The following is a 230686-nucleotide window of genomic DNA, read 5'->3' on the forward strand; positions in this document are numbered from 1 at the left end:
CATATCCTTATCTCCCGTATATACCTTGGTTGACCATTTCTCCTGATCAGCTTCCTTAGTCATTGTGCCTATAATATCATCCGCTTCATAGCCTTCTAGCTCAAAATGCTTAATTGAGAATGAATCTAGTAGCTTTCGAATAAGAGGAAATTGCTCGGATAGCTCTGAAGGTGTTTTCTGCCTTTTGCCTTTATATTCTTTGAAGTCTTTATGACGGAATGTCACTTTACCAGCATCAAAAGCAACCAAAAGATGTGTAGGCTGCTCTTCTTCGATAATCTTCAAAAGTATTGTTGTAAAACCATAAATAGCATTTGTATAGACTCCCTTGTCATTGTTTAACAGAGGTAAGGCGTAAAATGCTCGAAAGGCTATACTGTTACCGTCCATAATAATCAATTTATTGCTCATTTCTTTTCCCACCCAACTTGTTCAACGTTATTTCCATTATAGCAAGTGCACAGACAGAACAAAAGCTTTGGATAGATGGAAAAAGTGATACAAAAAAGTAGTATACTAAAATTACCAGAGAATAAGGTGGGGATTATGATAAAAAAAGTAATTCTTTTTACTCTCGGATTAATATTAGCCGTAAGTTCAATTCCGCATAGTATTAAAATGATTCTTGAAACCATTCAAACTAGCCAAATGCAAAAGAGCTTTACAATTAACATTCTTGAAGCTCCTTCTTCCTCATTCACATTCGGAAATGTAAATCTATCTATTTATCATACGAATGAGGGCTCATTATCCTACGATGGGCCGTTTGATCAATCGTTCGGCACTGCCGATATACACCTTGAGATAAACGAGGAAACGATGGACATACTTCAAGATTATCCCTATATTTTAGATGTGGAAGGACTTCAGCAATACGCTGAGAATATCGTGTTTTTAACAGTTGATGAGTTGAAAAGTAGTAGCAAAACTCTAGTTGTATTGTTAAATACAACTAGAGAGATCATTGAGGAACTACCTTCACTCGATATAGTCGGCTACGCTGCGGATGAAGAGTTACAATATAGAATGTATACGATTAGTGAGGAAGGAAGCGTAACACAAGAAGATTTTTCATTTCTTGACCGAAGCGCTTTTCAAACAGCGTTACTCAATGAAGGAGGTTTAACACACTATAAGGTTGGTTATTACACGAATGCTTTAAGTGCTTACCCAAATTTTGTATATCCATGGATATACCCATTACTAATCTCAATTATTGGAGTAATTTTGTTTATCACACAGTTTCCAATTAGGGTTGGGAAAACGACAAAGTAAATTTTTTAATTATTTTCTGAGCATGATGTCCATATAAGTGTTTAAAAGGATCAAAGAAGAAATCGTCATATGACTATTCTTTGATCCTTTAATTAGTTTTAACGTCATAGATTCTAGCTAGTTCTCATCCTCGAACAATTTCTCTCCTCGATGTAAGCGCATAGCAATACGAGCAGTATGAGGGATTTCACGAGAAGTTGGAGAGTGCGCCGCCAAATAGCGAGTCAAGGCCAAAATCATCGTCTCCTGTGCATATTCAGCAAAACTCTCCTCCTCCTTTTGCCAATGATCATGCTCCGTAACAGCAGCCTCGTACATTTGGAAGGTATGAAATTCGGCGTCCTCACGAACTAAGGCATGACCTAGCGTATTGAAAAGATCCTGCTTATCTCCTCCTTGAGCTAAATAGGTAATCACCCATTTCCCCGCTTGATCAGTTTGCTGTTGCCTGTCTAACATCTGTAGCAACTCCTCAGCCTGAGGGACAGAACTGACAGTAGAATCTGGCTTCGGTCGACGCGCAGCAGGAGTATTAAGAAAGCGATCCAGATAGATACTCATAGCTGTGTGAAAAACGGCTCGGATCAGTTCAGGAGTGGTTGAGCGCTTTAAGGACTCATGAACGGCATGTGCGTGTGTAAATGTGTGTAAAACAGTAATCCAGTCCCCTAGCTCATTCTGTACATGAAAGCGAGCCAAGCGTTCTCCTGCTGCTAATGTGACTATTTGAGCGAGCTTTACTGGAGACATTCCCTCTTTTAGTGCTGTTAATAAAGCCTTCAATGTTTCCCCAGGCTGATCACCTAAAATATGATTCACCAAAGCTTGCTCATCCACTTGAGCAACCGTAGTAGATTTCGACTCTAATGTAGGTGTCAGTTCCTTAAAGGTCGTGTGCAGCTGTTCAACAAGATTCACAGGGGACTGCCAGCTATGCTGTTCCTCGCTACGCGAAGCATTTGATAGTTCGGGGATAATCGATGTAAGGACATATGCACGATGTTCAGCTCCAATATGTTCGAGAACTTCAAAAGCTTTATTATGAAAATCCAAGGTGTGACCAACATTCATATAAAAGTGATCAGTGACTGCTGTCATCATCATATCCGCAAGCTGCTCGTTTGTTGCTCCAGATTCGATAGCCGTTAAAATGACTCTCTCAGCCCCTTGTGTATCTCTAACTTCTACGCTATGACGATACCATTGAGCAAACTTTTCTAGTGAAGGTTTACTTGACGTTTCGTTTAATGGCAGAGGACCAAGAAGAAAACGAGTACCCATGTTTGCACTTTCTCTTGCTACATGCACAAGTCCTTGATACAGCGCTAGGATCTGCCCATTCTTATCTAGCTTAGGTAAGATATTCGTCATCGCGGTAAGAATAGTTAGACCTGAACGCCAGCCTCTCTGACGGTGCTTCGTTCCAAATTCAACCCCGATACGCGTAATATTCTTTGCCGACTCACCAGCTTCGATCAAGCCAACTACTCCTTTGGCAATTACAAGGCTGAGATTCTGCTCTAATCCATTCTTTAATCTCTCACGAAGCTTGCTAATCGTCTGTTTATGATGTGGAATCGGACTAACCCATATCTCTCCTTGTTTGATCTCTACAGGATATGTAGTCATATCATCCGCCCAAGAATCAAGCGTTCCTCCACTTTTTACATCAAACCGTGCGTGATGCCAATGGCAGGTTAATATTCCATCACATAAACTTCCCTGATGCAGAGGAAAACCTAGATGTGGACACCGATTATCAATAGCATATACGTCACCCTCGTGAAATAGTACGGCTACACCATGCTGCCCACCCTTCACTACTTTTACCTTATTCTCCTTTAGCTTCTCAACTGATCCTGCATAAATGAAATTTTCCATGTAACCTACACCCTCTTTCTTATGATCGTAATTCAACAGAAAAAGTTAATGAGATCCTACTGTTCTACAGCTAATAAAAATAGTATCAATTACCAATTATTATATATCCCTTTATCATACTTTGTAAACATAAATGTTTAATAATCTTTTCTATGCTTCTTTCTGTTTTTTTTCTACAATAAAAAGATGCAGTGAGTAAACACTGCATCTTTTTTATGAAAATCTCCTTGATCAATATCTATTTACATCCTTAGTTCCCTGCACCCATCAAATATTGAGCATAAGGTGAGCTTGCTGGAATCATAATAACGGGCTCACCGTCAAGTGTAGTTTGATAGGATTCAAGAGTACGGTACATGGAATAAAACTCTGGGTCCTTGCCGTACGCTGCGTTATATATTCGAGCTGCCTCTTGTTCACCTTCACCAATAATAATTTTGGCTTCAGCGTTTGCTAAGGCAATCATTTCAGTTACCTCACGATCTGTTTCGGCACGAATTTTGGTTGCTTCTGCATCTCCTTGAGATAGATATTCCTGAGCGGTACTTTCTCTCTCTGAAATCATCCGATTATATACAGCTTGCTCATTACTTTCAGGTAGATCTGTACGCTTCATACGTACATCAATGACTTCAATACCATAATTTTCCCGATCAAGTAACATGTTTACCTGATTGCGAACACTTTCATTAAAGCTTCCGCGTACAGAGTCCTCACTATTTACAATTTGATCATAATTCAATCGACCTAGTTCTGTTCTAATATTAGAATAAATAATATCACCCATCCTACCTTCAACAATAGTAAGGGCTCTTCCATTTTCAATCAGCTTCTTGGCGTCCACAACTCTCCATATTGCATAATTATCTACCATAATCATTTTCTTATCCAAAGTATTGATCTCAGCAGGTGGTAAATTATAGACAAGATTATATTTCGGAATACTCGTTACACTTTGGATAAAAGGTAACTTATAATTTAATCCTGGCTCATCTATAACGCGAACAATTTCCCCGAACTGACGAACAACCTTGATTTCACTTTGTTTTACAATAAAAAGATTAGAAATAACTAATGCAGCTAAAAGAACAGTAACCACTATAACAGTCCCTGAGATGACATATCCTCTATAAGAAGGTTTAGACTTATTCATATCTACAACGTTAGTATTATCTTCCATCAGTGTCTCCTCCTCTCACCGCTTGAATAGGAAGGTATTTTACCGTATCTGACCCCTCATCCATAATATAGATCTGAGCACCTGGTAATACCTGTTCTAGCGTCTCCAAAATTAAACGCTGACGAGTTATGTCAGGGTTATTTACAAATTCTGAGTAGATCGCATCAAACTTTGCCACGTCTCCACGTGCTCGCTCAACACGTTCCACCTTTTGTCCTTCAGCACGGCTAATAATAGCGTCCTTTTCCCCTAGAGCGACATTGTAATTTTCATTTCTGTAACGCTGAGCCTGATTAATTTTCGTATTTCGTTCCTCACGAGCATCCGTCACTTTGCGGAAAGCCAAGCTAACCTCTTCATTCGGTAGAACTACATCCTGTAGGTTAACCTGAACAATTGATATTCCTAGACCATAAGTCTGTACCAAGTCGTTAAGATACGTTCTTATCCTATCCATGATTTCTTCTCGACCATCCGTTAAAGCATCATCTACCTCTGTATTACCAATAACACCTCTTAATGATGCGGAAGTTGCATTATACAAAATGCTTACTGGGTCTTCCGTATTAAAAAGATACGCAACAGGATCAATGATCCGCCATTGTATTTCTAAATCAGCCAAAATAATATTTTCATCCCCTGTTATCATTTTGGCTTCTGCGATATGCTCTGTAATTTGCCCATTCTGTTCCTCATAACCAAGTGTTAAGCTAAATGGCTCCCTCGATAAAATGTTAACTGTCTGAATAGGCCAAGGAAGCTTAAAATGCAATCCTGATAGAATCACCTCATCCTCTGGCTTTCCTAAAGTTACAAGAATCGCTTGCTCTGAAGCGTCTACTGTATACCAAGATGTAGTCGCCACTAAAACCAAGGCAATCAATAGTAAAATACCAAGAAAGCCTATGTAAATTTGTTTCACACTTACCATTTTTCCTCCCCCTTGCTGTTATTAACCTCAAAACCATTCTATTGTACCACACACCTGTTAATACGAGAAAGAATGACATTGGTTCCAAAAAAATAAACCGAATAATCGGCTAAATTAATCGGTCATAAAATACTGCGTTTTATTAGCAGGTTAATATTCATTTAATGTTTTCATAGATGTATTTATGTCTAGCGAATCATTGATTTAAGTCCATACGTTTACCTTTTACACTATACAAAATAGCTTCCGAAATATTAGTAACATGATCAGCCATTCTTTCTATATAGCGAGCTACGAAAGCTAACTGCATAATTTGGTCCATTTTTTGTGGAGCATCAACCATTCTACTAAGTAAATCCTGTACAATTTTAGCGTACAAGGAATCTACCTTATCATCAAGCTCAGAGATTTCCTGTGCTAGTTCAGCGTTATCCGTTTTATACGCTTGCAGGGATTCTCTGATCATGCGTTGAACAAGCTCAGCCATAGCCGGGATATCCTGAAGGGGTTTAACAAGCTCTTCATTGCCAATACGTAATGTGGACTTCGCTATATCCACCGCAAAATCTCCTATCCTTTCAACGCTTGTCGTAATTTTTATGGCCGACATAATTTTTCTTAAGTCACTGGCTACAGGCTGCTGGGAAGCTATGATTTTAACAACAAGCTCTTCGATCTCTTCCTCAATCGCATTAATTTGCTCATCATTGTCAATTATTCTTGTGGCCTGTTCTGTATCCTGATTCTTTAAAGCTTCAATGGATGAACTGAAAGCTGCTTCTGCTAGCTCTCCCATACTTATTAGCTTTTCCGTAAGCTGATTCATTTCCAATTCAAAATTCTTTCTAACTCCCAACTCGTCTTCACTCCTTCACTCGAAATCAATATGATTCCTTTCCTTTTAAACCACTAGATAATTCTGCAACCTGGGAAGCAAGCTTCCTATTTTCTATACTATTAGCATACTGTCGTTCTGAAAACAAATTTATCTCCCGTGACTGTTCATTCGTCTGTTGAGAAATAGCAGCAAAGCTTCTCATCCTATCTTCAACCTGCCCAAGTGCCTCGTATATTCCCTCAATTTCAGTGGCAAGCTGTTTGATATGACTCTCGGTATGGTTCATACTCTGTTCCATTCGACCTAACTGACGATCGGATGAAACAGCACTTTGCTTCCCTTTGTCTGATTCTGTATATACTGACTGAACCTTTTTAACTACGAGCTCAATCTCATTTTTGACTCTTGAGGTGTGTTCATAAATGCTTTTTGTTGAGGAGGTTGAGCTATCGGCAAGCCTTTTAATTTCCTGAGCTACTACGGAAAAGCCTCTCCCTGCCTCTCCTGCCCTGGCCGCCTCTAAGGCTGCATTAATAGCCAAAAGCTTAGTTTGGTCCGCGATTTCTTCAATAATCCCCAATATATTTTCAATTTGTTCTGAATGCTGCTGTAGGTTTAAAGCAGCTGTTGATACTTCTGAAATTTCATCAGTTAAGTGATACATAGATTGAGCAAGACCTTGCATCGCTTCTTTCCCTGTATGCAGGGTCTGTACAAGCTCTTGGCTTTGCTCAGAGGTAGCTGCTGTTTGATCAGCCATTCGATGAATAACCTCTTTCATTCTCTCAAATAGCCTTTCATTTTGTTCAACAACATTTACCTGCTGGAGGGTTCCCTCTGATATCACCTGAATGCTCTCTCTTAAAGCGGAGCTGCCTTGTTCACCATCGAGAGCATGTTGATATAAAATTTCTCCTACTTCACCTAGCTTAGAACCAGCCTGACTTAATGAAACATTTAGCTCTTCAATCCGCTCCACCATCGTATTAAAGTCCTTTGATACTGAACTGAGCTCTAAGGCAAATACTTGGTGATTGACTCTTTGAGAAAGGTCACCTTGAGTTACTTTATCCATAGCTAGTTTAAGCTTCTGAAGAGGCATTGTTATCATACGTACAGTGGTGAAGCCTATGAGTGCCGTTAGCACGATACATACAGCGACCACAGCAAGAATACTATTCCTCATGTTGTAAATAGGTGAAAGATAATTCTGCTCTTCTAACGCTATCACATACATAGCTGCAAGCTCTACAGAATAAGTGTATCCAAGTGTGTAACCTTGAGCATGCGTCACACCGTGCCTTTGCTCAAGCATGCTCTCTATCACTTCTGTACTTAATTCTGGTAGTTCAATTTTGCTCTGTTCTGTCATTGGTTCCATTTGTTTATCTAAATTGATTTTAAACTGTAGAGCGTCTAAATCATATTGCCGAAAGCTATTGTATTGTAGCTGTAAAGCATAGCTAAGTTTTGATTCAAACTCTTGATTGGATACCGTTTGTTTTAGTAAGACAAGCTTATCTTTAATTAGCTCAACCTCAGAGCTTAGCTGCCTTTCAATGACTTGAATAACAGCCTCTTTACTTTGAACATAGCTAATTAATCCAATTGCACCAACACTAATTAAGATGAGTATAAGCATAGGAGCTAGCAATAATACCCTCAGCTTCAAATTCTTTATCCATTTCATCCTCCTGCCCCAGCCTTTCGTTATCATATCTCAATCGCTACTAGTATGCAGGAGTTTTATTAAATGGAAATAAAAATAACGTTAAGATAACATTAAGCAAATTTATCGTTTATCCGAACCGACCTGAGATGTAATCATCCGTTTCCTTTTTGGCTGGGTTAGTAAAAATCTTGTCCGTTTGATCAAACTCCACAAGTCTTCCATTTAGGAAAAAGCCTGTATCATCAGAAACCCTTGCAGCCTGTTGCATATTATGAGTGACAATAACAATAGAATATTTACTCTTTAGCTCAATAATGAGTTCCTCTAGCTTAGACGTTGAAATAGGATCTAACGCAGAAGCAGGCTCATCCATCAGAATGACCTCAGGTTCAACAGCTAAAACTCGGGCAATAACTAGTCTTTGCTGCTGACCACCTGATAGCCCTAATGCTGATGTATTTAAACGATCTTTGACTTCATCCCATAAAACGGCATAACGAAGACTTTGTTCCACGATCTCATCAAGCTTTTTCTTATTCTTTATTCCATGAATACGAGGTCCATACGCTACATTATCATAAATTGATAAAGGGAACGGATTCGGTCGTTGGAAAACCATACCTACATTTTTACGTAATTCTGCAACATCAAGCTTTGGATCGTAAATGGAATCACCCCTAAGCTTAATGCTTCCTTCAATTCTTACCCCTTCAATTAAATCGTTCATTCGATTAATCGTTCTTAAAAAGGTAGATTTACCGCAGCCCGATGGTCCAATCAACGCTGTCACCTTATTTTGCTTCATATCCATATTGATATCGATTAGTGCTTGAAAATCCCCATAATATAAGTTAAGGGCATCTGTTTTGATAATAAAATCACTGCGCTTAGCCACTGCTTCTTGAGTTTGCTCTTCTCTTATATCCACCATACTATCACCTCTCCTTCTTTAACCGAATCTACCTGTCACATAATCCTCAGTCTGCTGCTGCTTTGGAGTCGTGAAAATTTGGTTCGTGTCTCCATGCTCAACGACCTCTCCTACATAGAAAAACGCAGTAGAATCAGAAATACGTGCAGCCTGCTGCATATTATGGGTAACAATAATTAAAGTATACTCCTTCTTCAATTCAACAATTAGTTCTTCAATTTTCCCTGTTGAGATCGGATCCAACGCTGAAGCTGGTTCATCCAGTAAAAGGATCTCGGGGCTCATTGATAGGGCTCTAGCAATACATAAACGTTGCTGTTGACCACCAGAAAGAGCAAGAGCTGATCGGTGTATGCGGTCTTTAACCTCATCCCATAGAGCGGCCTTACGTAAGCTTTCCTCAACAATTTCATTAAGCTTTGCCTTACTTGATACACCGTGATGCCTTGGACCATAAGCTACGTTTTCAAAAATAGATTTTGAAAATGGGTTTGGACGTTGGAACACCATGCCTATCCTTTTTCTTAACTGTCCTACATTCACTTTTTGTTCATTGATATTGTTTCCATCTAAAAGGATTTGACCCTCAACTTTAGCGTTTGGAATCAAATCATTCATTCTATTTAAACAGCGAAGGTATGTTGATTTTCCACATCCTGATGGTCCGATTAATGCTGTAACAGTGTTTCTTGGAAAGGAAAGATCTACCCCTTTAATTGCATGATTTTGCCCGTAATAAACATTTAAGCTCTCTGTTGCTAATTTAGACTGACTCATTTTGCTCCCCCTATACAATTAGGATAATAAGGATGAAACATTAGATTAGGATGATGTTAGACGCTTATGGATCCATTTTCCTAACCATCTTGCTCCCAAATTAAAGACAAGGACAGCTAGAACAAGGAGTGCAGAAGCACCATTCGCTATTTCTCTTGCGTCTGGAATCAGTCCCTCACTATTAATTTTCCAAATATGAACCGATAACGTCGATCCGGATCTAAATATATTTAGAGGAGAAGTGAGTTCAAAAGGGTTCCAATTTGTAAAATCTAAGGACGGTGAGCTCATTCCTGATGTATATAGTAAAGCAGCTGCCTCTCCAAAAATTCTCCCTGACGCTAAGATCGTCCCGGTAATAATTCCTGGTAGTGCGGCTGGCAATAAAACCGACCAGATCGTTTCCCATTTGGTTACACCTAACGCAAGACTAGCCTCTGTCTGATCCTTAGGTACCGCCTCTAAAGCCTGCTCTGTCACCCTTACAATTAAAGGTAGATTAAAGATAGCTAAAGCCATGGCTCCACCGATAATTGTATATCCCCAACCTGTCATATTAACAAATAGCATGAGACCAAATAAACCGACCACAATGGATGGAATCGATGAAAGAACCTCAATCGTTGTTCTAAGAAAATCAGTTACAGAATTTTTAGGTGCGTATTGTGACATATAAATCCCTGCTCCTACTCCAACAGGAACAACCATCAGGAGAGTGAGAATTAGGATATAGAAGGAATTGAATAATTGCGGTGCAACCCCTCCACCTGCTCTCATAAATTCAGGGGCTGACGTAAGAAAGCTCCAGCTCAAGTTTGGAATCCCTTTAACAAAGATATAACCTAACAATCCGACTAATATCCCTACAATTGTTATAGCAATCAAATAAAAGAAAACGGTAGCGACCCGGTCTATTTGCTTGGCCCTCATGAATACTGCCTCCTTTTACCCAAAAAGCGAATGAGAATAATAAAGAAATATGTCATAAATAACAAGATAAGTCCCAATGACCAAAGTGCATTGTTTTCAACTGATCCAAAGACGGTGTTCCCCATATTTAAAGTAATAATACTTGTTAGAGTTCCCGCAGGATCAAAAAGGCTAGATGGAATACTTGTTACATTCCCGATTACCATCTGTACAGCTAAGGCCTCACCAAAAGCTCTAGCCATCCCTAAAATAACGGCAGTAAGTAAGCCTGGTAGAGCTGTCTTCAGTAGGATTTTATATATCGTTTGAAATCTAGTAGCCCCTAAAGCATAAGAAGCCTCTCTTAGCTCTCTTGGCAATGCTCGCAAAGCATCTGCTGATAAGCTCGTAATTGTAGGTAGAATCATAACTGATAGGACAATAGAGCCCGCAAGGATACTAAAGCCTGTACCCGGAAAATTATTTCGAATAAACGGTACTAATAAGGTTAACCCAATAAATCCATAAACAACGGATGGAATTCCTACTAATAATTCAATAACCGGCTGTAGGATTCGTTGCCCGAATTTAGGCGCGATTTCTGTCATAAATACAGCTGCTCCGATTCCTAATGGAGCACTAATTATAGCAGCCAAAATCGTTACGTAAAACGAGGATGTGATAAACCCTAAAGCTCCGAAGCTTGGTGGATTCGTATAGCCTGACCAAGTTGTGGTCGTAAAGAATTGCCCTAAGGAAACACCATTAACTAAAAAGGTACTTATCCCTCTATAACTAATAAAAATAGTAATGGATAAAATTAATACTAAAAGAATCGCAGCACACACTAGTGTGGCGTATTTACCAAAACCTTCTTTAAAGCGTTGCTTTATCGGGAAATAATTTAAATCTTGATTTGTTGAAATAGTAGGTTTGGACAATCAAATTCACTCCTTTACGAAAACAGCATGAAAGGGAAAACCTATACATGGATAGGCTTCCCCTGAAGTTATATATCTGATCCTAATTTGATCTGTTTTTCAATGATTCAAAAGGAATTATTTATCTGATACATTTCCTTCTGCGTCACGCTCAATTTGCATTGTGCTTTCAGCAATATAACCTTGCTCTTGAATGATTGAAACAACAGCATCAGAGCTCATGTAATCTAAGAATGCTTTCGCTAATCCATCTGGCTCACCTTTTGTATACATGTGCATATATGCCCAAACTGGATATGTTCCGTTTGCCACGTTCTCATCTGTTTGTTCTACGCCATCTAATTTAAGTGGTAATACTGAATCATTGTAGTAAGAGAAAGCTAGGTATCCAATAGCACCAGGTGTTTCAGAAATAATCTGTCTAACAGTACCTGAAGAATCTTGAGTGATTCCTTCAGCTTCTTGGTTTTCATTTAAAGCAAATTTATAGAATGTTGCACGAGTACCAGAGCTTTCAGGACGGTTAACTAATGTAATGTCAACGTCTGCTCCACCAATCTCGCTCCAATTCGTGATTTTTCCAGTAAAGATATCAATAAGCTCTTGTTGTGTTACGTTATCTACACCAACTTCTGGATGTGCAGTAGCTCCCATACCTACGATAGCTACACGATGATCCACTAGAGAAGCTGCGTCAATATCTTCTTTTTCTTCAGCAAAGATATCTGAGTTTCCAATATCAGCTCCACCTTGGTCTACTTGGCTAAGTCCTGTACCACTTCCTCCACCTTCAACCTGGATACGTGCATCTGGGTTAGTGCCCATAAATTCATGTGCTGCTGCTTCAACTAATGGTTGGATAGCAGATGAACCGACTGCCGTGATTGAACCAGAAACTGTAGCTTCTTCATCTTCTTCTGTGTTAGCATCTTCATTATTTTCTTGTTCTGGAGTTTCTTCATCTTGAGTTGCAGGTGGATTCTCATTACCAGTGTTGCTGTCTGAATTTCCACAAGCTGCTGCAAAAACAAGCAACAATCCTAAAAGTACTAACAATCCCATTGACTTAACGTTCTTTTTCATTAACATTAATTATTTCCCCCCAAGGAAGTTTATCTAACAAGTTCTTACATGAATAAGCATACATGCTTAGTATTAACTGCGTGTGAATCATATATTAAGAAATTGTAAAGATACCTTCCGAAGGAAATACGACATGTTATCCAGTAAGCCTTTCATAGAATTTTTTAGCCTCAAAAAAGAGCGAATGACCATCTATAATGATGTCATTCGCTCTCGAGCTTTCAATCCGTCTGTGGATCAATATGCAGAAATAGATTAAATTTGCTCCCTTGCCCCTCTTTACTACTTACTTTTATTTCTCCATGATGTGCTTCAATTAAGTGCTTAACAATAGCAAGGCCTAGTCCTGTTCCACCTGAACTTCTACTTCGGGCTTTATCAATTCGATAAAAGCGTTCAAAAATACGTGGTAGCTCTGAGGTTTTTATTCCTATTCCTGTGTCCTCCACACTCACTTTATACCCCTTGCCGTTCTTCCAGGGTTGAATAGAGATGGTGATCTTCCCCTGCTCAGGGGTATATTGAATGGCGTTACTAACTAAATTTAAAATCATTTGCTGAAAGCGATCACTATCAGCTTTAATGATATAAGCTTGGCTTAAATCATAGTCTGCTTCAATCAGGATGTGCTTTTCATCTGCTTTTTTATCTACTAGTAGAAGAACATTTTGAATAACGTTGTGGATATCTACATCCTCCCACTTTAGCTGGAATTTTCTTTGCTCAATATGGGAAAGATGCAATAGATCCTGAATAAGACGATGAAGACGATCGGATTCCAGCCTGATAATCTCAAGGAACTTTTTTAGGTGCTCCTCTGAGTACATGGCACCTTCCAGTAATGTTTCAGAAAACCCTTTAATAGAGGTAAGAGGTGTTTTTAGCTCATGAGACACGTTAGCCACAAAGTCTGCTCGAATCTTCTCTAGTTTTTTTAAATTTGTAATATCATGAAATAAGATTATTACCCCTTTAATTTTTCCTTCCACATCATTTACTGGCGCAATGGACAAATCAACCTCAATAAGATTCAGATCTGACTCTAGCGTAATATGTTGCTTAATTTCCTTGTCTTCCATCAATGTTTCTTGAATCAAGTTAATGATCTGCTTAGGGAAGGGCGCTTCATAATAAAGCACGTCATGATAATTTTCTTCCCATTGTAGTAAGTCAATTACTTTTTCATTCGTAATCTCAATCTTGCCCTTTTGATTTATAAAAAGCAATCCGCTTCCCATGTATCGTATTAATGCTCGAAAGCGATTTTCATTAATAAATTGACGCTCCGTTGTCCTTTGCAGGTGCTGAGCAAGGTTATTAGTAAAGCTAGTTAAGCCATATAGTAAGCTATCGGCCTCCACAGAGTGAACTCTCCGCCAGTAATGCCCTTCACTCAAGTCTTTAATTAATGAGCTAACCTCATTAATTGGCTTTAATGCCCTACGGACAAAATGATAAACTAAAAAACTAAGAATAACAAAAGCAGTACTAAACCCAATGAGTAGATAATTACCTCCATCAGGAACAATATGAAGTACAGTAGCCCAAATAAAATAGCCTAGAAAAAACAAAGTAAGTCCAATAATCACTATAATAGAGATGGTTAGCCTGCTGAAGAGTTTATTCACGTCTGTCTGGCCCTTCAATTTTATAGCCTAGCCCTCTTACCGTTTTAATATAATTCGCTTTAATCTTATCTCTCAAATGTGAGATATGCACGTCTACAATTCGTGTATCACCAACAAAATCATAATTCCAAATCGCATTGAGTAACTGCTCACGTGTCATTACTCTTCCTGCGTTTTTAGCCATATATACGAGCAATTCGAATTCCTTTGGTGTTAATTCAATTGGTTTTTGGTCAAAGAAAGCTTCATATTGCTCTGGATGAATTTCAAGCTGGCCAATAGCTATGACTTGGTCTGAAATCTTTTCTGTTTGACTCATATGAGTCCGTCTTAAGATCGCCTTTACCCTAGCCGTCACCTCTCTAGGACTGAAAGGTTTTGTTAGATAATCATCTGCTCCAAGCTCTAGACCTAACACTTTGTCGAATTCATCATCCTTCGCTGTTAGCATGAGGATAGGGATATGAACCTGTTCCTGCCTTAGCTTCTTGCATACGTCTATCCCACTTATTTCAGGCAACATAATATCTAATACAATTAATTCAGGGCGCTCCTCCTTGGCTAACCTTAGAGCCTCTTGACCATCATACGCCGCTACAACTCTAAAGCCAGCTTGCTCTAAATTAAACTGCAATAAGGTCACAATGGATTCTTCATCATCGACTACTAATATTTTTTGGCTCATGGTACCCCCCTACTATTTATGCCACTTTTCCTCACTTAAACTCATTAGCTCCCTTAACTACCTTATTAAATAGGGAAATAATATACTAAGCTTATCAAAGTTTTATGAAAATATGTTTGTTTTATTATTAAAAAATTGTAAAGGAAGAGTCTCAATTAGTAAATATAAAAAAAGCTTCTATCGAAGCCCTCTCGAAGAAGTCGTCTAGTTCCATCATTAGAGGAAGCTTTTGCATGCAGCCAGAATTTATAAAACTTGAAGAAATCATTGTATCAAATTTTATAAATTCTTAGACTGTAAAAAAAAGCAAGGGCTACTCGCCCCGCTTATACTGGAAAATTATCTATAAAATTCTTTAATGGTATAAATACTCATTTAGAAATTTTCAAACGCGTTTTCATGTAATGGCTTTAAAGGCAGAGGAGGTGCTACTTTAACCTTTCCTCTAAGCACGGTTCGGCTTTGCTCATCCTTGATTAGCACAGAAAATGTAACCTCATTTTGCTTAGGATGTAGAGCGATTACATCTAAATGAGTGTCAATCTTGGCATAATGATATAGAACCTCAGGAAATTCAAACTGACTAGATAACACAACACTCCCTGGACCTGGGATGTGCTTATTAATACTACTATAAACAATCCCCACAAGCATAACATGAGGTACAATAGGCTTTTGATAAGCAGTTTGAACGGCATAGTTGTGTTGAATATAAACAGGATTAGCATCATCTGACAACCCTAAGTAAATCAAAATATCTTTATCTTCAATGTTGGATTCCGTATGAAAAGAGTCTCCTACCTGAATTTGATCTACATATTGTCCTAACGCTCTCTTCTTTCCCATAAGCATTTTTGCTTCGCCCCCATTCCATTTTCATCCTACTTTTCCTCTACATTTAGCTCCTGCTATTCATTTCCTGTACTTTACTTGAAAACACTTACATATCCATATTGTTCTTGTGCTAAAAATCATACCATGATTTACGTAGATTCGCAAACCCCTCATCTCAATAAGAAAAGCTTCTATCGAAGCCCTCTCGAAGAAGTCGTCTAGTCCATCATTAGAGGAAGCTTTTCTTGCCGTCAGAAAGTATAAAATTTGAAGAAAACATGGTATCAAATTTTATACTTTCTTATACGCTAAGAAAGCGCATATGCAGAATCTCTGCATATGCGCTTTCTAGAATCAATATTACGATTCACAAAAAGTATGAATGTTTCTTATTAAAGCTTATCCCAATACCTTCATCACATTTCTTACTGAATCAGCTGATTGGTCTAGCTGCTGCTTTTCTTCAGCTGTAAGCTCAAGCTCTATTACTTTTTCAATGCCTGCACCACCAAGAATAGTTGGTACTCCTAGGTATAATCCATCGTAGCCGTATTCCCCTTCTAGGAAAGCGATGGATGGAAGAATTCTTTTCTTATCCTTCAGAATCGCCTCTACCATTTGTACGATGGAAGCTGCCGGTGCATAGTATGCACTACCGTTGCCTAGTAGGTTTACGATTTCGCCGCCACCCTTACGTGTACGATCTACAATCGCATCTAAACGATCCTTTGGAATCAGCTTTTCTAAAGGAATACCACCAGCATAGGAGTAACGAACAAGTGGTACCATGTCATCTCCATGACCACCTAAAACAAAACCAGTTACATCTTCAACCGAAACGTTCAGCTCTTGAGCAACAAAGGTACGGAAGCGCGCTGTATCAAGAACACCTGATTGACCGATAACACGATGTTTAGGGAAGCCTGATGCTTTGTAAACCGTGTATGTCATCGCATCCACAGGGTTTGTTAATACAATGATAATGCTCTCTGGAGAGTATTTCACAACTTGCTCTGTCACAGATTTCATAATCCCAGCATTTGTGTTGACCAAATCGTCACGACTCATGCCAGGCTTACGAGCAATTCCTGCTGTAATGACAACAATATCAGAATCAGCTGTATCAGCAAAGTCACTTGTCCCCACAATATTGGAGTCAAATCCCTGAACGGGGCTTGCTTCAAGCATGTCTAAAGCTTTCCCTTTTGTAGGGTTCTCCATCTGTGGAATATCTACTAGTACAACATCTCCAAGCTCTTTTTGACCAAGCATTAAAGCTGTTGTAGCTCCTGTAAAACCACTACCAATGACAGAAATTTTACGACGTTTAATAGCCACTTATTCTCTCTCCTTGTCTCATGGGGTTCCTTTTCGGGTTTCCTATTCGTGCAAGCAAAAGATCTTAAAGGTTTTTAATTAATTCATCTGCAAACTCAGAGCATTTCACTTCAGTTGCGCCATCCATCAGACGAGCGAAATCATACGTAACTACTTTAGAAGCAATTGTTTTTTCAATGGAAGCCATGATTTTATCCGCTGCTTCATCCCATCCTAAGTGACGAAGAAGTAGCTCTCCAGAAAGTAATACGGAGGATGGATTAACTTTATCTAAGCCAGCATATTTTGGAGCCGTTCCGTGAGTCGCTTCAAAAATAGCATGACCTGTTACATAGTTAATATTAGCTCCGGGAGCAATTCCAATTCCACCAACCTGTGCAGCTAAAGCGTCAGAGATATAATCTCCATTTAGGTTCATCGTAGCCACTACATCAAATTCAGCTGGTCGAGTAAGAATTTGTTGTAGGAAAATATCAGCGATAGAATCTTTAACGATGATTTTACCTGCAGCTTCTGCATCAGCCTGTGCCTTGTTCGCCGCATCTGTTCCTTGTGCTTCAACAATACGGTCATACTCTGCCCAGGTGAATACTTTATCTCCATATTCACGCTCTGCTAGCTCATAACCCCAATTCTTAAAAGCACCTTCTGTAAATTTCATAATGTTTCCTTTGTGCACTAATGTTACGCTTTTACGTTTGTGAGTAAGAGCATACTCAATAGCAGAACGAACTAATCGCTCTGTTCCTTCAACAGAAACCGGCTTGATCCCGATACCAGACGTTTCAGGGAAACGAATCTTTTTAACACCCATTTCTTCCTGTAAGAATTTTAAGATCTTCTTCACATCATCTGTACCAGATTGCCATTCTACTCCTGCATAGATATCCTCTGTGTTTTCACGGAAAATAACCATGTCAACAAGCTCAGGATGACGCACTGGAGAAGGAACTCCTTCAAAATAACGAACTGGACGTAAGCAAACATATAGGTCTAGTTCTTGACGTAATGCTACATTAAGAGAGCGAATTCCACCACCAATTGGAGTTGTTAATGGACCTTTAATGGCGATTAAATATTCACGAATAGCTGTTAACGTATCCTCTGGAAGCCAAGAATTATACGTATTGTACGCCTTTTCTCCTGCAAATACTTCATACCAAGCAATCTTTTTCTCACCGTTATATGCTTTTTCTACCGCAGCATCTAGGACTCTTGAAGCCGCTGCCCAAATGTCTGGGCCTGTCCCATCCCCTTCGATAAAAGGAACGATAGGGTTATTAGGAACTTGTAAATTTCCGTTTTGATCCACAGTGATTTTCTCACCTGAAGTAGGTAAGCTGAATTCTTTAAAATCTGGCATGATTTCTTCCCTCCATTTTGCTTAATCATATATAAATTATTTTTAAAACGATATAAAAATATCTTTACATGCACTTCAATTATATTCAATTACAGCTGATTTTCTTACGCGTCCTGCTTATAGCTTATCCTATGCGCGCTTTTCAATTGGAACATACTCTTGCTTTTGAGGTCCAACATAGTCAGCACGAGGACGAATCAGGCGATTGTTTGCATATTGCTCTAAAATATGAGCAATCCAGCCTGACGCACGTGAAACAGCAAAAATAGGTGTAAATAGATCTCTAGCTACCCCTAAGCTGTAATATACAGATGCTGAATAGAAGTCTACATTTGGCTTTAATCCTTTTTGTCCTTCTACAAGATCATGGATTTTCACGGACATTTCATACCATTTAGGCTCACCTGTAATTTGAGTTAGGCGCTTAGACATTTCTCTAAGATGCTTAGCTCTCGGATCTCCATCCTTGTACACACGGTGACCGAAGCCCATAATCTTTTCTTTATTGTTTAGAGCGTTCTGAATATATTCCTCTGCTTTTTCAGTTTCTCCGATTTCCTCTAGCATAGCCATAACCTGTTCATTAGCCCCACCGTGCAGAGGACCTTTAAGGGCACCAATCGCTGAAGTAATTCCAGAGTACATATCGGATAATGTGGCAACTGTTACACGAGCTGTAAACGTAGACGCGTTAAACTCGTGATCAGCATGTAACACTAACGCTTTATTAAAAGCATCAACAGCAATATCAGATGGACTTTCACCTGTTAACATATAAACAAAATTCGCTGCGAAGCCTAATTCAGTATTTGGACTTACAGGCTCTTTTCCTTCTCTTATTCGGGCAAAGGCGGTAACAATTGTACCAATCTTTGCTTGTAGACGAATCGCCTTTTGAAAATTAATATCCTCTGCCATGATATCTGCTTCCTGGTCATATAAGCCTAACGCAGATACGGCCGTTCTAAGCGCAGCCATTGGATGGATTCCTTTTGGATACAAGCGAATTTGATCAATTACTTCCTGTGGAATTGAAGCATTCGTAGCTAAGTCCTTCTTTAATTGATCAAGCTCACTTTGAGTGGGTAGCTTACCATGCCAAAGCAGATAAATAACCTCTTCAAAGCTAGCGTTATCAGCAAGGTCGTCGATATCGATCCCTCGATAGGTTAGTACTCCATCAATAATAGAACTAATTGATGATTCAGCAGCAACTACTCCTTCTAAGCCGCGAGAACTCACATTGCATCTCTCCTTTAATCTTGTTCAATTCTGTTATGTAGTTTATCTACATAATAGTATAATTTATTTGGTTAGGTTTGTGAATGAATGTTCAATGAAAAAATTGGACCGCTTTCATAATGAGGTAAGCTATTCCGGCACCAATTAGTGGTCCAACTGCTACGCCTTTAAGAAACGTAACGGCCAATATTGTCCCCAACACAAGAGCGATCGTTACCTGCGGATCATCCGCAAGTAACTTGACACCAAAACCACCTAAGATTGCAACAACTAGTCCTGAAAACAAGGCTACGAGGCCATAAGTAGATTTCATGGAAGACCAAAGGTCTTGTAGTGTTATATGACCAGAGGCGATCGGGACGAGGATAGCAATAGTAATGACCGTAATTCCAATATTTAGACCCTGTCCTTGTAGAAAAGGATAGACCTTCTGTCCAAAACCTAACCAATTAATTATCAATAGGAATCCAACTGCTACAGTTATAGAGACGTTTTTTCCCAATAATCCGATAATCAGTAACAGTAATAAAAATCCTGTGGTTCCTGACAATGCTGTCGCTTCCTTTCGAGAAAACTCACATCTTTTATTCTAACATACTTTACTTATCATGTCTTGTAAGAGGATTCATATCCTAATCATTTGTACATAAAGCTATAAAAGGGTAAGATAATTTTAATAAGGGTACATAAAGAACATACATAGAGTTTGCAGAGCATGCTGTGTTTTAAAAGAACGTGAGTTGGGGGGATTTGATTGGGCAAAGAATTTTGGGGAGCTGTTGTTCGTTTTATTGTTGTTCTACTTGCCACAATAGGAGTTCTGCTTGGAATTTTTTATGGACTAGGTTTAGTTTATCCGTTTTTGATAGGATTGCTACTTGCTCTCCTTTACAATCCATTGGTTAACTTCCTTGAAGCTAAGCTAAAGTTTCCTAGATGGTTGGCAGTGACGATAGCGATCATTCTCTTGATTGCCATCCTAGCTACAATTGTTACCTTAGTTGTGATTGAAATCATTTCTGAAATCAATAAGCTGACCACGTCTCTACCACAATATGTAGAAAACTATTTTATACAAATACAGGAATTTTTTATGCAGGATGTGTTGGCCTTTTACGATAACTTTACGGACTTCTACAGCTCCTTAGATCCTGAGGTACGTAGAAACATAGAAGGACAAGTTGAGTCCTTTACCTCTACGTTAGTTGATTGGGTTCAAAGTCTTGTTACCACCATCATGAACGGACTTGTCGGATTCTTTAGTAAGATTCCAACGATGGCTACAGCTTTTGTCATTTCGTTGCTAGCGTCCTTTTTCATTAGTAAGGATTGGCCTAAACTTAGGGAGAAGTATAAAAATTTATTACCTACCAGTTTGCATGAACGAAGTGGTGCAGTTATTAAAGATTTACGCAAAGCTGTATTTGGTTTTGTAAAAGCACAGCTCACCTTAATTTCCATCACATTCGTCATCGTACTCATTGGATTCTTTATTCTCCGAGTTGAATACGCCTTAACCATTGCTTTGATTATTGGTCTAGTTGATTTGCTTCCTTATCTCGGGACTGGACTGATCTTTGTTCCTTGGATCATCTATCTATTTATCACGGGAGAGTACGGTATGGTTATTGGTCTATCTATTTTATATGCCATCGTACTTATCCAGCGTCAGATGATGGAGCCAAAAATTTTAGGAACAAATGTTGGATTAGATCCATTGCTTACTCTTGTTGCTTTGTTTGTCGGCTTTCAATTATTTGGACTAATTGGATTGATCATTGGTCCTGCTTCAATGGTTATCCTAGGTGCGTTACATCGAGCTGGAGTGTTTAGGGATCTGTGGACATTCATCAAAGGAAAGCCTCAAGTTTAGGTTGTTGTGGTGACAATCACTTCACTTTTTTAGAGTCATAAAATTAGACAAAACAAAGTCTACGTGGTAGATTCAGAATTAAATCCTAACGATAAAAAGAGGTGTTCTTATGCAACAAATTAAAAGCGTCGATGAATTCAAAAGCATTACTGGAGGCAGTCAAACAGCGGTCATAAAGTTTTACACAACCTGGTGTCCTGATTGTACACGTCTAGACCAATATATTGATGAAATTGTAGAGCAGCATCAAGATAAAAACTGGTATACAATGGACAGAGATGAATTTCCTGAAATTGGTGAGTCTGAAGCGGTGTTAGGTATCCCTAGTTTACTGGTATACAAGGAAGGTTTAAAGATTGGTCATCTTCGCGCAGATCGTAAGTCTCAAGAGGAAATCGAAGAATTTCTACAAAGATATTAATCGTGACCATCATATTAAAAAAGAAAGGTAAGCTTTCTCCTAGGAGATGCTTACCTTTCTTTTTTGCCTGCTGGTATAAATGACTTACCTTCTTCTTATGACAAAGAACTGCCCAGATTGAACCATCTTTGAGAGCCGGCTAACAAGCCAAGCTTTCACGATATTTCGGGTGTATGGAAGAAGCAGGAGCAAGCCTAGAATGTCTGTAAGAAAGCCAGGGGCGATAAGAAATATTCCACCAGCTAGAATACAAACCCCATCAAGTAAGGATTGACCTGGAATCTCTTTACGTGCTAATTGGATCTGAACAAGCTGTATTGTTTGAAGACCTTGTTTTTTAGCTAACCACACACCTAGCAGTCCTGTAACTAGTAGCAGCCCAAACGTATAGCCAAGTCCAATCCATTGACTAACTAGAACAAGTCCAACTATCTCAAGAGCTGTGACAATGATAAGCAAAATAAGTAGCTTTCTAATCATCGCTATTCTCTTCCAAAACGTCTGTCATAAGCTGGTGTAGCTCTAGAGATACATGTTTTAACCGAACAGGCTTCAAGCTCTTGGTTGTCCAGCAGTGTTTAGTTACCCCTGTAACTAGCACATCTTCTTCTCTTTTGACGGTATAATGAAAAGTCATCCTAATGCCCGTATAAGAAATTAACTTTGTGTCAATGGTGATTAAATCATCATATAACGCTGGTTTATGATAGGATAGGGAAACATCCGTTACTGGTAGCAAAAGTCCTGATTCCTCTACTGCTCTGTAGCCAGGGCCAAAATGACGGAGCATATCTGTTCTCCCTACTTCAAACCAAGTTAAATAATTCCCATGGTGGACGACTCCCATTTGATCCGTTTCTTTATAGCGAACTCTAATTTCTGAGTGATGTCCCATTGTTTCATCAACACCTAGCTTTGTATTTAATGAATGTTACAATACCTTGGCATGTCCTACATAAATATGACCACGAATAGAGTCAACTGTTATTTCATCTCCATCTTTAAATTGGTCTGTTGCGTTCTCAACTCCAACGATAATAGGAACCTCTAAGCTCAGTCCCACTACTGCTGCATGAGACGTTAAACCAGCTTCTTCAGTTACCACAGCAATAGCTTGCTCAAAGCACCCAATCATATCCTTATCCGTTGCCGTAGTCACTAAAATTTTCCCTTCACAGCCTTTTTCGATAGCTTCCTGTGGAGTTTTAGCTACAACTACTTTCCCTGATACAGCCGTTTTGCCTACACCTTGTCCTTTTGCGACAATGTCTCCTACCACATGAATCTTCATCATATTTGTTGTACCTGTTTCACGAACAGGAACACCAGCTGTAATAACGAGTAAATCACCGTGTTTGATCAGCTTAGATTGTACAGCTGAATCCACAGAGATATCAAGCATTTCATCAGTTGATGCAGCATTCTTTGCTAGGAGAGGGTATACTCCCCAAACTAAGGAAAGCTTTCTTTGCACCTGTTCATGCGGAGTTACAGCAATAATTGGAGCTTTCGGACGGTACTTTGATACCATTCTTGCTGTATATCCACTTTCAGTAGGAGTTAATACAGCTGCTGCCTTTAAGTCTAATGCAGCGTTACACACGGATTGGCTAATGGAGTCCGTAATCGTTGCTTGACGTCCACTACAACGCTGATCTAACCATTCTTTATACTGAATAGCTTCTTCTGTTCTTTCTGCAATTTTAGCCATTGTCGTAATGGATTCTAATGGATATTTTCCAGCAGCCGTCTCTCCGGATAACATAACCGCATCCGTACCATCAAAGATAGCGTTGGCCACATCTCCAACCTCGGCTCTGGTTGGTCTAGGATTCCGTTGCATGGAATCTAGCATTTGAGTCGCCGTAATAACAGGCTTCCCTAGCTCATTACATTTACGAATCATCATTTTCTGCATGATAGGCACTTCTTCTGCTGGTACTTCAACCCCTAAATCTCCACGGGCTACCATGACACCATCAGCTACTTGTAGAATCTCATCAATGTTGTCTACGCCTTCTTGATTTTCAATCTTAGCGATAATTTGTACATGATCCTGACCATGCTCCTCTAAAATCTTACGGATCTCTAGAATGTCGCTTCCTTTTCGAACAAAGGATGCAGCTATATAATCAATCCCATGCTCCAATCCAAAACGAATGTCAGCAGCATCTTTTTCTGTGATGCCAGGCAGCTTTATAGATACACCAGGAACGTTAACTCCTTTTCTGCTTTTAAGCTGCCCACCGTTTAAAATAGTTGTGTGTAGATTTGCTCCTTGAATACTCGTAACCTCAACCTCAATTAGACCATCGTCTATTAAAATCCGGCTTCCAACCTGTACGTCGTGAACAAGCCCCTCATAGCTCACTGATATTTTCTCTTCTGTACCCTCAATTTGCTCAGTAGAAATGATTAAAGAATTCCCCTCTACTAGCTCAATCGGTTCATTCTTTAGCACACCGGTACGAATCTCTGGGCCCTTAGTATCTAAAAGAAGAGCGAAGTTTTTACCTGCTAGCTTAGCTGCTTCCTTAATATTATTAATTCGATTTAGATGTTCTTGATGATCTCCATGTGAAAAATTAAGACGTGTTACATTCAATCCAGCTTCAAACAGTTTTTTTAACATATCCACAGATTCACTAGCTGGACCAATTGTGGCAACAATTTTGGTTTTTCTCATCATCCAAGCTCCTTTTCGTTTCTTCTATCTATTTTTTTATATTTAATCCATATACCAGCCTTTGACTAGATGGATAGTTCCTTAGCTAATTTATATATAGATAAATCAACAAAGTGCTTCTGAGCAAGTGCTTCTGAAATAGGTGTGGCTACTAAGCTGTTATTCTGTATGCCTACCATTTTCCCCTTTTCTCCCTGTAGCAAAAGCTCAACAGCAAAGGAGCCTAAGCGACTAGCAAGAACTCGATCGGCAGCTGTTGGGGAGCCTCCACGCTGAATATGCCCTAATACAGTTACTCTGCATTCAAGGCCGGTTTTCTCTGTAATTTCTTCCCCAATCTTCAAACCACCGCTAGAGCCCTCAGCTACCACAATAATACTATGCTTCTTCCCTCTTTCAAAACCTCTCTGTAATCGGTTTACTACGTCATCAATGGAATATTCAACCTCTGGAATCAGGATCGTTTCAGCTCCGTCTGCCAGACCCGAGTATAGCGCTAAATCCCCCGCATCGCGCCCCATGACCTCAATGACGAATGTTCTTTCATGACTAGTAGCCGTATCACGAATTTTATCGATTGCCTCAATGACTGTATTCAAAGCTGTATCGAAGCCAATCGTATAATCAGTACAAGGGATGTCATTATCAATAGTTCCTGGAACACCAATAGCAGCAATTCCTTTTTGACTAAGCTTTTCTGCTCCACGGAAAGAGCCGTCCCCACCAATAACTACAAGCCCGTCGATGCCGTGCTGCTTTAAATTCTCTACCGCCTTTAGCTGCCCTTCATCTGTTTTGAACTCCTCGCTACGTGCCGTTCCTAGAATCGTTCCACCTCTGTGGATAATGTCTCCAACTGAGCCTAAGTCTAATTCTTTTATGTTGTTGTTCATTAGACCTTGGTATCCATGATAAATACCAAATACTTCTAGCTCATGAAACATCGATTTTCTGACTACAGCTCGGATAGCTGCGTTCATCCCTGGAGAATCCCCTCCGCTAGTTAAAACCCCTATTCTTTTCACTGTATGTCCTCCCCTCTGGTACGAAAATGCTCCTGAAACTCTTTTCTTCAGAAGCATTTCTCAAACCATTTCACCTTATTTTTTATATGTGAAATTGCCGATCTTCTTAAATTTTTGATAACGGGATTCAACCAGTTCATCTGCATTCTGCTTCTTCAAATCTTCTAAAGCCGCTTGAATGGTTTCTTTAATGGCTGCAGCCTGTTCATCCAAATTAAGGTGTGCCCCACCTCTAGGTTCAGCAATTACACCTTCTATAATACCCATCTGATGCAAATCAGGGGCTGTGATTTTCATTGCCTCCGCCGCACGCTGTGCTTGGGAAGCATCCTTCCATATAATAGCAGCTGCTCCCTCTGGTGAAATGGTGGAGTATACGGCATTTTCTAACATGTATATATGATTGCCTACACTAATCGCTAATGCGCCTCCGCTTCCTCCTTCACCGATAATAATACAGATAATAGGAACCTCAAAGCCTGCCATCTCTCTTAGATTTCTAGCGATTGCTTCACTTTGTCCTCTTTCCTCAGCAGCAATCCCAGGATAAGCTCCTGGTGTATCAATGAAACAAATAATAGGTCTACCAAACTTATTTGCTTGCTGCATGGCCCTTAAGGCTTTACGATAGCCCTCTGGATGAGGCATTCCAAAATTTCTTCTGATGTTTTCCTTCGTATCTTTTCCCTTTTGATGACCAATTACGGTAATCGGCTGACCATCAAGCATACATATTCCCGTTACAATAGCCGCATCGTCACCATATTGCCGATCTCCATGGACTTCAATAAAGGACTGAAAAATACGTTGGACATAGTCCAAAGTTGTTGGCCTTTGAGGATGTCTAGCTATCTGTAAGCGTTGCATAGGCGTAAGATGACCATAAATTTCTTCAGACAGCCTGACTGCTTTTTCCTCTAAGCGTTTTATTTCCTCAGAAAAGTCTATGTCCTTCTCGGAAGTAAAACTTCTTAATTCATTTATTTTATTTTGTAGTTCAACCAAGGGACGTTCAAAAGGTAATTCACCTGGCACGCCACTTCACCTCCAAACTAGGTCGAATGAATCTCTAAAATAGTGCCTAACTGATCACGAAGCTCTTTTCTCTCAACAATCATATCAAGCTGACCATGCTTCAATTGAAACTCAGCCGTTTGAAAATCCTCAGGGAGCTTTTGGCGAATCGTTTGTTCAATAACACGCCTTCCAGCGAACCCTATTAAAGCTCCTGGCTCAGCTATATTATAATCACCTAAAGAGGCGAAGCTAGCAGAAACTCCACCATATGTAGGATGTGTCAGAATAGAGATAAACAGTCCCTTTTCCTTATCTAATTTAGAAAGAGCTGCACTTGTTTTCGCCATTTGCATCAGGCTTAGGATTCCCTCCTGCATTCTAGCTCCACCAGAGGCGGAAAAAAGTAGGAAAGGAATCTTTTTTTCAATAGCCTGCTCAATCGCGTTTGTTATTTTTTCCCCTACAACTGAACCCATACTAGCCATGATAAAGCGAGAATCCATCACACCAACAACAACGGGATGCCCTTTAATTTTCCCTTCACAGGTAATAATGGCTTCATTTAAGCCAGTTTTTTTCGTAGTAGCCGCTAAACGATCAGCATAATCTGGAAATCCAAGTGGGTCAACAGAAATCATGTCGGCATCAATTTCCTGATACTCGCCTCCGTCCAGCAATATGGCTAAGCGTTCAGCCGCTGAAAGCGGAAAATGGAACTGACAGGTTGAGCAAACGTGTAGGTTTTTAGTTAGCTCCTTCGTATAAAGAATGCTTCCACATTGCTTACATTTCACCATAAGCCCTTCAGGAATTTCCTTTTTCGCTTGCTCCGAAGGTATTGTTGCATATTTTCTTTTTTTCCCAAACAGATCCTTTAACACGTAAACACCTCACCACATCTTTTATGCCACATTTTATTCATCGTACAGTTATTGCAGTATGGAGCTAAGAATTTCTCTTATTTCCTCGATCTCTGCCTCAGGAACAAGAATTTCAAATTGCTTTCCATGCTGACTTTGTCTTACCTTACATAAAAATCCTTCATCAGCGAGACGGTGTTGTATTTTTTCTGCCATTTTCATACTAGGTGCTATATAAATGACCGTCCACATTGCTGAATCCTCCTATTCACGATCTATCATCGTTAATTTTCTAGTATTTTCAGCTACTTCTTCAGGATTTACTTGTTTTCTTGCTACTCCAGTTTCCATTGCTGCTTTTGCTACTGCAGCAGCTACAGCTGGAGCTACCCTAGGATCAAATGGAGCAGGAATTACATAATCAGCGTGTAGTTCCTCCTCGGTAATTAAATCCGCAATCGCATACACGGCTGCAAGCTTCATTTCCTCATTAATATGGGTGGCATATACATCTAAAGCCCCTCTGAATATTCCAGGGAAGGCTAGAACATTGTTCACTTGATTAGCAAAATCAGAACGTCCCGTTCCAATAACCTTTGCTCCTGCTGCCTTGGCATCCTCCGGCATAATCTCAGGATCAGGATTGGCCATGGCAAAGATAATCGGATCCTTGTGCATCGTTTGAATCATTTCTTTTGTTAAAGCCCCGGCAACGGATACACCTACAAAAACATCGGCATCCTTCATCGCGTCAGCCAGGTTTCCTTCAACACGGTTTCTATTCGTAGAACGAGCTACCTGTTCCTTAATGGCATTCATGCCAAATGGACGTCCTTCGTAGATAATTCCTTTTGAATCACACATGATAATATCCTTAACACCCATGCGCAATAATAGCTTGATAATAGCAATTCCTGCAGCTCCTGCACCGTTTGCTACGACCTTAATCTCACTTAAATCTTTATCAATAATCTTTAAGGCATTCACTAGCCCCGCTAAAGTAACGATAGCGGTACCATGCTGATCATCATGGAAGATAGGTATATTCGTTTCTTTTTTTAATCGCTCCTCAATTTCAAAGCAATTCGGAGCTGCGATATCCTCTAAATTCACACCACCAAAAGTTGGCTCTAATAGTTTGACCGTTTCTACTATCTTGTCCACATCTGTTGTATCCAAACAGATAGGAAACGCATCTACCCCAGCAAATGATTTGAAAAGAACAGCTTTCCCCTCCATAACAGGTAGCGCAGCAGCTGGTCCAATATTTCCTAATCCCAGTACAGCTGTACCATCGGTTACAACGGCAACCATGTTTCCTTTCATCGTATATTCATAAACCTTCTTAGGGTGATCAAAAATATCTTTACATGGTTCAGCCACACCTGGAGAATAAGCTAAGCTTAGATCCTTTGCGTTGCGAACAGGTACCTTTGATTTAACCTCTAGTTTTCCTTGATTCTTTCTATGCAAATGTAGTGATTCTTCTCTAGTGGTAGCCACAACGTTCACTCTCCTTATTGTTCACGAATCATTGCTCTAGGACATATACCTGTTTTTCATTATACCAAATGAACGGCTAGTGTAAATAAAGGATTCGGTGCCAACTCTATGAATCCTGCTTGAGGATAGCCGCTTGGTCATAGCCTAATATCTGCTCAATCCTCTGAATCAGCTTTGGATCGACACGGACGTAAACACCCTCTACATGCAGAAGCTTCTTATTTTGTACATAATACAGATAGACAGGTGTTTCCCCATTGGAATGCTTTAATAATTGATCTTTTAGGGCTTGTAGTTTTTCACTATTTTCCGCTTTTGCCTCTATTTTTATAAAAAGCTGTTCCAACACTTTTGAGTCTTCGTTCGTTTCTTGAATGTCTCTCTCCTTTGGATCTGGAAGACTAGAAAGCTCAAGCACTTTAGAGACAATAAGCTGTGAGCCTTCATCCTTTAGCTTGGCTTCAAGCGTTCCTTCAATAAACACCATGTTTCCTTCTTCAAAAAGAGGAATATGATCCTGAAAAATTTTCGGAAAAAGAACAAGCTCCAGCTCTCCCCCCTGATCCTCAATCGTAGCAAAAGCCATCGGCTCCCCCTTTTTCGTTCTAATCCTCTTCACCTTTTGAATGATGCCTATGGTTCGTACCATGCTCCCTTCTTTATCACTTAGATCAGGGATAAAGGTAGCTTGATAGCTTTTAGCTCTCTGACGAAATACATCAAGCGGGTGACCAGATAGGTAGAAGCCTAAAATATCCTTCTCTAGCTTCAATTGCTCAAGAGCTGTGAATGGAGGAATTTCCACCCATTTATAATCATCTGGTAGTTCATCGGCAAAGAAAAACAGTTGGTCGCTTACTCCTTGCCCTTGTGCTTGTTCTGCCATTTCTAGAATATGATCAAGATTCCCTAACGCCTGAGCACGATGCATATCCAATTGATCAAAGGCTCCAGCCATTATTAAGGATTCTATCACCTTACGATTACAAACCTTTAGACTAACCCTTTGACAAAAATCCAACAGATTTTTGAAGGGCTGCTTCGTTCTTGCCTCGACGATCTCACGAATAGCAGGAAGACCGACATTTTTTATCACATTGAGTCCTAGCCTAATTTGTCCTTCCTCTACTGTAAAGTAAGCCCCACTACTTTGAATGGAAGGAGGTAGTACATCAATTCCTCTATAGGAAGCCTGCTTTAAGTAATCAGAAACCTTATCTGCATGTCCAATAGAGGTTGACAGAAGAGAGGCAATGAAAGCCACAGGGTAGTGGGCCTTTAAATAAGCTAATTGGTAAGCAATAACAGCATATGCAGCAGAATGAGAACGATTAAAGCCGTAATTAGCAAATCGAGCAATGAGGTCATATACATGCTCGGCAACCTCTGGATTATAGCCTTGCTTGATACATCCTTCAACGAAATGGGTTCGCTCCTGATCTAGCAAATCTCTCTTTTTCTTCCCCACAGCTCGTCTTAATAAATCAGCCTCTCCAAGGGAAAAACCAGCCATACTAGAAGCAATCTGCATGATCTGCTCTTGATAGACGATAATTCCATACGTATCCTCTAGTATTGGAATTAAATCCTGATGAGGATACTCAACCTCTATTCGTCCATGCTTCGCATCAATAAACATAGGTATGTTTTCCATGGGGCCTGGACGATATAGAGCGAGTACAGCAATAATATCCTCAAAGCTACTTGGCTTTAATCTCCTTAAGACACTTCTCATCCCATCAGATTCTAACTGAAAGATGCCTGACGTATCACCTTCACATAAAAGCTGAAATGTCTTGTCATCCTCCATAGGAATCTGCTCTAAGGTAAGGGGTTCCTCACTAGAAACGTTTTGATTAATAATTTGGAGGATTTCCTCTAGCAATGACAGATTTCTAAGACCCAAGAAATCCATTTTTAATAGTCCAATGTCCTCTAGGTCTTCCATCGCATATTGGGTTAAAGCTACATCTTCGTGCCCTTCCTGTAAAGGAACATAATGGGTAAGCGGCTCTTCAGAAATAACAACTCCTGCTGCATGAGTGGACGTATGCCTTGCTGTTCCCTCAAGCTGCTTAGCCGTATGAATAAGCTGCTTAATTTGTTCATCCTCCTCCATTAAGCGCTGAAGCTGCTCAGACTCCTTAATGGCCCGTTCAAGGTTCATGCCATAGCTGTAGGGGATCAGCTTTGAAACACGATTAACTAAGGTTAAAGGTACATCCAAAGCACGTCCTACATCTCGTATAGCTGCTTTCGCCCCAAGCGTACCGAATGTAATAATTTGGGCAACATGCTCCTTCCCATACTTCCTTGCAACGTATTGAATAACCTCATCTCTTCTTCGATCTGAAAAATCAATATCTATATCGGGCATGCTAATTCGCTCAGGGTTTAGAAACCTTTCAAATAGCAGCTTGTACTTCATTGGATCAACATTTGTTATATTTAACACATAAGCCACTAGGCTTCCTGCAGCAGATCCACGTCCTGGACCTGTGATGATTCCATTTCGATGGGCAAACTCCATAAAGTCCCAGACAATTAAGAAGTAATCCGCATAGCCCATTTGACCTATGACAGAAAGCTCATATTCTAATCTCTGACTTATTTCTTCCGTTATCACTGAATAGCGAGTTGTAACTCCCTGGTGGCAAACCTCTGCCAAATAGTGTAGGGCTGACTTCCCTTCCGGCACGGGAAACGCTGGCAGGATTTCTACTCCCATGGGGATGTCAAGGTTACAGCGTTCAGCAATTCGGGCTGTGTTATGGAAAGCTTCAGCTGCGTAAGGAAATAGATTCTTCATCTCTTCAGCACTTTTCAAGTAAAACTCAGGACTAGGAAACTTTAAACGATCATCCTCAGCAACCTTCTTACCTGTCCCGATACATAACAAACAGTCGTGAGCTACAGCATCCTTTTTCAATGTATAATGGACATCATTCGTGATGACAAGTGGGATCCCCGTTTCCTGAGCTAGCTTCATCAGTCTCTGGTTTAATATTTTTTGCTCGGACATACCGTGATCCTGCAGCTCTAAAAAGTAATTTTCTACTCCAAAAATCTGTTGGTGCTCTAAAGCAATCGCTTTCGCTTCATCAGGCTGGCCGGTGAGAAGGGCTTGCTGTACTTCACCAGCCAAGCAAGCACTTAAGCATATTAAGCCCTTATGATGCTTCTGAAGCCATTCCTTTGTCACTCGCGGTTTGTAATAAAAACCATGAAGATGAGCCTTCGTTGTAAGCTTCATCAGGTTTTGATAGCCTTCGTAATTCTCGGCTAGTAGAAGAAGATGATGGAGCTTTAATTTCCCCTTTGTTGCCCTTTCTTCCAAAGGAGCATTCGTCACATAAACCTCGACACCAATAATAGGTTTAAGCCCATTTGCTTTACAGGCTTTATAAAAGGGAATGGCACCGTACATCACCCCATGGTCAGTTAAAGCTAGGGCTTTCATATCCAGCCTCTTAGCTTCTTGAATGAGTTGGTCGATGCGACTAGCCCCATCTAATAAACTATATTCACTATGGACGTGTAAATGAACAAATTCTTGTCCTTCCATGCTCATCCCTCATTTGTTTCATGCAGATTCCTTTTGTCCTGCTTAGCTTTCTATTATAATTAGTAGCGTAGTTGATTATCTTTTCAAGGAGATTGGTCACACTACAGGACATGAGACCTTTTTTCGTATCCCTTATCATTGTATAATAGTTAAAAGGCTAATAAAAGAAAAACAGGAGATCCTATGACGAAAAAACCATACTTAATTGCTGTTGATCTAGATGGTACACTTTTAACAGACAACAAAACGATTAGTACAAGAACTAAGCAGTCCCTGCATCAAGCGGTTAAACAGGGACATAAAGTTGTGATTTCAACTGGAAGACCCTTTCGCTCCAGTGAAATGTATTATAAGGAGCTAGGACTTGATACTCCCATTGTAAATTTTAATGGAGCCTTGGTTCACCATCCATTACATCCTGAGTGGGGGGTGTTCCACTCTCCTTTAGAGGCTAATATAGCTAAGCAAATTATCCAAACGGCTGGTGAGTTTGGTGTACAAAATATAATGGTAGAGGTTATGGATGATGTCTATTTGAAAGAGCATGATGAAGTACTCCTTCAATCTTTTTTCGACCCTACTATTGAGATCACGTTGCTGTCGGATAGTTTTCATAAAGACCCTACATCTGTACTTATTCACCCGTATGAGCATAATGTGGACAAGCTAAGAGAATTTTTAGATCAGCATCACGCTGAGGTTGTAGAGCATCGTAAATGGGGCGCTCCTTGGAACGTCATTGAAATCATTCGTAAGGGATTAAGCAAGGCGGTTGGACTTGAACGAGTGTGTCACAGCTTTGATATCCCTGCTGAGCGCGTTATTGCCTTTGGTGATGAGGATAATGATTTCGAAATGATCCAGTTTGCGGGAGTAGGGGTAGCCATGGGTAATGCCATTGCTGACTTGAAAGAACGAGCCAATGAGATTACCCTAACAAATGAAGAGGATGGAATTGCCCACTTCTTAGAAAAGAATCTGCTCTAGCTATCAGTAACTAACATGAAAACCATGAGAATTAGCCTGCGCTAACATTCTCATGGTTTTTTCATTCTGTCTGGAAAAAGATACATGAACCTGTCCTTCTTCCCATATAGATGATAAGAAAGCATCTTTAAGGGAGCGATGAGGCATGACTTTTATGGTGACCATTATCCTTGATCTATTCGTTGCGTTTGGTGTTCTCGTCGGGGGCTGTTTAATTGGTGGGCTTGGGGCCTTTTTAATTGGCGAGCCTCCGTTTGTGATCATGGAATCACTGGCGGACAAAATTAAAATATGGGCTGTTGTTGCCGCTATTGGGGGAACAATGGACACTCTTTCGGCAATTGAACGAGGGTTCTTATCGGGAGCTCATGGTGAAATTATAAAGCACGTCCTGTTTATTTGTAGTGCCTTTATTGGTGCTCATCTAGGAACCATTGTGATCAAATGGTTTGTAGGAAGTGAGCTACTGTGAAGGTACCCACATTAAGCACTATTAAAAAAATGGCTCAGATGCTAGCTAGTTTCATCATAGGGGGCATCGTCGGAGCGATTGTCATTTTTTATATGTATGGGCATCTGATGAACGAGATCGTCCTTGAAAACCGACAGCTCAACATTAACTACATTAACCTTCAGGATGACTTTACTAGAATTGAGCAAAACATGAATGAGATGACGGAAAATCAGTTAAGAATGACGATTAAAAAGGTTGATGTCCATATAGAAGCGGATGAAAAAACGAAGGAGGATATCCATTCGTATAATTTGGTTGAGACTGAGGTCATAGACAGGTTACGGAGAGAGTTAAAATTTCTTATTAATCTTCCTATGCAAAGTGTAGCTGAAACCTCTGATGCGATTAAACAGCTGATCAACGGCAGGCGGTATGATATTCAGCAGCAGCAAATTGGCATAAAGCTTAACTTTCTTGTGATTTATTCCACTGTCTCGGTCAATATCTCAATTGTAAAATTGGATTAATTATTGCCTAGTAAGGAACTACTGATAAAAAATTCTAAGCCAAGCGTGTCATGTCTGGCAGCGCTTGGCTTTCGTTCATTATGATCTAGATTTAATGGTAGAAGTGTTTTTATCCTTCGGGGTGAACAGAGGGAGCCATAATGTAAAGGTTGTTCCCTCACCTAATTGACTCTCCATTTTTATCGTACCCTGGTGCATATCTACAAGCTCTTTCACAATAGCCAAACCTAATCCAGTTCCTTTGTTCTCCTTTGAACGACCACGATCTACCTTGAAAAACCTCTCCCAAATCAGCTCCTGATCATCCTTAGAAACTCCAATTCCAGTATCTGAAATAACAAGCTTCATTTTATCGTTGTCACTGTATGCCTCTAATGTAACGCCACCATGCTCTGTAAACTTTAGGGCATTTTTAACTAAGTTTGCTACAATTTGCTCCAAGCGATCACGGTCAGCATACACACTCTCTAACGTATCGTCAGCTCGAACATTGATTTCTAGCCCTTTCTCATCTGCCTGCTGTTTAAATTTAAAGGCTACCTTGTTTAATATAGAGCCTATATGAACAGGGGATCGATCTAATGAGATTTCATTATGCTCAAGCTTAATTAAATCAAAAATATCCTCTACTAGCCTACTCATATGCAAGGTTTCTTTGTACATCACATCATAATATTTCTTACGGCTTTCTTCTTTTTCAACAAGTCCGTCCTGCAACGCTTCTAAGAATCCCTGCATAGCCGTTAATGGTGTGCGCAATTCATGGGAAACGTTCGCTAAGAAATCATTACGCATTTGGTCTAGCTTGTTTCGCTCATAGTCGATTTTCTCTAGCTTCTCAGCCATCGTATTAATGGTATTTGCCAAATCTCCTATCTCATCCTCTGAGTCAATATTAATTCTCTCTGAGTAATTACCAACTGAAATTTTTGATGCCGTACGATCAATTTCACGAAGGGGGCGAGAAATGGACCATGAGAGGAAGGAAACCATTGCTGTCGAAAGAATAATCCCAAAAACAGAGGTTAGTATAACCGTTTCCCTAATTTTCATAACGGTTTTATTTATCCCGACAACTGGAGAATGGAGGACAATTCCCCCATACACCACATCCTCCTTACCCCAAGGCACAACAACAGATAGCATTGGCTCATTAAGACCTTCAAAGCTTAAGCGACTAACTACATTTTCGCCCCTAAGAACCCTACCAACGATAGAAGTAGCAACGGATTTTCCGATGGTCACTTCATCACGAGTAGAGGTGGAAATGATTTTTCCATCTCGATCAAATACCCATATCCTTGAGTTAAAGGACTGATCCAAAAACAGCAAAAATTGCTCTGTCTCTGCTGCATTAATAGACATATCCTGTATAGATAGATTTACAATCTTCGCTTTACGGAGCATTTCTTCTTGAGTTGATTCAAAAATATATCCCTTAACTAAATAGGAAATAATAATTCCTACAATGCCTAAGCCGATCAAAACTGTCACCATAAAACTTAAAATGAGTCTGCGAAATAAGCTTTTTCCGATACCAAATATCATTCCTGCACCTCAAACTTATAGCCCACACCCCACACAGTCTGGATATACTCATGCTCAAGGGTGGAAAGCTTTTGTCGAAGCTTCTTGACGTGAACATCCACCGTTCGAATGTCCCCCATAAAATCATATCCCCACACCTGCTCTAAGAGCTGTTCTCTTGTAAACACACTGCCTGGGGACTTGGCCAAATGGACGAGCAAATCGAACTCCTTCGGTCGAAACGCCACCCTTTCTCCCTGAACATGTACATCACGTTTTCCAAGGTGAATAAAAAGATCCTTGAACTCTAACTGTGTCGGGCTACCTTCTTGAGCATTCGCATCATTTCGCGGTTGGAGCCTACGGAATATTGCTTTAATCCGAGCTACAAGCTCCCTTGGGCTAAACGGTTTAGTGACATAATCATCGGCGCCTAGCTCTAAGCCTAGTACTCTGTCAAACTCTTCCCCTTTAGCGGTAAGCATGATAATAGGAATATCAGATTTTTTACGAATTTCGCGGCATGCTTCAAATCCATCCATATTTGGCATCATGACATCTAGTAATATTATATCTGGTGATTCTTTTTCAACCATATCTAAGGCTTGCGCCCCATCATGTGCCTCTACTAATTCAATTTGTTGCTTTTCAAAATATAGTCGAATAATTTCTAATACATTTGGATCATCATCAGCCACAAGAACCTTAAAGCGATTCATATATCTCATCCCCTTATATCTTAACAATCCTTCACTTCACACTTTTTCTTTATATTGTGCTTTTACTGTTAAAGACTATTTACTTTTTTTGCATATACCTACAAATATTCGAACAAAATTATATATTTATGTTCCCTCATTTTTTGTTTTTCAAACACAAATAGGAACTCCTCATTTAGAGCTCCTGCCATCTATCTAAGTTGTGTTAAAGGAATTAAATCCGTTTGATCAATTTTTTAGTAAATGATTAAAAGCTTAGTCATGCAAAAAAGATACTATTATAGATTTAAAAAGGAAGCTAATGTCGTATACCCTTCAGAAAATAATATGATGAGTGCTATTATATAAGAAGCATAAGTAGGGTAAATCGACTTAATCATCATCCATTTATCTGTAGGAATAAGATTTTTATCTTTTATATGTTCAACCATCTGCGGATCCTGAGCTAGCCTCTTTGCAAAATGTAATGCTTTAGCTCGTAATTCCGTACAAGATGGGGTTATTGTCGTTAGTTCATGTAGTTGAATATTAAAGTGCTCTAGCTTTTTTTTGTATTGCAGAACTTCAATAGCTCTCTTATTCTGCGAATGTTCTGCAGAATAACCACTAGCCTGATCAGCAACCATGGTCCTTCCTCCTTTAGTTCAAGTAAACAAGTAATTGACTATCCCCAGGAGTTTCTCTCTAGATGTTTCTTCGCTTATATAGATGTTTATTTGTTTCATTAAATGATAATCCCCCCACCTTTGGAGTGGGGGGAAACACTTTTTATAATGTGCTAGGCGTATTAGCCGTTATCGTCTTCAGTATCATTATCTAGATCTAAATCTTCATCATTATCTAGATCTAAATCTTCATCATTGTCTAGATCAGTGTCAGTTCCTGGCTCAGTTCCCGGTGCTGGATCTAATCCTGGCTCAGTTCCTGGTGCTGGCTCTAGACCTGGCTCAGTATCACCATCTGTAGCACAACCTGCTAACACTCCAAAAGCTAAAATTAAACTTGCTATAACTAAAAGTGATTTTTTCTTGAACATTGATAAACATCCTCCTTTAATCTTTGTTCTCTTATACTATAAAAGATAAAAATGACCAAACTATTGTTAAACTAAGTCCTAATCATTAAATAAATGTTAAAAAACTATGACCATCGAATAGGGAGGTTACTTATTGGCAAAAAAAAAGACTGCTGATTAGACTTCGTCTCTAATCAGCAGCAAAAACATCTATATATAAGGGAGATGTAGGCGTCTGTTTATGTAATACCCCTTTTTCAAAAAGCTAATCCTATTTTTAAAAACTTTTTTCAAACTTTATAATAGACGACTAAAATTGATAGGCTCCATTCCACACTACTTCTTCTTCATATTGCTCATAGATTTCCCCCATCAGCTCCGTAATAGCGGCTCGGTGATCTTCTCCGTCAGCCTCAATCAGATTGAGAGTATGGTCACTAATAAACTTGGAAACTACTTCATCCAGCTCAGCTATGGAGGAGTAGCCTTGCATAATTGCATGTTCGTAAATCATAAACCACACAATGCGTGATCTTGCTTTTTCTTTATTGACCTGGTCTAGTTCGTGAGGTTCAATATCATGAATGGTCACTCTGTAATCTCGAAACTCAGCAATAACTTCTTCCGGCAAAGCGGTTTCCTGACAACCAACTAATAGGATTAGCGAGCATACACAAATTAGAATACAGACCTGTTTCATATTTCCTCCCCGTTCAACTTTTTAAAGATCTCCTTCTATATATAGACGGAACAATGCCTGAAATGGTTTCAGAAATTTTAAAATTAATAAAATTAATTTCTCCTAAAAAGAAGAGAGCTTTCACCCTCTTCATTTACTTAGCTATTTTTAATAATTGCTGTACATAACGAGCCCGAACTAGAGCATAATAGAGCAGCTGAAAGACTAGAAAACAGCCAATCACTTTGACAGCAGAAAGATAGATAGGGACTTGCAGGAGCCCACGTAAAGCACTTAAAGCAAAGCTTGCATGAACGGAAGCTAAAGCGATAGGGACCAAAAATAGAAGTAATAGTTGTACAGTAACGGAGCTCTTTAGCTCCTGCTTCGTTAGACCAATCCGATGAATCGCTTGATATTGCTTTTTGTCATTCTCCAAATCCGAAAATAATCTGAAGTAGAGAAAGCTACCTGCTGAAACAAAGAAAATAATGCCCACGAATAGTCCTACATACAGCATCACACTTGTCGCATTTACCATGTCCTGATACATGGTGACTCTAGCTGTTATAGTAGCATCTTCACTATAGATTTGTTTTACATTAGTCCCTTTTCCATCTGTCCATTCAGCAAACAACGTTGTCGTTAAATCTCCTGTTTCCTCCCACCCCTCTATTTCGTAAACGGTGGCTTGTGCAGTTTCTAGTTCTGATAGAAGAGAAGCATACGTTTCTTCTGACACAATGAGAATATGGCCTAGCTCTCCACTAGGAAAAACAGAAGCTTCTACTAACGCTTGAACATCCAGCTTTTCTCCAGATTTCTCAAGCTCTGCAATTTCATATGGGAGAGTATTCTCACCCCAGCCTTCAACCTGACTATAATAAATCAGAGAAAGAATCGCTTGCTTTTCGGTTAACTCATAATGAGGTAGATCGCTCCGAAGCTGAGCTAGTTGATTATAATCTGCTAGGGACATAATGCCTACACGATTATCATGTACTGAATCCAATAGAAACTGTATGTCCACTTTTTCATACTGAAGTCGTTCATTTCCTAGGCTTTGATCGAGCTGCTGAATTCTTTTTTCATATTCAGTATCGGTTGCAAATGAAATATATTGAATAGCATACGGGTTAAAAAACTCAGCCTCTGCCTTTCGTGACTCATGAAAAGAGACTAACGTTCCCGTTGCTGTTATCGCTACGGTAGAAATAATCGTCACTAAAAATAGCATTCGAGCGTTATCCTTCATGCGATATGCTAAATTGGATAACCAAATGAGACGTGTTCCCTTCCAGTGATAGCCTTCATTTCGTTTAAGCCGATTAATCACGTATACACTTAATTGCGAATACAAGAAATACGTTCCAATAATCGTAATGGCTGTGACAGGAATCAACAGTAGTCCTACAGTCATTCCATTCGCCGTATAGGATAACGCATAGGCAGCAACTAGGCAAAGGGCAGCAAAGGCGGATAGTAGGAAGGAAGCCTTAGGCTCTGGACGGGGCTTTCTGGTCCCTCTGAGCAGTTCAATAATTTGACTAGTGCGCACCGTAAATAAAGTAAAAAAAGAAATCGTTAGAAATAGGAGAAGGAAAGCTCCAACCGTCAGACTAATCGCTTTAGTAGGCAGATAGAAGGGCATTTCAGCAATTCCTAAAGCTTGAGCACCCAACAGAAGAAACAGCTTACAAAAAATAAGACCTACTGCTATGCCAAGACCTAATGAAAGGGTACCAATGATCATATTCTCTAAAAAAATCATGCGATTTAATTGACCTTTAGTCATTCCATGAATCATCAGCACACCAAACTGCTTCTTCCTTGTTTTAATAAAGGTGCTCATCGAGTATAAGACAAAAAAGAAAGAGAAAATAAAGATAATATATTCTGCCACTATCATTCCCTGCCTTGATAGCTCATGCATATATCCAGTTTCAACATTTGGATGGAAGATAAACACAGCGTACGTAAAGAAAATCATGACAGAGAAAGCACTGCTTAAGAAATACGCTGCATACGTTCTAAAGCTACGAATAACATTGTTAAACGCGAACTGTCGAAAGGTCATGAGCATTTCCTCCTAAAAGCGATAAAACATCAATAATCTGTTGGAAAAAATGTTGTCTACTTTCTCCTCGATGTATTTCATTATATAATTGTCCATCCTTTATAAACACAACTCTATGGCAATAGCTTGCTGCTAAGGGATCGTGGGTCACCATTAGCAATGTCGCTTTTTCTTTTTGGTTAAGCATTTCCAACGCTTCCATAACGTTTCTAGACGCTTTGGAGTCTAAGTTCCCTGTAGGCTCATCCGCTAATAAAAGCGAAGGAGCATGAATCATCGCACGTGCGATAGCCGCCCTCTGTGCTTGTCCTCCAGACACCTCATACGTTCGTTTATTTAGAATTTCTTTGATACCCAGCATTTCAGCTATATAGTTTAATTTTTCCTTCATCACGGAAAGAGGGGCATTATCTAACGTTAAAGGTAGCACGATATTTTCTGCTATAGTTAACGTATCTAAAAGATTAAAGTCTTGAAAGACAAAGCCCAGCTCTCTTCTTCTAAAATGGGCCATCTTTTTCCCTTTAAGCTGTTGTAAATGCTGATCATTAATGATAATTTCTCCTGAGGAAGGAACATCAATCGTCGAAATTAAATTTAATAATGTAGTTTTTCCACTACCAGAGGGACCCATGATCCCCACAAATTCACCCTTCTGTACAGATAGCTGTATATCAGTCAGAGCACGATAAGGAATTTTTCCTCCATACACTTTATTGACCTGATTAACCTTTAGTAGCTCCACGTCTTCTTCTCACCTCTTTTAGTATTGTTCTGTTTACATCTTATAGAGAAAACGTCGGTGCTCCCATCGATTAACCTTGCACGAAGCTTACACGTTTGTAAGCTTTTAGAATTGTCGTGTCCTGATCCCTTGAACAACTTTCATTGCTTTCATATATACACAGCTTTATTGAAAACTTTAATGAACTGCACCATGATAGACAATTCTTATCGCTGTTCCTTCATTAGGCTCGGATTCTAATTCAATGGAATGACCCAGTTTATCACAAACCTGTTTCACAAGATATAAACCCATTCCTGTTGATTCCCTTATTTGTCTACCATTTTCCCCCGTAAAAAAAGGTTCAAATACTCTCTTTACGTCTTGTTTTGGTATTCCTATACCGTGATCCTCTACCTCAAGTACCATATTGATTCCTTTTCTATAGGAACGAATCGTTACTTTACTTTGAGTTCCAGCTGAGTAACGTATTGCGTTAATGATGAGCTGATTTAGGATAAACACACACCACTTTTCATCCGTTTCCACCCAATTAGGATTCTCCATTTCAATTTGGGGATAAACCTGATTTCTAATGAACATCCCTTTGTTCTCTTGTACGGCCTCCTGCGCTGCCTTCCACAAATTGACCTTATCCACACGAAAGTCTTGCTCAAACGTATCTAGACGAGCTACATACAAGACGGTCTGTAAACCCCTTCTAATTTTCTCCGTTTCCTCTTTAATACTTAGAGATTTAACATCATCCTCATCCTGAAGCGTTAGCTGAATAACGGAAATAGGTGTTTTCATTTGATGTACCCATTGGTTCATAAAATTTACATGCTCATTCGTTTTCTGTTCATATTGGCGCAGCCTTTTTTCATACATCTGATAATTTTGTCTTAACATAGCACCAAAAGCTTCAGCTAATGGCGTCTCCCCGGTAGGGTTATTCATTTCCTCTAATGAGTGTTGCTCCTCAATCAGAGCATATACTTTTCTGTGCCGAATATAACGAATGATTAAATAAAGGAAAAAAAAGAGGGAGCTTATAAACAAGGCATAGCCCGTTATCCATATATCTTGCTGACCACTTAGCCAATAGATTAACGTCGATATTCCCATAATCCCTGTAAAAAAGAGAGTAAGCGAGACATGATCCTTAATAAACAGCTTCACCCTTATCCCTCCTCCATGAGAAAAAGCCTATACCCAAAGCCTCTGACCGTTTCTAAGGCATTGGTAAGCCCAAGTTCCTGCAAGCGCTGGCGAAGCCTAGTCACGTTCACATTTAACGTGTTATCGTCTACAAAATGCTGCTCATCCCATAGCTTCTCAAGAATAGATTCTCTACTAGCTACTTTTCCATCCCTCTTCATGAGTAGCTCCATAAGGTCAGCTTCTTTTTTACTAAGCTGTACGCTTTTCCCTTTATATTCTAACTGTAACCGTTCAGGATAAAGCATGACTTGCTCCCACTTCACAACCCTTTCCTGTTCAGCTGATGCTGCATAGCTACCGTACGCTCGACGCAGGTGACTTCGAATTTTTGCCATGATCACTTCCGTATGAAAAGGCTTTGTTATATAATCATCCGCCCCATACTCCAGAGCCATAATTTGATCCATCTCTCCATCTCTAGCAGAAATGAAAAGAATAGGGCATGTCGAAAGTGAGCGTAGCTTTCTGCACCAATAGAAGCCGTCAAACTTAGGTAAATTCACATCTAGCAGAACCAAATCAGGCTTGTACTGCAAAAATTCGCTATCAATCTGATCAAAATTCTCACTGATTTGTACGGAGAATCCGTATTTATCAATCTGTTCCTTGAGTAAGGAAGCAATATTCAGATCATCTTCAACAATTAAAATCTTATTCGCTGTCAACTATATCCCTCCAAGTATCATCTTTATTCACTCTAAATGAAAAGAAGTAGCTTTCGTTTTTTTTCATTGTACTATATCTTCCTTTGGAGGTAGCTAGCTTCATTCAAAAAAAGACTGCATCCCTGATCGAATGCAGTCTTCCATACAAACTTTATTATATTTTCCTTTGACGAACCTATTTATGTTTTTGTAAGATATGCTGACTCGCTTGATACGCACTCGAGAACGAAAGCTCAGATAGCTGCCCCTGACCCTCACACCAGTCTCCAGCAAAAAACAGGTTCCGATAATCGGGAAGGAATACTGGTAGAGCCTGTTGTGTCATCACCCATTTTAGCTGCTGGGCAATCGCTCTCTTGGAAACACGAGGAATCACTAATTCTTCTCTCCAGCCAGAAAAATGCTGGTCATACAGCGCTTCAATCTTAGCATGGTACTCATCAAGAACGTCTTTGTTTTTTAAATCTTCCTCGTTTAGATATGCAATAGCTTGGAGCAATTGTCCTCCTGGTGGTGTACATGTTTCATCATAGTAGGAGATATCGGTAATGAAGATCTTGCTCTGCTTATCATAGATATACGAGTAGGGTACATCCACTCTGTTTTTCAATCCAATATCATAGACATACACATAGCTAGGGCTGTAGCTAGCATATTGCTTCAGAGAATCTGTAATCTTTGTTTCCTCGAAGACTTTCACTAGGTCGGTTGGAGGGATACAGAAAACAAACTCTTCACCCATTACTACTCCTTTAGAGGTCTGAACTCCAGTAATTCGAGCATCCTCAGTTAAAACGCTCTCCGCTTTTGTTTTCTGCAGAATCATCCCATCGTTTTCAAGAATAACTCGTTCTAGCTCCTGAATTAACGCCTGCCAGCCCCCACCAATGTATGCAACTGGCTTTTGGGTGGTAAACAATCGACTATAGTATTTAAAGAATACGTCTGAAGGAATTTGTTCAGATTGTCTAGTGAAAAAGTTGGATGATGCTAGGGTAAGCATCATTTCTCTAACCTCTTCATTGACCTCCTTATCCTCCATCCACTTACTTATAGATATATGAGGATCGCCCTTTTCTACTTTTGTCATCGTTTTTAGAATTTCATACGTAAATTTAACTTTGTCCGAAGCCTTTAATAGCTTTGTTTTAAACAAACCTTTAACATTGACCGGAACGTCCGTTAGCCCCTCACCGATGCCATACTTTGCTTTATCAGGGTTAAAGTCTCTCCAATCAATTTGAATATCAAGCTCCTTTTCAAGCCTGCGTAAATAAGACGAATCTCTGCCATATATAGCATGTGCTCCAAAATTAAAGGCAAAGCCTTTCATGTTAATGGTAACGGCTCTACCACCTAAAGTGGCTCGTTCTAGGACAACAACCTTTTTGCCCTTTTTGGCTAGGGTTGCTGCTGCTGAAAGCCCTGCTAAGCCGCCTCCAACAATAATGACATCACCTTGTATCCTTGTTTCTTCCTCTTGCTGATTTACAACTTTTTCTTCCATACTTCTCACCCTCTTAGGTTAGCTGTCTTGTTTTCTTGGAGTTATGATGGAAATAGGTTAAGATTCTTATAGAATGGGATGAAAAACGTAACCACTCCCATATTACTCACATGCTTTATTATACCAACGCTGATAGAGGGGAGTCCAACGGATTGCTCCAACACATTACTTTTTTAATGTTTCTATTTAGTTTATCCTTTTGACAAAATGCCTTCAGGTAATAACGCGCACATTGTGAATATCTCTAACGTTTACCACCTTTTTTAACCTTATAAAATTCATGAAACAGCTTCATCAATGCTCTTTTTTCGATACGAGAAACATAGGATCTTGAAATCCCTAACTCCTTAGCAATCTCCCTCTGTGTTCTCTCCTTTTCCATATCCAGTCCAAATCGTCCGACAATGACTTCCTTCTCTCGTTCATCAAGCACATGAATATGCTGGTAAATTTTATTTTTCTCCATCTGTAATTGCACCATATCAATCACATCATCCATGTCAGCCTTTAGCACATCAATTAGACTGATTTCATTTCCTTCTTTATCTGTCCCAATTGGGTCGTGAAGAGATACGTCTTTTTTGGTTTTCTTCAAAGAGCGTAGATGCATCAGGATTTCATTCTCAATACATCTTGCCGCATATGTAGCAAGCTTCGTTCCTTTTGCCGGTGAATAGCTCTCTACGCCCTTGATCAAGCCTATCGTGCCGATGGAAATTAAATCCTCTGTATCCTCTCCTGTGTTCTCAAATTTCTTCACAATATGAGCCACTAAACGTAGATTGTGCTCAATTAATAAATTGCGCGCTTCTTCATCTCCATCTTTAAATCGAGCTAGAACCTTTTCCTCCTCCGCTTCACTTAGAGGTTGTGGAAAGGCATTATTTTTGACATAAGAGACAAAAACAATAATTTCCTTAAGGAAATACGTGATCGTTGCGAACAAACCTGGCACAGCTGTCACCTCCATAAGCAGATTACTACTAAGTTTATGAAGGTAGGCTGTTGTCCGTGTCTGTCCATGTATTTATTTTTTATTACCGACTAACAAATCCAGTGGACAGCATATGCTTTATGATCTTTTCAAGATAAAGCTGATCTACTTCTGGCCACTCAAAATCAAGTTTTTCTAGAGTCTCTATTGTGATATTAGAGCTGTGCTCCACCCTATTCTTCTTCTTTATTTCTCCTCTTTCAAGAATAGGAGCTAGACCCTCTAGCTTTTTCATTTTTGATGGATGCTGAGATAGCCCATTTAAGTACTCTTTGAATTCCTCCTGCTTCAGCACTTGCATTGAAAATCCATTCTGTGTACATATTCTAAGTAGCTTTGCTAACGAGAGCTTCTTATGATTATACACATGATAAGCCAGCTCTTTTGCCTTATTTCCCTGTTCAAGCACCAAACCTATAATTGCCTTACTGCACAGGTCAACAGGTGTAAATTCTACAGCCTCTTGTAGCCAATTCTCAGGCACTTTACCAAGCTCAAGCAATGAGCGAAGCAAACGGTAAAAAGCATTTTCCATTATATTTCTTTGAAAGCTTCCATCCCTCCACCTGCCTGTGAGGTTTCCAACTCTATAAATCGTTGCTTCTAGCCCCGCTTCAACTGCATCATAAATGTCACTTTCAGCTAAAAACTTGCTTTTCATATATACATTGTCTTCGTAATTTTGACCAATAAAAAAGCTATTTTCGTCAAAAACTACACATCCTTGCCCCCCAACCTCTTGCCCGCCTACACTCATTGTAGAAACATAATGCAGACTTCTTTCTGTTCCACAGAAACGGATAATCTCCCGGGTCCCCTGTATATTAGCTCTCTCAAACGCGCTATACTCTCCATAGTGCTTCGTTAGAGCTGCCGCATGAATGACAGTCTTTACTTTCTCTTTCAGATAGAGATAATCTACTTCCTCCAAACCTAATTTTGGTTTTGCAATATCTCCACATATAATATGAACATGCTGCTTATCTGCTAAATGTAGGCTCGTCTTCTCACTGCTAGTAAAATAATTGTCGAGTAGCTCCTGAGCTCTAGATTCAGCATTTTGCCTACTCTCTGCTCGAACTAGACAATACACCTCTGATGACGTCTGATTAATCAGTTCATCTAATAGATGGGCTCCAAGATAGCCAGTCACTCCCGTCAGCAATATAGCGTCACCGTCCTTAAAACGGCTTCGATGCTCCTTTTTCGGTAATACTTCTCTTTCTTTTGTGATTTTTTTAGGCAAAGCCTCTTTAGCTGCAGCTTTTTGAGCGAGCTTTTCTATTGTTCTAAGCTCAAAGTAATCATTAATGCGTACAGACCATCCCTTTGATAAGGATCTTGAATATAGCTTAATCATTTTTATTGAGTCCCCACCCAATGTAAAAATATCATCTGTGATACTGATCGTTTCCTCAGCAAGACCCAATATTTCAGCACAAAGCGTTACCATGTCCTGCTCTACTTGATCTCTTGGGGCTACATAGCTTGCTCCTGTTTGTAAGCTAGACTTCTCTCCTTTAGCTAAAGCACGCTTATCTACCTTACCATTAGGTGTTAGAGGCATTTGGTTCACCTTAGCAAAATGAACTGGAATCATGTACTCTGGTAATCTAGTACTCAAATAACTTCGTAGCTCGCTCGAACTAAGCTCTGTTTCAGCTACTATATACGCACAAAGCTGTTTTTCCCCACTTTCGCTTATTTCGGTAGTAACAACAGCCTCAGTAATCTGATCAAATTTAAGTAATTGATTTTCAATATCTCCTAGCTCTATGCGAAAGCCGCGTATTTTAACTTGGTCATCCATGCGCCCCAAATATTCAATTGTTCCATCTGGAAGCCATCTAGCTAAATCTCCTGTCTTATACATTCTAGTACCAGTTACGAATGGATTAGAAATAAATTTCTCCTTCGTTAAATCCGGACGATTTAAATAGCCTCGGGCTAAACCAGCACCTCCAATGCAAAGCTCTCCTACTATACCCATCGGCTGAAGCTGATGGTGCTTATCTATGATATATATCCATGTATCATTAATTGGTTTTCCAATAGGAATATTTGATTCATAGAACTTATCTACCATAAAAGTCGTAGAAAAGGTTGTACTTTCTGTAGGACCATACCCGTTAATAATCTTGATTTCACTATTACTCCTTTTAAGCTGATTAATATGCTTTGGAGAAAGCTTTTCCCCACCTACAAGGAGCTGTTTGACTCCGTGGAACATATTTACGTCATGATCAGATAGCTGATTAAATAAAGAAGCTGTTAACCACATCGTTGTTATTTCATTTTTATTAATCACTCTACACAGTTCATCCGCATCCAGTAGCTGTTCCTTTTTTATTAGGTAGAGAGTTAGACCACTTAGTAAAGAACCCCATATCTCAAATGTGGAAGCATCAAAAACTATAGCTCCTGTTTGTAAAAGTCGATCTCCTTTGTTTAATTGAACATACGTAGGCTCCTTAATCAACCTAATGACATTACGGTGTTCGACCATAACCCCTTTAGGCACCCCCGTCGAGCCAGAGGTATACATAACGTACGCTAGGTCACTTGCTTGAGCTCGCGGTATTACATTTTGTGTCTTACCTGTAAATAACCCTTCCTCATTCAAATCCATTATTTCTGTAAATAGAAAGTTACTTGCAGAGGGCCAGCGCTTTTTCAGGTGCTGTTGAGTAAGCAACAAGGATACACCACTATTCTCCAGCATGTATTGAATTCGCTCTATAGGATAATCTGGATCAATAGGTAAGTATGCACCCCCGGCCTTTAAAATCCCTAAAAGCCCAATGACCATTTCAATGGAATGTTCCACCATTATTCCCACTAACTGATCAGGCTCCACACCCTTTATAAATAATTTTCTGGCTAATTGATTAGCTTTTTCATTCAGTTCCGTATACGTTAGCCTTTGCTCCCCAAAGACGATGGCTATATCTTGTGGAGTATCCTCCACCTGCTTTTCAAAAAGTTCTTGGATCGTTTTATCATACAAGGTTTCTCCTTGCGAATGACCTTCCTTTAAGAAAAATGCTTGTTCTTCCTCCGTCAAAAACGTTATTCTGGATAGCTGAACCTCCGGGTTAGCAATCACAGCTTTAGCTATTCGGCTAAAATGAACCCCCATCCTTTGTACTGTTTCTAAAGTAAATAAATCTTTATTAAATTCTATAAGACAACTTAGACCTCCATCACTTTCTTGATTGATCATAAAAGTAATATCATATTTCGCTGTCTCATTATCCACATCCAAGCGAGTCACGGGGCTTCCCTCCATCCAAAGCTCCTGTGAGGCCATATCCTGTACTGAAAACATCACCTGAAAAAAAGGAGACAAGCCAGGCTCTCTTCTCGGCTTGATAACCTCTACAAGCTGATCTAATGGATAATCCTGATGGTCTAATGCTTCAATGAGCGTATTGTGACTACGAATAAGAAGCTCTTTGAAGGTTAGTGAATCGGATATTTGAGATTTCAGAACCACTGTATTCACAAAAAAACCAATAATATCTTTGACCTGATAATCTTGCCTACAAGAAACCGGGGTCCCTACGTATATATCCTTCTGATTACTGTAACGATAAAGCAAAGTTACAAAAATAGAATACATAGTAACAAACAAAGAAGTACCCTCAGTTTGTTTTAGTTCACTTATTCCTTCAAGTAATTCAGTAGGTAAGACAAACTTATACTGTGCACCACGAAATGATTGACTTTGGCTTCTAGAAAAATCTGTTGGTAGCTCTAATTTCTCTATCTCTTCATGAAGCTGTTTGTTCCAGTACGCCAGCTGATTTCTAGCTTCCGCGCCTTCTAACCATTCCTGCTGCCATTCGGCAAAATCAGCATATTGAATAGGTAGCTCTTTGAGTTGAAGCGTTTCCCCGTTAATAATGGAACGGTAGTACAACATAAGCTCTTTATTAAAAATAGGCAAAGACCATCCATCAAAAATAATGTGATGGATGGTTATGAGTAAAATACATTCTGACTGTTCCTTTTTTTTCAAAATATATGCTCGCATCAGAGGACCATTGGCTAAATCAAAGGATCGACGAGATAATTCTTTTATTACTCTTAGAACCTTAATATTTCTGTCCAGCTGTTCTACAACGTCTTCCTCTAGCTCTATGACCTCAAGCTTAAAGGGCATACTAGGGAAAATTCGCTGCATTGGCTCACCAGATATGTTTTGGAATACCGTTCGCAGACTCTCATGTCTGTTTATCATTTTTAAAAAGCTTTCTTGCAAAGCCTGTAATTGAATCTCCTCTCGAATATGATAAGCGAAAGCTAAAGAATAGGCCGCCTCCTGCTGTCCAAGCTGCTCCAATAACCAAAGTCTTCGTTGTCCTGCCGACATTGGAAAGGTCAAGATAGCTTCATCAGTAGTAGCTTGAAAGCTTCCCGCCATTTTATCTTCGTTTTTCATCAAATCTCCCCCCTTGGCTTTTATTAGGGCCTTAATGATTTAAACGTCGCTGACTCCTTGGAATAATACGATTTTCATCCAGTCTATTTTTCTTATCCTGTAGCAAGAAATCAATTCTTTGAGCTACACCAGCTATTGTTGGTTGATCAAAGAAATCCCTCAATGTTAATTTTAAATTGAAAGTTTCACTTAGTTTAAATACAAGTCTAGTAGCAATAATTGAATAGCCTCCAAGCTCAAAAAAGCTTGAATGAATATTAATTTTTTCCTGTCCAAGAAGCTCACTCCACTCCTCTGCCACCTTTGTCTCGATAGAATTTCTAGGTGCGATATATTCATTCCCTATCACCTCTGTTTCAGGATGTGGTAGAGCTTTTTTATCCAGCTTACCATTTCGTGTGACTGGCCATTTATCTAAGAATACACAGGTGGCAGGCATCATCGTGTGGGGGAGCACTTTTCTTAAGTGATTATAGATATCAGCGCTTGTAGTCGCTTCTCCATGAAGGAGAGTCATGTATGCAATGATTCTCTTCTGATGGTTTTCCTCATGGACAAGAACCAGCGCATCCTTAACGCTAGGATATGTCTTTATCTGAGTTTCAATTTCTCCTAGCTCAATACGGACTCCATTTATCTTAACTTGTTCATCGTCTCTACCTAGAAATAAGATATTCCCATCCGGAAGATATCTGGCTATGTCTCCGGTTTTGTATAAAAGTGATTTCTCATTCATAAATGGAGAGGATATGAATTTTTCTTTAGTTAATTCTGGTTGATTAATATAACCTTGAGCTAATCCTAAGCCGCCTATATACACTTCACCGGGTACTCCAATTGGTACAGCCTGTAGATACTGATCTAGAAGATAAATATGTGTATTTTGAATAGGCTTCCCAATCGGTGTGTATCCACCTTCTACTGAATCCTTAGCTTTTAATTCGTAGAAGGTCGAAATAATCGTTGTTTCAGTTGGACCATAAGCATTGAGTAAGCACAGATTTGGTAACAATTTTTTAATCTCTATTAAAAGTGCCTCTGAAATAGGCTCAACTCCCACTATCATTCTTTTCATCGGTAATTTCTTTGTACCTTGCTCTAAGATCAGTTTTAAATCGGGAAGCATATATGCTGGAAAATAAGCATGTGTAATGTGTTGCTCCTCTAGCCAATCTATAAATCTCTCATTATCTAAACGAATATTTTCAGGAGTGATGCATAGGCTTCCCCCATTTAGAAGAGCGGAAAACATCTCGTAAAGAGATACATCAAAGCTACATCCTGCCCAATAGCTACAACGATCTCCAGAGGAGATAGGCTGTTTTTCCTCTATAGCTTCAATTAAATTAATCACACCTAAATGCCCAAGCATAGCTCCTTTTGGTTTCCCGGTCGTCCCAGATGTATAGATAGCATAAGCTAATCGATTTGGATCATTCTTATAACAAACATTGTCCTTCCTTTCGCTTTGAAGCTTGTCCTTTTGTGTATTTAGACAGATTACTTCTAATCCAGCTGGAAGCTGATCCTTCACAGGTTGGTGAGTTAGGATAACAGACAGCTGCGTATCCTCAATCATATATCTTAATCGCTCCTGAGGGTAATTTGGATCAAGTGGAACGTACGCCCCTCCAGCTTTTATAATTCCAAGCATAGCTACAATCATTTCAATTGATTTATTAAAATAGGCACCCACATACTTATCGGCAACTCCTTGCTTACACAAATAATGTGCAAGTTGATTTGCTCTTTCATTCAATTCAACATACGTCAAACTATCCCCCTTAAAAGATACAGCTACTGTGTCAGGGTATCGTTCAACCTGCTGCTCAAATAGTTGATCGAGTGAAGAAGATGGAGCTTCAAGCGGATTTGCCGTCTGATTCCATTCTGTCAAAAGGAGATCTCTTTCATGTTTAGGTAAAATAGGAACCTGCCATAAAGGAAGCTCCACATCTTGCATAGCTTGCTCTAAAAGATGTTGGTACTGTGCAATCATCCGCTCAATCGTAGTAGAGTCGAATAGGGCACTGTTATATTCCCAGATAAGTGTAATTCCCTCTTTATTCATCTGTCTATCTCTCGAAAGATCTGCATTATACCTAGGAATTACGACAATATTCATATCAAACTTAGCAGAACCATTACTTAAGGGCTCTGTAATCCCAATTTCAACGTCTGGCCAATCTAATTCAGGGTATGGAGTGTCATGAAAGCTGAAAGCGACCTGACACAATGGATTACGGCTCATATCACGCTCAAATTCTAGTGTTTCTACCAAACGATCAAAAGGCAGGTCCTGATATTCATAGGCTTCAAGTGCCACTTCCTTAACATGCTTTAATAGGTCTCTAAAGCTCATTGTTTCTGTAAGCTGTGTACGTAATAAAATCGTATTTACAATCATACCAATGAGATGCTCCGTATCTTCAGAACGCCGATTTGCGATGCCCGTTCCAATTAAAAGATCGTCCTGACCAGAGTAACGATATAGTAATGTACTGAAGCCGGCAAGCATTGTCATAAACATTGTATACCCTGTTCGTTGACCGAAACCCCTAATTTTTTTACTTAATGAAAGGGGGAGCTCTATTCTAAATAAACCACCTTTAAACGTCTGCTTTGGGGGACGTGGTCGATCAAATGGTAATTCTAATAATCCTGAACTCCCCTCTAGCTTCTTCTGCCAAAAATCCAGCTGCACATGCTCCACCTGACTTAGCCATTGTCTTTGCCAATGAGTAAAATCAGCAAATTGAATATCGATAGGGGATAAAGGAGATGGTCTTCCCTCAGCAAAAGCTTTATACAGAGCTGTTAACTCCCTGAGAAACACAGCAAAGGACCATCCATCATGAACCATATGATGTTCAATGTGAAGCAAATAGTATTCATCCTCCATCACTCTTAGAAGAACCCAACGGACTAATGGTAATCTTGTCATATCAAACACTTTCTCTAATTCCATTTGAATATGTTGCTCTAATCTTTCAATTCGCTCAGGATCTGATAGTTCTCTAAAATCAACTTGTTTTATTTTAGCTGGTGTAGGGGGGTGAATCTTTTGAGTAAGCTGACCATGCTCGTTAGTGAAGGTGGTCCGAAAAATTTCATGCCTACTTATGATTTCATCAAGGCTTTTCTGTAAAGCTGCAACATTTAGCTTGCCCTTAAAGTGAAATAATGTTTGATAATTATAGGCTAAATTTTGAGGCTCTAGCTGCTCAATAAACCAAACTCTCTCTTGGGCAAAGGTAGTCGGTAGCCTATTATCTCTCGACACAGGCTGTATGCGGAAATTATTATTTTCTGCAGGCTGATTAAACTCATTTAAAAAAGCTACTAACGCTTCAATCGTTGCCTCCCTAAAGAAGGTAGTCATTGGAATATGAGCTTTAAACCGAGCTTGTACCTTTCCGAGCATTTGCGTTGCTAATAAAGAGTTCCCTCCTGACATAAAGAAGTCATCAGTCATTCCCACTTTCTCTACTCGTAATAAATGACTCCAGAGATCTGCGATCCATTTCTCTTCACTTGTCTCGGCTTCACGAAAATTTCCTACATTTAATGAGCTGTTTTCTTGTGTAGGTACAGGTAAAGTCTTACGATTTATTTTTCCGCTTATTGACTTTGGTAGCGCTTCCATTTCAACAAATACTTCTGGCAGCATATAACTAGGTAACCGATTTGCTAACCAGTGCTTTAGTTCAGACCAGTCCAAAGACGCCTTTGTTACAACATAACCTACTAACCTCTTAAAGCTAGGCTCGTCCTCACGCAAGATAACAGCAACCTCGTCCAAAGCTGGATGCTCTATTAAATTTTTCTCTATCTCCCCTAGCTCGATCCGATAGCCCCTCAATTTAATCTGATCATCCACTCTTCCACCAAAAGATAATGTCCCATCAAGTGTGCTGCGAACCATATCTCCCGTTCGGTAAAGACGTTTGGGCTGCTCTTGTCCAAACGATAAGTAAATGAAGCTTTCACTAGTGAGTTCAGGCTGCTTTAGATACCCCTTTGCCACACCAATACCACCAATATATAATTCCCCTAATTCTCCGGTCTGAACAGGCTTCTTGTCCGTGTCAAGAATATAGAGCTCCGAATGCTGTACAGGCTTGCCAATTGGTACATAGGGATCACTCTCATCTTCAGAGAAAAAGTGGAGTGTAGCACAGATTGACGTTTCCGTTGGACCATAGCCATTAATAATCTGTAATTCAGGCATCTGTTTAGCAATTTGCGCTAGGGTGCTAGTTCTAATAGGTTCCAGCCCTGTAATTAAACGCTTCATAGACCATGTTTTAATCTGATTTTCCTTAAGCCATTGTGCTAAATCATTTAACATAAAGGGAGGAATAAAGGATGCTTCTACCCTATTCTGCTGTAACCACAGAAAATATTGATTCACATCTAGCCGAACATCGTCTGGAACTATACATAGTGTTCCCCCTGATAATAGGCTTGAGAAAATCTCCAAAGCTGATACATCAAAGCTAAAGCTTGTCCAGACGCTGTACCTTATTCCCGTGGGCAAATGATGATGCTTATCAAGGTCCTCAAGTAGATTAAGTATACCCGTGTGCTTGACCTCAACCCCTTTGGGTTTACCCGTGGTGCCTGATGTATACATCACATAAGCAATATCATTAATTGGTCGATCCAGCCCACTATTGTGTTTGCCTTCATTGGATATCTCGCTCCATGAAGCATCCAAAAAAATGGGTTCTACTGATTCGAGAAAAGGATAGTCTATATTTTCCTGTGTCAAAAGAATCGAAACATCAGCTTCCTTAAGCATAAATAAAAGACGATCTTTTGGATGGTTGATATCTAAGGGCAGATAAGCTGATCCTGCCTTGATAATACCGAGAATTCCAACAATCATCTCAATTGAACGGTGTGCACAAATAGCAATAATAGATGGACTGCCATTCGTTTTCTTTCTTAGATAATAGCTAAGCTGATTAGCTCTCTCATTTAACTCATGGTAGGTAAGTGTTACCCCGTTAATAGTTACGGCATCCAGATCAGGGGTTTGCATAGCCTGTTCCTCAAAAAGCCGAGATATGTCAGTACTTTCACCCATTAGCTTGTTATTTATTACAGAAAAGCCACTCAAAACGCCAGAAAACGCTTTACTGTTGCTCATCTCCTTCATACCTCCTCAGTTTTAATAAGTAATTTTATGCAGAATAAATATTTTAAATTTACCGAATTTACAAATCAAATATACCATATTATGATAATTTTTTTCAATTATATGGTTTGTTTGATTAAATATTAATATAATGCAATTTATTGCTTTAAATAAAAAAAGAAACTTTTACTTATTATTCATCCTTCGACCTTTTGCTAAATTAAAAAGACCCTAAACTTCACTAAATAGAAAGTTTAGAGCCTTTTATTGATTTTTTAAGCTAGATTATGCTTGAACCTCGATTTTACGATCAAGATCTGTGTAGATATCAGCTTCTAATTCTTTGTTCACTCTACTTGTCACCAAACCAGCTGTCATACTTCCGTTAACATTCAACGCTGTTCTTCCCATATCAATCAGAGGTTCAACTGAGATAAGAACACCTGCTAGTGCAATAGGCAAATTCATTGTAGAAAGAACCAGAATGGCTGCAAAGGTTGCTCCTCCTCCTACACCAGCTACACCGAACGAACTAATGGCTACAACAGCTAGAAGCAATAGGATAAAGGATGGATCTAATGGATTAATACCTACCGTAGGAGCGATCATGACAGCAAGCATAGCTGGATAAACCCCAGCACATCCATTTTGACCGATCGATAAACCAAAGGAACCTGCAAAGTTAGCTGTCCCATCTGGCACACCTAAGCTTTTCTGCGTTTGAATCGTTAATGGTAGCGCTCCAGCACTTGTACGGGATGTAAAGGCAAAGGCCAGCACAGGAAATGCCTTCTTGAGATAAGTAACAGGATTAAGCTTAAATCCTACTAGAATAAGTAAATGAATAATAAAGACAATGATTAAGGCCACATAGGAGGCAATGACGAATTTCCCTAACCCTACAATAGCGTCTAGATTACTCGTTGCTGCTGTCCTAGCCATAATGGCTAAAATACCATAAGGCGTTAAACGTAATATCAGCGTGACGATGCGCATAACAATAGCGTAAATGCTATCAACAAATTTAGCAAAGGTTTCTGCCAGTTCAGGCTCCTTCCTCCTAACACCAAGAAAAGCGATTCCAATAAACGCGGTAAAAATAACAACAGCAATCGTTGATGTTGGTCTTTGCCCTGTAAAATCTAGAAATGGGTTAGCGGGTAGTAGCTGAAGGATTCTTTGTGGGAAGGATTGATTTTGGATGTTACTACTATAGTTATTCTCAAGGGATTCTCCCCTAGCTAGCTCAGCCTCACCTTGTTCAATTTGTAGTGCTTCAAGATCAAAAGCTATTGTCGTTCCTATCCCCACTAGAGCTGCTATAACGGTAGTACCAATAAGGACCACTAAGATAATTAGACTTACCTTGCCTAAGTTCTGAGAAAGCTTAAGCTTAGTAAATGCAGCTAATATGGATACGAAGATTAAAGGCACAACAATCATTTGTAAAAAGCGAATATATCCCGTACCCACTAAGTTGAACCACTGAACGGAGCTATCGATAACTGTTGAATCCTCTGCATAAACAAACTGCAGTCCTAAACCATAAATGATTCCGATAATCAGTCCTGTAAAGACTCGCTTTGAAAATGACACATGCTTCCTCTGCATATAAAACAGAATTCCAATAAAAACAAGTAAAATAGCAATATTTATAACAACTAAAAAGGTTTCCACAGACTACTCCTCCCACTGTACGATAGCGGCAAGCTTGCCCCATCAACAGTATTATTAAATTTTAATGTGATTACACTATAAAATATACTATTCCTATCTGTCAAGTAGGTTTTAAATGATGCATAAAAAAAGCACCCTCAGCAGCTTTATCACAATGAATCATGTCTGAACATCATTTAATATAGCTCTGTTGATACTTTATCAATTATTAGATTAGATTAAAGTCATTTGATAGATTTACGTTTCACTTCTCCTCTAAGTCCTAGAGCAGGCTATTTAACCAAAAGTATGGAATCCTTTATAATCTCCTCCATAGGTACGTCCTGTAAGCCAGAATAGTGACGTGCAACCTTACCCTCCTGATCAATTAAAAAGAATTGGGTACCGTGAAGAATCTGATTTGAGCTAGGCTCCTGTTGTACAATAGTACGGAAGCTGTGCTCGGCAAACCATTGAATTTCATCTAAACCATATCCGGTTAGAAAATCCCAGGTTGAGAAATCAGCTTGATAATTCTCCCCGTATGCCCGTAATACTTCAGGCTTGTCATTTTCGGGATCTACACTGAAGGAAACTAAGGAAACATCTAAATCATTTTTCTTTAATTCCTTCTGTAGGGTGGCCATATTGGATGTAGAAATAGGACACACAGTGTCACAATTGGTAAAAATAAAGTTAGCAATCCACACTTTACCCTCTAAATCAGCTAACGCTACCATTTCACGATCCTGATTTTCAAACTGAAAGTTTTGAATCGTATAGTCAAGTCGGTCATTTAGCTCCTTTTGTGAGCATGCGCTTCCCGTCAAAATGAGAAGCAAGCCTAAAAAAAGCAGCCCTTTTTTTGCCATCATCAATATGCTTCTCCTTTACTAAAACTCCATATCCGTTGCTAGGTTAAAAATATAAACCTATGTCTCTTTTGTTTTATGCTACATATCATATCATAAAGAATTTGAAAGGAATGATTGAAAAAGCGCTTTTGTTTGAACGTTCTTTGAACTGTTGTAAGACAGACAAAAAAACATGGAGGTATTTTCATGGTTGAATGTAAAAAATGTGAGGGTCTTGGCGTCATTGAATGCCCTGATTGTGCAGAAGGAAGCTATAGCTTTTATATGAATGAGACTTGTGCGACGTGTCAAAGTCAATTAATTATGCGATGTACGGAATGTGTAGGTAAAGGAAGAGTGCCGAAGGACAAAAAATAACACAGTGCTTAGTAAAGGCGTACACTGTGTTTTTTCGCATTAAATGACTATGTATTTTAACTTCTATTATCCAGCCAATCAATAATATCTGAAAAGACGTCAATAGCTAAGTTTGGACTATTAACCTCTTGATTTAAATGGACCACAACCACACTATACCTAGGATTATTCTGAGGATAGTAGCCCGCAAACCAGTGATTATTTTTTTCTAACTCCACTCCCCGGTCATTCCATTGTTTGATTTGAGCTGTACCTGTTTTCCCAGCAGACGACCAAGGCCTTTCTTTTAAGCTTTGCGCTGTTCCATCCTCAACCACTTTTGCCATTAGTTTTTGAAGCTGGTAGGCCGTGTATGGCTTAATGGAAGGCTGATTCATGCTCTGCTTTCCAAAATGATAAAAAGCTGCTCCTGTTTGGTATAACATATCACTGACGACCCTTACTTGACCTTTGTGACCAGCTTTAGAAATCGTAGCTAGCATATTTGCAACAGCAATTGGGCTTACTTGAACGTCTAACTGTCCAATTCCTGTACGCCATAAATATTGCTTATCCTGTCGTTCCTCCTCTTGTCGATGGTTGGCATAAATTTGGCCCTGTTCCTCCCCTTCTAGCTGCCTAAAGTTGTTAAAATGAAAAAGAGATGATGTATGCCACACTGTAGGCTCAAGCAGGCCTAGCTTACTAGCATACTCCTCTATTTTTTCTGCTCCAAGCTGTTCAGCGAGCTGGGCAAAGACAATATTGCAGGAGTGGGCAAAGCCTTCCTCAAACGTCAGATGGCCGTGGCCCTCTTTTTTCCAGCAATGAAATCCACTATCCCTTAGCTCTCCATCACACTCAAACTTACTTTTAGCAGATACAAGCCCTTCCTCCATCGCAGCCGCAGCGATCACAATTTTGAATACCGAACCTGGTGCATATCTCTTTATGGTCTTATTTTCCCAGGCACCAGGGTTCCCCATCTGAGGAGTAAAGAGTGGCTTGCTAGCCATAGCCAAAACCTCGCTTGTTCGATTATCAAGGACAACGATAGCCCCTTCCCTGATGTTTCTTTTATTCCACACTTGTTCTACATATTCTTGCAACTCCATATCCAATGTACTCTGTATGGTTAATGGATAAAAGGTGTGATCTTGATTCATATACCTTATACCTAATCCTGATAGAGGATACCCCCTTGCATCAACAGAATAGGAGAGTGACACTGGACCAATTCCTTGTAAAAAGGGCTGGAAGCTTTTTTCAATCCCACTAATCCCTATTTCACTGTTTTCCTGCAGTAACCCTTGCGCCAATGCATCCGCATGATCTTTTTTGATTAATTCCGTATTCTGACCCAAATATCCAACTAAATGTTGGGCTAGCATTTGATCAGGGGCATATCGCATTTCAAAAGGTAAGCCTAGAAGTCCTGGAATAGCTAGCTTGTTCACTTGATTGGCTTGATCCTCGGAAAGCCTAAAAATCCTCACGGGATCTTTAAGGATATATGGTTCCTTAGCAAGTTCAATTTGCTTCGCTAGTAAAGAAGGATTTATTTTGAGAATCTGTGCTACTTCATTAAGTTCATCTTCATGATTTAAAGTGTGTTGCAAAATAGGGAATAAAACTAAAACATGAGTTGATACGCCCGTAAACGAAACTCCATTTCTATCTGTAATATTCCCTCTACCTGAATGTAACGTAAATTGCTGCTGTCGTTGCTGAACAGATTTTTTGATTAAATTGATCTGATGCTTTGAAAAGCTTTCTGTTCCAATTAACTGAATGTAAGCTAACCTGCCTATCAAACCTAAAAGGATCACTGAAAAAATCAGCAATAGTACGATCTGTCGCTTCATCAAACCTAACACTTGGTTCGCCTCCGGTTGTGAGATCAATTTGTTTTCCATAGTTTAGGCAAAAACATACAGAAAAAAACTCCCCCAAAGACAATCAGATTCTTTCATCTGCCTACCTTTGAGGGAGCTAACCATTGCTGGACCTAGTTTTCTTACCATTATAGTTTCTACTTACTTATTAAAATTAAGTATTCAGCTTAAGAAACATGCACCTTATTGATCTTTATTCTCATTTCTCCGCCTGGTGTCTGGACACTCACTTCATCCCCTATCTGCTTTCCAAGTAAGCTTTGGGCCATAGGAGAATCATTTGAGATTTTACCCTGCACAGGATCTGCTTCAGTACGGCCAACAATTTGGTATGTTTCCTCTTCACCGTCAGGAAGCTCTTGAATGACAACGGTTTTCCCTATTGAAATGACATCACTGTCTGCATCAGCCGTATTGATGATCTTAGCGTTTCGAATCATCTTCTCTAGCTGAATAATTTTCCCCTCTACAAAAGCTTGCTCATCCTTCGCTGCATCATATTCAGAGTTCTCACTTAAGTCTCCGAAGCCTCTAGCAATTTTAATCCGTTCAACGACTTCTTTTCTTTTTTCAGTAATTAAATAATCTAGCTCATCCTTTAGCTTCTGTAGGCCTTCTTCCGTCACAAAAGTTTCTTTCTCCGTCATCATTTGGCGCCCCCTTTTATTATTCTCTCGTTTATCTCATTATCACGCTTGTAGTAATTCATGCTTCTTTAAAATCGACTTTATCTTTGTAACCATCAAATCAATAGCTACCTGATTTTCCCCACCCTCGGGGATTATAATATCGGCATATTTTTTTGATGGCTCTACAAATTGCTCATGCATCGGCCGTACAATAGAAAGATATTGTTCAACCACTGAGCCCATCGTCCTGCCACGCTCTTGGATATCTCTTAGCATACGTCGAATAATACGCACATCAGCAGCTGTGTCCACAAACAGCTTCATATCCATTAGCTCTCTTAAACGTTCGTCTTCAAGCACCAAAATTCCTTCTAAGATGATTACATTTTTGGGCTTGACCTCAATAGTTTCCTTTGACCTAGTGTGCTCTTTGAAATTATAAATAGGTACCTGTATAGGCTGATATTGTAGAAGCTGCTTTATCTGCACGAGCAATAAGTCGTTGTCAAAGGCAAAAGGGTGATCATAATTTGTTTTCACCCTTTCTTCCATTGGCATTTGTGCTTGATCCTTGTAGTAAGAATCTTGAGCAATCATAACGATAGATTGCTCCTTTAATGAAGTAACTATTCTTTTAGCTACTGTCGTTTTTCCCGATCCAGTTCCTCCTGCTAAACCAATAACAATCGGCTTGGATACAGGCTGCTCTAAGGAATTATGTAGCTCCTCGGTCCATCTCTTGTTGTCCATCCTACTCCTCCCTCCTTCTTACACTAATAGCTAATCCGTCACCAATTGGAACAAAACTTGTCTTAAAACTGTCATGCTCCCTTAACCATACGTTATATCTTTTTATTTTTTCTACTAACGTTCGTATTCGTTTGTTTTGGATATCTGGATTAACCACTTCTCCATGAAAAAACACATTATCTGTTAGCACAACTCCATCCTCAGCAAGCAAAGGAGTATAGCTTTCAAAGAAGCGTTGATATTGACCCTTTGCGGCATCAATAAAAATAATATCATATTTATGGTCCTTCAGCTGTTCAGCATAATCAGTAGCATCGGCTACATGGATATGGACTCGGCTATCCAGCCCTGCTCGAGTAATAAACTGTTTAGCCTGCTCCACTCTAAGCTCATCACGTTCAATCGTGTCAATAATCGCTGATTTTGCCCCTTCAGCTAACCAAATGGCTGAATAGCCTATGGCTGTACCAAGCTCTAATATTCGACGAACGTTCCCTTTGATGGTTAACAGCTGCTGAATAAAGGAAATAGACGGCCTGTCTATGATCGGAACATGATCATCAGCCGCCAGTTTTTCCATCTCTACTAGGAGCTCGTCCTTTAATGGGGAAAGCTCCAGTAAATAGTTTTCTAAATCTGCATGTATCATCTATGAAACCTCACTTAAAAATTCCCTCTACTCTGAGCATCATTTTGCTGATGCTCTTCAAACGTTCTTGAAAAGTGATGAGATCCACTACCATCCTTTTTCGTTACAAAAAAGTAATACTCATGGTTCTCCGGATTAAATGTAGCTAAGATAGATTCACGTCCAGGGCTGGCTATTGGCCCGGGAGGCAGTCCTTCATTTATATACGAATTGTACGGGTGCTCGACAGCTAAATCCTCATATAGAATCCGATCTCTTTGTTTACCCAGAACAAACTGTACGGTTGCACAGGATTGTAGGAGCCATTCATCCTCTAAGCGATTATGGAATACTCCTGCTATCGTTTTTCTCTCGTCGTTCACAACCGCTTCTCGTTCTACGATGGAAGCTAAGGTAATCATATCAAAAATCGTTAAGCCTCGCTCTTCCAGCTTCTGCTCCCATCCTTCATCCTCGGTATTTAACGTTTGCACAATGCGATTAAACTCCTTATCGAATTGTGACAGCATAACTCTAATGATAACTTCCTCATCTGCCCCTTGAAAAATTTCATACGTTTCCGGAAATAAAAATCCTTCAAGCAAGTATTTAATATCCTCTCGCTCTTCTGGCAGATACGATAGGAAAGCAAACTCTTCCTCAAACAGCTCTGGTTGGTTAGACAGCTCCTTAAAGCGATCAGCGTTAGCTAAGCCCTCATTTTCTAAATGGACACTAATTTGATCAATCGTTAAGCCTTCAGCAATCGTGAATCTTACCGTCTCTTGGTGTACTCTTCCTTCCTTCAGTAGCTCAATAATTTCTTCGGGACTTAAGCTTTGTGTCAGATAATAAGTACCTGCTTGAAATCCACTATGTCCTTTGTACCTAACATAGTAATAGAAAATATTTTCATGTCTAATTAAATCATTTTCCTTAAGTATGCTCGCGATTCTTGTTCCTGAAGAACCCATAGGTACTTCTATTTCAATGATCTCCTCAGACTCATCATCAACGGGCTGTAAATTCGCATAAACATAATAAGCGCCAATCCCACCAGCTAATCCAACTACAAGGATAATAGTCAACAAGGTAATAAGAACTATTTTAAATCCTGAAAAGGACGAATATTCTTGTTCATACTCCTCTTCTTCATCAACAGGGGGATGATTCTCATCCGCTTTTTGCTTATTACTACGTGAAAGCTCGGAATGAGTACTCTGCTTACCATCCTCTTGGTTGTGTCTACCGTTATTTTCTGACATTTTGAACCCTCCTATCTCGTCCCATTATATATAGAAAACGCAATGCTGCCAAGTCTTAGAGGCAGATAAAAACACCACACAAAAAAGCGAACCATCACAGTGTGTCTGTAAATGGTTCACTTAGTCCCAATCTTAATCCTGCAGATCCTCTTCCTCTAAAAGAGTCTGGAATGTAGCTTCCACTACTTCCCACTCATTATCATCTTCGATTAGGAACAAGGAGATATCCTCACCATCCTCTTCATACCTAAAAGCGTATACCTCATCAACCTCAGGATCTCCGTCAACTGGGATAACCATCATATATTGCTTTCCTGTTTGATCAACATCAAACTTGTAGAGCACTTCAAAAACCTCTTCATTTCCATCTTCATCAGGGATAATAATCTTTTCTACTTCCTCATTAAATTCTGTCACTTACGTACCTCCTACCTGTTTTGTGAATCTAAAAAGCCTTGTAATATAACCACAGCAGCTACTTTATCAATGACTTGCTTTCTTTTTTTCCTAGACATATCTGCTTCTAACAGGGTTCGTTTAGCAGCCATCGTGGATAACCGTTCATCCCACATTTGTACAGGCAAACCTGTACGGGCCTTAACTTCCTCTGCAAATTGCTGGCATAACTCACCTCTAGGGCCGATTGTGCCATTCATGTTTTTGGGTAGACCTATAATAAACTTTTCAATAGAGTATTGCTGTATAAGCTGACTTAATCGATTAAAATCCTCTTCAGGATCATTCTCCGATCGCCTTATGACCTCTACGGCTTGCGCCGTCCATCCAAGCTCATCACTTACACTTACGCCAATCGTTTTATCTCCAACATCTAATCCTAGAATTCTCACTTAGCGTCTCCCTTATGCTGGGATAAATAGGAACGAACAAGCTCTTCAATCAATTCGTCTCTTTCTAGCTTTCTAATTAAGCTACGGGCATTGTTATGTCTAGGAATATAAGCAGGATCTCCAGAGAGTAAGTAGCCCACAATTTGATTAATAGGATTGTAGCCCTTCTCCTCTAGTGACTTGTATACAGTAAGGAGCACTTCTTTGGGATCAGCCTCTACTTTATCCGGTTTTACATCAAATCTCATTGTATGATCTTTATCGTTCATGTCGCGCACCCCATCTTTCCCAAAAAACTATTAGCGTACTCTTTACCATCTATTGTACTCTAATTGTTATTATTGTAAAACGGATTTAACAAATTCGTAAGAAAATTTTAATGCTTCATCTAGCTTGGAAGGATCTTTTCCGCCAGCTTGAGCCATGTCAGGCCTTCCACCACCACCTCCGCCACATCTTGTAGCGACTTCCTTAATCAGTTTACCAGCATGAAGACCTTGATCCATTAAATCCTTAGTAACTCCTGCTACAAGATTGACTTTATCACCTTGAACAGCTCCTAGCATTATTACTCCTGATTGAAGCTTTTGCTTCAGGTCATCCACAATACTTCTTAACTGATCCATATCTGTCGCATTGACTTTAGCAGCAATGACTTTTATCCCCTCAACTTCTTGCGCTTTGTCTAATAGAGATGATCCCTCGATATTTCCTAGCTTCGCCTTTAGTGAATCATTTTCACGTTGCAATTCCTTTAATTGCTCCTGAAGAGAGGTTGCTTTTTTGACCACATCTTTGTCCGTTGACTTCACTATCTTCGCTGTTTCCTGTAGCCATTCCTGCTGTTCCTTCAGATAATTATATGCAGCACGACCTGTTAACGCTTCTATCCTTCTTGTGCCCGCTCCAATTCCTCCTTCGGAAACGATCACAAACAGACCGATTTCGGCCGTTGATTGAACATGACAGCCGCCACAAAGCTCTAAGCTGTAATCTCCCATCCGTACGACTCGAACTGTATGACCATACTTCTCACCAAACAACGCCATAGCTCCCATCGCTTTAGCCTCTTCAAGAGAGGAATAAGTGGCCGTCACCTGAATATTTTTCAACACATACTCATTGACAATTTGTTCTACCTTCTTCAGTTCCTGCTCCTCTACTGCGTTAAAATGAGAGAAATCAAAACGGAGGCGTTCTGCTGTAACCAATGACCCCGCTTGATTAACATGATTTCCAACTACATCTTTCAACGCTTGGTGCAATAGATGGGTAGCAGAGTGATTTTTAATAATATCTATACGTTCACTACGCCTTACTTCTGCGTGAACTTTTTCTCCTTTTTTCAGCTGTCCTTGGACTAGCTTACCTTCATGGACATGCTGACCATTAGGAGCTTTCTGCACTTGATGAACCTCAAAGGAAGCATCCCCTGATGTGATGACTCCTTTATCCGCAATCTGTCCACCACTTTCCGCATAAAATGGCGTCTCCAGCAAAATGAGTTGTGCATCCTGTCCTTCTTGAATAAAGTCTACTAGTTGACCTTCCGTCACTATCCCTAATACTGTAGTGTCGGCCTGCAATTGACTGTAGCCAACAAATTCAGAAGCAGCATGGAATTCGCCTAATGCTCCCCCTTGAACCTGCATACTACCTACTTCCTGTCTAGCTGCTCTTGCTCGGCTACGTTGCTGTTCCATTTCACTTTCAAATCCATCTCGATCTACGCGGATTCCTTGCTCATTAGCGAAGTCCTCCGTTAGATCAATAGGAAAACCGTAAGTGTCATATAGCTTAAAGGATTCTCTACCTGGTAGGACATTACTATTATTTTTCTTTACCGTATCAATCATTTCAGAGAGAATAGCTAGACCTTCATTTAACGTTTCATGAAATCTTTCTTCCTCTGTTTTAATCACTTTACTGATAAAAGCTTCTTTTTCCTGTACCTCCGGATAGTAGCTCCCCATCACCTGGCCGACAACTGCCGTAAGCTGGAACATGAACGGCTCATGAATACCAAGAACCTTTCCATATCGAACAGCTCTTCTCAGCAATCTTCTTATAACATAGCCTCGTCCTTCATTAGAAGGTAGAGCACCATCTCCAACGGCAAACACAACCGTCCGCACATGATCAGCAATCACCTTAAACGCTACATCATCCTCTTTATTTATTCTATAGTTTTTACCAGATAGTTCTTCTGTCTTTTGTATAATCGGCATAAATAAGTCAGTATCATAATTGGTAGGTACATTTTGAATAACGGAAGCCATTCTCTCAAGCCCCATGCCTGTATCAATATTTTTCTTTGGTAAGGGTGTGTAAGTACCGTCAGCATTATGATTAAATTGTGAAAATACTAGGTTCCAGACCTCTAGATATCTTTCATTTTCTCCACCTGGATAAAGCTCAGGGTCCTGTTCATCATTACCGTATTCAGGACCACGATCATAAAAGATCTCTGAGTTTGGACCACTTGGACCTTCTCCTATATCCCAAAAATTCCCTTCTAAACGGATGATTCGCTCTGCAGGAACACCTATCGTATTAAACCAAATATCATACGCTTCGTCATCCTCTGGATGAATGGTGACAGAAAGCTTGTCTGGATCAAAACCAATCCATTTAGGATCTATTAGAAATTCCCAGGCCCATTCAATTGCTTCTTTCTTGAAATATTCTCCGATTGAAAAGTTACCTAGCATCTCAAAGAAAGTATGGTGTCTTGCTGTTTTTCCTACATTTTCTATATCATTCGTACGAATTGATTTTTGAGCATTTGTTATTCTTGGGTTTTCAGGGACAACACGCCCATCAAAATATTTCTTTAGGGTTGCCACACCACTATTGATCCATAGCAAGCTAGGGTCCTCATAAGGGACTAATGAAGCGCTCGGCTCAATGTCATGCCCTTTTTCCTTAAAGAAATCTAAAAATATCTGTCTAATCTGAGCAGATGTTAGTTCTTTCATTGTTTCAAGCTCCTTTTCATTTCATATTTTACGAAGACTAAGCAAGGTACGCTAAGACCACCTCGACCGACCATAATTCTTGTAAAAATAAATAAAACTCTTCCATCCTAACTTTCTCCATTAGAGAAAATCAGGGACGAAAGAGTATTCTTACGCGGTACCACCCTGCTTATACAGCTACAAGCCCTTACTTAGATAAGGTACAAAAGTGACTGTATCGCTTTCTTCCACGATAACGGAGTGGAGCCGACAGGGGTTAGCTGTATTCAGGAATGGCTTTCAACAGTCACACACTTAGAAGCTCTCTCAGCCTCGACCCTGGACTCAATAATTTCAGTCCTCGATCACTGGAGCATCCTTTCTGTCAGGGATACCTGCTTACTTCGTTCCATCATCATTTTCAATATATTTCTTCACAATATACCCATTATTATACTTAGAAGCAGGGACCCCTGTCAATCATTCATATTGCTGATTATTCCCTCCCTCTTTAATCTGCCGAGCTCTTCGAGTATGTTCAATTAAGTGCTCCAAGACCACTTTTCCTGCAACAAAAATAGGCACGGCTAAAATAAGACCAACTACCCCACCTATTTGATGCCCAAGAAGAAGGGATAAAATGATGAAAACAGGATGGATATGTAGTCTTTTCCCTACAATCCAAGGAGCCAGAATATTCCCCTCAATAATCTGTATGATCAAGTTAATCACAATAACCCACAGAACTAAAGAAGGCTTAGTCAATAAGGCAACTAAAATGGCTGGAGCAATGCCAATGAAAGGGCCGAAGTATGGAATAATATTCGTAACAGCCATGAGGCCTGCTAGAAAAAGTGTATAGGGTAAACCTATAATGAAATACCCTATTAGCGAAAGAAGACCAACTACAAGACTAATCATAATTTGCCCTCTTATGTACTCTCCTAATGAATGATCTATATCCTTCCATATGTCTAAGGCCATTTTTCTTTTCGAAGTAGGGATTAGATGATATATCGTCTTATTCATAATTTCAGCATCTAACAAAAAGTAAAAGACTAAAAACGGAATAACAACTAAAGCAAACATTTTATCTAGCATTTTTCCCGCTCCCTCAACCATTTGACTTATCGTATGGCGAGAGTCAGATTGAATGCTTAACAAAGCATCGTTTATCCCTAGGTGAATACCATCAGGAAGTCTTTGGAGTTGCATCTCAAACCGTTCTAACCAAATCAAAATCGTTTTCTGGATTTGTGGGAGCTCATTCATCAAATCTCTGAGCTGCTCTATAAATACGGGTGTACCAAACCATAGAACACAACCTAAAGCACCAAAAAATAAAATATAAAGTACCAATATGGACAGGGTTCGATTTAAACGTGTCTTCATCAACAAGTCAACTAGGGGATGAAGTAAATAGGCAATAATCATGGATATAAGAAAAGGAACCAGTATCGCCTGTACAATTCGAACGAAAGGAGTGAGATATGGAAAAATCAAGAAGGCTAAATACAGGATAAGCATAGCTAAAGCGAAAATTCCAATGATTCTTAGGGACTGTGGAGAAAAGACTCTGTTCATCTCACTTCTCCTTTTCTAATTAGGTCAGAGTTAGTATGTTCTCCTAAGCTAACTTTGATTCTTATTTTGCATGATTTATAAATGGATTTAAGCAGGATCATTCTGCCTTAGGATCTGCCTTCAATTGAAAAAAGGAAAGGCGTTTGCCTTTCCTTTTAAGCATAGATTTATTCCCTATTTCACTATGCTCAGGATATGAATACTTATATCCGTGCCCAGCTACGAACCCTATTCATCATACTTGATCGACCTGACATGATCTGGTTCATCATGCGCTTTCGACCGGACATCATCTGATTCGTGGTCTGATTAAACCAGCTAGTGATCATCCTCCAGCCTCTTGGTTTTGATGATGATCTTCTGATGATTTGCACCATAGCAAGTGCAATCCCAGCAAGAGCCAGCATGGAGGGTAACATTGAGTTTCTTCTCATGTTTTCATCTCCTACATGTTAGATTTGGACACCTGAGTCCTCAATAAAAAGATCGTTTAATGAACTGAGGCTCCCATCCTCTTCAACCTGGTATACATCAACAACCTTTTCCTCATCTACAGCAAACTCTATAAAGCATCCCCAACAATAAAACTGCCTTGTTCCAATTTTCCCTAAATCCTTGCCCTTACAATTAGGACATGAAAGCATGTATTTACCTCCTCTGTCAGCATAAACGGTCTAAACCTTCTTACCTTTTATCCTGTCCCTCTCAGGAGGAGTGTATACATTTTCCAGCATACCTACATGCAATCACAGTAGCTACAGAACAGTCCTCATTCTGTACAACTATAGTTTTCCTAGTTCAAAACGATTCATGAACAGTCATGGACTCCAATTTTTCCCTTAGACTTTTCTTTATACTTGTTCCTCATTAGTGTCGCAATATCTTATTTGGTACTGGTAGCTTCGTTAGCTTCAGCTACCGTTTCTGTTATCCACTCTTGTAACGTTTCCTTTAGATATGTGTGACGAGACACATCATCCTGCTTTTGCAAGCCTTGTAGAAAGGTCTGCTCTTCACCACACAAGATTAAAAAATCCCTAGCCCTAGTAATAGCTGTATAAATAAGATTCCTGCGCAACATTCGATGGTACTGTCTTACAACGGGCACAACCACAATAGGAAACTCACTTCCCTGTGATTTATGAACGGAGCAGCAATACGCCAAGGTTAACTGATTCCATTGATTTTTCGGATAAAGCACTTCCTTTTGATCAAACAAAACAACAAGCTGATCCTCTTTATCTACATTTTCCTTAGCCCAAATGACGGATACAACCTCACCGATATCTCCATTAAACACATGCTCCTCAGGATTGTTCGCTAATTGCAAGACCTTATCCCCAACCCGAAAAATATAGTCACCATGTGTAACCTGGCGCTTCCCTTCAGTCTGAGGGTTAAAAAGATTCTGTAAGGACTTGTTTATGGCATCAATACCTGCTGCACCCTTGTACATAGGAACAAGCACTTGAATGTCCTTAGGGGTATACCCTTTTCTTATAGCTGATGAGCAAATTTGACCCACAGCATCCACAACACTGTTTTGATTACAAGCAAAAAAACGTCGATCCGCAGATGGTGTTTTAATGTCAATATGTGCTTCCTGTCTTTTAATTTGATGGGCTAACGTAATAATAGACGAGCCTTCCGCCTGACGATATATCTCCTGTAATTCCACTACGGGTAGTCGTTCACTTTGCATTAAATCGCGCAGGACTTGACCTGGACCCACGGAGGGTAACTGGTCTTGATCACCTACTAACAAAATCTGGATCGTCTCTGGTAAAGCTCTGAACAATTGATTGGCTAGCCATTGATCCATCATGGATGATTCATCTATAATTAGGAGTTTTCCTTCTATTGGGTTATCCTCATCATGCTTAAATTCCTTTCCACCACTCCAGCCCAAAAGACGATGAATCGTCACAGCCGGCACACCAGTAGATTCATACATTCTTTTGGCTGCTCTTCCTGTAGGGGCAATCAGTAGAATAGGAAACGGATCTTCTTTTTTCACATAATCCTCTGGATTTAGAGACAATCCATGTAGCTCAGCATATATTTCACAGACACCTCGGATGACAGTCGTTTTTCCGGTTCCTGGCCCTCCTGTTAGGATCATAAATGGGGAAGACAAAGCTTTTTCTATCGCTTGCTTCTGCGTTTCAGCGTATTCAATACAAAGCCTTTCTTCAAGCTCTCCTAAAGCCTTTAAAAACTCCTGCTGAGAAAAGGAGGCGGCTAATCCATTCTGATGAATTTTTCTGACCTTCTTGGCAAAGCCTTTTTCGGCATAAAATAATGAAGGTGTATACACTCGATCCTCTTCAATAATTAGTTTCTCTTCCCTGCCAAGTTCAATGATTTGGTTTGAAATAGAAAGTTCATCTATGATTGCTTTTTTACGGCTAAACCGCTCTATACCTTGAGGTATGGAAGAAGGATAAGCACTACTCTCATCGTAGGACTGTAGCTGATTAATCCAGTTTGTTAGATCCGTCAAGTACTGCTCCAAAGGCAAAAAAACGTGACCATATTGCTCAGACTGCTCTCTGAGGTAATATAAGCACGCCGCCTGTAAACGTTCAGCAGACTCTTCAGCTATTCCAACAGCTCGTCCAATCAAATCAGCCCTTTTAAAGCCTATTCCTTCTATTGTTTCTATCAGCTCATACGGATTCTCTTCCAAGATAGTCATAGAACGCTCCGCATACTTCTGATAAATTTGAATGGACAAGGAAATACCTATTCCATATTCCGAAAGCTTGACTATGATCTGCTCTAGCCCTTGATTTTCTTGAATTCGTTCAAAGATTAACTGTCTGGTCTTATCCTGTAGCTTAGGTACTTCACGCAGGCAATCCGGTTCTTCAAGAATACGCTGAATCGCCTGCTCACCTAAAGTGTCGACAATACTGGCAGCTAGCTTTTTACCCACACCGGGGAACAGATCACTTGATAAATAATGGACAATACCCTCACGACCTTGGGGCATTTCCTTTCTAAATTGCTCTACCGAATATTGAATACCATACTTAGGGTGCTGCTTGATGGAGCCCCAAAACGTATATATTTCATCCTCAGCTAGGGAAGGATAGACACCCACAATCATAATTTCTTTTTCATTAATCGTTTCTGTCGTGTCAGAAATTCTGATCCGTGTTACGGTGAAGTAAGATTCAGGATTATGAAAGAGTTCCTGGATCATTTTCCCTTTGATATAAGGCTTACGATCATCAAAAAGATCGAATGACGATTGAACTACGTTCATTGTTTATAACTCCTTCTTCCTAGCTTTTAAAACAACTTTTCTTTGCTGCTATTGATTCTCTAATAGCTGCTCCACCTGTTTTTTACCATTCAAAGCTAACAAATGATTTGGCTGAATATTGATTGCATGCTCAAAGCATTCCTTCGCTTGCTCTAGTCGTTCACTCATTGTATACGCTACCCCTAAGTTGTAATACGCATCAGCATGCTCAGGATCCTGTTCAACGACACGTTCAAAATCAACTAATGCCTCTTCTATATGATTCATATAGGCTAAACATAAGCCTCTTTCAAAAAGAGCTTCTACATCATCTGGATTATAGTCTAATGCCCTTTGAAAATACGCCAAGGCCTGTTTTTCATAGCCTTCTCCTTGATTCTTACTACTCATTCCTAGCATATAGTATAGGTCAGCATTCTCCAGACCTAATTCCTCTGCTTTCGTAAACATAGCTTGGGCTTCCGACCATTTCTCTAAATTGTATAGAGCTGCCCCTTTTCCGTAATACGCCGTAGCAAAGGAAGCGTCAAGCTCAATCGCTTTTTGAAACCAATCAATGGCCTGCTCGGCCTGATTAGATGCAGATAAAACATTGCCAATATGACAATATGGATTAATATAAGAAGGGTCTTCCTCAATCGCTTGGGCAAATAGCTTTAAAGCCTCTTCGACTTGACCCTCCTTCAAAAGCTCTATCCCTTGCTCACTTTTAAGTTCAGCTTCCGCTCTACTCATGGTTTTCTCCCTTTCCTTCTCACCTGCTCCTTTACATTAGAACAAGTTGGTCTTTAATCGCCTCATCAATAGTAGCTCCACCTAAACAAAGATCACCATCATAGAAAACAACGGATTGCCCAGGAGTAACCGCTCTTTGAGGATGCTTAAATACAACCTCACACATTTGATCATTCTTCAAATGCACGGTAACCTCTTGATCCGGTTGACGATATCTAAACTTGGCTACACAATCAAACGTTTTAGCATCTGTTGCTAGAGTAATCCAATTTATTTTTGAAGCCACAAGCCTATCCGTATAGAGATACTCATTTTCAAAGCCCTGTGCTACTAATAGCACATTTTGTTGAAGATCTTTCCCTACCACAAACCAAGGCTCACCTGACCCACCAATCCCTAGCCCTTGCCTTTGCCCTAGGGTGTAGTACATCAGTCCATCGTGCTTTCCTTTTGTTTCTCCATCAAGAGTTTTCATTACCCCCGGCTGAGCGGGTAGATATTGACTCAAGAACTCCTTGAAATTACGTTCTCCAATAAAGCAGATACCTGTACTGTCCTTCTTCTTTGCTGTAGCTAAGCCTGCTTCTTGGGCAATACGGCGAACTTCTTTTTTCTCTAAATGCCCAATAGGAAACATGGTTTTAGCTAATTGCTCTTGAGTTAATTGATTCAAGAAATAAGTTTGGTCTTTTCCCTCATCTACTCCGCGTTTAAGAACGGATCTTCCCTCATCATCCACTACTTGTGCATAATGCCCCGTAGCTAGATAGTCCGCACCTAACGACATGGCATGGTCAAGAAAAGCTTTAAATTTAATTTCTTTATTACACATTACATCTGGATTAGGAGTACGCCCTGCTTGATATTCCTCAAGGAAATACGTAAACACCTTATCCCAGTACTGCTTTTCAAAGTTGACTGAGTAATAAGGGATATCTAATTGATTACAGACAGCTACAACATCATTGTAATCCTCAGTAGCTGTACAGAAGCCAGACTCGTCTGTATCATCCCAGTTTTTCATAAAAATCCCGATTACATCATAGCCCTGCTGCTTAAGCAAATAGGCGGTTACAGAGGAATCTACTCCTCCCGACATCCCAATTACGACTCTTGTTTCAGCAGGGGACTTGTGTCCTCTATGGAAACTCATCTGTTTCATCTCCGTTAAATTATTGTACGAGCCATATAGCTCATTCTTTCACAGCTAATCTCTACAGTGAGGTTAATCTATTTACAGCTTTACAAGTCGTTGAACGATTTTCACCGACGTTTCAGCCGTCCTCTCAATCTGCTCCAGCGTATTGCCAAGCCCAAAGCTAAAGCGAATCGCCGATTCAATCCTCGCCTGATCAGTCGTCATCGCTGAAATCACGTGTGATGGCTGCAAGGAACCTGCTGAACAAGCTGATCCACTAGAAGCAGCAACTCCCTCTAAATCTAAGTTCATTAGCATAGCGTCTGCTTTAACTCCTAGAAAACTTACATTTAAAATATGAGGCATCCCATTCTCAACCTGACCGTTTATTGTGAATCTCACGTTTGCTTCACGGAAAATACGCAGCATGGTGTCCTTATATTTCTGATAAAGCTCTTTTTTTTCAGCAATTTCGTTATAAGCGAGCTTAATCGCCTCAGCAAAGCCAATAATGCCTGCCAAATTTTCTGTTCCAGCTCTTCTATTTCGTTCTTGAGATCCTCCAAACAGCTGAGGCTTAATTAATATATCCGGGCGTATATAGAGCAAGCCTACACCTTTGGGGCCATTAATCTTATGTGCTGATAAGGATAATAAATCTACAGGAAGCTCATGTATATCTAGCTGCTCAACTCCCAATGCTTGTACTGCATCGGTATGAAAGGTAACCCCTTTATCTCTTAAAACCTGCCCGATTTCGGTTATTGGCTGCAAGGTTCCCGTTTCATTATTCCCATACATTAGGGTTACAAGAATCGTTTCCTCACGCAGCGCCGCTACAAGATCTTGGATCTTCACTTTCCCCTCTTCATCCACCGGTAAGTAGGTGATCTCAAAGCCTAGCTCTTCTAAATTGGCACATGTATGCAATACCGCATGATGCTCCGTTTGGGTTGTTATAATATGCTTCCCTTTCGCTTGGTTAGCTAGTGCCGTTCCTATAATCGCTAAATTGTCTGACTCGGTGCCCCCGCTTGTAAAAACGAGATGACCATTCTGTATATTCATTAAGCTCGCTATCGTTCTTCTAGCTTGATCAAGAGCTCCGCGAGCTTTTTGTCCAAAGGAATGAATACTTGATGGATTTCCAAATAGCTCTGTCATATACGGAGTCATTGCTTGAACAACCTGAGGGTGAACAGGTGTTGTAGCCGCATGATCAACATAAATTCCACTCATATGGTTGCATCTCCTAATCTGTTCTAAAACAGCCTTCATTTAAATATAAAACATATAATATTCGTCTGATCCTGAATCCTTAAACTCAATCAAATCCTCTAAAGAGGTTGAATCTAACACTTCGGTTATACTGTTTCTAATTCGGAGCCATAGGTCACGTTTAGCAGGATCTTCTTCCTCTTCAAATTCCACTGGACTAATCGGCCCTTCAAGAACACGAATAATGTCCCCAGCTGTAATTTGAGCAGCTGGCTTGGAAAGCATGTACCCTCCATAAGCTCCGCGAATACTTTTAACAAGCCCCGCGTTACGCAACGGTGAAACTAGCTGCTCTAAATAGTGTTCCGATAAATCATTGGTTTTAGCAATACTTTTTAGCGAAAGAGGTCTCTCCCCCGAACTTCGCCCTAATTCCATCATTATCGTTAAACCGTATCGTCCTTTTGTCGATATTTTCACTTTGACACCTCCAACAAAAATCTAACTGCTATACATTTACTTTTTCAGATATTACAGGAGTGAGTACTCCCCCATCTTTATCATTTGAACGATCTATTTTACTAAGAAGTTTATCAACGGAATATTGGCATTGTGGCAATGTATAGCCTACTACTGTGCCAATACCGAATGTAAACAAAATAGTACCTAAAAAAACAGGACCTCCCAATAACCAGCCTGCTATCAGGACAACCACTTCAATACCTCCACGCACATATTGAACCTTCCACCCAGTTAGTTGAGTTAATGCCAGCATTAAGCTGTCACGTGGTCCTGCTCCACATTTTGGAGCAATATATAAGCCAATTCCATACCCACAGATCAAAATTCCTGCCAAAAGCAGCAAAAGCTTAATCACCCAAAAGGTTGGATTTAGCCAAGAAAAAACATACATAAAGAAATCAATAAACACTCCAACTAAGAGCATGTTGATCAGAGCTCCTAGCTGTGGCCATGATTTAGTAATCATACTAGAAATAGTAATGACAACAATTCCTGCAATAATCGACCACATCCCAATGGATAAGCCAAATTTTAAATATAAGCCAATATGAAAGACATCCCAAGGGGCACTTCCAAAATCAGCTTTAATCATCATCACGATTCCAAAAGACATAATAATTAAACCAAGTCCAAAAATCAACCAACGAACAAGTAAACGATGAAATTTTCTACTATGTGCTTCTCCACTCACTTCGTTGCCCTTCTCTCTAATCATTTTCTGTTTATCTCTAGGGTCTTTTGTTCTCTCCCAATACATTATCTAATCATTATATCATGAAGATATCGTTGTTGCATGGAACTTGACCCTACTCATGGCTAAAGCTATTCTAAAGTATAGTCACTTAGAAATTTAATAAACTTACAATCTACAATCTTACGTGTACCCTTTAATAATCATTAAATTTATCGACTACAAAATAAAAAAATAGAGTATAAAGTTAGAAAGGAAGTTCTTATGGATTTATTTAGCTACTCCCATAGCCAAGCAGATGCCCAGGCACCATTAGCCCATAGAATGAGACCTCAGACACTTGATGAAGTGATTGGACAAGAGCATATTATTGGTCAAGGAAAGCTGTTAAGGCGAGCAATTGAAGCGGATCGGCTTTCACCAATGATCTTTTTCGGTCCACCTGGAACGGGGAAAACAACGTTAGCCAAAGTAATCGCAAACTCCACACACTCTCACTTCGAGCAGCTAAATGCGGTAACCTCTGGAGTTGCCGATATTCGAAGAGTAACAGGCGAGGCTAAGGAAAGGCTTTCTTTATATCAACTAAAAACCGTGCTTTTTATCGATGAAATACATCGCTTCAATAAATCACAGCAGGACGCTTTACTTCCATTTGTTGAGGATGGAATTATCGTCCTAATTGGCGCTACAACTGAAAGCCCTATGTTCGAAATCAATTCTGCCTTACTCTCGCGCTCTAGAGTGTTTCGGTTAGAGCCCTTAACAAATAAGCATATTGAGCAGATTATTCAATCAGCCCTACAAAATAAAGCAAGAGGTCTAGGGGATTTAGATATTGAAATAGAGCAGTCAGCCCTTAAGCATTTAGTAGCTGTCGCCAATGGTGATGCAAGAAATGCACTCAATGCTCTAGAGCTAGCTGCTATGACAACCTCTCCTAATGCCGAAGGTAAAATTGTTATTACACAAACGGTTGCGGAGGAATCTATTCAGCAGCGCGTGATTCAGTATGATAAAAATGGAGATCAGCATTATGATGTTATATCTGCTTTCATTAAAAGCATACGAGGATCGGACCCCGATGCTGCGCTATACTGGCTAGCACGGATGATTTACGCCGGTGAAGACCCTCGCTTTATAGCCAGAAGATTATATGTACATGCAGCTGAGGATGTAGGTATGGCTGATCCAAGAGCCATACAAATCGCCCAAGCCGCTGCTTACGCCGTTGATTTTGTAGGAATGCCTGAGGCTCGAATTCCTTTAGCAGAAGCAACCGTTTATCTAGCTACTGCTCCGAAAAGCAATGCGGTCATAATGGGCATTGATAACGCACTAGCTGCCGTAGAAAAAGAAGAATCTGGGCAGGTTCCTCTTCATTTAAGAGACAGCCATTACAAAGGGGCTAAGGAGCTAGGACACGGTGAAGGGTATAAATATCCTCATGACTTTGAAGGGGGATATATTCCACAGCAGTATTTACCTGATCATTTGCAAGGAAAAACTTTTTATAGTCCAACTGAGTATGGCTATGAACGGACGATAAAAGAGCGTCTTCATTATTGGAAATCTAATGCTAAAGAATGAAGTGTAATTTGACAATTTATTGAATTCATATATCATTAGAGAGAAGGGATTAATTCCCATTTCTCTATTTAATACTATGGTACCAATCAGAATAATACTTTATGACTTATGGATTAGGAGGTTCTACTTTGAAGCTTTTTAAACCGCTAATCATAATTTTTGTTCTTTTTGTTCTAGTTGCCTGCCAGCACCAAAGTAAAGATCAAATTCCATCAAAATTGGAATTTAATGAAGAAACTTATGAAAATGACGGTACTTTTCAAAGTTTTGAGGGTAGCCCCTCAGAGTATTATTTACCTAGTGGTTACAGGCTAACAGGGAATCATTCTCTTTCAGGCCAAGAGGTTTATATTCAATCAGGGAACGATGAGATTATTTACGTAAAATATGAGGTCGAGCAAGAAGAAACAAGATGGATTCCTTACTATAAATTGAATAATGAGAATTAAAATAAGGTAGCGCCCATACTGGGGCGCACAAAATAAACACCTCCAACAATTTGGAGGTCTTTATTTTGTTATTGGTATTTAATTCAGTTAGTTCTCCTTTACCTAAATGATCACCCTTGATTACGAACACGATCAATTTTAATTTCATGAGTTTTCATTAGGTCGTTGACTACTTCACCTGCGGCTAATAACCCGGCTACAGATGGGACAAAAGCGTTACTGGCTGGAGGCATTTTTGCCTTTCTTATTTTAGCATTAGGATCTGGTACGATCTCTTGTAATGTATCATGCTTTTGTTTCACAGGAATTTCCTTCGAGAACACAACCTTAACTCCTTTATGGATTCTGGCTTCGCGTAATCTCTTACGTACCACCTTAGCAATAGGATCATAGCTTGTTTCAGAAATATCCACCACAGTTAGTCTAGTTGGGTCCATTTTATTAGCAACACCCATGCTGGAGATAACAGGTATCTTTCTTTGCTTACATTCCTTAATAATGTGGATTTTATATTTAATCGTATCACTAGCATCCACGACATAATCTAGGTCATATGAAAAGAACTCCTCAAACGTTTCCTCCGTATAGAACATTTTCAAGGCGATCACTTCACACTCGGGATTAATATCAGCAATTCTTGCTTTCATTAAATCAACCTTTGGCTGCCCAATGGTTGAAAGTAAGGCATGAATTTGTCTATTCACATTCGTAATATCTACATTATCCTTATCCACTAGCACCAAGCGCCCTACCCCACAACGGGCAAGAGCCTCAGCTGTAAAGGAGCCTACTCCACCAATTCCTAATACGGCTACAGTACTTCCTTTTAAGGCACTTACACCTTCTTTTCCAATTCCAAGCTCAGTGCGAGAAAACTGATTTAATTTTACACTCATCGTCTTGTACGTCACTCCTTTTTCTTTACGTATCTATTCCACAATATTGAAGCTTATATGTCAAGATATAGCTTTATTTACACTAAACTGTCTGCCAACTACTCTACAGAGCATATACTTCAGAGCAAACGAAAAGAGCCCCGCAATGCCGTGGCTCCTAAGTTTTGAACCTGCTCTCGCAGGTGGGTGTTCTGCTGTCTGCTTTACAAGTCCATACAATGAAGGCATGTGCTCCACAGACAAACGTAAACTCCCGTTGTATAGGTGTTGGCTCAAAACTGTCGGTTAATCACGTACATCTCAGGACTCTTTATGTGACTTAATCCTATCACATCTCCCTCTCTCATTGCAAGCGACTCTAAAGGCTATCCTTGACCCAAAAGAGGGAGTATTCTTGTCTTTTCTTTGTTATACTTTTTCTTTTTGCAAAATCTGCAAGTTTAACTCTTTTAGCTGCTTATCATCCACTGCTCCCGGTGCATCTGTGAGAACATCAGTAGCACTAGCTGTTTTAGGAAACGCAATCGTTTCACGTAAATTCGTTCTTTTCGCTAAAAGCATGATAATCCGGTCAAAGCCTAAGGCTAAACCACCATGTGGTGGTGTGCCATATTCAAACGCTTCAAGTAGGAAACCAAATTTCTCCTTCGCCTCTTCCTCAGAAAGACCAAGCGCTTTGAAAACCTTCTCTTGAATTTCCCGCTTGTAAATCCTCATGCTCCCACTGCTTAGCTCATATCCATTAAGAACCAAGTCATACGCTTGTGCTCTCATTGAACTAGGATCTGTCTCAAAAAGATGAATATCTTCCTCTAGAGGCATTGTAAACGGATGGTGTGCGGCTACATATCGGCCGGCTTCTTCATCGTACTCAAACATAGGAAACTCTGTAATCCAAGCGAATTTATATTCATTTTCATTAATAAGCCCAAGATCTTTTCCTAGCTTCAGCCTTAAAGCTCCTAAGGCACTTGCCACAACAGATTTAGAATCAGCTACAAATAGCAGTAAATCCCCTTCTTCTGCATGAAGAGCTTTCTTTAGCTGCTCAAGCTGGTCTCCTTCAAAAAACTTAGCAATGGAGCCTTTTACTTCACCTTCTTTTAAGGCTAGCCAAGCTAATCCCTTCGCTCCATATCGACCAACATATTCTCCTAGTTGATCCACATCCTTACGGCTATAATGAGCACAGCCTTTTGCTACGATAGCTTTGACCTGTCCACCGTTAGCAACTGCTCCACTAAATACCTTGAAGGAACTGTCCTGGACAAGCTCAGATATATCGACAAGCTCCATACTAAAGCGCAAATCCGGCTTATCTGAACCGTATTTCTCCATTGCTTCTGCATAGGACATCCGCTCTATTGGAAGAGAAACCTTGACTCCAATCGTCTTTTCAACCAGCTCTGCCATCATTTGTTCCACTAGGGATTGAATCTCTTCTAATGACATAAACGCTGTTTCGATATCAATCTGTGTAAATTCCGGCTGGCGATCCGCTCTTAAGTCCTCATCTCTAAAGCAGCGGGCAATTTGGAAGTAGCGTTCAAATCCACCAACCATAAGGAGCTGCTTAAATAATTGCGGAGATTGAGGCAGTGCATAAAATTCTCCATGATGCACGCGGCTTGGTACAAGATAATCTCTTGCCCCTTCAGGAGTGCTTTTTGTTAAAAATGGTGTTTCTACTTCGAGAAATTGATGCTCATCTAGGAAGTCTCTAACTACCTTGTACGCTTTATGACGAAGCATAATCGTCTGTTGCATTTCTGGTCTTCTTAAATCCAAATAACGATATTTTAAACGAATCGATTCATCAACCTCAATGTCATCCTGAATCATAAATGGAAGTCCTTTAGAGGCGTTAATTACTTCAATCTCTGTAACGTTAACTTCAATGTCTCCCGTTCCCATTTTTGAATTCACAGTACCTTCTGCACGAGCGACAACCTGACCTTTTATAGCCAATACGTATTCATTTCGAACCTTTTCTGCTAACTCTAACGCCTGTGCATGCTCCGGGTGAAATACAATTTGAACTAGACCTGAACGATCTCTTAGATCGATAAAAATAAGTCCGCCTAAATCTCTTCTTTTATTCACCCAACCGTTAAGCTGTACTTCCTGTCCAATATGTTCTTTTCTCAGTATGCCACAATGATGTGTGCGCCCAATCCCCATAATTATTTAGTCCTCCTTTTTTATCTCTTTAAGCATTCTATCTAACGCTTCAGCGTACGCTAGCTCTATTTGTTCACCTGTATCCATTCTTTTCAGAACAACGATTTCTTGCTCTAGCTCGTTTGAGCCTAAAATAGCAACAAATGTTGCCTGTAAGCGATCCGCTGATTTAAGCTGAGGCTTCATATTTCTAGAAAGGTAGTCCTGATCTACACTTAAGCCCGCTAATCTCCATTCCTGGACTAAAGAGACTCCCTTCGCTTTAGCTTCATCCCCTAATGCTACGAGGTAGCAGTCGATGGAGGACTTAATAGGTATATCAACCTTTTGTGTTTTTAATGCTAGGATGACGCGTTCAATTCCAAGACCAAACCCTATACCCGGTACATTTTCTCCACCAATTTGTTGAACGAGTCCGTTATAGCGTCCTCCCCCACAAACCGTACCAATAGCCCCAAATCCTTCAATAATGATTTCAAAGGCTGTTTGAGTGTAGTAATCTAAGCCTCGAACCATTCTAGGATTCACATGAAAAGGGATACTCATAGCTGTTAAATAACTCTGTAGCTGCTCAAAGTGCTCTCCACAATCATCACAAAGATAATCTAGGATAGATGGTGCACCCTTTGTTAATTCTTGTGTGACAGGGTGTTTACTGTCCAAGACTCTTAAGGGGTTGCGCTCTAGTCTTGAGCGATCCTCTTCTGGCAGCTCATCCCGTCTGTCCTTTAAATGAGCGATTAACGCTTCTTTATGCTTTGGACGACAGGTTGGACAGCCTACACTGTTGATTTCCAAACGCATTCCTTGTAAGCCAAGCTTTTTATAGAACTCCATAGCCATCGCAATAACTTCTGCGTCAATACTAGCATCCTTTGCTCCAATCGCCTCCACCCCAAATTGAGTGAATTGACGATTACGCCCTGCTTGTGGACGCTCATAGCGAAACATTGGGCCGACATAATACAGCTTGACTGGCTGTTGAGGTAGCCCGTGCATTTTATTCTCAACATAGGAGCGGACCAAACCTGCTGTTCCTTCTGGCCTTAAAGTAAGGCTGCGGTCACCCTTATCAAGAAATGTATACATTTCTTTCTCAACCACATCAGTCGTTTCACCAACACCTCTACGAAATAATTCCGTATGCTCAAACATCGGTGTCCGTAGCTCCAAATAATTAAACCTATGACAAAGCTCTTTAATTTCACCCTCAATATATTGCCAGATAGCAACCTCTTCAGGTAAGATATCCGTTGTTCCTCTTGGCAGTTTAAACTCCATTGCCTTTCCTCCATTCCTCATGAAAAAGTTAATCCAATTAAAAAAACTCCCGCCACTGACTAATTGTCAGGGACGAGAGATTGTATCTACCGTGGTACCACCCTATTCAATAAGCTTCGATTTCTAACAGAATTTCCATCCCGCAAAATCAAACACTTATCCTCAATATCCGTAACGTGGACAAACGCCAGCTGTTTACTATCTACCTTAAAATATAGGTACATTTCAACAGTGGTCCTCGAGGATGTCTTTCGATAAGTGCGTGTATAGCGAAGCACTTCCAGCCTATGGTGCTTCTTCTCTGTCTATTGCCTACAACTTATGTACTCTTCCTGTCATTGGATTTAACATATAATTTCTTGTTACTTTTACTTGATGCTTTTAAAGCTCATATTCATTCTAAGCCATGAATTTTTATCTATCATACTGATTCTGCTTCTAACTGTCAAGGGAATTCTACCTTATTTTTTTGGAATTACGACTTTTACTTATTTATTCTAGTATGCCCGAGTGCTTCAATATTCAACAGAAAATAAACAAAATCATATAAACCCTTAAGTATTAGCAGGAAAAACAAGGTTAGGGACGAATATGTAAGGAAGATGTAGAAAAAAGGCAGCTAAAAAGCAATGGTACCAAAGAGATTTTAATTTTGATAGAGAAAGGAATGAGAATGGATGTCTACTTCTATTCCCAAACAGCCCTTATTCCTTGCAAGTATAGCTACTATTCTGCTTGTAATTCTGAGCTTTAGCCTACCCTCAACAACATCTGCTGAAGGTGTATTTGTTGTCGGAGTAGACTCTTTAAATGTGCGCTCAGGACCAGGGCTTAACCATGATGTGATCGGTCAAGTAAAGAAGGATGAAACTCACTCCGTAAAAAAAGAGCAAGATAATTGGTATAGTATTGATTACAATGGTCAGGAGGGCTGGGTTGCCGCTTGGCTCGTCCAATTCTCTGCTAGTACTGGACAAGTTAAACAGGCTAAAGCCATTGTTGATAGCTTAAATGTACGCTCAGGACCAGGTACTTCTTTTAAGCTTACTGCTCAAATAAAACCTGAGCAGTCCTTCCGGGTGCTTAAGGATGATGGAGAATGGGTGGAGATCCAGCTGAATGAAAACGAAAGTGGTTGGGTAGCGAAATGGCTAGTCGATATTTCAGAGCAAGATGTGCAAAGTGCCACAGAGCTAAGACAAAAAGCTTTTGTTCAAGCAAATATTTTAAACGTACGCTCTAAACCAGATTTAACTTCGTCAGAAATTATTGGTAAATTAAATCAAGGGCAGGAATTAAATATCCTTCAAATTACTGATGGATGGTATAAAATTCAGTGGGAAGACACAGAAGGCTGGGTGGCCAGCGAATATGTGAGTGAGCCGGAAAATGGGCAAGATGAAACACAAAAAACGGAAAATGATTCCACTGAAGAAGTAAAGAACGAGGAAAAAGAAAAGTTTACTGTAAGTGTTTCTAGCTTGAATATCCGTTCTACAGGCTCCCTGGATGCCAGCGTTGTGGGGAAGCTTAATCAAGGCGATATCATAGAAAAGCAAGACGTAGAGGGGGACTGGATTCAAATCGTTCACCAGGGTGAGCCAGGTTGGGTTGCTGCTTGGCTGGTTGAGAGTGTCCAAGAGAAAACAGAAGTTGGTAACCAGCCGAAGATAACCATCCTTAATAATGGGACAAATCTACGTTCTGGACCTAGTACAGAGCATGATGTAGTAAAGAGAGTTGATCAAGGCGAACAATTTGATATACTTACTACAGATGGAGATTGGTTTCAAATTGCCCTAAGTGCTAACGAAACAGCGTATGTTGCAGGATGGATTGTTTCTGTAGAAGGAACTCAAGAGGTTCCAAAAGGAAATCGTTACGATCAACTTAAAGGAAAAACAATTGTCATTGATCCAGGGCATGGTGGAAAAGATGGCGGAGCCACTGGCTCGCATTTTGGTACTCTAGAAAAAGTAGTCAACCTACAGGTATCTAAAATTCTTCAGCAAAAGTTTACATCTGCTGGTGCCAAAGTGGTCATGACACGTACTACAGATCGTTTCTTAACCTTACAGCAGCGAGTGGATATAAGTATCTTAGAAAAAGCAGATGCCTTTTTAAGCATTCACCATAACACAAATACGAACAAGTCCATCAGTGGCTCCATCACGTACTATTTTAAAAATAGTGATCAAAAATTAGCGACAGCCATTCAAGGAGAGTTAGTCAAAGCGAATGGAATGAGAGATCTAAATGCGAGAAAAGAAAGCTTTTTCGTATTAAGAGAAAACCCTAAACCTGCGGCTTTAATCGAAATATCGTTTTTAAGTAATTATAACGATGAGCTGACAGCCAGAAAGGGACAATTTCAAGATCGTTCTGCAGACGGAATCTTAAATGGAGTGGCCAAATATTTTGAAGGTCTGTAAGGAAAGATTCTATTGAAGCCTCTCAAAGAATTCGTCTAATCCATCATTAGAGGAGGCTTTCCATGCAGTCAGAAAGAATAGGTGAGCTTCATGAACAATAAACTTGGGAAACGCTATATGGTACTTAGCTTTTTTCTTGGTGTAATAATTACTTTTATTGCTTGTTATCTATTGCTTCCAAGCCATAATCAGAGTGTGCCAACAAGTACTCCTCCAGAGCCTCCAGAAGAGGAAATGGAGGTCGTATATATAAGTCCAAATGAGATTGTTGTACAAAGAACGAGTAGAAGCGTAATGATTGACGGGATGGAACGAGATCTCTCGGAAGAGGGAGGATTGCTTAGCTATCAGGGGCAGGTGTATGCTCCTCTTGAAACGCTAAGTGAGTATCTAGGAAAATCTTACACAGAGGCAGCCAATGGGATTGTGATCGGAAACTACTCAGCTATTGAGCCTCTAACATTTTCAGATAGTGTCATTCCATTTTCTTATATTGGCTCAAGTATTAATAGAGAGCAGATGGAAGAAAGACTTGGACCACCAATCAATGAACAATTAGTAGATCATGTTCCGGGTGGGGGCTCTGAAACAGTTGTAGAGTATGAAGGAGTCACTGTTCACTATTCAGCTAATGCCCAGGAGCCCAAGGTTCTTCGAATTATTGTACACGAGCCTATCTTAATGACTCATAGAGGAATTACTGTTGGTTCAACTAAAGAAGAGGTTCTAAGCAAATATGGAGAGCCAGAACCTGAGTCAGAAGAGAATCAGTGGCTCTATGGGGAAACGTATACTCTTTGGTTTCATTTCGAAGAGGATGAGGTTATTGAATTTAGTAATCTTTATGTGCCACCAGCTAATGAAGAGGATGAATCCTCAAACGACAATGAAAATGATTCTTCTGATGAAGAAGAGGATGATTCTGACGATTAATTCAAACTTTTAATGTGATTGAAAAAACCTACATTATTTCAAGGAGTACTCCTAGAAATGGTGTAGGTTTTTTTGTAATACAACTATGAGTATTGGCAAAAAGATGTTTATGAGCGAGTTGGGCTCTCTAGAAGAATCGTTACGGGGCCAGAATTGACCAATTCTACTTCCATATGCGCCCCGAAAATACCAGTTTGTACATGAATACCTAATTCCTCAAGCTTATTATTAAATGCTTCATATAACTCCTTAGCATAATCAGGCTTTGCCGCTTCCACAAAGCTTGGACGACGTCCTTTGCGACAATCACCATACAACGTAAACTGAGATATAGATAAAACCTCTCCTCCCACATCAAGCAAGGAACGGTTCATCTTTCCTTCATCATCCTCAAATATCCTTAAGTTCGCTACTTTATCCGCTAAATATGTTACATCCTCCATTGTATCTGCATGAGTGACACCTACTAATAGGACATAGCCATATGAGATTTGACCGGTTATTTGCTCTTCTACTGTAACACTAGCTTGTTTGCTTCTTTGAACAACAATTTTCATGAATCATCCCCACCTTGCTATCCTGTATAAACAGGGTTATTGCATGACCCGCTGTACTGAAAATATATCTTTTAGTCGTTTGATTTTATCTACCACTTTATGCAGATGGTCTACGTTTTGGATCGAAACCGTCATGGAGATATGGGCAATCTTATGCTTGTCAGCTCTACCAGATACGGCAAGCATATTTGTTTTTGTTTCTGTTACCGCCTGAAGCACCTCATTCAATAGCCCTCTGCGATCCATCCCTGTAATCTCAATATCCACATTATAGCTTTGATCCGCTGCCCCTTCCCATTCCACAGGTAAAATACGATGCTCAGCATCCTCTGTTTTTAGATTGGGACAGCTTGCTCTGTGCACGGAAACACCTCGTCCACGAGTGACGAATCCAACAATCTCATCTCCAGGAACTGGATTACAGCAACGTGAAAAACGTACAAGTAAGTTATCTACGCCTTTTACCCTTACCCCGTGATCCAATTTCCTTCGTTTTGTTGTAGGTTTAATTTCTGGAATTTGAACAGGCTCCTCCTCCTGCTTCTCCTTCCGAATTTTATCGAGTAAGCGAGTGGAAATTTGAGCCGCTGTGATTCCGCTATAGCCAACGGCTGCAAACATATCATCCTCACCAGTAAAGTTGAACTTTCCAGCCACATGCTGGATATTTTCTTCGGTTAGGACTTTTTTCAAATCGTAGCCCTGCTTCTTCAGCTCTAGCTCAACTAGCTCTTTTCCTTTTATAATACTCTCCTCACGCTTCTCCTTCTTGAAAAACTGCTTAATTTTGCTTTTTGCATGAGAGGATTTAGCAATTTTAATCCAGTCTCTACTTGGCCCATAGCTGTGCTTTGACGTTAAAATTTCGATGATATCGCCCGTTTTCAAAACGTGATCAAGGGTTACAATTCTCCCATTAACCTTAGCTCCAACACAACGGTTTCCTACTTCTGTATGCACGCGATAGGCGAAATCAATAGGAACAGAGCCCGCTGGAAGCTCATAAACATCTCCCTTAGGCGTAAAAACAAAGACCAGATCAGAGAAAAGGTCCATTTTTAGTGATTCCATAAATTCCTGAGCGTCGTTGGCATCCTGCTGGGATTCTAAAATATCTTTAAACCATGTTAGCTTGTTGTCAAACGTATTTTTGGTGCTGCTCTCTTTCCCTTCTTTATATGCCCAATGAGCCGCTACCCCGTATTCTGCTGTACGATGCATGTCCTCTGTTCTAATTTGTACCTCTAGAGGCTCTCCCTTGTTGATTACGGTCGTATGAAGGGATTGATACATGTTTGGCTTAGGCATAGCAATATAGTCCTTAAAACGACCAGGCATTGGCTTCCAGCACGTATGGATAATCCCTAAAACGGCGTAGCAATCTCTAATATCTTTAACCAAGATTCGGATAGCCATTAGATCATATATCTCATCAAAATCCTTTTTTTGCTTGTACATTTTTCTGTAGATACTATAGATATGCTTGGGACGACCGGAAATATCTGCGGTAATATGATGCTCACCAATTTTTTCTCGAATAATTTCTCTTACCGTATCAATATATTCTTCACGTTCTGCTCTTTTCTGCTTCATAAGCTGAACGATGCGGTAATATTGCTGGGGATTCAGATAGCGTAATGAGATATCCTCGAGCTCCCATTTAATTGTAGAAATACCCAAACGATGAGCTAACGGGGCAAAGATTTCTAACGTCTCCTCAGCCTTCAAACGCTGCTTTTCCTCCGATTGAAACTTTAACGTTCTCATATTATGCAGTCGATCCGCTAGCTTAATTAGCATAACTCTAATATCTTTAGCCATAGCTACAAGCATTTTTCTATGATTTTCGGCTAGCTGCTCAGCGTGAGATTTGTATTTAATTTTCTTTAGCTTTGTTACTCCTTCAACGAGAAGAGCCACCTCTTGCCCAAACTCCTGCACAATATCCTCTTTGGTAATATCCGTGTCTTCAATGACATCATGCAAAAAAGCAGCCGCAATCGTCACACTATCCATTTGCAGGTTAACTAGAATGCCAGCTACCTCAATGGGATGTGCGATATACGCCTCTCCTGATTTGCGGTACTGTCCCTCATGAGCCTTTTCCGCAAAATGATATGATTTTTCGATATACTCGACTTCCTGCTCTGGAAGGTATGCTTTCACTTTTTTCAGTAAATCTTCAATAGTCATCAGGTCACCTCTCGTGAGCAGTTTTCTATGCTTTTCAGCCGTTCATCCTCTCACTTGAATTACGATCGAAATAAAGTATTTCTAACTATTATCGTCCATATTTCCTTTAATGTAAAGATACAACATCTATCGGGCTAATATTTCTCTATATTTAAAGAAAAAAGCTTCTTTTTTAGAAGCTTTTAAGTCAAGATCATATCATCAATTGGTTTACTAGTATTTTACTAGAGAATGAACTGGATAGTCTCCGTTAATTTTATCTCTTCCGTCTAAGTAGGTCAGTTCAATTAAGAATACACATCCAACTACAATTCCACCCAATTTTTCGATAAGGTCAATAGTCGTCGCTATAGTTCCGCCAGTAGCAAGAAGATCATCAGCAATTAATACCTTTTGCCCTGGTTCAATTGCATCCTTATGTATGGCTAAGGTATCCTTACCATACTCCAAATCATAGGCACTTTCAACAATTTCTCCTGGTAGCTTCCCTGATTTACGTACAGGAACAAAGCCTTTTCCAAGATGAATGGCAAGAGGAGCACCAATGACAAAGCCACGAGCTTCCGGTCCTACAATTACATCGACATCAAGGCCGGTAACAAGATCAGCAATGTTAGATATAGCAAGCTTATACGCTTCTCCATCCTTCATTAGTGTTGTAATATCTTTAAATCGAATCCCTTCCTTCGGGAAATCCTGCACCACTCTTATCTTTTGTTTAAAATCCATTTGAAACGGCCTCCTTCTTCTGTTCAACCCTACTTTGATTTCGATGAATCAGTTCAACTAGCACTTGATAGGATGAATATAATAATTCCTGCTCCACCTGTATATCTAGCTGCTTTTGTTTATAGGCAATTGATTCTTGAAGACTTTTTTTATTAGGCTGATCATGTAATACAATCAAGCCCTTTTCCATTTTAGCAAATTCAAGCTCTAAAAACACCTCTATCATAAAATCAATTGATTCCAATGTCCATCCTTTATGTTTGGCTAGCTGTTGACCATGCCTTGGTCGATCAAAGCTTTTTCTTTGATTCAAGAACGCATAAAACCACTTAAAGTGCTCCCGTGTTGGTAGCATGGAGAAATAATGATCCTGCTGGTGATCAAAGACAACATAAATGTTTTTTCCATGCGCTATAAGCTCACAAACCTTCTCAAATTGCTCCATCGAACGTGGTAAGTCCCAAAGGACAATGGTAGAGAATTTCTGAAGCATATGCTCTGTCTTCTGCTCTAGGGCTTGTACTTCTGTATCAAGAGTTATCACTGTCACTAATTCTCTTATATGAGTAGGAATAACTGTTTCCGTCCTGAATTGAATAAGGGCTAGCTTCTCTTCTTCATCACAGATCGTTACAAATTGCTGCTCAAGCTGTCTTGCCCCGCGCCAATCAAAAATCTGCTGGTGTGGAACCCGCATGTCTTTAATCATAATTTGTGGTTTTTTCTTCCCATTCCACACGTTAATATCAACCTGACCAATTAAATCAAGCTTCGCACCAGGACTTATTTTGTCCGCTCTATCACCAAGAAAAAAGCCGATCCCATCCAATACCGCTTCACTTTGCCGAAACTGGCATTTTAGATGATTTTTATTTGCTCCAACCTTTTTCATTTCCTTGATTTCCATCTGCTCCAAGCAGATCATGGGTCGGGGGTTTTCTACTCCAAAGGGAGCAAGTTGACTTAGCTCCTCGATCCCCTCTAATGTCACATCCTCTAATTGACACAGAACATCTACACGTGTTACAGGAATTAAATCTTCCTCTGTCAGCCACTGCTCACCGCATTGATCGAGCCTCATTCTTAGATGCTCTAGATTAGAAACTTCTAGGCTTAGTCCTGCTGCCATCGGATGACCACCATAATGGGGTAAAAGATCATCACATGTACGCAAGGCTTGATACATATCAAATCCAGTAATACTCCTAGCTGACCCTTTAGCTACACCCTTTTCCTGATCTATAGAGAGAATAAGTGTAGGTAAATAATACTTTTCGACCATTTTTGAAGCTACGATTCCAACTACTCCAATATTCCAATCTTCCTTAGCTATCACAAGCACCTTAGGCTTTTGCTCTGGATAATGCTCCTCTACCCAAGTAATCGCCTCTTTGGTCATCTTTTCAACTAGCTTTTGGCGTTGTTGATTGTGCTCATTTAACTGATCTACTAAGCCTGTAGCCTCTTCTCTATCTTCCGTTAGAAAAAGCTGTACAGCATAATCCGCTTTATCTAGGCGACCACTTGCGTTAATTCTTGGAGCAATAGTGAAGCCAACATGCTCCTCATTCACAACCTCATCAAGTAGTCCAGCATTCTCTAAAAGTACCTCAATACCAAGATGCCTTGTGTGATTCAGCCGCTTCAATCCATGATAGGCAATTAATCTATTTTCCCCCGTTAGAGGAACTAAATCAGCAATCGTACCAATACAAGCTATATCAAGCAAGTGATCTGGAAGTCTTCCAAGTAAAGCTTGACCTAATTTTAGGGCTACTCCTGCGCCAGCCAAGTATTTATATGGATATGTACAGGTCGGAAGCTTTGGATTAATGACTGAGATACAATCAGGTAATCGTGGTGGAGGTTCATGATGGTCTGTAACGATCACATCAAGCCCGATAGATATAGCGTAGTCAATTTCCACCCATGCTGAAATGCCCGTATCGACTGTAATCACCAAGTCAATCTGACTCTCTTTTGCCGCATCCATCGCTTTAATATTTAAACCATAGCCTTCACTAAACCGATTGGGTATATAAAAATCAAAATTTGCTCCTAGCTCTTTCAAAATAAGAACCATGATCGTTGTACTACTTACTCCATCACAATCATAGTCTCCGTAAATTCTAATTTTTTCATTTCTTTCAATAGCCAGCTGTATTCTTTCTACCGCTTCTGGCATTCCCTGCAAAAGAAAAGGGTCGTGAAAGCTTTGCTCTTCCATTTTGAGCATTTCTTTAACTTTTGCTATATCTGTCCATCCTCTTGCTAAACAGAGCTTAGCGACTAAAGCAGATACCCCTGCTTGTTTCTGCCATTCCTGTACGTCGTCTATAGATGAGGCGGATTGCATCCACCGAGTTTTTGCTGCTAGCATAAAAAAATCACTCCTGACACCCTCATTATACTTGAATCATACGTATACTTGAAGAGGGGAAGAAGTGATCTAGACAGCCAGCCCTATTTTTTCTCACTACTTTGCTTTTGGTTTGCTGCACTATCTTTGTTGAGATCTGGCGATTTATGTTGCTGCTCCTTTGGCTGAGCCACTTGATTTACATGGCGTTTTGAATTTGGGGAGGAATAACGCTGGGTGGTCCCACCCTCTTCCCCATTTTTGTTTTTACGCTGGAGCAGAGTCTCTAAATATTCCTGCCCAAAATGATCGGTAACTGCTTTCTTGAGAATTTTATTTTCTTTATGTAGCGAATACTGTCTGAACATCCCAACAGCTCCGATAATCAAACCACCCATGAGGGTCGAAGCTAGGATGACGATAATCAGAGGGATAAAAGCGGTTGTGAATAGTACATTTACAGCTACAGCCTCTACGTTAAGGACAGAAAAAATAGCTACAATTAATGCAAACACCAAAGCTAAAATTAATGTTTTTTGTCCCTTCATCACGCTGGTCTCCTTTCATCATCTGAAAAATATAGATATTTTAATTAAAAATACCCTTAAAACTTGCACAAAAAACAACTTGCAAGAAATAAGAAATAAAAATTTTCTTAAAAATAGTCATCCTTTTAAGACAAGCTTAGTATACAATAGATAATGTGCCAATTATTTTTCTATACTCGAGCTGCAAGCTTTTTACTTCAAGAATAGAAAGGATTTGGATATGGAACAACTGATACTTGGATTAATTGATTATTTCAAACAGTTTTCCTATTGGGGAGTTATTCTCGCACTATCGGTAGAAATAATACCGGCTGAGCTTGTTCTACCTTTAGTAGGATACTGGGTCTATCAGGGAGATATGATATTCTGGCTAGCCCTTGCAGCGGGGAGTATAGGTGGTGTAACTGGACCTTTAACGTTATATGCCTTGGGAAGGTATGGAGGAAGGCCACTCATTAAAAAATACGGAAAGTACCTGTTTATTAGTGAAAAAAGCTTAAATTCCGCTGAACGTTTTTTTGAAAAGTATGGGGCGGGTGTTGCCTTTTTTGCCCGATTTATTCCTGGGATTAGAACGGTCATCTCTATTCCCTGTGGGATGGCTAAAATGAACGTATGGAAGTTTATGATTTATACTTACTTAGCTATGTTCCCTATTACCTTCTTTTATGTATACATAGGCTTTCATTTCGGTGCGGAATGGGAGCATGCTCTACCATTCTTAAAACAGTATTTACAGCCTTTGATGATATTATGTATTCTCTGTTTAGCCGCTTATATTCTGTTTAAATACTATCGCAATAAAACTATAAAAAAATGAGATCTGCCTCAGATCTCATTTTTTTCGGTCATTTTCACTCCAGCCTATTAACCTACATTTTGCATAAGCAAAACTGAAAGTCCTAATGTCCATACATACACAGCAAACCATTTTAAAGAGCCCTTCTTTAGATAGCTAATCATCCACTTCACAGCAATGAATCCTGCTAAGGCCGAGGCTATAGTTGCTATCAGTAAAGCAGAGCCAGTAACTTCTCCAAGCCCTTTCCCTTGGAGAAGATCAACTAATTGTAGAAGGACGGCACCACCGATAACAGGAACAGAGAGCAAAAAGGAAAAATACGCGGCTACTTCCCGATCTAGTTTCCTAAATAAACCTGCCACAATCGTTAATCCTGAACGAGAGATGGCTGGAAAGATGGCAACTGCTTGAAAGCTCCCTATAAAAAGAGCATCTCCGTATGAAATATCCTGCAGTTTCTTAGCACCTTTTTTAATCCTATCAGAAAACCAGAGAATAAAGCCTGTAATCAGAAATTCCCAACCGATCGTCGAGCCTGTCTTCGAGATTCCTTCAAAATAATCCTTAAATAGTAAGCCTACAGCTACTGCTGGTATAGTACCTACAATTAATATTAAGCTTAGGCGTCCAAACGGTTTTTTTATGACTGTCCATAGCTCATTTTTATACACCACAATCACAGCAATCAATGTACCTAAATGAAGCATCGTGTCTAAAAACAAACCAGCTTCCTTCAATCCAATGAGCTCACGCCCTAAATACAAATGTCCTGTACTACTAATAGGTAAAAATTCAGTTAGTCCTTGTACTAGTCCTAACAGGATCGCTTCAATCCAATCCATACTAAATATGCTCCTTTTCACATACTTTTAACTCTTGTCCCTGTCACTTTCAAACATATGTTGTTTTGTTACTCAACGACTACTATTTTCTTTCAACAATAATCAGCTTGATGGACAGGTACTATCACTTTATGAATTGGATGTTTTTAATATGCCATACAAAAAAGCGTAGCTCTGTTTTCAAAACAAAGCTACGCTTTTTATTTTATTATCTAATTTGTTGTTGAAGTTGTAGATGCCTTGCGAATCTCCTTGCTTTTCCACACATACCATAGCTGTGCCGCGATAAACAGAGAAGAAAACGCTCCTGCAATTAGACCAATCAGCATGGCAAAGGAGAATGGTCTGATGCTTTCGCTCCCAAAGAAGTAAAGAGCAACAACAGCAAAAATAATCGTTAAAAACGTATTTATTGAACGAGTAAGGGTATCTGTAATACTCTTATTTACAAGCTGAGCCAAGTCGTCTTCGTTCTTAATCTTAGCTGTTTTTAGATTTTCTCTAATACGGTCAAAAATAACAATCGTGTCATTAATAGAATAACCAATTACCGTAAGTACAGCTGCGATAAACGTTAAGTCAACCTGCATTCGTATTATAGAAAATACAGATACAACAACTAAACCAACCTGAATTAATGCGACAATAGCAGAAACAGCAAATTTATATTCAAAACGGAAGGCGATATAAATTCCCATCCCAACAAGGGCTAGAAGAACGGAATAAATAGCTGAGCGTGCTAGCTCTCTAGCAATTCCAGCTGATACGGTAATCTCACTTATTGCAATGTCATCCCCATAAACAGACATAAATGTTGCATTAATAAGATCCATCTCCTCCTGGGTTAATACCCCTGGAAAAAGAGCGGCTGCTGTTTCACTTTCATTCCCTGAGATTCTTATTTCCCCTGGAGAAAATCCAATATCAGCAAACACCTCATTAATATCATCAGCCGTAAATGGAACATCCTCAATCATAATTTCAACTCTTGTCCCACCCTCAAAGTCTACACTTAAATTCAGACCAAAAATGGCCAAGAAAATAACGCCTAGTAGAATGAGGACACCTGAAATAAGAAAATATTTATTTCTATGCTTTACAAAATCTAGATGAAGTTTATCTTTAAAGTTCACTGATTTCACTCTCCTTTACACCGAACAGCCTTGGTTTTTTATCCAGGGCTCGACTAGTTACAAGGAGTCCAAGTAAGAGTCGTGTACCGAATACTGCAGTGACAATACTTAAAACAATACTAACAATTAGCATAACGGCAAAGCCTTGAATAGAGCTACTACCAAAATAAAAGAGAACAGAAGCAGCAATAATCGTCGTTATGTTAGCATCCATAATCGTGGCTAAAGCACGCTTTGAGCCAGCCTTAAACGAGGAAAGAATCGTTTTACCTGAACGAATCTCCTCTTTAATCCGTTCGTACGTTAGAATATTAGCATCTACGGCCATCCCCACACCTAGAACAAGAGCGGCTATTCCTGGGAGCGTTAATGTTGCACCCATCCAGTTAAAAACAAGAAGGATAAGGTAGACATATCCAATAATTGTAATCCCTGCTACTAAACCAGGTAAACGATAATAAAAGAGCATGTACAAAAAGATTAATATACCACCGATTACGCCTGCACGAACAGTTAAATCCATTGCTTGCTCTCCAAGCTTGGCACCTACACTATTGGCTGAAAGTTCCTCTAGCTCAACAGGTAATGCTCCTGCATTAAGTAGAGCTGCTAGCTCACTTGCCTCTTGATAATTCCAAGTAGAAGAAGTGATTTGCCCACTCCCTGGTAAAGCGCTTTGGATGATTGGGGCGGAGATCATATTTGACTCATTTTCGTTCATAATTGCTTGTTCGTAGGAGTCTACGCCCTCCTCAAAGTCTAGCCAAATAGCCATAGGCTGCTGAAGTAAGCTTCGTGTAATTTCCAATACCTTATCTGCATCGTTAAATTCAATCCCGACCACTGGACGTCCGTATTCATCATTATATACTCTAGCAGAGCCTTCCTTGAGGTCCTCTCCTGTCATTAATAGATTATCATTCACATCGCGGAAGGATAAATGAGCTTCTGTTGATAGCATACGTCTTGCTTGCTCAGGATCAGTTACCCCAGCTAGCTTAACGCGTACACGATCATCACCTTCTATACTCAATTCTGGCTCACTAACACCAATTACATTAATTCTTCGCTGTAATGCAGCTTGTGTGTGAAGAAGTGTTTGCTGAGAAATTTGTTGATCGTCCCTTAGAGGACTTACCTTATATAGTATTTCAAATCCACCTTGCAAATCTAAGCCAAGGGTGATTCCATTTGCAACATCCAAAAATGACCAAGCTATAAAGCCAAAAGCAACGATCACTATAAGGACAAAAGCAATTATTCTGCCCGATTTCGTCATTAGTCCAAGTTCCTCCTTTAGTGTCCAATATGTCTATTATAAGAGACCGTTTTTTCCCATGTCAATTTTTCCTGTATATGCACCCATCGTAAGCCAGTTCATCAATGCAGTAGGCTTGAGTGAATATATATCATTGACAATTTGGTGAAACATTGGCCATTCCTTCTTATATTTGCTAGTTACACATTCCCATATATCATCAGCAGCTACTGCATCATAGCCTAGCAAATGAAATTCTTCCATCTTACTCACTAATACTTCCATTACTTTTTCTTTTAAAAGCTGCTTGTGTTGTGTCTCCATTTTTTGCTTCGCTCCTCTACCGCTTCTTGAAAGAATTAATCGGTACACGATTTCTTGGTCATGCTTCTCCTACCCTCTAGCATATAGATAAAAAAGAAGAAGGACAAGGCATAAGAAAAGCTTCTATCGAAGCCCCCTCGAAGGAGTCGTCTAGTCCATCATTAGAGGAAGCTTTTCTTGCCGTCAGAAAGTATAAAATTTGAAGAAAACATGGTATCAAATTTTATACTTTCTTAAACGTAAAAAATGACAGTAATACCTAAGAAGGGATGACCTTAGACATGAGTAAACAAACCTTTATTCAAGGAGCATTTATTCTCATATTAGCTGGTTTAATTACACGAGCACTAGGATTTGTTAATAAAATCGTTATGGCTAGGATGCTTGGCCCAGAAGGTGTTGGGCTATACGCTATGGCAGTCCCTATTCTTATTTTAGTCATTACACTAACACGGTTAGGGCTACCAGTCGCCATTTCCAAGCTAGTGGCTGAAGCCGATATTGTTGGGGATCAAGCTAAAATTAAACGTATCCTGGTCGTCTCCTTAGCTATTACTGGCGTATTAAGTATTCTCTTCACCATTTGTACCTTCTTAGGAGCTAAGGTTCTTTCATCCATTTTTCTTACCGATCAAAGAGCCTACTATCCATTACTTGCGATAACTCCTATCATCCCGATTGTCGCCATCTCTTCTATTATCAAAGGGTATTTTCAAGGAAAGCAAAACATGAAGCCCTCTGCTTATTCTCAGGTTATTGAGCAGATTGTACGTATATCCCTTGTCGCTCTCTTAGCGAATCTTCTATTGCCTTATGGGCTAGAATACGCCGTTGCCGGAGCGATGTTTAGTGTTGTGTTAGGCGAAGCAGCCTCACTCCTTTATTTATTTACCACCTTTAAGTACAGCAAACGAAAAATATTTAAGGTACGTAAGGGCTTCTTTCAGCAATTGTGGAAGGGTCGCCAAACGTTAGGGGAGCTTCTTAGAATCGGTCTACCCACAACAGGAAGTGGGCTAATTGGCTCTGTATCCTGGACGCTTGAAGCGATTATTGTAGCTCAAAGCCTTGCCTTAGCAGGGGTAGCTACTGCTGTAGCTACTGCTCAGTATGGTTTATTATCTGGCTATGCTCTTCCACTCGTGATGCTACCTATGTTCATTACGTATTCTCTATCCGTTTCCCTAGTTCCTGCCGTAAGTGAAGCATCGGCGCAAAAGAATTTTGCCTTAATTCAACGCAGGATCTATCAGGCTTTACGAATCGCCTTGATTGTAGGCGCACCTAGTACAGTGATTATGTATGTGTTTGCTGAGCCCTTGACTACTTTAATTTATAACTCTCCTGAGTCAGGCCGTTTTCTCAAAATACTTTCGCCATTCTTTTTACTCCTTTATTTCCAGGGTCCCTTACAGGCCGTTCTCCAGGGCTTAGACAAAGCTAGAACAGCAATGATGAACACGTTATATGGTGCCGTCATCAAAATTGTATCTATCTTCATTCTAGCCTCGCAGCCACAGCTAGGAATTTATGGAGCAGCTATGGCTATTAACATTAACGTATGCTTAGTGACTCTTCTTCACTTTTTTTCAATCGTAAAGATTGTGGGGTTTTCTATCCAGCTTCGTGACTTTGTTAAAGTTGGAGTTTCCATGTTAGTTATGGCGCTAAGTGGAATCCTTTCGTATGCAGTGTTATTGCAAAGTAGCTTCGGAAGTACGTGGGGATTACTTCTTTCAATAGCTTTAGCTTCATTTGTCTATCTCATCTTTTTACTTCTTTTTCGTATAGTTGGGCGTCAGGATATTGAACGCTTTCCATTTGTCGGAAGATGGATAGCCCCCTTTTTTCCAAAACGTTAAATGAATTAAACTCATAACCAAACAGTATTTATTCGTTCTTTTCTTTTTTATCGATGTACCATTGACCGTTAGAATTATGTGTACATAACATAATTTCTTTAAAATTAGATACCCCAACTCTATTTTTTAGTTCAGATTTTAGCCAAAAATGATTCTTTCCTAATTTTTGCAACCCATCTTCTTGAACCTCACCATCCTTAATAAGAATAGTGGGCAGTTCATGCCTTTGAGTTGGCAGCTGAAGATCGCTTCTCGTTACGCTCATCTCCTCCTCCTTAGGGAAAACCGTTAATTTTCCGGAAGGCTCTAAAATGGCAAACTCTACCTGACTTAAGGAGTAAATTCGATTTTCCCTAAGCTGAAGTAATAAATCATCTAAATTATATCTCTGTCTTTTTAATTCTTCTTCTTTTATTTTCCCGTGCTCCACTAATACGGAGGATTTACCGTCCACTAAATCCCTAATTTTTTGTGATTTCAACGAAATGTATGATAAACCTATTTGGGTCAGCATTAAAACAAGGATAGGTGTTATGCTATGGAGCATTGGATCTTTTACATTCTCAACGGAAAGAACAGCAAGCTCAGCAATCATAATGGATACAACTAAATCAAATATAGATAGTTTGCCAATTTCTCTTTTTCCCATGATTCTCATCACCAAAAGGATGAAAAAATAGATAAAAAATGTCCTTAGCGCAATCATCCATATCTCCATAGTCCTAGCCCTCCTGCCACTTTTTTTATAGTTTCACCATTTCATCACCTCTTCATGTTTATAATATTTATCCAGTTTAAAAGGATTAGGTCCTTCATCCGCTTTTAAGTGTATATAGTTGTTCATTAATTCCTTAGTAAAAAGAAAAATACGTCTTAAATCCAGTACTAGTGAATAAGTTGTACTAAGAACAAGCTTTATGCTTTATGAGAGGAGCAAAAAGAATGCCTAATTCATATGTTCGGCCAATTATTACAGGAGTTTCTACAATCATTGTAGTCCTTCTGAGCATTAGTTTATGCTTATCCCTACTCTTACATTTTACATCTTTAAAAGAGAGCTCTATTGAGATTCTATTGCTGCCCATTTCCTTACTCACCTTATTTATTGGTGGTTTAATTTCTGGATACAAATCAGGAACAAAGGGGTGGTATGTAGGAGCCTTAACAGGATTAGCATTTATTTTACTTTCCTGGATTCTCTCTTTCCTAGGCTTTGATTTAAGTTTTTCCTTAAAAGCTGTCCTGATCTATTTGTTTTATCTTCTTTTAGCGATGCTCGGAGGAATAATTGGAGTTAATCTTAGCCCTCATCGAAACTAAAACCACTAAAAATGGTGTGTATTGGTAGAGGCATGTATTAGAGCTTGTATAGAAAAAACACAAAAATAAAAAGGCTTGCTCATTTTTGAGTAAGCCTCTTATATTGCTGTGTAACTTTTACAGAACGCTTCAGCAGCCTTTTATGAAAAGATAAACATTAAATACATGGTAATAGACCAATTCCCTAAACTATGTATTTATTAATCCTTAACAACTGTGTTAATGGCTGATCTCTCAAACGTTAAACGAACATTCTCAGAAACCTTCAGTGTTGCGTTACTTTCTGTAAGCTCAACAATTGTACCATGTAAGCCACCAATGGTAACTACTTTATCGCCTTTTTGTAGGGCGTCTAGCATCTGATTACGCTCTTTTTGCCTTTTTTGCTGTGGACGAATTAGCAAGAAATAAAATACAGCAAACATCAGAACTAAAGGCAGGATAAATCCTAGTAATCCCTCTTGTCCCATCTTTTTCCCTCCTTCACATGATCATCACTTTAAAATGGTCGAGCATTGGGTTTATTTAGACCATACTCTTCAAAGAATTGGTTGCGAAAATCAAGCAAAGAATCCTGACGAATCGCATCCCTTATATTCTCCATTAATTTTAACAAAAAGTAAAGGTTATGATAAGTAGTAAGTCTAAATCCAAACGTTTCGTCACATTTGATAAGGTGACGAATATATGCTCTGCTATAATTTGTGCACGTATAGCAGTCACATTTAGGATCAAGTGGACCGAAGTCTTCAGCAAACTTAGCGTTTCGTACTACTAAGCGTCCTGAGCTTGTCATAGTTGTCCCGTTTCTAGCTATTCTAGAAGGAAGCACACAGTCGAACATATCTACTCCTCTAATCACCCCATCTAAAAGCGCATCAGGAGAGCCAACTCCCATTAAGTATCTAGGTTTCTGCGCAGGCAGGAAAGGCGTTGTAGCCTCCAGCATTTCATTCATAAGATCCTTCGGTTCCCCGACACTTAGTCCGCCTATTGCATAGCCAGGGAAATCTAACGAGGTAATTTCATCCACACTCTGCTTTCTTAAATCAGGGTACATACCTCCTTGGATAATACCAAATAACGCTTGATCTTTTTTACGTGTATGAGCTTCTAAGCACCTTTCTGCCCAACGTGTTGTACGTTCTAGTGATTGCTTCACATACTCTCTGTCTGCTGGATAAGGAGCACACTCATCAAAAGCCATGATAATGTCTGCGCCTAACGCATTTTGAATCTCCGTAGCAATTTCAGGGCTTATAAACAGCTTAGAGCCATTGAGGTGATTGCGGAAATGGACACCCTCTTCTTCAATTCTACGCAAATTACTTAGACTAAATACCTGAAAGCCTCCGCTATCTGTTAAAATAGGACGATCCCAGTTCATAAAAGAGTGTAATCCTCCCGCACGTTTCACAATTTCATGACCAGGCCTTAGATATAAGTGATACGTATTACTTAAAATAATCTGAGCTTCCATCTTCTTTAATTCTTCTGGACTCATCGTTTTAACCGTAGCTAATGTACCCACTGGCATAAAAATAGGTGTTTCTATCTCACCATGAGGGGTATGAATTTTTCCTAGCCTAGCACCGGTTTGTTTACATGTTTTAATTAGTTCATATGTTACAGCCATTATTTCCTCCTACAGTATGAGCATAGCATCCCCAAAGCTAAAAAAGCGGTATCGCTGTTGCACAGCTTCTTTGTATGCTTCCATAATTAAATCTTTTCCTGCTAAAGCACTTACAAGCATAACAAGTGTGGATTTTGGCAAATGAAAATTAGTAAGCAGACCATCTATAGCCTGAAAGCTATATCCAGGATAAATAAATATATCTGTCCAGCCACTGGCAGCTACAAACACACCTTGATTATCTCTTGCAATCGTTTCAAGCGTTCTAGCCGATGTTGTACCCACCGCAATAACACGTCGTTTTTCTAATTTTGCCTTTTGTAGCACTTGTGCTGCTTGATCACTTAATTGATAGTATTCTGCATGCATAACATGCTCGGTCACCGTCTCCGCTTGAACTGGTCTAAAGGTTCCTAAACCTACATGAAGGGTAACGTATACAATTTCTACTCCTTTTTCCTGTAGTTTCGTAAGGATTTCCTCTGTAAAATGCAACCCAGCTGTAGGGGCCGCTGCTGACCCTTCATGCTTTGCATAAACGGTCTGATATCGTTCACGATCCTCCAATTGCTCACGAATATAGGGTGGGAGTGGCATTTGCCCCAAACGATCAAGGTGTTCATTAAAAATACCTTCATAGCGAAACTGTATTTTTCGTCCTCCATCAGGGAGCTCAGCTAAGCATTCAGCCAGTAATTGTCCATCTCCAAATTGAATCACCGTACCCACTTTAATTCTTTTAGCGGGTTTTACCAAAGCCTCCCAGACGTCTTTCTCCTCTTGCTTTAATAATAATACCTCAACCTTTGCCCCTGTATCCAGTTTTACTCCAAATAAGCGGGCAGGAATAACCCTCGTGTTGTTTAACACGAGGGTATCACCAGCTTGCAGAATATGAAGTAAATCATAAAAGGTTTGATGCTCTATTTGACCAGAGCTATGGTCAATGGTCATAAGCCTAGACTCTGCACGATAAAGTAACGGTGTCTGAGCGATTAATTCCTCGGGTAAATCAAAATCAAAATCTTCTACCTTCATATTCTTTGCTGCACTCCAATCTAATATTTCTTCTCTATTCTTGCATCCTTATGGAAATAATGCTGTAAAATCTGCTGATAGTTACTGCCATCTAAAGCCATAGCACGGATCCCCCATTGTGAAGCTCCTAAACCGTGTCCATACCCATTACCATGCAGTCTAAATCTTGGTTCTTTAGAAAGAATACTCATCTCTCCACTACGATTGATAGCTGCAAATTGATCATTGCTACCGTTCACAGGCTGTGCCGTCGTTTGATTGCCTTGAATGGCATAAAGCTGTCCTGTTCTTTGAGTAGATCTGACCGTATTCCCATTTGCTCCTAAAATCGTATACTCTCCCATCGATTCAACCTCAAATTTTGTTGAACGAAGATTCGCTGTACCATCCTTAAAAATAGAGCGGTGGGAGTCTGGAGAACTGGTCTGAATAATCGTTCCGTTTGCTTCCATTTGAAGAACACGTCCAGAATCACCATATCTCATAACACGTAATGATTGAATATTATTCGTGATTTTATTTGTTTGCACATTACGACCGTTAATCCACTCTCTTAGCTCTGCTCCATTGTAAGGACCCGTGATCCAAGAGTAAGCATTATTTTGTCTTACCTGTTCAATAATCGTTACGCGCGCTCCAGAGCTTAGTGTTCCAATTTGCTCATGGGCTGTAGAAGGCCCTGAGCGGAAATTCAATCCTCCGGATACAGTCTTTACTGTTGCCGTTTCTAGACCTTGAGTATTCTTCTGTCCCGTTTTCGTCAAGTATTCACTTGAAACATAACCAATTTTACCTGTCTGATCTTCTATTCTATACCATAGCACCTGTACTGTTTCTGGATAGTTATCCTTACTTGCTACACTACTGTGATGCTCTAGATTATTGCCCCAAACCTCTGATCCTTTAGCCGTTTGACCACCTGCATTTGAATAGTAAAACGTTTCAAAAGGTTGTCCTTTAAACGTCAGTAGTTCTCCCTTAGTAGCATCGACAGCTTGACGAACGTCATTGGCTTCCTGCCCGTATCCATGATAAGCCTGTTCAAAGACAGTGTCAGAAACATGAGCAATACCATATTTATTCTTTGGAATACTCATGAAGGCAAAGTTTCTAGACATAACCGCTTGGGTCTTTAATGCCTCCATAGGCCATCCTGTTGCCATTTCGGTTCCAACAACACTGTATAAATACTCATCTAATGGGAGGATATTTACAACTGTAAAATTATTTTGATATAGACTTAACTCCATTTTTCCGCGATATTGCCTATTGGAGCGCTCTTCAACAGTAGTTAAAGGGAGCGAACCTGTCCCTACCGGGCTGACTGTCAGCTTCCGTTGCGGGGAGCTTAACAGATATGTTTGTTGATTAGATGAGGCATCTAGGCTATTTTGCATGATAAGATATTCATTGGCGGTAGCAGGTATAAACGTTATACCTGAAAAATCTGCTACTAAGCTTTGTTGTAGCCTGTTTCTATCCTCTTCACTGCCTTCTTGACCAACCCAAACCTCAAAGGAAACAGTATTATTGTCCCTCAATACTTGAGTTATATGAGCTATGTATCCCTTGCCCTGAATTTCATTCACTCTAGCTTGCGCTTCCTGAGTTGTAGCAAATGAACCTGCTTGTACTCGAAATGAACCTGCAATACTTCCGTCATATTGTGTTTTGGATCTAATATCTGCTTGCACATTTGTTATAGCCGCACGGCTTGCCTCTGATCCTGCAACAACTTGATAGACTGTTTGATTTTGTTTACTTACCGTAACAATCGTGTTGTGAACATTATTCGACGTAAGATTCTGAGCCACTTGCCTTGCTTCAGCTAATGAGTTTGTTTCTCTAATGATTAGAAAATATTGATCGATGGAGAAACGTAAAGTTTGATCCTTGTTAACATTTTGGAAAACCCCAGCTTCACCCTGTAATTGTAACGCTGAATTTCCTTTTAAAGAAACGCTTGGTACAGTTCCACGATACCCTGTACCCATATCCACAAATAAAGCTACTCGAATCTCATTACTGTTCGCCTGAGCGTGCTGTGGAGGTATCCCCTGTACAAATAAAGCTGCTATTAACATGACAGAAAGGCATACAAATAGGAATTTTCTTCTTCGCTGACTGCTTTCCATTCATTCTTCACTCCTTATTATGAAAGATAAATTTATTACATCAAGGGTAAATGAGGCATCAACTATTCTCTGGAGGATCTAATGAAAAATGTTTATATACAGAAGGAGTTACCATTCGTCCTCGAGGGGTTCTTTGCAGAAACCCAATCTGCATTAAATAGGGCTCATAGACGTCCTCAACCGTATCGGATTCTTCCCCAATCATCGCTGCAATAGTGTCTACTCCAACAGGGCCACCTTGAAAATGCTCTACAATAGAGAGCAATAGCTTATGGTCGATCTGGTCTAAGCCTAATTGATCGACATGAAGTCGTTCAAGAGCTTCCTTAGCCAGGCCTTCTGTAATCATTCCATCCCCGTGAACCTGCGCAAAATCTCGTACTCGCTTTAATAGCCTGTTGGCAATTCTTGGAGTCCCTCTAGAACGCAGGGCTATTTCCTTTGCGGCGGCTTCAACAATATGAACATCTAAAATATCGGCAGCTCTAGTGATAATATAAGCTAGCTCGTCTACTTTATAATATTCCAGCCGACTTACCACTCCAAAACGATCACGCAATGGAGCAGAAAGCTTACCCGCACGTGTCGTAGCCCCAACAAGAGTAAATTTAGGGAGATCTAATCGAACGGATCTTGCACTAGGACCTTTACCAATAATAATATCTAGGCAATAATCCTCCATGGCAGGATATAAAACCTCCTCCACAGTACGATTCAACCTATGAATTTCATCAATAAATAAAACATCTCCTTGCTGGAGATTGGTCAAAATGGCTGCTAAATCTCCAGCACGCTCTATCGCTGGACCCGAAGTAGTTCTAACATTTACCCCCAATTCATTAGCAATGATTGTAGACAAGGTTGTTTTCCCTAAGCCAGGCGGTCCATATAGCAGCACATGATCCAATGCTTCATTTCTTAGCTTAGCCGCTTCGATAAAGATCTTTAAATTCTCCTTTACCTGGTCCTGCCCGATATATTCAGCTAGGAATCGAGGTCTAAGGCTTAGCTCCACATCAGCATCCGCCTCTAATAAATGAGAGGTAATAATTCTGTCTTGCTCGTCCATCTGTCAAAAAGCCCCTTTCAATAAGAGAAGCCCATACAACTGATGCAGGTCGTCAAATAATTCTTTATACTTTTTAAAACACGGTATATGTATATACTCTTTAGACTTTTTATTTCATCAAAAGTTGTAGTCCTCTTTTTAAAAATTGATCTGTTGACCATACTTGATCTCCAGCTTCCTGCTTCAAGCTGGTACTGATTTGCTTTACTTCCTTCTCAGAATACCCTAGTGCCATTAATGCTTCAAGAGCTTCTTGTAAAGCTTTAGTTAGCTGTCCTCCTTGATTTAATGCTTTAGGAAGGCTTGCGCTTGCTTCTTGGATATGCTCCAGCCCTGAGAATCCGAAATGACTAGCTTCTGTTTCAAGCTTGTCCTTTAAATCTAAGATGATCCGTTGTGCTGTTTTCTTTCCTATCCCAGGAAATTTTGACAGATAGACAGCATCTTCCGTTTGAATGGCCACGATAACCTGTCCTGGCTGTCCAGAAGCTAGAATAGATAAGGCTCCCTTCGGTCCAATCCCCGATACGTTTAGCAATTTGAGAAATAAGCCACGCTCCTCTCTCGTAGAGAAGCCATATAGAACGTTCGTATCCTCCCTAACATATTGAAACGTAAAAATCTGTACCTCCCGTCCTGCCTGTTCCTGCCAATAAAATGGATTTCCACATAGTATTTGATAACCAACTCCACAAGATTCAAGCACAACATATTGAATATCAATATGAGTTAACGTTCCTTTTATGTAATCAATCATACATCTTTCCCCTTCAGCTTTAATAATCCTTCGATTTGAGCAGAATGCCCATGACAAATAGCTATAGCTAACGCATCTGCCACATCATCAGGTTTAGGAGCCTGCTGCAAATTAAGCAACATTCTAACCATCTCTTGAACTTGACGCTTCTCAGCTTTTCCATATCCTACAACGGCTTGTTTGACCTGTAGCGGTGTATATTCAGCTACAGGTACATTCGCTTGCTCAGCTGCTAACAGCATAACTCCCCTAGCCTGCCCAACGGTAAAAGCCGTTGTTACATTTTTATTGAAAAATAGCTTTTCAATCGCCATCACATTAGGAGAATACTTTTCCAAAATATGCTGCATCGCTTCATAAACTTGTTTAAGCCTTTCCTCAGTTCTTAAACCAGCTTTTGTTTCTATACTCCCATATTGTACCGGCTTCAATTGACTCCCCTTTTTTTCGATAACTCCAAAGCCAACAATGGCGATACCAGGATCTATACCAAGTATAATCAAGTAAAAATCCTCCTCATCCCCGTACGAACATATATTTCCTTCTTATTTTATCATACACCTAGAAACAAAAAAAGCCACAGACCATTTAATAATCTGTGGCAAACTGTTCATATTTAGCTAGAACATTTAAATATTCCTTCACATTTCTTATTCTTATTCCCTGCTTTAAATTTGACAGCTCGTGTGTTGACCGATTGGATTCTAATAGCTCTGTATCAAGACGAAAGAAGGTTTGAATAATTTTATTTTGCTCTGGCGGTCCCTCATATATTGTTAGGATACGATCCTCTGTTAATCCAAAGTATCCTTGGTTTTTACATAAAGGAGAGAGATCATTGGCAACGAATTTGGTCATTCTAAAAACTCCGTCATGTCGTTCTGTGTGATCCCATTGATCTTTATGCTGGAGTACCCATTCCTCCATTTCTTCTATATTGTCATACGTTTTGATTTCGGTTTGAATCCCACACATGTATTCGGTTACTAATTCAAGCTTTATCTCAGATGAGCCCCAAAATACTTCTAGTATATGATCACCTTGTTCGTCATGCGTATTTTGCATTCCCTTTTCAGGTAACTGAGCGATTCCTATTATCATTGTCGTTATAATAGCAAGCAGCAAAACACCTAATGAAACTAAGCCCTTATGTCCTCTAAGGAATCTGCGTAATTTTTTTAATAAAGCTGACACTAAAAATTCCTCCCTTGGACTGTTTTGCGAATAGTATTTCCTGAGTATGGATAAGTATGCACCTCATGGAACAAAAAAAAGCAGATGGAAGCGACCATCTGCATACATATATAAAGACATGGCTCAATTAATTTTGAAGTACATAACGGTTAATCAATATAATTATTAATCAATTGTTCAAAATCCTAATCCTTATATTATCGAGTAATTTTTCTAATTTTGTTTCCTGCATCGTCCATTAACTGCTTGAATTGATGACCAACATTTCCATCATTATTTCTAAATAGCCCTTCTAAACGTTGCATAACATCCCCATCAGTAGTTACATAACAATTTTGATTTGGTGCAAGCTGTTGCATCTCTTGACGGACCTGCTGCATGACTTCATTTTGTTGACCGTCTTCAGCATTTACACCCGCTACAACCTCGTTGCCATTAACTAGAACTTGACAATCTTGTACGCCCGGGATCTGCTGAAGTCTTTGTTCAATTTGCTGAGCTAATTGACCTTCCTGTCCTCGTTCAGCGCCTCCATTATACATTCCATTGTTTCCACCAAACATGCCGTTATTTCCACCAAACATGCCGTTTCCACCGTTACCACCATTGTTTTGACCATTATTCATGTCCATTGGGCCTCTTCCACCACCGAAGAACATTCCCCCTGGTGAATTGCGGTTTCCATCATTCATTGGATTGTTAAATAATCCCCTTGCCCCACGACCATGTCCGTAACCGTCACGATCATAGCGGTAAGCGTTATCGTGGCTGTTTATCGTGTAGTTACCATAGTTAGATCCTCGATACGTTTGGTCATCCTGAGCTCCCTGGTTACCACCACATGCTGTGGCAAGAGAAGTTACGGCAAAGGCTACTGTTAAGCTTGCTAAAGCTTTTTTGGCTTTTTTCATTGAAAAAGCACCTCCTTCACCATTTAGAATGATGTTTTTGAGGTGCTTTTAACCGAGTTAAGTTGTACCTTTTTTATTTAAATAAAGGGGGTTTTGGTGGCATTTGACGCTTATGTGCGGAGCGCTTATGCAACTGTTCAATAATCTGCTTATCCTGCTCTGGAATTTCTTTTCCTTTTAAATATAGATCTACTTTCTCATATGTGGTTCCCATTTCTTCCTCATCCGTTTGCCCTTCCCATAAGCCCGCACTCGGAGCCTTTTGGATAATGCTCTGAGGAACTCCAATCCACTCCGCCCATTGACGAACCTCGCCCTTAGTAAGATTGGCAATAGGTACACAATCTACTCCACCGTCACCATATTTAGTGAAATATCCAAGATGCCATTCTGCCGCGTTATCCGTACCTACAACAAGGTAATTATAGTTAGCAGCTACGGTATACAGGGTGCTCATTCTTAAACGAGCTCGTAAGTTTGCATCACCTAAACGCTGACGATCCTCGTATAAGTCTCCTTTTTCCTTTGCCGCTTGTTGAACTCCTCCAAAAATTTCATCGTGAGCTGCTGAGAGGTCAATTTGAATGTGCTTTAAATCAGCAGCCTCCACTACAGTTTTTGCATCTACTTGATCTTGAGGATTACTTTTGCACGGAAGGATAACCCCTAGAGAGTTTTCTGGAAAAGCTTTTTTAATTAAAAAAGCTACTAATGCTGAATCTACTCCACCACTCACACCGACGAGTAGTCCGTCTGCTCCTGCATTATTAGCTAAAGCTCTTAACCAGTCTACAGTAAAGTCAACTTTTTTTTGAAGGTTCATAAATGTCTCCCACTCCTCACTCAATAAGTCTTATTTTACCATAGCTTGACAAGCTCTTACAAACTTTCTCCGTGCATCCCAAGTATTCTCAAGCTGCTGAAAAAGATCAATCACATTCCTTACTTGAAACCCAGATTGCTGCTTCCACACGCCTAGCCATTCTCTAATAATATCGTGGGGATAAAGAAGGAAATAAGGAAGCAGGCGAACTTCTTCCGATGATAACTTTAGTTCCTTTTGATATTCGGTAAGAAGCAAATGGACGACATCGATTGACCAATCATAATGCAATAATGAGCGATGAATATATTGAGAAAGATCAAGAATAACTGGAGAATATTGAATAAGATCATAATCGAGCAAATAATAGGAGTCTTCCTCAGCATAAAGGAAATTATGAGGAGCTAAATCAAAATGAACAATTTGACGATTTTGCTGTGCTTGTCGTTCTAATTGAAGTAGTTCATACTCGGGGAGATGAGTAAAAAACCAATCTGCCCAATCGGTTACATCCTCCTCAAACCGCTGCAATAATGAAAAAAGACCTAGGCTAGACTTCTTTTTCCCACGGTTTAAGCCTTGAATGGATTCTTTGAATAGGTCAAGCCGAGTTTTTATTCGTTCTTTTGCAAAGGATTTAGAAAGAGTGCGCTGTTTCCCTCCATAAATATCCTGTCCTTTTTGATGAAAATGACTTAATAGCCCTATTCCATTTCTTAGCTCCTCATAAATGTTAAAATCTAACGCTCTTCCGTTCACGTAGGGGAACATAGCAAAAGCTGTCGTATCGTTAAGCTTGTTAACTGAAGTTCCCTGGAGATTATCATGAAAGGGGATTATTCCCTTTGTTTGCCTTTCTTCAAGCTGCTTTATACATTTACTTTGCCATTTTAAATCCTCTACATTAGAGAATAGTTTGATTACGTATTTCTGACCGGCAGCATGGACGATATAAAGTCGATTTTTTTTGTGTGTATGCACATCGTCCACGGTTATTCCAAACTGTTCATGAATTACGTTGCCGAGCTGCTCAGTTTTAATCCGTACCATCTATAAGTCCTCCTAAAGAAAACCCCTTTTTCTTATCAGCTTAGAACATGATTGATCATGTTAGATAAGAAAAAGGGGCGACCTTCGTACCTTTTGTTTCTTGGTGTCCTGTGGACTATCTTTTTGATCTTCTTGAATTGGTTTTACTTCTAGTCGTGGACTTTGTCGTTTTTGAGGTACGACCTCCTGTAGCTTCACTTGCCCCTTCATCTTTTACCTCAACATCATCTTCACCATTAGCTTCTCTTACTTCAAGAGCTTGGGTTCCGCTTGGTCCTTTGTTTGATGAGCCACTTTGCTCCATGGCATGGTGATGCTGGTCCTGAATCGTTTGTCTAGGCATAGGCATTCCAGGGTATCCTCCACCGTATGGAAACGCTTGAGAGCCTTCTTGAAATGGCTGGTTTCCCCAACCTAAAGGCTGCTCTACAAAAGGACTCCAGCTTTCGAAGCCTTGATTCTGTTGCTCCATAAATTCCGGGAACTGTGAAAATGGTTGACCAAATTCCTGATCCTGACCTGGGCTGCTCATATACTCCATTGGAGAGTACATCATCTGCTGTGGAGCTCCAAAAGCAGGGTCACTAAACCCTTGCATCCCTTGAACTTGGTCAAAAGTCATGCCTCCCATATGATGTGGCATTGGATGTCCCCACATTCCATGATGGTGATGGTGGATTGGCGGGAATGGTGGACATGGCGCTTCCATGACGGGTTTTACTTCTGGCTTATAAGGCATTGGTTTTTCTTTTTTTATTGGTAACGGTGTGGGAGCCGCTACGTTAATTTCAGTTTTCGAGAGCTCTAGATCAATCTTAATCTGGTTGATAATTTCTGGTTTCAAATGATGAAGTAAGGATCTTAGAACTCCAGGTAGTTGTTCCGCTACAGCTTCTCTAATCATTTGTCTTAATCTGTTTTCATCAATTTTGGGTACTTCCATTTTAGGCATGTGAACCTTGGGAATCTCCATTTTTGGAACTTCCATCTTAGGTGCCTGAGCGATTGGCTGTGTCTTTGGCATTTCTTTTTTGTGCATCTGTCCGATTTGCTGTTGTCCGTGATGCTGTTGCCCATGATGTTGCGGTCCGTGATGCTGTTGTCCGTGATGTTGTTGTCCATGATGTGGTGTTTGATGGTGCTGGTGTTTTGCAGGTACAGCGCCTGTTGGGATTTTTATTTTCATTCCAGGCATAATTAAATCTGGATTGGATAGCTGCGAATTAGCTTTTTTTAATTCTTCGAAGTTAACTCCATATTGCTCCGCTAGCTTCCAAAGTGTATCGCCCTTTTGGACAATATGAATTTTCACGTTTAAATTACCTCCCCTAAACATAAGTCCCTATATCCTATGCTCAGGTAGGCGTTTTGCTCATCTTTTTTTAAAAAAACATGGGTATCTCCCTAAAACTCTCACTTGAAAACCTAGCGCTTCAACCTCTGCTATCGCTCCTGGTAAAAGAATGTCATCGATTGGATGAACAAGGTCAATAAGGAAAAAATAAGATCCTAACGCTTTTTTCGTTGGTCTGGACTCAATTCTGGTCAGATCTAATCTGCGCCATGAAAAGGCGGCAAGAACTTGATATAATGTTCCAGGAAAATTTTCTGGCTGGGTGATTAGTAAGGAGCTTTTACACGTAAAGCCCTCTTCTGATTTTTGCACCTCGTCTTCCTCTTGACTTTCAGTCTCTTTTTGAGACGTTAGCCAGTCTTGAAAATCTTGCTTTTCTACAAGAGGGTCTTCACCGAGTAAGACAAAGCGAGTATGATTATTGTCATAGTCTTGGATACTTTCTTGATAAATACTCAGATTATAGTTTTTAGCAGCAATACTTGTGCCAATAGCTAACCATTTTTCCTGCGGGTTCTTGGAGACATGCTCCACCGCTTCAGCCGTACTTTTCATATAAATCCACTCACTGCCCGGACAGTGCTCACGTAGAAAATGATGGCATTGAGCTATCGCTTGAGGATGTGAAAACACTTTTTCCACCTCATCCAGGCTTGCTGGATTAAATTGAGGGTGAATAAGTGCTGACTGTTGAATAGGCAGAGTATACTCTGCCTGAATAGGAATTTTCCCCTCATGAATGATCCAATCTAGCGTCATATTCACTGATCCCTCGATCGAGTTCTCTATAGGTACTAAGGCATACTGTACCTCTTTGTTTTTGCAGGCTACTAAGCAATCAGGAATCGTTTTCTTTGGTATATATTCGATTTGGTCTACTTTTGAGATCTCATTAATCTGAGCCAGCAAAGCTTGCACAGCTTGCTCTGTAAAGGTTCCACGGGGGCCAAGATAGGCAATTTTCACTTTTCTCTCCAACTCCTAAATTTTCTCTGATTCATGGCTAAATGTGCAGTCCATGTATGATAAATGATCACAATCCTGATTAGTATAGTTTATCGATTTTATCTATTTCTGAAAGGTTATTTTATATTTTATCATATTCAGTGAGAATACTCCCTCCTCAAAAGTGGAACTTTAGGTGGAGATGAACGCTTTTTAATTTTCAAAGCTTCGGTCGGTTGACCGGGGCTTTCATGACTTTTTAGTCAAAGCATTAACTTTGTACCAATCACCTATGACTGTGATTTGTAAATTATCTATAACTTTGCTCTTCATATTAATGCCTGGATTTAGTAAAATAATTCCATTTTGAGACAATTCATTTACTTTTGACCTTGAAAGGCCAAAGATTTCTGCTACTAGTTTATCTATTCTAAGACCAAAATCATATTTATAGCTAAGTCTAATAGTAACCTCGTTAGATAGTGAATCAAGCTTTTCTTTTCTCAACTCGTATCGTATATCTGTATTTACATCATTACATAGTTTTCTTAATTTGTTGATTTGAAAAGCATAGCACCAGATTGTCTCTTTATCATTATTCATAAACTTTTGAATTAACATAGAGTCAATTTTATTAATATTTACTCTCGATAAAATAGGGTAATTCCAGGTTCCCTCACAATGTTTACAGTTATAAATAAGCCAAATATCAACTATTTTTTGATTCGCATTCACCCTGAATTTCTCACTACAATAAAATTCTGTGTTCGTTTTACATTTACTACAATTTCGTTTTATATAAGGTGTTTCCTGAGCAATGATCTCATATGTGAATAAATGATTAAAACTCATACATTCGTTCCCCCTATTTATTCAGAGGAACGCAAAAAACGGTTGAATGGAGTATGATTTTCCATTAAAAAAGCGGAATACCTTATAGGTATCCCGCTGGAATTAAAACAACTGCTATCCTGCGTTCCTGTAATGGTTAAAAATAGGCACACTTCTCCCGTCATTGAACAATTGTGTTCAAAAAAGAAATGCTCTATTTATTTGCTAAACCATTACAAGTACGATGGCAAAATCGATTCCACCTTCCGTTTTCTCCTGTGTATTAGTATACCATAAACATGTTTTATATCAATAATTACCATTGATTTAATGATAATTCAGTGGTGAATTACTGTTAGCTATTCAATGTGAGCTCCAATTTGATCAACCATAAGCTGTTCAACCCTAACTACTTCTCCACTTTTTGATAAACTTTGTTCCATCTGTTGTTTGGCGTACGAAAGATCCGCTCCCCTGCCAAACAAACCTAACACTGTCGGTCCAGCTCCACTGATGACAAAGCCAAGAGCTTGGAGTTGTTCTCTCTTTTGGCATAGATCCTCAAATCCAGGAATTAAATGCTGTCGATAGGGTTGATGCAACCGATCATTAAGTCCTAGAATTACCCCTTGCTCGTTCTCTGTAAGCAAAGAACTTGTTAATAAACCATACCTACTCAAGTTAAATAAAGCATCCTGCTTGGAATAAGTAGAAGGCAACAGGTGTCGTGCCTTAGACGTCGAAAGCGTATAGGAAGGAATAGCAGCTAACCAGGTCCATTTCTCAGGAAATTTTAACGCATTATAATGGACTCGTCTTGCTTCCCAATCAATTGCACCTATAAAAAAGCCTCCAAAGATGGAGGCCCCTACATTATCTGGATGACCTTCCTCTTCTGCTGCTATCCAGAGCAATTGATCTTTGGATAACCCTCCTTTAAGCCACTCATTCATAGCAAATAATCCAGCTACATACGCTGCTGCACTGCTTCCTAGACCCCTGGTAAATGGGATATCTGATTGGACAATTACTTCAAGATTCGGTAGGGGTGCCCCGATTTCGGAGGCTACTCTCTTCATTGCTTTTAGAATTAGGTTTTCTTCTGGAACGAATGGAAAAGGTTTAATATCCCCGCCTTTGTCTGCCCACAGAAATTCCAGTTTGTCATTTTCTTCTAAAGTTAGCTCTGTGTATAGCTGAAAAGCAACTCCTATGGCATCGAAACCAGAGCCTAAATTAGCTGTGCTCGCAGGTACTCTCACTTTTACTTGCTTATCCCTTAAGAACTGTAGGGTATTTGCTTCAGCTGGCATCATGAGACACTCCATGATCTTGCATAAATCGTAGGATGTTTTCCTCTGTTAGATTAATAGGCTCTAGTTGCTCACTTAGCTGATTCATAGCAGCGTCTGGATCCTTCAGACCATTTCCTGTTAAAACAGCTACAACAGAAGCACCAAAAGGGATTTTACCTTGCTTTGAACGCTTTAGTAACCCGGCAATAGAAGCCGCAGAAGCCGGTTCACAGAACACACCTTCCTTCTCTGCTAATAAGTGATACGCTTCTCTAATTTCTTCATCTGAAACTTCATCTATAGAGCCTTTCGACTCATCTCTAGCTTGCACAGCTAGATTCCAGCTGGCCGGATTACCTATTCGGATGGCTGTAGCAAACGTTTCTGGATCTGAAATGACTTCATTGCGCACTATAGCAGCTGCTCCTTCTGCTTCAAAGCCCCACATTTTAGGCAAGGATGAACTTATTCCGTGTTTATGAGCATCTTTAAAGCCAAGCCAATACGCAGAAATGTTTCCTGCATTCCCTACGGGTAACGATACGATATCAGGCACCTTGCCTAACTGCTCTATAATTTCAAAAGCAGCTGTTTTTTGTCCCTCTAAACGATAAGGATTAATGGAATTTACAATTTCAATCGGGTATTTCTCACCAAGCTCCCGAACTAGCTCTAACGCTTTATCAAAATTACCTTCAATAGATATGATTTTGGCTCCATATTGAATAGCCTGAGCTAGTTTACCTATCGCTACATAACCATGAGGTATTATCACGAAGCATTGTAATCCAGCTCTTGCCGCATACGCGGCTGCAGATGCTGATGTATTTCCAGTTGACGCACATATGATAGCCCTTGCTCCGGCTTCCTTTGCTTTAGCTACGGCCATAACCATACCGCGATCCTTAAATGAGCCTGTTGGATTTAGACCTTCTAGCTTTAGATAAACATGAGTCGATAAAGCCTCAGATAAGTAGTTAGCGTATAGCAACGGTGTCTGGCCCTCTCCAAGTGTAAGCTTAGGAGTACGCTCAGTGACAGGAAGATATTTATTAAAATTCTCTAGTATACCAGCACCCATTAATTCTCCTCACCTTCCACAGCGTAATAGCTCACTATTTTAATTTCAGAACGATTGCTTTCTATATTCTTAACCCATGCCTCTAAATCCTTAAGTGAGATCGTATGAGTAATGGTTACAAGCTCTGCTTGCTGACCTGCTAAGGGCTTTTGAATCATTTTTGAAATGCTCATGTTATGATCAGCGAAGGCTTTCGTTACATCTGCTAGCATACCTGATCGGTCTTTCACAACTAATCGAATAAAATAGCGACGGTAAATTCTATTTTCTGGCTTTAGCTTTTTCTCACGATAAGGGGCGACCATTCCTCTTCCATTTACACCTAGGTTTAAGTTTTTTACAACCGTGACAAGATCGGAAACAACAGCTGTTGCCGTAGGAAGTTCACCAGCACCAGGACCGTAAAACATCGTTTCACCTACCGCTTCCCCATAGACATAAACGGCGTTAAAGACCCCATTTACATGAGCAAGTGGGTGAGATTTTGCCACAAAAGTTGGTTGAACAGATAATTCAATTTCCTCGTCTCTTCGGTCTGCTATTCCTAATAGCTTCATTTCATAGCCTAATTCCTTACCATATTGAATATCCTCTTGTGATACAGAAGAAATTCCTTTAACTTTCACTTCGTCTAAGGAAATGTCTGTATGAAAGCCTAATGTACCTAATATAGCTAGCTTCCTTGCGGCATCTAAGCCCTCCACATCAGAAGTAGGATCAGCTTCAGCATAGCCTAATTCCTGAGCCTGTTTTAGACAGAAGTCATATTCTAGCTTTTCCTTTGCCATTCTAGTTAGCATGTAATTGGTCGTTCCGTTTAGTATGCCTATCATCTTTGTAATCCGATCTGAGGCAAAGCCTTCCACTAACGCACGTAATATAGGAATTCCACCAGCAACACTTGCTTCATAAAAAAGATCACAGCCATTTTCACTTGCTAATGTTAGTAGTTCGCCTCCGTATAGAGCAATAAGATCCTTGTTCGCCGTTATAACATTCTTTTTGCTTTGGAGGGCTTTAGCAATATATGTTCTCGCTTCCTCAATACCACCCATTACTTCAATGACAATGGTTATGTTAGGATCATTTAAAATATCTCCATAATCAGTGGTTAACAGCTCTGGACTAATGGCCACACTTCTTTCTTTATCCATCGATTTAATTAGTATTTTTTCAACTTTAATATCACAGCCCGTTTGGTGCTTCAAATCTTCCTGATGCTGCTCGATGATTCGATAAACACCGGTTCCTACGGTTCCTAGCCCTAATAGTCCAGCTTTAATAGCCTCTGTCTTGCTTTTCAGGCTGTTTGTTATTGAAGCTTGATCCTTATTATTCCCCTTCTCTTCTACATTTTCTTTTCTAGCATAGGTTTGCTTCATAATCGATTTCTCCCATCCTATAGCTTTTTTTATTATCCTTCTCTATTTTCTTGAGCGATGATCGTTACCTTTTGGACTCCGTCAATTTGGGATAATTCTTTGGTAAGCTGTGTAGCTGTTAGAGACATCTGTGCCGTTTCAATACTTAATACAACATTAGCCAAGCCCTGTAGTGGGATAGACTGATTGATTGTTAATACATTTCCACGGTTCGCCGCAATATGACTGAGCATTTTAGACAATACACCAGATCTGTGATCTAGATTCAACGAAACAGTAATAATTTTCTGTTTCATTACAGCATTAAACGGGTGGATGGCATCTTTATATTTGTAATAGGCACTACGACTCAAACCAACCTGCTCTACAGCCTGCTGAATCGTTTCAGCTTCTCCTCGATCCAATAATCTTTTTGCCTCAATTGTTTTCTGTATGGATTCTGGTAAAATATCAGCTCGAATCAAGTAGTAGGTTTCTTTATTATTTTCCATTTTATTTGTGTCCTCCTAAAGCAAACAGTTGTCATTTATTAATGGACATTATACCAACTAACCCCTCAATAAGACAATGTTTTTTCTAATCATTTTCCATTGCAGAAGGACATAAATAGCACTTAAACGGCCTATATAGCCACATTACTCGGAATAAAGATGGAGTGAAGGTTATCAATAACAGTGTGAATATCACTTCCCGCTATATAATAGGACACACTATAGGGGCTGCATTCTTTTCTTTTAATGTGCAATTTCTGTTCTCCTAAGTATTGTTCTATCATTTGATCTATAGCTAAAGCGTTCATCTCCATACGAATAAATGATAGCTTAAAAAGCTTCCCCTCTACAGCGTGATAAGTTAATCCAATGACCCCTTTATTAAGATTAATTCCGGAACTCTGTCCTATTAATGTGCCCTCAGATTTTTCAAAGCTTGACCTAACTAGCACAGGCAGCTGGTGACTTTTCGCCCATTGAACAGCTCTTGGATGAATCACTTGGGCACCTAATTGGGCATACTCAAGCATTTGTTCATATTCAATTTGTTTGATAAGGCGAGCTTTTGAAACCAGTTGCGGATCAGCTGTATACACACCTTGAACGTCCGTATAGATTTCACAACGTTCAGCGTGTAAAAGAGAGCCCAAAGCAACAGCAGTGATATCTGATCCACCGCGGCCTAGAGTGGTTATACTCCCATCAATCGTTACTCCCTGAAAGCCAGCAACTACTACAACCTTACTCTGGTTAAGCCAATGGAATATCCTCTCTTTTTGTAGCTCAACAATTTCAGCATGTCCGTGCTTATCCGTGGTTACAATACCCGCCTGCTGTCCTGTCAAACCAATCGCTTGAACGCCTATTTCTTGTAAAGCAATAGTCAGTAACGCTGTACTTAGTTGTTCACCAGTACTGAGCAGTAAATCATAGGCTTTTTGCTGGGGACAGGTCGTTATCTCTTTAGCCATGACTTCGAGTGAGTCCGTGGAATGCCCCATCGCGGAAACGACAACAACAATTTGATCACCGACTTCCTGTTGCTGTTTAATCAAATGAGCAACGTGCTTTATTCGTTCAATTGTTCCAACGGATGTCCCTCCAAATTTTTGAACGATCAATGCCATACTTTTCTCTCCTATCCAACGTTCAAGTTTTCTTTTACCCACCTCATTGGTCCTCTTGAAGAATACAAATGTTTTTATATAATGGACATTATATCAAGGGTTATGTCTTGTTACAATACTTTTTTTAAATCGTTAGACTTCTTTAGAAGTTTATAATCATTCAAAAAATTTAGTTATTGTGTTAAAGGCAATGTTATGCTACGATATAGAAAATTTAAAGGCACTGAAACTTTCGGGTTCAACCTCGCAGATTGCAGGGGTTGAGCTTTTTTTGTGCTTTTTGACCTTAAAAGGAGGATTCAAACTTATGATTATGCTCGAAGCTGTGTATCACCGTATTGGACAGAACTGGTCCTACGCTTACAGTAGTAAGACATTGCACATTCGCATCCGCACTAAGCGGGGCAACGTATCACGTATCGAACTTATCTGTGGCGATAAGTATAGCTGGGATAAATTCAATGAAGTCATTGAAATGGATCTCTTATCTTCAGACGGTTTATTCGATTATTGGCAAGCTGCCGTTCAGCCCGCTTTCCGCAGGCTTGTCTATTATTTTGTCCTCTATTCAGATCATGTCGAGCCTGTCTATTATTTAGAAAAAGGCTTCTACAATGATCCGCCAACAGTCACATATGAAGGGCTGTTTGATTTTCCCTTTCTTAATTCAGAGGATGTGCACATGCCACCTGAATGGGTCAAGGATACTGTTTTCTATCAAATATTCCCCGAACGTTTTGCTAATGGCGATCTGTCCAATGATCCAGAAAATACACTTGAATGGGGCGGTACACCGAGTCCAAGTAACTTTTTCGGTGGCGATCTGCAAGGTATAATGGATCATCTTGATTACTTGAGCGAGCTAGGGATCAACGCGATTTACTTTAATCCACTATTTGCTGCTACAACCAATCACAAATATGACACTATGGATTATTTTAACGTGGACCCTCATTTTGGGACTAATGAAAAGCTGAAGGAGCTTATCATTGCTTGTCATGCTAGAGGTATTCGTGTGTTACTTGATGGAGTGTTTAACCATTGTGGTCATACATTTCCTCCATTTGTTGATGTGTTAGCCAATGGACAAAGCTCTCGCTATGCTGATTGGTTCCATGTACACAAATGGCCACTGGAGGTTGTTAATGGAACACCAACCTATGATACGTTTGGCTTTGAACCCATTATGCCCAAGCTTAATACTGGAAATGATGAGGTTAAGGAGTACTTGATAAGCGTTGGACGCTATTGGATTGAAGAGATAGGTATCGACGGATGGCGTTTGGATGTAGCCAATGAGGTTGATCATCAATTCTGGAGAGAGTTCCGCCGTGAGATAAAGAAATCTAACCCTTCAGCGTATATTCTTGGTGAAATCATGCATGATTCGATGCCTTGGCTTCAAGGAGATCAGTTCGACGCTGTAATGAACTATCCGTTTACCAACATTCTGCTTAATTTCTTTGCCCATAGACGGACGAATGCAAACCAATTTGCCCAAGCGATTAATACCCAACTTGTCAGTTACCCACAGCAAATCACAGAAGTATCGTTCAACCTACTCGGTAGCCACGACACGGTGAGGCTGTTAACCCTGTGCGGTGGGAATGTCCAGCGTATGAAACTGGCCACATTATTTCAACTGACTTTTCAAGGTACTCCATGCATCTATTACGGAGATGAAATTGGTCTAATTGGTCAGCATGATCCCGATAATCGTAAATGTATGGAATGGGATACAAGAAAGCAAAACTTGGATTTATTTGCTTTCTTCCGTCAGATGATTAACTTACGTAAATCCCATGCAGCATTGCGTGGAAGTGGTCTGAAATTTCTACCTCTTCCAGAGCACACGCAGATCCTTGCCTATGAACGTTGGGATGATAGGGATAGGTTTCTCTTTGTCCTCAATAATGAGGATGCCTCAGTGTCTATCGTTATACCCGCTTTGCAGCCTTCCAAATGGCGTAGCGTGGAAAGCCCTGCAACTATTCATTTCATAGATGGAGAAGTGCACATGTCTCTGCCTCCTTATGGCTATGCTATCCTGCATACTCATGAAGAAGATTACAGAGCTTAAGTTATCTACAAGGCAAAACTTAGTAGATCAATATTATCTTGCTACAAAGTTTAATGTCTAATGAGGTAGTTATTAGCAAGGAGCTGACTCTTACTTGTAAGAGTCAGCTCTTTGGTAGTACTGTAAGTTTTAATGAAGGGAAAGGGTAAGCTTATTTCACTGTTCATATAAATGACAGGCAACATAATGGTTCTCTTTAGCTTTTTGCCAAACTGGTTTCTCTTTCGCACAAACATCCATAGCTTGAGGACAGCGCGTACGGAACACACAGCCACTTGGAGGGTGAATAGGACTAGGAACCTCCCCTTCTAAAATAATTCTCTTTCTAGTTTGCTCCGTAGCAGGATCAGGAACTGGTATAGCCGTTAGTAGAGCCTGTGTGTATGGATGTAGAGGTTCAGAGTAAAGCTCTTCACTGGGTGACAATTCAACAAGGTTTCCTAAGTACATCACTCCGATTCGATCGCTTATATGCTTAACCATAGCTAAGTCGTGAGCAATGAAAAGATACGTTAAATTCTTTTCCTTCTGTAATCGTTTAAGTAGATTGACAACCTGTGCTTGCACGGATACATCTAGTGCAGATATCGGTTCATCTGCAATAATAAAATCAGGATCAACGGCTAGGGCTCTAGCTATACCAATTCTTTGTCTCTGTCCTCCACTAAATTCATGAGGATAGCGATTAGCATGCTCCCGACTTAACCCTACAGTTTCTAGTAACTCATACACCTTATTAATCCTGTCTTTTTGCGACAACAGTCCATGGATATCTAAGCCTTCAGCTATGAGGTCAGCAACGGTCATCCTTGGGTTTAGCGAAGCATACGGATCCTGAAAGATCATTTGAACACTACGGTTAAACCGTCTCATCTCTTTTTTCTTTAAGCTATGCACTTTTTTACTCTGATAAAGAACTTCACCACCACTAGCTTCATAAAGCCTAATCATGGTTCGGCCTGTCGTGGATTTCCCACACCCTGACTCTCCAACTAGACCGAATGTCTCTCCCTCATAAATGTCGAAAGAGACATCGTCCACTGCCTTTAGTATCTGACCCTTGCCCATATCAAAATGCTTTTTCAAATTTTTAATTTCAACCAGTTTGTTTGGCATACATCTGTCACCTCCATATCCAGTCTCTTCGATCCTTAATTAGCGTTCCTCAATGGACTATTCCCAGAATCTCCTTGCGACACAAAGCTCTTTCTCATAAAGTGTACCTGCTAGAGGAATAATTTCGATCGTTTTCCCTGTCTTTGGTGAGTGGAGCATCTGACCTTCTTCCACATATATACCTACATGATGAACAGCCCCTTTACCTTCCTCGTAAGCAAAGAAAAGCAAATCTCCTGTTTCTAGTTGTTCCAGGTCGACCTGTTTGCCAGCCTTCGCTTGATCTGAAGCGTCTCTCGGTATGGTAGTCCCTAGTGCTTGATGCATACTGTACACAAAGCCAGAACAATCATAGCCGAAGGAAGATACGCCTCCCCATAGATAAGGTAATCCTAAAAATTGTTTCCCAATTCCGACCAAAAGCTGACCATTATGGGCATTTTCGTTTGCTACCAATCCGTCGGATCTAAACAGCTCGATGAATTGAGAACTCTCTTTTCTCCCCATTACGGTGCTACTTATAACTCTATGTACCTCTTCTTTTTTAATGTGCTGGATTCCATCCAAGGTCCGTACATAAACCCACTCTGTATCTTCCTTTATATAAGGCAGCCTTGTTTGAAAGCTCAGCTCCATGCTCTTCTCTGACTTCTGTAGACCTGATGAATCCTCTCCTAGATATATGGTCGCTTGCTTTGATTTAACCTGGATAAAAGACTCGGCAAATTCAACATCTATATTTATATCGTTTGACTCGCTGAGCTGTTTTTTTGGAATCCACCCTGGATATCCCTTTTTTTGTTTTTTGGAGGGTTGACCTGGTACCCACACATGAGCCCATTCCTCTTTCTCTTCTGTAACAATAACCTTTTGTCCATAAAGAACCTGAGATTGTATGATATTTCGCTCACATAATTCTAGTCTATCAGCTGTTGTCATTGTACCTAACCATGCCTCAATGTCTACTGGAGACTGTAAGTTTAATTGATCTATTGACCTAGGACGCTTCGGATCCGTCCATACCGTGGCAACCGAAACATTGACAAACATCGTTTTCAATCCTTTTTCCTGTTTACTTTGATCCAAATAAATCTCTCCTTTTCCTGCTGTCTAGAGTGTTCGCTAGAGTTGCTGCTATAGAGTAGCTTATTAAGGAACAAGGGGGAAGCCCCCTTGTTTGTCTTATTCCATATCAGCCCACTTAAGCTCCAGATAACCAACTGGATGACGAACAATACCTTTTACATCATCTGCCTGAAGATAAATGGTATTGTAAAAGTATAGAGGAATAATCGGTGATTCTTCAAATAAAATACTTTCCGCCCGGTGTAAGAGCTCAAATCTTCTTGCATCATCCGCTTCTTGGTAGGCTTCTGCAATTAATGAGTCATATTCCGCATGACTCCAACCTGTTCTGTTCATCGAGCTTCCTGTGATAAAACTCTCTAGGAAGTTAATCGGATCGCCAAAATCGGGGATAAAGGAAGAACGGGAGAATTGCAGCTCCAGCGCTCTTTGTGCAGCAAGGAACACTGCTCCCTCTTGACTGGTTAGGTTAACCTCTACACCTAGGTTTTGACGCAGCATCTCTTGTAAGGCTTGAGCGATACGATGATTAATATCTGTGTTATTGTATGATAAGGTGATTTCGGGTAAAGCCGTATAGCCTTCTTCAGCCATTCCCTGCTCTAGGAGTTGCTTTGCTTCCTCTAAATTAAAGCTAATTAGATCTCCACCCTTTTCTCTAAAATCGTCTCCCTGAGCATCAGTAAATCCGTAGGATACAAATGCCGTAGCTGCCCTCTGCTGTCCTTTTATGACGTAATCAATGATTTGCTGTCGATCAACGGCCATACTAAATGCTCGACGAATATTTACGTTCTGGAATGGCTCCTCTGTTACATTGAAACGGAAAAACATCGTTCCCGAGCTATCCTCTACATTAACCTCCCCGTTCGCAAACAACTGCTCACTTAAGTCAGCTGGGACATCGGAAGTATGCAACTCGCCGCTTGTATACATTTGATACGATGTATTAGAGTCATTGACCATTTTCCACACAACCTGATCTAGCTTCACTTGGTTTGTATCCCAATAATGCTCGTTCTTCTCAATAATGATTTGACTATCTTTATCCCACTGAGTTAGCTTAAATGGCCCATTTGAATGGATCGTTGATGCTTCAGCATGCCAGTTCTCATTTCCCTCTACCGTTTCTTTGTGGACTGGGAAGAAAGGAGGATTCGTTATAACATTTAGGAAATAGGATTGGGGGCTAGTTAGAGTGACCTCTAGTGTCTTGTCATCCAAAGCTGTAACCATTACGTCATCTACCGTACCCTCACCACTATTAAAGCCTTCCGCTCCTTCAATTAAATTAGCTAAAAACGCAGCTGGAGAGGCCGTCTCTGGGTCAATAAATCTTTTCCAGGCAAATTCAAAATCATGGGCTGTGACTGGATCACCGTTCGACCAATTTGCGTTTTCTCTGATGTAAAAGGTATAGACCCTTCCATCCTCAGAGATATCCCAATCCTCTGCAATCCCTGCCTCTGGAGTATGATCAGCACCTAATCTTGTTAGACCCTCCATGAAATTATTAATTAAATTGTAGGAAGCCGCATCAAATCCAATAGGTGGATCAAGAGAAGTAGGCTCTCTACCGTTGTTTAAAAGTAATACTTTAGGTTCTGTTGAAGGCTCTTGCTCTTGCCCCGTTTCATTCTGTCCTTCATTTGGATTCTCTTCCGTGCTTGCATCATCTGATGAGCAAGCGGCTACAACCAAAGCGAAAATAAGTAGAAGCAGCAAAAACCCTAATTGTCGTTTCTTCATTTTAATCTCTCCCCTTTGAGATATTTTGTATAGTTCAACTATAGAACTTTCGTTCTATAAGTTGGAAACTCTGTTCCTTTTGCTCGATCATCCTGTAACCAACAAGCCACATGATGATGCTCATGGACCGTTGTAAGCGGTGGCTCAGCATGTACACATACCTCTAAAGCATATTCACAGCGTTGGGCGAATGGACAGCCCTGTGGTGGGGCAAAGAGGTCAGGCGGCGAACCGGGAATAGGAACCAGAGGACGACTTTTATCCTCGTCTAATTTAGGAACGGAAGCTAGAAGTCCTCTCGTGTATGGGTGCTGGGGATGACCAAAGATATCCTGGACAAGCCCCGCCTCCATCACCTTCCCTGCATACATGACGTTTACTCGATTAGCAATGGAAGCAACAACTCCTAGGTCATGAGTAATGAGAATAATAGCGATGCCCGTTTTGATTTGGATTTCTTTGAAGAGCTCAATAATTTGGGCCTGAATCGTTACATCTAACGCCGTTGTTGGCTCATCCGCAATTAAAATAGAGGGGTTACACGCTAACGCCATGGCAATCATTATTCTTTGTCTCATTCCTCCACTAAATTGATGTGGATATTGCTTTAGTCTTTCTTTTGGGTTGGCTATTCCAACAAGCTTTAGTAGCTCTATGGATAGTTTATTTGCATCTGTAGAGCTGATTTTCTGGTGCTTGATCATACTCTCAGAAATTTGCTTTCCAATCGTGATCGTTGGGTTTAAGGAGGTCATTGGATCCTGAAAAATCATAGCTATTTCTGCTCCACGTACTCGGCGCATTTGTTTTTCAGAAAGGGCCGTTAAATCTTTATTTCTGTACGTAATCATGCCTGATTTAATTCTTCCTGCTGGCTCAGTAATAAGACGCATGATCGTTTGAGCAGTCACACTTTTTCCACAGCCTGACTCTCCTACGATGGCTAAGGTTTCCCCTTCGTGAAGCTCAAGACTTACACCTCTGACCGCTTGGACCTCTCCTCCGTACGTCGTGAAGCTTACGTGGAGGTTTTGCACATCAAGTATTTTATTCATCCTTTACCTCCTTAGCCTTGGATCTAGTGCATCCCTTAATCCATCTCCTAGAACGTTAAAAGCAAACATCGTCAGTGAGATGAAAAAGGCAGGAAAAAATAATCGCCACCAATGCCCTGAAATAATCGTGGATAAACCGTCATTCGCCATCACTCCCCAGCTAGCTATAGGAGCTTGGACCCCCAGGCCTAAAAAGCTCAGAAAAGCTTCAGCAAATATAGCACTTGGCACAGTTAACGTCATTTGGACGATAATCGGTCCCATCGTATTAGGCAGTAAATGCTTTCTAATAATCCATGGAGTACCACCGCCTAGCGTTCGTGAAGCTAGAACGTATTCATAATTTTTAAGCTGTAGCACCTGTCCTCGAACAATTCTGGCCATCCCAATCCAGCCGGTTGCTGTAAGAGCAACAATGATGGTAAATAAGCCTGGTCCCATCACCACCATGAGCAGAATAACCACTAACAAATAGGGAAGACCATAAAGGATTTCTACAATTCGCATCATCACATTGTCTGTTCGACCACCACGATAGCCTGAAATTCCTCCATAAATGATCCCAATAATAAAATCAATAATGGCAGCGGTTAGACCAATAAATAGAGAAATTCTAGCTCCATACCATGTTCTTGCAAACATATCTCTCCCTAACTCATCCGTTCCGAACCAATGCTCCTCTGATGGAGGCTGATTCGCATTTAACAGACTTTGATCTGAATAGCTATAAGGGACAAGCAAGGGGCCAGCCAGAGCCATAACAGCTAGAAGAATAATAATAACTAAGCCCAATAACGCCAATTTATTTTTAGTAAGTCTTTGCCAAGCGTCCTGCCAGTATGAAAGCTTGGGTCTGACAATGGCTTCAGCATACTTTTTGTCTTTCTCTAAGGGAACAAATAATTCATCAGGTACATTCACTGCTTACTCCCCCTTCTTGTGCAACTTGATACGCGGATCTATCAAGCCATAAGCGATATCAACTAGAAACATCATAATAATCAGGAGTGTGCTATAAAAAAGAGTAGTGCCCATAATCACTGGATAATCCCTGTTGTTAATTCCATCTACAAAATACTTCCCCATACCTGGAATAGCAAATATCTTTTCTACCACAAAGCTTCCCGTTAATACCCCTGCAATTAGTGTTCCTAAAATCGTGATAACTGGAAGGAGTGCATTTCTAAGAGCATGCTTAACTACAATAGTAAAAGGGGAGAGTCCCTTGGCCTTAGCCGTTCGTATATAGTCCTGAGTTAGGACCTCTAGCATATTTGATCTAGTTAAACGAGCGATGACCGCTAATGGTCCTGAAGACAAGGCCAGTGCTGGTAATACGGTATGCTTCCACGTCCCCCAAGTGGCTACCGGGAGAAGCCCCCAGTCCACAGCAATGTACTTAATGAACAAAGTGGATAAAATGAAATTTGGAATAGATAGTCCGATAACAGCTAGGATCATAGCCAAATGATCGATCAAGCCGTTATGCTTTAACGCAGCTAGGACACCAATCGTAATTCCTGAAAAAACAGCAATTATAAGCGTAATAATTCCTAATTGAAACGAGACTGGAAATCCCCTTCCTATCATATTATTGACAGTATCGGAGCTATAGGAAATAGAAGGACCTAGATCAAGAGTTACCAAGCTTTTTAAATATGTAAAATACTGTACAATCAAAGGTTTATCTAGATTGTAATGAGCCTCCAGATTTCGAGTTACCGTTTCATTGGTCGTACGTTCCTTGTCAAAGGGAGAACCAGGAATTGCATGCATTAAGCTAAAGGTTAAAGTAATAATGACCCACAAGGTAATAAGCATGGCTACAAAACGCTTACCTATGTATGAGAGCAAAATATATCCCTACTTTCTAATAGAGGTGTAACAAAGAAAGGAATAGGTACCTTAGCAAAAGGTTGTCTTCATAGCTAATTCAGTCATAACAATCATCGCTTTGTAGGCTTCCAGAATATCCTTAGCCTTATAGCTAACTGTCGTACCCCCTTCTTCAAGAATGGTTCCTGGCATTAAGCTTGCCCACTCAGCTTGACCATGATTGACGAATTCTATTTTCAAAATAGGTTTCTGAGGTGGAATTAAGGGCTTTACTTGCGTTTGATTATGTATGGCTGCCGAAGTACGTTGTCTAAGTAATTCCCCGCTTTTTTGAGGTGTAAGACTAAGGGCCGATGTTCGAGAAACGTAGCTTTTAACGGCTGCTGTTGTCACTCCCGGAATTAATGCCTCTGCCTCTAAAGCAGCTTGATCATCTCCAGCTACTAATAGTACAGGGACATTATAGTAACCTGCGACAAACGCATTAAATCCTAGCTCACCAATGGTTACATCATTGATATACATGTTTTTCACACCAAAAATCATCGTATGACTTAAAACACCTTTCATCGAAGCACGGGCATGATACCCTGCGAAAATGGCTCCGTCAAAGCTATTATCTAGCCCTTGTACCATCGAGTAAGGCTTAACATCTCCAATAATCAGCTGTGCTTCGGGATGTAGCTTTTCAATTAAGAGATTGTTCATCTTTGAATGACTGTCATTCACCACAACCTCTTTGTAACCTAATCCAAAAACTGTTTCAATAATATGATTGACTTCCTGTGTCATCAGTTCTTGACCACGCCTATAATTTCTTTGAGCGGAATCAACAAATGTAGGATCATTTAAGCCTGTAATTCCTTCCATATCCACGGATATAAACATCTTCATCCAGCTTGTACCCCCTAAGGCAAAGTATAAATATCCATATAGAGAAATAAAACAAAATACTGAAAATATTCAATTAACTATTTACATAGTATAACATTTATTTTTAAATTTTCAAAATAATATTAAAATATATTTTCAAAATTTACGGTAAGATTATCTTACTAATCTTGTCTTATTCTATTGAAGTGTATGACTGAAGCAATGAAATTATTTCAACTATTGCTTTGAATAGTAGCCAAGGGATTTTCCCACTAGCGAGCTACCATGACCAGTTATATGCTTTATCCATAGTAGACAAACAAAAAGCTAACTCCAGAAATGAGTTAGCTTATCTGTTTAAAAAAGTATATATTTCTTTTATTCCTGAAACTCGAATTCAAAATTAAGGATTCTAACCGTATCCCCATCCTTGGCTCCTCGTTCTCTTAACGCATCATCTACTCCCATGTAGCGTAAGGTTCGAGCAAATTTAAGGGCCGATTCTTCAAATTGAAATTTGGTCATTTTCATTAAGCGCTCTACTTTTTCTCCTTCAACAACAAAAACTTCATTGTCCTTATACACTCTAAAACCAGGATCTTCTGCTTCAAAGCGGTAAGTGACATGTTCTTCATCCTCATCCACTTCTCCAGATTGAATAAGCTCATAAGTATTCTGCGGAATCTCGTCAAGCAGATCAGCAACAGCATAAATCAATTCCTGTGTTCCTTCTCTCGTCACCGCTGATATTGGAAAAATAGGTACATCCTGAACCTTGCTCTTGAATTCAGCAAGTAATTCATCAGCCTGAGGCAGATCCATTTTGTTTGCTACAATGATCTGTGGGCGTTCTTCCAGCTTATAATTATACATTTTGAGTTCATCGTTAATCTGGACAAAATCCTCATACGGATCTCTTCCTTCAGATCCAGACATGTCTAATACATGAACAATGATCCTAGTTCGCTCAATATGTCTAAGGAATTGGTGACCTAGCCCAACTCCCTCATGAGCTCCCTTGATCAGTCCAGGTAAGTCTGCGATGACAAAGCTTCGCATATCCCCAACATCTACCACTCCTAGGTTGGGAGTTAAAGTAGTAAAATGGTACTCAGCAATTTTAGGCTTAGCAGCGGAAACGACTGAAAGTAATGTTGATTTTCCGACACTCGGAAAGCCTACAAGTCCTACATCAGCCAAAACCTTAAGCTCTAAAGTGATCTTACGCTCTTGACCAGGCTCTCCGTTTTCGGCAACATATGGAGCAGGATTTTTAGGAGTAGCAAAGCGACAATTCCCTCGTCCTCCTCGTCCTCCTTTAGCGATAAGAGCTCGCTGTCCTTGTTCTACTAGATCAGCGACTACTTCTCCTGTTTCCTCATCCAGTACGGTTGTTCCAGGTGGTACCCGAACCACCATTTCCTCAGCATTTTGACCATGCTGTCTTTTGGTACGTCCATTTTCTCCTCGCGGTGCTTTAAAATGCTTTTGATATCTAAAGTCCATTAATGTCCTTAGACCTTCATCCACCACAAAGATAATATCTGATCCTGATCCACCATCCCCACCTGCCGGCCCACCGTCAGGCACATACTTTTCTCGACGAAAAGCAACCATTCCATCTCCACCGTCACCAGCTTTAACAAATATACTGACCTTATCTACAAACATTTCTATCCACCTCAATTTCTAAGGAGAAAGCTCTAGGATGATTTCCTTTTCTGAGCATTCTACAATCATCAGGCTACCTTTTTCGAGCCTTATTTTTTCTTTTATTTTACTCAAAGCTACTTTGCCCGATTCCTCGTCCCATATTCCTTCAAACTCCATTCTTAGCTTCAAGCAATCCTGGCCAACAGCAAAAATATAAAAAAGTTGATTTTCCTCATAGGGATCAACTCTTTCTTCTATCATACCCGTTATTTCTCTAATCCACATATGTAAATGTGGATATTTACTTGCAATAGAGACGTTATACAGCATTTCTTGTTCATGAACAACCTCGACCTCAATGCGTATTGACCTCTGGTTTCGCCAATTATATGTTAGCAGATAAAAAGCTAACTCAGGATCATCTAGCTCACATAGCTTTGCTTCATTCTGGGCACTCGATATAATCTGATCCATATAACGCTGAGCGTCCTGTATTTTATCCATAGATAGATATGCTTTCATCAATTGCATATGATTCATCCAGTCATGACGGTAATGCCTTAAGTATTCCAATAGATCCTTTTTATCTGTTTTCAATGCACATTCCCCCAAATGGCATTTTCTTCATTCATTATATCCTAGTCCTTGAAGGATGTAAAAACAAAAAAGGCCTATGTCACTATAAAGCGCATAAGCCTTTTTATTTTGCTTCTCATTAAGCTTTTATTATGCAGGGTATACACTAACTTTTTTACGGTCACGTCCAAGACGCTCGAAACGTACAACACCTTCTACTTTGGAGAAAAGTGTGTCATCTCCACCGATACCTACATTTGTTCCAGGGTAGATTTTCGTACCACGTTGGCGAACTAAAATGCTACCAGCAGTAACCGTTTGACCATCTCCGCGCTTAACACCTAGACGCTTAGAGATTGAGTCACGTCCGTTCTTAGTACTACCTACTCCTTTTTTCTGAGCGAAAAACTGTAAGTTCATTTTAAGCATGCTGTTCACCTCCTGTCCGTTTCTTGTTTCAATATACGTATATATGATTTGTACTCTTCCGTAGTCGCAATGGATTCTATGGAAACAATCATAGCTTCTAGAAGTAGCTGGACTTTCTCCTGCAGAGCGTCCTCCATATCGGAAGGAACACTGCAGTGTAAAAATCCTCCTTCTTCTTCCATCTCTACGTCCAAGACAATGTTTAGTAAATGCTCAATGGCGTTAACTGTCCCAAACGAAATACCAGATACTGCTGCACAGACAATATCCTTTCCAGCCTCAGCGTAGTCCGCATGTCCTGATAGGATAAAGGAAGCAATCTGTTTCGTCTCGGTGTCACGCTCAATTGTTAATTCAATCATCAGCTCACCTACTAAGCTTTGATCTCATCAACTACAACCTTTGTGTATGGTTGACGATGACCTTGCTTACGACGGTAGTTCTTTTTCGCTTTATACTTGAAAACGATAATTTTGCTACCTTTACCGTGACGCTCTACTTTAGCTGTAACTGTTGCTCCTGCAACAGTCGGCGCTCCTACAACAACCTCACCGTCTTTGTTAACTAACACAACACGATCAAATTGAACAGTTTCACCTGCTTCGGCATGTAGCTTCTCAATGTATAGCTCTGTACCTTTTTCAACTTTGTACTGCTTACCACCAGTTTCAATAATTGCGAACATACTTGGCACCTCCTTCTATACTCAGACTCGCCAAAACAAGGTGGATCTAAGATCACTTATAACCCTGACTGCGCGGTTACAGCATGCTCAGATGACCAAGCACACTAAAAAACTAACATAGTAAAGAGTATCATACCACAGGCATAGCTGTCAACTTATTCAAGCGTTTTTTCGCTTCACTAGCCTGCCCTTGGTAAAGAATCTTGTAGCTCTCAAGATGCAGACTCTTATTTCCATATACTAGAATTTGAAATCCACAACGTTCCTGTAGCTCCTTAAGTCCTTTCTTGTGAGCTCCCTCAAGCTCCCTTTGGAGTTCAGGGTGTACCTCGATTAGCACAGCTTCGCTATCCGATTGCCGATACTCTAACAGCATTCGTTCAATTTGTCCAGCTAAAGACTCCTTTGAACGGGTAAAGCCTTTACCTTCACAATACGTACAAGGCTCTGTCATAACCTCTAATAGGCTCTGTCTTACTTTTTTTCTAGTTAACTCGACCAGCCCCAAAGAGGTTAAACCTACAACTGTTGTTTTTGTTCGATCTCTTTTCACCGCATGCTCTAAAACGCTGAGAACATGCTGCTGATTTTTAGGTTCAATCATATCGATAAAGTCAATGATGACAATACCGCCTATATCTCTCAAGCGCAACTGCCTAGCAATTTCAGTTGCTGCCTCTAAATTAGTGCGTAAGACGGTCTCTTCTAAGCTTTGTTGTCCTACAAATTTTCCAGTATTCACATCAATCACAGTAAGAGCTTCCGTTTGATCAAAAATCATATATCCTCCACTTTTGAGCCACACTCTCTTCCTAATGGCTTTTTCAATTTCAGAGGTTAGCTGAAAATAATCAAACATATCTTGATTTTGATCATACAGCTTCACTTTCTTCTGAAGCTCTGGGTAGCGATGTAGCGCCTGCTTTAAGCGCCTATAGTGGATAGGGCTGTCTATGTAGCATTCCGTCAGGTCAGATGACATATAATCACGGACAAGCTTTGGAATAATATCTGCCTCATGGTAAATGAGTTCCTTCTCCTCTACTGTCTTAGCATGCTCTTGAATATCAAGCCAGCGCTGTCTGAGCTGCCGCATATCAAAGGCAAGCTCATGTTCATCCACACCCTCGCATACAGTACGAATAATCAATCCTTCGTTTCCTTCTACCAAGTCTTGTCCTATTTCTTTCAGACGTTCACGCTCTAGCTCCTCTTCGATCTGACGAGAAACTCCTATATGCCCACCATAGGGAAGGTAGACTAAATAACGACCTGGTAGTGTCATGTTCGTGGTCACCTTTGCTCCTTTATGACCTACAGCCTCCTTATGAACCTGAACAAGGAGTGTTTCTCCTCTTGAAACCAAGCTTTGAATGGCCGGTTGAGGGGATGATTCTGTTTTCATAACTTGTGAGCTAGATCGTGCATTTTTGCTGGGAACAATTTCATCAACGTACAGAAACGCATTTTTTTCCAGTCCTATATCAACAAATGCTGCCTGCATCCCCGGCAACACATTCTCAACTTTACCTTTATAAATATTACCGATCATCCTCTGTTTAGGAGGACGCTCTACAAAGTACTCAATGGGCTTGTTATCGTCATCAAGTAATACAACACGGGTCTCACGTGAAAAACAGTGGATGAATAGTCTCTTTCCCAAGTTTCTACCACCTCTTCATCAAGTAAAATGAGATCTACCTATTTCCTTCATTTTACCCTAAAACATCCCCTACTGCACGGTGAATCCATTTACGCTCGAAATAATACTGAAGCAGCTCATCCTCATCCAGCATATGAATCAGCATCCCTCGCTGATTGGTAACATAAAAATAGTGTTTCTTATGTTTAAAAAGCCTCTCCACGGATTCCTTAACCGTATCCTGTGAACGAATAATTAGAGGCTGAGCTTTTCGTTGATGACTAAGTCCGGATATACTTGAGTCAGCATTCCGTGTCTTTTGATTCTCCCCTTTTCTGTGATATCTAGATAACAAAAATCGAAGATATTGATAGGGAGACTGACGGAATTCTAAAAACAGTGAAATAAGCAAAAAGACGGCTACTGACCATAAATAAAAATACACAGGGAAAAGTAGAGCTGTCATAAGGATATAGCCAATGAGCGCAATAGAGCTTACAAATAAAGAGACTTGGATAGCTCGTTTATAGGGGAAAAAAAGACTTAAAAGTAGCTGTACAAGCTTCCCTCCATCTAATGGCCATATAGGAAGCAAATTAAAGAGTAGTATAATTAAATTATATTCAATAAAAAGCAGACAAAATTCTGTACTCCAAAGCTTTAGTGTCCAAAATAGGCAGGCGATCCCGATCATCATCATATTCATCAACGGACCAGCTAATAGGACGAGCAGCTCTTCCTTAAAGGGTTTATTTCCATGCTCCTCAACAACGGCAACACCACCAAAAGGGAGCAATTCTATTTTCTTAATTCTCCAGCCATACGTATAGGCTACACCAGCATGTCCACATTCATGGACCAAGACAATAGCGAATAGCAAGAGCACATCATAAATAAAACCGTGCAAAAAGGCAAGAAGTATCACAAAGAAGAATAGAGGATGGATAGATAATTTAATCAAAAGGAATCACTTCCACAGGATCGACAAACTCTCTATCTTTCCTTAAAGCAAAGTAAAATACACCTTGTCCATTCTCCTCACTAATACGCGTGTACCCGATAATATGACCTTGCTCTAACCAATCGTTGGGTTGTACCTGGATGTTTTGCAGTTGACCATACCAGGACTCCTCCCCGTCCCCATGGTCAATGACAACTGTAGCGCCGATTCCCTGAATATCTTGAACGGAGGTGACATAGCCTTCCTTAATCACTTCAATCGGAAGCTCTGTATGAGTGCCTACGATTATACCCTGTTGATCTTGTCCAAAACCTGAAACAACATGACCACCGCTGACAGGGACACCGTAGCCTTGTTCATCTGAATTCGTTCGATTAATCAATTTAGGTAAAAAGCTAAGTGTTTCCCCTGTCCTATTTTCATACCAAGCCATAACACCTTCTACATTAAATTCCCGATGAAAAACATCTTGAATAAAATCTTGTGAATTTGCTAATTCTGGTGATGTAGAGCTCATAATAAAATAAGTGCCACCTATAATGACAAGAGTAATCATTAATTTATAGATCCAGAGTGAGAACAAACCTGTATCTTCTCTTTGCTCTAGATCCGACCCAACCATCATGCCGTAGAATGCTTCATTCTTGTCTTTTTTTCGCATCGGTAACTGTGAGGTGGGAGGAGCTTCATATCTTTGTTTACGACGCAACAGGCGCATCCGTTCTTCCCTTCTTTTTTTGACACCTTCCTTGTACGTTTCCATGTCCATAAGTAACACTCCCTTAGCACTGGTCTTGTACATCATATGACTTGTCTAGAAAAAAAATAACCTAAATCTGCTTGATGCAAGACTTAGGTTTGATGTATTATCTGATTTTTTGCTGTGGATTCTTTCTTGTGGGGTCAGCCTGCGGATCAAGTCGCTCAGATGATTCATGAAGCTCTTCGTTCTCGTAGGAAAACCTTGGATTCACCTCTTCACCAGTACTCCAGCCAGACGTTTTACCTAGCTCTCCTTCAATAGTGGACTGATAGGGTCCCTCTGGGAACTCTTCGAGTGTTCTAGAATGTAGATAATTATACTCTGTAGAAAGTGGTGTAAATACATCTTGTTCATCGGCTTGTTCCATGTTTTTATTATTATTCTCCTGCTTTTTGCTCATTAAAAACCCCTCCTTGTTGGTGTTAAGCTAACCAAAAGAAGGGGTTCCTATGCACTATTTTACTGTTACACGAATGGTCACGGATTTTTTATCCATTGTAGCCCTAATGGTTGCTGTACCCTTACCTACCGCTTGAATACGGCCATTTTCAACTTTTGCTACATTAGGCCTATTTGTTGTCCAGCTTACTGTATTTGTTACGTTTTCTGTAGCATTTGTATCATATAATGCGTTAATTACTACAGTTGCCGTGCCCCCCTGTGAAAGCTGAATTCGTCTCTCACTAGCTTCAAGCTTTTTAAGCCTAGCAACAACATTAACTGTAACCTCAAGTGGAATATCCTGATAGGAGCCTGTCAGCTTTGTAGTTCCTTCAGAAACCCCTCTAACTGATCTTGATCTAAGCTCAGCGATAGCAGGATTAGCGACAGACCAATTGACCTTGCTGGATAAATTCACTTTCTTCCCGTTATTGTAATAGCCTGTTACTCGGATGGATTGACTTCTATTTAGGTTCACATCAACCACTTCACTTGGACCAATCTCTATTTTTACAATCTCTTCTTCAATCGCTACAGGAATGCGAATGCTCTGATTTAAATATGTTCCCTCTAGCCTTACGTTTCCTTTAAGGTAGCCTTTAATTTGATCCTCAACAATAACCGCTCTTGATCCTGTTAGCTTCCACTCAATCTTATTTGTTACATCCTCTTCTACTCCGTTTTCCCTAACGGCTAATACGTTCGGAAGAGAGGCCTCACTACCAGTAATGATACTGATTGTTTCTTGGGAGGATAGAAGAAGCAATACTTTTTCTTGGATACTCACATCGATTGTATGAGTGAAATCTCTAATCTTAGCTGTAAGCTGTACCTCACCAGTTTGCTTAGCCGTGAGTTTTCCATTTTCTACAGAAGCGATAGTTTCATCACTAGAAATCCATTCCACATCTTTTGTGAAATCTAGCTTTTTATCATCTAGGGTAACAGCTTGAATTTTTGGTACATTAATAATCTCATTTTTAAATAGCTCTATCGTGTCAGTATTTGACTCTAAGCCTTTAATGGTTGGCTGCACCGTTACTTTGATTTCTTTTGTTAATCCTTTGTATACTACTTTAACAGTAGCAGTACCGACGGCTTTAGGAGTTATTGTTCCATTTTGAACAGTAACAGCGAGCTCATTCGTAGAAGACCATGTTGCTTCTTGTGTCACGTCCCTACGTTGATCTGGACTATTCATAACGGATGCTGTCACTTGAAAAGGACCTTCATTTAGAAATACGTTCCAATCGTTTGCCGGGCTTAGTACCATGACCTCATAAGGAGTACGCACTAATACAGTCAACTGAGTGGATACTCCTAGATAATTAACTGTTATCGTAGTTCTACCAATGGCTAGAGGAGTAATTTCACCCTCACTAACGGTTGCTACTTTAGCGTCTGATGTACTCCAGACTGCTTCTGCTGTAACATTCTCCTGTGTGCCGTTTTTAAGTGTAGCAATTGCTTGGATCACTGTTGTTTCATCTCCAACAAGAAGCTCTGCCTGATTTCCTGGTTCTAGCTCCAGCTTAGAATATGGGGATGACACTGTAACTTGGATCGATTTAGATAAACCCTTATACGTAGCAGTAATCGTTGCTTTTCCTGTACCTACAAGCGTAATATTTCCGTTTGATACGGTTAGCACTTTATTGTTAGAAGTGCTCCAGGCTGCTTTGTCAGTTACATCGTTTTCTGTATCATCCTCTTCTACGGCAAAGGCTTCTAACTTAAGATCCTTGCTTCCTAGCTCATATTCTATAGGCTCACTAGAACTTAACTTAAGTTCTTTGTAGAGATATTCTGATGTTGCTTTTAACGTAGCAGTAAACCCTTTATATTTCGCCGTAATGGTTACCGTTCCATTCTTTAAAGGTGTTAATAATCCTTTATCCACTTTGACAATTTGGGCGTTTGAAGATGTCCATACGGCATCTTTCGTGACATCCTCCTCCGTAGCTTTTCCTTCAACAGTAGCTAAAAGCTTAAGCTGCTCAGTCGTTTCCTCTATGTATAAATGCACATCGCTTGGATCTTCAAACTCAATGGCTGTTACATCTCCATCCTTGGCCCAAGCATGTGTTGGCAATAGAACAAATACCAAGATCGCTGCCACAAGGAGCACGCGGCTCCAATGTTTCTTCTGACTCATGTATTATTCTCTCCTTCGATTAGTGATTTCTCTTTTTCAAATTCATGGAAGCTCTTATTTTATTTATCGGAAAACTTGAGCAAAATGTTTACTGTTTTTTGAGTAAATATTTGCATAAAAATGAGGTAAGGTATTGCAAAAAAAAATACACCTTACTTCTTCAATCAGGAAAGGTATCTCCTAACTGAAAAGTAGAGGTGTATAAGCTCTATGATTTTATGCCGAATAATCGCTTAACCTTTGAAAAAACGCTAGTATTCTCCTCTAAATTCATCAATGGAATAGAATCTCCGAGAATACGCCTAGATATATTTCGATAAGCAATGGATGCCCTTGAATTTGGGTTCATTACAGTCGGTGTTCCTTCATTCGAAGCTTTAATCACCGCTTCATCATCTGGAACGATTCCTAGTAGGTCAATTGCCAAAACGTTAACAATTTCATCTACGTCAAGCATTTCACCCTTTTTCATCATTTGTGGTCTGATTCGGTTAATAATCAGCTTTGGACTTTGGATTTTCTCCGCTTCTAGCAAGCCAATAATTCGATCAGCATCCCTTACCGCAGATCTTTCTGGGGTTGTAACAACCACAGCACGATCGGCTCCTGAAACAGCATTTTTAAATCCCTGCTCTATGCCTGCTGGACAATCAATAATAATATAATCAAAGTCCTGTTTTAGCTCATCAATAATCTTAGCTACTTGCTCAGGATGGACAGCATTTTTATCCTTTGTTTGAGCGGCTGGAAGAAGATACAGCTCCTCTACATCCTTATACTTAATAAGAGCCTGCTTCAATTTACAGGAGCCTTCCACAACATCAACTAAGTCATAGATAATTCGGTTCTCCAGACCCATTACCACATCCAAATTACGCAGTCCAATATCTGTATCCACTAAGCAAACTTTTTTCCCCTGAATAGCTAAAGCAGTCCCTAGATTAGCTGAAGTGGTGGTTTTCCCCACTCCACCTTTACCAGACGTAACGACAATCGCCTCTCCCACAATTATGCCTCCTTCTTATATGAAGCTTTTAAGCTCTGGTCGCAAATCCATCAATTTATGTAGCTTATCTACTACAATCTGTTGATTTTCTATAAAGGCAAACTCCATTTCATACTCTTCCTCATCCCATTCGTCAGGTGACCGACTAACAACTGTAGAGATTCTCAGCTGTGTAGGCTGTAGAATTGAGGCCGCTATAACAGCTGACATATTTCCTTCACAGCCTGCGTGAGCCATGCCCCTTAGTGATCCCATTACAAATATATGACCAGTAGCCTGAATAAAGCCTCCTGGGTTAATATCTCCTAGTACAAGTACATTTCCTTCAACCTTATATACCTGACCTGAACGAATGGTTTTATGTACGATCTTAACATCCGCTTCGATTCTCGCTTTATCTAGCTCTGACCTGTGGACAACTTCACTTTCTAGCTTATCTACTTCTAGCTTCCCTTTTGTCCGAATAAATTCTTTTAGTGTCTTCTCTTGGTCTTGATCTAAATAACGATGCCCAAGGTGTACCGTAACCTTGATCACCTCTCCTTGTAATGCGTGCTGACGGCTAGCCTCAAGCTTAAGACTAAGCTCGCTAAGCAGCTCTTCAAACGTGCACGTATCGTCCATATGAAAAACTAAGCCATCTTTGGTTCCTTTTATGGTTACGAACGGTTTCGTCATTGTCATCCAAAGATCACCCCATCCCTTTTCAATTCAACAATGATGCGTAGAAATCCTTCTTTTCCCTCATAAAAACAGTTTTCTTAGAATATGAGGTCTTATTTTCTTTACGACTTCTTCGAGAGGGCTTCAATAGAAGCTTTTCTTACAGCTTTTCTTCTTCCTGCTTCATTTGCACTAATATGGTTCGTAAAGGATAGGACACTAAGGTAGCAAAAATCATATTTAAAATTAAGGTAGGAATCACCTTTTGAAAGAAAAATACCTGAGTTTCCATTTGAACATAGCCAATGAGCATAAGTAACCCATAGACAATAAACTCATGCAGCACTAAACATGCCGCAATTGTCAAAAGGATTAATAATAAGCTTTGTTGGAATACTTTAAATGTGAGTCCACTAAAATAGCCTACTAGGGCCATAGAAAAACCATAGATTCCAATAACTCCACCATACACTACATCATACAATAGACCAAATAACAGCCCCATAAATAAGCCTTGGAGCCTTCCTAAAAATAGGGCTGAAAATATAAGGAGAACCACGACAAAGCGCGGTATCATCAGTATAGGAATACCCCAACGATCAGGAGAAAAAACTTGGACAACCGTACCTTCAATCACAAAAAGGATAAAGGACGTTAGAATGAAAAGAAAGTGGGTCATTCCTCACCCTCCTCCTCATCTGTTTCTTCCTCTAATTCTTCATCAGTTGTCGTCGTGGATTCCGGAACAAAAGAACTCTCCACCACAAAAACGAAATCTAATTGATACAGATCAGCAGCTGGTTTAACCAACGCCGTTCTCGTTAACCCGTCCTGATCCGTATAATACTCAATAATTTCCCCAACAAATAACCCCTTAGGATATTTACCTCCCAAACCTGAAGTAATAACAGACATGCCTTCCTCTAGCTGAGCGTCGAGGTCGATTTTACGTAAATACAAGGCTTCCTGTTCAACATCATAGCCTTCCAAGATCCCAAAGTATTGCTCTGTTTCATCATCCCCAAGCACTATAGCAGATACGTTAGCGACCCGATTCGTGTCGCTTAGGAGTTCAACTGTAGAGGTAAATTGAGCCACGCTTTTGACTCGTCCGACCAAGCCTTTATCTGTTATCACAGCCATATCAGGTTCAACACCGTGCGTGTCCCCCTTATTTATGGTAATCTGCTGATACCAACGATCAGGGGAACGTGTTACAACCTCTGCTGCTCGTAGCTGATAATCAGAAAGGCCGACTTCAGCGTCTAATAAATTCTTAAGGCTGTTATTTTCCGCCTCCAGCTCTCTGATTTTAGCTACCAAAATAGCATTATCCTGCAAATTGGCTTTTAAAAGCTGATTTTCTGTATAGATTTGCTTCATTTCACTGATATTCTCAAAGAAACCCGCTATACCTCTAGCGGGTTTATAGAAGATGGATTGAACAAATCCAATAGAATCACGTAGGAATTGTTCGGGCCATGTAGGCTTAGGGCGCTCCTGCATCGTTACACCAACTACGGCCACAACGGTAATAATACCAACTAGTAAAACAATTAATCTTTTATTTGAAAAAAAGGAGGGCAACGTAAAACACCTACTCTTGTTATCTATTTATTAAGTTCTGCAGATCTAAATGATGATAATAGAAGGCTCGCTCCATGATAGGAGACCATCTTAGCATGAGCCTTCTATCTGTTTTTTGAGCTGAATTTATGCTCTAAGTAGCGACCTGTTCCAATCGCTACACAATCTAATGCTTGCTCAGCAACAATAACAGGAATACCCGTTTGTTCACTAATAACCTTATCTAAATTTTGTAGAAGTGCTCCCCCGCCAGTTAACACAATTCCACGATCCATAACATCGGCAGCAAGCTCTGGTGGTGCTTTTTCAAGAGTTACTCGCACCGCTTCGATAATGGAAGCTACTGTATCAGCTAACGCACGTGCAATTTCTTGAGCTGTAATTGTAACAGTTTTAGGTAATCCACTCACTAAATCTCTTCCTCTAATCTCCATATCCGCTTTCTCATCGCCTTTTCCTGCTGAGCCAATTTCAATCTTTAGCTGCTCGGAAGTACGTTCACCGATCATTAGGCTATATTGCTTTCTAACGTATTGAATAATGGCATCATCCATTTCATCTCCAGCAACACGGATAGATTGACTAGTTACAATTCCACCTAAGGAAATAATGGCAACCTCAGTAGTTCCGCCTCCAATGTCTACAACCATGCTTCCTGTTGGTTCCCAAACAGGCAGGTCTGAACCAATAGCCGCTGCAAAAGGCTCTTCAATCGTATACACTTCCTTGGCTCCAGCTATTTTCGTTGCCTCTTTAACCGCACGTTCTTCTACAGCTGTAATACCAGATGGTACACAAACAACGACGTTAGGCTTTTTAGAAAAGAAGGATTTCTTTTTCTGAGCTTGATTGATAAAATATTTCATCATTGTGGCTGTTGTATCAAAGTCAGCAATAACGCCGTCTTTCATCGGTCGCTTGGCTACAATATTTCCTGGTGTACGTCCAATCATGTTCTTCGCTGCATTTCCCACCGCACGTATGGAGCCCGTATCGCTTTCAAGTGCTACCACGGAAGGCTCACGAACGACAACACCCTTTCCTTTCACGTAAACAAGTGTGTTCGCTGTACCTAAATCTATTCCCATATCTCTTGTAAATCCACTAAACATTCCTAGTATGCTCCCTTCGTGTCTGTCCCTACTATTTAATATTTCAGAGAACAAAGGTTTCACATGTAACCCTTCTCTTTTAAGCTAACATACCTGCCATCACCAATAACAATATGGTCTAGCAGGTCAATACCCATAATTTCACCAGCTGACACCAGTCTTTTGGTCACTTCAATGTCCTCTCGACTTGGGTCTGGATCGCCACTCGGGTGGTTATGGGCCACAATAATGGAGGCGGAGCTCCACTTTACTGCTTCTTTAAACACCTCTCTAGGGTGTACGATAGACGCATTTAAGCTTCCCACAAAAACGGCCTTTTCGTAAACAATCTGGTTTTTTGTGTCTAAGTACAGGACGTAAAACTTTTCTTGCTGATCAAGCTTCAAAAGCTCCATTAAATACTTGGCAGCCTCCTGCGGTGAGCGAATACTAATCAGCGCCTCACGTTTCACTGCCACTCTTCTGCCTAACTCAATACCAGCTTTAATTTGAACAGCCTTAGCCAACCCAATGCCTTTAATTTTCGTTAATTCATCAACACTTGCTTCACTCAAACGACGTACAGATCCGATCTCTTTGATAATTCTGGTTGCTAGTGAAAAGACAGATTCTTGATTTGTACCTGTTCGAAGTAAAATGGCTAATAGCTCTTGATTACTTAATTTCTCTGCACCATCTTTGACCATCCGCTCACGTGGGCGCTCTTCTAAGGGGTAGTCGCGGACCATCATCGTTTGATTAGAAACGGTCATGATCAGTCCTCCAACTATGGTATTTTTCCCTATTATCTGCTATCTCATGAATGTATCTTCAAATGTTTTACTTTTTTATTTGGCTTTGTTTCCCTGCTGTAAAATATCGATTCCAGCTTTCTTTAGAAAGTTAGCTGTCATAAGAAGTGGAAGTCCCACTACTGTGAAGTAGTCTCCTCTTATCTCTTCAACGAAAGTTGCTCCAATTCCCTGAATGGCATATGAGCCTGCTTTATCCATCGGTTCGCCAGTCATTATGTATTGCTGTATTTCCTCATCCTGTAATGCTTTCATCTTGACTGTCGTCTGCTGAAACCCTATATATCTTTCCTTTGTCTCAACATCAAAAAGGGCGACTCCTGAATAGACTTCATGCACATGATTTTGGAGCTGCTTAAGCATGTCAAACGCCATTTCCTTCGTCTGTGGCTTGCCCAATACTTTTCCGTCAATAACGACGATCGTATCAGCACCTAGCACCACACCATCTTGGACCTCCTTGGCAACAGCCTCAGCCTTCTGCTGAGCTAAAAGCTGCACAATCTCCTCAGGAGGGCATGACATATCCACTTCTTCTATTATATGACTTGGCTGAATCGAAAAGCTTAACCCTAATCCTGCTAAAAGCTCTTTTCGACGTGGGGAGCTTGAGGCTAAAATAATGGGTCTAGCCTGTTTCATTCCAGCCTTTCCTTCATTCAGATTAAGGAGTTGATTTGATGATTGTTCTTTCATTTCACACGGCTCCTTGGTTTTATGACTATAAGTAAGGGCTTGTCTTAGCGTAAACGCCTATAAATCCATATGGCCACGACAAGACCTAGAATGCTCGCTAAATTTAGTCTAACCTGAATGAAAAAATCATATTTCAAAAGTTCTAAATCGGCTTTCGGTTCCCACGTTATTGCTTTAGAAGTAGCCAAAAAAGGCACCCATGGACTAAGGATGTCTCCAATAATGCTGCCGACAATGACGCCAATAAGCAACACAATGATAAAGACGACAGTATTTTTCTGCATGCTTTTCTCCTCTTCGTCAACGCAAATCACATTAGTTAAAGTTTAGCAGATGGCGTACACTGATACAAGCTGTAAGCAAAAAAGTTGCTCCGTAATCCATTCGTGTAGAAATTCTTTTTTCTGTCGAATAGAACGGTTAGAATGTTTATCCATTTATATAGATGTCACAAGACTTTCATAACCTCTGCTAAATTCTAATAGGGCTTGCTGCACATTCCAAAGATAAGACTGGTGGGGCTCCTGGCGATAGGATTCAAGAGCATTGATAGCACCGATAATGGATTTGCTTATTTGCTCTACCCCATTTTTAGCCGTTCCATTCTCCCATGAGTCCGTAATACCTTTTCCTAATTGTAGAAATTGACGATGGCTCAGTTGTAGCTTCTCCCACTGCTGACTAGTGATTGGAGTAGCTCCTTCTACTCTATCAATGCTAGCCTTAGAAGTTAACTGAAATAATTCTTCACCTTGTGCTAGGAACGCTGCAAGCTGCTTAGCTTGCCCTTCTGACAAGGAAAGGTTACCTGGCTCGGTCACATTCCAATCCTTCACGTAAATTTCATAGTTTTGACTCTCGTAATACTGACCTATTTTCTGCGCCTCTTCCTTTGAATCCGCAATTCCAACAAGCAATTGAAAAGGTGCTTGTTCTCCTCTTATGATACCAGGATATCCATCGGCTAATAATTGCTGAAGCATAACCTCAGCTGCTTGTTTCTCAGAGAATGCCCCAGCTTGAACAACATGATAACTTTTAATAGGGAGTTGCACATTTCCTATATTAATTGAACCAGTAGGAGAAGTTACAGAAGGATTTATTAAGAGGTCTGACTGATCTTTTGGAGTGCTATGACTAGGGCTTCCGTTCTGATTCATGCTGCCACTTGATTGCTGTCCCTCTCCGTTAGCTGATTGTGAAATAGAAGGAGATTGACCAGGTCCATTATGTGCTTCTCCCTGAGGCTCTGACAAATTAGAAAAAACAGCTAGGACGGAAAGACCTAGAAGAATGCCAAGCACGATGGCAGACCCGGCTACCATTATTAATTTGGTGCTCTGCCCTAATGCTGGCATTTTCTTTTTAGGTTTATGATAGCGCTTAGGTAATGGCGCGCTTGTACGATAGGAATGAGTGGTTGTGGATTCATCAAATCGATTTACATACAAAGGTTGATCCGTCAGCTTCAAACCATTCTCAAGCTCATGTTCCCGTGAGAAACGGAATGGGGGATCGATAGATGGCATATAAGTTGACGGTTCATCCCATTTTTCATGATTAAGAACATCCACTGATTCTTGGCCAAAGGAAATTTTATCCTCTGTGTTAGAAGGGAAGTCCCATTCTATTTCAGGGAGGGATGAATATTGTGGAGAAAACTCTTTTTCTGGTATGGGCTGCTTATTAGAAGAATGATCAATGTTCGACTTCATACGCTCTTCGTTAAAGCGAAAGGACATTTGATTCTTTTTCTTTTCCATGATAATCACTCCTTCATTCTGCTCTCCTTTCTACTCTATGAAAAAATAAGAGATTTAGAACTGTTTCTATTGTTCTATAGGAGCAGAATACTGGAGGATCACTGAAAAAGTGGATGCTACCATTGACGATACCAATCCCAAATTACACTTCCATATAAATAAGAGACAAATGCTCCAAAGGCAATAAATGGACCAAAAATCAGAGATTCCTTACGACTTTTCTTTTTAGCTAGAATTAAAGCCATTCCACAAATTGCGGCTAAAAATGAAGCGATAAATAAGCTCATCAACGTATACCACGGACCTAAGACAAATCCAATTGCTGTGTACAGCTTAATATCTCCTCCTCCCATACCACCTCTACTGAAGACCGCAATCAATAAAAGGAGAAGAAAGCCTACACCCGCTCCTAAGTAATAAAACAAAATAGAATGTTCGCCAATAAAAATCCGTAGAAAAGCAAAAAGAGCAATGGCGGGTAAAGTAACTTTATCTAAAATCAATCCACTTCTCATATCTGTCAGTACAGAAAGAGCAAGCACAATCACTAAACCTATTCCAAGAATTAGTTCCCAAGAAACCCCGATCTGTAAATAAGCTAAATAAATGGAGAAAGTTATCAGCAATTCGCTGGTCGGATAAAAAGGAGAGGAATGAAATGAACAAGAGGGGCAAGAATAAGGAGACAGCAGCTGACGCATTTGACTGATATGATTGAAAGAAGGAAGGGCTTGTTTACATTGGAGACAATGAGAAGGGAGGGAAAAAAGAGCTTTTTTATGCAGCAAGCTTGTCCCCACTTTTGATAACAATGTAGCTAAAATAAAGCCACCTAATAGCACAAAAAGATCAAGCATTTTTCCTTCAACCTCCCCCTCAAATCCATATAAACTTTTACTTCAATCCCTTAACTGCTAGGTCAATAGCAAACTTCTAACCTCAGAAATAAAGTATAGAGAGCCTGTAAAAAACAACACGTTATCGGCATTGTTTTCGCTATCCTTATTTTGACTAGCATATTGCTGGTAATACTCCTGCCACTCTTCAGTTACAATCAGTTTAAAGCTCCAATTCCTTTTAGCACGCTTTAGCTCTTGAAGCTCCTCTATGGAATGAGCACGTGGAAAGGAAAAAGTGGTTACGATAACTCGCTCAACTAAGCCATTTAAGCAAGTAAGCATTTGCTCCAAATCCTTACCCTTTGAAGCTGCAAAAATAACTGTTACTGATTTATCTTTGTAGTAGCGCTGTAATGTATCTTGAAAAGCCTCCATTCCCTGCTGATTATGTGCTCCATCTATCAGCGTTAAAGGTTCGTCTTGTAGCTTTTCCATCCGTCCTATCCAGCTTGTTTGTTTTAATCCTTTATATAAGTCCTGTTCTTCCCACACCACAGCATAATACTGTTTCAGAACCTGCAAAGCCATAACAGCCAAAGCAGCATTATTGATTTGATGTGCCCCCATCATTGATAGACAAAGATCAGGATAAGAGGCAAACATTGACGAATAGGAGAAATACTGACTTTCCTCCGAAAATGACCCTTCCTTAACGTGGAAAGCTCCATTTAAAGCGTAGACAGTCGTCTTATTCTCTTTTGCCTTTTCATGAATAATCTCTAACAGACCTGCCTGCTGTATTCCGGTAACCAACGGGACTCCCGGCTTAATAATTCCTGCTTTTTCAAGAGTAATTTCCTCTAATGAATTCCCTAGAATATGCATATGATCATATCCTATGTTCGTAATGATACTCAGAATAGGTGTTACTACATTGGTAGAATCAAGCCTTCCACCTAAACCTACCTCCCAAAGTACGAAATCGGGGTAGCTTACGGTAGCAAAATAGAGGATAGCTAGCATTGTCACAACCTCAAATTCTGTTGGACCACCTAACTCTGATTGCTCAAGCTCCTTAGCCAATGGCTGAATACGTTGACACAGCTCTAGCAATGACTCATCAGGAATATCATGACCATTCAGCTGAATACGATTCTGGAACCTTTCTATATATGGCGACGTAAAAGCTCCTACATCAAATCCAGCTGTTTCTAAAACATGGCGTAAATAGGCTACTGTAGAGCCCTTGCCATTCGTTCCACCTATATGAATAAACTTCAATCTGCGTTCAGGATGACCTAGTTGCTCAAGCATCCATTCCATACGCTTTAGGCCAGGCTTTATCCCAAGCATGGTTAAGCTATGTATCCATTCAATGGCTTGCTCAGCCGACGTTAATTTGCTGTTCTGTTGTGTCATGTAAGTCCCTCTTTGTCCTCATATAACGTAGATGGTGATAACCAATCCCGTTTTAATATAGCATATAGCTTTAAATCATGAAACTGCTCCTTAGCGTACATCTGCTCTCTTAATATTCCTTCAAAAGTCATGCCTGCTTTTTGCATAACACGTTCTGATCCTACATTGCCCAGCATACACCTAGCTTCGATCCTATTTAATTCCATTTGTTCAAAGCCAAATTTTAATACAGCCTGAACCGCTTCAGACATAAAGCCCTTTCCCCAAAGCGGTCTAGCTATCGCATACGCAATCTCAGCTATGTGGTGCTGAGGCTTCCACCACACATAGCCACATGTACCAATCATTTTACGACTCTTTTTTTCTACAATGGCCCATTCATGAACCTGCTGTTTTTCTTGTAAGCTCAGATTATGCTCAATAAATCTCATCGTGTCATTAATGCTTTGATGAGCATGCCAAGTCGTATACAGAGATATTTCAGGATCTGATGTATATTCGAACATATCGTGTACATCCTTACGGGTCATATGTCTCAGAAGGAGTCTATCTGTTTCTAATGCTGGTAAATTGGCAAAAATCTTTTCAATTGCACCCACAAATTCTCCTCCTTATCTCGACCAAGTAGCTAGCTAAAGCTAGAGGAAACCGCTCACTTCCTCTAGCCAAGCGACTACTACTGCTTAAGCTCTAAAATACGTGCTCTTACCTGTTCGCGTTTCTCCTGATAATCCTGCTGTTTGCTTTTTTCCTCCTCCACAACGTGAGCAGGGGCTTTGGCTACAAAGCCTTGGTTAGATAATTTCTTTTCGATTCTTTCTACCTCTCCATCCAGCTTCTTAGCTTCTTTCTCCAGACGCTCAATTTCTTTATCTATATCAATTAATCCAGTTAGAGGGAGGTAGATCTCTGCTCCCTTAACAATCGCTGACATCGCTTTATCAGGAACAGGAAGATCCTGACTGATTTCAAGCTTTTCCGGGTTAGTCAGGCGACTAATCACACTTTGGCTGCGATTGAGATACGTTAGGCTATCTTCATTTGTAGCTTTTATCAATAATTCAATAGGCTTTCCTAGAGGTACATTAACCTCCGCTCTAATGTTACGAACAGCACGGATAACCGATGTTAATAGCTCCATTTCCTTCAACGCCTCTGGCTGAACAAAAGCTTGATTTTCCTTCGGCCAAGCTGCCACAGTAAGACTAACTCCTTCATGTGGAAGGTGCTGCCAAATTTCTTCCGTTAAGAAAGGCATAAATGGGTGCAGAAGGCGCAATGTTTGATCTAACGTATATGTTAAAACAGACTGTGTTTCTTTCTTTGATGCTGCATCCTCACCATACAATGGGATTTTGGCCATCTCAATATACCAATCACAGAGGTCATCCCAAATGAAATTATAAAGAACTCTACCTACCTCACCAAACTCGTAGACCTCAGCTAAACGTGTTACATCTTTCACCGTTTCATTTAAACGATGCAGAATCCATCTATTCGCCGTTGATAACTCACCACTAATATCAATATCTTCATACGTGAAACCTGAAAGATTCATAAGAGCAAAACGAGAGGCATTCCAAATTTTGTTAGCAAAGTTACGAGTCTGCTCTACCTTCTCCCAATGGAAGCGCAAATCATGTCCTGGAGAGCTGCCCGTAGCAAGCATAAAACGCAGGGCATCTGCACCGTACTGTTCAATCACATCCATAGGATCTACACCGTTCCCTAAGGATTTAGACATCTTACGTCCCTCTGAATCCCTGATTAATCCATGAATTAATACATCTTTAAACGGTCTTTGATCGGTAAATTCAAGAGCGGTGAAGATCATTCTAGCCACCCAGAAATAGATAATATCATAGCCTGTTACTAAAGCATCTGTAGGATAGTATCGCTTATAATCCGCACTATCTTCAGGCCATCCCATGGTAGAGAAAGGCCACAATCCAGAACTGAACCATGTGTCTAACACATCATGATCCTGTGTTAGATCTGTTGTTCCGTACTTCTCTTGAGCTATTTTCTTTGCCTCAGCCTCATCTCTAGCAACAATGACATCACCGTTTTCTGTATACCATGCAGGAATACGATGCCCCCACCAAAGCTGCCTTGAGATACACCAGTCACGTATATTCTCAATCCAGTGAAGATACGTTTTTTCAAAGCGATCAGGAACAAATTGAACCTTTCCTTCTCCCTTTTGAAGCTCAATCGCTTTTTCGGCTAAAGGCTTCATTTTAACAAACCATTGAGTAGACAGATAAGGCTCTACCACTGCCCCACTCCGTTCACTGTGACCAACGCTATGCATATGTTCCTCTATCTTGAATAGAACGCCCTGCTCCTGTAGATCCTTTATGATTTGTTTACGACATTCAAAACGATCTAATCCCTGGTATCCCGCCGCATTTTCATTCATTTTTCCACCTTCATCCATCACCAAAATCTGCTCCAGTTGATGACGATTTCCAATTTCAAAATCATTAGGGTCGTGTGCTGGTGTAATTTTTACAGCACCACTTCCAAATTCACGATCGACATACTCATCGGCAATGATTTCAATTTCTCGATTGGTGATAGGTAGGATAACCTTCTTCCCGATCATATTTTGGTATCTTTCGTCCTGTGGGTGAACAGCAACAGCCGTATCACCAAGCATGGTCTCAGGTCTTGTTGTAGCAACTTCAATATGTCCTGTACCGTCAGCTAAAGGATATTTTAAGTGGTAAAGGGCGCCCTGTACTTCCTTATATTCAACTTCAATATCAGAAAGAGCCGTTTTCGTTTGAGGATCCCAGTTGATGATATATTTTCCTCGATAAATAAGACCTTTTTCATATAGTTTTATAAAGACCTCTTTAACGGCTTGAGATAAGTGTTCATCTAGGGTAAATCGCTCTCTAGAATAGTCAACAGACAAACCCAATTTATACCATTGCTCCCGAATAGCGGTTGCATACTCTTCCTTCCAATCCCAAACCTGCTCCACAAAGCCTTCTCGTCCTAGGTCATATCTACTTTTTCCTTCTTCCTTCAGCTTTGCTTCAACCCGTGCTTGAGTAGCAATCCCAGCGTGGTCCATTCCCGGAAGCCAAAGAGCATCAAAGCCCTGCATTCGTTTCATGCGAATTAGGATATCCTGTAATGTCCCGTCCCAAGCATGCCCTAAGTGTAAACGACCTGTTACGTTCGGGGGTGGAATAACAATAGTGTACGGTTCCTTCTGTGGGTCATCCGCCGGTTTAAAAAAGCCTCCCTCAAGCCAATATTGATACCATTTAGCTTCTGCCGTTGAAGGATCATATTTTGTTGGCATCGCTAATTCGTCTTTTACGTTTTCACTCATTATTTTCATCTCCTCGTTTTTTTACAGCCTATTTCCTATTTCTCGGGCAATAAAAAAAGCTCTTACGTCAAAAGGACGAAGAAGCTCGCGGTACCACCTTTATTCACTTACCTTAAAAATAGAGGTCAAACCTATAAGTAGACCAAATAAGATAAGTGCTCTCAAGAGAGATAACGGATCTACCGATTCTGCTTACTAGTATCCCATCTATTACTTTGTTCAGCAGAATAACTCAAGGGCGACCTTCAATAGCTTGTTCCAAGAAAATGTTACAGCCAAGCATTTTCCTCTCTGTTGGACAGCACTATTTACTCTTCCCTTTCAACGTTTCCATGTATCCAGTTCAATCCTCCAACTGAACGTAGCATGTAGAGGATTCATCATGATAACTCTATGATTGACATTTATTGTACTTATTATTCTTACACTCGTCAAGTCCAGTTTTCGCAATCTATCTCTTTTCATAGAGTGGTGATAAAGGGTAATGTTACTCACCAAAAACATAGCGGGCACATACACTATAATAAGTCTACACGCTAAGGTGATGTGAATGAGCGGTTTTCAGTTTAATAAATACAAGTTCCGAAATAAAATGCTGCATTTAAAGCAGCAGTTTTCCTATTGGCTATTTCAGGCTAAAGTGATCGCCAAGCAGGTTTTTATTCCGCTTGCTATTTTCCAGTTGATCCGTACAATTCTACTACCTACTCCATTGGATGTCATTATCCTGTTAATTATTTTTGCTATTGTTATTTTTAGTGTATTTGACTGGTTATAAGCTGTTCCACTGAAAAACCCAGCTCTCCTTTATTGCATTTGAGGAAGCTGGGTGCTCTTTATTCATGTACTTCCTGAGCCAGCATTTCTTTCACAAATCTCCGAATGGGTCCCGTAGCTTTAATTAGTTTCTCCAAATATTTAGCGTGTTTCAATGGATGCCAGCTACGGATCGCCTGATAGTAATTCTCCATTTCTTTAAAGACCCTTTCTGGAAAAAGTAAAAAGATAGCCAATAGTATTTTATCTGCACGTGCAAGCTGAAATGCTTCTTCATATTTGGCTAGCCACTCAATGGCCACCCCCTCTGCCCCAAATGCTGTCTCCTGATGTCTCCTAAAAAAGAGAGCCAAATCTTTTGCTGGTGAGTCAAAGGAGGCGTAATCGAAGTTGATAAGATAAAATTGATTCTCTTTAGACTGGAGTACATGATTTCGATATACATGTCCATGACATAAAACTGTCTGACTAGACTTACTCAGATCTGCTTTGTCTTCCCATTGCTTTAGATAGTCGATGGCTCTTTGAGAAAGCTCAGTTAAATAATCAAAATGGGTAAGGAAAATGGCTTCAACCGGTGATTGCAGTTCACGGTCTTGGGCAAAGCTTCTAACTTCCTCCATTTTCTTAAGTCTTGAACTCCATCTATCAATTAATCTAGTAGTTGGTAATGAATGAGGCGTGTTTCGCTCAATACCAGTGTCTATAGACAAACTATGCAAATGAGCTAGTGCCATGAGCATTTTTTCTTCCCAATCCGCCCTATACTTGAACTCTATCTTATCCTCAACCCATGGAGTCAAATAATAAGTATCTCCTCCAATTTGAATAAAAGAATCCCCAAATTGATTGCAAACAGGAAAAAGCAGTTGAGAATATTGCTTTTCGCCTAATTTGGAGATTATTCGTTGGACAAACTCAACTTGCTGTGGCTCTGTCTGCATCTTCTTTAAGGCAAAATTCCCTCGTTGAGTATGAAGCTTCTGGACCTTACCGATATTCTCAATACGGTGCGGATGTAATCCGTATTCTCTAACCACAATTTCTATTTTCTCCTGCTGAATAAGTGGTTTCAGCAAACCAATCATAGTGACACAGCTTCCTCTCGTAAACGATCCGTTTTTTGTGCATACCAAAGCTGCAGCTGATCATATCTTTCTTGTTTTTGGCAGAGCTCCATCCAGTGGCTAATACTCTCCTCTTCCTCTGTGTTCTGCTTTAAATACTGCTCAATAAGTACAAAAAATTCCTGCGGATATATGAGCCAAGCTAGGATCTCAAAATGCTCTGCTATTGTAAGGTCATAGCTCTCGGCAATGCCACTTAAAAGCTGTTCTAGCTTAAAAAAATTTCCGTTTCCTCTTTCAAAAATCTCTTGTAAGACAAAGGACAGGCCTTGTAGTCCAATACTTGATCTGATCCTTTTGGAGGCATAAGCTAACCACTTTTCTTGATACAAGTAAAAGGAATGAAGCTCAGGCATAAATGGAGCCACAAAAGAAATTGAGTACTGTCTCAATAAAAGGGAAGCATCTTTCCAGCGCTTCTCTAGCTGCTTCCAATTAGAGCGAACGAGTGTAAGAAAGAGGCTCTCTGTCCGGGAATAAATAGCTTCTTTAAGCTTCAGCATATGTTCTGTCGAATATACACTCTGAAGGCTGATCTGTTTACACTTCCAATCTGAAAACTCCTTATGATACTTGTACCTCTCATTTAGCTCCTTCACAGAACGATACATGATACCTAAAACCTGCCCTGTAGCTAGGTAAATGTCTTCTGCTAACGACTCAGAGTATGTGAGTGATTCCTGCTCCAATTGATCACGAAGCACAATATACTGATCTTGAAAAGGACAAAAAGGAGCCCCGTCTCTCGTCCGAATGAACCGATCCGTAAGTCGAAGCCCTTTTTTTACTAGGTCCTCTCTCCATAAAAAGGAGTGATGTAATAAAACCCTATCCTCTAACACGATCGCCAATTTTGGGCCCCAATTTGTTTGTAACAAATACTCCGAACCATTGTGGATAACCTCGTCAATCTCAAAAAGATAATGCTGCCTTACCATCCTATACATGGTCGATTTATCCAATAGATCAGCCCCTTTTACGTTCTAGGAATATAGAGGATCTGACCAGAGCTAATTTCCTGTGTTTCAAGCTTATTAAAACGCATAATCTCAGTCACTCGTAAGTCGTAACGCTGGGCAATTTCCTCTAGGCTCTCATCCTTTTGAATAATACACATTTTTAATCGTGTTACATCATTCTCAGGTGTTTCCTTATAGGATAAAAGCTGTGATAGAAATGTTGAGGTAGCATCTTGGCTCCTTGTCTCCATTGATTCATCGTACGCTTCATCAAGATCTCGTAGCTCTTCTGATGGGGAAGCATGTAGATGTGTACGAATTTCCGAATCAAACGGAAGAACCTGGGTAGTATCTACTCCGCTATCTACTTCCCTATCTACTTCGCTATCTACTTCTTTCTCTACTTCGTTATCATGATCTAACTCACTATACTCATATTCTGCTTCGAGAATTGGTTTATCTCTTACCATCATTTCTTCTTCAGAGGTTTCATGGACCTCATCCCATTTTATAACGGAATCCTCTGAGGGGGTAGAGCGTGTTAAATTCCCTAGATAATCAAATGTTTGCTCATTATAAAGCTCAACCTCACTCTTTTGCGCTTGATCATCAGGCTGCTGAACCTTTGTAGGCTCTATTTGTCTATCCGGCTCTTGACTCTGAACTTCCTCCCCAGACAAATTCTCGCTCTCATTTGGGAAACTAAATTCTTGATCAAGTGGCTCTGCTCGAAGCTCATTTCCCTGCCTGGATAAAATAACATCCCTATGAGCTTCCGTTGCCACCCCTAAAATTGTTACATTTGCTTCAATATTTAGGCGATGTTGATCCACGATAGAGTAATCGAATTGGTCAATATTAACGAAAACCTGCTCTAAATCTTGAACCTTACTTGCAGGTATCGTTATGTCTACTGGGAAACGCTGTTCAATCTTACCTTTTAACTCTTTCTGATACACTTCCTTTTGCTCAACTCGAAACGGCTCATACTGCATTTGCTCAGCTAATGAGCTTGATTCGAGGTCTAAAGGAGTATCTTCCCCCTCCTCATCCGTGTCAAATCGACCGCTTAATTCTAAATACCCCTTAATTGAAACAAAACCATGATCCTCTTCAATTTCGATCACTGGCTCTAAAGAAAGTGCTGTAATATCTGCAGAACGTGAGTGATGATCTAGCCAAACCGACTCATTAAGTTGAAAGTTTAAAGGCCCCGATTGGTGTTGAGTCATTAGGATATCCTCCTTCCCAAAGTAAGCATTTACGATAATGTATATGGGAATGTCCTCTTAAATATGATTAGAACCCACTAAAGAACATTAGAAAATCTTGATACAATTGTATTCTTCAAATTTTATACTTTCTGGCTGCATGGAAGCTTCCTCTAATGAGGGACTAGACAACGTCTGCGAGAAAGCTTCTATAGTAGCTTTCTAAATACTATATACCTCTAAACTTATAATTTATAAATTCTGGAAGAGTTAAGAACTGAAATTTGATTATTTGGTTAGGATGTAAAAAAGCCCTTGTTTTAACAAGGACTTTTTTACCTGCATTATTCTTCTAGTACTCTCTTTGAGCTTCAGATAGAATCTCCGAGAGCAGCTGATCTTCGATCTTTTGATTCATTTTATCAACCTTTTTCTTTAACGTAAACAAATCATAAATGAACAAGCCTACCAGCAATAAAAGAAGAATTCCAAGTGGAATAAGTAAAATAATTAATTCAAATATAATAGCAATATAGTACAAAATAACCAATACGACATAAACCAACACTTGCAAAACACCCATAGCTGTATCGCCTAAATAAAATCGGTGTAGACCGAAAAAGCCAATAAAGAATAGTAAAAAAGATACTGCATGAGACTTAGTACGTTTCCTGTATTCTGATTCAAATACTAATAGCTGTTGAATGTCCAATTTACTTTTTGCTTCCATGCTCATAGGAACTAGGCTCTTTTTGCTTGAATGACTCTAAGAATGTCATTCTCGACCTGCTCATTGTGTTCTTTTACCATGCTATGTGTTAGGAATGCATCAACAATCCACCAGACACAAGTGACAATCAAACCGATAACAGTAATCGATAATATTAACATAGCGACTGCGCTACCCGTTTTACCCATGTAAAATCTATGACCACCAAAATAACCCAAGAACCACCATAGTAGATAGGCCACTACCATATTTTTAGATTTACTTCTTACCTCTGATTCTAAAAGCATAAGCTCTTTAGTATCAAGTTGACTTTTCATCATCATTGTACTATCCATTTTTACCCCCACTTTTTTCTATTACAATATTAAGAAATTCTATGTTATTAAATCGTTAACCAAAATATGTCTATACACAATTGCTAATATTTCGACAAAAAATGCAAGGCAATTTGAATTTCCCAAATGACCTTACATGATTTTATTGCTGCAATAACACTAGGGGGAATAACCGATAATTTGGCCTTTAACACGAAAATCGATATGCTGCATATTAGCTACTCCCTTATCATGTTTGGAGTAATTGCTATTTTGGTAACATGGCTTTCATTGAAAAGTCGACGTACAAGAAAATGGCTCTCAGGTCACCCAACAGTTGTTATTGAAGACGGAAATATATTAGAAGAAAATATGCGTAAAAGATCACTTTCCGTCTATACTTCGGGGTGAACACAATGTGGTATTTGCACATCTACTTCGTATGAGCTAGACTGTAGTTCTTATTTGCCATCTAAAACCATTCCTTTCACCCCTCCTGAACATCTCAATTTTATCGGAATGGTCTTGGTGGTCAAACCCTCGATCCCTCCACCCGCATAGCGGGTGGTTTTTTGTTTCGCTCGTTTCACGCACTCAACCGGCTAAAGCCTAAATAAAAAAAAACAAAAGCTCAAGCTAAGCTTTTGTTTGCATTCCTATGCATATGCTACGTATTATTGAACGATTAATTTAGCCGTCATGTCAGCATGACCTGTACCACACATAATGCTACAGATAATGTCATATTCTCCTGGCTCAAGAGTCGCTGTTTGAGATCCGTCACGACTAATATCAATATCTGTGCCTAAAATTTGAATTCCGTGCACACCTTCTGTATTAACTAGGTTAACCGTTACTTCTCCAGCAGAAACTACATACTCTTCTTGATCAAAGTCAAAGTTAGAAGCTTCGATTGTTACCTCATTAGAAGCATCCCCTGTAGCGTCACCATTTGTATCTCCTGGCTCTTCAACAGGTGTTTCTGTCCCGTTATTGTCTGTATTATTATCATCTGCACCACCACAAGCAGCAAGTGCTAGAGATAATACAAGTAGCATTCCTAGCATCCAAAACTTTTTCATCTTTCATCCTCCTTGCTTTTTTCTGTCTATACCTACTACTTTTATAAGGCTTTTAGAGATTAATGATAGCTACTATAAAAGTAGTAATTAATCTAATTATACTCCCTTTTCCCTAAAATCAAAGACTGTATATTAGACAACTTTGTTACTGAAATGTAGCTATTTTGTGAACTAACCCTGATGTTTCTCTAGCCCTAGAATGCCCACATTTACCAAAGTTTAAACCCTGGTGATCCTGGAGGAGCATACTGAATCATCTCTATCACGGGAACAATATAGGCAAGAACAATTAATATGATTGAGATCGCTATCCATAGATTCCAATTATCTAAGAACTTAGGTGTAGAGCCAGATGCAGGGTTCGGTTCTGCAATCGGGAACTCTTCATTCCCTCTAGGTGAGAAAAAGGCTGAACGAATCATGATAAAGATAAAGATTAAAATCGCAAAGAATAGTAATGATCCACCTATCGCCATAGCTGTTTTATACGGAATCCAGCTCAGAGCAACTGGATGATCTCCGTATGTAGTTAAATCCGTTCTTCTTGGTGCCCCTAATAGTCCAGACACATGCATAGCAGAGGACATAAAGAACATACCAATTGTCCAAAGAATGGTTTGAATAATCCCTAATCTATTTAATATCTTTGTTCTTTTGCGTCCTGTCAGATAAGGTACTAACCAATACGCTGCTCCAAAGAAGGTCAGGGCGACTGACGTACCAACTGTCAAATGGAAGTGACCAACAACCCACATCGTATTATGGATCACTTGGTTTAATTGAAAGCTAGCGTTAATTAATCCACCTGCTCCTGCTGGGATAAAAACAATCATACCCATCATAGGAGCAAAGAATCTTGCATCTCCCCATGGTAGCTTTTTCAGCCAGCCAAACATTCCTTTTGCTCCCTTTTCTCTTCCCGTTAGCTCAAATGTAGCGAACATCGAGAATGCTGTCATTAATGAAGGGATTACAACCATAAATGTTAAAACAACCTGTAAGTACTTCCAGAAAGGAGAGATTCCTGACTCTAAAAGCTGATGATGAAATCCAACTGGTATAGCAAACAAGAACAGTAAAATGAAGGCTATTCTTGCTAAAGCATCACTGAACACTTTCCCACCAATAATTTTTGGAATAATAACATACCAGCACATATAGGCTGGAAGTAACCAGAAATAAACAAGAGGGTGACCAAAATACCAAAACAGAGTTCGACTTAACAGGATATTAATCGATTCCACCCAACCGAAGGACCAAGGAATAAATTGAAACAGCACAGTTGCTGCAACCCCTAATGTAGCGACAAACCACATGAGCATCGTCACTACAGCCATAAAGCTGAATAATGGAGATAGCTTTCCTTTGTGAACTTTTTTCCAGTGTGCATATTGCAGACAAACGGCTGCTCCGCTAAACCAGCTACCCACTACAATAAGAGTAAGAGCAATATAATACCAAGGCGATGCCTGTAAGGGTGCGTAAAACGTATACAATACGGTAGCTTCGTTCTGTAAAATCATTACGACTCCGAGTGCTGTTCCTGCTGTCATCGTCCAAAAGCCTGACCATCCTAAGCGTCGAACAGCTAATGTTAATGAACCTGTTGTTTTACCTAATCCTGCTATAACAAAACCAAAGATAAAAAATGTTGTAAAGATAAGAGCTAATAATACCCCGTGTGCCGTAAGTAATTGATAATAGCCAATCCCAAAAGGAACCTCGATGACTCCGTTTCGGACTAATGTTTGCAGAAGACCTGCTATTGCTCCAAGTAAAAGAGCAATAAAGGCAACCCATAAATGAGCTAGGCTAAGCTTCGCTGATGCTTGATGTACCGCAGACTCTAATAAAAATTGACTTCGTTTTACCTGTCGTTCCGTACTCATTCTACCACCTCAATTCTAGTTCCCATAAACTGATGACCTGTACCACAATATTCATTACATACCATCAAGTACTCTCCGGCATCTTTAAAAGTATGTGTTATACGATTAATATGACCTGGAGTAACCATCATGTTTACGTTCGTTTGCGCTACGGCTAAACCGTGAACGACATCAGGGCTAGTTACAATAAAATGTACCTTTGCTCCTTTAGGAATTTCAATGTCACTTGGCTGGAAAGCAAAAGCCTGAGCCACAATCACTAGCTCATATTCTTGATCCCCAATTTGCTTTAAACCTGGATTATCAAAAGGTGGTGTCTCCCGAACCTTCTGCGGATCTATTGTCTCATCATCACTCGGTGGTTCATGTCCCATGGCAAAGGCTCCAATTCCTACGATAAGTAAAAACAGTGCCAGGACCCCCGTTCCAAAAATAAGCCATATTTTTTCATATTTATATAAGTGCATCTTCTCACCTGCTTTTTCCGATTTATAAATACTTTAATTGAATGAAAGCGCTGTCCTTTTGTCACAGCCTATTCAAATACAAGGAAAATACGCCGAACCATGTAGCCAGTAAAAATCCACCAATAAGCAGTACTAACGTAAACGTTCCAATGAGTTGTTTTTCTTCAGGTGCTTCATGTTTTGGCTTCATAACCTTCTCTGCTCGAGATGGCTTATTGGTTGCTGTAGGGATTGATTCCTTCATTGCTGACCTCCCCTTTCCTTTAATCTGATTTCATTGTAAAACGACCACACCAGTTAGATTGTGATATTTATCACATTCTAAAATAATATTTTGACAACTTTATAACTTTGAAAAGCATGACCATTTTTTAAAGCAACTTGACAGCTAAATTTAATTGGTATTATTGCGGGTATTGGACCCGCCGTTATTAGTCAGTTTCGTTACTTTGGATTGCCCCTAGTCGCCATTGCTCTTGGGTCTATTGAATTTAAACGCTTAACTTCTCTATAGAAAAGGAAGGAAAAAGCTATGAATCAGCAGGATATGGATAAAAAAAAGAGAATATTGCTAGAGGCTACGGAGCCTTTTTGCTAATCAAGGCGCATTGATGCAATCTCAGTACGTGAGATCTGTTCCACGGCAAATGTGATTGTGTCCGCCAATGAACGATCCTATTCAGGATTTAAAGGAGAAAAATATGTTAACGACACAACAATTAAACAATATTGAACAATTGCAAAAAGAGTGTGAAACACATGATCATTTACAGCTAAAGCTTAACTGGGAATTACTTAGAAGCCGCGGGACGGATCAGCTGGATTTTCTTCATTATGAAAATGGTGAGCTTGTAGCGTTTTTAGGATTGTACGCTTTTGGTTCTACAGTCGAAGTATGTGGCATGGTTCATCCAAGTAAACGACGAAGAGGACATTTTCAGCACTTGTTCCAATTAGGAATGGAGAAGGTCAAACAAAACGGATACAAGAAAATCTTGCTGAATGCCCCTGCGGGCTCCGATACCGCAAAAGCTTTCTTGAGTAAACAAGGTGCTGAGTATGCCTTCTCTGAGCATCAAATGCAATGGCAAGAAAGACTTCTTGAAGCAACAGATGGTATTCTTCTGAGACAAGCAACAGTAGAAGATTATGATATGCGCGTACGAATATCCGTTACGGCGTTCGGGCTGGACGAAGAAGACGCTAGATTGATGGAAAGCGAAACCTTAGGGGATAACACTGAATTACTCATGATTGTCGTGGATAAAAGAACGGTAGGGAAAATTCGGGTAAGTCGGGAAGAGGGGCAAGCATGGATATATGGATTTTCTATTTTGCCAGAATACCAGGGCAAAGGAATAGGCAGAAAAGTGTTGCGCCGAGTCATTAAAGAGCAGAACTTGGCTGGTTACTCCGTACACTTGGAAGTTGAAACGAAAAACGATCATGCACTAGGGTTATATGAATCGGTTGGATTCAAAGCGGTACATGCACAAGATTACTATACGTATCAACTGATTCCCTCTAAATAAATTTGCGCTTGCGTTAAAGTATACTAATGTAAAAAGGAGATATCTCTAAGATCACTCCATGATCCTTTGAGACATCTCCTTTATTTTAATTTGCTTAGAGTATTCCTTTATAGCCTGCAGATTTCCTTCGGGCAGCCTTCGCAATGACATATATTCTGTAGCCTTTTCATATCTAGGATAACAAGATGTCCTTGAGCATTATCAACAATCTGTTCCTTCCTCAAATGGCTTAACAGACGGTTCACTGTCTCTCTTGTTGCCCCAATAAGATTAGCTATTTCAGTGTTCGTAAACTTTTTGGTCATGACTATTTTACTGCCTTGCTCCTCCCCATAGCTATTCGCCATCCTTATCAAAGTAGAAGCCAAAGCTCCATCCTTACCGTATAGGAGCAAATCTCTCATTTTGTACTGTGTACACGTATGCATATCTGCCAGCCATTTTAATATTTCTAAAGCAAGGTCATGATCCTGCCATAATAAAAGCTCCAGGTCATGCTTGCTAATTACACCAAGCTCACAAGCTTCTTGAGCTATAGCTGTAAAACCAAATTGGGTCTGCACTGAAAATGAATATTCCCCGAGCATATCTCCCTCACGGTAGTAAAATAAATCATAATCTCTTCCATCAGCTGATGGCTTTGTTAGCTTAACCGAACCACTTAAAATATAATAAAGTTTATCTGCCTTTTCTCCTTCAAGAAAAATAGGGGTATCCGCTGCCATTTTTACCGTTGTCATAATGTCTTTTAACTTTAATAGACTTTTCTCCGAAAAATGAGCTGTATTAGATGTTGAAACACCGTTATGGACTAGGTTTATTGAACACTTCTGAATATGTTTTTGCATACCTAACACCATCCTTCTTTGTGAATGAATTCACTATCTCTTACTCTTATCATAATCATTTATGATGGTAAAAGGAGGATGATATTGTGTCAAATTACGTACATTACTAGGAAAATGACAAGAAAAGCGCTTGAACCTCCTATTTTTATATTTATGGCAAAATTACATCTGCCTTTGTTACCTCTCTAGGCTTCACTTGAAGCAGCTGCTTGTTTAGAGGTCCACCAGCTATCGTGATAAAGTATTGTCCAGGTAGTAAATCAGTTACACCAAAATACCCATTACTATCCGTCTCAAAAGCACCTATTATAGTTGGACCATTGTTTCCTCTACTTAAAGTAATAGGTACACCTGTTAAAGGTTCACCGTTCTTGTTTACAAGCCTCCCTAATAGATGTCCATTTGATGCTTCTTTCCAAGAATGTGTTGGCACGTTCATCTCAGTTGAAAACGGAGGGCTCCCCCCATTCCACTCTGTAGACTCTACTAAGGATTGTAATAGATGTGCTCTTGGGCTATTGTCATTACTCCAAACATTGTAGACATACGGACTAATTCCTTCCACATGTTGACCTGCTTGAGATGGAGCTAACGCTCTATTAATCTGTGAAATACTATTAGGAATTGTATTCATATAGAGAGCTGGTCCAATCACCATTCCGCGATTGCGCGGTAGGTCTTTTTGCCATTCAATCCAGGCATTATATCGATTTGCACGTGCAGGATCTGCATCATTGTCGTAGTTCATTACGAATGTGTAATCAAGATAGCCTTCCTGTACCCATTTTTTCCAGTTCTGATGGGCCCGCTGTACAGGATCTAAATTCCACCAGTCATTCGTTCTTGGATCAGCAAAGCCCCATGATAAAACAGCTGCGCTGACTACTGTATCTATATTGATGGCTGTTGCTTCTAAATATATACGTTTAACAGCTGCATCAACCTGCTGAACCTTCCATTCAAGCCACTCCTGATCAGAAGGATGAGGTCGATCTAAACGTCCCGTTTCCTCTTGGAACCTTTGTAGAGCTGTAGGGTTGTAACCGTACCATCCAAATGGCTGCCCTCCTGGATTTTCAGGATAGCGTACATAATCTAGATGAATACCATCCACTTGATAATGAGTTAAAAGATCTTGCACAATATGCACAAAATGCTCCACAACCTCAGGGTGACCAAAGTCAACATACGGCTGCATCACATTACCGATTGAACCGTCATAGCCTTTGGTAATCCACGTCTCTTCATCAGAAGCATGTGGTCCATATACGTTATAAATGTGGTTAGGGTCCTGAGGAGCACCACCATAAATGCTGTGCCACATTGGCCCCAATACGACCCAGGCGTGGACCTCAATCCCTTCCTGATGAGCCTTCTCTAGCAAATACCCTAGCGGATCAAAGCCAGGTACAACGCTCGGGTCTTGAGTAAATGGTAAATACTCACTCACATAATAAGCATCATGCCGACGGACTACCTGAGCAATAATAGCGTTCATATTTGCCGCCTTTACATCGGCTACAAGCTGATCAATTTGCTGTGGGGATTTTAACCCTAACTCAAAGGCTTGTACCCAAAAAGCCCGATAAGAACCATCCTCTTCCCCTGTAGAAGCCTGAGCTTGTACACCTTGAAAAGAAATTCCTCCTAGCACCAAAATGACAATCCCTACGACTAACAAAATACGTTTTACACCTGACAATCGCACCTACTCCCTTCTTTAATGTATTGTTTACATCAACAATCAAAAATGAAGAATCCCCCTCTCTTCTCATAATGATTAATTTTCAGAACTAGATAAGGTAAGCTCTGTATCCTGACTTGGATCAAAGCGTGATACAATATTTGCCGTAAGTAGATGAGACAACACCGTATAGACACCAGGAAACAGAAATAAGAATCCAACCACAGTCAAAGCTAGTAAAACTCCTAAAGAAAGAATCTGAATGAATGCTCCAAGTGTATAAAGTGGGTATTTAATTAACAGCTTTAAGCTAAGTAGCATACTTTCCTTCAAGGAATGCTTGTATTTCACATATAATGGGATCGTATAGATTTGACTAACCAATATCATAGAAACAAAGTAGGTTTGAAAGCAGGCTAGTACAAAGGTAGGATAGCTTTCCGTCTGTCCCCAATACCACCAAGAGGAAATAACAATAAAGATAAAAAAGCTTGCCGCAACACTAAAGCAAAGCCCACCCCAAAAATAGGTTTTTAAACCTTTAAAAAATACCTTGATTCCAACTTTTTCTCCCTCTAGTGCCTGTTGATTCGAATAGGTTAATACCATTTGCAAGGGGCCTAAAAGCAAGACAATATAGACAAAGGAATATGGAATAGGGATGAGAAAAAAAGAAGGAGATAAAATGACTACACACAACAAACTGAGTAAAACAAGAAGGACAATATGCTGGTAAAACTCCTTTACAGCCATTCGTAGAACATGTGTTAAGCTACCCACAGCCTTCTCCTCCTAACCTCTTGGATACTCACATCATCGTGAATGATGCTTCCAATTTATATTCGCTGCTCTGTTTGCTTATCAAATAAATGCATACGACTTAGGTTAAAGACAAAATCATGCTGAGATCCTGCATGAATGACACTCTCCCCATTTACTTTCGCTGTCACCATTCGTTCTCCTACTTGAAAGTAAACTAAATTCTCACCACCAAGGTGCTCAACTACGTCAACCTTAACACTGATCTTGTTTTGCATAGGGATATTAAAAGCAAAATTTACATCATATATATCCTCTGGTCTCAAACCAAATATAACTTCTTTTCCATCATAAGCCTTATAACTTTCTATTAGATTAGCAGGAATTTCATAGCTTTGCTGTTCCACCCATAGCTTATTTTGCTCGAGTCTAGCATTCATAAAATTCATAGGTGGAGACCCTATGAAGCCAGCCACAAACATGTTGATGGGATTGCGGTAAAGCTCTCTCGGAGAGGCAATCTGTTGTATGACGCCATGATTCATAACCACAATTCGTTCACCTAGGGTCATGGCTTCAACCTGATCATGTGTAACGTATACGATCGTAGCCCCTAATCTTTTATGTAATTGAGCCAGTTCAATTCTCATTTGTACTCGTAATTTGGCATCTAGATTGGAAAGCGGTTCATCGAATAAAAATACTTTGGGATTACGCACAATGGCTCGACCTACAGCTACACGCTGACGCTGTCCCCCACTTAGCTCCTTTGGCTTACGATTAAGTAATTCAGACAAACCTAAGATTGATGAGGCATAATCCACCTTTTCCTTAATTTCTTCTTTAGGATGCTTCATATTCTTGAGTCCGAAGGATAAATTTTCTTCAATAGACATATGTGGATATAAAGCGTAATCTTGGAACACCATGGCAATGTCCCTATCCTTTGGATGCATACGATTAACAATCCGATCTCCAATTAGAATGTCTCCTTCTGTTTGCTTTTCAAGCCCTGCTATCATTCTTAAGGAGGTTGTTTTGCCACATCCCGAAGGGCCAACAAATACTACGAACTCTTGATCCTTAATCTCAAAGCTGGCATCCTTAACGGCAGTGAAGGTCCCGCCCTTTTTATCATCCATAAACGTCTTCGTTACACGTTGAAACTGTATGTTTGCCATCTGGAGATCACCTAGCCTTTCACTGCTCCAATAGTAATTCCTTGTAGGAAATAACGCTGCAAGGCGAAAAATAAAATAAACATAGGTAGCGCAGCTAAAACAGAACCCGCCATTAAAGCTCCATAGTCTGTTGCATCCTGAAACTTAAAGCTTGCTAATCCAACCTGTATTGTTCTCATTGAGCTTGACTGAGTAACTAGAAAGGGCCAGAAAAACTCGTTCCATGTCGCCACAAATGTAAATATCGCTAGTACAGCTAAGCCCGGCTTTGATATAGGAAGAATAACCTTACGAAACACCCTCAGCTCACTACAGCCATCAATTCTAGCTGCATCTATTAGTGTTGAAGGCAAGGTAGACATATACTGCTTCATTAAAAAGATATTCCCTACACTGACGATCATAGGTAGCATGATTGCTGTATACGTATTACCTAGATTAAACACATTCACAACCATAATATAGACCGGAATTAAAGTGACCTGAGCAGGGATCATCATCGTGGCAAGTAAAACCCAAAAAATCGTATTCCTCCCAGGAAACTTAAGCTTAGCGAACGCATAACCCGCCAAGGAAGCAAAAATAACATTAGAGATTGTTAAAATTGTAGAAACATACAAGCTATTTAGTAGCCACCTAATCGCATCTGTTGTGGTTAAAAAGCGAATATATGTAGATATACTCATATTTGATGGAAACCATTCCGGTCGAAATGAAGCTGAAATAGCGGTATCTCTGAAGGACGAGATAAACATCCAATAGAGTGGAATCATCGTTATAATGACCCAACCAATCAACAATCCATAGCTAATGACACGAAAGAGGATACGCTTTCGAATTCTTTTTTGCTCAGCTTGTAAATCTTCTTGTAGTTGCTGCTGTAGAGGAGCTGGATTTGTATTGATCTGCATCTCTCATTCCCCCTTAGTATTCCACATCACTAGATAGGACTTTGAATTGAACAATAGAAGCCACAATAATGACAGCTCCTAAGACAAAGGATTCTGCTGCTGCCAGTCCGAATTTATAATAGACAAACGCATGCTGATAAATCAGATAGGCAATTGTTGTTGTAGCAAAGTTAGGTCCCCCTTGAGTCATAATATAGATGCTCATAAAAACCTGAAACGAGTAAATTATTCCGATTACAAGCAAATATAAAGTTGTTGGCCTTAGTAAGGGCCATGTGATATTCCGAAATTTAGACCACGCACTAGCATAATCAATATCTGCTGCTTCATATAACGTTTTAGGTATTCCACCCATAGAAGCTAAATACAAAATGAGACCTGCTCCATGTCCGGTCAAATACGTCATAAACATGATTGAAAACATCGCTGTATTGCTTCGACCAAGCCACATCACATTGTCCATTCCAAAGAGACCCAGTACCATATTTAATAACCCTGTTGTAGTAGGATCATAAATCCAAAACCAGACAAGAGCAATCGTTACACCGGATGCTACTGTTGGTAGGTAGAGGGTAGCCTTAAAAAATGTTTGCACCCTTGATGTTCGTGGAAAAATGAGCACAGCTAGACATAACGTAATCGCTACATTTAGAGGAACCGTGCCTACTGTGAAAATAAATGTGTTCCACATGGACTTCCAGAAAATAGGATCATTAACCATTGTCCTATAATTATCCAGACCAATCCAAGTTGAACCGAGTACATGATACTCCTGGAAGCTCATCACTAATGCATATCCAACTGGATAGAGTGTAAACACTAGAAATAAAAGAACAGGTGCAGCAATAAATACGTAGCACCAGCCATAGTCTCTAAAAAATTGTCCAGTCCTGCTAAACGCGGGCTTTTGTGAGGTTTGTTTTGCTGCTTTCATTTCAGAGCCCCTCTTCATATCAGGGAGAGGAACCCCCTCTCCCCATTAATATTTCCTCGTTCAGTTATTGCCCAAATATAGTTTGATTGGCCTGTTTAAACCTATCTAATGCTTGTTCTGGACTCATTTCTCCATTCAATACGCCTTGGAAGGTTGGAATAATAACCTCCGTTCTAAACTGATCATCCAGTGCTCCAACTTCAATGCTGATATCGTTTGGAGGAAGGACAAGACCAGCCAATACATTCGCTGCCTCTTCATTATAAGGAGCTACCTTTGATTCGAATTTACCTTCAGCTCCTTTATGCACAGTAGGTAAAGCTAGGTCTACAGCAGCCTTTCCAGCTTCTGCACTTGTAAGATGCTCCAGGACCTTGATACTATTAGCCACATGCTCATCACTGGCATTTCTTTGGGTGAAGAGCATGTATCCCTCTGCTCCACCGAAGGCAATCTGCTGTTCCCCTTCATTATGAGGAATTGGTAAAAGGATAAAATCAATTTTTTCTCCTTCAATTTCTCCCTCTTCGATTTGCTGATTACGTGCTTCTACTACAGGGTCAAAATAAGGAATAGCTCTGCCAAAGAATAAAGCCTGGTGATTATAAAATAACTCCATTCTCTTAGCCGGATCAATAGCAGCCGTTTCTCTTGGCATAATGCCTTCATCTAACAAGCTTCTAATGTATTCCATCGTCTCAAGGATTTCATCACCCGTCCAAGTTAAAGCGCCTGAGGTATCTACACGGTAAGGTAGACCATTGTTCATAGCTAAATGCACAAGAAGCTCCTCATTGGTTCCTTGGAAGACAAAGCCATACTGCTGATCCCCTGCACTGTTAGTCTGGTTTGCTTTTGCAGCCAGTTCCTTAAATTCACTCCACGTCCAGCCGTTACGCTGAATCTTTTCGTAGTCAATTCCTGCTTCCTCCATAAGCTGCTTGTTTCCTCCCCAAACGTGAAGAAACATGTAGATTGGTAGTCCGTATAATCCTCCGTCATAGCTCATGTGCTCGATTGCTACTTGATCAAAATCACTCACATCAACATTCAGCCTATCCTTAAGGTCAACGGTTAAGCCTGTTTGCACATATTTAGCCTGTGGCTTACCAAAGTAAATATCAGGTGGGGTTCCTGAGTTTAAAGCAATGTCAAATTTCTGTGGTCCTTCTGCCCAGGATAGATATTCATATTCGATTTTAATATTTTCATTTTCTGCTTCAAAGGATTTTATAAGCTCTTTCAACTCATCCTCATATTCTTCATGCACAGGATACGTCCATACTTTAACCGTATCTGTAGCTCCCGAACCACCTGTGTTATTACTACAAGCAGACACAAAAATTAAAGCGAAAATAAATAGTAACCATACGCCCTTTTTCATCATGATCCCCCTTTATACATTGTCATATTATTATCATAGGCTCTTATAGCCTTATGAACCGAACCTGATTCCTTCTGTAGCAGACTCTCAGCTGTTTGAACATCAATTTGACAATGGTGCATAACAATCGCAAGCTTCGGTCGTTCTCCTGACTCCTTGAATAGCCGCTGAGCTTCTTCCTTTGAGCAGCCAGTTGCTATCGCAATAATATGCTGGGCTCGATCAATTAATTTCTTGTTTAACGGCTGAACATCAACCATTAGATTATCATATACCTTACCCAGCTTAATCATGGCTGCCGTCGTAAGCATATTAAGCACTAGCTTCTGCGCTGTTCCTGCTTTCATTCGAGTTGAACCTGAGATAACCTCTGGCCCAACCTCAATTGAAATATGTAGATCACCATACTCATGTAATTTAGCCTTTGCATTACAAGTAAACGAAACAGTTTTAGCCCCTCTTTTACGCGCCTCTTTAAGTGCCCCAATGACATAAGGAGCTCTTCCGCTAGCCGTAATTCCTATAACAATATCCTGTTCCGAAATGTCCTTCTGATCCATATCAAGAGCTCCTAGTTCTTCACTATCTTCGGCTCCTTCCACTGCTTGAAAGACAGCTTGATCTCCACCAGCGATTATACCTTGCACTAAATGAGGCGGAGTTCCGTACGTTGGAGGACATTCTGAGGCATCAAGCTTACCTATTCGACCACTTGTACCTGCACCTACATAAATCAGTCTACCTCCACTGTTTATCGACTTAACAATCTCATTGACAACTAAAGCAATTTGTGGAATTTCCTCTTTAATCTTAATCGGGACCAAATGATCTTCTTCGTTGATCGTCTCTAATATCTCTGTGGTGGTTTTCCTGTCAATTTGAGAGGATCTCTGATTTTGCTGTTCCGTAATTAAGCTCTTAATATTTTCCATGGAAACATCCTCCACTTTTGTTTATACTGCTATTATAAAATAATAAAAAATTATGTCAATATTAATATTTTTCTGTAAAATAAATTTTCAATGTCTTATACTCTATGCTTCATAAATCTTTTTCATGCAAAAAACCTCAGCCACTTATGTTGGGCCAAGGTTTTTTATAAATTAATTATTCATAATTAGCGTATGGATAAAATCATTGATTTATCGATTTTCAGCAATTAATGTTTCAAGTGCACGATCATTAGCTTGAATAGTAAAGTCTAGATCCTCTTGCGTATGAACAATTGAAATAAACATTCCTTCATATTGAGACGGTGGAATGTATACCCCATACTCAGCCATCAATTGAAAATACCTAGCAAAGCGTTTTAAGTTCGATGCGCTTGCTTGCTGGAAATTATGCACAGGTCCTTCATTAAAGAAAAATCCTACCATGGAGCCTACTCTGTTAATTGTATAAGGAATTCCATGCTTTTCTGCATTGTGACGTATGCCCTGCTCTAGGTACGCGCCTTTTTCCTCTAGTAGCTCATAGCTTTCAGGTGTCATTAAGGACAATGTCTCATATCCAGCCGTCATAGCTAGCGGATTTCCAGAAAGTGTGCCTGCTTGATAAATTGGCCCTACCGGAGCAACCTGCTCCATGATTTCCTTTTTACCACCGTAAGCACCTACAGGTAAACCACCACCGATTACTTTTCCAAAGCAGGTCAAATCTGGGGCGATATTGAATCTCCCTTGAGCACAGCCATAATCAACACGGAAGCCTGTCATAACCTCGTCAAAAATAAGCAATGCTCCATTTTCCTCCGTAATCGATCTCAAGCCTTCTAAAAAGCCAGGCTGTGGAGGTACAACACCCATATTTCCAGCTACAGGCTCTACAATAATAGCAGCAATATCACCTCCAAATTGCTCAAAAGCTGCCTTGACGCTTTCCAAATCATTGTAGTGTACAGTAATCGTGTGATTAGCTATGGATTCCGGGACGCCTGGTGAATCTGGTAGAGCTAGAGTGGCAACACCAGAGCCAGCTTTTATCAAAAGGGAATCAGCATGTCCATGATAGCAGCCAATAAACTTGATAATTTTGTTCTTTTTTGTGTAGCCTCTCGCTAGTCTTAACGCGCTCATTGTTGCCTCAGTACCTGAGTTGACCATTCTTACGATATCCACCGCAGGGACTCGATCGACAACAAGCTGAGCGAGCTTCGTTTCAATCAACGTTGGCGCTCCAAAGCTCGTTCCATTTTCAGTCACTTTCTTTAAAGCTTCCACAACCTGTGGATGAGCATGTCCGGCAACTAGTGGTCCCCAAGAAGCAACATAATCAACAAATTCATTACCATCTAAATCATAGACCTTCGAGCCTGCCCCACGCTCAAAGTAAATAGGATTCATTTCTACTGATTTTAGAGCACGAACCGGGCTATTCACTCCACCAGGAATGACTTTTTTTGCTTCTTCAAACGCGTTGATCGATTTTTCATATCTATGACTCATTTTGATCATCTCCCAACCATTTTGCTACTTCCTTAGAATGATACGTAAGAATCATGTCTGCTCCAGCCCTTTTGAAACCCGTTAATAATTCTAAAACTACTTTCCGCTCATCAATCCAGCCCTGCAACCCTGCAGCTTTAACCATGGAATACTCTCCACTTACATTATACGCAATCACAGGGAAGGCAAATTGATCCTTCACTTCTCTAATAATATCCATGTACGCCATAGCTGGTTTAACAATGAGCATATCCGCTCCTTGCTCGATATCAGCCTGAGCCTCACGAAGCGCCTCTAGTCGATTAGCTGGATCCATTTGATAGGTTCGGCGATCTCCAAATTGAGGTGTGGAATGGGCCGCATCTCGAAATGGTCCATAGAAGGAAGACGCGAATTTTACCGCATAGGACATGACCGGAACATTTTCAAATCCAGCTTCATCTAACCCCTTACGAATAGCATAAACAAAGCCGTCCATCATATTAGATGGAGCAATGACATCTGCACCAGCCTCAGCCTGTGAAACAGCCGTCTGTGCTAACAGCTCTAAAGATTCATCATTAAGAATCTGTCCTTCCCTTACAACTCCGCAGTGCCCGTGGTCTGTAAACTGGCAAAGACAGGTATCTGCTATAACGACTAGTTCTGGAGCTATTTTCTTTACAACACGAATCGCTTCCTGCACAACCCCATGCTGATGATACGCTTGTCCTCCTACTGCATCCTTCTCATCTGGAATACCAAATAAAATAATAGAGGGAATGCCAAGCTCTTTAATCTCCTGAATCTCCGCTGGCAATAGATCTAATGAAAAGTGATAAACGCCTGGCATTGAAGGTATTTCTTTCTTAATGTTCTCCCCTTCCACAACAAACAACGGATAAATCAAATCATTAACTGAAAGGGTTGTCTCTCGAACCATCTTACGTAATCCTGTACTTGAACGTAATCTACGATGTCTGGCAAACTCACTCATGGCTTACACCTGCTTCCTTGTAAAGTAAAACTCGATTTCATTAACTAATGCTTCTCCTGTATAGGGAGTAGCCTCTATGTGAACATTCATACCGTAATCCTTAGCCGTTTGAGCTGTAATTGGTCCAATGCAGGCAACAATTATGGGGGATGTATTCCAATCTAATTGAAGGTCATTCTCCTTAAGCAAGGCCATAAAATGCTTGATCGTAGAACTACTAGTAAACGTAAGCACATCCAGTTGATTACGAGCAAGCATAGAGATGAAATCTTGAACATCCTCCTGCCTGTGCTTGACTTTTACCGTTTCATAAACAATGATCTCAAGAACATCAATCTCATAATCCTCTAAGGTTTGCTTTAACTGCTTCCTAGCCAAATTTCCCTTTGGAAAAAGCACACGCTCCCCAGCAATTATTTTGCTACTTAATTCAGCCCCGAGCTCCTCTTGCTTAGCCTTCGATGGCATGAAGTCAACCTTCCATCCGGCTTGAATAAGTACTTCTTTTGTGATTGGGCCAACCGCTGCAATTCGAATATTTTTTAAAGCTGGACGTTCCAGCCACTCCTCATATCCAAAAAACTCACGACAGCACTGCATGAAGTACCTCACACTGTTGACACTTGTGAAGATGATCCAGCTAAACGATTCTAGGTTCTTCAGTACGTGCTGAATCTCCTGGTGCTGGTCTACTTTTCGAGTTTTAATCAAAGGAAAAAGATAAGGAGTTGCTCCCTTAGCTTCCAGCATATCCAGCATGGACTTTGCTTGGTTTGTTGCTCTTGTAACAGCTATGTGTTTTCCCTCTAGAGATCGTTGTACATGTTCCCTACTCATCGGCTTCTTAGTCGTCCAGTTGACTTCTTACTTCATCTAAAATCTCCTTTGCTCCTTGCGCAAAGAGACGATCAGCAAGCTCTTTACCAGCTTGACTAGGCTCTGCACCTACTACATTTTCCTTAATTAACTTTGTCCCATCTGGCTTACCTACCAATCCAGTTAATGTTACCTGTCCATCAACCATTTTAGCATAAGCAGCGACAGGGACCTGACAGCCACCTTCAATCCGAGCTAAAAAGGCTCTTTCCGCTTGAACCTCGATTCCCGTTTGAGTATGGTGAATACGCTGCAGGAGTTGAATAAGGTCTTCATCCTGTAGACGGCATTCAATTCCCAATGCGCCTTGTCCAACGGCCGGTAGACAATGCTCCGGCTCCAAGAATTGTGTTACTGTTTCCTCAGACCACCCCATGCGCTCCAAGCCAGCTGCTGCCAAAATTATAGCATCATACTCCTCTTCCTTTAGCTTTCTCATACGAGTATCGATGTTCCCCCGTATCCATTTCACTTCTAAATCAGGTCTGAGAGCTAAAAGCTGCGCTGATCGCCTCAAGCTACTTGTTCCTATAACTGATCCAGCAGGAAGCTGCTCAAGTGTTACACCTTGATTAGAAATAAGAACATCGCGAGCATCTACGCGTCTTGGAATACATCCAATGGTCAACCCTGCTGGGAGAACAGCAGGCATGTCCTTCATACTATGAACGGCACAATCAATTTCCTCATCAAGCATAGCCTGTTCGATCTCCTTTACAAACAGCCCCTTTCCTCCAACCTTGGAAAGCATGACGTCGAGAATTTGATCTCCCTTCGTTACCATTTCTTTAATTTCAAAATGGTAGGGTAAGCCTAAGCCTTCTAATTGCTTAATTACCCATTTTGTTTGAGTTAACGCCAAGGCACTTTTTCTCGAGCCAATCACAATCGTTCTTTTCATTCAGCTTCATCCTTTCCTAAAACAGCAAGCTTTCTAACAGATTTAGAGCAAGCATTGGTAAAATGCAAATGAGCAGGGCTAACCAGTCGCTAGCCATATTTATGTCCATAAATGGAAGGTAGAAAATAGATTTGATAACACATAGTTCACAACAAGGATGAAAAAGCAGATTACATTTAGCTCTGTAATCCGTTTACCTGTCCAGCCTCGTACAACCCTCTGAAATAAATAAATGGTATACATAAGTAAAACAAAAACGGATAGAATAACCTTTGAATCAAATATCCACTCCGCCCCTTCAAGCGTATGAAAAGCCCATATAGAGCCCAATATAAGGCTCAGAAAGAGCAAAGGAACAGCGGCAATATTAAGAAAAAAAGAAGCCTTGTCCAGTTGAGCCAAGCTAGGCCCCCTCTTCATTTGATTATTCCACTTTTTTTGTTTTAATAGTCTATGCTGATAGAGATAGATGACCGAGAATATAGCAGAAAGAGTAAAGGCCGCATAGCTTAAAAAGGCCATTGTGATATGAATAACTAGCCATCCTGATGTAAAATGAGTAGCTAGCTCCTCTGAAATGTTTCTGCTCTCCAAAAACATGCTCATAGCCATAATTGAAAATCCGACCACATTTGTGAAGAATAAAAAGATATCCATTCTAAAAAAGATATTCACCAATAAGCTTAACGTAATGAGTAACCACGAAAACAAAAACAATGTATCAAATTTCGACCAAAATGGAAGTGCCTCCTGAAGAAACACTTGACTGACATAAATCGTCTGCGAAATCCAAACAATAGAAAGCAACCAGAAGGCAATTTTGTTTGCCTTCCGGTTGTTTTGTAAGAAATCAAAGAAATAGAAAAGGACACTACAGGCATAGATTACAATAATTAAATCATACAAAATACTTTGTATATGCACCTGCTAACCTCCCTTTACTGATACATAATAGGAAGTTTGACAGAAGCCGATTCCTTTAGTGTTTGTTTCCTTTTATTTTCTATAGCTTGTGCAAGCTGCTTTGCATTTTCAATTTTCTCCTGCTCTACAAGCTCATCCTCTAAGGCAAAAATCTGAGTAAACATATCTAGAGATTCCTTAGAATGAGGCTCCGCAGCCATCTCTTTAACCCTAGTAATAGGATCACGAAGCAATTGATTAATAATGCTCTTCGTGTGCTTACGAATCACCTTCAATTCTCTTTCATCTAACTCTGGACATTTATTCATAATACTTTGCATCGTTTCATCCTGAATAGCTAACGCTTTTTGTCTCAGCGCTGAGATAATAGGGACAACACCAAGAGTGTGAACCCACTTTTGAAACTGATCAATTTCATCCTTAATCATCAGCTGAATTTTTTCAGCTTCACGTTGGCGTTCCTGTATATTAGCCTGTACAATTCCGTTTAGATCATCAATATCATATAGGAATGCGTTCTCTACTTGATGAATGTCAGGATCAAGGTCACGTGGTACAGCTATATCGATAAAAAACAGGGAATGATGCTGACGTTTTTGCATCACTTTTTCAACTAAAGCCTTATCCACCATATATTCGTTAGAACCTGTTGAACTGATAACGATGTCCACTTTAGCCAAACAATCTGCTAGCTGATTAAGCTCATAAGCTTGCCCATTCATTTTTGCTGCTAGCTCACGCGCTCGATCAAATGTCCGATTCACCACATATATATCTGTAACACCTTGTCCAGCAAGATGTTTTAATGTTAATTCACTCATCTTCCCTGCACCTAAAATAAGGACCGACTTTCCGGCAAAATGACCAAAAATCTTTTTTCCTAGCTCAATGGCCGCATAGCTCACAGATACCGCGTGTTCACCAATTTGAGTCTCAGCATGCGCTCTTTTGGCCATCGTAATCATCTGTTTAAAGAGCATGTTAAAAATAGTACCTGTTGTACCCTGCTCTTGAGCCATAAAGAAAGCATCCTTAATTTGTCCTAGAATCTGAGTTTCACCTAGCACCATTGAATCCAATCCTGCAGGAACTTCAAATAAATGCTTTAATGCTGTTTCATTTTCCTTAACGTCAAGATAGGGAGCAAAATCTTCCTTGCCCACTTGGAACCATTCAGACATGAAGGTCTTTATAAAGTGACGTCCCGTATGCAGTTGATCCGCTACAGCATAAATTTCCGTTCTATTACATGTAGCTACAATGACACATTCTAGGATACTTTTCATTTGGCGAAGCTGAATTAGAGCTTCTGGTAAGCGATCAGCATCAATCGTAAATTTCTCACGAATATGAACTGGGGCCTTTTTATAATTAATTCCTATAGATAAAATGTGCAAGCGACTCACCCCCACAAAAAACTAAATCTACAATCATTTTTCCCTAAAAAACCGCTACTAGTCTTGTCGCTTAATATTATAACAAAAATAGACGAAACATATGAAATAAAAAGCTTGATTTTGTGAAAACTGTTTGAATTAATCCCTACACTTTTTCCCAAAACACTGTAAATCATGGTACACTAGAGTGGATGCAAGATCAAATGTTATATAATTTCTAGCCAAAATGCTGGAAAGTGAGGGGGGCAGTCCATGCAGAATAGATTATATAAGTCGAGAAATGACAAAATTTTAGACGGTGTGTGTGGAGGAATAGCCAGATACTTCAACGTAGACGCTGTATTGATCCGATTAATTTGGGTTATCGCCTCGATCTTTCTTGGTCAAATTTTCTTTGGGGTTATTGCTTACCTAATAGCTATGATCATCATTCCTACTGAACCAGGAAATCATCGTACTCAAAAGATAAACAAAGAAACTGATGAACAGCAGGAATATACTCAAAATGAATCTGCTATGCAGAACTCTTCAAATAGTAGTATGGATGATTACAATGATGAAAAAAGTTATTCTCAGCGCTCTGGAAGCAGCACCTCATTTCTGCTAGGGCTAATATGTATTGTAATTGGTGCTCTGGTCATTTTAGGGAATGTTTTTGACTTCAATCTTAGAACTTGGTTTAGGATGTCTAGTGATATTATTTGGCCGTCTCTACTCATTGGATTAGGCTTGCTTCTTCTAATTAGGAGACCACGCCATTAGTTAAATGATATCAGCTTTTAGGAGGACCTTCTTTTAGAATGCTTGAAGAAAAAAATAGAACTGTTATTCCAATACGGAATGACAGTTTTTTGTTTTAGGACACACTATTAGAAATTATAGGATATCTGTCCTATAACGAGGGCCACCGCTTTTTCTTATTCTTTTTAGCGTCTTCTCCCTTTTCTCCTTCTTCGTCTCCTACTATAAACTCGTTTTCATACTCTTCTTTGGGAATAGGTACGCTGGAGACCATGAGCTCATTTGCTCTGAAATCAATAACAGGGATATCATTATAGGTAAGCTCTCCATCATTTATTATGGAGTCTAATTGACCACTTCTAATTCCAGCCATAACCGTTGGTATTTGAGTCGTTATCGGTGAAGATGACTCCCATATCGGTAAGCTGGCAATAGCCTGACCTACCTCTGGATCGAAGCCCTCTACCTGTAACTCCGTTGTATTTTCATCCAATGATTGAAAAGAGCTTTCATCGTATTGTAGAGTGTTTTCTAAGTAATCGAGTGTCTGATCATTCTTCGCTTCGGCATCAGAGCATCCTGAAAGAGCAAAAATTGCAATAAGTAAACTATATGTCCATATAGGCTTCCACTTCATTTTACTCATTAGGTTGACACACCCTTCTCCTATGTTCAAAACGAATTCAAATTTTATTTACCCCTAAAAAACAAAAAAGAAACCTTATAAATTCTGATAGTGTAAAAAAGGCAGCTTTTTCTTTAAAAAGTTGCCTTTAATCTTAGATATATGAGTAAGCTCTATTTCATTATTCCTTCCATAACATGACGAACAATGTCATCGCATTGAGCAATCGCCTTCTCTAGATCATCGTTCACAACAGCATAATCAAAGTATGGTTTTTTTGAAGCCTCGTGATCTACGCGCTTTAGACGTTTAATAATATCATCCATGTCATCTCCACGGGTAACAAGGCGTTCCTTTAGCTCATCAACGCTTGGTGGTTCAATATAAACAAGGACAACATCTCCATTAAATTCCTGCTTCATTCGTAATGCACCATTGACATCAATGTCCTTAATAACAACTTTATTTTGTTCTAAAGCTTCATAGTACTTATCCTTTGGAGTCCCATACCAATTTTCATGAACCTGTTCGTACTCAATAAAAAATTGCTTAGCAATTCTATTTTTAAACTCCTCCTTGGATACGAAAAAATAAGGAATACCTTCTGTTTCACCATCCCTCATTGCTCTTGTGGTCATAGAAGGGATATATAATAAGGAGGGGTATCTATTTCGCAACTCATTAATAATGGTGTTCTTCCCCACTCCGCTAAACCCTGAGAATATAATAATCTTTCCTGACATGCATCTTCCCCCTAAACGATACGTTAAGACATTCACTAAATGATAAAGATTAGTGTTAGATTCAATAGTTGTAATTATAACATTTTATTATAGGAGCAAGTCAACTTCCTCAAGCCACTATATTGGTTAGTATTGTGTTTCCTACACGAAATAGTATTCCTAACGTTTCTTTCATTCAGGAATGTCAGAGAACTCAGATCATATATATGATAAAGACCTTCTAGATTTACATGTCTTTGAAAGAGGTGTTTTAATGGTAAAACCTTCACAGGATGCCCCTGATAACAGGAATATCCCACAGCCTATAAGGAAAGATGGTAAGGGAGCAACAGATTTGGGTCCAAGAAATGTCATGCGTGACCTCCAAAACCCTAACTTACTTGTCCCACCAGCAACGGATTCAGGAACTGTACCTAATCTAAGGTTCTCATTCTCTGATACACATATGCGCTTAGAGTATGGTGGCTGGTCACGCGAGGTCACAAAAAGAGAGCTTCCAATTGCAACCACTCTCGCCGGAGTAAACATGCGCTTGACCCCTGGAGGTGTTCGAGAATTACATTGGCATACACAAGCAGAATGGGCCTTTATGATTTTAGGAACAGCTCGTATCACAGCTGTTGATCAATATGGTCGGAGCTTTATTCATGATGTTACAGCTGGAGACCTTTGGTATTTCCCTCCAGGTATCCCTCATTCCATACAGGGCCTAGATGATGGATGTGAATTTTTACTTGTTTTTGATGACGGTGGGTTTTCTGAAAATGATACATTCACAATTTCCGATTGGTTTGCTCGTACACCAAAGGAAGTCCTTTCAGCTAACTTTGGAGTAGAAGTTGCACAGTTTGCTTCCATTCCATCCAAGCAAAAATATATATTTCAGGGTGAGATTCCTGGTCCAATACCCTCTCAGAAAACTTCGGATTCATCTACGTTGCCACCTTTATCTCTGACACACCGATTATTAGCTCAAACACCTCTTCGGACGCCTGGAGGAACTGTTCGAATTGTAGACTCCACAAACTTTCCCATCTCCACAAGAATAGCTGCCGCTTTAGTAGAGGTTGAGCCTGGAGCTCTGCGAGAAATGCATTGGCATCCGAATAATGATGAATGGCAGTATTATCTCACTGGAAAAGCTAGAATGACTGTCTTTGCAGCTGATGGTACAGCTCGAACCTTTGATTATCAGGCTGGAGATGTTGGTTACGTACCTTTTGGCTTTGGACATTATATCCAAAATACAGGTAGTGAAACACTGTGGTTTTTAGAAATGTTTCAGAGTTCTACATTTGCTGATATCTCCCTTAATCAATGGATGGCTCTAACCCCACCTGAGCTTGTTAAAGAAAACCTAGATGTGGGAGAAGAACTCATTCAACATCTTCGAACAAATAAAGAACCTGTTGTAAAAAACAACTATTCAACACAGTATAGAAATGGTTTCTAGCACCGTGTAAAAACAGATATGGACCTATTTAATGGCAATATAAATATCAATTTGAGCATCTTCAGGGTCTATACTACGCTCATCATAAAGCTCAAAATCCCCTGTGTACGCTCTTTCCAAATCGGTAGACTCAGTCCATTTCCAAATATATTCCCAGGCTTCAGAGATAATCTTATAGATGGGTCCCCTGTTCGTTGTAAAAATTACATATCTTGCCGCAGGAAGGATGATTTCCTGTAAATCACCCTCTTCCTGCTCTTTCTGCCTACCTCGACTATTTTTTATGACATCCTTTATCTCTTGTTCAGAGTCATCCACACAATATCCAATGAGAAGCTTATATTCACCATCCACTTCTTTTTCATAGTCATAATAAACACTGTAGATAGCTGGAGATTCAGCCAATTGGTCAAGCTTTTCATACAAGCCAAGCTTCCAAAATTGGTTCCAATGCTCAGGAATTTGTGGCTTGTCACTCGTTTCTATAGCATTATTAGTTTTCATAGCTAAGCCGATCAAGTGAGTTTCATCAATCTCAACGATACTTGTTGGTTCACATAGACCTCTTGTTTCTCCCGAAAGGGAAGAATCCTCTCCTAAAAAAGGAGTAAGTTGCTTCTTATGATGCTGATCATGGTGGACAAAAATTTTCAGGAACCCATCGATAGAGTATTTTCTCTTCCCTTTACCAATCGTAAATTTCATAGAAGAATCATACTTCTTCTTAAGAGCATGAACAAAAGCCTTCCTTGTTTCTAAGAAAGCTACTAGAACAGCTTCTCCATCCTTAAATTCAGCTGCTTTCCTAAGAGCCTCCTGATTATGCTTTTCAATATCGATAAAAGGCGGTAAAGCTGCCCCATCCTCCATTAGTGGAACCATCTCTTCTAAATTGTATTGATCCCAATTCCAAAGATGACAAACCATCTCCTTTAATGTCCACTTTCCTTCTCCTAGTGGAGTGATCCACTGCTCTTCCGATATCACTTTTAAGTTAGACACATAGTCTACAAATGTCTCGAACTCCTCCATTGTCTTACTGTACATAGTATCTAATCCCCCTCTTTGTTTTCAATACAAGTGTAACAAAATGAACCTGACACCCTAGTGTCAGGTTCATTGAGACTTTATACCTTATAATAATTAATTATATTGCTTAGATTCAGCGTATTGATTCCCCACTTGCTTAGCTATGTCTTTAATTTTTTGCCGAAGATGGGTAGGCTCTAGAACCTCAACTCCTGCCCCGAAGCTTAAAATAAAACCATACAACCAGTTATCTTCTGGAAACAAAGATTCTACCACATAGTATCCTTGCTTATCCTTGTTAAGCTTTTCAACCCCAAACCATTCCTCAGCTAGTTGATGTGTCTTAGGGTGAAAACGAAGCACTACTTTCTGCTGGTTGGCTGGCTTATTCCACTCCTTCTGCCAAGGAATATCAGCTAATGAGATCGATTCTCTGACAAAAGCTTCATTAGTCAGATCAATGTTTTTCATCCGTTGAAGCTTGAAAAGGCGAAAACGTTCCCTATTCTGACAAAAGGCATAAAGATACCAACTGTGCCTCTTCAGCACTAACGTATAGGGCTCAACTGATCTATGAGTTCTGTCTCCTTGAGGACTACAGTATAAAAAAGTTACAACCCATTGCCTCTCTATGCTCTTCTTTAATTGTTCAATCTTATTTTCTAGTTCTGGATTATCACTCCAAGATGAAAGGTCAATAATAAATTGCTTTGTTTGCTCTAGGAAACGCTCCGCGTCATTTGTTGGAACAATACTACTAAGCTTTTCTAGAAGAAGCTGATGTGTTGTATTGGCATGAGTCGTTGATAAGCTTTGAAGAGCTGTAAATATAGCGGTCAACTCATTATTTGTTAAAATATTTCGATCTAATTTATAGCCTTCCACCAGTCCGATACCACCATTTGCCCCTTGCAGGGTCACAATCGGTATCCCTGCTTGATTAATGGACTCAATATCTCGGTAGATCGTCCGCACTGAAACCTCAAATAAGTCAGCAAGCTCTTTGGCTTGAACCTTCTTTCGGTTTAATAATAATACAACTATAGAAAGTAATCGCTCGAGTTTCATAATATGTCTAATTATTCTGCATTAAAAATAACTGGACTAATGGTTGCAACTATATAGTCATTGTCCTTAAAAGGCTCAGTATCTACAACTTTAGCTGTGATCATTCTTCCAGTAAACTGTGCAGCCTTTCCTATAGATGATTCGGAAGCTTCAACAACCTCTATAAATTCTCCTACTAAATTAGGGATAAAAACAAATGAAATGTTTCCATTTAGTAATTTTTCGAAATGATTTGGTGATACAGGTACACTGGTTAAGAAACTGTTTTTTTGTATTACTCCAAGATGAAAAGCCTCTCTATTTTCTGTCTCCATGTGTATATTAATTAAAGCCTCTTCAACGGTCACCTCTTTAAACTGATACTTTACAGGAGAGCGTAAGCTTGAAATCGCCTCCTCAATCGTAGAACCCTTCTTCAATACCGGGGTATTCAAGGGCTGTACAGGTTCTCTATTTGTCTCTTCAGTTCGATTTATGTCCACTTTTTTCTCCTCGAATAGAGTAAATTCCTTAGCCGCTGCAGCATCAGAATGAATATCTATTGCTTGGATAAATTTCTCCACTCTCTCACTCAAGCTCATCGCTTCATTTAAAGGAAGAACCTCCTGCAAGTTCGTGCTTGCGTTATGTTTCAAATACATCAAATTTTTGTAGAAGGCAAATAGATCAGAATTTGATCTTTCCTCTAGATAATCAAGTACTTGTTTTTCTGTGACTATTCCTGAAGTGTTCGGTGTTCCGTCAGAGAGCACTACAGCACAAACAGCTTGGAATGCAGCGTAGTACAAAGCGCTTACCCCAGAATTAATACTATCATTCCTTAATTCTTCCTTACCTGTCTTCAAAAAATCCCTTGACTTGTTTAAGCTCTTACGCACATATCTAGTGCTCAAAACACTTCACCCTCCTTACAGGAATTAATCCCTTTAACATTTTAAATTCAAAGGATATTAATATGTATAATTTGCCATTGAAACTAAATATTCCTGCTTAAAATGAAGGGGTTGAAAGTTTTTTTACGTATGGCTCCATATCAGCTCTATCTCACCCCTGCTTTCCCAAGCTTGCACACCATAGGGTAGAATAAAATGATCACCTTTTTGAACAGAATAGGAGTTGCGATCGTTAACTACAATTTCCCCTTCTCCATCCACAACACTAACTAGTAGATAAGCAGCTCCTTTTAGATGCCTTAGGGACTGGTGATTAAGACAATGGTATACATTAAAAAGATCGCTAGAAATAAGCTGTCTTACCTTTCCAGCTTCTTGATCAATCAGAATCTTTGGAGGAATAACGCATGATTGATGAGGAAACATGGTTACTTTTATGGCCTTCTCCAAATGTAATTCTCTTTTTTTGCCTGTTTGATCTACACGATCAAAATCATAGACTCGATAGGTCGTATCCGAGCTTTGCTGAGTTTCAAGAATTAAAGCCCCTTTGCCAATGGCATGAATGGTTCCACTTGGAACATAGAAAAAATCTCCTTTTTTTATCGAAATTCTATCCAATAGCTCATTCCAGCGTTGCTCCTCCGCCATTAGCATAAACTCCTCCGGAGAGCTAGCGTGATGACCAAGAATCAGTTCAGCCCCTTCTACAGCATCTAGAACATACCAGCATTCGGTCTTGCCAAAAGCCTCATTGTCTTCTAGCTGTTGGGCCTGAGTGTCATTAGGATGCACTTGTACAGAAAGATCATCACTCGCGTCCAATATTTTTACTAGTAAAGGAAACTCTCCCTGAACTTGAGGACCAAATAATTGAGCTTCATTCTCCCACAAATCAGCAAGAGAACTACCTTGGTAAGCACCGTCTCGCACTATGCTCTGTCCATTTGAGTGCGCTGAAATAGCCCAGCACTCTCCTGTTTTTTCATAGGGTAGCTGATAGTTAAAGCTCGCTAATCGATTCCCTCCCCAAATTCTATCTTGAAATTGAGGCACAAAAAAAATAGGCTCTTCTAACATGAAGCGTTTCTCCCATCCTCTTGTAATAATCATTCTTTGTATTTTCTAACTCTACTAAAGCATGTTTCTCCTATAAATTCAATAGTAAAGGATGGGAGCGTTTAAGGATTTAAAAAGTCAAAAAAAATCTAAGCCTTGTTACCATGTTCAGAAATTGAACAGTGTACTTTAGCTTAGACTATCATTAATATCTTTATATGAGTTCTTATTTTTATTCCTCTTCTTCTGCTCTGAACGGCTTTGAACGAATATAACCCATTAATGCATTCCATGCCTGATCCTTGCCTTGTGCTGTTTCAGCCGAGAAAGGAATGATTAACGTTCCTTTTGCTCCTAATGAATCCTTAATCAGCTTCACATGCTTCTGAACCTTCCCCTTTGGAATCTTGTCTACCTTTGTAGCCACAATGATACATGGAATTTGATTATAGGTTAACCATTCGTACATCGCCTTATCATCCCTTGAAGGCTCATGACGAATATCGATTAATTGAACAACCACTCTTAGCTGTTCTCTCGTAGAAATATACTCCTCTATAAACTGTCCCCATTTTTCACGCTCAGTCTTTGAAACTTTAGCAAAGCCGTAGCCTGGAACATCAACAAACATGAAGCCCCCATTAATTTTATAAAAATTTAATGTTTGCGTTTTTCCTGGCTTAGAGCTCGTCCTAGCCAAGCTTTTACGGTTAATCATCTTATTTATGAAAGAAGATTTTCCTACGTTAGAACGCCCAGCCAGAGCAATTTCTGGCAGGGCATTATTTGGGTATTGCTTAGGGCCGACAGCACTTATGACTAATTCTGCTTCCGTTACTTTCATTTTATTTCTCTCCCGCGTGTGCCTTTTGTTTCACTAATGCGTGCTTTAACACTTCATCCATATGCTCCACAGGAATAAACGTCAAGTCTTCACGGACACTTTCGGGAATTTCCGATATGTCCTGCTCGTTGTCCTTTGGCATGATAATGGTTTTGAGTCCAGCACGATGGGCAGCTAAGGATTTTTCCTTCAGTCCACCAATCGGTAAAACTCTACCCCTTAATGTAATCTCTCCTGTCATCCCAATAAACTTGGAAACCGGAGTACCAGATAAGGCGGATACTAGCGCAGTCGCCATTGTTATACCCGCTGATGGACCATCCTTTGGAATAGCTCCTTCAGGAACATGAATATGAATATCCTTTTTCTCATGGAAATCAGGCTCAATTCCTAGCTCTTTTGCTCGAGAACGAATGTAACTAAAGGCGGCTTGAGCCGATTCCTTCATAACCTCTCCTAACTTCCCTGTTAACGTTAGCTTTCCTTTGCCTTGCAAGACGGTAATTTCAATGCTAAGGGTGTCTCCTCCGACAGCCGTCCACGCTAAACCGGTCGCCACACCTACTTGGTCAGTTACCTCTGCTAACCCAAAGCGAAACTTAGGATTTCCTAATAAATCTTCAAGTGTATTATCCGTTACAACCACTCTCTTCTTTTCTCCGGACACGATAATCTTAGCGGCTTTACGACAAATTGTTGCCATAGCACGCTCCAGATTACGAACTCCAGCCTCTCTCGTATAGCGGCGGATGACCTTAACCACTGATTCATCCTTCACCTGCAGAGAGTTCCCACTCAAGCCGTGCTCCTTCTTCTGTTTAGGCAGCAAATAATTTAAGGCAATATGCTTTTTCTCTACCTCAGTATAGCCTGGAATATAGATCATTTCCATTCGATCAAGCAATGGACGTGGAATCGTATGAGTCGAGTTTGCTGTCGTAATGAACATAACCTTTGATAAATCATAAGGTTCTTCAATATAGTGATCACTAAATGTGCTGTTTTGTTCAGGATCAAGTACCTCAAGCATGGCTGAAGCAGGGTCACCTCTGAAATCACTAGCCATCTTATCAATTTCATCCAATAAAAAAACGGGGTTTATGGTTCCTGCCGTTTTCATTCCTTGAATAATTCGGCCTGGCATAGCGCCTACATAAGTTCGGCGATGTCCACGAATTTCAGCCTCATCACGAACTCCACCTAATGATATGCGAACAAATTCCCTTTCTAGTGACCTAGCAATAGAACGCGCTAATGACGTTTTCCCTACCCCTGGAGGACCCACTAAACACAAAATAGGTCCTTTCATTTTATTCACTAGCTTTTGAACAGAAAGATACTCAAGCACGCGCTCTTTGGGCTTTTCTAGACCATAATGGTCTTCATCTAGAATTTCTTCTGCTTTATTAATATCAATTTGTCCTTCTGATTGCTTAGACCAAGGTATGGATAACAACCAATCAATATAAGTGCGGATGACACTGCTCTCAGCAGATGTTGGAGGCATTTTTTCATAGCGCTCCAGCTCTTTTTCTATTTTTTTTCTTATCCGTTCAGGAACATTGGCCTTCTCCATTTGCTGGCGAAGCTCTTCAATTTCTCCTGTCCGTCCTTCTTTATCCCCAAGCTCCTTCTGAATAGCCTTCATCTGTTCCCTAAGGTAGTATTCCTTCTGTGTCTTTTCCATCGACTTTTTGACACGCTGACCAATTTTTCTCTCGAGTTCAAGGACTTCCTTCTCATTGCTCAGAATACCCAAAAGAAATTCCAAACGTTGGCGCACATTCGTTGTCTCCAGGATCTCCTGCTTTTCTTTGATTTTTAGCGTGAGATGTGAAGCAATCACATCTGCTAGTCGTCCCGGCTCTTCAATATCATGAACAGTCGCTAGAGTTTCAGCAGATATTTTCTTTGATAACTTAATATACTGTTCAAATTGCTTTAATACGGCTCTCATCAGAGCTTCTGTTTCAGGTGAATGATCATCCTCATCGGCAAGCTCATCAACCCGAACTTGAATATATTCACTGTTTGTTACAAATTCTTTGATCTGGGCTCGTGTTAGTCCTTCAACTAAAACTCGAATTGTGCCATTAGGTAGCTTAAGCATTTGCTTTACATTAGCTATCGTACCAACCTGATAAATTTCATCTTCTTCTGGATCATCTATATGCAGATCCTCTTGAGTAGATAGTAAAATTTTATGATCATCCACCATGGCCTGCTCAAGGGCTTTAACTGATTTTTCTCTCCCTACATCTAAATGTAAAACCATTGTAGGATATACAAGCAGCCCTCTTAATGGCAATAGCGGAATTAAACGACCTTTAACGTCCCCCATAAATCTACACCTCCAAATGCGGTTCCTGATTCTATTCGTTCTTGATTTTTGTAGTTTTTCATAAGACTTTGGGTGTTGAGTAACATTTTATCTTATTCTAGAACCTTTTGTCTAACGATAACGTCATATGCTCCAGATTTCTCGAAGCTCCCATTCTGATCTATTCTTCTGCTAAAGGGAAGAAAGGATGCTTTGGTATTAAATTGGACTTGAGGTAGCAGATAGAATGTCTGCCGTTTGTGGAATTTCAATGGTTTCTTCCTCGACTTGCTCTTTCTCCATTAAAGCAAGGTCGAAAACCTCTCTAAGGTATTCGACAGGAATCACCTTAATGTCCTTCATTTCCTCAAATATTGCCTGATAGTTATCCTTAGGTACAATAACTCTTGTTGCTCCAGCCTGTATCGCTGCTTCTACCTTCGCTACTACTCCACCTATGGGCTTTACGCGACCGTGTATACTGATTTCTCCTGTCATAGCCATTTTATTATCTACAGGTATTTCTTTAATAGCTGAATAGATGGCGGTGGCCATCGTAATTCCTGCGGATGGTCCATCAATTGGTGTTCCTCCAGGAAAATTAACATGTAAATCATACTGATATGGATTAATATCCGTTCTTCTTAAAACAGTCAATACGTTTTCTATTGACCCCTTGGCCATTGATTTACGACGGATAGAACGATTCCCCCCACCCATCGTTTCCTCTTCAGCCACACCTGTAATATTAATGCTTCCCCTTCCCTTTTCTTTAGCTGGGTTAGCAATGACTTCAATTTCAAGGAGTACACCCATATTTGGTCCATATACAGCTAGGCCATTCACAAGCCCAATCTGTGGTTGCGTTGGAATCTTCTTCTCCGGTCTTGGTGAGATCTGGCTACTGTGGACGACCCATTCTACATCTGCTGTTTTAATATTTTTACGCTCCTCAGACATAGCAATACCCGCTGCAATTTGTACAACATTAACCGCTTCTCTTCCATTTGTTGCGTATTTAGTAATGACTTCAATCGCTTGTTCTTCATATTCAAATTGAATTTTCTCCATCGCCTTCCTCGCGATTTGTGCAATCTCTCCTGGCTTTAAAGAGCGAAAGAAGATTTCTAAGCACCTTGAACGGATTGCTGGGGGGATTTCATCTGGAGTTCTGGTTGTGGCACCAACAAGACGAAAATCTGCCGGAAGACCGTGCTGAAAGATATCATGAATATGATTAGGTATATTAGCATTATCTTCATTGTAATAGGCACTCTCTAGAAAGACCTTGCGATCCTCTAATACCTTTAATAATTTATTCATTTGAATAGGATGAAGTTCTCCAATTTCATCAATAAAAAGCATCCCACCATGCGCCTTTGTTACCGCTCCTTGCTTCGGTTGCGGAACTCCTGCTTGCCCCATAGCTCCTGCTCCTTGATATATCGGATCATGTACTGAACCTATCAGTGGATCTGCAATCCCACGTTCATCAAACCTTGCGGTGGTCGCATCAATCTCAACAAATTTAGCATCCAGCTTAAAGGGCGATTTGCTGTTCCTTTTGGCCTCCTCTAAAACTAGCCGCGCGGCCGCTGTTTTACCCACTCCAGGTGGTCCGTAGATGATCACGTGTTGTGGATTTGGACTACATAAGGCAGCCTTTAGTGCCCGAATCCCCTCTTTTTGCCCGACAACTTCTTCAAAGCTTTTAGGTCTTGTTTTTTCATTTAATGGCTCAGATAGCGAAATCGACCTTAGCCTTCTCAACTGCTCCATCTCTTTTCTTGATTCTTTATCTACGGCAACCTTGCTGGTTCGCTGATTTTTTAACAAATTCCAAAAGTACAGTCCGATAATTATACCGAAAAAGATCTGTACAAAGATAACAATTGCCATAATATCCATGTATGTGTGTTCCTCCCTATCTGTAGTTTTGGCGATATTTTGTAGTATTGCCTGTTCATAGGGTAGATAAACAAATAAAACTTGGAATTTCCTTTATGGCAAAATCAAAGCCTATACTGCTTTTTTCCTTTTAAAAGGCAGTATAGGCTTCTATAAGAATTAGTTAAACATCACCCGTTTATTAGGCACTTTCCTTTGGCTTTTCAATTTGGATGACGTCGCCTTCCTTAGTTAGCAGTAATGGAGATCTTTTCTTTTCCACTACATCTAAGGTAATCTTACATTTACTAACATCCTCTCTTGAAGGAAGCTCAAACATCATATCTAGCATTAACGCCTCGATAATGGAACGCAATCCACGTGCTCCTGTATTACGAGTAATCGCTTCTTTAGCAATAGCCCTTAGAGCATCCTCGTCAAATTCTAACTCTACCTCATCCATTTCAAATAGCTTAGAATATTGTTTAACTAAAGCATTCTTTGGCTGTGTTAGGATTTGAATCAAAGCCTCTTCATCCAATGGCTCTAATGTAGAAATCACAGGTAGACGACCAATAAATTCAGGGATTAGTCCAAATTTCAAAAGATCCTCTGGAAGAACCTTAGATAGATATTCCCCTGCCTTTAAGTCAGCAGCTTCTGAGCTTGATCCAAACCCAATTACTTTTTTACCTGTACGTCTTTTAATCAGTTGCTCTATCCCATCAAATGCCCCTCCACAAATGAACAGAACATTAGATGTATCAATTTGAATAAATTCTTGATGTGGGTGCTTTCTTCCACCTTGTGGAGGAACGCTAGCTACTGTTCCCTCTAAGATTTTGAGCAGGGCTTGTTGCACCCCTTCACCAGAGACATCTCTTGTAATCGAAGGATTTTCAGATTTCCTAGCTACTTTATCTATCTCATCAATGTAGATGATCCCTTTTTCTGCTTTCTCTACATCATAATCAGCAGCTTGGATAAGTTTTAAGAGAATATTTTCAACATCCTCTCCAACATAACCTGCCTCCGTTAAGGAAGTTGCATCAGCAATAGCAAATGGTACATTTAAAATACGTGCTAATGTCTGAGCAAGTAGCGTTTTCCCACTTCCCGTTGGTCCAAGTAATAAAATATTACTCTTTTGCAGTTCAATATCATCATTTTTAGAGCTAGTGCGGATGCGTTTATAGTGATTATACACAGCTACTGCTAATGATTTTTTTGCTTGATCCTGACCAATAACATATTCGTTCAAGATTTTGCGAATTTCCTGAGGCTTAGGAATTTCCTTTAGCTCTAGCTCTTCTTCATTTCCTAATTCCTCTTCTACGATTTCTGTACATAGATCGATACATTCGTCACAAATATATACACCAGGACCGGCTACAAGCTTGCGTACCTGATCCTGAGATTTGCCGCAAAATGAACATTTTAGCTGTCCTTTTTCTTCATTAAATTTGAACATATTACCACCCCTTATTTCTGATCATTATGGGTGATGACCCGATCTACTAATCCGTATTCCTTCGCTTCCTCAGCACCCATAAAGAAATCTCGATCTGTATCTTTTTCTATGCGTTCAATAGGCTGCCCTGTCACATCAGCATATATTTGATTCAGCTTTTGACGTGTCTTAATAATCCAATCGGCATGAATCTTAATGTCTGATGCTTGACCTCTAACCCCACCCAAAGGCTGATGGATCATAATTTCACTGTTAGGTAGAGCAAACCTCTTGCCTTTTGCTCCTGCCGCGAGTAGGAACGAACCCATACTAGCAGCAAGACCAACACAGATTGTGGAAACATCTGGCTTTATGTATTGCATCGTATCGAAGATAGCTAGCCCCGCTGTCACAGAGCCACCCGGTGAGTTTATGTATAAGCTTATATCTTTGTCAGGGTCATCAGCTGTTAAAAATAATAGCTGGGCCACTACAATATTAGACACATGATCATCGATCGGTGTGCCTATAAAAATAATACGATCCTTTAACAATCGAGAGTATATATCATAAGCACGCTCTCCACGATTGCTTTGTTCTACAACCATTGGTATTAAATTCATGGACTACTCTCCTTCCTTCAATCTTTTAGGGGTAATAAACAAGGCACGAAAACTCGCGCCTTGTTCTTCTATAACCTTACCAACATTTTAGTTTATGCAACCGTCTTGCTATTCTGTACTAAAAGATCTACAGCCTTACGAATACGAACATCCGCCTTAAGACCATCTAATTGACTTCCTAAACGCTGTTTAAGCTCATCAACCTCAAGCCCATACATGGAGGACATCTTCGTAAGCTCCTCTTCAACCTCTTCGTCAGAAACCTCGATGTTTTCTGTATTAGCGATCGCCTCAAGAGTTAGGTTAACAACCACCCTCTGTTCAGCATCTCCTTTAAACTGTTCCCTTAAACCTTCTTTGTCTAAACCTGAGAATTGGAAATATAAATCTAAATTCATACCTTGCATTTGTAGGCGTTGCTCGAACTCTTTAGACATTTGCTCAATTTCCGTTTCAATCATGGCAGCAGGGATATCAATCGTTGCATTCTCAGCCGCTTGTTTGATAACCGTATCCTTTTTATAAGCATCTTCTTCTTCTTTTGCTTTTTCTTCTAGCTTCTTAAGAAGATCAGCTTTATATTCGTCAAGGGTTTCAAATTCAGAAACATCCTTTGCAAACTCATCATCAAGCTCTGGCAACTGCTTACGCTTAATTTCGTGAACTGTAACTTTAAATGTTGCTTCTTTCCCTTTAAGCTCCTCTGAATGATAATCCTCAGGGAATGTCACTTTAATTTCCTTCTCTTCACTCTTTTTAGCTCCAACTAACTGATCTTCGAAGCCTGGAATAAAGCTGTTTGATCCGATTTCAAGAGAATAGTTTTCTCCTTTACCTCCTTCAAAAGCTTCTTCACCAAGAAAGCCTTCAAAATCAATTACAGCTGTATCTCCTTGTTCAACAGTGCCATCTTCAATGACAGTAAGCTCGGCTTGACGATCACGAATTTTGTTCAGCTCTTCGTTAAGATCCTCATCCTTCACGGAGAAATCCTTCTCTGGAATTTCAAGACCTTTGTACTCCCCAAGTGTTACTTCAGGCTTAACTGTTACTGTAGCCTTAACGATCAATGTTTGACCACGCTCGATTTGCTCTACGTCAACCTCTGGACGATCTACTGGCTCAATGCCAGTTTCATCAATAGCACTGCTGTACGCTTCTGGTAGAAGAATATCTAAAGCATCCTGGTATAAAGATTCCACACCAAAACGAGCTTCAAAAATTTTACGAGGTACTTTCCCTTTTCTAAAGCCTGGAACGTTTACTTTACCAACTACTTTTTTAAACGCTTTATCTAAAGCATCTTCAAGCTTTTCTGGAGCAACCTCAATCGTTAGGACTCCTTGATTATTTTCTAACTTTTCCCATTTTGCACTCATTTTATAACTTTCCCTCCTATGTATCTAGCTGCTTATTCAAAAGCAGATAACGATCCTGTTAACTAGATCCGTTTCCCAGTGTAACCCCTTCATTATATCACAAACCTACCTCTTTTCAAGTTGCGTAAATAGGTCTACAATACCTTGGTCTCATTGTATTTATCACATAAACCATAGCTGAAAAATATACAATGAACCCCCTATCCATTTAACAACACTTTAAGGCAGATAAACCATTTCAAGATAAAACTGTCTTTCCGCTTCAACTACCTCATCAACAGATAGGTTATATTGTTCCGCTATTCTTTGTAACTGATTCGCTGCGATTTCTTCATGAATTATCCTAAGCGTATAATAATGTAAAGCAGCCGTCCACTTATTTGCTTTCTCAATTTCAGGAATAAATGGAAAAGATCTCTCCAAATAAAAAAGCCACGCTTCCTTACTCATTTCAACCAGACTGGGATCTCGGTAAGCAATATCCTGTAATAGTTCTAGGGGTTTTAAATATGCTGAATCCCATTCCCCAAGTTCTACAGGTACTTGACTTAATGAAATATAAGCCTTGCTTCCTCTCTTCTCTATCTCAACACTCCAAGAGCCTGGACAGATAAGCTTGCATTGCTGAACAATTTTTGTTTTAAGAAGCGGATCCCCCTTAGCGTAAAGCAAAAACTGTTGAAGTACGGCAAAAACACCTTCATCTATAAAGCTATGCATTTGCTCAAATGTTTGCCACTGTTTTTTTAGATCAGTCTGTAGTATTCCTTTTTTCCAATCCTCTAATTGATCAGCACTAATTTCCGCTCTTATAAAGGCTTGCTTGTGAGAGTCTTCTAACTGAAGCTGATCAGCTAGTGAGTCTCTCAATTGCTTCGCTTCTTCATGCTTAGGATCTAAGTCAATAACTTCATCAAGCAATCTTATCGCATCGTCTAGGTTTTCTTCCTGCAAAGCAAGTGCTGCTTGGCGAAGGTAAAGCTGTACGAGATTGGGAAACGGTACCACATTATCTAATGATTCAGTCATGGGAATCTCCTTCGTTCTTTCTGCCTTTATATCATAAGCAAACACATATTGTAAATGAAGAATGCTTGTCCTCTTTCCCTTACTGAATGTAAAAAGCAAAAAGAATCTAGGCGAGGTTTCACTATCCCTCTCTAGCCATTCTTTTTGCTTGTTTTTGTTCACATATTTTAGCTATCTCTACTGCTCTCCAATTCTTTCTACAATCATTCCTAGTGTTTGTTTTTGTATGTCGATTAGCTCATGAATTCCTTTTTCTCCTAAACCTAAAAGACTATGTAGCTGCTCTTTTGAGAAAGGATGTTCTTCACCTGTACCTTGAAGCTCTACAAACTGTCCGCTACCTGTCATCACAATATTCATATCAACAGTCGCTTTGGAGTCTTCTTCATAGCATAGATCTAATGCCGCTTGACCATCAGGCAAAATCCCCACACTGGTAGCAGCCAGGAAGTCCTTGACCGGTAGTTTCTCGAGCTTTTTTTGGAGTAAAAGCTTTTCTAAAGCTAAAATCAAAGCGACAAAAGCCCCCGTAATAGCTGAGGTTCTTGTCCCCCCATCTGCTTGAATGACATCACAGTCAATCCAGATTGTTCTTTCTCCAAGCCTATCTAAATCTACAACAGAACGTAAAGCACGCCCAATAAGTCGCTGGATTTCCATCGTCCTTCCACCAATTTTCCCCCTAGCAGCCTCCCTTGCATTTCTTGTTTCCGTCGCCCTAGGTAACATGGAATATTCTGCGGTCACCCAGCCTTTGCCCTGTCCCCTCATAAAAGGAGGAACCTTATCTTCAATCGATGCTGTACAGATGACCTTTGTATCTCCAACCGATATTAAAACCGAACCTTCTGCATGCTTAATGTAGTTAGGTTCAATTGTAACCTCTCGTAATTGATCATATGATCTTTCATCCGTTCTCAAATCGCACACTTCCCCTCATTAATTGTTCCCTTTCCCTTATCTTATATCAGTACGTCTTGTTTCATACCCTATGAAGATGTTAATACTTCAACTTCAACAAGACTCATTATATGTTTACGGGATAGAATACGATCTATCTCAAAGCTTATTAGCTCTGATCGTATTAGACAAACTTGGCTTATCGCCAAGTCATAGCGAAAGCATTAGTTTTTCTTATACTCTGAACTTACAAAGCCTGATCGTATAAAAAAGAGGTAAGCAATCGCTACCTCTTATCACGCTTCATTATATCAGTCTGAACCCTTAAAAACCAGTTTGATTTATAGCTATTGGCCTTGTAACTGGCTGAGACAAATCATAGCCGGCAGGGCTCTTTGCTCCAGATTCCCCATTTACTAAAAACTGAACGTTATGAACCTTTGCACCCTCCGTTAACGAAAGAACGACGGCCTCAATGGTAGCATCAGAAGCAAGCTCCTCTTCTTCTGTATATTGAAGCAATGTTTCATCAAAGTTAAGGAGAACCGTTTCTCCATCATGCTCAATGGAGAGGACTTCTGTTGATGGAAGGACATCAGAGACAAGACCTGATCCAAGCTGCGGACCAGCAATTAGCTCCTTTATTGTAGTTACTACTAGATCCTGACTTCTAGGAACAAGCCGAGTGACAGGAACATAATACTCATGATTGGCACTAGGGCTTTGGGCTTTAAAATATAATGTAATAGCTGTTGTGCGTCCAAGCGCTGTTCCGGAAGCTACCTCCACATTAATCCCGTCCTTACGACTAAAGGATTCACCGATTGGTGTTTGATTAACAGGCATCACATTTGTCTCATAGCCATTAATCATAACTTGAACCTCATTAATCGTTTCAAACTCCGTTAATGTCCACGTAATGGCTTCTAGAATTCCTTTTTCATCCTCCGCATGATAGTTTTTAAACTCATTGGAGAAGTTGACTACTGCGATCCCATTTTCCTTTACATTCACAGAAAGCTCTGTGCCGGCTGGTAGGACCGCTCTCATCCCATTAGGTAAGTATTCCGTCACCGGACCGTCAACAACTAGATATTCTAGTGCTTGTGTGGCTACTCCCTCTGTATGAGGCAACTGAACGGTAAGTGGAACGACATATCCTTGATGATCAAATAAGTAAAGCGTTCTTTCCTGTGTGCTTACAGAAACGCTTCCTTCTTGCTCTCCTTCGGGGCTACCAGCCTCTTCTTCAGACCCAAATTCGAATACAATTTCAGTAGAATCTTGAACTTCTGTATAGTCCTCTTGTGGAGGATCTATTTGTCCTGTTTCATTATCTTTTGGTCCAAAGACACATCCTGTAGCCAGAATCGTAAGCAAGCTTAGCACAGCTATCCATATGATTGTCATTCTTTTGCCCATTGTTTTCCCTCCTTAGGTGGTTTGTACTACTATGTATACGAGCCATAAGGCAAATATATAACTAAAAAAAGCACCATTATGTTAGCTATAATAGCTACACAATAGTGCTTTTTGTATCAAGCCATTGACTATTTTCAAGGGCTTCAGTTGGTATATATTGAACATTGATAGGTTGGGCCAGCCATGATTCAGCTATGTGCTGGAAAACGGACAGCTTACCACTTGTGAAAAAATGATGCTCTGGCCTTCCGAATTTCTGTGAAAGAAGATTCTTATGGAAGAGAATCGTACTGACCTCACGAGCTGTTTCATCTGCTGAGCTAATAAGTTGGATATTATTGCCCATAACCTTCTGAATAAATGGGGCTAACAAAGGATAGTGTGTGCAGCCAAGAATCAAGGCATCTATGTCTTCCTCCTGAAAGGGAATGAGGGCTTCTTCTACAATGCTAAGCACATCCTGCTCTTGAAATGTCCCTTCCTCTACTAAAGGAACAAATGTGGGACAAGCTAAGCTTTTGACGTATAGCTCTGGATGAATTTGCTTAAGAGCATAATCATAAAGACCACTTTGTATCGTATTCTGAGTACCAATGACCCCAACTCTTCCTCTTACTGTTGCTTTGATTACAGACCGAACACCTGGATGAATAACACCGATAATTGGAATATTAGATTTTGCATTTAATTCCTCCAAAATGACGGCTGTTGCTGTGTTACAGGCAATAACAATCATTTTTGGATCGTACTTTTGTAAAAAATCAATGATTTGATAGCTAAACTCTTTTACCTCTTCCTTGCTTCTGGAGCCATAGGGACATCTAGCTGTATCCCCAAAGTAAATAATTTCTTCTCTTGGTAGCTGTCGCATTAGCTCCTGAACGACAGTTAATCCACCTACTCCGGAATCCATAACAGCAATGGGTTTATTCAAAGGTGAACACTTCCTTCTCTCTATATACAACGTTGCTTACTTCATTTCATTATGCAGAATAAGCAATGTACGAGCTAAGTCCTTCACATCTTTTTCACTAAAATGGGTAAGTACTTCAGCTAAATATTTTCTTCTGTGCCCCAGCACCTCTTCAATTATCTTTTTCCCTTTATCCATCAGGTGAATGCGAACAACGCGACGATCATTAGTATCCCTAACTCGTTCGACTAAATCATTCGCTTCCATCCGATCAATTAGGTCTGTCGTTGTACTACAAGCTAAATACATCTTTGTAGAAAGCTCACCGATTGTCATGTCTCCTAGCTCATTTAACCATTGTAAGGCAATAAACTGTGGTGGTGTAATTGGAAAATTAGAAAGGATCTCTCTTCCTTTTTGTTTAAGAATCGTACTTATATATCTAAGCTCACGTTCAATTTCAGTTACCTGATCCACAGTGAAAGCTACTTCCTTTTGCATATTAACCTCCCATTAATTAGTTCTGTTCACTTATAGGAATAGTAGTAATAACGTATTATATCATGTTCACATTGAAAAACCCATATTCATTACTGTCAAGGTATCATATGACAAGCCTATTCAGCAATAGAATTTATCATAAGTAGAGTCTATCACTGAAAAAGGAGAGCTGTATGATGGATCACGGTATCATTATGCACAACAGTTTTGGTGTTAAAATTAGAATAAAAACCTGTTCTACTCCCCCATCCTTTGTAAACTCTGGAATAATTCCAACACAAGTACACTCAGAAATAGATCTTAGAGCCCAGAAACAAGCAAATCATAAAGTCTTTGAAAAAACAAAACTATATTTAAATTACGTATTGCTCTTACCTATATGGCTAAGTAAAAAAGTAGGAAGGCTTTTTCTTACTAACCCCTATCAATACCCTATGTTTCCTTTTCACTTTCCCATACTAATATATGGACCTTATCACAGCGTTGGTTACTATCCAGACACACATTTACTTGAGTCATTCTCTTATGAAGATCTACGAAATCTTGATTCTGAAGGCTGCTTATAGTGGCCTTTCCTTCTTTATCTGGGATACATGAATGGATTAATAATAATTGACATACCTAAGCAGATATTTTATATTGTTCATGTGCTTATTATTTAAGTCATTTAAATAATAAGTAGGGAAAATATTCACTGATTTAATTTAAAAAATCAGACCACAGATCGCACCATAAATTTGAAAGGAAAGATGAAGGTGAACTGCTCGTTATCTAACTTAGTCCAACGCTATATCCAGGTCCATCTTTTCGCCTCACGTAAGCTTGGAACACTGATTTCCTCTGAGCTAGGTGAAGAGTTGACTCTTGAACAAAATTACGCTCTTCGTTATCTCTCAGGAAAAGAACAATGTACTGTTTCTGAGCTAGCAGTAGAGCTTCACGTTAAACCCAGTGCTGTTACGGCTCAAATGAATCGCTTGGTGGCACGGGGGTATGTAAATCGTTTAAGAGATGAAAAGGATCGGCGTGTGGTGTACCTATCCCTATCGGAAAAAGGCTTAGCTATTTTTAAGGAGTCCGAAGAGAAAATGAACGAGATGATCAAGCCCTATCTAGAGCAAATCTCTGAGGATGAACTAAAACAATTTATCCTAACGTATGAAAAGCTTGAAGAGATTATTAGAAAAGAAATGAAGTAGAAAAAGAAATGAAAGTGATTTGAGAGGAGAAGGAGTCATGCGTTCAATTCTAAAAGCGCGCTGGTTTGTCATTACAGCCTGGATAGCTGTAACTGTTTTATTAATGATTTTTATGCCTAACTTTAATGAGCTTGTCAGGGAAAAGGGACAAATCTCTGTACCAGACGGGTATTCTTCAAGCTATGCTCAAGAGCTATTAAGAGAACTGGGGGGTGAAAGTGATTCTACGAGTACACAAATTGCTCTTGTTTTTCATAACCCAAATGATTTAAGCTCTGCAGATATTAATCAAATTGAACAGGTTCTGAAGATATACGAAGAAAATAAGAATGAATTTGGTCTTTCTAGTGTCAATACTCACTTTAATACACCTGAATTAGAATCTCAATTTATCGCACCAGACGGGAAAACAATCCTCGCCGCTTTAGATGTTGAGATTCAAGGTAGAGAGGTTTCTGAAATCCGTGAGGTGCTACAGCAGCCTATTGAAAATCTTGATCTAGAGGTCTATTTAACAGGTCAGGCTCTTATTGATGAGGATACGATTGTAAGCGCACAGGATGGATTAAAGAAAACAGAATTTATAACAGTTGGATTTATTCTTATCGTTCTTCTATTGGTTTTTCGTTCTGTGGTCACACCGATTATTCCTTTAATTACAGTAGGATTTACCTACTTAGTATCTCAAGCTATCGTAGCTTATCTAGTAGAGTGGGTTAATTTCCCTCTTTCAACCTTCACACAGATTTTCCTTGTAGCTATTTTATTTGGGATAGGTACAGATTATTGTATCTTGATCCTAAGTCGTTATAAAGAGGAAATCGGAAGGAACGAAAAGATTAGTGATGCGATTATCGCTACGTACCGTACAGCTGGAAAAACCGTATTTTTCAGTGCACTTGCTGTATTTGTCGGTTTTGCTAGTATTGGCTTCTCTACGTTTACTCTGTACCGCTCTGCAGCGGCTGTAGCTATTGGTGTTGCCATCCTAGTTATTGCTCTCTTTACTATTGTTCCATTTTTCATGTCAGTCATGGGTAAAAAGCTGTTTTGGCCAACAAAGGGCTCCATTGAGCATAAACCGAGTAAATTCTGGGGAGCTATGGGTCGATTTTCTTTAGGGCGTCCTGTATTAGCTCTTGCCCTTGTGGCTATTATTATTGCTCCATTTTTGATTACTTATGATGGGGAGGTCTCCTTTAACTCTCTTGATGAAATTGGTGACAGTTATGAATCCGTTAAAGGCTTTAATATTATTGCTGATAGCTTTCAGCCTGGTGAAGCCCTGCCTGGGAGCTTAGTGATCAAAAGTAAGGTTCCATTAGATAATGCCAAACAGCTTGTTCTGCTAGAAAATATCAGTAAGGAGCTTGCTCAGCTAGATGGAATCGGAAAGGTGAGAAGTGTAACTAGACCAACTGGTGATGAGCTGGAGGATTTCTTTGTAGCTAATCAGGCACACACGCTTAACAGCGGACTTGGTGACGCCGATGATGGTCTGCGACAAATTTCAGATGGCCTTTCTCTGGCAAGCAGTGAGCTTCACTCTTCATCTCCAGAGCTTGAAACGGCAATCAACGGAGTGAACGAGCTAGTGAATGGTACGGAGGAGCTACGAGATGGTATCGTTCAGCTAAGCACTGGCTTGCAACAAATTGAACAGGGAATTGTTGCTGGCTCAGCTGGGGCCACACAGCTTCAGGACGGGTTACGTGAGCTTCAAGCTAATTCTCAGCAGCTCGCTCAAGCAGCACGTGAGCTCCAGGCAGGTTATCAAGAAATGCAAGCAGGGCTGGGATCATTAGCTAGTCACTATGAAGAAATTGCTACACAGCTTAAAGGAATTTCGATGGGATTAGAAAGCCTAGCCCCACATTTTAATCAGCTAGCTGAAAGCTATCCAGAGCTACAACAAGACGTTAACTACGTAACAATTAGTGAAACGGTAAATCAGTTAACAGCTGGAAGCAAGGAGTTAACGGAAGGGCTTAACGTGTTAAATCAACAGTTTGCAGGTGTGGTAGCTGGATTTGGAGATGCGAATGCAGGACTTGATCAGGTTATTGGAGGAAACGAAGCTGTAGCCCAGGCTATGAATGAGATGATTGCTGGTATGGGAGATTTAGCTAATGGACTACAGCAAGCGGCTGCTGGACAGCAAAGTATTGTTCAGGAAATGCCCCAATTATCTGGAGGTTTAGAAGCCTTAAAAGGTGGTCAGCTTGAGATTCAGCAGGGCTTTAGAGATATGGGAGATCAGCTTTCTGCTCTGACGGATGGCCTTGATCAAAGCGTAGATGGGCTACATCAGGTTACTGATGGGCTTTCAGAGGCACAAACTTATTTAACTGGTTTATCTACGGGATCACGAGGCTCTGCTGGTGTATATATTCCTGATGAGGCATTAACCTCAGAAGAGCTACAAACACTTTTTGATGTATACATGTCAGAGGATCGGTATATTGCTAAGTTTGATATTGTTTTTGCTGACAATCCTTATGCCACAGAAGCTTTGGATCTAGTACCCGAGATTGAAAGAACCTTACACCGTGTTGTTAAGGGAACAGATTTAGAGGATATTGAATTTGGAATTTCAGGTGTATCAGGGATCTTTTCTGATTTAAGACAGATTTCCTCTGACGATTATAGTCAAACTGTTGTACTCATGCTTATAGGGATCTTTCTTATCTTAATTGTTCTGTTACGATCCATTATTGCACCGATCTATTTAATCCTATCCCTAGTTTTGTGCTACTTTACTTCTGTAGGAATCACTGAATTTATATTTGTAGATCTTCTAGGTTATACTGGCCTAAGCTGGGCAACACCATTCTTTGGTTTCGTTATCTTAGTAGCGTTGGGTATTGACTATAGTATTTTCCTTATGGATCGCTTTAGAGAGCACTTAGATCAACCAATTGAGCAGGCTATGCTGACAAGCATGAAAAATATGGGGACTGTTATTATCTCTGCTGCTATCATTCTTGCCGGTACATTTGCAGCGATGCTACCTTCTGGAATGCTTTCCCTATTACAAATAGCTACAATCGTGATTTCTGGTCTGTTCTTATACGCAGTTGTGTTCCTACCATTCTTCGTACCGGTGATGGTAAAGATATTTGGTCGTGCAAACTTCTGGCCATTTAAGAATTAACGAACTGTAATGAAATTAAAATTCAATGAACGGAATGAATGTAATAAAAAATAAATCTTATTATTAAAGCTTACTGATTAGACAAATAGTTAAACCTCTTCCCCCCTTACAGAAAAAATGGAGGAAGAGGTTTTTCTATTGCAGATCAACCATTCTTGAGATTAAAAACCTGTGCAAGGAGTTCAAAGCAGTGCATGCGTTTCTGAAAATCTGGGATAAGAGTAGCTCCCATAACTTCATTTACACCGTATGCATTGGCTAATTCTTCTATTTGCCTTTTTACAGAATTAGGATCACCAACAACCATTCTTTTTCGATTTTCACTAACCCTTAGTTGTTCATATGGACTAAGTTCATAGCTCTCTGCCATTTCAAGTGTTGGGATGCCCTCAGAAGTATAGCCCTGCTCAAGACGTAGAAGAGCCAAGTCTATTGTTGAGGCTAATTGCTCTGCCTCCTGTTCTGTTTCTGCACAAACTACAAAAATAGCTACACTAGCTTCAGGTTTGTCGTAAAGATTAGATGGCTGGAACCGCTCCTCATACTCTCTAACAGCATCTATGCCACCAACCGGATTAATGAATTGAGCAAATGTAAAGGCTGTCCCCCGCTCTGCTGCAATAGTGGCACTTCCATTCGTTGAGCCTAATAGCCACATTTCAGGAACTGTTTCTACCACTGGAGCCGCCGTCAATCCAGAAAAGCGATGCCCTTCAGGAAGCTGATCCGTCAAATATCCCATTAAATCGGCCACTTGCTCTGAATAATCAACTGGTATTCTCCTACCCTCTTGTAACGCTTTTGTAGCGATCGGCATCCCCCCTGGTGCACGACCTAGACCAAGATCAATTCTTTTTGGATAAAGGGCCTCTAGCATGCGGAAATTTTCAGCAACCTTGTAAGCACTATAATGGGGTAGCATGACTCCACCAGATCCGAGCCTAATATGAGATGTATTCGCACCTAAATGAGCTATTAATATCTCCGGTGTTGATCCTGCTACAGATTTTGCATCATGATGCTCCGAAACCCAAAAGCGAGTATAACCCAATTCTTCTGCAAGTTGAGCCATTCGTACGGTTTGCTGTAAGGCTTCAGGAGCTTTAATACCATACGCAATTGGAGATTGATCTAAAATACTTAGCTTTATCATCTGTAACTCCTACCCTTCTTCTGTTATATATGATTATTTGCTAACTAATAGTTAGTGACCGTTTCTCTACAGTATATCAGAGTCTCTCTAAAACTCCTGCAATAATGCTTACCTTACTCACGCCGAGCTAGCCATTCGCTTTTTTATCTGATAAACTATAAAAAACATGACAGGAACATACATTCGTTCCACTACTATGTTTGGAGGTCACAATGAAACCGATAAAAACAAGTAAACAAGTACTACGACGATTTTTATTAGACAAACAATTCTTATTACCTAGAGCATCATCTGAAGCAAAAAAGCCTAGAACTGAAGGGCTAGTGAATAACTCAAAGGAAAGCCGGGTACTTGAGCTTATTCAACAGCTTGAATGTGTTCAAATCGATCCAGTAGCAGCGGTCAAGCCTAATCATCACCTAGTCCTTGGGGCAAGAATAGAAGACTATCAGCCAGAGGCACTCAACCATCTTCTCCAACAGCATCGTGTTTTTGAGTACATGGCTAATGCTCTTTGTGTCATACCAATGGAGGATTACGCCTTGTTTGAGCCTACTAGACAGAGATTTCAGCTACATGTAAAGGATTCCCTCGATGGGTTGAAAGATACTGTGAACGAAGTACTCGCATCATTAGATAAAGAAGGACCGTTAATGGCCAAAGCCTTTCAATCTGGCCAAAGAGTACATGGTTACTGGGATAATCAGCAGGCCAAAACAAAAGCAACTACTCACGCCTTAAATTTATTAACAGATGCAGGAATGATTCGAGTAGTTAATCGTGAAGGGAACCAGCGCTACTTTGATCTCACGACTAAAACAGTCCCTTCTTCTGAACTGACGAGATCAGCTACAATTGACCAACATGAGGCTTCTAGACTTCTTATAGAGAAATATTTAAAGGCTTATCGCGTTTTTGAACCAAGCGATTCAAGATTTGGCTGGCAAAGATTCAAAGCGGTTGAAAGAAGGGAAATCATTCAGGCAGGAATTCGATTAGAGAAGATACAAGCCATACAGATAGAGGATGTACAGAAGGAGTACTATATCCTCAATGAAGATATTGAAACACTCATGAACTATGAAGATGAAGCGAAAACACAAGCGCTTTCAGAAGAGGCACACATCTATTTTTTACCACCATTAGACAATCTTCTTTGGAGTAGACAGCGGCTTGTTGATTTATTTGATTTTTATTATAGATGGGAAATTTATACGCCTGCTAACAATAGAACATTCGGTTACTATACTATGCCTTTGTTATTTGGTGATGCCTTAGTAGGTCGCGTAGACCCACAGCTAGATCGAAAGAAAGCCCACTTAACGTTTAACATCATTCATATCGAGGAGGCTTATCAGAAAGATGCTTTGCTTTTAGATATTCTGCCAGCTGAGCTAAAGCGTTTTGCCCGGGAACATGGAGCTAAGACTTATTCCTTGGAAAAATCAAATGTACCTATAAACCTATAAAACTTACAAAATATTTTTTCTGATATCAACTATTCACTATAAAAGCCCTACTGTTTGTTAGCTTAAGATCTAACACCACAGGGCTTTTTTATGTTTTTTCACTACGTTTGAGCTTGGTAAAAGTATCGTCGATATAGCAGTGGTAAAGGGGCTTATTGAAATGTTCAGTTTTTGTTGAGTGCCATTTTATATAATGCAATAGTGATTCCAATAAAAAGGGATATATTTCTAACTTCCCTAAACACATCCACTTATTCATTTTATGCAAGAAAGGAGGGATTCATTAGATTAATGAAAAGAATAAAGGCTCTTATTGTAGGAAAAAAGCTGTTTTCCCGAGGTCCTTTAGGCTTTCTGCCTATCCTCTGTTTAGTAGTAGGGATAGCTCTGATACTTTATCCTTGGGTCGATCAGTATGTGCAAAGCAAGGAGCAAAGCCGACTTTTATCTCAGTGGGATGCGCTTCAGCGAACACTAATAGCTGAATCATTACGATCAAATGATTTAGAAGAGCAGAACGTAAGCGAGGATGAAGAGGACACTCCTCAGTTTTATGATGGAGCGATTGATATGGATGGATTCGCCGTTCTAGGAACGATTGAAATCAATAAAATCGAGCTACGAGAGCCGATTATTGAGGGAGTAGAAGAGAGAGCTTTGAAAATAGGAATTGGTACTGTAGTAGAGGAGCGCTTCCTGGGAGGAAACAGTAATTTCGTGCTGGCTGGTCATCGCAGTCTTACATATGGCAAGCAGTTTAATCGCATGGCGGAATTGGAAGAAGGCGACGAAATTGTAATTACAACTACCACTGACCAGTTCGTCTACAAAGTATCATCGGCTTTTATTGTACAAGAGGATGATTTAAGTGTGTTAGAGCAAAGTGACAGTTTGGCAGAGCTGACACTCATTACCTGCGAATACGACCGAAGAAATAACCCAACACAGCGGTTGATTGTTAAGGCTCACTTAATCTAGTTAAGAAAATATGGAGGAATGTTAAATAATGAGAAGAAAGTTTGGTATTGTTGCCATTGCTTTTTTGCTTGCTTTCCAAACCCTTTTATTTGGAATGACAGGTATTGCGAATCAAGAGGGGGACCCGAATGGTGAAAACCCTGTTGATGAAGAAACTACAGTAACGGAGGATGTGTATGCTTCGGCTTCTAATATTAGCCTGCAAGCGTTAGCTCCTGTTCAACTAACTGATATTAAGCTGTACTATTTGGATGATGACAATACTCCAATAGATGTGGAAAGCCCCGAAGCTAAAACTCGTTTGAGTCGTGGAGAGAATGTCAGATTAACATATACTTGGTCTCTTCCTAATTCAGAGAACTATGGGGAAGGAGATTACTACGAATTTAACCTTCCCACTGAATTCAAGCTTCACAGCGATATTTTGGATGAGCCTTTAGTATTTAATGGGGTGGATATCGGGACTTTTACAGTTACGGAATCGGATAATAGGGTTATCATGTTGTTTAATGACTTTGTAAACAGCTTCTCCAATATTGGAGGAACCCTTGAGGTTTGGAGTATTATTAACGAAAACCTGCAAAGCGTTACGTCAGAAGTTGAAATATACTTCCCACTATTTGGTTCTGGTAAAACCATCCCAATTAAATTGAAGCCTTATGGGGGATCGCTTATCTCTAAAAGCGGAGAAGCAGATAGGGTCTATAATGGGAAAGAAATCATTTGGACTGTTGATATTAACACTGGATTAGAAGAGATCAGTAATGCATTGGTGACCGATGAAATCATTTCTGGACTTGAGCTAGATATTAGCTCAATTGCGGTCTATCGTCTAAATGTATCCTTAGATGGTGACCGAACACTAGGTGCTCTTGTTGATTCATCTGACTATACTGATTCATCTGCTGCAGATACTCTAGAAATTGGTTTTGGGTTTGGAGATATTGACTCTGCCTATCGTATTATCTATACAACAGACATCACAGCAGAGTGGGAAGGATCAAGAAGTTTTCAAAATACTGCGAGATTAACTGGTAATGGTAGTATTAATCAGACAGCAAGTGCTACGGTTTCTGTAAGTCGAGGAGAATCACTAAACAAAAGAAGTACAAATTACGATCCAGATGATCATACTATCACATGGGAGATTCAGTTTAATTATAATTCTCGCATCATTTCTGCAGTAGACGCTGTTTTAGTTGATCAGTTTGACATCGAACAACCATCTGGTCAGACAGAACCTCTATCTATGAGAGTCGTTGGCGGACTTGTGCCATCATCGTTTGTGATTTACCAGATTACATTAAATGATGATGGAGGAGAAACAGGTACACCTATTCGACTTGCAGAATCAGAATACAGTGTCGAACCAAACCCTGATGCTGATGGATTTGTATTACGTTTTAATAATGAAAATGGTATTAGCGAGCCATATAAAATTGTCTATCAGACCCAAATCGTAGGAAAAGTATTTGTTGATCAAGATGCAAGCAACCAGGTTAGAATAGATGGTGAAAATAGGTGGAGGGGAGAAGGCGTTACCCTTCAACAAGGCATTCTGAGAAAAAGTAACTCTGGTATTAATTACTCAGCTAAAACAACAAATTGGCGTGTTACTTTTAATGCTAATGAGTTCGATATGGAACAGGTGGAATTTACCGACGATTTCACCAACAGAGGGCTTCAATTGAGAGAAAATACGGTGACTATTAATGGAACTCCTATTGGTAGTACGACTCATGATTTAGAACCTATCAGCGGGGATTATAAAAATGGATTTACCATTACCTTTGATAGTGGTTCAACAATCAGTTCTCGATACGTAATTGATTATACGACTGATTTTATACCTGATGAAAGAACAAACAGAAATGGTAATTTTACCAATAGAGCTACCCTTGAGTGGAGTGAATCAGGCAGTACTCCATTTACAAAAGTAATTAATGCAGGGTTTACGCCAAATGATTACACACAAAATAACGGCTATAAGAATGGCTCTTACAACGCTGTTACAAAGGAAATAACTTGGAATGTAGGGTTTAACTATAACCTGATTGACATCGATCAGGCCATTGTAGAGGATTATTTTCTCTCTGGGCAACAGCTTGTTCCTGGATCCATTGAAGTTTCTGAAATGGTCATTGCATCTGATGGTGACGCAAGCCGTGGAGCATCTGTAACTTCTGGGTTTACTATTGATACTAATTTAACAGACGGTAACAATAACCCTGGGTTTAAAATCTCCTTCGAGAACCCAATTGATACAGGTTATATCATTACTTATAGAACAACGTTAGATGAGCTTCTTATTGTAGAGACGTACCCTAATATAGCTTATGTCTATGACGGTAGTGAAGAATTAACAAGGCTATCAGCTAGTGTTAGTGTGACACACGGTACAGAATATACGCATAAAGAAGCAGATTACACAAGCGGTGTTATAGTTGATTGGAGAATTTGGATCAATAGAGGACAATCTAGAGTACCAGCTGGAGCAAAGATAGTTGATACTCCAAGTGATAACCAAATCCTGCTTGAGGATTCCTTTGAGCTTTATGGAACACAAGTAAGTAGTGGTGGGCAGGTTACTAAGGATACTAATAACAGATTAGCTGAGGGAGTAGATTACACTCTAGAAATTCTAGTCGATGAATCGGGTAAAGAAACGTTTGAGCTAACATTTACGAACATACTAACCGTCCCTTATGTGTTAGAGTATCAGTCCTTTATCAACGCAAGAAACAACGAGTATGTCAGCAACACTGTTGAATTTCATGGGCAAGGTATTGCTGTAGAAACGACGGAATCAGAGGAAAGGATTCAGGTTAGACTATCTGGTGGCTCAGGTACTGGTAGTGGGCAGGTTGGAGATCTAGTGGTTGTAAAAGTTGACCATGATGATCAATCCATCCGCTTACCAAATGCTACCTTCTCCTTATACTTTGCTTCAAACAATAGACTTATTCGTACATTGGAAACAGGAGCAGATGGAACAGTAACATTTGAAAATCTATTGTTCACTAGTTATACCCTTGTTGAAGATGAGGCACCCGACGGGTATGAGCTTGATATTAACAACTCCCAAACCGTTACTCTTACTTCAGGACAAGATGAAACTGAAATTATCGTAACAAACAAAAGTACAGCTTCTATTCTCGCTGGGCTTGGAGATTATGTCTGGTTTGATGAAAACCGAAATGGTGTTCAGGATCCTGATGAAGCTGGGGTTAATGGTGTAACAGTGAATTTATATCACAAGAACTCAGAGGATGAGTTTGTTCTAATTAATACAGCTGTTACAAGTGATGACAATCAAGGTAATCCTGGGTATTACCTATTTGATGAATTACGTCCTGGGGAGTATCGAGTTGAATTTATTCTCCCGTCAGGCTATGTGTTTACTGAGCAATATTCAACCAATAACCCTACAAATGGAGTAGATGACTCTAACGCTGATCCAGAAACAGGTTTTACAGAAACAATTGTTTTAGGAGAAGGAGAGTACAATTTAACGATTGATGCTGGGCTAGTATTACCTCTTGGTAAGCTAGGAGATTACGTATGGATTGATGGTAACCGAAACGGCATCCAAGATCCTAAGGAGCTAGGGATTAATGGTGTAACCGTACGACTCTATGAAGAGAACGAACATGGAGAACTTATCCAAGTTGGAGAGATGGAAACTGGAGACAAGGATGGTCTGCCAGGCTACTATCTATTTGAAGACCTAGAGCCGGGTAACTATCAGGTTGAATTCGAGTTACCGAATGGCTACACATTTACCCGTACAAATGCTGGATCAGACCAAGAGGTTGATTCTAATGTGGATTCTCAAGGATGGACCGAGATTATCCCATTAGCCCAAGGGGAAATTAACCTAACGATCGATGCTGGGCTAGTCCGTATCATTACTGGCGGTGGTGACGATGATTGGGTACCACCAACAAATCCTCCTAGACCACAGGATCCTAAAGATGATGATAAAGAAGACAGTGAGGGGAATGAAGGCACAGAGGAAGGGCAAGATGGTGATGAGAACGACAGTACAACACCACCAGCTACAGGCGATGGAGATGGTGACGTTCCTGGAGAAGGAAGTGGAACAGATCAAACTGGTGGCAATGATTCAGACATGACAAATCCTCCAGGTAGCCCAGGATCGGATGAAAGTGGAACTCCAGCACCTGGTCAAAAACTACCACAAACAGGGGAAACTAGATCATTTCTACCTTGGGTAGGCGCTCTACTCTGTCTAGTAGGAATTGTCCTTTGGGTTAAGCGTCGTTCCCTCATGGTAAATACAAATGAGAAGTAAAATTATATAAAGCATATCGTATTCTAGATTCAAGTATAGAAAAGAGCGATCATCCTCATATCATAGGAGGGTGACCGCTCTTTTTTCTGCCTTAATTCTACACTATCCTAAATCCTAAACTCTTCATTCCATAGATTCTTTGCGTAATAGCCTTCTGTTTTTAGCCATATACATGTTTTGATCGGCTATTTGCATTAGCTCCTTTAATCCCTTGCCCTCATCAGGAAAAACAGCCTGACCTACTGACACAGTAAAGGAAATATTCTCATCTAAGATAAAGTTTCTTAATCGATATTCAATATAATTTTGAATGGTATCAATATCCATGGACTGATCTACTGGTAAAAATACGGCGAATTCATCGCCGCCCCAACGCACCACATAACCTCGATCAGAAAACATTTCAATGATGATGCTTGCCAGAACTTGCAAAATCTTATCACCGCTATGATGACCAAAGCGATCATTAATATGCTTAAAATGATCTACATCAAAAAAATAAACAACCATTTTTTTAGATTTAAAACCCAAGGGTTGAATAGGAGTGCCAATTTTAGAAAACTTTTTTTCTATAAAGCTTCTGTTATAACACTTAGTTAAATGATCAACATAAGAATAGTACTTGACCTTGTCATATTGGTAACCGAGTAGCCAAGATAGAATTGCAGTAACAAGCAAATAAAGTAACGTGTCCATAGTGAAAAGACGCTCTAGCTTAAAAACTAAAAAAAGAAAGCTTATATTCAAAATTAGAGAAAACAATGTTAAAAATACTCTTCCCTCATACTTCATAAAGGATAACTTCACCTTCCTTTTAACCTTGCATTCTCCCTGAACATTTATAGTGATTACAACTTTCATTTCCGGCTGTAGCTCTCATCCGCACTACATTGGCTACATAAAATTAGTCAGCACGTAGAAGGAATTTCAAGGTTATATAAGAGAAAGCTTTTTAGCTTTTCATCCACCTCCTATTCAAACATAGCTCACTGAACAAATACTGAACAACTTTCAAAGAGCAAAATTCTCCATAAAAAAAGCCCTAATCCTAGTAGGGCTAAGAATACGTGAGCTATTAAGGTCGTTACTTAATTACGACGAAGTTAAGCTCCATTCCATGTACCAATCTAAAACCTCCCTTTTAGGTTGAACACCAAGATCTTCTTGAAAACGTAAGACAAGCTTATCAAAATTCTTCTTTACCTCAGCTTGGTAGCCTAATGCAGCATTCATTTTCATTAATCCAAAGTACCCTTCCTCAAGATAAGGATGTAGCTCCTTCATTTGATTATAATAAGGAATGGCGTCCGTGTATCTCTGCTGCTGAACGTAGTATGCCACAATCTTCTTTATGTGCTCTAGCCATAGCAGTCTTAAGCGTTCTTGCTCCGCCTCCTTCCAGATATATGGACAATCCTGTAGATAATCTCCTCGGTACAATTCAGTAAGCTGTTGATGCTGTTCAATAGACGTGTCCGTTACTTCACCTAATCCACCAAGGCCTCTCTCCCATTCATCCACATCAAATATAAGGTCTTCTTTTTCTAAATAATAACCTTCGTCTTTATATTTGATAGCAACATGCAGACCATGCTCCTGAATGGTCTTTCTAACTTGATAAATGGTGGTGTGTAACAAAGAAGAAGCTCTGTCCAGCTTCATGTCCGGCCATAGAAGCTCGAGAATTTCCTCTTTACGAACATGCTTGTGGCGATAATGAATTAAATAAGCAAACAGCTCCTGCGCTTTAGCGGTGCGCCAAAAAATTTTTTGAATGCCCTGCTGAGAAAAATAGGTGGATATATATTGAAAGAAGCACAGCATTCCTTTTTCCTCTTTTGGTGGCTTTTGATCCTCATCCCTTAGCCCATGCATTTCCTGTCGTGAGACAATTCTCTCTAATGTTTTCTTGAGCCTTTGCTTTTGTACCGGCTTTAGCACATAATCAAGAGCATTTAATTCGAATGCTTCAACAGCATAATGATTGTATGCTGTAACAAATACGATATGTATATGAGGATAGAAATGAGAAAGCTGTTCAGCAACCTCCATACCAGAGATTTCTCCCATTTCAATGTCTAGAAATACAAGGTCGATCTTTTTTTGTGCAACCCACTGGAGGGCTTCTACAGGATTAAGGAATGTCTCAGCAATATCAACTATACCAAGATCATCCACCGTTTTTTTCATAATGTGTACGGCCAGGGGTTCATCGTCAATAATAATGGCTCTAAGCAAAATGAAATCCTCTCCCTTTCGCTTGTTTATATCTCCTTCTATTATATATATGAACCATGATTTGAACACCCTATGTTGCTTGCAATGTAATTAGAAATAAATTTAATACAAAAAAGCCCATTAATGGGCTTTCTGCTTCGCTAGATTATAAGATCACCTAAACGAACCAATTCGACAACAGCCTGAGATCGACCCTTTACTCCCAACTTCTGCATAACATTGGAAATGTGATTTCTCACCGTCTTTTCACTAATAAATAAAAGGTCTGCTATTTCCTTTGTTGTCTTATCTTGGACAAGTAGTTCAAAAACTTCTCTTTCTCTGTTAGTTAACAATGGCTTCGCATTTTGGTCGTTCCCCTTCATCAAAATGTGCCACCCCTCCTTGCAACGGGCTCGTGAATACAAGGCGAAGATTACAGTCAACATAGTTTATGACTGGGGGAAAAGTGTGGTGCTTGAGGGGAAACAATTTAGGCCTACGCCCACATTATATGCGCACCCGTTTAGCCTTGGAACTTGTCACAGCTTTTGGATTCAACATACATACTTTAGGTCTATATGTTAAAAACTAATCAGAAGTTGGAAATCCAATTTCACATCGTGATTAAAAAGAGGGGGCTCACATGAACTTCAAAAAGCTATTTTGGAAAAAGAAAAATGATAAACCAACGGATAACTCTTCTTTGTTAACTGAAAAACATCCCCTCTCTGCTTCAATAAATAAAAACATACAATTTATTGAGGAAGCTTTTTCTAGCACAGATGATTTAGGGAAGCGTAGCTTTCATGTTCAGGGACGAAGCTGTATCCTCTATTTTATTGATACATTAGCAAATGCGGAACGCATGCAAAATGAAATTATTGGTCCATTGCAGCAATCTAACGAAAAAAATATAGTCGACAGATTAGGTTCTCCTTTGATGAGTAAAACGGATGATTTGAGACAAGGAATCATGAAAATGATGCAAGGTTACTGCTTGATTTTGCTTGAAAATTATCCTGAAATCATTTTGGTGGAAGTAGCTGAAAAGATCCAACGTGAAGTAGCAGAATCGCAAAGTGAAGCTATTGTTCGCGGCGCCCATGATAGCTTTATTGAAAACATGTTTACGAATATTACGCTATTACGAAAGAGGATTCAAAGTCCCAAGCTGACCGTAAATTATTTTGTTGTAGGACGGGAAACTAACACAAAACTAGCTCTTGTCTATATGGATCACTTAGCTAATCCTAGCGTAGTCCAAGAGCTTACAAAAAGAGTTCAGTCTATTAGGTTAGATTCCATCGTTAATCCGGGAATTGCAGAGGAACTTATTGAGGATAATCCATGGTCTATTTTCCCACAAATGCTGAGCACGGAACGTCCTGATCGAGTGGAAGCGAATCTTATGGAGGGTCGGGTTGCAATTTTGGTAAATGGGAATCCCACCTGTTTAGTACTCCCTGTAACTTTTTTCTCTTTTTACCAATCTCCAGATGATTATTCAGCTAGGTGGTGGCTAGGAACGTTTTTCCGTTTTCTACGCCTTACAAGCTTTATTATTGCTATTGCCTTACCAGCTTTTTATATCGCTGTCATTTCCTTTCACTTTGAAATTATACCGCCTCTTTTGACCTTTCAAGTTAAAAATGATGTTGAAAATATTCCTTTTCCACCTATCGTTGAAGCGTTTATTCTTGAGTTAACGATTGAGTTAATACGTGAAGCTGGGGTAAGGCTTCCTCGGTATATTGGTCAAACCATTGGTATCGTTGGAGGGTTGGTAATCGGAGATGCGATTGTAAAGGCAGGATTGGTGTCCAATCTAATGATCATAGTGGTAGCCTTAACGGCTCTCTCCTCATATATTGTTCCTTCAATTGAAATGAGTGGTTCTGTGAGACTTATTCGTTTCCCATTGATGGTCGCTGCAGCTGCTCTTGGTTTTATAGGGATTATGTTCTCAATAATTTTTTTGCTTATTCACCTTTGTAAGCTACACTCTGTAAAAACTCCCTATTTTGCTCCATTATCTCCATTTAGATTTTTAGACATTAAGGATACCTTTATTCGAGCTCCATTCTGGATGTCCAATACTAGACCTTTAGACAGTCATCCGCAAGATCTTCAGATTACTGAGAGCTCTAGGGAGTGGAACAATGATGAACACAAGCCCAAGTAGCATAACGAGATGGCAATTTACTTTCCTTATTCTGCAAACACAAATTGGTATAGGAATTTTGTTTTTACCTTATACCGTTCAAAAGTATGCTGGTGGAAGCGCCTGGATTTCTGTATTAGTATCCGGGGGCATCGTCCAGTTGCTCCTGCTTCTGTTCTACTTTCTGTGTGTTCGTTATCCTAGGTTTACACTTGTTGAGATTATGAAAGTGGTCTTAGGCAAATATATCGGAGGGGCTCTAGGGGCTATATACTCGATTTACTTTCTGTGTATAGGTGGTAGTGTTTTACTTGTTTTCACAAACATAATAAATACTTGGTTCTATCCAAATACACCAAGCTGGGTCATAATTGGCATCATGATATTATTAGCCGCGTATTTAGTTCGTGAGGAATTAAGGATCATAGCACGGTTTCATGTGCTTACATCATCATTACTTATTATTGTCATCCTGCTTATGATTTGGTCCTACACCGGTGCTAATTTACTTTATGCCCTTCCTTTAAACCAAGCAGGAATAAAGGATATCCTTCTAGGTGCACAAGAGGTCACATTATCCGTTTTAGGCTTTGAGATGATGCTGTATGCCTTTCCGTATGTGGAAGGTTCAAATAAGAAGAAGCTGCAGGCAGTAACCTTAGCTAATATAGCTGTCACTCTCATTTATACTTTTCTTGTATTTACTAGTATTGTTGCTTTCAGTCCAAGGGAAATAGAATTGGTTCCACAACCAACCCTATATCTGCTAAAGGCACTCTCCACAAGAATTGTAGAGAGAATTGATCTTTTATTTATGGCCATTTGGGTCGTCTTTGTGGCTACTACTTTTATGAGTTATCTTTATCTTTCTTCTAAAGGAATATCACAGCTTGGCAAAAAAATTAAATTCAAATCAGTTGTTACATGGATTGGTCTACTCATTTTTTTATTAACGATATGGCCTCAAAATTTGCTTAACATTATACGGATAGATATTTTGCTTGGAAAAGCCAGTATTTATTTCATTCTTGTTATTCCTTGTCTGGTACTTTTACTAACGTTTCTTAGGAAAAGGAAGAAAGGTGGGGGCCTATGATTAGAAGAACGATCCTAGTCATTTCTATATTCTTATCAGTTAGTATAGCTAGTGGCTGCTGGGATCAGCAGCTTTTACAGGATGTCACGATGATAACCAGTATTGGCATTGATAAAGGTAAAGATGGCAAGATTACGTATACGGTGGTAGGTAGGAATATTCAAGAGAGAGCGGTGTCACCTGAAAGACTACAGGTTATTTCAACTGTAGGGACCACACCTAGCGACGCCAAAGCAAATATTGATCGTAAAATACCTGAAGTCATGTCCGCAGCAAAATCTAGAATATTAATGTTTAATGATGAGTTAGCCAGAGAACCTATCTATCCCGTGTTAGATATTTTCTATCGTGACCCAAAGCAAGCCTTAAATGCTAAATTTGCAATTGTGGACGGCTCCACATTACAATTGCTAAACCGGAAATACTCAGATAAGCCACAAGTTGTGGATTATGCTGTTGACCTTATTGCTTCAGAAGAGGAGGCTACAGGAGTAAATATCTCTAATATTCAGATGATCTGCCCTGTACTTTTTGATCCCGGGCAGGATGCTGTAGTCCCTTATTTAAGTGCATCAGAAAATGAAATTATTATTATGGGTTTAGCTTTATTTAATGATCAGGTGATGACTGGAACAATTAATCCGTCTGAAGCTACTTTATTCTTACTTTTGAATAACCAGTTAGAGAAAAAAGCCTATATCAACCAAAGAATTACAGAAGAAAGATCACCAGATATCCTAAATTTCGTATCGATTAACGTACTAAAATCAAAAGCAAAGTTAAAGGTGCACGTGAGCCCTGATAATCAGATTTCGGCTGATGTTAACGTAACCCTTAAGGTCGATGTCCTTGAATATCCTCACGATAAGCTAGATACAAAGGAGGAAATCTCAAAAATGGCTGAAATTTTAACGGACAAATTAACAGATCAGGCTAAAGTCGTTATTAATAAGCTTCAAGAAGCCAATTGCGACAGTCTAGGCATAGGAAGACGTCTTATCGCCTATCACAACGATACGTGGCAAAAAATCACTTGGAAGGACGTTTATCCTGATATTACGATTACCCCTAAAGTACAGGTTGAAATTATTAGGCATGGTATTATTAACTAATATAGTTGTACAGCGCTTCCTTTAACAGTTCTGGCCAGGCTACACTTTTACCGGTTTTCTTGTCTACATGAACGATAGCTCCTCTAGCTGCAGCAAGAAGTTCGTTTGTCTTCTGATCAAGAATAGCATACTGTAAATCTAATGAGGAGCTTCCAACATGCCCGACCTTAACCTTCACTTTTAAGCGTTGAGTATAATAGATTTGTCTTATGTAATGACAATGAATATCGGCAGTCACAATCAATGTTGGTGTATTAGGTTCTAAAAAAGTAGCAAAAACTTTGGCGTTCTCAAAAAAGTCTAATCTAGCCTGCTCAAAATAAATGATATGACTCACGTTATTGACATGACCGAAGGCATCCGTTTCTGAAAAGCGAACCTTCACTTCCGTTTCGAATTTGAATCCTGCTATCCATTCCTCTAAAGTAGGCTGGATAAAATCGATATGCTTCATGTTCCAAATCCTCCTGTTAAGTACAATAATAAATTCACAAAAGCCTTCCACCGCATGGAATGGAAGGCTTAGAAACGCATTGATTATAGATTCAAGAGTCAAGAATTACCTTGAGTGCTGCTACAGTACTTTCATAGCTTCTCTTGATGTGTGAACGCATTGCCTTCTCAGCCATATCCACATCTTGTCTTTTCATATATCCCAAGATTTCTTCATGCTCTTGTACAGGCAATAACGAAGAATAATTCGGATCTCTATAAGCACCTAGCCTTCTATATCTAGATATTCGAGCCATAATTTGGTCTAAGAGAATGGCAGCCGTTACATTATCACTTTGCTGCTGAAGCTGCTGGTGGAATTCACTACCATAATGAACAACATCGATTTGACGATTATTTTCTGCCGCATTACGCATCAAATATAAGGTATCCTCAAGTCGTTGAAAAACTAGCTCATCTTTGGTATTTAGAGTAGCTTCCCTAGCCGTTAGGCCTTCCAGGACTTCACGAACTCGGAAAATTTCCTTCGCTTCTTTAATGGATATTGGGGCTACATAGATTCTACCGTTTGATTTTTTCACAAGCAAGCCTTCCAACTCAAGGCGATATAGAGCCTGACGCAGCGGAGTTCTACTTACACCTAGCTGAGCAGTCAAAGACTCCTCCACTAAATGCTCATCAGGTTCATACTCTAATTCAATAATTCTTTTTTTTATATATTCATATACGGTATCGCTTGTCGTTTGTCTGCTTTTGTGCAACACCATTCTGTTCTTCCTTCCATAAATTAGTTCCAACCTAAGCTCTGCAGCTTCAACAGGTTCAGAATGTTAGTCAAGCACGATAAGAATTAGTAAGACATTTGTAAAAATATCCAAGACACTCTTCATTATAGCATATTTCAAGAAGCTTGAGCCTCCTTGATCTGGGTTGAATTTCAACCGAGTTAATAACCTCTTTGATAATCTTAGCTATTGGTAAGCTCATCCAAGATCGTTTTTGCTATTGTAGAATCCAAATCCTCATATTGGTCATATCCAATCGTACTATATAGTTCTTTTCTTGTTTGCATATCAGCTAATAGATCCTTTTGAGTTCCTGTAGCAAACAAAATCTGATACATTTTTTCCACCGCTTTAGCAGCTATACGCAACGAAGTGACAGGAAATATAACACATTTGTAACCAAGCTTCTCAAAATCCTCAGCTGTTAAATAAGGGGTCCGGCCAAATTCAGTCATATTGGCTAGGAGAGGAAACTCTGTTTGCTCCGCTACATATCTAAATTCATCTTCTGTTACTAACGCTTCAGGAAAGATCAAATCAGCTCCAGCATCATAGTAAGCTTTGGCCCTTTCAACAGCTGCTTCTATCCCATCTACACCTTTTGCGTCTGTTCGAGCGACGATGACTAAATTTGGATCTGCTTGACGTGCTGCCTTTATCTTTTGAACCATTTCCTTCGTGGAAACTAGCTTTTTCCCATTTAAATGGCCACATTTTTTAGGCAGCTCCTGATCTTCCATTTGGATAGCTGCTGCTCCCGCTTCTACCATTTCATAAACGGTTCTAGTCACATTTAAAACGCTACCATATCCCGTATCTACATCAACAAGCAAGGGCATTCCTGTTGCTCTAGTCATCTCTTTGGTACGATTGACAAGCTCTGGTAAGGTAATAACCCCTAAATCTGGTAAACCTAAAGTAGCTGTTAACGCTGCTCCTGATAAGTATATCGCCTTAAATCCAGCTTTCTGAGCCAGCAAAGCGGCCATTGCATCATGTGCTCCGGGGATTTGAACAATTCCATCTTGCTCTAACAGCTTGCGAAATCCAGTAATGGGATTCTCTGATTTTTCTCGAACTAACCAACTCATACAACCACTCCCTCTATTGTTTTTATTCTATGTTAGGCGATATTCCTGTTCTGTCAGGAATGAATAAATCTCCACCCATAATTCTTCTTGCTGTTCGCTCTAGACCTACTGAGCGTACCTGACCAGTCTTGCGATCATAATCAACTAGAATAGCGATCACCCCTTCTGGATGACCAATTCTGATAACCACTGGCACATTTTCTGCTATTTTTTTCTGACATAGCTGGTAAGGAATCGTTCCCGGAATCAAACAAGCCGCAGCTAGATTTAATAGACCACTCACAGCGAAGGAACGATGCATCCGTCCCATTGAAGTCATGCGCGTCAAGATATCATGGTCAGACTTGCTAATCAAACTACCATTTGAGGTTAGATAATCCTGCGGAGGAGCGACATAAGCAATTTTAGGAATCGCTTTGCTTTTCTCTTTTGCCTCTCTTTGATCTTGAGCGAATCCACATTGAACAGCTACCTCAGCACGAATATCTTCCAATGACCTTAATGCTTCCACTCTTAGACTGACTTCTTGATTCAGTTCAGTGCCGTTCAGTTCTAACACAGTAGCACGAATATACACAAAAGGGTTAATCAAATCGACCATTGAATATTCAATATCTGTCGGGGTATGGCTAGAAGTGCTCCTATTACCTATTGAAAGCTTATTCTGAGCACCTAAAGGTAGAGTCTCCCCAGTTTTTCCTCCCCCAGGGTTGATAATTTCTACCACATATTTAGCACCTTTATCATGCACTCCAGGCATTTTGTAAGAGCCTGTTACCTTAGCCCGTCCTTCTATTAATGGAACATGTATCCGAAGCTCAAAGTTCATATTTGTACTCCAGACTCGTACCACTTTCGACCTATCATTTCTTCGTACAGGAACCAGTTGCTCATCAACAGCATAAGCACCTACTGCAGCCATTAGATTACCGCAAGTTCCCTCTAGATCTACAGTCTGGTCACCTAACCCTAGCTGGATAAACGTGTAGTCAATATCGATGTCTTCCCTTTCACTTGGAGAAATAACCACCGCCTTGCTCGTATGCGAGCTGGCACCACCTAACCCGTTAATATGCGATGCGTCCTCAGAGCCAACTCCTTTTAAAAAGATCCACTTTCTAAGCTCATGGTCAGCTGGTAGATCCTTTTCGTGAAAGAATAGTCCACGGCTTGTTCCACCACGATAAATTACACAAGGAACTGTAAATTGTGACATCCTACCCCTCCTACTCTTTGTCATCAACATTAATAATCTCAAACTTGTTATTCTCGTAATTCTTTGTTTTTCTACATTAAATAAGAAACAAGCAGAGGCAATATCGTAATGATAAATGAGACCCTGAATAGATGCATAAGCATGACTGTTTGCACATCTGCTCCCGCATCCTCTGCTACCATTGCTATTTCACTCATTCCTGCAGGAATTGTGCCACAGATCGCAGTCAGCCAGTCAACCTGGAACAGCTTATTGAGCAGAATACCTACCATGCATGCAAACAAAATATGAGCAACAGAAACGAGCAAGCCAGGAAACAATAAGGAAATAAAATGATCTAGCATGTCATGATTCAAATTCAGCCCTACTAATCCTCCAATCAACATTTGAATCCATTGCTTCACCTGCCTGGAAAAAGGTTTAAATCCAGCACCTCCAACCTGAGAAAGAGCAATGAACAGAAAGCTACCAACTAAAATTCCCAAGGGGATCTGAAGCATAAAGCCAATCGTTGCCCCTAGGAAGGCAATGGGAACAATGAGAAGCTGCTTAGTTACTAATGGCTTCATCATGAGCCTTCACCTAGTTGATGATTTCCTGATTTAGCTTTGATATAAGGGATAAGAAGCCGTAGGCTAAGGACTAGAATCATGAATCTCATAACGTGTACAAACGCAACAACCTGTGTATCAGCATGCACAGAATCAGCTAAAGTCAGCATTTCCGCAATTCCACCTGGAGTTGCGGCTATGATAGAAGTCCCCAAGGATTGATTGAACAAGGAATGAAAAGACCAGCCAAAAAGAATAGAGCTAACTAGACTACTGGCTCCTACCACCAGAATCATTAAAAGTTCCTTAACCCTCAATGCCCTTATTCTTTTGCTAAACATTAGTCCAATCATCGCTCCCAGGAACATCTGAACCATAAAGCGCAAGGAGTCTCCTGGCTGAAAATACTCTAAAATTTCTGTAAGCATTTTAACTGCCCCTACGAGAAGCATAGCCCCGATTAACGCACCGGCTGGTAGCTTGAGTTTAAGCCCAATTTTTCCTCCGATAAAAGCCAGACAGATAAAAAGTAAAGTATCCATGTTCAACCCTTCTCCTGTCTCAGGAAGCTAGCCTCTTTTTTCTTTTATCAAAATAGATGGGAAGAACAATACCTAAAATAGTAATGATGATTAACGCTAAACTGATTGGTCGTTGGAAAAAGGCTAAGAACAAATCACCCTGATAAAGCTGCATCGCTCTAATCAATTCTCTGTCAGCAATTGGCCCCAGAATCAACCCTAAGACAACCGCAATAACCGGAAACTGATTCTTGCGTAGGTACCAGCCTAATAGCCCAAAGGCAAAGACCAGAAAAGCATCAAACATCAGGTTTCTAACAGCAAAGGAGCCAATTAGAGCAAACACAATCACTAAAGGAATGAGTACTCTGGTTGGAACATTGATAATTCTGCTGGCCATCATCGCCAATACCGCTCCAATCCCCAGTAGGAAAATCTCTTGAACTAACTCGGAAAAGATAACACCGTACAATACAGCACTGTGATCTATAAATAACCGGGGACCAGGTACCCAGCCCTGCATGATAATAGCCCCTAAGAGCATGGCTGTAGAAGCACTCCCAGGTATTCCTAATACAAACATCGTTGCTAAGGCTCCACCCTCTGAAGCGTTATTAGCAGACTCGGCTGCAACGATGCCCTCTTCACTCCCTTTGCCAAATTCCTCACTTTTTTTCGAGAAGCGACGAGCCTCGCTATAGCTCACGATACTTGCTATCGTTGAACCTGCAGCCGGTAGGGCTCCGATAAAAACTCCGATTGCACTTGAACGAATAATATTAAATTTCTGGCTTAAGGAAGCCCTAATCCCTGTAAGCACTTCTCGTTTGTAATTTTGCTTGATCCGTTGATTGCTGACATAATTCTTATCTGCAAGGAAAAAAAGCTCCGAAACAGCAAACAAACCTATAAGTGCCGGGATGATTGGAATGCCGTCCAAAAGGTACACGTTATCAAACGTCCCCCGAACCGCACCACTGCTGGTCATCCCTACCGTACCTAGTAAAATTCCAAATAAGCCTGCATAAAGAGCCTTGATAAAGCCAGCCTTCTGAATGGAAACGATGATGGTCAAGCCGAAAATAGCTACCATGAACAGCTCTATTGGCCCAAATTTCAGAGCAATATTGGCTAATGGCTGAATGATCACTAATAAAACCAGGATTCCCAAGAAACCTCCAATAGCAGAGGCTCCAATCGAAAGACCTAACGCCTTTCCAGCTAACCCCTTTTTCGTCATAGCGTAGCCATCTATGGTTGTGGCTACTGCAGCGGGTGAGCCAGGTGTATTTAAGAGAATGGCCGTAATCGCTCCTCCGTACAAGCCACCCGTATAGATGGATAATAAAAAGACAAGAGCAGGAAGCGGGTCCATATTAAATGTTAGGGGTAGCATGATCGCAATACCCAAAGACCCAGTAAGACCGGGTATAGCACCTAAAACCACCCCAAATGTTAAGCCAATAATAATGAGAAAAAAGTTTTGCCATGTCATAAATAACTGAATACCCTCTAACAAATCATGCCAAGCAATCATAAATAACCCCTCCTAAAACCCTATACCTTGTGGTAGAGGAATACCAAGCCAGATGACAAAAAAGATATACAAAAGGACGGTGGTGATCAGAGAAACAGATAATAATACCTTCCAGCTCCGAGTTCCTAAGATATACATTAAGGCAAATAAGAAAACAGGTGTCAGAATCACAAAACCTATACTAGTAATAAGAGCCAAATAGAGCGCAATCGAGCCCATGAACAGGACGATCTTTTTGCTTAGCTTGCCCTCTACCTCGTCAGCTTCTGGTTCTTCTTTCGTATTCGTAGCTTTATTTTGCTGTGCACGCTCTTTTGCCTTCCAGGTCCTCCATTCCTGCCATAAAATAATAGGATAAAAAACAAGCATGATCCAAAAAATCGGGCTAATAAGCACTTTATCCCTAACATTTGGCAAGGACTGTACATCAATAAAATAAATTCCTGCTAGAACAATAATCAGTGTAGCTACAATAAAACGGTTTAAAAGAACAACTGCAGATGATTTAAGCATATCTAACTCCTCTCCTGACTATAGCGCGAGCTCTGCTTCAGGCTAAGTCTTGGTGGACCTTGTAGTATTCCATCTTTGTGATACTGGTTTAATTACCGCTCATCTCATCCTTATATTTCATCAGAAGCTCATGCAGTTCTTTATTTAGTGTGTCACTTTTTTCTGGACCTCTAAACTCACTCACCTCGACCGCATTGCTTTCTTCTATAAATTGCTGATACTCATCGCTGTAGTATACGCTTTCATAAGCGTCAACAAGATGGTTAAACAGCTCAGGATGCTTTTCCTTGAAGGTACGATGAACACCGATAAATCGAACTGAACCAACCTGTGGAATTTCAACGCTATACTCCTTTAGCTCGTCATTAATCGTTGGTGAATCAGGCCAAAGATCCATCTTTTCCTCAGCTGAAACAGCTAATACTCTAACCTGATCTGCAATAGCAGAGTCACCTAAAGCATTACCGATCATAAAATCTACATGCTTACCCAGCAGAGCGTTTCTCATCTCTCCACCCCCATCATAGAAGATAGGATTTAACTTAATATCTAGGGCATCCTCCAATAAAACACCTGTCAAATGTAAGGGGCCGCCACTAACTGTCGAATAGCTCAGCTTTCCTGGATTGTTCTTTGCCATTTCAATAAGCTGCTCGAACGTTTGAATGGGTGAATCCTTGTGTACGGTGATAACAACAGGATCAAACTGCTCAATATTAACCATTGCGAAATCGTCAATATCATAATCCGCAGTTTGCAAAATAATGCTGGCACTTAAATAAAGCTGTGTGCCGCCGAAAAAAAAGGAACCGTCATCGGCTGAATTCATGAACATAGTCGTTCCTACTTGAGTTGCTGCACCAGGACGATTGTCAATCGTAATTTTCGTGTCCAGCTCGTTCTCTAAATGCTGAGAAAGTGTTCTCATCATACGGTCTAAGCTTCCACCTGCATCAAAAGGTAGTATCATCGTTACACGATCACTAGGCCATTTTGTAATCGCTTTCTTTTCACCGTTTGAATCATCGCCTTGACTGCCATCAGAACTTGAACCACTGGCACAACCTAAGGCTGTTAAGGAAACCAATAGAATAATAAGAAATACCGATACCTTTTTACTCCACATTAAATCTCACTCCTTCTGTTATGAAACAAATTATATTTTGTGTATTTGTATTATAGTATATTTGTATACAATTTTCAATAATAAAATAATTAAACAAATACAAAAGACCTCACAAGCTAATTTGAGCTTGAAAGGCCTTTTGTGGGTTTATTCCTTATTAAAAACATTTAGGATCCTAAGAACTTCTTAATTCCCTGAAGAGTTGTATCCCTATTAAGGGCTGCAATAGATGTAGTTAAAGGAATCCCTTTAGGACAAGCTTGTACACAGTTTTGGGAGTTCCCGCAATCTGTAATTCCTCCCTCGTCCATAATTGTTTCTAATCGCTCTTCCTTTTGCATCTCTCCAGTAGGATGAGCATTGAACAATCTAACCTGACTCAGTGGTGCAGGTCCAATAAACGGTGACTTGCTGTTTACATTTGGACATGCCTCTAAACATACCCCACAAGTCATACACTTCGATAGCTCATACGCCCATTGACGCTTTGATTCAGCCATTCTTGGTCCAGGACCTAAGTCATACGTTCCATCTATAGGAATCCATGCTTTGACCTTCTTAAGAGCATCGAACATTCTATTTCTGTTCACGGTTAAATCACGTGTAACTGGGAATGTGCTCATTGGAGCTAAGCGAATCGGCTGTTCTAGCTTATCAACCAAAGCCGTACAAGCCTGACGCGGCTTACCATTAATCACCATAGAACAAGCTCCACATACTTCCTCTAAGCAGTTAGAGTCCCAAACAACTGGAGTTGTTTTTTCTCCTTTGTCATTAACCGGATTACGTTGTATTTCCATTAATGCACTAATCACGTTCATATTAGGACGATAAGGTAAAGTGAACTCTTCATCGTAAGGTGTTCCTTCAGGGCCTGCTTGACGAGTGATACGAAACTTAACGACTTTCTCACTCATTAGTTAGCCGCCTCCTTCGCTTTAGAATAATCACGCTTACGTGGCTTGATTAAGGATACGTCAACATCCTCGTACTCAAGCTTAGGACCATTTTCTTCTGGTACAAAGCTAGCCTTTGTTGTCTTCATAAATTCCTCATCATTACGCTCTGGGAACTCAGGCTTATAATGCGCTCCACGGCTCTCGTTTCTGTTAAGAGCACCGATCGTAATAACCCTAGCAAGCTGAAGCATGTTCCAAAGCTGACGAGTAAATGATGCAGCCTGATTGTTCCATTTTCCAGTATCGTTTACATTAATATTTTTGTATCTCTCCATTAGTTCAACGATCTTATCATCTGTTTGCTGTAAACGGTCATTATAACGTACAACTGTTACATTGTCGGTCATCCACTCTCCTAGCTCTTTGTGAATGACATACGCATTTTCTGTGCCGTTCATATTCAGGATGCTATCATATTCACCCTGTTGCTTCTGCTTTTCATTTTCAAAAACAGTAGAGGATATATCCTCTGCACTTTTATTTAAACCACTAATATATTCAATCGCTTTAGGCCCAGCTACCATTCCACCAAAGATAGATGAAAGTAAGGAGTTTGCTCCTAAGCGGTTCGCACCATGGTATTGGTAATCTACTTCCCCTGCAGCAAATAATCCAGGGATATTCGTCATTTGATTGTAGTCTACCCACAGACCACCCATTGAGTAGTGAACAGCAGGGAAGATTTTCATTGGAAGTTTACGCGGATCGTCTCCCATAAACTTTTCATAGATCTCGATAATTCCGCCAAGCTTGATGTCAAGCTCTTTGGCATCCTTGTGAGAAAGGTCAAGGTATACCATATTCTCACCATTGATACCAAGCTTCAAATCAACACATACATGGAAGATCTCACGTGTCGCAATATCACGAGGAACTAGGTTTCCATAAGCAGGATATTTCTCTTCAAGGAAGTACCACGGCTTACCGTCCTTGTCATATGTCCATACTCGTCCACCTTCACCACGAGCAGACTCTGACATCAACCGCAGCTTATCATCTCCTGGAATAGCGGTTGGATGAATTTGAATAAATTCACCATTTGCATAAACAGCCCCTTGCTGATAAACAGCAGCGGCAGCCGTCCCGGTATTAATGACCGAGTTTGTAGAACGACCGAATACAATCCCCGGTCCACCTGTTGCTAGGATTACTGCATCACCAGCAAACGTATGGATTTCTCCGTTGATTAAATTCTGAGCCGTAATCCCACGACATACACCTTCATCATCTATAACAGCTGATAAGAAATCCCAGCCTTCATATTTCGTTACTAATCCTCTTACTTCATGTCTTCTTACTTGCTCATCCAATGCATATAAAAGCTGTTGACCCGTCGTAGCACCAGCAAATGCTGTACGGTGATGCTTTGTCCCACCAAAACGTCTGAAGTCAAGCAATCCCTCTGGTGTACGGTTAAACATAACTCCCATACGATCCATCAGATGGATAATACCAGGCGCAGCATCACACATGGCCTTAACTGGAGGCTGATTCGCTAGAAAGTCTCCCCCATAAACTGAATCATCAAAATGCTCCCATGGAGAATCCCCTTCTCCCTTCGTATTTACAGCACCATTAATTCCACCTTGAGCACAAACGGAGTGAGAACGTTTTACAGGCACGAGTGAAAAAAGGTCAACATGGACACCAGCCTCAGCAGCTTTAATTGTTGCCATTAGCCCTGCTAGTCCACCACCAACTACAATAACATTTCCTTTACTCATTAATTGACTCACCCCTTTACTTAGGATAATTTAGCAAATTCAAATACGATTAATACTCCACCAACTGAAAGGATAGCGAAAACAACCATCCAAATGTACGTTGAAATACGTTGAGCCTTAGGTCCTACCGTAATTCCCCACGTGACGCAGAAAGACCACATTCCGTTAGCAAAGTGGAACGTAGCGGCAACCACTCCTATGATATAGAACGCAATCATAACAGGGCTTGCAAAAATATCTCCCATCATTTGAGCGTTAACTTCAGCACCGAACGCGGCAGCAATTCTTGTTTCCCATACATGCCAAGCGATAAAAATAATTAAAATAACCCCTGTGGCACGTTGTAGCATAAACATTACATTACGGAAATAGCCGTAGTTCGTAACGTTATTTCTGGCCTGAAACGCGATATAAAGACCGTAAATTGCATGGTACAAAAGTGGTAGGAAAATTAAAAATGCTTCAAGAGCATAGCGTAATGGAAGACTCTCCATAAAGTGTGCAGCACTGTTAAAGCTATCTTCACCATAGAGAATAAAATGGTTAATGAATAAATGCTGAACCAAGAAAATTCCGACCGGGATAACCCCTAATAATGAATGTAACTTCCGATTAAAAAAATGTGTGGATGCCATATCGGTCCCCCCTTCAATGTTTAAGCGTTTTCTTTGCGTTGCTGATTTAGAGAACATGTACAAAATAAAAAAATACCTTTTCACGTCTATCACTTTCTGTCTCTAACCATACCAAAGTATATTTTACCTCTTTCTATATTCTAGCGTCAAGGAATCGGACACAGCTTCGACAAATTTCGCTCACAGGAAAATCATATTTTTATAAGTATATCCTATATTCATCTTGCATATAGTGAGGTATATCATATCTTGTCCATAGAATGAAAAAAAGGAGTTGAATCGTTCATGAAGGAAGGAAATATGCTTCAGCACGAAGCTTTTCATAAACCATTACTCCAAATGAAAGGGCAATCTGTGCCTTTACTTGGATATCATTTAGTTAGAGATCATGTCCTTGCTACCATTACTGGGGAGCATCAAAGCTCAATTTTATATTGGGCTGGAAAAACACTTGCCGAACAGTTTGAATTTCAATCCTTTGAAGAGATTAGAAATTTCTTTTTGGATGCGGGTTGGGGTTACTTAGAAGTAAAGCAGGATAAAGCAGCTGTAAAGCATTTTTTGTTAGATTCCCCTCAATTTCAGTATCGTACACTCCCGGTTATTGAATCTACTTTTGCCTTGGAATGCGGCTTTTTAAGCCAAGCGCTAGGGAAGCTAGAGGATAAAGAAACAGAGGGTGACTACAGGCTCCAAAGTAAAGAGCAAAAGGATACGGTCCATTTTACTGTATATTTTCATGACTCGCCCAGCGAATATAAAGGAAATGATAGTAATATGAATGAAAGCAACAACCCCCAAGTAGGAGAAAAATCATCAAAGGAAAAATCAAAACAAAAATAACTTATATTTAGACTGAAATTTGTATAATAAAACACTAGGGTAGGTTTTCTTATATATCACACCCCCGACTAACAATAAGCTATTAATTGTCAGTCGGGGCTATTCTTTTCATTATCGATTATAGAAACCCGTTATTCCTGATAAGCTTTGGCTTTAGCCTTATCTAGACCAAATGTAGTATGAAGTGCTTGAACAGCTCTCAGCATATCGACCTGGGGAATAACACAGGAAACCTTTATTTCTGACGTGGATACCATTTTTATTTCTATATTCTCTGTACTTAGGCAATCAAACATCTCAGCGGCCACTCCAGGATTAGAGATCATTCCTGCTCCAACAATAGAAACTTTACATAAATCCTCTTCATAAATTATATCCTTATAGACTAAATTTTCTTTATTGTTCTCCAATACAGTAAGAGTATTTCTTAGCTCATCCTGATGGATAGAAAAAGAGATATTCGTATAATCAAGATCATACATGCTCTGGTTAATAATGATATCTACATTAATATGTGCCTTGGCTAATAGGGAAAAAAGGCCTGACAACGCCCCTATTCTCTTCTTCATACCTCTTACCGTAACTTTTGTTACTTGTTTATCATGGGCTACCCCATGAACGACTAAGCCGTCCTCCATCGCAGGCTCCTCCTTTACTATTGTCCCTTCAACATCTTCAAAGCTTGAACGAACACTTAAGCACACGTTATTATTTTTGGCACACTCTACCGCTCTGGGATGTAAGACACCTGCTCCTAAGTGAGCAAGTTCAAGCATTTCATCATAGCTGATTTGTGTAAGCTGACGAGCAAGTGGAACAACACGTGGATCTGCTGTATATACACCTGTTACATCTGTGAAGATATCACAGCGCTCTGCCTTTAAAGCAGCCGCGAGGGCAACAGCCGTTGTATCTGACCCTCCACGTCCCAATGTGGTTATTTGTCCATCCTCTGAAGCACCTTGAAAGCCAGCTACAATCACAACCTGACCATCCTCTAGTTTTTCTAGCATCGCCTTAGTATCAATCGCTTTTATTCGAGCTTTCGCGTGAACAGCCTCTGTTTGTATCCCTGCCTGCCAGCCCGTCATGGATGTGGCTTTTATTCCTAATGCATGTAAAGCCATGCTCAGTAGTGAAATGGTTACTTGCTCTCCTGTAGCTAACAGCATATCCATTTCCCTTGGTTCTGGAGCTGCGTTAAGCTCCTTAGCCAAGCCAATCAACTGGTCTGTAGACTTCCCCATTGCTGATACAACCACCACTAGTTGGTTGCCACGCTGTAGCTCCTGCTTTATTCTTTTCGCTACATGCTGTATTCTCTCAGCAGACCCTACAGATGTTCCTCCAAATTTTTGTACTAGTAAGCTCACTCTCTCCATTCCCTTCCCTATTCAACCTTTTCTCTTTATCACGTGCACAGAACGATCTGGAAAACTCAATTCTTACTCATAAAAAAAGCACCAACAAATGGCTGAGAACATCCATCTGCTGCTGCTTTACAAAAACGACAATAAGAAATTAGACTGTTTGTAATAGGTCGCAACGTGATATAGTTCTCCATCATACATGTCCTGTAATGATGACAGCGTCACACTTATTCAATGCACCGCCAGCCTAAAATGTTTGAGCAACAAATTTGGCTTCGGCGAATCTCCCTTTCCCACACATTCTATGAAGGCTCATCTTCTCACGTATGGTACTATTGATCTTCGCTCCCCTACATTCACTTCGTTTCGAAGTCATGCAAATATGAAGTTGTTGCTATTTTAACAGAGTGCCTTCTAAAACACAAGTTCTAGAATTAGGTAATATCTCCTCTTAAATGATCAAGAATCGTTTGGGCTAATTTGTCTCCAACCCCTATCTCTTTAAAATCATCTAGAGAAGCTTCCTTGATCTTTTTTATGGATCCGAACGTTTTTAGCAGGAGCTTTTTACGCTTAGGTCCCACACCAGGAATCCCATCTAAAGAGGATTGAATCATCGATTTCCCTCTAGTAGAACGATGAAATGTAATAGCAAACCGGTGAACCTCATCCTGAATACGCTGTAGAAGATAAAATTCCTGACTATCTCTTTTCATTTCAACAGGCTCAGGCGGTACACCGAATAACAGTTGTGAGCTACGATGCTTTTCATCCTTGGCTAAGCCACACACTGGCAGGTATAAACCTAGCTCATTTTCAAGGACATCCTGTGCGGCACTAATTTGCCCCTTACCTCCGTCTATCATAATGAGGTCGGGTAAAGGTTGATCTTCTTTTAAAAGTCTAATGTACCTTCGGCGAATCACCTCACGCATTGATTCGTAATCATCAGGGCCCTGAACAGTTTTTATTTTATATTTACGGTACTCATTTTTAGCTGCCTTTCCATCTATAAAGACAACCATAGCTGAAACTGGATCGGTT

The 230686-nt window shown here is 40.0% G+C and carries 210 protein-coding genes, 1 other RNA gene, 1 pseudogene, 1 riboswitch and 2 other annotated features (2 of these 215 only partly in view); of the genes and pseudogenes, 30 read left to right on the plus strand and 182 right to left on the minus strand.

The genetic code is table 11. The features are described from left to right. Positions 1–411: the 5' end (the start) of a DNA polymerase I gene (gene polA, locus J2S11_RS00300; protein ID WP_307389362.1), read on the minus strand. The gene continues 2250 nt to the left of window position 1, outside the view; only the first 411 of its 2661 coding nucleotides appear in the window; its start codon is at positions 409–411; its stop codon lies beyond the left edge, outside the window. 135 nt (positions 412–546) lie between these two features. Between polA and J2S11_RS00305 the strand changes: the two genes are divergently transcribed. Then, positions 547–1275: a hypothetical protein gene (locus tag J2S11_RS00305; protein WP_307389365.1), complete on the plus strand. Its 729-nt coding sequence runs from the start codon at positions 547–549 to the stop codon at positions 1273–1275. Between the two features lie 117 nt (positions 1276–1392). Here the strand turns inward: J2S11_RS00305 and J2S11_RS00310 are convergent, their stop codons facing one another. The 17 genes from J2S11_RS00310 to J2S11_RS00390 form a co-directional block, all read right to left on the minus strand. Next, entirely contained in the window at positions 1393–3156 is a 1764-nt protein-coding gene (locus J2S11_RS00310) for a Rieske (2Fe-2S) protein (RefSeq protein WP_307389367.1), read from the minus strand. Between the two features lie 250 nt (positions 3157–3406). Next, positions 3407–4336: a protease modulator HflC gene (hflC, locus tag J2S11_RS00315; protein WP_307389369.1), complete on the minus strand. Its 930-nt coding sequence runs from the start codon at positions 4334–4336 to the stop codon at positions 3407–3409. After that, complete coding sequence (gene hflK / locus J2S11_RS00320) at positions 4326–5267, minus strand: FtsH protease activity modulator HflK (RefSeq protein WP_307389372.1); 942 nt, start codon at positions 5265–5267, stop codon at positions 4326–4328. The genes hflC and hflK overlap by 11 nt, the downstream gene beginning before the upstream one ends. A gap of 196 nt (positions 5268–5463) precedes the next feature. After that, entirely contained in the window at positions 5464–6123 is a 660-nt protein-coding gene (phoU, locus tag J2S11_RS00325; RefSeq protein ID WP_307389375.1) for a phosphate signaling complex protein PhoU, read from the minus strand. Between the two features lie 25 nt (positions 6124–6148). Continuing rightward, positions 6149–7795, minus strand: a complete 1647-nt coding sequence (locus J2S11_RS00330; protein WP_307389377.1) for a methyl-accepting chemotaxis protein — start codon at positions 7793–7795, stop codon at positions 6149–6151. A 109-nt stretch (positions 7796–7904) separates the two neighbouring features. Further along, positions 7905–8708, minus strand: a complete 804-nt coding sequence (gene pstB, locus J2S11_RS00335) for a phosphate ABC transporter ATP-binding protein PstB (RefSeq protein WP_307389379.1) — start codon at positions 8706–8708, stop codon at positions 7905–7907. Between the two features lie 18 nt (positions 8709–8726). Further along, positions 8727–9485, minus strand: coding sequence for a phosphate ABC transporter ATP-binding protein PstB (gene pstB / locus J2S11_RS00340; protein WP_307389382.1), 759 nt, complete (start codon positions 9483–9485; stop codon positions 8727–8729). A gap of 45 nt (positions 9486–9530) precedes the next feature. After that, positions 9531–10415 (minus strand): phosphate ABC transporter permease PstA, encoded by an 885-nt coding sequence (gene pstA, locus J2S11_RS00345; protein WP_307389384.1) that lies wholly within the window; start codon positions 10413–10415, stop codon positions 9531–9533. Next, entirely contained in the window at positions 10412–11335 is a 924-nt protein-coding gene (gene pstC, locus J2S11_RS00350; RefSeq protein WP_472924658.1) for a phosphate ABC transporter permease subunit PstC, read from the minus strand. Before pstC ends, pstA begins: the two co-directional genes overlap by 4 nt. 117 nt (positions 11336–11452) lie before the next feature. Then, the gene (locus J2S11_RS00355; protein WP_307390199.1) at positions 11453–12418 is read right to left on the minus strand and encodes a phosphate ABC transporter substrate-binding protein; all 966 of its coding nucleotides are present in this window, start codon (positions 12416–12418) and stop codon (positions 11453–11455) included. Between the two features lie 221 nt (positions 12419–12639). Continuing rightward, positions 12640–14046, minus strand: coding sequence for a two-component system histidine kinase PnpS (gene pnpS, locus J2S11_RS00360; protein WP_307389387.1), 1407 nt, complete (start codon positions 14044–14046; stop codon positions 12640–12642). Continuing rightward, positions 14039–14731, minus strand: coding sequence for a response regulator transcription factor (locus J2S11_RS00365; protein WP_307389389.1), 693 nt, complete (start codon positions 14729–14731; stop codon positions 14039–14041). Before J2S11_RS00365 ends, pnpS begins: the two co-directional genes overlap by 8 nt. Before the next feature lie 375 nt (positions 14732–15106). Further along, the gene (locus tag J2S11_RS00370) at positions 15107–15583 is read right to left on the minus strand and encodes a hotdog family protein (RefSeq protein WP_307389391.1); all 477 of its coding nucleotides are present in this window, start codon (positions 15581–15583) and stop codon (positions 15107–15109) included. A gap of 381 nt (positions 15584–15964) precedes the next feature. After that, the gene (mdh, locus tag J2S11_RS00375; protein WP_307389394.1) at positions 15965–16903 is read right to left on the minus strand and encodes a malate dehydrogenase; all 939 of its coding nucleotides are present in this window, start codon (positions 16901–16903) and stop codon (positions 15965–15967) included. A 64-nt stretch (positions 16904–16967) separates the two neighbouring features. Next, positions 16968–18266 (minus strand): NADP-dependent isocitrate dehydrogenase, encoded by a 1299-nt coding sequence (gene icd / locus J2S11_RS00380; protein ID WP_307389396.1) that lies wholly within the window; start codon positions 18264–18266, stop codon positions 16968–16970. 129 nt (positions 18267–18395) lie between these two features. Beyond that, entirely contained in the window at positions 18396–19508 is a 1113-nt protein-coding gene (citZ, locus tag J2S11_RS00385; protein ID WP_307389398.1) for a citrate synthase, read from the minus strand. Positions 19509–19599: 91 nt separating this feature from the next. Continuing rightward, positions 19600–20058 carry a DUF441 domain-containing protein gene (locus J2S11_RS00390; RefSeq protein WP_307389400.1) on the minus strand — a complete coding sequence of 153 codons (459 nt, stop codon included), beginning with the start codon at positions 20056–20058 and terminating at the stop codon, positions 19600–19602. Positions 20059–20262: 204 nt separating this feature from the next. Between J2S11_RS00390 and ytvI the strand changes: the two genes are divergently transcribed. Both ytvI and J2S11_RS00400 read left to right on the plus strand, forming a co-directional pair. After that, positions 20263–21381 (plus strand): sporulation integral membrane protein YtvI, encoded by a 1119-nt coding sequence (ytvI, locus tag J2S11_RS00395; protein ID WP_307389402.1) that lies wholly within the window; start codon positions 20263–20265, stop codon positions 21379–21381. Positions 21382–21490: 109 nt separating this feature from the next. Then, positions 21491–21802: a thioredoxin family protein gene (locus J2S11_RS00400; RefSeq protein ID WP_307389403.1), complete on the plus strand. Its 312-nt coding sequence runs from the start codon at positions 21491–21493 to the stop codon at positions 21800–21802. An 84-nt stretch (positions 21803–21886) separates the two neighbouring features. On the opposite strand, the gene J2S11_RS00405 is transcribed toward J2S11_RS00400, so the two are convergent. From J2S11_RS00405 to J2S11_RS00445, 9 genes are all read right to left on the minus strand, one after another. Continuing rightward, positions 21887–22282, minus strand: coding sequence for an FxsA family protein (locus tag J2S11_RS00405; RefSeq protein WP_307389406.1), 396 nt, complete (start codon positions 22280–22282; stop codon positions 21887–21889). After that, complete coding sequence (locus J2S11_RS00410) at positions 22275–22697, minus strand: acyl-CoA thioesterase (RefSeq protein ID WP_307389408.1); 423 nt, start codon at positions 22695–22697, stop codon at positions 22275–22277. The genes J2S11_RS00405 and J2S11_RS00410 overlap by 8 nt, the downstream gene beginning before the upstream one ends. 36 nt (positions 22698–22733) lie before the next feature. Next, positions 22734–24491, minus strand: coding sequence for a pyruvate kinase (gene pyk, locus J2S11_RS00415; RefSeq protein ID WP_307389410.1), 1758 nt, complete (start codon positions 24489–24491; stop codon positions 22734–22736). Positions 24492–24553: 62 nt separating this feature from the next. Beyond that, the gene (pfkA, locus tag J2S11_RS00420) at positions 24554–25513 is read right to left on the minus strand and encodes a 6-phosphofructokinase (RefSeq protein WP_307389415.1); all 960 of its coding nucleotides are present in this window, start codon (positions 25511–25513) and stop codon (positions 24554–24556) included. Positions 25514–25588: 75 nt separating this feature from the next. Further along, the gene (accA, locus tag J2S11_RS00425) at positions 25589–26548 is read right to left on the minus strand and encodes an acetyl-CoA carboxylase carboxyl transferase subunit alpha (protein WP_307389418.1); all 960 of its coding nucleotides are present in this window, start codon (positions 26546–26548) and stop codon (positions 25589–25591) included. Positions 26549–26565: 17 nt separating this feature from the next. Next, positions 26566–27411: an acetyl-CoA carboxylase, carboxyltransferase subunit beta gene (accD, locus tag J2S11_RS00430; protein WP_307389421.1), complete on the minus strand. Its 846-nt coding sequence runs from the start codon at positions 27409–27411 to the stop codon at positions 26566–26568. Positions 27412–27459: 48 nt separating this feature from the next. Continuing rightward, a complete protein-coding gene (locus J2S11_RS00435) occupies positions 27460–27642 on the minus strand; it encodes a glutamate decarboxylase (RefSeq protein ID WP_307389424.1) in 183 nt (60 codons plus the stop codon). Between the two features lie 12 nt (positions 27643–27654). After that, a complete protein-coding gene (ystJ, locus tag J2S11_RS00440) occupies positions 27655–28893 on the minus strand; it encodes an NADP-dependent malic enzyme (RefSeq protein ID WP_307389427.1) in 1239 nt (412 codons plus the stop codon). 106 nt (positions 28894–28999) lie between these two features. Continuing rightward, a complete protein-coding gene (locus tag J2S11_RS00445) occupies positions 29000–32458 on the minus strand; it encodes a DNA polymerase III subunit alpha (RefSeq protein WP_307389432.1) in 3459 nt (1152 codons plus the stop codon). Between the two features lie 183 nt (positions 32459–32641). On the opposite strand from J2S11_RS00445, the gene J2S11_RS00450 reads away from it, so the two are divergent. From J2S11_RS00450 to J2S11_RS00460, 3 genes are all read left to right on the plus strand, one after another. Continuing rightward, on the plus strand, positions 32642–33445 hold the full coding sequence (locus J2S11_RS00450; protein WP_307389434.1) for a Cof-type HAD-IIB family hydrolase: 804 nt from the start codon (positions 32642–32644) through the stop codon (positions 33443–33445). A 145-nt stretch (positions 33446–33590) separates the two neighbouring features. Next, positions 33591–33917 (plus strand): YtrH family sporulation protein, encoded by a 327-nt coding sequence (locus tag J2S11_RS00455; RefSeq protein WP_307389435.1) that lies wholly within the window; start codon positions 33591–33593, stop codon positions 33915–33917. Continuing rightward, entirely contained in the window at positions 33914–34426 is a 513-nt protein-coding gene (locus tag J2S11_RS00460) for a sporulation membrane protein YtrI (RefSeq protein WP_307389437.1), read from the plus strand. The genes J2S11_RS00455 and J2S11_RS00460 overlap by 4 nt, the downstream gene beginning before the upstream one ends. A 78-nt stretch (positions 34427–34504) precedes the next feature. Here J2S11_RS00460 and J2S11_RS00465 read toward each other — a convergent pair whose 3' ends face one another. From J2S11_RS00465 to J2S11_RS00535, 15 genes are all read right to left on the minus strand, one after another. Beyond that, positions 34505–35974, minus strand: coding sequence for a sensor histidine kinase (locus J2S11_RS00465; RefSeq protein WP_307389439.1), 1470 nt, complete (start codon positions 35972–35974; stop codon positions 34505–34507). After that, a complete protein-coding gene (locus tag J2S11_RS00470) occupies positions 35971–36672 on the minus strand; it encodes a response regulator transcription factor (protein ID WP_307389442.1) in 702 nt (233 codons plus the stop codon). The genes J2S11_RS00465 and J2S11_RS00470 overlap by 4 nt, the downstream gene beginning before the upstream one ends. Positions 36673–36950: 278 nt before the next feature. After that, positions 36951–37298 carry a hypothetical protein gene (locus J2S11_RS00475; protein WP_307389445.1) on the minus strand — a complete coding sequence of 116 codons (348 nt, stop codon included), beginning with the start codon at positions 37296–37298 and terminating at the stop codon, positions 36951–36953. A 161-nt stretch (positions 37299–37459) separates the two neighbouring features. Further along, positions 37460–37708, minus strand: a complete 249-nt coding sequence (locus J2S11_RS00480; protein ID WP_307389448.1) for a hypothetical protein — start codon at positions 37706–37708, stop codon at positions 37460–37462. A 289-nt stretch (positions 37709–37997) separates the two neighbouring features. After that, complete coding sequence (locus J2S11_RS00485; RefSeq protein WP_307389451.1) at positions 37998–38387, minus strand: hypothetical protein; 390 nt, start codon at positions 38385–38387, stop codon at positions 37998–38000. A gap of 133 nt (positions 38388–38520) precedes the next feature. Next, positions 38521–40443 (minus strand): FtsX-like permease family protein, encoded by a 1923-nt coding sequence (locus J2S11_RS00490; protein WP_307389454.1) that lies wholly within the window; start codon positions 40441–40443, stop codon positions 38521–38523. Next, positions 40418–41188, minus strand: a complete 771-nt coding sequence (locus J2S11_RS00495) for an ABC transporter ATP-binding protein (protein WP_307389457.1) — start codon at positions 41186–41188, stop codon at positions 40418–40420. The genes J2S11_RS00490 and J2S11_RS00495 overlap by 26 nt, the downstream gene beginning before the upstream one ends. Positions 41189–41365: 177 nt before the next feature. Further along, entirely contained in the window at positions 41366–42349 is a 984-nt protein-coding gene (locus tag J2S11_RS00500) for a sensor histidine kinase (protein WP_307389459.1), read from the minus strand. A gap of 2 nt (positions 42350–42351) precedes the next feature. Continuing rightward, entirely contained in the window at positions 42352–43056 is a 705-nt protein-coding gene (locus tag J2S11_RS00505; RefSeq protein ID WP_307389462.1) for a response regulator transcription factor, read from the minus strand. A gap of 175 nt (positions 43057–43231) precedes the next feature. Further along, positions 43232–44563: a phytoene desaturase family protein gene (locus tag J2S11_RS00510; protein WP_307389465.1), complete on the minus strand. Its 1332-nt coding sequence runs from the start codon at positions 44561–44563 to the stop codon at positions 43232–43234. Positions 44564–44807: 244 nt separating this feature from the next. Next, positions 44808–45533, minus strand: a complete 726-nt coding sequence (sigK, locus tag J2S11_RS00515; protein WP_370875407.1) for an RNA polymerase sporulation sigma factor SigK — start codon at positions 45531–45533, stop codon at positions 44808–44810. A 67-nt stretch (positions 45534–45600) separates the two neighbouring features. Then, positions 45601–50001: a non-ribosomal peptide synthetase family protein gene (locus J2S11_RS00520; protein WP_307389470.1), complete on the minus strand. Its 4401-nt coding sequence runs from the start codon at positions 49999–50001 to the stop codon at positions 45601–45603. A 31-nt stretch (positions 50002–50032) separates the two neighbouring features. After that, positions 50033–55156 (minus strand): non-ribosomal peptide synthetase, encoded by a 5124-nt coding sequence (locus tag J2S11_RS00525; RefSeq protein WP_307389472.1) that lies wholly within the window; start codon positions 55154–55156, stop codon positions 50033–50035. A 273-nt stretch (positions 55157–55429) separates the two neighbouring features. After that, positions 55430–56755, minus strand: a complete 1326-nt coding sequence (locus tag J2S11_RS00530; RefSeq protein WP_307390202.1) for an L-cystine transporter — start codon at positions 56753–56755, stop codon at positions 55430–55432. Between the two features lie 338 nt (positions 56756–57093). Next, complete coding sequence (locus J2S11_RS00535) at positions 57094–57675, minus strand: SCO family protein (protein WP_307389474.1); 582 nt, start codon at positions 57673–57675, stop codon at positions 57094–57096. Positions 57676–57861: 186 nt separating this feature from the next. On the opposite strand from J2S11_RS00535, the gene J2S11_RS00540 reads away from it, so the two are divergent. Then, entirely contained in the window at positions 57862–58032 is a 171-nt protein-coding gene (locus tag J2S11_RS00540; protein WP_307389477.1) for a hypothetical protein, read from the plus strand. A gap of 56 nt (positions 58033–58088) precedes the next feature. Here the strand turns inward: J2S11_RS00540 and J2S11_RS00545 are convergent, their stop codons facing one another. The 18 genes from J2S11_RS00545 to J2S11_RS00630 form a co-directional block, all read right to left on the minus strand. Beyond that, entirely contained in the window at positions 58089–59888 is a 1800-nt protein-coding gene (locus J2S11_RS00545; RefSeq protein WP_307389480.1) for a peptidoglycan D,D-transpeptidase FtsI family protein, read from the minus strand. Positions 59889–60073: 185 nt separating this feature from the next. Next, the gene (greA, locus tag J2S11_RS00550) at positions 60074–60556 is read right to left on the minus strand and encodes a transcription elongation factor GreA (protein ID WP_307389483.1); all 483 of its coding nucleotides are present in this window, start codon (positions 60554–60556) and stop codon (positions 60074–60076) included. Between the two features lie 39 nt (positions 60557–60595). Next, complete coding sequence (gene udk / locus J2S11_RS00555) at positions 60596–61285, minus strand: uridine kinase (protein WP_307389486.1); 690 nt, start codon at positions 61283–61285, stop codon at positions 60596–60598. Position 61286: 1 nt separating this feature from the next. After that, positions 61287–61934 carry an O-methyltransferase gene (locus J2S11_RS00560; protein ID WP_307389489.1) on the minus strand — a complete coding sequence of 216 codons (648 nt, stop codon included), beginning with the start codon at positions 61932–61934 and terminating at the stop codon, positions 61287–61289. A 14-nt stretch (positions 61935–61948) separates the two neighbouring features. Then, on the minus strand, positions 61949–63178 hold the full coding sequence (gene mltG / locus J2S11_RS00565) for an endolytic transglycosylase MltG (protein ID WP_307389492.1): 1230 nt from the start codon (positions 63176–63178) through the stop codon (positions 61949–61951). 132 nt (positions 63179–63310) lie between these two features. After that, positions 63311–63595 (minus strand): DUF1292 domain-containing protein, encoded by a 285-nt coding sequence (locus tag J2S11_RS00570; RefSeq protein WP_307389494.1) that lies wholly within the window; start codon positions 63593–63595, stop codon positions 63311–63313. A gap of 11 nt (positions 63596–63606) precedes the next feature. After that, positions 63607–64026 carry a Holliday junction resolvase RuvX gene (ruvX, locus tag J2S11_RS00575; RefSeq protein ID WP_307389497.1) on the minus strand — a complete coding sequence of 140 codons (420 nt, stop codon included), beginning with the start codon at positions 64024–64026 and terminating at the stop codon, positions 63607–63609. Further along, on the minus strand, positions 64023–64295 hold the full coding sequence (locus J2S11_RS00580) for an IreB family regulatory phosphoprotein (protein WP_307389501.1): 273 nt from the start codon (positions 64293–64295) through the stop codon (positions 64023–64025). The genes ruvX and J2S11_RS00580 overlap by 4 nt, the downstream gene beginning before the upstream one ends. 69 nt (positions 64296–64364) lie before the next feature. Continuing rightward, positions 64365–67004, minus strand: coding sequence for an alanine--tRNA ligase (gene alaS / locus J2S11_RS00585; RefSeq protein WP_307389503.1), 2640 nt, complete (start codon positions 67002–67004; stop codon positions 64365–64367). A 459-nt stretch (positions 67005–67463) separates the two neighbouring features. Then, complete coding sequence (locus J2S11_RS00590) at positions 67464–68567, minus strand: AI-2E family transporter (RefSeq protein WP_307389505.1); 1104 nt, start codon at positions 68565–68567, stop codon at positions 67464–67466. 203 nt (positions 68568–68770) lie between these two features. Beyond that, positions 68771–69001 carry a hypothetical protein gene (locus J2S11_RS00595; protein WP_307389508.1) on the minus strand — a complete coding sequence of 77 codons (231 nt, stop codon included), beginning with the start codon at positions 68999–69001 and terminating at the stop codon, positions 68771–68773. Between the two features lie 18 nt (positions 69002–69019). Continuing rightward, complete coding sequence (locus J2S11_RS00600; RefSeq protein WP_307389510.1) at positions 69020–69211, minus strand: hypothetical protein; 192 nt, start codon at positions 69209–69211, stop codon at positions 69020–69022. Between the two features lie 239 nt (positions 69212–69450). After that, complete coding sequence (gene recD2 / locus J2S11_RS00605) at positions 69451–71838, minus strand: SF1B family DNA helicase RecD2 (protein WP_307389512.1); 2388 nt, start codon at positions 71836–71838, stop codon at positions 69451–69453. A 48-nt stretch (positions 71839–71886) separates the two neighbouring features. Beyond that, the gene (locus J2S11_RS00610; RefSeq protein WP_307389515.1) at positions 71887–72573 is read right to left on the minus strand and encodes a tetratricopeptide repeat protein; all 687 of its coding nucleotides are present in this window, start codon (positions 72571–72573) and stop codon (positions 71887–71889) included. A 31-nt stretch (positions 72574–72604) separates the two neighbouring features. Beyond that, the gene (gene mnmA, locus J2S11_RS00615) at positions 72605–73726 is read right to left on the minus strand and encodes a tRNA 2-thiouridine(34) synthase MnmA (protein WP_307389517.1); all 1122 of its coding nucleotides are present in this window, start codon (positions 73724–73726) and stop codon (positions 72605–72607) included. Between the two features lie 81 nt (positions 73727–73807). Further along, positions 73808–74950 (minus strand): cysteine desulfurase family protein, encoded by a 1143-nt coding sequence (locus tag J2S11_RS00620; protein ID WP_307389519.1) that lies wholly within the window; start codon positions 74948–74950, stop codon positions 73808–73810. 39 nt (positions 74951–74989) lie between these two features. After that, a complete protein-coding gene (gene cymR / locus J2S11_RS00625) occupies positions 74990–75409 on the minus strand; it encodes a cysteine metabolism transcriptional regulator CymR (RefSeq protein WP_307389521.1) in 420 nt (139 codons plus the stop codon). A gap of 28 nt (positions 75410–75437) precedes the next feature. Then, complete coding sequence (locus J2S11_RS00630; protein WP_307389524.1) at positions 75438–76166, minus strand: YczE/YyaS/YitT family protein; 729 nt, start codon at positions 76164–76166, stop codon at positions 75438–75440. Positions 76167–76406: 240 nt separating this feature from the next. On the opposite strand from J2S11_RS00630, the gene J2S11_RS00635 reads away from it, so the two are divergent. Together J2S11_RS00635 and J2S11_RS00640 are read left to right on the plus strand one after the other, a co-directional pair. Beyond that, on the plus strand, positions 76407–77732 hold the full coding sequence (locus tag J2S11_RS00635; RefSeq protein ID WP_307389526.1) for an AAA family ATPase: 1326 nt from the start codon (positions 76407–76409) through the stop codon (positions 77730–77732). Between the two features lie 128 nt (positions 77733–77860). Continuing rightward, positions 77861–78181 carry a hypothetical protein gene (locus J2S11_RS00640; protein ID WP_307389529.1) on the plus strand — a complete coding sequence of 107 codons (321 nt, stop codon included), beginning with the start codon at positions 77861–77863 and terminating at the stop codon, positions 78179–78181. A gap of 110 nt (positions 78182–78291) precedes the next feature. Here J2S11_RS00640 and J2S11_RS00645 read toward each other — a convergent pair whose 3' ends face one another. The 4 genes from J2S11_RS00645 to hisS all read right to left on the minus strand — a co-directional run bounded on the left by J2S11_RS00645 (position 78292) and on the right by hisS (position 82539). Further along, the gene (locus J2S11_RS00645; protein ID WP_307389532.1) at positions 78292–79077 is read right to left on the minus strand and encodes a tRNA threonylcarbamoyladenosine dehydratase; all 786 of its coding nucleotides are present in this window, start codon (positions 79075–79077) and stop codon (positions 78292–78294) included. Positions 79078–79210: 133 nt separating this feature from the next. Next, positions 79211–79387: non-coding RNA, 6S RNA (gene ssrS, locus J2S11_RS00650), on the minus strand. A 98-nt stretch (positions 79388–79485) separates the two neighbouring features. After that, a complete protein-coding gene (aspS, locus tag J2S11_RS00655; RefSeq protein WP_307389536.1) occupies positions 79486–81258 on the minus strand; it encodes an aspartate--tRNA ligase in 1773 nt (590 codons plus the stop codon). Between the two features lie 6 nt (positions 81259–81264). After that, a complete protein-coding gene (hisS, locus tag J2S11_RS00660) occupies positions 81265–82539 on the minus strand; it encodes a histidine--tRNA ligase (protein ID WP_307389540.1) in 1275 nt (424 codons plus the stop codon). Between the two features lie 677 nt (positions 82540–83216). Between hisS and J2S11_RS00665 the strand changes: the two genes are divergently transcribed. Together J2S11_RS00665 and J2S11_RS00670 are read left to right on the plus strand one after the other, a co-directional pair. Next, entirely contained in the window at positions 83217–84971 is a 1755-nt protein-coding gene (locus J2S11_RS00665; RefSeq protein ID WP_307389542.1) for an N-acetylmuramoyl-L-alanine amidase family protein, read from the plus strand. A 90-nt stretch (positions 84972–85061) separates the two neighbouring features. Then, complete coding sequence (locus tag J2S11_RS00670; RefSeq protein WP_307389545.1) at positions 85062–85904, plus strand: hypothetical protein; 843 nt, start codon at positions 85062–85064, stop codon at positions 85902–85904. Positions 85905–86011: 107 nt separating this feature from the next. Here the strand turns inward: J2S11_RS00670 and dtd are convergent, their stop codons facing one another. The 5 genes from dtd to J2S11_RS00695 all read right to left on the minus strand — a co-directional run bounded on the left by dtd (position 86012) and on the right by J2S11_RS00695 (position 92290). Then, positions 86012–86461, minus strand: a complete 450-nt coding sequence (gene dtd, locus J2S11_RS00675; RefSeq protein ID WP_307389549.1) for a D-aminoacyl-tRNA deacylase — start codon at positions 86459–86461, stop codon at positions 86012–86014. A gap of 36 nt (positions 86462–86497) precedes the next feature. Beyond that, complete coding sequence (locus tag J2S11_RS00680; protein ID WP_307389551.1) at positions 86498–88654, minus strand: RelA/SpoT family protein; 2157 nt, start codon at positions 88652–88654, stop codon at positions 86498–86500. Between the two features lie 213 nt (positions 88655–88867). Beyond that, positions 88868–89383, minus strand: coding sequence for an adenine phosphoribosyltransferase (locus J2S11_RS00685; RefSeq protein WP_307389553.1), 516 nt, complete (start codon positions 89381–89383; stop codon positions 88868–88870). Further along, positions 89373–91763 (minus strand): single-stranded-DNA-specific exonuclease RecJ, encoded by a 2391-nt coding sequence (recJ, locus tag J2S11_RS00690; protein WP_307389555.1) that lies wholly within the window; start codon positions 91761–91763, stop codon positions 89373–89375. Before recJ ends, J2S11_RS00685 begins: the two co-directional genes overlap by 11 nt. Positions 91764–91846: 83 nt before the next feature. After that, complete coding sequence (locus tag J2S11_RS00695) at positions 91847–92290, minus strand: LapA family protein (protein WP_307389557.1); 444 nt, start codon at positions 92288–92290, stop codon at positions 91847–91849. Between the two features lie 220 nt (positions 92291–92510). Here J2S11_RS00695 and J2S11_RS00700 point away from each other — a divergent pair, with 220 nt between their 5' ends. Further along, positions 92511–93110, plus strand: a complete 600-nt coding sequence (locus J2S11_RS00700; RefSeq protein WP_307389559.1) for a DedA family protein — start codon at positions 92511–92513, stop codon at positions 93108–93110. A gap of 47 nt (positions 93111–93157) precedes the next feature. Here the strand turns inward: J2S11_RS00700 and J2S11_RS00705 are convergent, their stop codons facing one another. The 4 genes from J2S11_RS00705 to J2S11_RS00720 form a co-directional block, all read right to left on the minus strand. Beyond that, a complete protein-coding gene (locus J2S11_RS00705; RefSeq protein WP_307389562.1) occupies positions 93158–93934 on the minus strand; it encodes an undecaprenyl-diphosphate phosphatase in 777 nt (258 codons plus the stop codon). 212 nt (positions 93935–94146) lie between these two features. Then, positions 94147–95067: a protein translocase subunit SecF gene (gene secF / locus J2S11_RS00710; RefSeq protein WP_307389566.1), complete on the minus strand. Its 921-nt coding sequence runs from the start codon at positions 95065–95067 to the stop codon at positions 94147–94149. Then, positions 95057–96346 (minus strand): protein translocase subunit SecD, encoded by a 1290-nt coding sequence (gene secD / locus J2S11_RS00715; protein WP_307389569.1) that lies wholly within the window; start codon positions 96344–96346, stop codon positions 95057–95059. The genes secF and secD overlap by 11 nt, the downstream gene beginning before the upstream one ends. A gap of 36 nt (positions 96347–96382) precedes the next feature. Then, a complete protein-coding gene (locus J2S11_RS00720; RefSeq protein ID WP_307389571.1) occupies positions 96383–96649 on the minus strand; it encodes a post-transcriptional regulator in 267 nt (88 codons plus the stop codon). A gap of 281 nt (positions 96650–96930) precedes the next feature. Between J2S11_RS00720 and spoVB the strand changes: the two genes are divergently transcribed. After that, on the plus strand, positions 96931–98511 hold the full coding sequence (spoVB, locus tag J2S11_RS00725) for a stage V sporulation protein B (protein ID WP_307389574.1): 1581 nt from the start codon (positions 96931–96933) through the stop codon (positions 98509–98511). 28 nt (positions 98512–98539) lie between these two features. On the opposite strand, the gene J2S11_RS00730 is transcribed toward spoVB, so the two are convergent. Then, the gene (locus J2S11_RS00730) at positions 98540–99229 is read right to left on the minus strand and encodes a DUF421 domain-containing protein (protein ID WP_307389575.1); all 690 of its coding nucleotides are present in this window, start codon (positions 99227–99229) and stop codon (positions 98540–98542) included. Between the two features lie 224 nt (positions 99230–99453). On the opposite strand from J2S11_RS00730, the gene J2S11_RS00735 reads away from it, so the two are divergent. Further along, entirely contained in the window at positions 99454–99831 is a 378-nt protein-coding gene (locus tag J2S11_RS00735; protein WP_307389578.1) for a TIGR04086 family membrane protein, read from the plus strand. 200 nt (positions 99832–100031) lie between these two features. On the opposite strand, the gene yajC is transcribed toward J2S11_RS00735, so the two are convergent. The 19 genes from yajC to J2S11_RS00830 form a co-directional block, all read right to left on the minus strand. Continuing rightward, the gene (gene yajC / locus J2S11_RS00740; RefSeq protein ID WP_307389581.1) at positions 100032–100301 is read right to left on the minus strand and encodes a preprotein translocase subunit YajC; all 270 of its coding nucleotides are present in this window, start codon (positions 100299–100301) and stop codon (positions 100032–100034) included. Positions 100302–100330: 29 nt separating this feature from the next. Beyond that, entirely contained in the window at positions 100331–101470 is a 1140-nt protein-coding gene (gene tgt, locus J2S11_RS00745; RefSeq protein WP_472924660.1) for a tRNA guanosine(34) transglycosylase Tgt, read from the minus strand. Between the two features lie 6 nt (positions 101471–101476). Further along, a complete protein-coding gene (gene queA / locus J2S11_RS00750) occupies positions 101477–102505 on the minus strand; it encodes a tRNA preQ1(34) S-adenosylmethionine ribosyltransferase-isomerase QueA (RefSeq protein ID WP_307389586.1) in 1029 nt (342 codons plus the stop codon). A gap of 20 nt (positions 102506–102525) precedes the next feature. Beyond that, entirely contained in the window at positions 102526–104640 is a 2115-nt protein-coding gene (locus J2S11_RS00755; protein WP_307389589.1) for a SpoIID/LytB domain-containing protein, read from the minus strand. A 58-nt stretch (positions 104641–104698) separates the two neighbouring features. Further along, positions 104699–105709, minus strand: a complete 1011-nt coding sequence (ruvB, locus tag J2S11_RS00760; protein ID WP_307389592.1) for a Holliday junction branch migration DNA helicase RuvB — start codon at positions 105707–105709, stop codon at positions 104699–104701. Between the two features lie 109 nt (positions 105710–105818). After that, positions 105819–106466 carry a Holliday junction branch migration protein RuvA gene (gene ruvA, locus J2S11_RS00765; protein WP_307389594.1) on the minus strand — a complete coding sequence of 216 codons (648 nt, stop codon included), beginning with the start codon at positions 106464–106466 and terminating at the stop codon, positions 105819–105821. After that, positions 106463–106969: a crossover junction endodeoxyribonuclease RuvC gene (ruvC, locus tag J2S11_RS00770; protein ID WP_307389597.1), complete on the minus strand. Its 507-nt coding sequence runs from the start codon at positions 106967–106969 to the stop codon at positions 106463–106465. The genes ruvA and ruvC overlap by 4 nt, the downstream gene beginning before the upstream one ends. A gap of 85 nt (positions 106970–107054) precedes the next feature. After that, positions 107055–107660 (minus strand): BofC C-terminal domain-containing protein, encoded by a 606-nt coding sequence (locus tag J2S11_RS00775; protein WP_307389599.1) that lies wholly within the window; start codon positions 107658–107660, stop codon positions 107055–107057. A gap of 197 nt (positions 107661–107857) precedes the next feature. After that, complete coding sequence (locus J2S11_RS00780) at positions 107858–108571, minus strand: YhcN/YlaJ family sporulation lipoprotein (protein ID WP_307389602.1); 714 nt, start codon at positions 108569–108571, stop codon at positions 107858–107860. 73 nt (positions 108572–108644) lie between these two features. Next, entirely contained in the window at positions 108645–109394 is a 750-nt protein-coding gene (nadE, locus tag J2S11_RS00785) for an NAD(+) synthase (RefSeq protein WP_307389605.1), read from the minus strand. 30 nt (positions 109395–109424) lie between these two features. Further along, positions 109425–110444, minus strand: coding sequence for a phosphotransferase (locus J2S11_RS00790; RefSeq protein WP_307389608.1), 1020 nt, complete (start codon positions 110442–110444; stop codon positions 109425–109427). A gap of 115 nt (positions 110445–110559) precedes the next feature. Beyond that, positions 110560–111756 carry a SafA/ExsA family spore coat assembly protein gene (gene safA, locus J2S11_RS00795; RefSeq protein ID WP_307389611.1) on the minus strand — a complete coding sequence of 399 codons (1197 nt, stop codon included), beginning with the start codon at positions 111754–111756 and terminating at the stop codon, positions 110560–110562. Between the two features lie 60 nt (positions 111757–111816). Further along, positions 111817–112764, minus strand: coding sequence for a prephenate dehydratase (pheA, locus tag J2S11_RS00800; RefSeq protein ID WP_307389612.1), 948 nt, complete (start codon positions 112762–112764; stop codon positions 111817–111819). A 228-nt stretch (positions 112765–112992) separates the two neighbouring features. Further along, positions 112993–113595, minus strand: coding sequence for a DUF1062 domain-containing protein (locus J2S11_RS00805; RefSeq protein WP_307389615.1), 603 nt, complete (start codon positions 113593–113595; stop codon positions 112993–112995). Positions 113596–113933: 338 nt separating this feature from the next. After that, positions 113934–114887, minus strand: a complete 954-nt coding sequence (thrB, locus tag J2S11_RS00810; protein ID WP_307389617.1) for a homoserine kinase — start codon at positions 114885–114887, stop codon at positions 113934–113936. Beyond that, a complete protein-coding gene (thrC, locus tag J2S11_RS00815; RefSeq protein ID WP_307389621.1) occupies positions 114877–115950 on the minus strand; it encodes a threonine synthase in 1074 nt (357 codons plus the stop codon). Before thrC ends, thrB begins: the two co-directional genes overlap by 11 nt. Then, positions 115950–117332, minus strand: a complete 1383-nt coding sequence (locus J2S11_RS00820; RefSeq protein ID WP_307389624.1) for a homoserine dehydrogenase — start codon at positions 117330–117332, stop codon at positions 115950–115952. The genes thrC and J2S11_RS00820 overlap by 1 nt, the downstream gene beginning before the upstream one ends. Before the next feature lie 32 nt (positions 117333–117364). Further along, complete coding sequence (locus J2S11_RS00825) at positions 117365–117823, minus strand: ACT domain-containing protein (RefSeq protein ID WP_307389627.1); 459 nt, start codon at positions 117821–117823, stop codon at positions 117365–117367. Between the two features lie 131 nt (positions 117824–117954). Further along, positions 117955–118992: an aspartate kinase gene (locus J2S11_RS00830; RefSeq protein ID WP_307389630.1), complete on the minus strand. Its 1038-nt coding sequence runs from the start codon at positions 118990–118992 to the stop codon at positions 117955–117957. Between the two features lie 265 nt (positions 118993–119257). Here J2S11_RS00830 and J2S11_RS00835 point away from each other — a divergent pair, with 265 nt between their 5' ends. Beyond that, positions 119258–121030 carry an alpha-glycosidase gene (locus tag J2S11_RS00835; protein ID WP_307389633.1) on the plus strand — a complete coding sequence of 591 codons (1773 nt, stop codon included), beginning with the start codon at positions 119258–119260 and terminating at the stop codon, positions 121028–121030. Between the two features lie 156 nt (positions 121031–121186). Here J2S11_RS00835 and J2S11_RS00840 read toward each other — a convergent pair whose 3' ends face one another. The 30 genes from J2S11_RS00840 to J2S11_RS00985 all read right to left on the minus strand — a co-directional run bounded on the left by J2S11_RS00840 (position 121187) and on the right by J2S11_RS00985 (position 151275). Continuing rightward, the gene (locus tag J2S11_RS00840; protein WP_307389636.1) at positions 121187–122146 is read right to left on the minus strand and encodes an ABC transporter ATP-binding protein; all 960 of its coding nucleotides are present in this window, start codon (positions 122144–122146) and stop codon (positions 121187–121189) included. Between the two features lie 57 nt (positions 122147–122203). After that, positions 122204–123232, minus strand: a complete 1029-nt coding sequence (locus J2S11_RS00845) for a C40 family peptidase (RefSeq protein ID WP_370875411.1) — start codon at positions 123230–123232, stop codon at positions 122204–122206. Positions 123233–123328: 96 nt separating this feature from the next. Next, positions 123329–124981 (minus strand): peptide ABC transporter substrate-binding protein, encoded by a 1653-nt coding sequence (locus J2S11_RS00850; RefSeq protein WP_307389638.1) that lies wholly within the window; start codon positions 124979–124981, stop codon positions 123329–123331. A gap of 38 nt (positions 124982–125019) precedes the next feature. Continuing rightward, the gene (locus tag J2S11_RS00855; protein WP_307389641.1) at positions 125020–126036 is read right to left on the minus strand and encodes an ABC transporter ATP-binding protein; all 1017 of its coding nucleotides are present in this window, start codon (positions 126034–126036) and stop codon (positions 125020–125022) included. Between the two features lie 3 nt (positions 126037–126039). After that, positions 126040–126957: an ABC transporter permease gene (locus J2S11_RS00860; RefSeq protein ID WP_307389644.1), complete on the minus strand. Its 918-nt coding sequence runs from the start codon at positions 126955–126957 to the stop codon at positions 126040–126042. A gap of 3 nt (positions 126958–126960) precedes the next feature. Beyond that, entirely contained in the window at positions 126961–127890 is a 930-nt protein-coding gene (locus J2S11_RS00865; protein ID WP_307389646.1) for an ABC transporter permease, read from the minus strand. Positions 127891–127941: 51 nt separating this feature from the next. Beyond that, entirely contained in the window at positions 127942–128766 is an 825-nt protein-coding gene (locus tag J2S11_RS00870; RefSeq protein ID WP_307389647.1) for a M55 family metallopeptidase, read from the minus strand. Positions 128767–129123: 357 nt separating this feature from the next. Next, positions 129124–130416 (minus strand): GTPase ObgE, encoded by a 1293-nt coding sequence (gene obgE, locus J2S11_RS00875; protein ID WP_307389649.1) that lies wholly within the window; start codon positions 130414–130416, stop codon positions 129124–129126. Positions 130417–130434: 18 nt separating this feature from the next. Then, positions 130435–130995, minus strand: coding sequence for a Spo0B domain-containing protein (locus J2S11_RS00880; protein ID WP_307389652.1), 561 nt, complete (start codon positions 130993–130995; stop codon positions 130435–130437). A gap of 129 nt (positions 130996–131124) precedes the next feature. Further along, complete coding sequence (gene rpmA / locus J2S11_RS00885; protein ID WP_307389655.1) at positions 131125–131403, minus strand: 50S ribosomal protein L27; 279 nt, start codon at positions 131401–131403, stop codon at positions 131125–131127. A 5-nt stretch (positions 131404–131408) separates the two neighbouring features. Then, the gene (locus tag J2S11_RS00890; RefSeq protein ID WP_307389658.1) at positions 131409–131765 is read right to left on the minus strand and encodes a ribosomal-processing cysteine protease Prp; all 357 of its coding nucleotides are present in this window, start codon (positions 131763–131765) and stop codon (positions 131409–131411) included. Positions 131766–131776: 11 nt separating this feature from the next. Beyond that, positions 131777–132088: a 50S ribosomal protein L21 gene (gene rplU, locus J2S11_RS00895; protein WP_307389662.1), complete on the minus strand. Its 312-nt coding sequence runs from the start codon at positions 132086–132088 to the stop codon at positions 131777–131779. Positions 132089–132101: 13 nt separating this feature from the next. Continuing rightward, positions 132102–132176 (minus strand) — a sequence feature (ribosomal protein L21 leader region). Between the two features lie 42 nt (positions 132177–132218). Then, positions 132219–133751, minus strand: a complete 1533-nt coding sequence (locus tag J2S11_RS00900; protein WP_307389664.1) for an Rne/Rng family ribonuclease — start codon at positions 133749–133751, stop codon at positions 132219–132221. Between the two features lie 52 nt (positions 133752–133803). After that, positions 133804–134691, minus strand: coding sequence for a M50 family metallopeptidase (locus J2S11_RS00905; protein WP_307389666.1), 888 nt, complete (start codon positions 134689–134691; stop codon positions 133804–133806). Beyond that, positions 134684–135460 carry a peptidoglycan DD-metalloendopeptidase family protein gene (locus J2S11_RS00910; RefSeq protein WP_307389669.1) on the minus strand — a complete coding sequence of 259 codons (777 nt, stop codon included), beginning with the start codon at positions 135458–135460 and terminating at the stop codon, positions 134684–134686. The genes J2S11_RS00905 and J2S11_RS00910 overlap by 8 nt, the downstream gene beginning before the upstream one ends. 97 nt (positions 135461–135557) lie before the next feature. Further along, the gene (locus J2S11_RS00915; protein ID WP_307389672.1) at positions 135558–135854 is read right to left on the minus strand and encodes a hypothetical protein; all 297 of its coding nucleotides are present in this window, start codon (positions 135852–135854) and stop codon (positions 135558–135560) included. A 54-nt stretch (positions 135855–135908) separates the two neighbouring features. After that, positions 135909–138050 carry an Ig-like domain-containing protein gene (locus tag J2S11_RS00920; protein ID WP_307389674.1) on the minus strand — a complete coding sequence of 714 codons (2142 nt, stop codon included), beginning with the start codon at positions 138048–138050 and terminating at the stop codon, positions 135909–135911. 208 nt (positions 138051–138258) lie between these two features. Then, complete coding sequence (gene minD, locus J2S11_RS00925) at positions 138259–139056, minus strand: septum site-determining protein MinD (protein ID WP_307389676.1); 798 nt, start codon at positions 139054–139056, stop codon at positions 138259–138261. Positions 139057–139071: 15 nt separating this feature from the next. After that, complete coding sequence (gene minC / locus J2S11_RS00930) at positions 139072–139740, minus strand: septum site-determining protein MinC (protein ID WP_307389677.1); 669 nt, start codon at positions 139738–139740, stop codon at positions 139072–139074. Positions 139741–139879: 139 nt separating this feature from the next. Continuing rightward, positions 139880–140398, minus strand: a complete 519-nt coding sequence (mreD, locus tag J2S11_RS00935; protein ID WP_307389679.1) for a rod shape-determining protein MreD — start codon at positions 140396–140398, stop codon at positions 139880–139882. After that, the gene (gene mreC / locus J2S11_RS00940) at positions 140395–141306 is read right to left on the minus strand and encodes a rod shape-determining protein MreC (protein ID WP_307389682.1); all 912 of its coding nucleotides are present in this window, start codon (positions 141304–141306) and stop codon (positions 140395–140397) included. Before mreC ends, mreD begins: the two co-directional genes overlap by 4 nt. A gap of 104 nt (positions 141307–141410) precedes the next feature. Then, positions 141411–142418 (minus strand): rod shape-determining protein, encoded by a 1008-nt coding sequence (locus tag J2S11_RS00945; RefSeq protein WP_307389684.1) that lies wholly within the window; start codon positions 142416–142418, stop codon positions 141411–141413. A 59-nt stretch (positions 142419–142477) separates the two neighbouring features. Further along, positions 142478–143170: a RadC family protein gene (radC, locus tag J2S11_RS00950; RefSeq protein ID WP_307389687.1), complete on the minus strand. Its 693-nt coding sequence runs from the start codon at positions 143168–143170 to the stop codon at positions 142478–142480. A 75-nt stretch (positions 143171–143245) separates the two neighbouring features. Beyond that, positions 143246–143851 carry a Maf family protein gene (locus J2S11_RS00955; protein WP_307390208.1) on the minus strand — a complete coding sequence of 202 codons (606 nt, stop codon included), beginning with the start codon at positions 143849–143851 and terminating at the stop codon, positions 143246–143248. Positions 143852–143949: 98 nt separating this feature from the next. Further along, complete coding sequence (locus J2S11_RS00960; RefSeq protein ID WP_307389689.1) at positions 143950–144189, minus strand: DUF4321 domain-containing protein; 240 nt, start codon at positions 144187–144189, stop codon at positions 143950–143952. A 153-nt stretch (positions 144190–144342) separates the two neighbouring features. Continuing rightward, positions 144343–145668 carry an SPOR domain-containing protein gene (locus tag J2S11_RS00965; RefSeq protein WP_307389692.1) on the minus strand — a complete coding sequence of 442 codons (1326 nt, stop codon included), beginning with the start codon at positions 145666–145668 and terminating at the stop codon, positions 144343–144345. Between the two features lie 116 nt (positions 145669–145784). After that, positions 145785–146525, minus strand: coding sequence for a prepilin peptidase (locus J2S11_RS00970; RefSeq protein ID WP_307389693.1), 741 nt, complete (start codon positions 146523–146525; stop codon positions 145785–145787). Positions 146526–146582: 57 nt separating this feature from the next. Next, entirely contained in the window at positions 146583–147926 is a 1344-nt protein-coding gene (locus J2S11_RS00975; RefSeq protein ID WP_307389696.1) for a bifunctional folylpolyglutamate synthase/dihydrofolate synthase, read from the minus strand. After that, entirely contained in the window at positions 147923–148525 is a 603-nt protein-coding gene (locus tag J2S11_RS00980) for a GNAT family N-acetyltransferase (RefSeq protein ID WP_307389699.1), read from the minus strand. The genes J2S11_RS00975 and J2S11_RS00980 overlap by 4 nt, the downstream gene beginning before the upstream one ends. 77 nt (positions 148526–148602) lie before the next feature. Beyond that, on the minus strand, positions 148603–151275 hold the full coding sequence (locus J2S11_RS00985; RefSeq protein WP_307389701.1) for a valine--tRNA ligase: 2673 nt from the start codon (positions 151273–151275) through the stop codon (positions 148603–148605). Between the two features lie 68 nt (positions 151276–151343). Continuing rightward, positions 151344–151609, minus strand: a binding site (T-box leader). 216 nt (positions 151610–151825) lie between these two features. Here J2S11_RS00985 and J2S11_RS00990 point away from each other — a divergent pair. Beyond that, positions 151826–152053 carry a hypothetical protein gene (locus tag J2S11_RS00990; protein ID WP_370875412.1) on the plus strand — a complete coding sequence of 76 codons (228 nt, stop codon included), beginning with the start codon at positions 151826–151828 and terminating at the stop codon, positions 152051–152053. Between the two features lie 58 nt (positions 152054–152111). Here the strand turns inward: J2S11_RS00990 and J2S11_RS00995 are convergent, their stop codons facing one another. The 5 genes from J2S11_RS00995 to J2S11_RS01015 all read right to left on the minus strand — a co-directional run bounded on the left by J2S11_RS00995 (position 152112) and on the right by J2S11_RS01015 (position 156399). After that, positions 152112–153140, minus strand: a complete 1029-nt coding sequence (locus J2S11_RS00995; protein ID WP_307389703.1) for a phosphotransferase — start codon at positions 153138–153140, stop codon at positions 152112–152114. Then, positions 153137–154141, minus strand: coding sequence for a hypothetical protein (locus J2S11_RS01000; protein ID WP_307389706.1), 1005 nt, complete (start codon positions 154139–154141; stop codon positions 153137–153139). Before J2S11_RS01000 ends, J2S11_RS00995 begins: the two co-directional genes overlap by 4 nt. Positions 154142–154155: 14 nt before the next feature. Further along, positions 154156–155370, minus strand: coding sequence for a LysM peptidoglycan-binding domain-containing protein (locus J2S11_RS01005; protein ID WP_307389708.1), 1215 nt, complete (start codon positions 155368–155370; stop codon positions 154156–154158). 331 nt (positions 155371–155701) lie between these two features. Continuing rightward, the gene (locus J2S11_RS01010) at positions 155702–156085 is read right to left on the minus strand and encodes an NINE protein (protein ID WP_307389711.1); all 384 of its coding nucleotides are present in this window, start codon (positions 156083–156085) and stop codon (positions 155702–155704) included. A 5-nt stretch (positions 156086–156090) separates the two neighbouring features. Beyond that, entirely contained in the window at positions 156091–156399 is a 309-nt protein-coding gene (locus J2S11_RS01015; protein ID WP_307389713.1) for a TM2 domain-containing protein, read from the minus strand. Between the two features lie 141 nt (positions 156400–156540). Here J2S11_RS01015 and J2S11_RS01020 point away from each other — a divergent pair, with 141 nt between their 5' ends. After that, positions 156541–156804, plus strand: a complete 264-nt coding sequence (locus J2S11_RS01020; protein WP_343834518.1) for a YetF domain-containing protein — start codon at positions 156541–156543, stop codon at positions 156802–156804. Here the strand turns inward: J2S11_RS01020 and J2S11_RS01025 are convergent. The 5 genes and pseudogenes from J2S11_RS01025 to J2S11_RS01045 all read right to left on the minus strand — a co-directional run. Beyond that, positions 156773–156865, minus strand: a pseudogene (locus J2S11_RS01025) (IS200/IS605 family transposase); the annotation flags it as partial. The gene J2S11_RS01020 and the pseudogene J2S11_RS01025 sit on opposite strands and share 32 nt — an antisense overlap. Before the next feature lie 202 nt (positions 156866–157067). After that, positions 157068–157475, minus strand: a complete 408-nt coding sequence (locus J2S11_RS01030) for a cupredoxin domain-containing protein (RefSeq protein ID WP_307389716.1) — start codon at positions 157473–157475, stop codon at positions 157068–157070. A 209-nt stretch (positions 157476–157684) separates the two neighbouring features. Continuing rightward, positions 157685–159364, minus strand: a complete 1680-nt coding sequence (locus tag J2S11_RS01035) for a b(o/a)3-type cytochrome-c oxidase subunit 1 (protein WP_307389719.1) — start codon at positions 159362–159364, stop codon at positions 157685–157687. Next, on the minus strand, positions 159361–159831 hold the full coding sequence (locus tag J2S11_RS01040; protein ID WP_307389722.1) for a cytochrome c oxidase subunit II: 471 nt from the start codon (positions 159829–159831) through the stop codon (positions 159361–159363). Before J2S11_RS01040 ends, J2S11_RS01035 begins: the two co-directional genes overlap by 4 nt. Positions 159832–159892: 61 nt before the next feature. Beyond that, the gene (locus tag J2S11_RS01045) at positions 159893–160075 is read right to left on the minus strand and encodes a cytochrome c oxidase subunit 2A (protein WP_307389725.1); all 183 of its coding nucleotides are present in this window, start codon (positions 160073–160075) and stop codon (positions 159893–159895) included. Positions 160076–160532: 457 nt separating this feature from the next. Here J2S11_RS01045 and J2S11_RS01050 point away from each other — a divergent pair, with 457 nt between their 5' ends. Beyond that, positions 160533–161363, plus strand: coding sequence for a GNAT family N-acetyltransferase (locus J2S11_RS01050; protein ID WP_307389726.1), 831 nt, complete (start codon positions 160533–160535; stop codon positions 161361–161363). Between the two features lie 107 nt (positions 161364–161470). Here the strand turns inward: J2S11_RS01050 and J2S11_RS01055 are convergent, their stop codons facing one another. The 14 genes from J2S11_RS01055 to hemA form a co-directional block, all read right to left on the minus strand. Further along, entirely contained in the window at positions 161471–162211 is a 741-nt protein-coding gene (locus J2S11_RS01055) for a Crp/Fnr family transcriptional regulator (RefSeq protein ID WP_307389729.1), read from the minus strand. 151 nt (positions 162212–162362) lie between these two features. Then, the gene (locus J2S11_RS01060; RefSeq protein WP_370875413.1) at positions 162363–163919 is read right to left on the minus strand and encodes a family 10 glycosylhydrolase; all 1557 of its coding nucleotides are present in this window, start codon (positions 163917–163919) and stop codon (positions 162363–162365) included. A 72-nt stretch (positions 163920–163991) separates the two neighbouring features. Continuing rightward, a complete protein-coding gene (locus tag J2S11_RS01065) occupies positions 163992–164675 on the minus strand; it encodes a YesL family protein (protein WP_307389732.1) in 684 nt (227 codons plus the stop codon). A 56-nt stretch (positions 164676–164731) separates the two neighbouring features. After that, a complete protein-coding gene (locus J2S11_RS01070; protein ID WP_307389735.1) occupies positions 164732–165835 on the minus strand; it encodes an ABC transporter ATP-binding protein in 1104 nt (367 codons plus the stop codon). Between the two features lie 11 nt (positions 165836–165846). Continuing rightward, the gene (locus J2S11_RS01075) at positions 165847–166746 is read right to left on the minus strand and encodes a carbohydrate ABC transporter permease (protein ID WP_307389736.1); all 900 of its coding nucleotides are present in this window, start codon (positions 166744–166746) and stop codon (positions 165847–165849) included. A gap of 13 nt (positions 166747–166759) precedes the next feature. Continuing rightward, a complete protein-coding gene (locus J2S11_RS01080; protein ID WP_307389738.1) occupies positions 166760–167680 on the minus strand; it encodes a carbohydrate ABC transporter permease in 921 nt (306 codons plus the stop codon). A gap of 64 nt (positions 167681–167744) precedes the next feature. Continuing rightward, positions 167745–169064, minus strand: coding sequence for an ABC transporter substrate-binding protein (locus J2S11_RS01085; RefSeq protein ID WP_307389741.1), 1320 nt, complete (start codon positions 169062–169064; stop codon positions 167745–167747). Beyond that, a complete protein-coding gene (murQ, locus tag J2S11_RS01090; RefSeq protein WP_307389743.1) occupies positions 169064–169996 on the minus strand; it encodes an N-acetylmuramic acid 6-phosphate etherase in 933 nt (310 codons plus the stop codon). The genes J2S11_RS01085 and murQ overlap by 1 nt, the downstream gene beginning before the upstream one ends. Before the next feature lie 210 nt (positions 169997–170206). After that, entirely contained in the window at positions 170207–171508 is a 1302-nt protein-coding gene (gene hemL, locus J2S11_RS01095) for a glutamate-1-semialdehyde 2,1-aminomutase (protein ID WP_307389746.1), read from the minus strand. Beyond that, positions 171498–172484 (minus strand): porphobilinogen synthase, encoded by a 987-nt coding sequence (gene hemB, locus J2S11_RS01100; RefSeq protein ID WP_307389748.1) that lies wholly within the window; start codon positions 172482–172484, stop codon positions 171498–171500. Before hemB ends, hemL begins: the two co-directional genes overlap by 11 nt. Before the next feature lie 3 nt (positions 172485–172487). Continuing rightward, positions 172488–173321 (minus strand): uroporphyrinogen-III synthase, encoded by an 834-nt coding sequence (locus J2S11_RS01105; RefSeq protein ID WP_307389751.1) that lies wholly within the window; start codon positions 173319–173321, stop codon positions 172488–172490. A gap of 7 nt (positions 173322–173328) precedes the next feature. After that, on the minus strand, positions 173329–174261 hold the full coding sequence (gene hemC, locus J2S11_RS01110; RefSeq protein WP_307389752.1) for a hydroxymethylbilane synthase: 933 nt from the start codon (positions 174259–174261) through the stop codon (positions 173329–173331). A 99-nt stretch (positions 174262–174360) separates the two neighbouring features. After that, positions 174361–175185, minus strand: a complete 825-nt coding sequence (locus tag J2S11_RS01115) for a cytochrome C assembly family protein (protein WP_307389755.1) — start codon at positions 175183–175185, stop codon at positions 174361–174363. 14 nt (positions 175186–175199) lie between these two features. Next, positions 175200–176582 carry a glutamyl-tRNA reductase gene (gene hemA / locus J2S11_RS01120; protein ID WP_307389758.1) on the minus strand — a complete coding sequence of 461 codons (1383 nt, stop codon included), beginning with the start codon at positions 176580–176582 and terminating at the stop codon, positions 175200–175202. A 252-nt stretch (positions 176583–176834) separates the two neighbouring features. Here hemA and J2S11_RS01125 point away from each other — a divergent pair, with 252 nt between their 5' ends. After that, positions 176835–177344 carry a PspC domain-containing protein gene (locus tag J2S11_RS01125; RefSeq protein WP_307389761.1) on the plus strand — a complete coding sequence of 170 codons (510 nt, stop codon included), beginning with the start codon at positions 176835–176837 and terminating at the stop codon, positions 177342–177344. Between the two features lie 130 nt (positions 177345–177474). Here the strand turns inward: J2S11_RS01125 and J2S11_RS01130 are convergent, their stop codons facing one another. Both J2S11_RS01130 and gmk read right to left on the minus strand, forming a co-directional pair. Next, positions 177475–177969 carry a hypothetical protein gene (locus J2S11_RS01130; RefSeq protein WP_307389763.1) on the minus strand — a complete coding sequence of 165 codons (495 nt, stop codon included), beginning with the start codon at positions 177967–177969 and terminating at the stop codon, positions 177475–177477. Positions 177970–178121: 152 nt separating this feature from the next. Then, entirely contained in the window at positions 178122–178691 is a 570-nt protein-coding gene (gmk, locus tag J2S11_RS01135; RefSeq protein ID WP_307389766.1) for a guanylate kinase, read from the minus strand. A 253-nt stretch (positions 178692–178944) separates the two neighbouring features. Here gmk and J2S11_RS01140 point away from each other — a divergent pair, with 253 nt between their 5' ends. Continuing rightward, positions 178945–180144 carry an oxalate decarboxylase family bicupin gene (locus J2S11_RS01140; RefSeq protein ID WP_307389769.1) on the plus strand — a complete coding sequence of 400 codons (1200 nt, stop codon included), beginning with the start codon at positions 178945–178947 and terminating at the stop codon, positions 180142–180144. 24 nt (positions 180145–180168) lie between these two features. Here J2S11_RS01140 and J2S11_RS01145 read toward each other — a convergent pair whose 3' ends face one another. The 15 genes from J2S11_RS01145 to J2S11_RS01215 form a co-directional block, all read right to left on the minus strand. Next, positions 180169–181191 carry a DinB family protein gene (locus J2S11_RS01145; protein ID WP_307389772.1) on the minus strand — a complete coding sequence of 341 codons (1023 nt, stop codon included), beginning with the start codon at positions 181189–181191 and terminating at the stop codon, positions 180169–180171. 96 nt (positions 181192–181287) lie between these two features. Continuing rightward, entirely contained in the window at positions 181288–182241 is a 954-nt protein-coding gene (locus tag J2S11_RS01150; protein WP_307389776.1) for a helix-turn-helix transcriptional regulator, read from the minus strand. 11 nt (positions 182242–182252) lie between these two features. Further along, positions 182253–183134, minus strand: coding sequence for a hypothetical protein (locus J2S11_RS01155; RefSeq protein WP_307389779.1), 882 nt, complete (start codon positions 183132–183134; stop codon positions 182253–182255). A gap of 123 nt (positions 183135–183257) precedes the next feature. After that, positions 183258–184214, minus strand: a complete 957-nt coding sequence (locus tag J2S11_RS01160) for a type I phosphomannose isomerase catalytic subunit (RefSeq protein WP_307389782.1) — start codon at positions 184212–184214, stop codon at positions 183258–183260. Positions 184215–184425: 211 nt separating this feature from the next. Further along, on the minus strand, positions 184426–185037 hold the full coding sequence (gene yihA, locus J2S11_RS01165; RefSeq protein ID WP_307389784.1) for a ribosome biogenesis GTP-binding protein YihA/YsxC: 612 nt from the start codon (positions 185035–185037) through the stop codon (positions 184426–184428). Between the two features lies 1 nt (position 185038). Continuing rightward, a complete protein-coding gene (lon, locus tag J2S11_RS01170) occupies positions 185039–187378 on the minus strand; it encodes an endopeptidase La (protein WP_307389786.1) in 2340 nt (779 codons plus the stop codon). Between the two features lie 198 nt (positions 187379–187576). Continuing rightward, positions 187577–189265: an ATP-dependent protease LonB gene (lonB, locus tag J2S11_RS01175; RefSeq protein WP_307389789.1), complete on the minus strand. Its 1689-nt coding sequence runs from the start codon at positions 189263–189265 to the stop codon at positions 187577–187579. A 181-nt stretch (positions 189266–189446) separates the two neighbouring features. Continuing rightward, complete coding sequence (gene clpX / locus J2S11_RS01180; protein WP_307389792.1) at positions 189447–190715, minus strand: ATP-dependent protease ATP-binding subunit ClpX; 1269 nt, start codon at positions 190713–190715, stop codon at positions 189447–189449. Positions 190716–190726: 11 nt separating this feature from the next. Then, positions 190727–191317 (minus strand): ATP-dependent Clp endopeptidase proteolytic subunit ClpP, encoded by a 591-nt coding sequence (gene clpP, locus J2S11_RS01185; protein ID WP_307389794.1) that lies wholly within the window; start codon positions 191315–191317, stop codon positions 190727–190729. Positions 191318–191409: 92 nt separating this feature from the next. Next, positions 191410–192696, minus strand: a complete 1287-nt coding sequence (tig, locus tag J2S11_RS01190; RefSeq protein ID WP_307389796.1) for a trigger factor — start codon at positions 192694–192696, stop codon at positions 191410–191412. Between the two features lie 219 nt (positions 192697–192915). Continuing rightward, on the minus strand, positions 192916–193725 hold the full coding sequence (locus J2S11_RS01195; protein WP_307389798.1) for a hypothetical protein: 810 nt from the start codon (positions 193723–193725) through the stop codon (positions 192916–192918). A gap of 177 nt (positions 193726–193902) precedes the next feature. Next, entirely contained in the window at positions 193903–194646 is a 744-nt protein-coding gene (gene rph / locus J2S11_RS01200) for a ribonuclease PH (RefSeq protein ID WP_307389800.1), read from the minus strand. A 303-nt stretch (positions 194647–194949) separates the two neighbouring features. After that, positions 194950–196047 (minus strand): GerMN domain-containing protein, encoded by a 1098-nt coding sequence (locus J2S11_RS01205; protein ID WP_307389803.1) that lies wholly within the window; start codon positions 196045–196047, stop codon positions 194950–194952. A 94-nt stretch (positions 196048–196141) separates the two neighbouring features. Next, positions 196142–196981 (minus strand): glutamate racemase, encoded by an 840-nt coding sequence (gene racE / locus J2S11_RS01210; protein ID WP_307389804.1) that lies wholly within the window; start codon positions 196979–196981, stop codon positions 196142–196144. A gap of 36 nt (positions 196982–197017) precedes the next feature. Next, positions 197018–197461 carry a MarR family winged helix-turn-helix transcriptional regulator gene (locus J2S11_RS01215; RefSeq protein WP_307389807.1) on the minus strand — a complete coding sequence of 148 codons (444 nt, stop codon included), beginning with the start codon at positions 197459–197461 and terminating at the stop codon, positions 197018–197020. A gap of 176 nt (positions 197462–197637) precedes the next feature. On the opposite strand from J2S11_RS01215, the gene J2S11_RS01220 reads away from it, so the two are divergent. The 3 genes from J2S11_RS01220 to J2S11_RS01230 all read left to right on the plus strand — a co-directional run bounded on the left by J2S11_RS01220 (position 197638) and on the right by J2S11_RS01230 (position 201814). Then, positions 197638–198027, plus strand: coding sequence for a hypothetical protein (locus J2S11_RS01220; RefSeq protein WP_307389808.1), 390 nt, complete (start codon positions 197638–197640; stop codon positions 198025–198027). Between the two features lie 189 nt (positions 198028–198216). Next, positions 198217–198660 (plus strand): MarR family winged helix-turn-helix transcriptional regulator, encoded by a 444-nt coding sequence (locus J2S11_RS01225; RefSeq protein ID WP_307389810.1) that lies wholly within the window; start codon positions 198217–198219, stop codon positions 198658–198660. Positions 198661–198697: 37 nt separating this feature from the next. Next, on the plus strand, positions 198698–201814 hold the full coding sequence (locus J2S11_RS01230; RefSeq protein WP_307389812.1) for an MMPL family transporter: 3117 nt from the start codon (positions 198698–198700) through the stop codon (positions 201812–201814). Between the two features lie 145 nt (positions 201815–201959). Here the strand turns inward: J2S11_RS01230 and J2S11_RS01235 are convergent, their stop codons facing one another. Then, positions 201960–202967 carry an LLM class flavin-dependent oxidoreductase gene (locus J2S11_RS01235; protein ID WP_307389813.1) on the minus strand — a complete coding sequence of 336 codons (1008 nt, stop codon included), beginning with the start codon at positions 202965–202967 and terminating at the stop codon, positions 201960–201962. 212 nt (positions 202968–203179) lie between these two features. Here J2S11_RS01235 and J2S11_RS01240 point away from each other — a divergent pair, with 212 nt between their 5' ends. The 3 genes from J2S11_RS01240 to J2S11_RS01250 all read left to right on the plus strand — a co-directional run bounded on the left by J2S11_RS01240 (position 203180) and on the right by J2S11_RS01250 (position 209729). Next, entirely contained in the window at positions 203180–204436 is a 1257-nt protein-coding gene (locus J2S11_RS01240; protein WP_307389815.1) for a DNA glycosylase AlkZ-like family protein, read from the plus strand. Positions 204437–204727: 291 nt separating this feature from the next. Beyond that, a complete protein-coding gene (locus J2S11_RS01245; protein WP_307389818.1) occupies positions 204728–205414 on the plus strand; it encodes a class D sortase in 687 nt (228 codons plus the stop codon). 28 nt (positions 205415–205442) lie between these two features. Further along, positions 205443–209729 carry a collagen binding domain-containing protein gene (locus tag J2S11_RS01250; RefSeq protein WP_307389821.1) on the plus strand — a complete coding sequence of 1429 codons (4287 nt, stop codon included), beginning with the start codon at positions 205443–205445 and terminating at the stop codon, positions 209727–209729. Positions 209730–209852: 123 nt separating this feature from the next. Here the strand turns inward: J2S11_RS01250 and J2S11_RS01255 are convergent, their stop codons facing one another. The 3 genes from J2S11_RS01255 to J2S11_RS01265 all read right to left on the minus strand — a co-directional run bounded on the left by J2S11_RS01255 (position 209853) and on the right by J2S11_RS01265 (position 212332). Further along, positions 209853–210521, minus strand: a complete 669-nt coding sequence (locus J2S11_RS01255) for a GGDEF domain-containing protein (protein WP_307389824.1) — start codon at positions 210519–210521, stop codon at positions 209853–209855. A 300-nt stretch (positions 210522–210821) separates the two neighbouring features. Beyond that, the gene (locus tag J2S11_RS01260; RefSeq protein WP_307389826.1) at positions 210822–211967 is read right to left on the minus strand and encodes a response regulator; all 1146 of its coding nucleotides are present in this window, start codon (positions 211965–211967) and stop codon (positions 210822–210824) included. 140 nt (positions 211968–212107) lie between these two features. After that, positions 212108–212332, minus strand: a complete 225-nt coding sequence (locus tag J2S11_RS01265) for a helix-turn-helix domain-containing protein (protein ID WP_307389829.1) — start codon at positions 212330–212332, stop codon at positions 212108–212110. 260 nt (positions 212333–212592) lie between these two features. On the opposite strand from J2S11_RS01265, the gene J2S11_RS01270 reads away from it, so the two are divergent. The 3 genes from J2S11_RS01270 to J2S11_RS01280 are packed head-to-tail and all read left to right on the plus strand — an operon-like array spanning position 212593 to position 216318. Then, complete coding sequence (locus tag J2S11_RS01270) at positions 212593–214131, plus strand: spore germination protein (protein WP_307389831.1); 1539 nt, start codon at positions 212593–212595, stop codon at positions 214129–214131. Next, positions 214109–215206, plus strand: a complete 1098-nt coding sequence (locus J2S11_RS01275) for a GerAB/ArcD/ProY family transporter (protein ID WP_307389833.1) — start codon at positions 214109–214111, stop codon at positions 215204–215206. Before J2S11_RS01270 ends, J2S11_RS01275 begins: the two co-directional genes overlap by 23 nt. Further along, positions 215203–216318, plus strand: coding sequence for a Ger(x)C family spore germination protein (locus tag J2S11_RS01280; protein WP_307389836.1), 1116 nt, complete (start codon positions 215203–215205; stop codon positions 216316–216318). The genes J2S11_RS01275 and J2S11_RS01280 overlap by 4 nt, the downstream gene beginning before the upstream one ends. Here J2S11_RS01280 and J2S11_RS01285 read toward each other — a convergent pair. From J2S11_RS01285 to J2S11_RS01340, 12 genes are all read right to left on the minus strand, one after another. Then, positions 216311–216772 carry an acyl-CoA thioesterase gene (locus tag J2S11_RS01285; RefSeq protein WP_307389839.1) on the minus strand — a complete coding sequence of 154 codons (462 nt, stop codon included), beginning with the start codon at positions 216770–216772 and terminating at the stop codon, positions 216311–216313. The genes J2S11_RS01280 and J2S11_RS01285 overlap by 8 nt on opposite strands. 91 nt (positions 216773–216863) lie before the next feature. Beyond that, positions 216864–217538 (minus strand): GntR family transcriptional regulator, encoded by a 675-nt coding sequence (locus J2S11_RS01290; protein ID WP_307389842.1) that lies wholly within the window; start codon positions 217536–217538, stop codon positions 216864–216866. A gap of 200 nt (positions 217539–217738) precedes the next feature. Next, complete coding sequence (prpB, locus tag J2S11_RS01295) at positions 217739–218647, minus strand: methylisocitrate lyase (RefSeq protein ID WP_307389845.1); 909 nt, start codon at positions 218645–218647, stop codon at positions 217739–217741. 22 nt (positions 218648–218669) lie between these two features. Then, positions 218670–219863: a PrpF domain-containing protein gene (locus tag J2S11_RS01300; protein WP_307389848.1), complete on the minus strand. Its 1194-nt coding sequence runs from the start codon at positions 219861–219863 to the stop codon at positions 218670–218672. A gap of 71 nt (positions 219864–219934) precedes the next feature. Then, a complete protein-coding gene (locus tag J2S11_RS01305; RefSeq protein ID WP_307389850.1) occupies positions 219935–220435 on the minus strand; it encodes an AbrB family transcriptional regulator in 501 nt (166 codons plus the stop codon). Further along, the gene (locus tag J2S11_RS01310) at positions 220432–220956 is read right to left on the minus strand and encodes an AbrB family transcriptional regulator (RefSeq protein ID WP_307389852.1); all 525 of its coding nucleotides are present in this window, start codon (positions 220954–220956) and stop codon (positions 220432–220434) included. The genes J2S11_RS01305 and J2S11_RS01310 overlap by 4 nt, the downstream gene beginning before the upstream one ends. 19 nt (positions 220957–220975) lie before the next feature. Further along, a complete protein-coding gene (locus J2S11_RS01315) occupies positions 220976–222472 on the minus strand; it encodes a tripartite tricarboxylate transporter permease (protein ID WP_307389854.1) in 1497 nt (498 codons plus the stop codon). Between the two features lie 12 nt (positions 222473–222484). Beyond that, positions 222485–222985 (minus strand): tripartite tricarboxylate transporter TctB family protein, encoded by a 501-nt coding sequence (locus J2S11_RS01320; protein ID WP_307389857.1) that lies wholly within the window; start codon positions 222983–222985, stop codon positions 222485–222487. Between the two features lie 88 nt (positions 222986–223073). Continuing rightward, entirely contained in the window at positions 223074–224111 is a 1038-nt protein-coding gene (locus J2S11_RS01325) for a tripartite tricarboxylate transporter substrate binding protein (RefSeq protein ID WP_307389860.1), read from the minus strand. Between the two features lie 167 nt (positions 224112–224278). Continuing rightward, positions 224279–225028: a succinate dehydrogenase iron-sulfur subunit gene (sdhB, locus tag J2S11_RS01330; protein ID WP_307389862.1), complete on the minus strand. Its 750-nt coding sequence runs from the start codon at positions 225026–225028 to the stop codon at positions 224279–224281. Next, complete coding sequence (sdhA, locus tag J2S11_RS01335; protein ID WP_307389864.1) at positions 225028–226794, minus strand: succinate dehydrogenase flavoprotein subunit; 1767 nt, start codon at positions 226792–226794, stop codon at positions 225028–225030. The genes sdhB and sdhA overlap by 1 nt, the downstream gene beginning before the upstream one ends. A 20-nt stretch (positions 226795–226814) precedes the next feature. Next, positions 226815–227429 carry a succinate dehydrogenase cytochrome b558 subunit gene (locus J2S11_RS01340; RefSeq protein WP_307389867.1) on the minus strand — a complete coding sequence of 205 codons (615 nt, stop codon included), beginning with the start codon at positions 227427–227429 and terminating at the stop codon, positions 226815–226817. A 285-nt stretch (positions 227430–227714) separates the two neighbouring features. Between J2S11_RS01340 and J2S11_RS01345 the strand changes: the two genes are divergently transcribed. Beyond that, positions 227715–228272 (plus strand): DUF2507 domain-containing protein, encoded by a 558-nt coding sequence (locus J2S11_RS01345; RefSeq protein WP_307389870.1) that lies wholly within the window; start codon positions 227715–227717, stop codon positions 228270–228272. A gap of 131 nt (positions 228273–228403) precedes the next feature. Here the strand turns inward: J2S11_RS01345 and J2S11_RS01350 are convergent, their stop codons facing one another. Next, positions 228404–229645 carry an aspartate kinase gene (locus tag J2S11_RS01350; protein ID WP_307389871.1) on the minus strand — a complete coding sequence of 414 codons (1242 nt, stop codon included), beginning with the start codon at positions 229643–229645 and terminating at the stop codon, positions 228404–228406. Positions 229646–229817: 172 nt separating this feature from the next. Then, positions 229818–230003, minus strand: a riboswitch (Lysine riboswitch). 73 nt (positions 230004–230076) lie between these two features. Next, on the minus strand, positions 230077–230686 hold the 3' portion of the coding sequence (uvrC, locus tag J2S11_RS01355) for an excinuclease ABC subunit UvrC (RefSeq protein ID WP_307389873.1). 1172 nt of this gene lie beyond the right edge of the window; the window shows 610 of its 1782 coding nt (coding positions 1173–1782); the start codon falls outside the window, past its right edge — the gene reads right to left on this strand; it ends in the stop codon at positions 230077–230079.

The sequence above is a fragment of the Bacillus horti genome (assembly GCF_030813115.1).
In the GTDB taxonomy this organism is placed as follows: domain Bacteria; phylum Bacillota; class Bacilli; order Caldalkalibacillales; family JCM-10596; genus Bacillus_CH; species Bacillus_CH horti.

Excerpts from the sequence above, each read along its gene's own strand:
- J2S11_RS01315 (WP_307389854.1), bottom strand. The coding sequence starts at position 222,472 with ATGATTGCTTGGCATGATTTGTTAGAGGGTATTCAGTTATTTATGACA.
- J2S11_RS00870 (WP_307389647.1), bottom strand. The coding sequence starts at position 128,766 with ATGAAGATGTTTATATCCGTGGATATGGAAGGAATTACAGGCTTAAAT.
- J2S11_RS00470 (WP_307389442.1), bottom strand. The coding sequence starts at position 36,672 with ATGAATCGCTTTAAGGTTCTTGTGGCTGATGATGATCCAAATGTATTA.
- J2S11_RS00730 (WP_307389575.1), bottom strand. The coding sequence starts at position 99,229 with ATGGAGATATGGATGATTGCGCTAAGGACATTTTTTATCTATTTTTTC.
- J2S11_RS01340 (WP_307389867.1), bottom strand. The coding sequence starts at position 227,429 with ATGGCATCCACACATTTTTTTAATCGGAAGTTACATTCATTATTAGGG.
- hemL (WP_307389746.1), bottom strand. The coding sequence starts at position 171,508 with ATGAGTCATAGATATGAAAAATCGATCAACGCGTTTGAAGAAGCAAAA.
- J2S11_RS01150 (WP_307389776.1), bottom strand. The coding sequence starts at position 182,241 with ATGAAACTCGAGCGATTACTTTCTATAGTTGTATTATTATTAAACCGA.
- minC (WP_307389677.1), bottom strand. The coding sequence starts at position 139,740 with ATGACAATGACGAAACCGTTCGTAACCATAAAAGGAACCAAAGATGGC.
- J2S11_RS00920 (WP_307389674.1), bottom strand. The coding sequence starts at position 138,050 with ATGAGTCAGAAGAAACATTGGAGCCGCGTGCTCCTTGTGGCAGCGATC.
- J2S11_RS00630 (WP_307389524.1), bottom strand. The coding sequence starts at position 76,166 with ATGATTAGAGAGAAGGGCAACGAAGTGAGTGGAGAAGCACATAGTAGA.
- recD2 (WP_307389512.1), bottom strand. The coding sequence starts at position 71,838 with ATGAACGTAGTTCAATCGTCATTCGATCTTTTTGATGATCGTAAGCCT.
- J2S11_RS00365 (WP_307389389.1), bottom strand. The coding sequence starts at position 14,731 with ATGAGCCAAAAAATATTAGTAGTCGATGATGAAGAATCCATTGTGACC.
- J2S11_RS00525 (WP_307389472.1), bottom strand. The coding sequence starts at position 55,156 with ATGAGCAACAGTAAAGCGTTTTCTGGCGTTTTGAGTGGCTTTTCTGTA.
- J2S11_RS00670 (WP_307389545.1), top strand. The coding sequence starts at position 85,062 with ATGAACAATAAACTTGGGAAACGCTATATGGTACTTAGCTTTTTTCTT.
- obgE (WP_307389649.1), bottom strand. The coding sequence starts at position 130,416 with ATGTTTGTAGATAAGGTCAGTATATTTGTTAAAGCTGGTGACGGTGGA.
- J2S11_RS00780 (WP_307389602.1), bottom strand. The coding sequence starts at position 108,571 with ATGAAAAAAGCCAAAAAAGCTTTAGCAAGCTTAACAGTAGCCTTTGCC.
- pyk (WP_307389410.1), bottom strand. The coding sequence starts at position 24,491 with ATGATGAGAAAAACCAAAATTGTTGCCACAATTGGTCCAGCTAGTGAA.
- gmk (WP_307389766.1), bottom strand. The coding sequence starts at position 178,691 with ATGTCAGGAAAGATTATTATATTCTCAGGGTTTAGCGGAGTGGGGAAG.
- J2S11_RS00705 (WP_307389562.1), bottom strand. The coding sequence starts at position 93,934 with ATGGATTGGATTGAAGCGATCCTGTTAGGACTAGTACAAGGACTAACT.
- J2S11_RS01290 (WP_307389842.1), bottom strand. The coding sequence starts at position 217,538 with ATGGTGTTGCACAAAAGCAGACAAACGACAAGCGATACCGTATATGAA.
- J2S11_RS00945 (WP_307389684.1), bottom strand. The coding sequence starts at position 142,418 with ATGTTTAGTGGATTTACAAGAGATATGGGAATAGATTTAGGTACAGCG.
- sdhA (WP_307389864.1), bottom strand. The coding sequence starts at position 226,794 with ATGAGTAAAGGAAATGTTATTGTAGTTGGTGGTGGACTAGCAGGGCTA.
- J2S11_RS01015 (WP_307389713.1), bottom strand. The coding sequence starts at position 156,399 with ATGATGAAAAGTCAACTTGATACTAAAGAGCTTATGCTTTTAGAATCA.
- thrB (WP_307389617.1), bottom strand. The coding sequence starts at position 114,887 with ATGCCAGCTGAAGCAAATACCCTACAGTTCTTAAGGGATAAGCAAGTA.
- J2S11_RS00305 (WP_307389365.1), top strand. The coding sequence starts at position 547 with ATGATAAAAAAAGTAATTCTTTTTACTCTCGGATTAATATTAGCCGTA.
- recJ (WP_307389555.1), bottom strand. The coding sequence starts at position 91,763 with ATGCTAGCAGCAAAAACTCGGTGGATGCAATCCGCCTCATCTATAGAC.
- J2S11_RS00560 (WP_307389489.1), bottom strand. The coding sequence starts at position 61,934 with ATGATACATGCAGATTTAGAAAACTATTTACTGGAGCTTTCCCCATTA.
- J2S11_RS00700 (WP_307389559.1), top strand. The coding sequence starts at position 92,511 with ATGGAACAACTGATACTTGGATTAATTGATTATTTCAAACAGTTTTCC.
- J2S11_RS01285 (WP_307389839.1), bottom strand. The coding sequence starts at position 216,772 with ATGAAGCATATCGATTTTATCCAGCCTACTTTAGAGGAATGGATAGCA.
- J2S11_RS01300 (WP_307389848.1), bottom strand. The coding sequence starts at position 219,863 with ATGTCACAATTTACAGTTCCTTGTGTAATTTATCGTGGTGGAACAAGC.
- J2S11_RS01245 (WP_307389818.1), top strand. The coding sequence starts at position 204,728 with ATGAAAAGAATAAAGGCTCTTATTGTAGGAAAAAAGCTGTTTTCCCGA.
- sigK (WP_370875407.1), bottom strand. The coding sequence starts at position 45,533 with ATGGAGGTGACAGCTGTGCCAGGTTTGTTCGCAACGATCACGTATTTC.
- J2S11_RS00720 (WP_307389571.1), bottom strand. The coding sequence starts at position 96,649 with ATGGAGACACAACACAAGCAGCTTTTAAAAGAAAAAGTAATGGAAGTA.
- lon (WP_307389786.1), bottom strand. The coding sequence starts at position 187,378 with ATGGGGGACGTTAAAGGTCGTTTAATTCCGCTATTGCCATTAAGAGGG.
- J2S11_RS00455 (WP_307389435.1), top strand. The coding sequence starts at position 33,591 with ATGACTTTTATGGTGACCATTATCCTTGATCTATTCGTTGCGTTTGGT.
- mreD (WP_307389679.1), bottom strand. The coding sequence starts at position 140,398 with ATGACCCACTTTCTTTTCATTCTAACGTCCTTTATCCTTTTTGTGATT.
- J2S11_RS00820 (WP_307389624.1), bottom strand. The coding sequence starts at position 117,332 with ATGAAGCAAACCTATGCTAGAAAAGAAAATGTAGAAGAGAAGGGGAAT.
- J2S11_RS00735 (WP_307389578.1), top strand. The coding sequence starts at position 99,454 with ATGCCTAATTCATATGTTCGGCCAATTATTACAGGAGTTTCTACAATC.
- J2S11_RS01080 (WP_307389738.1), bottom strand. The coding sequence starts at position 167,680 with ATGAAAGCAGCAAAACAAACCTCACAAAAGCCCGCGTTTAGCAGGACT.
- J2S11_RS00530 (WP_307390202.1), bottom strand. The coding sequence starts at position 56,755 with ATGCAGAGGAAGCATGTGTCATTTTCAAAGCGAGTCTTTACAGGACTG.
- J2S11_RS00805 (WP_307389615.1), bottom strand. The coding sequence starts at position 113,595 with ATGAGTTTTAATCATTTATTCACATATGAGATCATTGCTCAGGAAACA.
- J2S11_RS01220 (WP_307389808.1), top strand. The coding sequence starts at position 197,638 with ATGGATCACGGTATCATTATGCACAACAGTTTTGGTGTTAAAATTAGA.
- alaS (WP_307389503.1), bottom strand. The coding sequence starts at position 67,004 with ATGAAAGAACTAACATCTGCTCAGATTAGACAGATATTTTTAGATTTC.
- J2S11_RS00695 (WP_307389557.1), bottom strand. The coding sequence starts at position 92,290 with ATGAAGGGACAAAAAACATTAATTTTAGCTTTGGTGTTTGCATTAATT.
- J2S11_RS00990 (WP_370875412.1), top strand. The coding sequence starts at position 151,826 with ATGAGCGGTTTTCAGTTTAATAAATACAAGTTCCGAAATAAAATGCTG.
- mltG (WP_307389492.1), bottom strand. The coding sequence starts at position 63,178 with ATGTCAGAAAATAACGGTAGACACAACCAAGAGGATGGTAAGCAGAGT.
- J2S11_RS01160 (WP_307389782.1), bottom strand. The coding sequence starts at position 184,214 with ATGTTAGAAGAGCCTATTTTTTTTGTGCCTCAATTTCAAGATAGAATT.
- secD (WP_307389569.1), bottom strand. The coding sequence starts at position 96,346 with ATGACGAAATCGGGCAGAATAATTGCTTTTGTCCTTATAGTGATCGTT.
- dtd (WP_307389549.1), bottom strand. The coding sequence starts at position 86,461 with ATGAAAATTGTTGTTCAAAGAAGCAAACAAGCTAGTGTTACAGTAGAA.
- J2S11_RS01125 (WP_307389761.1), top strand. The coding sequence starts at position 176,835 with ATGCAGAATAGATTATATAAGTCGAGAAATGACAAAATTTTAGACGGT.
- J2S11_RS01035 (WP_307389719.1), bottom strand. The coding sequence starts at position 159,364 with ATGAGTACGGAACGACAGGTAAAACGAAGTCAATTTTTATTAGAGTCT.
- J2S11_RS00840 (WP_307389636.1), bottom strand. The coding sequence starts at position 122,146 with ATGCCAAACAAACTGGTTGAAATTAAAAATTTGAAAAAGCATTTTGAT.
- J2S11_RS01140 (WP_307389769.1), top strand. The coding sequence starts at position 178,945 with ATGGTAAAACCTTCACAGGATGCCCCTGATAACAGGAATATCCCACAG.
- J2S11_RS00535 (WP_307389474.1), bottom strand. The coding sequence starts at position 57,675 with ATGATGGCAAAAAAAGGGCTGCTTTTTTTAGGCTTGCTTCTCATTTTG.
- J2S11_RS01085 (WP_307389741.1), bottom strand. The coding sequence starts at position 169,064 with ATGAAAAAGGGCGTATGGTTACTATTTATTTTCGCTTTAATTTTTGTG.
- J2S11_RS01030 (WP_307389716.1), bottom strand. The coding sequence starts at position 157,475 with ATGAAAAAGTTTTGGATGCTAGGAATGCTACTTGTATTATCTCTAGCA.
- J2S11_RS00590 (WP_307389505.1), bottom strand. The coding sequence starts at position 68,567 with ATGAACAGAGTCTTTTCTCCACAGTCCCTAAGAATCATTGGAATTTTC.
- prpB (WP_307389845.1), bottom strand. The coding sequence starts at position 218,647 with ATGAGTTGGTTAGTTCGAGAAAAATCAGAGAATCCCATTACTGGATTT.
- J2S11_RS00520 (WP_307389470.1), bottom strand. The coding sequence starts at position 50,001 with ATGAAAAACGAAGATAAAATGGCGGGAAGCTTTCAAGCTACTACTGAT.
- spoVB (WP_307389574.1), top strand. The coding sequence starts at position 96,931 with ATGAGTAAACAAACCTTTATTCAAGGAGCATTTATTCTCATATTAGCT.
- J2S11_RS01010 (WP_307389711.1), bottom strand. The coding sequence starts at position 156,085 with ATGAGCATGGAAGCAAAAAGTAAATTGGACATTCAACAGCTATTAGTA.
- J2S11_RS00465 (WP_307389439.1), bottom strand. The coding sequence starts at position 35,974 with ATGATATTTGGTATCGGAAAAAGCTTATTTCGCAGACTCATTTTAAGT.
- J2S11_RS00310 (WP_307389367.1), bottom strand. The coding sequence starts at position 3,156 with ATGGAAAATTTCATTTATGCAGGATCAGTTGAGAAGCTAAAGGAGAAT.
- hflC (WP_307389369.1), bottom strand. The coding sequence starts at position 4,336 with ATGGAAGATAATACTAACGTTGTAGATATGAATAAGTCTAAACCTTCT.
- yihA (WP_307389784.1), bottom strand. The coding sequence starts at position 185,037 with ATGAAAGTAACGGAAGCAGAATTAGTCATAAGTGCTGTCGGCCCTAAG.
- J2S11_RS00410 (WP_307389408.1), bottom strand. The coding sequence starts at position 22,697 with ATGGGACATCACTCAGAAATTAGAGTTCGCTATAAAGAAACGGATCAA.
- J2S11_RS01275 (WP_307389833.1), top strand. The coding sequence starts at position 214,109 with ATGATGAACACAAGCCCAAGTAGCATAACGAGATGGCAATTTACTTTC.
- J2S11_RS00485 (WP_307389451.1), bottom strand. The coding sequence starts at position 38,387 with ATGAAACAGGTCTGTATTCTAATTTGTGTATGCTCGCTAATCCTATTA.
- J2S11_RS01255 (WP_307389824.1), bottom strand. The coding sequence starts at position 210,521 with ATGAAGTATGAGGGAAGAGTATTTTTAACATTGTTTTCTCTAATTTTG.
- ruvB (WP_307389592.1), bottom strand. The coding sequence starts at position 105,709 with ATGGACGAGCAAGACAGAATTATTACCTCTCATTTATTAGAGGCGGAT.
- J2S11_RS00755 (WP_307389589.1), bottom strand. The coding sequence starts at position 104,640 with ATGGAAAGCAGTCAGCGAAGAAGAAAATTCCTATTTGTATGCCTTTCT.
- J2S11_RS01195 (WP_307389798.1), bottom strand. The coding sequence starts at position 193,725 with ATGACTGAATCATTAGATAATGTGGTACCGTTTCCCAATCTCGTACAG.
- J2S11_RS00355 (WP_307390199.1), bottom strand. The coding sequence starts at position 12,418 with ATGAAAAAGAACGTTAAGTCAATGGGATTGTTAGTACTTTTAGGATTG.
- J2S11_RS00475 (WP_307389445.1), bottom strand. The coding sequence starts at position 37,298 with ATGGTTGCTGATCAGGCTAGTGGTTATTCTGCAGAACATTCGCAGAAT.
- J2S11_RS00580 (WP_307389501.1), bottom strand. The coding sequence starts at position 64,295 with ATGAACGATAAAGATCATACAATGAGATTTGATGTAAAACCGGATAAA.
- tig (WP_307389796.1), bottom strand. The coding sequence starts at position 192,696 with ATGAGTGCAAAATGGGAAAAGTTAGAAAATAATCAAGGAGTCCTAACG.
- clpX (WP_307389792.1), bottom strand. The coding sequence starts at position 190,715 with ATGTTCAAATTTAATGAAGAAAAAGGACAGCTAAAATGTTCATTTTGC.
- J2S11_RS00855 (WP_307389641.1), bottom strand. The coding sequence starts at position 126,036 with ATGAATAAAATACTTGATGTGCAAAACCTCCACGTAAGCTTCACGACG.
- J2S11_RS01235 (WP_307389813.1), bottom strand. The coding sequence starts at position 202,967 with ATGATAAAGCTAAGTATTTTAGATCAATCTCCAATTGCGTATGGTATT.
- J2S11_RS01055 (WP_307389729.1), bottom strand. The coding sequence starts at position 162,211 with ATGCAAAAACATATTCAGAAGTGTTCAATAAACCTAGTCCATAACGGT.
- J2S11_RS01205 (WP_307389803.1), bottom strand. The coding sequence starts at position 196,047 with ATGGGCAAAAGAATGACAATCATATGGATAGCTGTGCTAAGCTTGCTT.
- J2S11_RS01215 (WP_307389807.1), bottom strand. The coding sequence starts at position 197,461 with ATGCAAAAGGAAGTAGCTTTCACTGTGGATCAGGTAACTGAAATTGAA.
- J2S11_RS00665 (WP_307389542.1), top strand. The coding sequence starts at position 83,217 with ATGTCTACTTCTATTCCCAAACAGCCCTTATTCCTTGCAAGTATAGCT.
- J2S11_RS00400 (WP_307389403.1), top strand. The coding sequence starts at position 21,491 with ATGCAACAAATTAAAAGCGTCGATGAATTCAAAAGCATTACTGGAGGC.
- J2S11_RS00645 (WP_307389532.1), bottom strand. The coding sequence starts at position 79,077 with ATGAGTGTAAAATTAAATCAGTTTTCTCGCACTGAGCTTGGAATTGGA.
- J2S11_RS01050 (WP_307389726.1), top strand. The coding sequence starts at position 160,533 with ATGTTAACGACACAACAATTAAACAATATTGAACAATTGCAAAAAGAG.
- hemC (WP_307389752.1), bottom strand. The coding sequence starts at position 174,261 with ATGAAAAGAACGATTGTGATTGGCTCGAGAAAAAGTGCCTTGGCGTTA.
- J2S11_RS00435 (WP_307389424.1), bottom strand. The coding sequence starts at position 27,642 with ATGTGGACGGTCATTTATATAGCACCTAGTATGAAAATGGCAGAAAAA.
- hisS (WP_307389540.1), bottom strand. The coding sequence starts at position 82,539 with ATGGAGTTTAAACTGCCAAGAGGAACAACGGATATCTTACCTGAAGAG.
- J2S11_RS00540 (WP_307389477.1), top strand. The coding sequence starts at position 57,862 with ATGGTTGAATGTAAAAAATGTGAGGGTCTTGGCGTCATTGAATGCCCT.
- J2S11_RS00450 (WP_307389434.1), top strand. The coding sequence starts at position 32,642 with ATGACGAAAAAACCATACTTAATTGCTGTTGATCTAGATGGTACACTT.
- lonB (WP_307389789.1), bottom strand. The coding sequence starts at position 189,265 with ATGGATATTATGGCAATTGTTATCTTTGTACAGATCTTTTTCGGTATA.
- ruvA (WP_307389594.1), bottom strand. The coding sequence starts at position 106,466 with ATGATTGATTACATAAAAGGAACGTTAACTCATATTGATATTCAATAT.
- J2S11_RS00600 (WP_307389510.1), bottom strand. The coding sequence starts at position 69,211 with ATGCTTTCATGTCCTAATTGTAAGGGCAAGGATTTAGGGAAAATTGGA.
- J2S11_RS00370 (WP_307389391.1), bottom strand. The coding sequence starts at position 15,583 with ATGCTTATGGGAAAGAAGAGAGCGTTAGGACAATATGTAGATCAAATT.
- J2S11_RS00850 (WP_307389638.1), bottom strand. The coding sequence starts at position 124,981 with ATGAAGAAACGACAATTAGGGTTTTTGCTGCTTCTACTTATTTTCGCT.
- queA (WP_307389586.1), bottom strand. The coding sequence starts at position 102,505 with ATGAAGGTAGAAGATTTTGATTTTGATTTACCCGAGGAATTAATCGCT.
- mnmA (WP_307389517.1), bottom strand. The coding sequence starts at position 73,726 with ATGAGTTTCCATAGAGGACACAAGTCCCCTGCTGAAACAAGAGTCGTA.
- J2S11_RS00825 (WP_307389627.1), bottom strand. The coding sequence starts at position 117,823 with ATGGAAAATAATAAAGAAACCTACTACTTGATTCGAGCTGATATTTTA.
- J2S11_RS00635 (WP_307389526.1), top strand. The coding sequence starts at position 76,407 with ATGGATTTATTTAGCTACTCCCATAGCCAAGCAGATGCCCAGGCACCA.
- J2S11_RS00985 (WP_307389701.1), bottom strand. The coding sequence starts at position 151,275 with ATGAGTGAAAACGTAAAAGACGAATTAGCGATGCCAACAAAATATGAT.
- J2S11_RS01040 (WP_307389722.1), bottom strand. The coding sequence starts at position 159,831 with ATGCACTTATATAAATATGAAAAAATATGGCTTATTTTTGGAACGGGG.
- udk (WP_307389486.1), bottom strand. The coding sequence starts at position 61,285 with ATGGACAACAAGAGATGGACCGAGGAGCTACATAATTCCTTAGAGCAG.
- hemB (WP_307389748.1), bottom strand. The coding sequence starts at position 172,484 with ATGAGTGAGTTTGCCAGACATCGTAGATTACGTTCAAGTACAGGATTA.
- clpP (WP_307389794.1), bottom strand. The coding sequence starts at position 191,317 with ATGAATTTAATACCAATGGTTGTAGAACAAAGCAATCGTGGAGAGCGT.
- J2S11_RS00970 (WP_307389693.1), bottom strand. The coding sequence starts at position 146,525 with ATGCTTGATCTTTTTGTGCTATTAGGTGGCTTTATTTTAGCTACATTG.
- J2S11_RS00975 (WP_307389696.1), bottom strand. The coding sequence starts at position 147,926 with ATGACACAACAGAACAGCAAATTAACGTCGGCTGAGCAAGCCATTGAA.
- J2S11_RS01345 (WP_307389870.1), top strand. The coding sequence starts at position 227,715 with ATGAAGGAAGGAAATATGCTTCAGCACGAAGCTTTTCATAAACCATTA.
- J2S11_RS01250 (WP_307389821.1), top strand. The coding sequence starts at position 205,443 with ATGAGAAGAAAGTTTGGTATTGTTGCCATTGCTTTTTTGCTTGCTTTC.
- J2S11_RS01265 (WP_307389829.1), bottom strand. The coding sequence starts at position 212,332 with ATGAAGGGGAACGACCAAAATGCGAAGCCATTGTTAACTAACAGAGAA.
- J2S11_RS00510 (WP_307389465.1), bottom strand. The coding sequence starts at position 44,563 with ATGGAAGAAAAAGTTGTAAATCAGCAAGAGGAAGAAACAAGGATACAA.
- J2S11_RS00965 (WP_307389692.1), bottom strand. The coding sequence starts at position 145,668 with ATGGAAAAGAAAAAGAATCAAATGTCCTTTCGCTTTAACGAAGAGCGT.
- J2S11_RS00910 (WP_307389669.1), bottom strand. The coding sequence starts at position 135,460 with ATGGACATGGAAACGTACAAGGAAGGTGTCAAAAAAAGAAGGGAAGAA.
- J2S11_RS00405 (WP_307389406.1), bottom strand. The coding sequence starts at position 22,282 with ATGATTAGAAAGCTACTTATTTTGCTTATCATTGTCACAGCTCTTGAG.
- pstB (WP_307389379.1), bottom strand. The coding sequence starts at position 8,708 with ATGGTGGATATAAGAGAAGAGCAAACTCAAGAAGCAGTGGCTAAGCGC.
- J2S11_RS01240 (WP_307389815.1), top strand. The coding sequence starts at position 203,180 with ATGAAACCGATAAAAACAAGTAAACAAGTACTACGACGATTTTTATTA.
- J2S11_RS01075 (WP_307389736.1), bottom strand. The coding sequence starts at position 166,746 with ATGCAGATCAATACAAATCCAGCTCCTCTACAGCAGCAACTACAAGAA.
- J2S11_RS00680 (WP_307389551.1), bottom strand. The coding sequence starts at position 88,654 with ATGACTATTGAAGATTTACTGAAAAAAGTGAAAGCATACCTTCCAGAG.
- pstA (WP_307389384.1), bottom strand. The coding sequence starts at position 10,415 with ATGAGGGCCAAGCAAATAGACCGGGTCGCTACCGTTTTCTTTTATTTG.
- J2S11_RS01310 (WP_307389852.1), bottom strand. The coding sequence starts at position 220,956 with ATGGATACTTTACTTTTTATCTGTCTGGCTTTTATCGGAGGAAAAATT.
- J2S11_RS00480 (WP_307389448.1), bottom strand. The coding sequence starts at position 37,708 with ATGTTCAAGAAAAAATCACTTTTAGTTATAGCAAGTTTAATTTTAGCT.
- sdhB (WP_307389862.1), bottom strand. The coding sequence starts at position 225,028 with ATGAGTGAGAAAGTCGTTAAGTTTCGTATCACTCGTCAAGCAGGCCCT.
- J2S11_RS01230 (WP_307389812.1), top strand. The coding sequence starts at position 198,698 with ATGCGTTCAATTCTAAAAGCGCGCTGGTTTGTCATTACAGCCTGGATA.
- murQ (WP_307389743.1), bottom strand. The coding sequence starts at position 169,996 with ATGGAAAATATTAAGAGCTTAATTACGGAACAGCAAAATCAGAGATCC.
- J2S11_RS01045 (WP_307389725.1), bottom strand. The coding sequence starts at position 160,075 with ATGAAGGAATCAATCCCTACAGCAACCAATAAGCCATCTCGAGCAGAG.
- J2S11_RS00610 (WP_307389515.1), bottom strand. The coding sequence starts at position 72,573 with ATGAGTAGAGCGGAAGCTGAACTTAAAAGTGAGCAAGGGATAGAGCTT.
- J2S11_RS01325 (WP_307389860.1), bottom strand. The coding sequence starts at position 224,111 with ATGTGGAGTAAAAAGGTATCGGTATTTCTTATTATTCTATTGGTTTCC.
- hflK (WP_307389372.1), bottom strand. The coding sequence starts at position 5,267 with ATGGTAAGTGTGAAACAAATTTACATAGGCTTTCTTGGTATTTTACTA.
- greA (WP_307389483.1), bottom strand. The coding sequence starts at position 60,556 with ATGATGACGGAGAAAGAAACTTTTGTGACGGAAGAAGGCCTACAGAAG.
- J2S11_RS01105 (WP_307389751.1), bottom strand. The coding sequence starts at position 173,321 with ATGAGTAGGGAACATGTACAACGATCTCTAGAGGGAAAACACATAGCT.
- J2S11_RS01130 (WP_307389763.1), bottom strand. The coding sequence starts at position 177,969 with ATGAGTAAAATGAAGTGGAAGCCTATATGGACATATAGTTTACTTATT.
- J2S11_RS00490 (WP_307389454.1), bottom strand. The coding sequence starts at position 40,443 with ATGACCTTTCGACAGTTCGCGTTTAACAATGTTATTCGTAGCTTTAGA.
- yajC (WP_307389581.1), bottom strand. The coding sequence starts at position 100,301 with ATGGGACAAGAGGGATTACTAGGATTTATCCTGCCTTTAGTTCTGATG.
- J2S11_RS00835 (WP_307389633.1), top strand. The coding sequence starts at position 119,258 with ATGATTATGCTCGAAGCTGTGTATCACCGTATTGGACAGAACTGGTCC.
- J2S11_RS01020 (WP_343834518.1), top strand. The coding sequence starts at position 156,541 with ATGACCTTACATGATTTTATTGCTGCAATAACACTAGGGGGAATAACC.
- J2S11_RS00445 (WP_307389432.1), bottom strand. The coding sequence starts at position 32,458 with ATGGAAGGACAAGAATTTGTTCATTTACACGTCCATAGTGAATATAGT.
- rpmA (WP_307389655.1), bottom strand. The coding sequence starts at position 131,403 with ATGCTTAAAATGAACTTACAGTTTTTCGCTCAGAAAAAAGGAGTAGGT.
- J2S11_RS00955 (WP_307390208.1), bottom strand. The coding sequence starts at position 143,851 with ATGAAACAGGCTAGACCCATTATTTTAGCCTCAAGCTCCCCACGTCGA.
- J2S11_RS00330 (WP_307389377.1), bottom strand. The coding sequence starts at position 7,795 with ATGAAATGGATAAAGAATTTGAAGCTGAGGGTATTATTGCTAGCTCCT.
- J2S11_RS00960 (WP_307389689.1), bottom strand. The coding sequence starts at position 144,189 with ATGCAGAAAAATACTGTCGTCTTTATCATTGTGTTGCTTATTGGCGTC.
- J2S11_RS00595 (WP_307389508.1), bottom strand. The coding sequence starts at position 69,001 with ATGAGAAGAAACTCAATGTTACCCTCCATGCTGGCTCTTGCTGGGATT.
- rplU (WP_307389662.1), bottom strand. The coding sequence starts at position 132,088 with ATGTTCGCAATTATTGAAACTGGTGGTAAGCAGTACAAAGTTGAAAAA.
- J2S11_RS00890 (WP_307389658.1), bottom strand. The coding sequence starts at position 131,765 with ATGATTGAATTAACAATTGAGCGTGACACCGAGACGAAACAGATTGCT.
- J2S11_RS01270 (WP_307389831.1), top strand. The coding sequence starts at position 212,593 with ATGAACTTCAAAAAGCTATTTTGGAAAAAGAAAAATGATAAACCAACG.
- J2S11_RS00620 (WP_307389519.1), bottom strand. The coding sequence starts at position 74,950 with ATGAGTGGAATTTATGTTGATCATGCGGCTACAACACCTGTTCACCCT.
- J2S11_RS01145 (WP_307389772.1), bottom strand. The coding sequence starts at position 181,191 with ATGTACAGTAAGACAATGGAGGAGTTCGAGACATTTGTAGACTATGTG.
- J2S11_RS00995 (WP_307389703.1), bottom strand. The coding sequence starts at position 153,140 with ATGATTGGTTTGCTGAAACCACTTATTCAGCAGGAGAAAATAGAAATT.
- aspS (WP_307389536.1), bottom strand. The coding sequence starts at position 81,258 with ATGGGGATTGGGCGCACACATCATTGTGGCATACTGAGAAAAGAACAT.
- J2S11_RS01280 (WP_307389836.1), top strand. The coding sequence starts at position 215,203 with ATGATTAGAAGAACGATCCTAGTCATTTCTATATTCTTATCAGTTAGT.
- J2S11_RS01305 (WP_307389850.1), bottom strand. The coding sequence starts at position 220,435 with ATGATGAAGCCATTAGTAACTAAGCAGCTTCTCATTGTTCCCATTGCC.
- J2S11_RS01320 (WP_307389857.1), bottom strand. The coding sequence starts at position 222,985 with ATGCTTAAATCATCTGCAGTTGTTCTTTTAAACCGTTTTATTGTAGCT.
- J2S11_RS01005 (WP_307389708.1), bottom strand. The coding sequence starts at position 155,370 with ATGACTCAACACCAATCGGGGCCTTTAAACTTTCAACTTAATGAGTCG.
- radC (WP_307389687.1), bottom strand. The coding sequence starts at position 143,170 with ATGACCGTTTCTAATCAAACGATGATGGTCCGCGACTACCCCTTAGAA.
- icd (WP_307389396.1), bottom strand. The coding sequence starts at position 18,266 with ATGCCAGATTTTAAAGAATTCAGCTTACCTACTTCAGGTGAGAAAATC.
- J2S11_RS01070 (WP_307389735.1), bottom strand. The coding sequence starts at position 165,835 with ATGGCAAACATACAGTTTCAACGTGTAACGAAGACGTTTATGGATGAT.
- pstB (WP_307389382.1), bottom strand. The coding sequence starts at position 9,485 with ATGAGTCAGTCTAAATTAGCAACAGAGAGCTTAAATGTTTATTACGGG.
- J2S11_RS00790 (WP_307389608.1), bottom strand. The coding sequence starts at position 110,444 with ATGGTACGGATTAAAACTGAGCAGCTCGGCAACGTAATTCATGAACAG.
- J2S11_RS00915 (WP_307389672.1), bottom strand. The coding sequence starts at position 135,854 with ATGAGCAAAAAGCAGGAGAATAATAATAAAAACATGGAACAAGCCGAT.
- J2S11_RS00685 (WP_307389553.1), bottom strand. The coding sequence starts at position 89,383 with ATGGATTTTAAACAAAAGATAAGAGTGGTGCAGGATTTCCCGAAGGAA.
- thrC (WP_307389621.1), bottom strand. The coding sequence starts at position 115,950 with ATGGGTGCTGGTATACTAGAGAATTTTAATAAATATCTTCCTGTCACT.
- nadE (WP_307389605.1), bottom strand. The coding sequence starts at position 109,394 with ATGAACCTTCAAAAAAAAGTTGACTTTACTGTAGACTGGTTAAGAGCT.